The organism is Streptomyces sp. NPDC053367 (assembly GCF_044545925.1).
GTDB lineage: Bacteria > Actinomycetota > Actinomycetes > Streptomycetales > Streptomycetaceae > Streptomyces.
This window is the reverse complement of sequence record NZ_JBITYN010000001.1, coordinates 950,906-1,177,392: the sequence shown is the minus strand read 5'-3', so window position 1 is coordinate 1,177,392 and position 226,487 is coordinate 950,906. Positions and strand designations below refer to the sequence as shown.

Annotated in this window: 195 protein-coding genes and 3 tRNA genes (2 of these 198 running past the window's edge); 110 read left to right on the top strand and 88 right to left on the bottom strand. The window is 72.1% G+C overall.

Annotated features, from left to right (window positions below; genetic code table 11):
- A protein-coding gene (locus ACIGXJ_RS05380; RefSeq protein ID WP_399641797.1) for a PucR family transcriptional regulator ligand-binding domain-containing protein crosses the window boundary here: on the bottom strand, window positions 1–1,359 show its 5' portion. Its footprint begins 117 nt before the window's first position; 1,359 of the gene's 1,476 nt are visible here — the first part of the coding sequence; its start codon is at window positions 1,357–1,359; the stop codon falls past the left edge of the window.
- A 110-nt stretch (window positions 1,360–1,469) separates the two neighbouring features.
- Here ACIGXJ_RS05380 and speB point away from each other — a divergent pair, with 110 nt between their 5' ends.
- Complete coding sequence (gene speB, locus ACIGXJ_RS05375) at window positions 1,470–2,438, top strand: agmatinase (protein WP_037676393.1); 969 nt, start codon at window positions 1,470–1,472, stop codon at window positions 2,436–2,438.
- A complete protein-coding gene (locus tag ACIGXJ_RS05370; RefSeq protein WP_399641795.1) occupies window positions 2,435–4,129 on the top strand; it encodes a thiamine pyrophosphate-binding protein in 1,695 nt (564 codons plus the stop codon). The genes speB and ACIGXJ_RS05370 overlap by 4 nt, the downstream gene beginning before the upstream one ends.
- On the opposite strand, the gene ACIGXJ_RS05365 is transcribed toward ACIGXJ_RS05370, so the two are convergent.
- Both ACIGXJ_RS05365 and ACIGXJ_RS05360 read right to left on the bottom strand, forming a co-directional pair.
- Entirely contained in the window at window positions 4,104–4,301 is a 198-nt protein-coding gene (locus tag ACIGXJ_RS05365; RefSeq protein ID WP_399641794.1) for a DUF397 domain-containing protein, read from the bottom strand. The genes ACIGXJ_RS05370 and ACIGXJ_RS05365 overlap by 26 nt on opposite strands.
- Window positions 4,294–5,088 (bottom strand): Scr1 family TA system antitoxin-like transcriptional regulator, encoded by a 795-nt coding sequence (locus ACIGXJ_RS05360; protein ID WP_399641793.1) that lies wholly within the window; start codon window positions 5,086–5,088, stop codon window positions 4,294–4,296. Before ACIGXJ_RS05360 ends, ACIGXJ_RS05365 begins: the two co-directional genes overlap by 8 nt.
- Window positions 5,089–5,383: 295 nt before the next feature.
- Here ACIGXJ_RS05360 and ACIGXJ_RS05355 point away from each other — a divergent pair, with 295 nt between their 5' ends.
- Window positions 5,384–5,674, top strand: a complete 291-nt coding sequence (locus ACIGXJ_RS05355) for a hypothetical protein (RefSeq protein ID WP_399641791.1) — start codon at window positions 5,384–5,386, stop codon at window positions 5,672–5,674.
- Window positions 5,675–5,686: 12 nt separating this feature from the next.
- Here ACIGXJ_RS05355 and ACIGXJ_RS05350 read toward each other — a convergent pair whose 3' ends face one another.
- Window positions 5,687–6,490, bottom strand: coding sequence for an endonuclease I family protein (locus ACIGXJ_RS05350; RefSeq protein WP_399641790.1), 804 nt, complete (start codon window positions 6,488–6,490; stop codon window positions 5,687–5,689).
- Window positions 6,491–6,699: 209 nt separating this feature from the next.
- Between ACIGXJ_RS05350 and ACIGXJ_RS05345 the strand changes: the two genes are divergently transcribed.
- Together ACIGXJ_RS05345 and ACIGXJ_RS05340 are read left to right on the top strand one after the other, a co-directional pair.
- Complete coding sequence (locus ACIGXJ_RS05345; RefSeq protein WP_399641788.1) at window positions 6,700–7,557, top strand: serine hydrolase; 858 nt, start codon at window positions 6,700–6,702, stop codon at window positions 7,555–7,557.
- Window positions 7,558–7,620: 63 nt separating this feature from the next.
- Window positions 7,621–8,637, top strand: a complete 1,017-nt coding sequence (locus ACIGXJ_RS05340) for an esterase-like activity of phytase family protein (RefSeq protein WP_399641786.1) — start codon at window positions 7,621–7,623, stop codon at window positions 8,635–8,637.
- Window positions 8,638–8,647: 10 nt separating this feature from the next.
- Here ACIGXJ_RS05340 and ACIGXJ_RS05335 read toward each other — a convergent pair whose 3' ends face one another.
- Together ACIGXJ_RS05335 and ACIGXJ_RS05330 are read right to left on the bottom strand one after the other, a co-directional pair.
- The gene (locus tag ACIGXJ_RS05335) at window positions 8,648–9,007 is read right to left on the bottom strand and encodes a hypothetical protein (protein ID WP_399641784.1); all 360 of its coding nucleotides are present in this window, start codon (window positions 9,005–9,007) and stop codon (window positions 8,648–8,650) included.
- 86 nt (window positions 9,008–9,093) lie between these two features.
- Window positions 9,094–15,318, bottom strand: coding sequence for a DNRLRE domain-containing protein (locus tag ACIGXJ_RS05330; RefSeq protein WP_399642148.1), 6,225 nt, complete (start codon window positions 15,316–15,318; stop codon window positions 9,094–9,096).
- A 351-nt stretch (window positions 15,319–15,669) separates the two neighbouring features.
- Between ACIGXJ_RS05330 and ACIGXJ_RS05325 the strand changes: the two genes are divergently transcribed.
- The 3 genes from ACIGXJ_RS05325 (at window position 15,670) to ACIGXJ_RS05315 (ending at window position 21,415) form a co-directional block, all read left to right on the top strand.
- Window positions 15,670–19,383: an ABC transporter ATP-binding protein gene (locus tag ACIGXJ_RS05325; RefSeq protein WP_399641782.1), complete on the top strand. Its 3,714-nt coding sequence runs from the start codon at window positions 15,670–15,672 to the stop codon at window positions 19,381–19,383.
- A gap of 107 nt (window positions 19,384–19,490) precedes the next feature.
- Window positions 19,491–19,883, top strand: a complete 393-nt coding sequence (locus tag ACIGXJ_RS05320; protein ID WP_399641781.1) for a hypothetical protein — start codon at window positions 19,491–19,493, stop codon at window positions 19,881–19,883.
- Window positions 19,884–19,999: 116 nt separating this feature from the next.
- Window positions 20,000–21,415 (top strand): S28 family serine protease, encoded by a 1,416-nt coding sequence (locus ACIGXJ_RS05315; RefSeq protein ID WP_399641779.1) that lies wholly within the window; start codon window positions 20,000–20,002, stop codon window positions 21,413–21,415.
- A 48-nt stretch (window positions 21,416–21,463) separates the two neighbouring features.
- Here the strand turns inward: ACIGXJ_RS05315 and ACIGXJ_RS05310 are convergent, their stop codons facing one another.
- From ACIGXJ_RS05310 to ACIGXJ_RS05295, 4 genes are all read right to left on the bottom strand, one after another.
- Window positions 21,464–25,507, bottom strand: a complete 4,044-nt coding sequence (locus tag ACIGXJ_RS05310) for a trypsin-like peptidase domain-containing protein (RefSeq protein WP_399641776.1) — start codon at window positions 25,505–25,507, stop codon at window positions 21,464–21,466.
- 65 nt (window positions 25,508–25,572) lie between these two features.
- A complete protein-coding gene (locus ACIGXJ_RS05305) occupies window positions 25,573–25,914 on the bottom strand; it encodes a CU044_2847 family protein (protein ID WP_399641774.1) in 342 nt (113 codons plus the stop codon).
- Between the two features lie 140 nt (window positions 25,915–26,054).
- On the bottom strand, window positions 26,055–27,881 hold the full coding sequence (locus tag ACIGXJ_RS05300) for a glycoside hydrolase family 3 protein (RefSeq protein ID WP_399641772.1): 1,827 nt from the start codon (window positions 27,879–27,881) through the stop codon (window positions 26,055–26,057).
- Window positions 27,882–27,994: 113 nt separating this feature from the next.
- Window positions 27,995–28,921: a LysR family transcriptional regulator gene (locus tag ACIGXJ_RS05295; protein WP_399641770.1), complete on the bottom strand. Its 927-nt coding sequence runs from the start codon at window positions 28,919–28,921 to the stop codon at window positions 27,995–27,997.
- An 88-nt stretch (window positions 28,922–29,009) separates the two neighbouring features.
- On the opposite strand from ACIGXJ_RS05295, the gene ACIGXJ_RS05290 reads away from it, so the two are divergent.
- The 3 genes from ACIGXJ_RS05290 to ACIGXJ_RS05280 all read left to right on the top strand — a co-directional run bounded on the left by ACIGXJ_RS05290 (window position 29,010) and on the right by ACIGXJ_RS05280 (window position 31,934).
- Complete coding sequence (locus ACIGXJ_RS05290) at window positions 29,010–29,927, top strand: EamA family transporter (RefSeq protein WP_399641768.1); 918 nt, start codon at window positions 29,010–29,012, stop codon at window positions 29,925–29,927.
- 121 nt (window positions 29,928–30,048) lie between these two features.
- Window positions 30,049–31,293: a 3-phosphoshikimate 1-carboxyvinyltransferase gene (gene aroA, locus ACIGXJ_RS05285; protein ID WP_399641766.1), complete on the top strand. Its 1,245-nt coding sequence runs from the start codon at window positions 30,049–30,051 to the stop codon at window positions 31,291–31,293.
- Window positions 31,290–31,934, top strand: coding sequence for a GNAT family N-acetyltransferase (locus ACIGXJ_RS05280; RefSeq protein WP_399641764.1), 645 nt, complete (start codon window positions 31,290–31,292; stop codon window positions 31,932–31,934). Before aroA ends, ACIGXJ_RS05280 begins: the two co-directional genes overlap by 4 nt.
- Here the strand turns inward: ACIGXJ_RS05280 and ACIGXJ_RS05275 are convergent.
- The 3 genes from ACIGXJ_RS05275 to ACIGXJ_RS05265 form a co-directional block, all read right to left on the bottom strand.
- Window positions 31,918–32,718, bottom strand: coding sequence for a sugar phosphate isomerase/epimerase family protein (locus ACIGXJ_RS05275; protein ID WP_399641763.1), 801 nt, complete (start codon window positions 32,716–32,718; stop codon window positions 31,918–31,920). The genes ACIGXJ_RS05280 and ACIGXJ_RS05275 overlap by 17 nt on opposite strands.
- A gap of 61 nt (window positions 32,719–32,779) precedes the next feature.
- The gene (locus ACIGXJ_RS05270) at window positions 32,780–33,370 is read right to left on the bottom strand and encodes a dihydrofolate reductase family protein (RefSeq protein WP_399641761.1); all 591 of its coding nucleotides are present in this window, start codon (window positions 33,368–33,370) and stop codon (window positions 32,780–32,782) included.
- Between the two features lie 95 nt (window positions 33,371–33,465).
- Window positions 33,466–33,885 (bottom strand): nuclear transport factor 2 family protein, encoded by a 420-nt coding sequence (locus tag ACIGXJ_RS05265; RefSeq protein WP_399641759.1) that lies wholly within the window; start codon window positions 33,883–33,885, stop codon window positions 33,466–33,468.
- Window positions 33,886–33,987: 102 nt separating this feature from the next.
- Between ACIGXJ_RS05265 and ACIGXJ_RS05260 the strand changes: the two genes are divergently transcribed.
- Complete coding sequence (locus ACIGXJ_RS05260) at window positions 33,988–34,368, top strand: VOC family protein (RefSeq protein ID WP_399641757.1); 381 nt, start codon at window positions 33,988–33,990, stop codon at window positions 34,366–34,368.
- Between the two features lie 269 nt (window positions 34,369–34,637).
- Here the strand turns inward: ACIGXJ_RS05260 and ACIGXJ_RS05255 are convergent, their stop codons facing one another.
- Complete coding sequence (locus ACIGXJ_RS05255; protein ID WP_399641755.1) at window positions 34,638–35,684, bottom strand: LacI family DNA-binding transcriptional regulator; 1,047 nt, start codon at window positions 35,682–35,684, stop codon at window positions 34,638–34,640.
- A gap of 327 nt (window positions 35,685–36,011) precedes the next feature.
- Between ACIGXJ_RS05255 and ACIGXJ_RS05250 the strand changes: the two genes are divergently transcribed.
- From ACIGXJ_RS05250 to ACIGXJ_RS05240, 3 genes are read left to right on the top strand one after another with little or no spacing between them, the layout of a single operon-like run.
- On the top strand, window positions 36,012–37,163 hold the full coding sequence (locus tag ACIGXJ_RS05250) for a Gfo/Idh/MocA family protein (RefSeq protein ID WP_399641754.1): 1,152 nt from the start codon (window positions 36,012–36,014) through the stop codon (window positions 37,161–37,163).
- A complete protein-coding gene (locus tag ACIGXJ_RS05245; RefSeq protein ID WP_399641752.1) occupies window positions 37,160–38,311 on the top strand; it encodes a dihydrodipicolinate synthase family protein in 1,152 nt (383 codons plus the stop codon). The genes ACIGXJ_RS05250 and ACIGXJ_RS05245 overlap by 4 nt, the downstream gene beginning before the upstream one ends.
- Window positions 38,312–38,343: 32 nt before the next feature.
- Window positions 38,344–39,168 carry a sugar phosphate isomerase/epimerase family protein gene (locus ACIGXJ_RS05240; RefSeq protein WP_399641751.1) on the top strand — a complete coding sequence of 275 codons (825 nt, stop codon included), beginning with the start codon at window positions 38,344–38,346 and terminating at the stop codon, window positions 39,166–39,168.
- An 86-nt stretch (window positions 39,169–39,254) separates the two neighbouring features.
- On the opposite strand, the gene ACIGXJ_RS05235 is transcribed toward ACIGXJ_RS05240, so the two are convergent.
- Window positions 39,255–39,671 carry a hypothetical protein gene (locus ACIGXJ_RS05235; protein ID WP_399641749.1) on the bottom strand — a complete coding sequence of 139 codons (417 nt, stop codon included), beginning with the start codon at window positions 39,669–39,671 and terminating at the stop codon, window positions 39,255–39,257.
- Between the two features lie 179 nt (window positions 39,672–39,850).
- The gene (locus tag ACIGXJ_RS05230; protein ID WP_399641747.1) at window positions 39,851–40,825 is read right to left on the bottom strand and encodes a helix-turn-helix domain-containing protein; all 975 of its coding nucleotides are present in this window, start codon (window positions 40,823–40,825) and stop codon (window positions 39,851–39,853) included.
- A 291-nt stretch (window positions 40,826–41,116) separates the two neighbouring features.
- On the opposite strand from ACIGXJ_RS05230, the gene ACIGXJ_RS05225 reads away from it, so the two are divergent.
- The 3 genes from ACIGXJ_RS05225 (at window position 41,117) to ACIGXJ_RS05215 (ending at window position 45,546) form a co-directional block, all read left to right on the top strand.
- The gene (locus ACIGXJ_RS05225) at window positions 41,117–41,665 is read left to right on the top strand and encodes a DUF1062 domain-containing protein (protein WP_399642147.1); all 549 of its coding nucleotides are present in this window, start codon (window positions 41,117–41,119) and stop codon (window positions 41,663–41,665) included.
- Window positions 41,666–41,759: 94 nt separating this feature from the next.
- Window positions 41,760–44,015 (top strand): ATP-dependent RecD-like DNA helicase, encoded by a 2,256-nt coding sequence (locus ACIGXJ_RS05220; RefSeq protein ID WP_399641745.1) that lies wholly within the window; start codon window positions 41,760–41,762, stop codon window positions 44,013–44,015.
- Between the two features lie 241 nt (window positions 44,016–44,256).
- On the top strand, window positions 44,257–45,546 hold the full coding sequence (locus tag ACIGXJ_RS05215; protein WP_399641743.1) for a citrate synthase: 1,290 nt from the start codon (window positions 44,257–44,259) through the stop codon (window positions 45,544–45,546).
- 648 nt (window positions 45,547–46,194) lie between these two features.
- Here ACIGXJ_RS05215 and ACIGXJ_RS05210 read toward each other — a convergent pair.
- Both ACIGXJ_RS05210 and ACIGXJ_RS05205 read right to left on the bottom strand, forming a co-directional pair.
- Complete coding sequence (locus ACIGXJ_RS05210; protein ID WP_399641741.1) at window positions 46,195–48,444, bottom strand: heavy metal translocating P-type ATPase; 2,250 nt, start codon at window positions 48,442–48,444, stop codon at window positions 46,195–46,197.
- 80 nt (window positions 48,445–48,524) lie between these two features.
- Window positions 48,525–48,755: a heavy-metal-associated domain-containing protein gene (locus tag ACIGXJ_RS05205; RefSeq protein WP_399641740.1), complete on the bottom strand. Its 231-nt coding sequence runs from the start codon at window positions 48,753–48,755 to the stop codon at window positions 48,525–48,527.
- A 145-nt stretch (window positions 48,756–48,900) separates the two neighbouring features.
- On the opposite strand from ACIGXJ_RS05205, the gene ACIGXJ_RS05200 reads away from it, so the two are divergent.
- Window positions 48,901–49,944: a zinc-dependent alcohol dehydrogenase family protein gene (locus tag ACIGXJ_RS05200; RefSeq protein ID WP_399641738.1), complete on the top strand. Its 1,044-nt coding sequence runs from the start codon at window positions 48,901–48,903 to the stop codon at window positions 49,942–49,944.
- Here the strand turns inward: ACIGXJ_RS05200 and ACIGXJ_RS05195 are convergent.
- From ACIGXJ_RS05195 to ACIGXJ_RS05185, 3 genes are all read right to left on the bottom strand, one after another.
- Window positions 49,925–50,488: a GNAT family N-acetyltransferase gene (locus tag ACIGXJ_RS05195; protein WP_399641737.1), complete on the bottom strand. Its 564-nt coding sequence runs from the start codon at window positions 50,486–50,488 to the stop codon at window positions 49,925–49,927. The two genes, ACIGXJ_RS05200 and ACIGXJ_RS05195, sit on opposite strands and share 20 nt — an antisense overlap.
- Before the next feature lie 53 nt (window positions 50,489–50,541).
- Window positions 50,542–50,742 carry a helix-turn-helix transcriptional regulator gene (locus ACIGXJ_RS05190; protein ID WP_399641736.1) on the bottom strand — a complete coding sequence of 67 codons (201 nt, stop codon included), beginning with the start codon at window positions 50,740–50,742 and terminating at the stop codon, window positions 50,542–50,544.
- A gap of 285 nt (window positions 50,743–51,027) precedes the next feature.
- Window positions 51,028–51,954: a sugar phosphate isomerase/epimerase family protein gene (locus ACIGXJ_RS05185; protein WP_399641734.1), complete on the bottom strand. Its 927-nt coding sequence runs from the start codon at window positions 51,952–51,954 to the stop codon at window positions 51,028–51,030.
- Between the two features lie 161 nt (window positions 51,955–52,115).
- Between ACIGXJ_RS05185 and iolC the strand changes: the two genes are divergently transcribed.
- The 5 genes from iolC (at window position 52,116) to mmsA (ending at window position 58,356) form a co-directional block, all read left to right on the top strand.
- Window positions 52,116–53,081, top strand: coding sequence for a 5-dehydro-2-deoxygluconokinase (gene iolC / locus ACIGXJ_RS05180; RefSeq protein WP_399641733.1), 966 nt, complete (start codon window positions 52,116–52,118; stop codon window positions 53,079–53,081).
- A gap of 11 nt (window positions 53,082–53,092) precedes the next feature.
- Window positions 53,093–54,019: a deoxyribose-phosphate aldolase gene (locus ACIGXJ_RS05175; RefSeq protein WP_399641732.1), complete on the top strand. Its 927-nt coding sequence runs from the start codon at window positions 53,093–53,095 to the stop codon at window positions 54,017–54,019.
- Between the two features lie 10 nt (window positions 54,020–54,029).
- Window positions 54,030–54,851 (top strand): 5-deoxy-glucuronate isomerase, encoded by an 822-nt coding sequence (iolB, locus tag ACIGXJ_RS05170; RefSeq protein WP_399641730.1) that lies wholly within the window; start codon window positions 54,030–54,032, stop codon window positions 54,849–54,851.
- A 110-nt stretch (window positions 54,852–54,961) separates the two neighbouring features.
- Complete coding sequence (gene iolD, locus ACIGXJ_RS05165; RefSeq protein WP_399641728.1) at window positions 54,962–56,839, top strand: 3D-(3,5/4)-trihydroxycyclohexane-1,2-dione acylhydrolase (decyclizing); 1,878 nt, start codon at window positions 54,962–54,964, stop codon at window positions 56,837–56,839.
- A 14-nt stretch (window positions 56,840–56,853) separates the two neighbouring features.
- Window positions 56,854–58,356 (top strand): CoA-acylating methylmalonate-semialdehyde dehydrogenase, encoded by a 1,503-nt coding sequence (gene mmsA / locus ACIGXJ_RS05160; RefSeq protein WP_399641726.1) that lies wholly within the window; start codon window positions 56,854–56,856, stop codon window positions 58,354–58,356.
- 37 nt (window positions 58,357–58,393) lie between these two features.
- On the opposite strand, the gene ACIGXJ_RS05155 is transcribed toward mmsA, so the two are convergent.
- On the bottom strand, window positions 58,394–59,221 hold the full coding sequence (locus ACIGXJ_RS05155; RefSeq protein WP_399641724.1) for a hypothetical protein: 828 nt from the start codon (window positions 59,219–59,221) through the stop codon (window positions 58,394–58,396).
- Between the two features lie 198 nt (window positions 59,222–59,419).
- Here ACIGXJ_RS05155 and ACIGXJ_RS05150 point away from each other — a divergent pair, with 198 nt between their 5' ends.
- Together ACIGXJ_RS05150 and ACIGXJ_RS05145 are read left to right on the top strand one after the other, a co-directional pair.
- Complete coding sequence (locus ACIGXJ_RS05150; RefSeq protein ID WP_399641722.1) at window positions 59,420–62,080, top strand: alpha/beta fold hydrolase; 2,661 nt, start codon at window positions 59,420–59,422, stop codon at window positions 62,078–62,080.
- Window positions 62,077–62,931: an ABC transporter permease gene (locus ACIGXJ_RS05145; protein WP_399641720.1), complete on the top strand. Its 855-nt coding sequence runs from the start codon at window positions 62,077–62,079 to the stop codon at window positions 62,929–62,931. The genes ACIGXJ_RS05150 and ACIGXJ_RS05145 overlap by 4 nt, the downstream gene beginning before the upstream one ends.
- 131 nt (window positions 62,932–63,062) lie before the next feature.
- On the opposite strand, the gene ACIGXJ_RS05140 is transcribed toward ACIGXJ_RS05145, so the two are convergent.
- Window positions 63,063–63,455, bottom strand: coding sequence for a rodlin (locus tag ACIGXJ_RS05140; RefSeq protein ID WP_399641718.1), 393 nt, complete (start codon window positions 63,453–63,455; stop codon window positions 63,063–63,065).
- A 241-nt stretch (window positions 63,456–63,696) separates the two neighbouring features.
- On the opposite strand from ACIGXJ_RS05140, the gene ACIGXJ_RS05135 reads away from it, so the two are divergent.
- The 4 genes from ACIGXJ_RS05135 (at window position 63,697) to ACIGXJ_RS05120 (ending at window position 67,056) form a co-directional block, all read left to right on the top strand.
- Window positions 63,697–64,092: a rodlin gene (locus ACIGXJ_RS05135; RefSeq protein WP_399641717.1), complete on the top strand. Its 396-nt coding sequence runs from the start codon at window positions 63,697–63,699 to the stop codon at window positions 64,090–64,092.
- 272 nt (window positions 64,093–64,364) lie between these two features.
- Window positions 64,365–64,616 carry a chaplin gene (locus ACIGXJ_RS05130; RefSeq protein ID WP_399642146.1) on the top strand — a complete coding sequence of 84 codons (252 nt, stop codon included), beginning with the start codon at window positions 64,365–64,367 and terminating at the stop codon, window positions 64,614–64,616.
- Window positions 64,617–64,755: 139 nt separating this feature from the next.
- Window positions 64,756–65,556 carry an LPXTG cell wall anchor domain-containing protein gene (locus ACIGXJ_RS05125; RefSeq protein ID WP_399641715.1) on the top strand — a complete coding sequence of 267 codons (801 nt, stop codon included), beginning with the start codon at window positions 64,756–64,758 and terminating at the stop codon, window positions 65,554–65,556.
- A gap of 237 nt (window positions 65,557–65,793) precedes the next feature.
- A complete protein-coding gene (locus tag ACIGXJ_RS05120; RefSeq protein ID WP_399641714.1) occupies window positions 65,794–67,056 on the top strand; it encodes a glycoside hydrolase family 26 protein in 1,263 nt (420 codons plus the stop codon).
- Between the two features lie 53 nt (window positions 67,057–67,109).
- Here the strand turns inward: ACIGXJ_RS05120 and ACIGXJ_RS05115 are convergent, their stop codons facing one another.
- From ACIGXJ_RS05115 to ACIGXJ_RS05080, 8 genes are read right to left on the bottom strand one after another with little or no spacing between them, the layout of a single operon-like run.
- Window positions 67,110–68,216: a GNAT family N-acetyltransferase gene (locus tag ACIGXJ_RS05115; protein WP_399642145.1), complete on the bottom strand. Its 1,107-nt coding sequence runs from the start codon at window positions 68,214–68,216 to the stop codon at window positions 67,110–67,112.
- Between the two features lie 38 nt (window positions 68,217–68,254).
- Window positions 68,255–68,911 (bottom strand): lipopolysaccharide biosynthesis protein, encoded by a 657-nt coding sequence (locus tag ACIGXJ_RS05110; protein ID WP_399641712.1) that lies wholly within the window; start codon window positions 68,909–68,911, stop codon window positions 68,255–68,257.
- Window positions 68,908–70,059 carry a glycosyltransferase gene (locus ACIGXJ_RS05105; RefSeq protein WP_399641711.1) on the bottom strand — a complete coding sequence of 384 codons (1,152 nt, stop codon included), beginning with the start codon at window positions 70,057–70,059 and terminating at the stop codon, window positions 68,908–68,910. The genes ACIGXJ_RS05110 and ACIGXJ_RS05105 overlap by 4 nt, the downstream gene beginning before the upstream one ends.
- Entirely contained in the window at window positions 70,056–70,808 is a 753-nt protein-coding gene (locus tag ACIGXJ_RS05100) for a polysaccharide deacetylase family protein (RefSeq protein ID WP_399641710.1), read from the bottom strand. The genes ACIGXJ_RS05105 and ACIGXJ_RS05100 overlap by 4 nt, the downstream gene beginning before the upstream one ends.
- Entirely contained in the window at window positions 70,792–72,720 is a 1,929-nt protein-coding gene (locus tag ACIGXJ_RS05095; RefSeq protein WP_399641709.1) for a lipid II flippase MurJ, read from the bottom strand. Before ACIGXJ_RS05095 ends, ACIGXJ_RS05100 begins: the two co-directional genes overlap by 17 nt.
- A complete protein-coding gene (locus ACIGXJ_RS05090) occupies window positions 72,717–74,072 on the bottom strand; it encodes an O-antigen ligase family protein (protein WP_399641707.1) in 1,356 nt (451 codons plus the stop codon). The genes ACIGXJ_RS05095 and ACIGXJ_RS05090 overlap by 4 nt, the downstream gene beginning before the upstream one ends.
- Window positions 74,073–74,076: 4 nt before the next feature.
- Complete coding sequence (locus ACIGXJ_RS05085) at window positions 74,077–75,498, bottom strand: sugar transferase (RefSeq protein WP_399641705.1); 1,422 nt, start codon at window positions 75,496–75,498, stop codon at window positions 74,077–74,079.
- Window positions 75,495–76,673 carry a glycosyltransferase gene (locus tag ACIGXJ_RS05080; RefSeq protein WP_399641704.1) on the bottom strand — a complete coding sequence of 393 codons (1,179 nt, stop codon included), beginning with the start codon at window positions 76,671–76,673 and terminating at the stop codon, window positions 75,495–75,497. The genes ACIGXJ_RS05085 and ACIGXJ_RS05080 overlap by 4 nt, the downstream gene beginning before the upstream one ends.
- Before the next feature lie 514 nt (window positions 76,674–77,187).
- On the opposite strand from ACIGXJ_RS05080, the gene ACIGXJ_RS05075 reads away from it, so the two are divergent.
- The 8 genes from ACIGXJ_RS05075 to ACIGXJ_RS05040 all read left to right on the top strand — a co-directional run bounded on the left by ACIGXJ_RS05075 (window position 77,188) and on the right by ACIGXJ_RS05040 (window position 82,623).
- Window positions 77,188–77,427 (top strand): chaplin, encoded by a 240-nt coding sequence (locus tag ACIGXJ_RS05075; protein WP_399641703.1) that lies wholly within the window; start codon window positions 77,188–77,190, stop codon window positions 77,425–77,427.
- A gap of 265 nt (window positions 77,428–77,692) precedes the next feature.
- Entirely contained in the window at window positions 77,693–78,511 is an 819-nt protein-coding gene (locus ACIGXJ_RS05070; RefSeq protein ID WP_399641701.1) for a hypothetical protein, read from the top strand.
- A gap of 177 nt (window positions 78,512–78,688) precedes the next feature.
- Complete coding sequence (locus tag ACIGXJ_RS05065; RefSeq protein WP_399642144.1) at window positions 78,689–79,009, top strand: hypothetical protein; 321 nt, start codon at window positions 78,689–78,691, stop codon at window positions 79,007–79,009.
- Between the two features lie 369 nt (window positions 79,010–79,378).
- Window positions 79,379–79,816, top strand: a complete 438-nt coding sequence (locus ACIGXJ_RS05060; protein WP_399642143.1) for a DUF5949 family protein — start codon at window positions 79,379–79,381, stop codon at window positions 79,814–79,816.
- Window positions 79,817–79,842: 26 nt separating this feature from the next.
- Entirely contained in the window at window positions 79,843–80,424 is a 582-nt protein-coding gene (locus tag ACIGXJ_RS05055) for a vitamin K epoxide reductase family protein (protein ID WP_399642142.1), read from the top strand.
- A gap of 108 nt (window positions 80,425–80,532) precedes the next feature.
- The gene (locus ACIGXJ_RS05050) at window positions 80,533–81,048 is read left to right on the top strand and encodes a hypothetical protein (protein ID WP_399641699.1); all 516 of its coding nucleotides are present in this window, start codon (window positions 80,533–80,535) and stop codon (window positions 81,046–81,048) included.
- Window positions 81,049–81,263: 215 nt separating this feature from the next.
- Window positions 81,264–81,773, top strand: coding sequence for a tyrosinase family oxidase copper chaperone (locus tag ACIGXJ_RS05045; RefSeq protein ID WP_399641697.1), 510 nt, complete (start codon window positions 81,264–81,266; stop codon window positions 81,771–81,773).
- Complete coding sequence (locus ACIGXJ_RS05040) at window positions 81,757–82,623, top strand: tyrosinase family protein (RefSeq protein ID WP_399641695.1); 867 nt, start codon at window positions 81,757–81,759, stop codon at window positions 82,621–82,623. Before ACIGXJ_RS05045 ends, ACIGXJ_RS05040 begins: the two co-directional genes overlap by 17 nt.
- Before the next feature lie 85 nt (window positions 82,624–82,708).
- On the opposite strand, the gene ACIGXJ_RS05035 is transcribed toward ACIGXJ_RS05040, so the two are convergent.
- Complete coding sequence (locus ACIGXJ_RS05035) at window positions 82,709–83,017, bottom strand: chaplin (RefSeq protein WP_399641694.1); 309 nt, start codon at window positions 83,015–83,017, stop codon at window positions 82,709–82,711.
- A gap of 254 nt (window positions 83,018–83,271) precedes the next feature.
- On the opposite strand from ACIGXJ_RS05035, the gene ACIGXJ_RS05030 reads away from it, so the two are divergent.
- Window positions 83,272–83,868: a DUF2087 domain-containing protein gene (locus ACIGXJ_RS05030; protein ID WP_399641692.1), complete on the top strand. Its 597-nt coding sequence runs from the start codon at window positions 83,272–83,274 to the stop codon at window positions 83,866–83,868.
- A gap of 645 nt (window positions 83,869–84,513) precedes the next feature.
- Here ACIGXJ_RS05030 and ACIGXJ_RS05025 read toward each other — a convergent pair.
- Window positions 84,514–85,272: a GntR family transcriptional regulator gene (locus ACIGXJ_RS05025; protein ID WP_399641691.1), complete on the bottom strand. Its 759-nt coding sequence runs from the start codon at window positions 85,270–85,272 to the stop codon at window positions 84,514–84,516.
- A gap of 79 nt (window positions 85,273–85,351) precedes the next feature.
- Here ACIGXJ_RS05025 and ACIGXJ_RS05020 point away from each other — a divergent pair, with 79 nt between their 5' ends.
- The 4 genes from ACIGXJ_RS05020 to ACIGXJ_RS05005 all read left to right on the top strand — a co-directional run bounded on the left by ACIGXJ_RS05020 (window position 85,352) and on the right by ACIGXJ_RS05005 (window position 87,415).
- A complete protein-coding gene (locus tag ACIGXJ_RS05020) occupies window positions 85,352–85,630 on the top strand; it encodes a hypothetical protein (RefSeq protein ID WP_399641689.1) in 279 nt (92 codons plus the stop codon).
- A 523-nt stretch (window positions 85,631–86,153) separates the two neighbouring features.
- On the top strand, window positions 86,154–86,378 hold the full coding sequence (locus ACIGXJ_RS05015; protein WP_399641687.1) for a hypothetical protein: 225 nt from the start codon (window positions 86,154–86,156) through the stop codon (window positions 86,376–86,378).
- Between the two features lie 6 nt (window positions 86,379–86,384).
- Entirely contained in the window at window positions 86,385–87,116 is a 732-nt protein-coding gene (locus ACIGXJ_RS05010) for a GntR family transcriptional regulator (protein ID WP_399641684.1), read from the top strand.
- A complete protein-coding gene (locus tag ACIGXJ_RS05005) occupies window positions 87,113–87,415 on the top strand; it encodes a hypothetical protein (RefSeq protein WP_399641683.1) in 303 nt (100 codons plus the stop codon). Before ACIGXJ_RS05010 ends, ACIGXJ_RS05005 begins: the two co-directional genes overlap by 4 nt.
- A gap of 325 nt (window positions 87,416–87,740) precedes the next feature.
- Here ACIGXJ_RS05005 and ACIGXJ_RS05000 read toward each other — a convergent pair whose 3' ends face one another.
- Both ACIGXJ_RS05000 and ACIGXJ_RS04995 read right to left on the bottom strand, forming a co-directional pair.
- The gene (locus tag ACIGXJ_RS05000; protein ID WP_399641681.1) at window positions 87,741–88,235 is read right to left on the bottom strand and encodes a hypothetical protein; all 495 of its coding nucleotides are present in this window, start codon (window positions 88,233–88,235) and stop codon (window positions 87,741–87,743) included.
- Window positions 88,235–88,894, bottom strand: a complete 660-nt coding sequence (locus ACIGXJ_RS04995) for a hypothetical protein (protein ID WP_399641680.1) — start codon at window positions 88,892–88,894, stop codon at window positions 88,235–88,237. The genes ACIGXJ_RS05000 and ACIGXJ_RS04995 overlap by 1 nt, the downstream gene beginning before the upstream one ends.
- A gap of 357 nt (window positions 88,895–89,251) precedes the next feature.
- On the opposite strand from ACIGXJ_RS04995, the gene ACIGXJ_RS04990 reads away from it, so the two are divergent.
- The gene (locus ACIGXJ_RS04990) at window positions 89,252–90,550 is read left to right on the top strand and encodes a GNAT family N-acetyltransferase (RefSeq protein ID WP_399641678.1); all 1,299 of its coding nucleotides are present in this window, start codon (window positions 89,252–89,254) and stop codon (window positions 90,548–90,550) included.
- A gap of 282 nt (window positions 90,551–90,832) precedes the next feature.
- On the opposite strand, the gene ACIGXJ_RS04985 is transcribed toward ACIGXJ_RS04990, so the two are convergent.
- The 4 genes from ACIGXJ_RS04985 to ACIGXJ_RS04970 form a co-directional block, all read right to left on the bottom strand.
- Window positions 90,833–91,258: a hypothetical protein gene (locus ACIGXJ_RS04985; protein WP_399641676.1), complete on the bottom strand. Its 426-nt coding sequence runs from the start codon at window positions 91,256–91,258 to the stop codon at window positions 90,833–90,835.
- A gap of 70 nt (window positions 91,259–91,328) precedes the next feature.
- Entirely contained in the window at window positions 91,329–91,955 is a 627-nt protein-coding gene (locus tag ACIGXJ_RS04980) for a hypothetical protein (protein WP_399641675.1), read from the bottom strand.
- A gap of 372 nt (window positions 91,956–92,327) precedes the next feature.
- Window positions 92,328–94,052, bottom strand: a complete 1,725-nt coding sequence (locus ACIGXJ_RS04975; RefSeq protein WP_399641673.1) for an ATP-dependent nuclease — start codon at window positions 94,050–94,052, stop codon at window positions 92,328–92,330.
- Between the two features lie 456 nt (window positions 94,053–94,508).
- Complete coding sequence (locus ACIGXJ_RS04970) at window positions 94,509–94,970, bottom strand: NUDIX hydrolase (RefSeq protein ID WP_399641671.1); 462 nt, start codon at window positions 94,968–94,970, stop codon at window positions 94,509–94,511.
- Between the two features lie 18 nt (window positions 94,971–94,988).
- Between ACIGXJ_RS04970 and ACIGXJ_RS04965 the strand changes: the two genes are divergently transcribed.
- From ACIGXJ_RS04965 to ACIGXJ_RS04910, 12 genes are all read left to right on the top strand, one after another.
- The gene (locus ACIGXJ_RS04965) at window positions 94,989–95,768 is read left to right on the top strand and encodes a GntR family transcriptional regulator (protein WP_399641669.1); all 780 of its coding nucleotides are present in this window, start codon (window positions 94,989–94,991) and stop codon (window positions 95,766–95,768) included.
- A 147-nt stretch (window positions 95,769–95,915) separates the two neighbouring features.
- The gene (locus ACIGXJ_RS04960) at window positions 95,916–96,266 is read left to right on the top strand and encodes a hypothetical protein (protein WP_399641667.1); all 351 of its coding nucleotides are present in this window, start codon (window positions 95,916–95,918) and stop codon (window positions 96,264–96,266) included.
- Between the two features lie 2 nt (window positions 96,267–96,268).
- On the top strand, window positions 96,269–97,624 hold the full coding sequence (locus ACIGXJ_RS04955; protein ID WP_399641665.1) for an FtsK/SpoIIIE domain-containing protein: 1,356 nt from the start codon (window positions 96,269–96,271) through the stop codon (window positions 97,622–97,624).
- 84 nt (window positions 97,625–97,708) lie between these two features.
- Window positions 97,709–97,873: a hypothetical protein gene (locus ACIGXJ_RS04950; RefSeq protein ID WP_399641663.1), complete on the top strand. Its 165-nt coding sequence runs from the start codon at window positions 97,709–97,711 to the stop codon at window positions 97,871–97,873.
- Window positions 97,873–98,520: a DUF2637 domain-containing protein gene (locus ACIGXJ_RS04945; RefSeq protein ID WP_399641661.1), complete on the top strand. Its 648-nt coding sequence runs from the start codon at window positions 97,873–97,875 to the stop codon at window positions 98,518–98,520. The genes ACIGXJ_RS04950 and ACIGXJ_RS04945 overlap by 1 nt, the downstream gene beginning before the upstream one ends.
- Window positions 98,521–98,539: 19 nt before the next feature.
- Window positions 98,540–98,731 (top strand): mobile element transfer protein, encoded by a 192-nt coding sequence (locus ACIGXJ_RS04940; protein WP_399641660.1) that lies wholly within the window; start codon window positions 98,540–98,542, stop codon window positions 98,729–98,731.
- A gap of 11 nt (window positions 98,732–98,742) precedes the next feature.
- Entirely contained in the window at window positions 98,743–98,898 is a 156-nt protein-coding gene (locus tag ACIGXJ_RS04935; RefSeq protein WP_261681695.1) for a hypothetical protein, read from the top strand.
- 19 nt (window positions 98,899–98,917) lie between these two features.
- On the top strand, window positions 98,918–99,235 hold the full coding sequence (locus ACIGXJ_RS04930) for a SpdD-like protein (protein WP_399641658.1): 318 nt from the start codon (window positions 98,918–98,920) through the stop codon (window positions 99,233–99,235).
- Window positions 99,236–99,321: 86 nt separating this feature from the next.
- Window positions 99,322–100,728: a replication initiator protein RepSA gene (gene repSA / locus ACIGXJ_RS04925; RefSeq protein ID WP_399641656.1), complete on the top strand. Its 1,407-nt coding sequence runs from the start codon at window positions 99,322–99,324 to the stop codon at window positions 100,726–100,728.
- Window positions 100,725–100,922: a helix-turn-helix transcriptional regulator gene (locus ACIGXJ_RS04920; protein WP_392274722.1), complete on the top strand. Its 198-nt coding sequence runs from the start codon at window positions 100,725–100,727 to the stop codon at window positions 100,920–100,922. Before repSA ends, ACIGXJ_RS04920 begins: the two co-directional genes overlap by 4 nt.
- The gene (locus tag ACIGXJ_RS04915; RefSeq protein WP_399641654.1) at window positions 100,922–102,124 is read left to right on the top strand and encodes a tyrosine-type recombinase/integrase; all 1,203 of its coding nucleotides are present in this window, start codon (window positions 100,922–100,924) and stop codon (window positions 102,122–102,124) included. The genes ACIGXJ_RS04920 and ACIGXJ_RS04915 overlap by 1 nt, the downstream gene beginning before the upstream one ends.
- An 81-nt stretch (window positions 102,125–102,205) precedes the next feature.
- Window positions 102,206–102,316 carry an integrase gene (locus ACIGXJ_RS04910; protein ID WP_399641652.1) on the top strand — a complete coding sequence of 37 codons (111 nt, stop codon included), beginning with the start codon at window positions 102,206–102,208 and terminating at the stop codon, window positions 102,314–102,316.
- Between the two features lie 166 nt (window positions 102,317–102,482).
- On the opposite strand, the gene ACIGXJ_RS04905 is transcribed toward ACIGXJ_RS04910, so the two are convergent.
- Window positions 102,483–102,555: transfer RNA gene (locus ACIGXJ_RS04905), tRNA-Arg, on the bottom strand.
- Window positions 102,556–102,875: 320 nt separating this feature from the next.
- Between ACIGXJ_RS04905 and ACIGXJ_RS04900 the strand changes: the two genes are divergently transcribed.
- On the top strand, window positions 102,876–104,483 hold the full coding sequence (locus ACIGXJ_RS04900; RefSeq protein ID WP_399641651.1) for a dynamin family protein: 1,608 nt from the start codon (window positions 102,876–102,878) through the stop codon (window positions 104,481–104,483).
- 51 nt (window positions 104,484–104,534) lie between these two features.
- On the opposite strand, the gene ACIGXJ_RS04895 is transcribed toward ACIGXJ_RS04900, so the two are convergent.
- The gene (locus ACIGXJ_RS04895) at window positions 104,535–104,849 is read right to left on the bottom strand and encodes a hypothetical protein (protein WP_399641649.1); all 315 of its coding nucleotides are present in this window, start codon (window positions 104,847–104,849) and stop codon (window positions 104,535–104,537) included.
- 6 nt (window positions 104,850–104,855) lie between these two features.
- Here ACIGXJ_RS04895 and ACIGXJ_RS04890 point away from each other — a divergent pair, with 6 nt between their 5' ends.
- The 3 genes from ACIGXJ_RS04890 to ACIGXJ_RS04880 all read left to right on the top strand — a co-directional run bounded on the left by ACIGXJ_RS04890 (window position 104,856) and on the right by ACIGXJ_RS04880 (window position 109,154).
- Window positions 104,856–106,658 carry a GTPase gene (locus tag ACIGXJ_RS04890; RefSeq protein ID WP_399641647.1) on the top strand — a complete coding sequence of 601 codons (1,803 nt, stop codon included), beginning with the start codon at window positions 104,856–104,858 and terminating at the stop codon, window positions 106,656–106,658.
- A 248-nt stretch (window positions 106,659–106,906) separates the two neighbouring features.
- On the top strand, window positions 106,907–107,413 hold the full coding sequence (locus ACIGXJ_RS04885) for a single-stranded DNA-binding protein (protein WP_399641646.1): 507 nt from the start codon (window positions 106,907–106,909) through the stop codon (window positions 107,411–107,413).
- Window positions 107,414–107,729: 316 nt separating this feature from the next.
- Window positions 107,730–109,154, top strand: a complete 1,425-nt coding sequence (locus ACIGXJ_RS04880; RefSeq protein WP_399641644.1) for a Cys-Gln thioester bond-forming surface protein — start codon at window positions 107,730–107,732, stop codon at window positions 109,152–109,154.
- Window positions 109,155–109,389: 235 nt separating this feature from the next.
- Here the strand turns inward: ACIGXJ_RS04880 and ACIGXJ_RS04875 are convergent, their stop codons facing one another.
- A complete protein-coding gene (locus tag ACIGXJ_RS04875; protein WP_399641642.1) occupies window positions 109,390–110,148 on the bottom strand; it encodes a DUF6928 family protein in 759 nt (252 codons plus the stop codon).
- Window positions 110,149–110,430: 282 nt separating this feature from the next.
- Here ACIGXJ_RS04875 and ettA point away from each other — a divergent pair, with 282 nt between their 5' ends.
- The 3 genes from ettA to ACIGXJ_RS04860 are packed head-to-tail and all read left to right on the top strand — an operon-like array spanning window position 110,431 to window position 113,187.
- Complete coding sequence (gene ettA / locus ACIGXJ_RS04870) at window positions 110,431–112,095, top strand: energy-dependent translational throttle protein EttA (protein ID WP_399641641.1); 1,665 nt, start codon at window positions 110,431–110,433, stop codon at window positions 112,093–112,095.
- A 4-nt stretch (window positions 112,096–112,099) separates the two neighbouring features.
- A complete protein-coding gene (locus ACIGXJ_RS04865) occupies window positions 112,100–112,525 on the top strand; it encodes an acyl-CoA thioesterase (protein ID WP_399641639.1) in 426 nt (141 codons plus the stop codon).
- A complete protein-coding gene (locus ACIGXJ_RS04860; RefSeq protein ID WP_399641637.1) occupies window positions 112,522–113,187 on the top strand; it encodes a hypothetical protein in 666 nt (221 codons plus the stop codon). Before ACIGXJ_RS04865 ends, ACIGXJ_RS04860 begins: the two co-directional genes overlap by 4 nt.
- Before the next feature lie 9 nt (window positions 113,188–113,196).
- Here ACIGXJ_RS04860 and ACIGXJ_RS04855 read toward each other — a convergent pair whose 3' ends face one another.
- The 4 genes from ACIGXJ_RS04855 to ACIGXJ_RS04840 all read right to left on the bottom strand — a co-directional run bounded on the left by ACIGXJ_RS04855 (window position 113,197) and on the right by ACIGXJ_RS04840 (window position 121,092).
- Window positions 113,197–114,153 (bottom strand): ABC transporter ATP-binding protein, encoded by a 957-nt coding sequence (locus ACIGXJ_RS04855; protein WP_399641635.1) that lies wholly within the window; start codon window positions 114,151–114,153, stop codon window positions 113,197–113,199.
- Between the two features lie 320 nt (window positions 114,154–114,473).
- Window positions 114,474–117,203 (bottom strand): FtsX-like permease family protein, encoded by a 2,730-nt coding sequence (locus tag ACIGXJ_RS04850; protein WP_399641633.1) that lies wholly within the window; start codon window positions 117,201–117,203, stop codon window positions 114,474–114,476.
- Window positions 117,204–117,205: 2 nt separating this feature from the next.
- On the bottom strand, window positions 117,206–120,490 hold the full coding sequence (locus ACIGXJ_RS04845; RefSeq protein ID WP_399641632.1) for an FtsX-like permease family protein: 3,285 nt from the start codon (window positions 120,488–120,490) through the stop codon (window positions 117,206–117,208).
- A 188-nt stretch (window positions 120,491–120,678) separates the two neighbouring features.
- A complete protein-coding gene (locus ACIGXJ_RS04840; protein ID WP_399641630.1) occupies window positions 120,679–121,092 on the bottom strand; it encodes a globin in 414 nt (137 codons plus the stop codon).
- Between the two features lie 107 nt (window positions 121,093–121,199).
- On the opposite strand from ACIGXJ_RS04840, the gene ACIGXJ_RS04835 reads away from it, so the two are divergent.
- Window positions 121,200–122,186 carry a methyltransferase domain-containing protein gene (locus ACIGXJ_RS04835; RefSeq protein ID WP_399641628.1) on the top strand — a complete coding sequence of 329 codons (987 nt, stop codon included), beginning with the start codon at window positions 121,200–121,202 and terminating at the stop codon, window positions 122,184–122,186.
- A gap of 80 nt (window positions 122,187–122,266) precedes the next feature.
- Here ACIGXJ_RS04835 and ACIGXJ_RS04830 read toward each other — a convergent pair whose 3' ends face one another.
- The 14 genes from ACIGXJ_RS04830 to ACIGXJ_RS04765 all read right to left on the bottom strand — a co-directional run bounded on the left by ACIGXJ_RS04830 (window position 122,267) and on the right by ACIGXJ_RS04765 (window position 141,559).
- Window positions 122,267–123,757, bottom strand: a complete 1,491-nt coding sequence (locus ACIGXJ_RS04830; RefSeq protein ID WP_399641626.1) for an FHA domain-containing protein — start codon at window positions 123,755–123,757, stop codon at window positions 122,267–122,269.
- A gap of 56 nt (window positions 123,758–123,813) precedes the next feature.
- The gene (locus tag ACIGXJ_RS04825) at window positions 123,814–125,160 is read right to left on the bottom strand and encodes a VWA domain-containing protein (protein ID WP_399641624.1); all 1,347 of its coding nucleotides are present in this window, start codon (window positions 125,158–125,160) and stop codon (window positions 123,814–123,816) included.
- Between the two features lie 115 nt (window positions 125,161–125,275).
- The gene (locus tag ACIGXJ_RS04820) at window positions 125,276–126,691 is read right to left on the bottom strand and encodes a PP2C family serine/threonine-protein phosphatase (RefSeq protein WP_399641622.1); all 1,416 of its coding nucleotides are present in this window, start codon (window positions 126,689–126,691) and stop codon (window positions 125,276–125,278) included.
- Between the two features lie 3 nt (window positions 126,692–126,694).
- Entirely contained in the window at window positions 126,695–129,322 is a 2,628-nt protein-coding gene (locus tag ACIGXJ_RS04815; protein ID WP_399641620.1) for a tetratricopeptide repeat protein, read from the bottom strand.
- Window positions 129,323–129,333: 11 nt separating this feature from the next.
- Window positions 129,334–130,620 (bottom strand): hypothetical protein, encoded by a 1,287-nt coding sequence (locus tag ACIGXJ_RS04810; RefSeq protein WP_399641619.1) that lies wholly within the window; start codon window positions 130,618–130,620, stop codon window positions 129,334–129,336.
- 55 nt (window positions 130,621–130,675) lie between these two features.
- Window positions 130,676–131,695 (bottom strand): glutamate ABC transporter substrate-binding protein, encoded by a 1,020-nt coding sequence (locus ACIGXJ_RS04805; protein ID WP_399641617.1) that lies wholly within the window; start codon window positions 131,693–131,695, stop codon window positions 130,676–130,678.
- Between the two features lie 14 nt (window positions 131,696–131,709).
- Window positions 131,710–133,167 carry a hypothetical protein gene (locus tag ACIGXJ_RS04800; protein ID WP_399641615.1) on the bottom strand — a complete coding sequence of 486 codons (1,458 nt, stop codon included), beginning with the start codon at window positions 133,165–133,167 and terminating at the stop codon, window positions 131,710–131,712.
- Window positions 133,168–133,564: 397 nt separating this feature from the next.
- On the bottom strand, window positions 133,565–134,533 hold the full coding sequence (locus ACIGXJ_RS04795; RefSeq protein ID WP_399641614.1) for an N-acetylglucosamine kinase: 969 nt from the start codon (window positions 134,531–134,533) through the stop codon (window positions 133,565–133,567).
- On the bottom strand, window positions 134,524–135,789 hold the full coding sequence (locus ACIGXJ_RS04790; protein ID WP_399641613.1) for a 6-phospho-beta-glucosidase: 1,266 nt from the start codon (window positions 135,787–135,789) through the stop codon (window positions 134,524–134,526). The genes ACIGXJ_RS04795 and ACIGXJ_RS04790 overlap by 10 nt, the downstream gene beginning before the upstream one ends.
- Before the next feature lie 3 nt (window positions 135,790–135,792).
- The gene (locus ACIGXJ_RS04785) at window positions 135,793–136,620 is read right to left on the bottom strand and encodes a carbohydrate ABC transporter permease (protein ID WP_399641612.1); all 828 of its coding nucleotides are present in this window, start codon (window positions 136,618–136,620) and stop codon (window positions 135,793–135,795) included.
- Entirely contained in the window at window positions 136,617–137,561 is a 945-nt protein-coding gene (locus ACIGXJ_RS04780; RefSeq protein WP_399641610.1) for a carbohydrate ABC transporter permease, read from the bottom strand. The genes ACIGXJ_RS04785 and ACIGXJ_RS04780 overlap by 4 nt, the downstream gene beginning before the upstream one ends.
- Window positions 137,562–137,563: 2 nt before the next feature.
- Window positions 137,564–138,901, bottom strand: coding sequence for an ABC transporter substrate-binding protein (locus tag ACIGXJ_RS04775; protein WP_399641608.1), 1,338 nt, complete (start codon window positions 138,899–138,901; stop codon window positions 137,564–137,566).
- A 60-nt stretch (window positions 138,902–138,961) separates the two neighbouring features.
- Window positions 138,962–140,173 carry an ROK family protein gene (locus tag ACIGXJ_RS04770; protein WP_399641606.1) on the bottom strand — a complete coding sequence of 404 codons (1,212 nt, stop codon included), beginning with the start codon at window positions 140,171–140,173 and terminating at the stop codon, window positions 138,962–138,964.
- A gap of 297 nt (window positions 140,174–140,470) precedes the next feature.
- Window positions 140,471–141,559 (bottom strand): mechanosensitive ion channel family protein, encoded by a 1,089-nt coding sequence (locus tag ACIGXJ_RS04765; RefSeq protein ID WP_399641605.1) that lies wholly within the window; start codon window positions 141,557–141,559, stop codon window positions 140,471–140,473.
- Between the two features lie 325 nt (window positions 141,560–141,884).
- Here ACIGXJ_RS04765 and ACIGXJ_RS04760 point away from each other — a divergent pair, with 325 nt between their 5' ends.
- A complete protein-coding gene (locus ACIGXJ_RS04760) occupies window positions 141,885–142,421 on the top strand; it encodes an HNH endonuclease (protein ID WP_360213324.1) in 537 nt (178 codons plus the stop codon).
- Window positions 142,422–142,739: 318 nt separating this feature from the next.
- Here ACIGXJ_RS04760 and ACIGXJ_RS04755 read toward each other — a convergent pair whose 3' ends face one another.
- Genes ACIGXJ_RS04755 through ACIGXJ_RS04745 form a run of 3 tightly spaced genes read right to left on the bottom strand, consistent with a single transcriptional unit; the run spans window position 142,740 to window position 145,365 of the window.
- Window positions 142,740–144,122 (bottom strand): ABC transporter permease, encoded by a 1,383-nt coding sequence (locus ACIGXJ_RS04755; RefSeq protein WP_399641602.1) that lies wholly within the window; start codon window positions 144,120–144,122, stop codon window positions 142,740–142,742.
- A gap of 8 nt (window positions 144,123–144,130) precedes the next feature.
- Window positions 144,131–144,835 (bottom strand): ABC transporter ATP-binding protein, encoded by a 705-nt coding sequence (locus ACIGXJ_RS04750; protein WP_399641601.1) that lies wholly within the window; start codon window positions 144,833–144,835, stop codon window positions 144,131–144,133.
- Entirely contained in the window at window positions 144,832–145,365 is a 534-nt protein-coding gene (locus tag ACIGXJ_RS04745; protein WP_399641599.1) for a PadR family transcriptional regulator, read from the bottom strand. Before ACIGXJ_RS04745 ends, ACIGXJ_RS04750 begins: the two co-directional genes overlap by 4 nt.
- A gap of 219 nt (window positions 145,366–145,584) precedes the next feature.
- On the opposite strand from ACIGXJ_RS04745, the gene ACIGXJ_RS04740 reads away from it, so the two are divergent.
- From ACIGXJ_RS04740 to ACIGXJ_RS04730, 3 genes are all read left to right on the top strand, one after another.
- On the top strand, window positions 145,585–145,788 hold the full coding sequence (locus tag ACIGXJ_RS04740; RefSeq protein WP_399641597.1) for a hypothetical protein: 204 nt from the start codon (window positions 145,585–145,587) through the stop codon (window positions 145,786–145,788).
- Entirely contained in the window at window positions 145,789–148,011 is a 2,223-nt protein-coding gene (gene malQ / locus ACIGXJ_RS04735; RefSeq protein WP_399641595.1) for a 4-alpha-glucanotransferase, read from the top strand.
- Window positions 148,012–148,091: 80 nt separating this feature from the next.
- The gene (locus tag ACIGXJ_RS04730) at window positions 148,092–148,349 is read left to right on the top strand and encodes a hypothetical protein (RefSeq protein ID WP_399641593.1); all 258 of its coding nucleotides are present in this window, start codon (window positions 148,092–148,094) and stop codon (window positions 148,347–148,349) included.
- 109 nt (window positions 148,350–148,458) lie between these two features.
- Here the strand turns inward: ACIGXJ_RS04730 and ACIGXJ_RS04725 are convergent, their stop codons facing one another.
- A complete protein-coding gene (locus tag ACIGXJ_RS04725; protein WP_399641591.1) occupies window positions 148,459–149,100 on the bottom strand; it encodes a TetR family transcriptional regulator in 642 nt (213 codons plus the stop codon).
- Window positions 149,101–149,457: 357 nt separating this feature from the next.
- On the opposite strand from ACIGXJ_RS04725, the gene ACIGXJ_RS04720 reads away from it, so the two are divergent.
- Window positions 149,458–150,999, top strand: a complete 1,542-nt coding sequence (locus tag ACIGXJ_RS04720) for an FAD-dependent monooxygenase (RefSeq protein WP_399641589.1) — start codon at window positions 149,458–149,460, stop codon at window positions 150,997–150,999.
- A gap of 74 nt (window positions 151,000–151,073) precedes the next feature.
- On the top strand, window positions 151,074–152,138 hold the full coding sequence (locus tag ACIGXJ_RS04715) for a DUF2332 domain-containing protein (protein ID WP_399641587.1): 1,065 nt from the start codon (window positions 151,074–151,076) through the stop codon (window positions 152,136–152,138).
- Window positions 152,139–152,148: 10 nt separating this feature from the next.
- On the opposite strand, the gene ACIGXJ_RS04710 is transcribed toward ACIGXJ_RS04715, so the two are convergent.
- Window positions 152,149–152,601, bottom strand: a complete 453-nt coding sequence (locus ACIGXJ_RS04710; protein ID WP_399641585.1) for a GNAT family N-acetyltransferase — start codon at window positions 152,599–152,601, stop codon at window positions 152,149–152,151.
- 14 nt (window positions 152,602–152,615) lie between these two features.
- Window positions 152,616–153,134 carry a MarR family winged helix-turn-helix transcriptional regulator gene (locus tag ACIGXJ_RS04705; RefSeq protein WP_399641583.1) on the bottom strand — a complete coding sequence of 173 codons (519 nt, stop codon included), beginning with the start codon at window positions 153,132–153,134 and terminating at the stop codon, window positions 152,616–152,618.
- A gap of 188 nt (window positions 153,135–153,322) precedes the next feature.
- On the opposite strand from ACIGXJ_RS04705, the gene ACIGXJ_RS04700 reads away from it, so the two are divergent.
- From ACIGXJ_RS04700 to ACIGXJ_RS04685, 4 genes are read left to right on the top strand one after another with little or no spacing between them, the layout of a single operon-like run.
- Window positions 153,323–154,624, top strand: coding sequence for an MFS transporter (locus tag ACIGXJ_RS04700; protein ID WP_399641581.1), 1,302 nt, complete (start codon window positions 153,323–153,325; stop codon window positions 154,622–154,624).
- A 56-nt stretch (window positions 154,625–154,680) separates the two neighbouring features.
- A complete protein-coding gene (locus ACIGXJ_RS04695; RefSeq protein ID WP_399641579.1) occupies window positions 154,681–155,625 on the top strand; it encodes an EamA family transporter in 945 nt (314 codons plus the stop codon).
- 34 nt (window positions 155,626–155,659) lie between these two features.
- Entirely contained in the window at window positions 155,660–156,580 is a 921-nt protein-coding gene (locus ACIGXJ_RS04690) for a DMT family transporter (protein ID WP_399641577.1), read from the top strand.
- 15 nt (window positions 156,581–156,595) lie between these two features.
- Window positions 156,596–157,495: a LysR family transcriptional regulator gene (locus tag ACIGXJ_RS04685; protein ID WP_399641576.1), complete on the top strand. Its 900-nt coding sequence runs from the start codon at window positions 156,596–156,598 to the stop codon at window positions 157,493–157,495.
- Here ACIGXJ_RS04685 and ACIGXJ_RS04680 read toward each other — a convergent pair.
- Both ACIGXJ_RS04680 and pepN (ACIGXJ_RS04675) read right to left on the bottom strand, forming a co-directional pair.
- Complete coding sequence (locus ACIGXJ_RS04680) at window positions 157,451–157,738, bottom strand: hypothetical protein (protein WP_399641573.1); 288 nt, start codon at window positions 157,736–157,738, stop codon at window positions 157,451–157,453. The genes ACIGXJ_RS04685 and ACIGXJ_RS04680 overlap by 45 nt on opposite strands.
- Before the next feature lie 53 nt (window positions 157,739–157,791).
- Window positions 157,792–160,368, bottom strand: a complete 2,577-nt coding sequence (pepN, locus tag ACIGXJ_RS04675; RefSeq protein WP_399641571.1) for an aminopeptidase N — start codon at window positions 160,366–160,368, stop codon at window positions 157,792–157,794.
- A 189-nt stretch (window positions 160,369–160,557) separates the two neighbouring features.
- On the opposite strand from pepN (ACIGXJ_RS04675), the gene ACIGXJ_RS04670 reads away from it, so the two are divergent.
- Window positions 160,558–161,028, top strand: a complete 471-nt coding sequence (locus ACIGXJ_RS04670) for a DUF1203 domain-containing protein (RefSeq protein WP_399641569.1) — start codon at window positions 160,558–160,560, stop codon at window positions 161,026–161,028.
- On the opposite strand, the gene ACIGXJ_RS04665 is transcribed toward ACIGXJ_RS04670, so the two are convergent.
- Together ACIGXJ_RS04665 and ACIGXJ_RS04660 are read right to left on the bottom strand one after the other, a co-directional pair.
- Window positions 161,025–162,041 carry an aspartate-semialdehyde dehydrogenase gene (locus ACIGXJ_RS04665; protein WP_399641567.1) on the bottom strand — a complete coding sequence of 339 codons (1,017 nt, stop codon included), beginning with the start codon at window positions 162,039–162,041 and terminating at the stop codon, window positions 161,025–161,027. The two genes, ACIGXJ_RS04670 and ACIGXJ_RS04665, sit on opposite strands and share 4 nt — an antisense overlap.
- Window positions 162,042–162,160: 119 nt before the next feature.
- Window positions 162,161–164,443, bottom strand: a complete 2,283-nt coding sequence (locus tag ACIGXJ_RS04660; protein WP_399641565.1) for a TerD family protein — start codon at window positions 164,441–164,443, stop codon at window positions 162,161–162,163.
- Between the two features lie 118 nt (window positions 164,444–164,561).
- Here ACIGXJ_RS04660 and ACIGXJ_RS04655 point away from each other — a divergent pair, with 118 nt between their 5' ends.
- Both ACIGXJ_RS04655 and ACIGXJ_RS04650 read left to right on the top strand, forming a co-directional pair.
- Window positions 164,562–165,101 carry an RNA polymerase sigma factor gene (locus tag ACIGXJ_RS04655; protein WP_399641564.1) on the top strand — a complete coding sequence of 180 codons (540 nt, stop codon included), beginning with the start codon at window positions 164,562–164,564 and terminating at the stop codon, window positions 165,099–165,101.
- Between the two features lies 1 nt (window position 165,102).
- Window positions 165,103–165,939: a hypothetical protein gene (locus ACIGXJ_RS04650; RefSeq protein ID WP_399641562.1), complete on the top strand. Its 837-nt coding sequence runs from the start codon at window positions 165,103–165,105 to the stop codon at window positions 165,937–165,939.
- Window positions 165,940–166,030: 91 nt separating this feature from the next.
- Here ACIGXJ_RS04650 and ACIGXJ_RS04645 read toward each other — a convergent pair whose 3' ends face one another.
- Both ACIGXJ_RS04645 and ACIGXJ_RS04640 read right to left on the bottom strand, forming a co-directional pair.
- Window positions 166,031–169,321 (bottom strand): S8 family serine peptidase, encoded by a 3,291-nt coding sequence (locus tag ACIGXJ_RS04645; protein WP_399641560.1) that lies wholly within the window; start codon window positions 169,319–169,321, stop codon window positions 166,031–166,033.
- A 200-nt stretch (window positions 169,322–169,521) separates the two neighbouring features.
- Window positions 169,522–170,061 carry a CGNR zinc finger domain-containing protein gene (locus ACIGXJ_RS04640; protein WP_399641558.1) on the bottom strand — a complete coding sequence of 180 codons (540 nt, stop codon included), beginning with the start codon at window positions 170,059–170,061 and terminating at the stop codon, window positions 169,522–169,524.
- Between the two features lie 139 nt (window positions 170,062–170,200).
- Between ACIGXJ_RS04640 and ACIGXJ_RS04635 the strand changes: the two genes are divergently transcribed.
- From ACIGXJ_RS04635 to ACIGXJ_RS04620, 4 genes are all read left to right on the top strand, one after another.
- Window positions 170,201–170,656 carry a VOC family protein gene (locus ACIGXJ_RS04635; RefSeq protein ID WP_399641556.1) on the top strand — a complete coding sequence of 152 codons (456 nt, stop codon included), beginning with the start codon at window positions 170,201–170,203 and terminating at the stop codon, window positions 170,654–170,656.
- A 23-nt stretch (window positions 170,657–170,679) separates the two neighbouring features.
- Window positions 170,680–171,567, top strand: coding sequence for a pyridoxamine 5'-phosphate oxidase family protein (locus tag ACIGXJ_RS04630; protein ID WP_399641553.1), 888 nt, complete (start codon window positions 170,680–170,682; stop codon window positions 171,565–171,567).
- 9 nt (window positions 171,568–171,576) lie between these two features.
- On the top strand, window positions 171,577–172,029 hold the full coding sequence (locus ACIGXJ_RS04625) for an NUDIX hydrolase (protein ID WP_399641551.1): 453 nt from the start codon (window positions 171,577–171,579) through the stop codon (window positions 172,027–172,029).
- 172 nt (window positions 172,030–172,201) lie between these two features.
- Window positions 172,202–173,365: a serine hydrolase domain-containing protein gene (locus tag ACIGXJ_RS04620; RefSeq protein ID WP_399641549.1), complete on the top strand. Its 1,164-nt coding sequence runs from the start codon at window positions 172,202–172,204 to the stop codon at window positions 173,363–173,365.
- A gap of 87 nt (window positions 173,366–173,452) precedes the next feature.
- Here ACIGXJ_RS04620 and ACIGXJ_RS04615 read toward each other — a convergent pair whose 3' ends face one another.
- Both ACIGXJ_RS04615 and pepN (ACIGXJ_RS04610) read right to left on the bottom strand, forming a co-directional pair.
- Window positions 173,453–174,493, bottom strand: a complete 1,041-nt coding sequence (locus tag ACIGXJ_RS04615; protein WP_399641547.1) for a hypothetical protein — start codon at window positions 174,491–174,493, stop codon at window positions 173,453–173,455.
- Between the two features lie 124 nt (window positions 174,494–174,617).
- Window positions 174,618–177,206, bottom strand: coding sequence for an aminopeptidase N (gene pepN / locus ACIGXJ_RS04610; protein WP_399641544.1), 2,589 nt, complete (start codon window positions 177,204–177,206; stop codon window positions 174,618–174,620).
- Window positions 177,207–177,353: 147 nt separating this feature from the next.
- Between pepN (ACIGXJ_RS04610) and ACIGXJ_RS04605 the strand changes: the two genes are divergently transcribed.
- Window positions 177,354–177,998 carry a DsbA family protein gene (locus tag ACIGXJ_RS04605; protein WP_399641541.1) on the top strand — a complete coding sequence of 215 codons (645 nt, stop codon included), beginning with the start codon at window positions 177,354–177,356 and terminating at the stop codon, window positions 177,996–177,998.
- Between the two features lie 19 nt (window positions 177,999–178,017).
- Here ACIGXJ_RS04605 and ACIGXJ_RS04600 read toward each other — a convergent pair whose 3' ends face one another.
- The 9 genes from ACIGXJ_RS04600 to ACIGXJ_RS04560 all read right to left on the bottom strand — a co-directional run bounded on the left by ACIGXJ_RS04600 (window position 178,018) and on the right by ACIGXJ_RS04560 (window position 187,012).
- Entirely contained in the window at window positions 178,018–178,248 is a 231-nt protein-coding gene (locus ACIGXJ_RS04600) for a hypothetical protein (protein WP_399641539.1), read from the bottom strand.
- A gap of 229 nt (window positions 178,249–178,477) precedes the next feature.
- Entirely contained in the window at window positions 178,478–179,119 is a 642-nt protein-coding gene (locus tag ACIGXJ_RS04595; RefSeq protein ID WP_399641537.1) for a superoxide dismutase, read from the bottom strand.
- A gap of 102 nt (window positions 179,120–179,221) precedes the next feature.
- On the bottom strand, window positions 179,222–180,607 hold the full coding sequence (locus tag ACIGXJ_RS04590; RefSeq protein ID WP_399641535.1) for an amino acid permease: 1,386 nt from the start codon (window positions 180,605–180,607) through the stop codon (window positions 179,222–179,224).
- A 128-nt stretch (window positions 180,608–180,735) separates the two neighbouring features.
- The gene (locus tag ACIGXJ_RS04585; protein WP_399641533.1) at window positions 180,736–181,629 is read right to left on the bottom strand and encodes a TauD/TfdA dioxygenase family protein; all 894 of its coding nucleotides are present in this window, start codon (window positions 181,627–181,629) and stop codon (window positions 180,736–180,738) included.
- A 14-nt stretch (window positions 181,630–181,643) separates the two neighbouring features.
- Window positions 181,644–182,981 (bottom strand): LLM class flavin-dependent oxidoreductase, encoded by a 1,338-nt coding sequence (locus ACIGXJ_RS04580; protein WP_399641531.1) that lies wholly within the window; start codon window positions 182,979–182,981, stop codon window positions 181,644–181,646.
- Window positions 182,978–183,703 (bottom strand): ABC transporter ATP-binding protein, encoded by a 726-nt coding sequence (locus ACIGXJ_RS04575; RefSeq protein ID WP_399641529.1) that lies wholly within the window; start codon window positions 183,701–183,703, stop codon window positions 182,978–182,980. The genes ACIGXJ_RS04580 and ACIGXJ_RS04575 overlap by 4 nt, the downstream gene beginning before the upstream one ends.
- Window positions 183,679–184,533 (bottom strand): ABC transporter permease, encoded by an 855-nt coding sequence (locus tag ACIGXJ_RS04570; RefSeq protein WP_399641527.1) that lies wholly within the window; start codon window positions 184,531–184,533, stop codon window positions 183,679–183,681. Before ACIGXJ_RS04570 ends, ACIGXJ_RS04575 begins: the two co-directional genes overlap by 25 nt.
- Window positions 184,530–185,597 (bottom strand): ABC transporter substrate-binding protein, encoded by a 1,068-nt coding sequence (locus ACIGXJ_RS04565; RefSeq protein ID WP_399641525.1) that lies wholly within the window; start codon window positions 185,595–185,597, stop codon window positions 184,530–184,532. Before ACIGXJ_RS04565 ends, ACIGXJ_RS04570 begins: the two co-directional genes overlap by 4 nt.
- Before the next feature lie 206 nt (window positions 185,598–185,803).
- Window positions 185,804–187,012: an ROK family protein gene (locus ACIGXJ_RS04560; protein WP_399641523.1), complete on the bottom strand. Its 1,209-nt coding sequence runs from the start codon at window positions 187,010–187,012 to the stop codon at window positions 185,804–185,806.
- A 407-nt stretch (window positions 187,013–187,419) separates the two neighbouring features.
- Between ACIGXJ_RS04560 and ACIGXJ_RS04555 the strand changes: the two genes are divergently transcribed.
- Complete coding sequence (locus ACIGXJ_RS04555; RefSeq protein ID WP_399641521.1) at window positions 187,420–188,001, top strand: biotin transporter BioY; 582 nt, start codon at window positions 187,420–187,422, stop codon at window positions 187,999–188,001.
- A 72-nt stretch (window positions 188,002–188,073) separates the two neighbouring features.
- Here the strand turns inward: ACIGXJ_RS04555 and ACIGXJ_RS04550 are convergent, their stop codons facing one another.
- The gene (locus tag ACIGXJ_RS04550) at window positions 188,074–189,537 is read right to left on the bottom strand and encodes an amino acid permease (RefSeq protein ID WP_399641519.1); all 1,464 of its coding nucleotides are present in this window, start codon (window positions 189,535–189,537) and stop codon (window positions 188,074–188,076) included.
- Between the two features lie 230 nt (window positions 189,538–189,767).
- Between ACIGXJ_RS04550 and ACIGXJ_RS04545 the strand changes: the two genes are divergently transcribed.
- Window positions 189,768–190,256, top strand: coding sequence for a ribose-5-phosphate isomerase (locus tag ACIGXJ_RS04545; protein ID WP_399641517.1), 489 nt, complete (start codon window positions 189,768–189,770; stop codon window positions 190,254–190,256).
- Between the two features lie 40 nt (window positions 190,257–190,296).
- Entirely contained in the window at window positions 190,297–191,103 is an 807-nt protein-coding gene (locus ACIGXJ_RS04540) for an Fpg/Nei family DNA glycosylase (RefSeq protein ID WP_399641515.1), read from the top strand.
- A gap of 7 nt (window positions 191,104–191,110) precedes the next feature.
- Here the strand turns inward: ACIGXJ_RS04540 and ACIGXJ_RS04535 are convergent, their stop codons facing one another.
- Entirely contained in the window at window positions 191,111–192,361 is a 1,251-nt protein-coding gene (locus ACIGXJ_RS04535) for a GNAT family N-acetyltransferase (RefSeq protein ID WP_399641512.1), read from the bottom strand.
- A 173-nt stretch (window positions 192,362–192,534) separates the two neighbouring features.
- On the opposite strand from ACIGXJ_RS04535, the gene ACIGXJ_RS04530 reads away from it, so the two are divergent.
- Both ACIGXJ_RS04530 and ACIGXJ_RS04525 read left to right on the top strand, forming a co-directional pair.
- On the top strand, window positions 192,535–193,710 hold the full coding sequence (locus ACIGXJ_RS04530) for a PP2C family protein-serine/threonine phosphatase (RefSeq protein WP_399641510.1): 1,176 nt from the start codon (window positions 192,535–192,537) through the stop codon (window positions 193,708–193,710).
- 16 nt (window positions 193,711–193,726) lie between these two features.
- A complete protein-coding gene (locus ACIGXJ_RS04525) occupies window positions 193,727–194,158 on the top strand; it encodes an HD domain-containing protein (RefSeq protein ID WP_399642141.1) in 432 nt (143 codons plus the stop codon).
- Window positions 194,159–194,190: 32 nt separating this feature from the next.
- Here the strand turns inward: ACIGXJ_RS04525 and ACIGXJ_RS04520 are convergent, their stop codons facing one another.
- The gene (locus ACIGXJ_RS04520; RefSeq protein WP_399641508.1) at window positions 194,191–195,279 is read right to left on the bottom strand and encodes an acyltransferase family protein; all 1,089 of its coding nucleotides are present in this window, start codon (window positions 195,277–195,279) and stop codon (window positions 194,191–194,193) included.
- A gap of 349 nt (window positions 195,280–195,628) precedes the next feature.
- On the opposite strand from ACIGXJ_RS04520, the gene ACIGXJ_RS04515 reads away from it, so the two are divergent.
- Entirely contained in the window at window positions 195,629–195,823 is a 195-nt protein-coding gene (locus ACIGXJ_RS04515) for a hypothetical protein (RefSeq protein WP_399641506.1), read from the top strand.
- A gap of 247 nt (window positions 195,824–196,070) precedes the next feature.
- On the opposite strand, the gene ACIGXJ_RS04510 is transcribed toward ACIGXJ_RS04515, so the two are convergent.
- A tRNA-Gly gene (locus ACIGXJ_RS04510) sits at window positions 196,071–196,141 on the bottom strand.
- Between the two features lie 178 nt (window positions 196,142–196,319).
- On the opposite strand from ACIGXJ_RS04510, the gene ACIGXJ_RS04505 reads away from it, so the two are divergent.
- From ACIGXJ_RS04505 to clpX, 5 genes are all read left to right on the top strand, one after another.
- Window positions 196,320–196,396, top strand: a tRNA-Pro gene (locus tag ACIGXJ_RS04505).
- A gap of 181 nt (window positions 196,397–196,577) precedes the next feature.
- The gene (tig, locus tag ACIGXJ_RS04500; protein WP_399641504.1) at window positions 196,578–197,978 is read left to right on the top strand and encodes a trigger factor; all 1,401 of its coding nucleotides are present in this window, start codon (window positions 196,578–196,580) and stop codon (window positions 197,976–197,978) included.
- A gap of 244 nt (window positions 197,979–198,222) precedes the next feature.
- Complete coding sequence (locus tag ACIGXJ_RS04495; protein WP_052032545.1) at window positions 198,223–198,828, top strand: ATP-dependent Clp protease proteolytic subunit; 606 nt, start codon at window positions 198,223–198,225, stop codon at window positions 198,826–198,828.
- Window positions 198,829–198,896: 68 nt separating this feature from the next.
- Window positions 198,897–199,577 carry an ATP-dependent Clp protease proteolytic subunit gene (locus tag ACIGXJ_RS04490; protein ID WP_399641501.1) on the top strand — a complete coding sequence of 227 codons (681 nt, stop codon included), beginning with the start codon at window positions 198,897–198,899 and terminating at the stop codon, window positions 199,575–199,577.
- Window positions 199,578–199,771: 194 nt separating this feature from the next.
- Window positions 199,772–201,058, top strand: coding sequence for an ATP-dependent Clp protease ATP-binding subunit ClpX (clpX, locus tag ACIGXJ_RS04485; RefSeq protein WP_399641499.1), 1,287 nt, complete (start codon window positions 199,772–199,774; stop codon window positions 201,056–201,058).
- Window positions 201,059–201,335: 277 nt separating this feature from the next.
- Here clpX and ACIGXJ_RS04480 read toward each other — a convergent pair whose 3' ends face one another.
- On the bottom strand, window positions 201,336–202,256 hold the full coding sequence (locus ACIGXJ_RS04480) for a hypothetical protein (protein ID WP_399641497.1): 921 nt from the start codon (window positions 202,254–202,256) through the stop codon (window positions 201,336–201,338).
- A gap of 137 nt (window positions 202,257–202,393) precedes the next feature.
- Here ACIGXJ_RS04480 and ACIGXJ_RS04475 point away from each other — a divergent pair, with 137 nt between their 5' ends.
- The 17 genes from ACIGXJ_RS04475 to obgE all read left to right on the top strand — a co-directional run.
- Window positions 202,394–205,018: a valine--tRNA ligase gene (locus tag ACIGXJ_RS04475; protein WP_399641495.1), complete on the top strand. Its 2,625-nt coding sequence runs from the start codon at window positions 202,394–202,396 to the stop codon at window positions 205,016–205,018.
- A gap of 147 nt (window positions 205,019–205,165) precedes the next feature.
- Window positions 205,166–206,671 (top strand): bifunctional folylpolyglutamate synthase/dihydrofolate synthase, encoded by a 1,506-nt coding sequence (locus ACIGXJ_RS04470; protein ID WP_399641493.1) that lies wholly within the window; start codon window positions 205,166–205,168, stop codon window positions 206,669–206,671.
- 10 nt (window positions 206,672–206,681) lie between these two features.
- Window positions 206,682–207,023 (top strand): DUF4233 domain-containing protein, encoded by a 342-nt coding sequence (locus ACIGXJ_RS04465; RefSeq protein ID WP_399641491.1) that lies wholly within the window; start codon window positions 206,682–206,684, stop codon window positions 207,021–207,023.
- Window positions 207,024–207,393: 370 nt separating this feature from the next.
- Window positions 207,394–207,807 carry a nucleoside-diphosphate kinase gene (ndk, locus tag ACIGXJ_RS04460; RefSeq protein WP_399641489.1) on the top strand — a complete coding sequence of 138 codons (414 nt, stop codon included), beginning with the start codon at window positions 207,394–207,396 and terminating at the stop codon, window positions 207,805–207,807.
- A gap of 277 nt (window positions 207,808–208,084) precedes the next feature.
- Complete coding sequence (locus ACIGXJ_RS04455; protein WP_004931372.1) at window positions 208,085–209,104, top strand: rod shape-determining protein; 1,020 nt, start codon at window positions 208,085–208,087, stop codon at window positions 209,102–209,104.
- A 166-nt stretch (window positions 209,105–209,270) separates the two neighbouring features.
- Entirely contained in the window at window positions 209,271–210,218 is a 948-nt protein-coding gene (gene mreC, locus ACIGXJ_RS04450; protein ID WP_399641487.1) for a rod shape-determining protein MreC, read from the top strand.
- A 13-nt stretch (window positions 210,219–210,231) separates the two neighbouring features.
- Window positions 210,232–210,909: a rod shape-determining protein MreD gene (gene mreD / locus ACIGXJ_RS04445; RefSeq protein WP_399641485.1), complete on the top strand. Its 678-nt coding sequence runs from the start codon at window positions 210,232–210,234 to the stop codon at window positions 210,907–210,909.
- Window positions 210,910–211,029: 120 nt separating this feature from the next.
- On the top strand, window positions 211,030–213,330 hold the full coding sequence (gene mrdA / locus ACIGXJ_RS04440) for a penicillin-binding protein 2 (RefSeq protein WP_399641483.1): 2,301 nt from the start codon (window positions 211,030–211,032) through the stop codon (window positions 213,328–213,330).
- Window positions 213,327–214,526, top strand: a complete 1,200-nt coding sequence (rodA, locus tag ACIGXJ_RS04435; RefSeq protein WP_399641481.1) for a rod shape-determining protein RodA — start codon at window positions 213,327–213,329, stop codon at window positions 214,524–214,526. Before mrdA ends, rodA begins: the two co-directional genes overlap by 4 nt.
- A 72-nt stretch (window positions 214,527–214,598) precedes the next feature.
- The gene (locus ACIGXJ_RS04430; protein WP_399641479.1) at window positions 214,599–216,113 is read left to right on the top strand and encodes a CHAD domain-containing protein; all 1,515 of its coding nucleotides are present in this window, start codon (window positions 214,599–214,601) and stop codon (window positions 216,111–216,113) included.
- Between the two features lie 70 nt (window positions 216,114–216,183).
- Entirely contained in the window at window positions 216,184–218,139 is a 1,956-nt protein-coding gene (locus ACIGXJ_RS04425) for a TIGR03960 family B12-binding radical SAM protein (protein ID WP_399641477.1), read from the top strand.
- Window positions 218,140–218,301: 162 nt separating this feature from the next.
- A complete protein-coding gene (locus ACIGXJ_RS04420) occupies window positions 218,302–219,444 on the top strand; it encodes a hypothetical protein (protein WP_399641475.1) in 1,143 nt (380 codons plus the stop codon).
- Between the two features lie 46 nt (window positions 219,445–219,490).
- Entirely contained in the window at window positions 219,491–220,273 is a 783-nt protein-coding gene (locus ACIGXJ_RS04415) for a TIGR03936 family radical SAM-associated protein (RefSeq protein ID WP_399641473.1), read from the top strand.
- A 263-nt stretch (window positions 220,274–220,536) separates the two neighbouring features.
- Window positions 220,537–224,787, top strand: a complete 4,251-nt coding sequence (locus ACIGXJ_RS04410) for an Rne/Rng family ribonuclease (protein WP_399641471.1) — start codon at window positions 220,537–220,539, stop codon at window positions 224,785–224,787.
- Between the two features lie 256 nt (window positions 224,788–225,043).
- Window positions 225,044–225,364 carry a 50S ribosomal protein L21 gene (gene rplU, locus ACIGXJ_RS04405; protein WP_356685366.1) on the top strand — a complete coding sequence of 107 codons (321 nt, stop codon included), beginning with the start codon at window positions 225,044–225,046 and terminating at the stop codon, window positions 225,362–225,364.
- A gap of 14 nt (window positions 225,365–225,378) precedes the next feature.
- The gene (rpmA, locus tag ACIGXJ_RS04400) at window positions 225,379–225,633 is read left to right on the top strand and encodes a 50S ribosomal protein L27 (protein ID WP_205384449.1); all 255 of its coding nucleotides are present in this window, start codon (window positions 225,379–225,381) and stop codon (window positions 225,631–225,633) included.
- 201 nt (window positions 225,634–225,834) lie between these two features.
- Window positions 225,835–226,487: the start of a GTPase ObgE gene (gene obgE, locus ACIGXJ_RS04395; RefSeq protein ID WP_399641469.1), read on the top strand. Its footprint extends 793 nt past the window's final position; 653 of the gene's 1,446 nt are visible here — the first part of the coding sequence; the start codon lies at window positions 225,835–225,837; the stop codon falls past the right edge of the window.

Sequence of the window (226,487 nt, the reverse complement as noted above, 5' to 3'; positions counted from 1 at the left end):
GGCGAGGGCGACCGCGGTGCGGTCCCAACTGCCGTGCAGCGACAGCCAGGTGCGCAGCGTCTCGCGCAGCGCGGGCTGGTCCAGGAGCGGGGCGAGCAGCGTACGGGCGTGCGCCGCGGCCTCGTCCGGCGGCAGGAGTTCGGCGAGTCCGGCGCGGGTGCCCTGCCGGACGAGGGGCGTCCGGGTGGCGCGGGCCCGGGCCAGGGCACGGGCCGCCTGCGCGTCGGCGGCCGGCCACTCGGCGGGCTCCACGGCCGCGCTGACGCCCAGCGTCCAGCCCTGCTGCGGCTCCGCCTCCCGCCCGGCCGGCAGCAGCACCCGTACGACGCCGTCGGCCAGGTCGACCAGCGGGGAGCCCAGGGCCGCCCCGAGCGCCGACGCGGCCACCGGGTCGGGTGCGGCGGACCCGTCCGGGCGGGCGTGCACCACGTGCCAGGGCCCCGCCCCGAGCAGCCCGGCCACCTCGGCGGGCGCCGCGCCCAGCAGCAGCCGTACGAGCGCCGAGGAGCGGGCCGCGCCCGGACCGCTCTGGTGCTCCCCGGTCAGCAGCGACAGCAGCACGGCCGCGACCGACGCGATGGTGTGGTCGCCGGGGTCGCGGCGGGGCGCCGCCACGGCGAGCACGAACCCGCCCCCGGCCCCGAGGGCGTACGCGGTGAGGTGGGCTCCTGCGGCGGTGTCGCTGGCGGAGGCGGAGGCCCGCGCGACGACGGCCCCGGCCAGCTCCGCGAGCGCGGCCCCCACCTCGGCGTCGGGGCGTCCCGCCGCCGCGATCTCGGCGCCCTCGGGCCCGTACAGCACCGCCCGTCCCCCGACCCGCTGCGCGAGCTGCCGCAGCACCGACGGCACCGGGTCCGGGCGGGCCGCGGCCGCGGCGAGGGACTGCTGCGCCTCGGTGACGCGGCGCAGCTCGGCGGTGCGGGCGCGGGCCATGAGCTGCCAGACCGCGCGGGCGACCCCGGAGAACGTGGTCTGCGGCGGCACCTCCAGCAGCGGCAGGCCGTACGTCTCGCAGGCCGCGACCAGGGCGCGCGGGACGGTGTCGTGGACGGGCGCGAGGCCGAAGCCGAGGGCCGCGCCGCCCGCGGCGACGATCCGGGAGACGTAGTCGTCGAAGTAGGTGTCCGGACCCATGGCCCGCGGGATGTGCACGCCGGCCGTCAGCAGCAGCTCGCCGCCCAGCAGGTACGGGTACGGGTCGGCCATCTCGGAGGTGTGCGCCCAGTGGACGGCGACACCCGCGGCCGGCGGCCCGGCGATCTGGCGCAGGCCCAGGTCCTCCCGGGCCAGGAGTGACGTCAGGGGCACGGGTGGCGTGGGGGGAACGGCCGGCTCCGACACGATGTGCACTTCCTCCATCCCGTACGGCCGCGATGGATGAAACGTACACTTCGCAGTCGCTCCCGGGCCACCTAGGGTCGATGCTGGTCATCAGCGCCGAAGGCGCACAAGAAGGAAGGCAACCGACCATGAGCAGCAACGAGACGCCCCGCGGCCCCGTCGACTCGTCCCGCGTCCCGCGGTACGCCGGCCCCGCGACCTTCGCCCGGCTGCCCCGCCTGGACGAGGTCGGCCGCGCCGACGTCGCCGTCGTGGGCGTGCCGTTCGACTCCGGCGTCTCCTACCGGCCGGGCGCCCGCTTCGGCGGCAACGCCATCCGCGAGGCATCCCGGCTGCTGCGCCCCTACAACCCCGCGCAGGACGCCTCCCCCTTCGCCCTCGCCCAGGTCGCGGACGGCGGCGACATCGCCGTGAACCCGTTCAACATCAACGAGGCCGTCGAGACCGTCGAGGCCGCCGCCGACGACCTGCTCGGCACCGGCGCCCGTCTGATGACCCTGGGCGGCGACCACACCATCGCGCTGCCGCTGCTGCGCTCGGTCGCCAAGAAGCACGGCCCCGTCGCCCTGCTGCACTTCGACGCGCACCTCGACACCTGGGACACCTACTTCGGCGCCGAGTACACCCACGGCACGCCGTTCCGCCGCGCGGTCGAGGAGGGCATCCTCGACACCGAGGCGCTGTCCCACGTCGGCACCCGCGGCCCGCTGTACGGCAAGCAGGACCTCACCGACGACGAGAAGATGGGCTTCGGCATCGTCACCTCGGCGGACATCTACCGCCGCGGCGCCGACGAGGTCGCCGACCAGCTGCGCCAGCGCATCGGCGACCGCCCGCTGTACATCTCCATCGACATCGACTGCCTGGACCCGGCCCACGCGCCCGGCACCGGCACCCCCGAGGCGGGCGGCATGACCTCCCGCGAGCTCCTGGAGATCCTGCGCGGTCTGGCATCCTGCAACCTGGTCTCCGCCGACGTCGTCGAGGTCGCCCCCGCCTACGACCACGCCGAGATCACCTCGGTCGCGGCCTCCCACACCGCGTACGAGCTGACCACCATCATGTCCCGCCAGATTGCCGAGGCCCGCGCGAAGTGACTCACGACCACGACCTGGTTCTCCGCCCGACGCCGGCCCAGACGGAGGCGGCCCTGAACCCTCCGCCCGGCCGCAACGGCGGAGACCTGGTCGTGGAGACCCTGGCCGGGCTCGGCGCGACGACCGTCTTCGGCCTGCCCGGCCAGCACGCCCTCGGCATGTTCGACGCCCTGCGCCGCTCCGGGCTGCGGTACGTCGGCCTGCGCGTGGAGAACAACGCGGGCTTCGCCGCCGACGCGTACGGCCGCATCACCGGCGAGGCGGCGCCCCTGCTGCTGTCGACGGGACCGGGCGCGCTGACGTCGCTGGCCGCGCTCCAGGAGGCGGCCATGGCCTCGGCCCCCGTCCTCGCCGTCAGCAGCCAGATCCCGACGGCGGGCCTGGGCGGCGGCCGTCACGGCTACCTCCACGAACTCCCCGACCAGGCCGCCTCGTTCCGCGGCGTGGTCAAGTCCGTCCACACCGCGCGCACCCAGTCCCAGATCCCGTCGGCGATCGCGGAGGCGTGGCGCTCGGCGCTGACCGCCCCGCACGGGCCTGTGTGGGTGGAGATCCCGCAGGACGTGCTGCTCGCTCCGACGGCACTCCCGGTGGTGACGGGCGTGGACGCCACCCCGGAGGAACTGGCGCCGCGCGTGGAACTGACCGCCCTGGCCGCCCACTTGCTGTCGAACGCCGCCCGCCCGGCGGTCATCGCGGGCGGCGGGGTCGTACGGTCGGACGCCTCGGGCAAGCTCCGGCAGCTCGCGGAGCGGCTCCAGGCCCCCGTGGTGACCACCTTCGGCGGCAAGGGCGCCTTCCCGTGGACCCACCCGCTGTCCCTCCAGTCCTGGCTGGAGGACCGCCACACCACCGAATTCCTGGAGGACGCGGACGTCCTGCTGGTGGTCGGCTCGGGCCTCGGCGAACTCTCCTCCAACTACCACACGTTCAAGCCGCGCGGCCGCGTCATCCAGATCGAGGCCGACCTCGGCAAGCTGGAGTCCAACCATCCCGCGCTCGGCATCCACGCGGACGCCCGGCTGGCGTTGCAGGCCCTGCTGGAGACGGTCACGCCACGGGAGTACCCCACGGCGGCGGACCGCGTACGCGACCTGCTGGCCAAGGTGCGCGACCGGATCGCCTCCCAGGAACTGGCCCTGGAACAGCAGGTGCTCGCCTCCGTACGCAAGGCCCTGCCGGCCGGCTCCCCGTCCTTCTGGGACATGACGATCCTGGCCTACTGGGCCTGGTCGGCCTTCGACCCCAAGGGCCCCAACCAGATGCACTCCGCCCAGGGGGCGGGCGGCCTCGGCTACGGCTTCCCGGCCGCACTGGGCGCGGCCGTCGCCGACCCGACCCGCCCGGTCCTCGCCGTGTCCGGCGACGGAGGCGCCCTCTACTCGATCGCCGAGCTGGCCACGGCCCGCCAGCACGACCTGAACGTCACCTGGCTGATCGTCGACGACGGCGGCTACGGCATCCTGCGCGAGTACATGACCGACGCGTTCGGCTCCGCCACGGGGACCGAGCTGGCCCGCCCCGACTTCGTCGCCCTGGCGGAGTCCTTCGGCGTGCCGGGGGTCCGGACGAGCCCGGAGACACTGGAGTCCGACCTGGCGAAGGCGCTGGCCGCGCCGGGCCCGTCAGTGGTCGTACTCCCGGCGGTCCTGCGCATGTTCGCGCCTACGCACCTGCCTTCAACGCCCTGACGAAGGACGTCCAGCCCTCCCGCGAGAACACCAGGGCAGGGCCGTGGGGGTTCTTGGAGTCGCGGACGGGGACGCCGGCGGGGTGGTGGTCGAGGACTTCGAGGCAGCTGCCCCCTTCGTTGCCGCTGTAGGAGGACTTACGCCAATCAGCCGGGGTGGTGTGTTCAGTCACGGTGTCCGTAGTCCTTCGCTGTCGCCCTCATCAGGGCGAGCGACTCATTGAGTGGCATCGCGTCGCCCAGTGCCAGATGGTAAGTGGCCTCAAGCCGTCGAACCACGGCAGGGCTGTCGTGGACTTTGCCCATGTTCAGGGCCTCGCCGTAAGCCACCGGCGGTTGGTCCTCGAAGTCCAGCAGGGTCAGCATGCCTTGCATGAGCGGGTGGCATCCCAGCCCGAACGGCAGCACGTGAAGTCGCACACGCCGGGTCTCGGCCAGCTGCACGAGATGGATGAGCTGCTCCGCCATGACCTCGGGGCCGCCGACAGCCCGGCGTAGAACTGCCTCGTCAAGAAGCGCCCAGACTACGGGCGTCCCCGGATCGTCCAGGACCTTTGCGCGCTCAAGCCGTGTGACAACGAGCCTGTCACATTCCTCTTCACTCGGCGGAGGGAACCCCACGCTCAGAACCGCACGGGCGTACGCCTTCGTCTGCAGAATGCCCGGTACGAACGACAGCGCGAACTCCCGGATCATCACCGCTTGTTGTTCGAGCTGACGGGCCGACTCGAAGTAGTCCGCAACCGCTGCCTCCTCCTCCGGAAGGAAGCTGCTCAGCACATCCCCCGTGTTCAGCGCCCTGTCCAGCCGTCGCGCATCCTCCCGGGAGGGAACCCGCCGCCCCGCCTCGATGTGCGCGATGTGCGAACGCGTCATGACGGCCATGTCGGCCAACTGCTGCTGCGTCAGGCCGGAGGCCTCCCGCTGCTGCCGGAGCCAGTCACCGTACGTGTTCGCCATGGCCACCCCTTTGTGACAAATGCCTGGTCACACCGCACCCTCTGGCGAGGCTAGCCCGGGACACCCCACGCTGTGAGCGGATCGCTACAGAAAGCGATACCCCCGCGACCGTGCGACCGGTCCGGGGGCGTGGTCATCAACTCTTCTCAGGGGCCGACGACATGGGTCACCGTATCGCCGTTTTCTTCCTGCGTACGCTGCTTCGGCGTCCAGCGCCACCGCCTCGGCGCCCGGCGCAGCCGCCCGGCATCGGCATCGGCTCCCTGGGCATGCCGCCCGCGACGGAGGTGACCCGGTGAGCGACGCACGTCTGCTGCCCTGGACCGGCACGGAGGGCAAGCCCTGCTACCTGATCACCGACGGGACGGGCTACCTCTCACGAGTGGCCGACACCGTCGAGTGCGTGCAGCTCGGCATGGCCGGCGAACTCCTGGAGCACGCCGCCGACCTGATGGCCGACGACAAGGCGACCAACGCCCAGCTGCGGTTCATGCTGGCCCGGATGCGCGAGGCGCTGACGGACGTGCACCGGATCGCCGTGAGCCGGGGTGCACGTCCGTCCGCGCCGGGCGGCGAGGAGCTGTGACGCGGGCCGGGACTACCAGATCGCCTCCACCCACTCCGGGTGGTCGATGAACGGGTTCCGGTTGTGCTGGTAGGTGTCGTAGATGACCTGGTTGCGGCGCTCCTCGAAGGCGTCCGGCGGGTCCTCGGCGTTCCAGGTCTTCAGGACGGAGAGGCGGCCGTGGTACGGGGTGCCGCCGGTGTTGACCGCGTCCTTGGGCTCCAGGTTCGGCCAGCCGTCGTCGCCCTCGTAGCGGACGGCCATGTAGAGGATCATGCGGGCCACGTCGCCCTTGACCGCGTCGCGCGGCTCGAAGGAGTCGGAGTCCATCAGGCTGCCGCCGCTGTTGGTGAAGCTGGAGCCGCCGTTGTCGAAGTCCAGGTTGCCGCGCCGGGCGTTGACGGTGACGTCCTCCGGGCGGATGTGGTGAAGGTCCGTGCCCGGTCCCGCGGAGGTGCCGAAGTCGCCGTGGGACTGGGCCCACACGTGCTCGCGGTTCCAGTCGCCGGTGTTGCCGCCGTTGAGGGTCTTGCTGCGGGAGATGCCCGAGTACAGCAGCTTCACGTTGTTGCTGTTGTTCGGGTCCTGGTCGGTGACCTTCAGGGCCTCCCAGAGCCCCGAGTAGGACAGCTTGGTCTGGCTGCTGATGATGGTGTGCAGCGAGGACTTCAGGCTGGTGCCGGTCTTGCCGATCGCGTTCTTGTAGTACGTCGAGTCGTACGCGGTCGTCGTCGCGGCGGCGGGCGTCGCGGTGAGCGTGGGGGCGGTGAGCCCGGTCAGCAGGGCGGCGGTGGCGAGGGCCACCGACCTCCAGCGGCGGGCGCGGGGAGACGGCATGTGGGGTCCGTTCTACGCGGGTTGATGGAGCGGCACCCGGAGAGTGGCATGGACATGTACTCAATCGGGTGAACGAACAGTGTCGGTTGCATGACAGAAACTGTGAATGCCCCGGCGCGCCCGACTCGCAGAGTCCCTGATCGACGTCGCGCGGCCACACACGGTCAGAACCGTGCAACTATTCGTCAACTCCGTTGGTCAACAACGGCATGACGCATCAGAGACGCGCCCGAGCGCTCGCCGCCACCCTCGGCGCAGGCCTCCTCATACCCCTCGCCGCGGCTTCACCCGCCGACGCGGCCACCCCGACGGTCAGCTGCACCTCCGCCAAGGCGGGCCTGGCCACCAAGCTGCGGCAGGACATCCAGGCCGCAGTCAACGCCCGCAGCGGAACCGTCGCCGTCGGCGTCTACGACCGCAGCACGAAGACCATCTGCACCCTGCGTCCGACCGTGCGCTACGACTCGGCCAGCGTCGTGAAGGTCACCGTCCTGTCGGCCCTGCTCCACGACGCCCAGCTGTCGGGCAACCGCGCCCTGACGGACCGGGAGATGTCCCTCGCCCGGAAGATGATCACCCAGTCGGACAACGACGCCACCACCGTCCTGTGGAACCAGCTCGGCGTGACGAAGATCCAGCGCTTCCTGGACGCCGCCGGCATGACCCACACGGTGCCGGGCCCCTACGGCACCTGGGGCATCACCAAGATCACCGTCACCGACGAGCAGAGACTGCTGAAGATGCTCACCGCGAGCAGCTCCACCGTCCTCAGCCCCGCCCGCCGCGCCTACGTCCTGAAGCTGATGCGCGAGGTCGTGTCGACGCAGTTCTGGGGCACGCCCTACGGCGCCCCCTCCACGGTCACCAAGGCCGTGAAGAACGGCTGGCTGCAGCGCACGTACGACCACCGCTGGCGGGTGCACAGCATCGGCGCCTTCAAGGGCAACGGCCACGACTACTTCATCAGCGTGCTCACCCTCAACAACACCGGCAGCACGATGCAGTACGGCGTCAACACCATCCAGAGCATCGCCAGGGTCGTCCACCGCGACCTGCACGCGAGCTGACGCTCCGGCGCGCTTCACGACGCGGCCTCCCGGCCGTCACCGGCCCGTTCTACGGTGACGGCCATGCGCCTGAGAACCGTACTCACGACCGCGACCGCCGTCCTGGCGGCGGCCACCTGCCTGACAGCCGCCGGGACCGCCGACTCCACTGAGGGCGGGAACTGTTCGCCGTCCGTCCGCATCGAGGGCTTCTCCGACGCCCTGGACAAGACGGCATACGACGGCACCTTCGTCGGCAACCTCTCCGCACTCGCCGTCGACCGGGACGGCTCCCTGGCCGCCGTCTCCGACCGCTCGGCCCTGTTCTCCCTGGACCGGGAGACCCTCGCCCCGCGCGCCGTCGTCCCGCTCGCCGACGAGCAGGGCCGCGCCCTCGACTCGGAGGGCCTGGCCGTCGACCGGGACGGCACCTACCTCGTGTCCTCCGAGACCGAGCCCGCCGTACGCCGCCACGGCCGCGACGGCGCGATCCTGGACAGCCTGCCCGTGCCGGACGCCCTGCGTGTCGCCCCGGCCGGCCGCGCCCGCGCCAACCAGACCTTCGAGGGCCTCACCCTGCTGCCCGGCGGGCGCACCCTGATCGCGTCCATGGAGTACGCGATCTCCGGCGACACCCCCGGCATCGTCCGCCTCCAGACCTGGCGGCGCGACGGCACGGGCTTCCGCCTCTCCGCCCAGTTCGCCTACCGCGCCGACGACAATCTCGGCGTCCCCGAGATCCAGGCCCTGCCCGACGGCCGCCTCCTCGTCCTGGAGCGCGGCTTCACGGCGGGCGTCGGCAACACCGTCCGCCTCTACGCCGCCGACCCGCGCCACGCCACCGACACCCGTGCCGTCGACACGCTGACCGGCCAGGACGACGTACGGCCGGCCCGCAAGACCCTGCTCGCCGACCTGGTGGACTGCCCGTCGCTGGGAGCGCCGGCCCGGCAGCCGCAGCCGAACCCCCTGCTCGACAACATCGAGGCCATGACGGTCACCGGGCGCGGCAAGGGGGGTCTGCGCGTGCTCCTGGCCAGCGACGACAACCAGAACCCGGCCCAGATCACCCGCTTCTACCGGCTGCGGGTGCGCCTGTGAGCGGGGGCTCTCAGATGCTCCAACCCAGCAGGGGAAGCCGTTCTCCGGTGAGCAGGGCCGCGAACATCGCCAGGGACAGCAGCAGCACCGCCGCGAGGCGCAGTGCGATCACCACGTCGGCGGCGGTACGCGCCGGCTCCCAGGGGACCAGTCGCACCAGCCAGGTCACGGGCACGGACAACGCGAACCACAGCGCCAGGCTCTCGATCTCCTCCTGGCCGGACATCTGCACCGGCGCGCTGGCGTCGAGGTCGTAGCCCTCGGCGTACATGGCGAACGCCAGGACGGTCCAGCACAGAGCGGCGAGGAGCGTCACACCGGTCTCGGCGCCGGCGAGGATCCGGCGGCGGCTTTCAGGGACGTAGGACACAAGCACGATCTCTTTCGGGGGACGTGTGCGGTGAACGGACAGCAGGGCCGGCCCGAACGGCCGGCCCTGCTGAGTGGGACGAGACCCTAGACCATCGGGTTGCCCTTGGCGTTGGACATCAACTTGTGCTTCTTGACCGCCTTCTTGCAGCGGTTGCACGCCGCCTTCTTGGCGCCGCCGTAGGTCCACGCCGTGATCTGGCCGCCGATCTTCCGGCCGACCTTGTTGTTGAACTTGTCGGCCTTCGAGTCCCGCTTGGCCTTGGCGGAACTGCCCGCGGCCTTCTCATGAGCCCAGCCGAGGGACTTGGCCAGGCTCGAGCCCACCGCCCAGGTGAGCATCGCCTGCCAGATGCAGTGCCGGTAGGCGTTCTGCTTCGGCCCGTTGGAGTAGGCCCTCTTCGCCTCCTTCAGCGCCCAGTGGGTGATGTACACCATGTCGGCGCACCACAGCGCGAACATGGCGCAGATCGCCGCTTCGGGCAGCAGCCCGCCGGTGCTGTACTGGCCACTCAGGTCGTAGCAGTTGACCGGGTCGCCGGAGCAGTACTCGTACGGGTTGGCGTTGCCGCCCGGAACCGGGTCCCGGGACAGGAACCGGCCGGTCTCCGCCTGGTACAGACGGGAGCCCATGAGAGTGACGCCGGACGGGGTCTCCGCGGAGCGCTGCTTCCCGCCGAGCCAGCCGTAACGGCCGGCCGGCCGGCCCTCGCGCGGCTTGCCGTACTCGTCGTTGTCGAGCGCGACCGGGGCCACGCTCGTGTCCAGCGGCAGCCGGAGCGCGATGTCGCCGTGCACCGTGCTCAGTTGCAGCACGGTCTGACCGGTCTTGGCGGTGGTCGCGGCGAACGCGCCCGACGTCGAGGCCACGTTGCGGGTCAGCGTGCCCGAGGCGGTGTCCTCCACGATCCAGCGCGGGTTGTCACTGTCGTCACCGTAGTGGTTGAGCTTGGACTCGCTCTGCGCCCAGGTGCCGCCGCTGCTCGTCTCGGTCGTCCAGCCCCTGAACCGCAGGGCCGCGTCCAGCTGCCACGTCTGGCGCTTCGTGCCCGTCGTCAGCCGGTGCACGAGGTCGTTGACGTAGTAGCCGGCCGTGGTGCCGGGCAGGGAGGTGGTGCGGCCCAGGGCGTCGTACTGGTAGCCGGTGTCGACCAGCCGGTCGGCGGTGTCGTAGGTGTGGCTGGTGGTGGTCCCTCCTGTGGTGGGGCAGGCGGCGCCGGCCTCACCGGCGGCCGTGGTGAGGGTCTTGCGGTTGCTGCGGCTGTCGAAGGTGTAGGTGCGGCGAGTGCACACCTGACCCGTCGTGTCCTCCACCGTGGTGAGCCGGCCCGCCCCGTCGTAGCGGTAGCTCTGGCCGGACCAGCCCGAGTGGCTGGTGACCTGTCCGTGCACCGACTCGCTCACCGTGTCGGTGAACACCGTGGTGCCGTCGCTGGTGCGGGTGTAGGTCCGGGACACCTCCGCGCCCGTGGGGTCCTCGGTGACGTCGAGGGCGTACCCGCCGGGGAGGCGCTCGGAGCGCACCGAGCCGTCCGCGTCGTAGGACGCGGAGAACGTCCCCGCCACCGAGTCGTTGGCGGCGGTGACCAGCCCACGCGGTTCAGCGGTGTGGTCGTAGGTGTACGTCACGGTCGACGGGACCGAGTCGGAGACCTTCACCGGGCGGTCCAGCAGGTCGTACTCGGTCGTCGTGGTGCCGCCGTCGGCGTCCGTGTAGGACACCTGCCGGCCCAGCTTGTCGTACGCCTTGGTGACGGTCCCGGCCGTCGTGGAGGTGAGCCTGGCCACCTGGCCGGTGGCCGGGTCGTACTCGGTGGTGATCTCGGGGACGGCCTGTCCGACGGTGCCGGTGGTCGCGACCTTGTACTTGCGGCCGGCCGCGTCGTATGTGGTGGTCGTGGTCCGCGTGGCGCCGTTGGCCGTCTCGGTGACCTTGGCGGGGTTGCCCCACCAGTCGTACTCCGTGGTGCTGTCCGTCACCTCGGTGGGCCGGGTGCCGCCGCCGCTGATGGCGCCGGCCGGGCCCGTCCAGCAGACCTGATCGGCCCACTCCGGGCGTCCCTGGCAGTCACCGGTGCCGCTCCCCGACCAGTACGTCACGATGGTCGTGGCCGCGTCGGAGCCGGAGGAACCCGGCGGGATCTTGGCGGTCACCCGGCCCTGTGCGTCGTACTCGGTGGCCGTGACCAGGTTGAGCGCGCCGACATCCCGGACGGTAAGGGTGGGCAGACCCTTGACCCAGTCGTACTGCGTCTCGGTGACCCGCTTCTCGCCCATCACCGAGTCGTGGTCGCGGACCCGGACACCGCTGATCTCCAGCGTCACCTGGTCCTTGACCGTGGCGGTGCCGTCGCTGGGACGGCCCTCGTCGTACTCGTAGACCGACCAGGACCGGGCGGGCACCGAGGTGCCGGCCGTGATCAGCACGTTGGTGCCGCTCTTGAGGTCCTCGGTGAGTTCGACCCGGTGCAGCGGACCGAACTCCTCCAGCTCACGGATGCCCCTGTCGTCGAAGAGCGACACGGTGGAGAGCAGCTCGGAGCGTTCCGCCGCAGGACGGTCGACGATGCCGAGGCCGGCGAGCGTCTCGCGCTGTGCGGCGGTGGTGCCGAGCGCCAGCGCCCGGTTCGCCGGGGACAGCGTGCGGACGGTGTTGCCGAAGCGGTCGTACTCGGTGGTGGAGATGTGCCCGCCGGGCAGCGCCGAGTTCACCTCGCGGCCTGAGACGCCGAGGTAGTGGACCTCGGCCCGCCGGTAGCCGGCCGCGGTCAGCGCGGAGCCCGTGCTGCCGGCCGGGACGGCGTCCGCGGGGAAGACCGCGGTGGCGTCCGTCGGCGCGTTCAGCTGGCCCCACGCCCGGACGTCGGCGGCGCCCATCTGGTACGGGGCGGAGGTGCCGGTCAGCGGCACGTCGTAGACCACGCTGGTGGCGGCCGTGCCCTCCACGACGTCCTTGGTGCCCTGCTTCAGGCCGGCGCGCGCCACGTTCAGCAGCATGCCGTCACCGGCCGTGGCGGAGCTTCCGGCCCTGCCGTAGGTGAAGGTCCAGGGAAGCTCACCCGGCGTGGTCAGCTGGGTGACGCGGCCCGCGGTGTCATAGGCGTACTCCGTCCTCAGGGCCGGACTGATCAGCGGGTGCCATGACTGCCGGAGCCGGCCCGCGCTGTCGTACAGGTACGTCTGCACCGGCCGGGAGGTCGCCTGCGCCGCGCCGGGCTCGGTGGACCACAGCCGGAGCTCCTTCACCTGGCCGGCGAAGTCGCCGTAGGCGGTGGCCGTGGCGGTCGTCGTGGTGGCGTACACGAACTGCAGGGCGCGGCAGCCGCGGGTGGCGGGCGCCGTGGTGCAGGTCGCCGCGCTGACCGCGGAAGTCGGGGCGATGATCCGCTCCGGACGGGACAGGGTCTTGCCGCCCATGGTGACGGTCTCGGACACCACCGTGGTGGTGGAGTTGTCGAGGCCGCCCACCAGGCTGCTCGCCGCCTGCCAGGTGGAGGTGCCCTGCGGCTTGGTGAACCGGGTCACCGTGCCCTCGGTGTCGGTGAGTGCGAAGGAGCCGGTGACGCCGCCCGTCAGGGTGAGGTCCTCCGCTCCCGGCTCGGGGATCCAGCCGGTCCTCGCGGCGTTGGCCGTGAAGTGGATGGCGTCACCGTCCTCCAGCACCACGTCGACCGCGGTGTCGGAGACGCGGCGCAGGTGGGAGTAGTCACTGTCCGCCAGGCCGGACACGGTGCCGGCCACCCACTCCTTGCCGAAGATCGGCGCCTGCCCGGTCTGCTCGGCGGCCCTGGCGGGGTTGCGGGAGGAGGCGGTGCGGGACACCGTCATGTTGAAGAACGACGCGTCGGTGGCCGACAGGCTGTAGTCACCGGTGAGCAGGTTGAGCTGCCCGGGGCCGACCTCGGTGGTGGCCGCGCCGTCCGCGCTGCGGTCCACGACGACGGTCAGCGGCGGCGTGCTCGCCGCGGCGGAGTTCGGCCCGGTGAAGTCGGCCTTGATCTGGACCGTGCCGTCGGGGTCGACGGTGGAGACGGCGTTCCACACCAAAGGCGCGTTCCTGCCGCCGGTCAGGGCCACCGGCCACGCGGTGAGCGCGGTGCCGCCCGACGTGACGTCCCCGACGGGGATCCGCACCCACGGATCGGCCTCCGAGCGGCGCCAGGAGAAGGAGACGCTGTCGTACTTGCCCGCCTCGGCCTCGGCTACGAGAGGCAGGCGGCGTGCGGTGCGCTCACCGTCCGACGGCTGGACGAAACCGCCCGGGCCGACGTGGAAGGTGTACTCGAGGGCCTCCGACTTGTTGTCCGCCTTGTCCACGGCCCGCACCTGGAGGGTGTGGGTGCCGTTCTTCGACGGGGTGATGCCGATGGCCTTGTCCGTGGTGGCACCGCCGGTCGCGACCTTGGTCCAGGTCACGCCGTCCAGCGACCACTCCAGCCAGTTGTGGTCCGTGGCCGGCGGGGTGACCGTGAAGGTGCCGGCCTGTCCCGCGCCCTTGACCCACTTGTCGGACGGGTAGTCCGTGGAGACGATCTTCGACGGCGCGGAGGGCGCCTTGGTGTCGACCGTGAACGTCTTCCACGCCGACCAGCCGGTGTTGTAGTGGGTCCCGTCGTACGGCGAGGTGCGGAACTTGTAGGTCCGGCCCTCCGTCAGCAGGCCCGCGGGCACCGCGACGGACGCCGGCTGGCCCGAGGCCACGAAGGGCGACACCAGGACGTCACCGACCTGGGTGCCGGTGGCGTTGTCATAGATCTGGAAGGTGCCGGTGACCTTGTCGCCGTCGGTGTCGACGAAGGTGTCCCGCAGCGTCGGGGTGGTGGTGTTCACCACGTACGCCCCGGAGTACGACAGGTACGGCGGGCCCGCCTCCTGCTGGGTACCGGTGCGGGGACGGTAGTTGTAGGTGACGACCAGCTTCGGCGGGTTGGAGGCCGCCTCGGCCGAGTTGACGCGCTTCCACTGCGCGGTCACCGTCTCGCTGGAGGCGCGCACGCCCATGTGACCGCGGGTGGCCTTGGCCGAGGCCCACTCCTGTGCCAGCGTCGTCACGTCGGCGTTGATCCAGCCGTCGGGCTGCGTGGAGCACCCGGCGTTGCCGCGGGTCTCGGTGGAGGTGGCCTTCTTCGCCGTCATGACCGGGCGGTTGGTCCAGCGGCTGGAGGTCGACGCCGCGCCGGAGGCCCACACCTCCCACGGGTAGGGCTGGCAGTCCACGTTGGCCGAGTGGAAGTTCCACAGGCTGAGCGTGGCCTTGGAGACCAGGGCGTCCTGGATGGGAGTGGTGTTCCAGGAGATGAAGCTCTGCGCGGTGCGCGGGGTGCCATCGGTGTTCGTGGTGCCCGGATTGCCGAAGTCCAGTTCGGTGTCCGCGGACCAGTCGACGGTCTCGCCCTGCTGCACGTAGGTGTCGAAGACGTTCGACAGGGCGGACGTCGAGGGGTCGACCGTGACCGGATAGGTGGTGTCCGGGTCCGCGAGGAACCGGGCGTCGGGGGTGAGGACCAGGTCCACACCGCCGGAGGTCCGCACGACCTTCAGGGCGACCTTCGCCCGGCGGGTGTGTTCGCCCGAGCGACGGTCGACTGTCGCGTCCCACATCACGGGTGCGGGCATGACAGCCCTCTTCCTGCTCTTCTCGTCGGTGAAGAGCAGGCTGCCGTCCTTGAGGCGCTTGACGTCCAGCCCCTCGGCCCGGAGCGGCAGCGTGTAGGAGTACCGGTCCTGTGCGGGACGCCTTCTGAGCGTCACGTACTGTTCGAAGCCGGTCCGGGTGGCCTCGACGACGACGTCGCCGCCGGGCACGGCGTTCGGGTAGGTGGCGCGGTTGCCCGCCAGCTCGGGCTCGGGCAGTCCGCCCTTCCACTGGAGGGTGATCCGCTGGTCGCCCTCCCCGAGGGTGACCAGGTCGCGGGCCGCGGCGTCGGCGGCGTCCGCGACCGAGGTGAGCTTGCGGCCTCCCCGCTTGCCGAGCTCCAGACCTCGCGGGTGGGCCTTGGGAGCCACGGAGCCGTCCGCGGAGCGGACCAGGTCCAGGTCGACCGTGCGCCAGGTGTCGCCGTCGCGGAAGCGCACGGGCCCCGCGGACAATGCGGTGGTCAGGGTGCCGTTCGGATTGGCCCAGGTCGTCGAGGTCTCCGTGCGCTCCGACAGCGCCTCGACGCGCCGGTTGTTCAGGCGGGCCGCGACGCGCGCCGAGGGTATGTCCGCGGCGGTGGTCGCGACGGCCGCCTTCTGCGGCTGCGTGCCGGGTGCGGAGGGCGGCGGTGCGGCGAGCGCGCCCTCCGCACCATAGACGACCGTCGTCGACATCACGACGGCCAGGCTCACCGCGACACGGCGTATGAGCCGTCTTCCCCCGGGCCGGAGCAGGCGTGAGCGCCCCGTCCCTCCGGGTGAGTGGGTATTCACTTGTCTCCCCTGGTATGCCGCTGAGCGGCTTGTTTCTGATCTCGGGCGTGGTCACGCCCTGAGGGGAACCTAAGTAAGAAAATGATCTTTGTAAAGAAAAGGTAGGCGACGGTAAAGGTGCTGCTGAGAGACCTGCTCGCGCTGGAGCGACCGCGCTTTGCGGCCGATTGTTGCGGAGGGATGAAATCCGCTTCTTTCGGTGTTGCAGCCTTCCGGCAGATCAGGTGAACAGCACGACCGGAGGGCACCGACGTGGAACCGAAACGGGGATGGGCACGGAGACTGGCGGCATACGCCTGGCGATATCCCAAGGACGTCGTCCTCGCCCTCGCCTCCTCCCTCCTCGGCATGGCCGTCATGGCGGTCGTCCCGCTGATCACCAAGGTGATCATCGACGACGTCGTCACCGCCCGGACCCGTGACATGGCCCCCTGGGCCGGCGCCCTGATCGGCGCGGCCGCCCTCGTCTACGGCCTCACCTACATCCGCCGCTACTACGGCGGCAGGCTCGCCCTCGACGTCCAGCACGACCTGCGGACGGAGATGTACGGCACGATCACCCGGCTCGACGGCCGCCGCCAGGACGAGCTGTCCACCGGCCAGGTCGTCGGCCGCGCCACCAGCGACCTCCAGCTGATCCAGGGCCTGCTCTTCATGCTGCCGATGACCATCGGCAACTTCGCCCTCTTCCTGATCTCCCTCGTCGTGATGGCCTGGCTGTCCGTCCCGCTGACGCTGGTCGCGCTGGCCGTCGCGCCCGCCCTGTGGTTCATCGCCAGGCGCAGCCGCGCCAAGCTGCACCCCGCCACCTGGTACGCCCAGGCCCAGGCGGCCGCGGTCGCGGGAGTCGTCGACGGCGCCGTCAGCGGCGTACGCGTGGTGAAGGGCTTCGGGCAGGAGGAGCAGGAGACCGGCAAGCTCCGGGAGGTCGGCCGCCGCCTCTTCGCCGGCCGGCTGCGCACCATCCGCCTGAACAGCAGGTACACCCCCGCTCTCCAGGCCGTCCCCGCGCTCGGCCAGGTCGCCATGCTCGCCCTCGGCGGCTGGCTCGCGGTCCGCGGCCACATCACCCTCGGCACCTTCGTCGCCTTCTCCACCTACCTCGCCCAGCTGGTCGGCCCGGTCCGCATGCTCGCGATGGTCCTCACCGTCGCCCAGCAGGCCCGCGCGGGCACCGAGCGCGTACTGGAGCTGATCGACACCGAGCCCTCGCTCACCGACGGCACCAAGGAACTGCCCGCCGACGCGCCCGCGACCGTCGAGTTCGACGACGTCTCCTTCGGCTACGACGACGACCGCCCCGTCCTCGGGGGGCTGTCCTTCGAGATCCGCCCCGGCGAGACCCTCGCCGTCGTCGGCTCCTCCGGCTCCGGCAAGTCGACCGTCTCCCTGCTGCTGCCGCGCTTCTACGACGTCACGCACGGTGCCGTCCTCATCGGCGGCCACGACGTGCGCGAGCTGACCCTGGAGTCGCTGCGGGCCGCGATCGGGCTGGTCCCCGAGGACTCGTTCCTCTTCTCCGACACCGTCCGCAACAACATCGCCTACGGCCGCCCCGACGCCACCGACGAGGAGATCCGGAAAGCCGCCCGCGCCGCCCAGGCGGACCGTTTCATCGCCGAGCTGCCCGACGGCTACGACACCAAGGTCGGCGAGCACGGACTCACCCTCTCCGGCGGCCAGCGCCAGCGCGTCGCCCTCGCCCGCGCCATCCTCACCGACCCGCGCCTGCTCGTCCTGGACGACGCCACCTCCGCCGTCGACGCCCGCGTCGAGCACGAGATCCACGAGGCCCTCAGGGAGGTCATGCGGGGCCGCACCACCCTGCTGATCGCCCACCGCCGCTCCACCCTCAACCTCGCCGACCGCATCGCCGTCCTCGACGGCGGCCGCCTCGCCGACCTCGGCACCCACGAGGAGCTCCAGGAGCGCTCGGCCCTCTACCGCCGCCTGCTCACCGACCCCGACGAGCTCGGCGGCGTCTCCCCGGGCCACACCCAGCAGCTCGCGCCCGCCGAGGACACCTCCGTCCGCGACGAGCTGGACGCCGAGTTCGACGCCGAGCGCGGCATCACGCCCCGGCTGTGGGCGGGGGAGCGGGAGCCGAGGGACACCGCCCTGTCCGGCACCCCCGCCACCCCCGAGCTGCTCGCCCAGGTCGAGGCCCTGCCACCGGCCACCGACACCCCGGAGGTCGACGAGGCCCGCGCGGTGCGGCCCGAGGACAGCTACGGCCTGCGCAGGCTGCTCAAGGGCTTCGGCCTGCCCCTGCTGGTCAGCCTCGGCCTGGTCGCCGTCGACGCCGGCATGGGCCTGCTCCTGCCGGTGCTGATCCGGCACGGCATCGACAGCGGCGTCAGCGAGGCCGCGCTCGGCGCGGTGTGGGCGGCCTCCCTGCTCGGCCTGCTCGCGGTGGCCGCCCAGTGGGCCGCGCAGACCGGCGAGACCCGGATGACCGGCCGTACCGGCGAGCGGGTCCTCTACGCGCTGCGGCTGAAGATCTTCGCCCAGCTCCAGCGGCTCGGCCTCGACTACTACGAGCGCGAGCTGACCGGCCGGATCATGACCCGGATGACCACGGACGTCGACGCCCTGTCCACGTTCCTCCAGACCGGCCTGGTCACGGCCTTCGTCTCGGTCGTCACCTTCTTCGGCATCATGGGCGCGCTGCTGGTGCTCGACATCGAGCTGGCCCTCGTCGTCTTCGCCACGCTGCCGCCGCTGATCGTCGCCACGTACTACTTCCGCCGCGCGAGCGTGAAAGCCTACGAACTGGCCCGCGAGCGGGTGTCGGTGGTCAACGCCGACCTTCAGGAGACCGTCGCCGGGCTGCGGATCGTGCAGGCCTTCCGGCGCGAGCGCGACGGGGCGCGCGACTTCGCCGAGCGCAGCGACGACTACCGCAGGGCGCGCGTGCACGGACAGTGGCTGATCTCCCTCTACTTCCCGTTCGTGCAGTTCCTCTCCGCGGCCGCCGCCGCGTCGGTGCTGATCGCCGGTTCCGGCCGGGTCGCCGAGGCCACACTGACCACGGGCGCGCTGGTGGCGTACCTGCTCTACATCGACCTGTTCTTCGCGCCCGTTCAGCAGCTCTCCCAGGTCTTCGACGGCTACCAGCAGGCGTCCGTCTCCCTCGGCCGCATCCAGGAGCTGCTGCGGGAGCCGACGTCCACGCGCAGCGCCGAGAAGCCGCGCGAGGTGCGCTCCCTGCGGGGCGAGATCGCCTTCGAGGACGTGCACTTCGGGTACGGCCCCTCCGACGCGCCGGAGGAGGCGCTCAGCGGCATCGACCTGCGCATCCCCGCGGGCCAGACGGTCGCCTTCGTCGGCGAGACCGGCGCGGGCAAGTCGACCCTGGTGAAGCTGGTGGCCCGCTTCTACGACCCGACGTCCGGCCGGGTCACCGTCGACGGCACGGACCTGCGCGACCTGGACCTCACCTCCTACCGGCACCGCCTCGGCGTCGTCCCGCAGGAGGCGTACCTCTTCCCCGGCACGGTCCGCGACGCCATCGCCTACGGCCGCCCCGACGCCACCGACGCCGAGGTGGAGGCCGCCGCCCGCGCGGTCGGCGCCCACGAGATGATCGCGCGCCTGGAGGGCGGCTACCTCCACGAGGTCGCCGAGCGGGGCCGCAACCTCTCCGCCGGCCAGCGCCAGCTCATCGCCCTGGCCCGCGCCGAACTCGTCGACCCCGACGTGCTGCTCCTCGACGAGGCCACCGCCGCCCTCGACCTGGCCACCGAGGCCCAGGTCAACCAGGCCACCGACCGCCTCGCCGGCCGCCGCACCACCCTCGTCGTCGCCCACCGCCTCACCACGGCCGCCCGCGCGGACCGGGTCGTCGTCATGGACCACGGCCGCGTCGCCGAGGACGGCACGCACGAGGAACTGCTGGCCCGCGGCGGCCGCTACGCCGAGCTGTGGGCGACGTTCGTGGGGGAGCCGGTCGCGGCGGTGAACTGACCGGACGGGGCCCTGTGTCCGGGTCCCGTCCCGGTTGTGCAACCATCCTGCACCTGGACGGCGTCCGTACAGCAGTACGGCGACGGTCGGGTTCGGGAGGGGCGCCGGTGGACAGGAGTGCGATACGCCGATGGCTTGCGCTCGGCATGGCCGTGCTCACCGCGTCCGGCCTGCTCGCGCTCAGCGCGCCGGGCGCCGCCCACGCGGCCTCCGCGCAGAACTGCGCCGGCCGCAAGGTGCGCACCCTGGGCTTCGCCACCGGCGCGGTGCACGTCTACAAGAGCGGTGGCCTCGTGTGCGCGGTCACGGTCGCCAGGCACCCCGGTGCGCGCAGCTGGATGACCGTCAGCGTGCAGGCGCGCGGCTTCCGGCCCGCCCATCAGGAAGGCATGCGCACGCGCCGCATCGGCCCGGTCGACACCTACGCCGGTCAGCGCTGCGTCCGGGTCAAGGGCTCGCGGGGCAACGGCTCGGTGGACTCGGGCTGGATCCTGTGCTGACCGGGCACGATCGTCCCGGATAGATCCTTTTGCGCAACTGTTAGCTCAACCTCCCCTGGTGTGAACGGTGTTGCTCCGATAGCTTCCGGCGCACATCTGTTTCCCAGGGAGGGTGCATGCGCAAGGCGCTCAGATGGCTGCTCGCGCTCACCGTGCTCATCGGCACGCTGAGCACGGCCGGGGCGGCCACCGCCGCCCAGCCGGAGGCCACCGCGACCGGCGACATCAAGGACCGGCTGCTCGCGATACCCGGAGTGAGCCTCATCGAGGAGAAGCCGTACACCGGTTACCGCTTCTTCGTCCTCAACTTCACCCAGCCGGTCGACCACCGGAACCCGTCGGCGGGCACGTTCCAGCAGCGGATCACCGTCCTGCACAAGGACGTCAGCCGCCCGACGGTCTTCTACACCGGCGGCTACAACGTCTCCACGACCCCCAGCCGGCGCGAGCCGACCCAGATCGTGGACGGCAACCAGGTCTCCATGGAGTACCGCTTCTTCACCCCGTCCCGGCCCGCCCCGGCGGACTGGAGCAAGCTGGACATCTGGCAGGCCGCCAGCGACCAGCACCGCATCTTCGAGGCGCTGAAGGGGATCTACTCCCAGAACTGGATCTCCACCGGCGGCTCCAAGGGCGGCATGACCGCCACCTACTACGAGCGCTTCTACCCCCGCGACATGGACGGCGTGGTGGCCTACGTGGCCCCCAACGACGTCGTCAACAAGGAGGACTCCGCCTACGACCGCTTCTTCGCGACCGTCGGCACCAAGGAGTGCCGCGACCGGCTGAACGCCGTCCAGCGCGAGGCGCTCGTGCGCCGGGAGCCGCTGGAGAAGAAGTACGAGGCGTACGCCGCCGAGAACGGCCTCACCTTCGACACCATCGGCGGCCTGGACCGCGCCTACGAGGCCGTCGTCCTCGACTACGTCTGGGGCTTCTGGCAGTACAGCCTGCTCGCCGACTGCGACACCATCCCGGCGGACGCGGCACACGCCTCGGACGACGAGATCTGGACCTCGATCGACACGATCTCCGGCTTCTCGGCGTACGCCGACCAGGGCCTGGCCACGTACACGCCGTACTACTACCAGGCGGGCACCCAGCTGGGCGCGCCCACCATCCAGTTCCCGCACGTCGAGAAGCAGTACATCCGCTACGGCTACCAGCCGCCGCGCAACTTCGTCCCGCGTGACATCCCCATGACCTTCCAGCCGTGGGCCATGCGCGACGTCGACAGCTGGGTCCGCCACCACGCGCACCACATGCTGTTCGTCTACGGCCAGAACGACCCCTGGGGCGCCGAGCAGTTCCGCCTCGGCAAGGGCGCCCGCGACTCCTACGTCTTCACGGCCCCCGGCGCCAACCACGGAGCCCGCGTCGCGGGCCTGGTCGACACGGAGAAGACCCTCGCCACGGCCAAGATCCTTCAGTGGGCGGGCCTTTCCTCCACCGTCGTCTCGGAGGCCAAGCCGCTGGCGAAGTTCGACGCCAAGCTGGACCGGCGGATGCCGGAGCGCGGCCTGCGCCGCTGACCGACTGTCACTTCGACGGCGGGCTCCGCGGGGCCCGCCGTCGGGGTTTCAGGGGCAGACGGTGGCGTCCGAGTCGCCGGGGACGTAGGCCGCCCGCTCCAGCCGGCTGAGGTCGCGACCGAAGGTGCGGCAGACCTGCCGGGCTGCCTCGTCGGCCTCGGGGATGGAGGCGATCCTCCACAGCCGTGCCGTCCCGTCCCCACCCGCTGTGGCGAGGGCACGCCCGTCAGGACTGAAAGCCACTGAGGTCACCTCGCTGAAGCTCGCGAGGACGGCGACACGGGCCTTGCCGGTGTCGGAGTCCCACAGCCGGATGGTTCCGTCGTCGCTGCCCGTCGCGAGAATCTTGCGGTAGGGGTGGAACGCGACGGTCTCCACGCCCGCCCTGTGCTTGGTCATCTCGATGAGGACCACACCACTCACTGCGTCCCACAGCCGGACCGTTCCGTCGTAGCTGCCGGTGGCGACCCTGCGGCCGTCCGGGCTGAATGCCACGGACAAGACCGAGTCGTGGTGCCCACGAAGTACTTTGATCCTCCGTCCGGAGGACACATCCCACAAAGTCGCCGTCGAATCGTCGCCGGCCGTGGCGAGGACTCGGCTGTCCGGGCTGAACGCAACGTCGTAGATGGGCCCGCTGTGCGTGGCGAGCGGGTGGAGGAGGACCTTAGCCGTGTGCGCGTTCCGCAGATAGATGGTGCCGTCCTCGTCGGCGGTGGCGAGGGTTCGGCCGTTGGGACTGAACGCCGCCGCACGTACCAGGTTCTGGTGTTCCCTCTTGCGTTCGATGATCACCTTCCCGGTGCTCGCATCCCACAGGCGAACGGTCTTGTCGTCGCTCGCGGTGGCGACCGTGTGGCCGTCCGGGTGGAAGGCCGCCACGTTCACCTCACCCCCGAGCTTCAGCTCCTCCAGTCGTCTGCCGGTGTCGGGGTCCCAGAGCTGAGCGGTCTCGTCAGCACTTGCGGTGGCGACCTTGTCACCCTTCATGCTGTAGGCGACTTTGTATACGCGGTTGGTGTGTCCCCTGAGGGTGGTGTTGTCCTTGCCGAGGTTCGCGTTCCACAGCCGCACCGTCGTGTCGCGGCTGGCGGTGGCGAGGGTGCGGTTGTCGCGGCTGTACGCCAACGCGAGCACGTCGTCGGAATGTCCGATCAGGGTGCCTCTGGGACCTGTGGTGTCGGTGTCCCAGAGCCGTACGTAGCGGTCGGTGGCGGTGGCGAAGGACTTGCCGTCCGGGCTGAAGACGATCAGAAACGCTGACTCGTACAAGGTCGTGTGCTTGTCGCCGCTCTGCGGGTCCCTCAGAAATACGTCGTAATCGTCCGCGGTGGCGAGGGTGTCACCGTCCGGGCTGAATACCACCGACGTCACCGGCAGTGTGTGCTCCGTGAGTGTCCTGGTCGATCGCCTGGCATCCACGTCCCACAGCCGTACGGTGTTGTCGTCACCGCCGGTGGCGAGGGTCTTCCCGTCCGGATGGAAGGCCAGCGTCCTGACCGGCTTGGTGTGCCCCCTCAACGTGCCGAGGCGTTCACCCGTGTGTGCGTCCCACAGCCGGACCGTTTTGTCGTCGCTGCCTGTCGCGAGGATCCGGCCGTCCTTGCTGAACGCGACCGCCCTGACGGGCCCTGTGTGGCCGGAGAGCGTCCGCAGGAGTTCGCCGGTGTCCGGCTCCCACACGCGGGCGGTTCCGTCGTCGCTGCCGGTGGCAAGGCGATCCTTGCTGAACGCCACTGTGTTCACCGGCTGCTTGTGCTGAGTGAGCCTGAGCCGGATCTTCAGTGTCCTCGCGTCCCGCAGCAGGACGGTGTGATCGTCCCCGGCAGAGGCGAGCATGCCGCCGTCCTCGCTGTACGCGACCGCCCGCACCACGTCGCTGTGCCCGGACAGGCGGCGGTGCGCGGGCAGGGCCGCGGCACTGCGCACGGTGTCGGTGGCCTCGGACGTGTTCTTGGTCCGGTACGCCTTCACCGCCAGCAGCGCGGCCAGTTCCGGGTTGGTGTAGAGCAGGTCGTTCGATTCCCCCGCCAACTGGCGTGACACGGAACGCTGTTTGGCATGTTCGACCCGGTTCCGCTGCCAGACCGCCCCGCCCACCGCGATCAGCGCCAGCACCAGCAGACTTCCCAGTACCGCGTTGAGCCGCCGGCTGCGCCGGATCACCGCCCGCTGACGGTCCCGGCTCGCCGCCAGGAACTCGGCGATGTCCGCGGGAAGCCTCCGCTTCTGGGCCAGTTCCAGTCCCTCCGCCAGCGCCGTCCCGCCGAGCAGGTCCCCCGGGTGCTTCTCGGCCTCCCAGCGGGCCTGGCGTTCACGGGTCCGGTTGAGCCAGTCCTGGAAGCGGTGGTCCTCGTCGACCCACTTGCGCAGGGCGCCCCAGTCCCGGATGAGGGCCTCGTGGATCAGCTCGGCGACCGGTTCGCCGGGAGGCCCGCCCGGGATCCGGGAAGCCTGGAGACTCTGGGTCGTGATGATTCGACGCCGGGCGAGCGCAACGATGACCGCGTCGACGTCGCCCTGCTCGCCCGAGGCGCCCGGGTCGGCCGCCAGGTCGCGCAGTTCGTTCAGCGGGACCTGGGTGCGGACGGCGGTGATGTTGTGGCTGGGGTCCGCCGGATGCACCAGGGACGTCAGCGCGCGCCGGGCGATGACCTGCTGGTCGGCGGAGAGCTCCTCCAGGGCGCTGTCGCACCAGGTCGTGACGCTGCCGCTGACGCCCCCGATCTGCAGGTACGCCTCATGCGTGAGGTGGCCGTCCGCGCGCCGGTCCCACAGCTGGCGCAGGGTCATCTCCAGCAGCGGCAGCACGGTGACGGGCGCCCGCCGGGTGACGGCCGCCTCGGGGGTGATGTCGAGGACGTCCCCGATGATCCGCTCGGGCAGCCCGGGCTGGAAGCGCAGCCCCACGTCCTGGGCCGGCTTGACGATGATGTCGTGCAGGTCCTCGTAGCCGAGCGTGCCCGGCACGTTGAGCAGTCCCGGCATCGCGGCGTCCAGCAGCCGGGGCGCCCGCGCCGCCAGCTGCGGGTAGAAGTCGTCCCTCATGATCAGGATCACGGTGATCTTGGTGTACCAGTCGGCGGCCGAGGTGACCTCGTCGATCACCGCGAGGGTGTCCCGCAGCCGCCCGTTGGTGCCGTGCACCAGCAGCTCCTCGAACTGGTCGATGACCAGCAGGACACGCTGGCGGGAAGGCTCCTCCGCCAGCCGCCGGTTGACCGCGGCGATGATCCCGCCGGCGCTCGCCCCCGGCAGCCCCGCCCGCTCGATCTCGGCGAGCATGTCCTGCCCCGGCCGCGCCAGCACCGGCAGCCAGCGGTCGCTGCCCGGCAGCACTCCCGCCGCCAGCTCGCGCAGCACACCGGCCTGGATGAGCGACGACTTACCGGACCCCGACGGCCCCAGCAGCAGCGTGAGCCTGCGCTGCCTGGCCAGGTTCGTCACGACCTGCCGTACCGCCTCCGACCGGCCCTCGAACCACCGCGCGTGCTCGGCCGTGAACGGCTCCAGCCCCCGGTACGGGCACACCTCGCTCTCGGCCAGGTCCGGCAGGATCTCCCGCAGCACCCCGGTGGGGGTGGCGTAGGCGATGCCCAGGCCCCGCTGGTACGCGTCGGGCGCGGTGATCTCGGTGACCATGCCGATCACCAGGCCCGTGACATCGTCCAGGAGGGGCCCGCCGCTGAACCCGGTCGTCAGGTCGTTGGCTGCGGTCAGCTGCAACTGCGCGCCCACGCCGTGCACGGCGAGCAGCACGTCGCCCGCCTCGCCGTAGCCGTAGTGCCCCTCGGCGCGGGCCTGGGTCGGAAAACCGTACGAGCGCACCCTGTGGCCCCGGCAACCCTCCGCCGACCCGAGCGGCAGCACCTGAGCCCCGGCCGGCGCGCTCGCCAGCCGGACGAACGCCACGTCCTCCGCGTCGGACGCCCGCCACGGCTCCTCCGCGACCGTGCCCTCCACCCGCTCCGCGCCCGCCACGTGCGGGAAGGACAGCGCGACCGGGGCACCGGGGCCGCCGCCCGCCGCCTCGACGACGTGCGCGCAGGTCACCAGGACGTCCTCGGCGACCAGGAAGCCCGTGCCGGCCACCCGCCCGTCCGCAGCGAGGACCTGTGCGACCGCCGTGGGCAGACCGGATGCCGCGCCACCACCCGTCACGGCGATCCGCTCTCGGCGCCGGGGCTCTCGTGCTTCCAGGACACGGTCACCTTGAGATGACAGCCGGCCTGGGTCTTGGTGATCACGGCTCCGGCCTCGAAGGTCAGGGCCACCCCGAACTCGATGGTGATCTCGTCCGGGCGGGCCTTGCGCAACTGCGTGAGCGCGGCACGCGCGGCCTCGGTGACCGGCTCCAGGGCGCCTTCCAGGGTCGTCGGCAGCTCGCGCACGGTGTCGCCGGTCCGGCCGGCCTTCACCGGGCCCCCGTCCGGCAGGCCCGGCTGCTCCACGAGGACGGAGCCCCCTTCTCCCAGGGGAATGCGGGTCAGAGCCGTCACGACGCCTCCTTCGCGGCCCGGCCCCGGCGCCGGCTCTTCCGGGGACTCCACCACGGTCCTCGAGAGCGGGACCCGCCGCACGCGGGGTGGGCCGTTCGCGTGTCCGGCACGGCGGGCGCGCCGGACACGCGGACGGGGCGTCAGTACGTCAGCCCGTGTCCGATCGGGTACAGCGCCTGCGTCGGGTCGTCCGCCCGCGGCACCGGCACCGGCAGCTTGCCGCGCGGGGACACCTCGCCCGCGATGACCCGGGCGGCCGCCCGCAGTTCGACGTCCGTCCAGGAGTACGTGGCGAGGTAGGCGCGCACGCCGGGCAGGCGGGCCACGTCGTACGGGTTGCGCACCGCCACCGCGACGACCGGCACGCCCGTCGCCAGCAGCCGCTCCACCAGGGTCTTCTGACTGCTGGTCGCCGAGACGTTGTACGTCCCGATCACCACGGCGTCCGCATCCCCGGCCGCCGCGACCGCACGGTCGATCACCGCCGCCGACGGTGCCGTGCCGGTGGACATCACGGTGGTGGTGAAGCCCTGTTCGGCGAGCGCGGCGGCGAGGACGCCGGTGGGCGGGCCGGTGGTGCCGGACGGGGAGGCGAGGTCGGCGCCGAGGACGAGGACCTTGCCGTGGGAGGCGGGGGAGAGGGGCAGCAGGCCGCCCTCGTTGACCAGCAGGGTCGTGGTGCGCTCGGCGATCCGGTCGGCGGCGGCCAGGTGCGCGCCGTGGCCGACCGCCCGGTCGACACCGCCCGGGACGACGTACGGGTCGTCGAGCAGCCCGAGCTTCGCCTTCAGCCGCAGCACCCGCAGGACCGATTCGTCGAGCCGCTCCTCCGTCAGCTCGCCGTCCTGCACCGCCTTCAGGACCGCGTTCCACGCCAGGTCGAGCTTGGGCGGGTTCAGCAGCTGGTCCGCCCCGGCCTTCAGCGCCAGCACGGGCACCCGGTCGTCGCCGTACTTCTGCCGTACGCCGGCCATGTCGAGGGAGTCGGTGACCACGACCCCGTCGTAGCCGAGCTCCTCGCGCAGGATGCCGGTGAGGATGGGGCGGGAGAGGGTGGCCGGGTCGCCGGAGTCGTCGAGGGCGGGCACCAGGATGTGCGCGGTCATGATGGAGTCGATGCCGGCCTCGATCGCCGCGCGGAACGGCGGTGCGTCCAGCGCCTCCCACTGCTCGCGCGTGTGCTTGATGGTCGGGAAGCCGTAGTGGCTGTCGACCTCGGTGTCGCCGTGCCCGGGGAAGTGCTTGGCCGTCGCGGCGACCCCGGAGTGCTGGTACCCGGCGACCTCGGCCGCCACCAGCCGGGACACCGCCGCCGGGTCCGCGCCGAAGGACCGTACGCCGATGACCGGGTTGGCCGGGTTGACGTTCACGTCGGCGACCGGGGTGTAGTCCTGCCGGATGCCCATCGCGCGCAGCTCCCGGCCCGCGATCCGGCCCAGCGTCCGCGCGTCGCCCCGCGAGCCGCCCGCGCCGATCGCCATCGCGCCGGGGAACAGCGTGGCGGGCTTGCCGACCCGGCACACGATGCCGTGCTCCTGGTCGGTGGAGACCAGTACGGGCAGGCCGCGCGGCTGGTCCAGGGACGCCCGCTGGATGCCGTTGGACAGCTCGGCGATCTGGCGCGGGTTGCGGGTGTTGTGCGCCCACACGAAGTAGATGACGCCGCCGAGCCGGTACCTGGCGATCAGTTCGGCGGCCGTGCGCACGCCGAACTCCTTGAGGTTGGCGTCGATGTCCGCCTGGTCGGGGGCCGTGGCGGAGTGGCCGTAGACCCGGGAGACGAACAGCTGGCCGACCTTCTCCTGAAGGGTCATGCGGGAGACGAGGCCGCGCAGCCTCTTGTCGTCGACGTCCCCGGTCGCCAGGGCGGGCGCCCCGACGGCGAGGGCCGCGGTGACGCCCGCACCGGCGGCGAGGACCGTACGTCTGGAGGGTTTCGCGGTGCTTCCCGTGCTGGTGTCGTGCACGTGCACTCCTTCCGGAGGCTGCGAGGGTCCGCTGAAGGAAACTTCCGAGGAGTCACCAATATCCGGGAAGTTTCTGCCAGTCAAGGGAGTGCACAACGGGTGTTGCCGGGGTGTCAGCCCGCAGCGGCGGGCGTCTGCGCGGCCACCGCGGGCCAGTGCTCCTGCAAGGTGCGCACCGTCTCCGCGATCGCCGGACGCCTGGAGACTCCGGTGCGCCACAACGCGTACAGCCGCCGCACCGGCGCCGGGTCCAGCGCCACCTCCACCACCCCGCCGGGCAGCGGGCCGCGGCCGAGCCGCGGGACGAGCGACACCCCGAGCCCGGCCGCGACCAGCGCGACCAGCGTCGGGTTCTCGTCCGCCTGATGCACGATCTCCGGCTCGTGACCGGCCCCGCGCAGCGTCCGCATCAGCCAGTCGTGGCACACCCGTCCCGGCGGCTGGCACACCCACCGCTCCCCGCCCAGCTCCTCGCGCCGCACCGACTCCCGCCCCGCGAACGCGTGCCCCCGCGGCACCAGCAGGGTGCACCGGTCGTCCCCGATCACCGCCTGCTCCACGCCCGGCGGCACCCGCAGCGGGGCGATGTCCCAGTCGTGCGCCACCACCAGGTCGAGCGCGCCCTTGGCGACCATGCCGACCGACAGATGCGGGTCGATCTCGCTGAGCCGCGTGTCCAGCGCCGGATGACGCCGTGCCAGGTCCGCGAGCACGCCCGGCAGCAGCCCGCGCGCCGCCGACGCGAACGCCGCGATGGTCAGCCGGCCCGCCGGCACCCCGCGCCGCTCCTCCAGCTCCGTCTCCGCCCGCTCCACGATCGACAGCAACTCCTGGGCCGCCGCGACCAGTTGATGTGCCTCCGCGGTCAGCCGGACGCCCCTGCCCTCGCGTTCGAGCAGGACGGTCCGGGTCTCCCGCTCCAGCTTGGTGATCTGCTGGGACACCGCCGACGGCGTGTAGCCGAGGGCGGCCGCGGCGGCACCGACGCTGCCGTGCACGGAGACGGCGTGCAGGGCGCGCAGACGCTGGAGATCGAGCATGCCGGACTCCTGGGTTAAGAATCACTGAAGCGAACCGTGCACAAATCATCGCTGGTGCTGCACAGTCGCGGGAGGTGATCCTCGACGTATGCGCCCCGCCCACCTCGCCCTCGCCGTCCTCGTCGCCGCCGTGTGGGGCGTCAACTTCACCGTCATCGAGATCGGCCTCGACCACTTCCCGCCCCTGCTGTTCTCCGCCCTGCGCTTCCTCGCGGCCGCGCTGCCGGCGGTGTTCCTGGTGGGGCGCCCCAAGGTGGCCTGGAAGTGGATCCTGGGCGTGGGCCTGGTGCTGGGCGTGGCCAAGTTCGGCCTGCTGTTCGTGGCCATGGACGCGGGCATGCCCGCCGGCCTGTCCTCCCTGGTCCTCCAGATCCAGGCCGTGTTCACCGCCCTCATCGCCTACGCCGCCCTGCGCGAGCGCCCCTCGCCGACCGGCGTGGCCGGTATGGCGGTCGCCCTGTCCGGGATCGCCGTCGCAGCGGTCGACGAGGGCGCCTCGGGACCCCTCGGCGCCTTCGCCCTCTGCGTCGCCGCCGCGGCCTGCTGGGGCGCCTCCAACGTCCTGACCCGCAAGGCGGCACCCCCCGACGCCCTCAACTTCATGGTGTGGGTGAGCACGGTCCCCGTCCTGCCCCTGCTGGGGCTGTCCCTGCTGACCGAGGGCTGGGACCGCGACACGGCCGCCCTGCGCGCGCTGGACTGGCAGGGCGCCGGCACGGTGGTCTACGTCGCCTGGGTCACCACGGTGTTCGGCTTCGGCGCCTGGGGCCGGCTCCTGCGCCGCCACCCCGCCTCCACCGTGGCGCCCTTCTCCCTCCTGGTCCCCGTGTTCGGCATGTCCTCCGCCGCGCTGTTCCTCGGCGAGCCGGTCAGCGGCCTGCGCTGGGCGGCGGCGGCCCTGCTGGTCGGCGGCGTGGCCCTGACGTCCTTCGCGCCGCGGGGCCGCCGGGCGCGGGCCGTCCCCGTGGACGCCGCGACACCGGAGCCGGCCGTCGGCCGACCGTGAGCGGCCCGGCGCCCACCCAGGTCCACCGGGTCCGGCTCGCCCCGAGTCCTCCTCAGGTCCACCGGGTTCCATCCCGTGGACGCCCCCGCGCCCGGAGCCGCCGTCGGCCGATCATGGGGCCATGCCCGTAGCCGACATCCCCGGATCCAAGTCCATCACCGCCCGCGCCCTCTTCCTCGCGGCCGCGGCCGACGGCGTCACCACCCTCGTACGGCCCCTGCGCTCCGACGACACCGAGGGCTTCGCCGAAGGGCTCGAGCGCCTCGGCCACCGGATCGGCCGCACTCCGGACACCTGGCAGATCGACGGCCGCCCCGAGGGCCCCGCCGTCACGGAGGCCGACGTCTACTGCCGCGACGGCGCGACCACGGCCCGCTTCCTGCCGACCCTGGCGGCGGCGGGCCACGGCACCTACCGCTTCGACGCGTCCCCGCAGATGCGCCGCCGCCCGCTGCTGCCGCTGACCCGCGCCCTGCGCGACCTCGGCGTGGACGTACGGCACGACGAACGCGAGGGCCACCACCCCCTCACCGTCCGGGCCCGCGGAGTCGAGGGCGGCGACGTGGTCCTGGACGCCGGCCAGTCGAGCCAGTACCTGACCGCGCTGCTCCTGCTCGGCCCCCTGACCCGCAAGGGCCTGCGCATCCGGGTCACGGACCTGGTCTCGGTGCCGTACGTCGAGATCACGATGGCGATGATGCGGGCCTTCGGCGCGCAGGTGACCAGGGACGGGAGCCTGTTCACGGTCGCCCCGGGCGGCTACCGCGCCACGACGTACGCGGTGGAGCCCGACGCGTCCACGGCGAGCTACTTCTTCGCGGCCGCCGCCCTCACCGGCGGCGAGGTCACCGTCCCCGGCCTCGGCGAGGACGCCCTCCAGGGCGACCTGCGGTTCGTGCGGGTGCTGGCGGACATGGGCGCCGACGTGGAGGTCGGCCCCGAGGCGACCAGGGTGCGCGGCACGGGCGAGCTGCGCGGCGTCACCGTCAACATGCGCGACATCTCCGACACGATGCCCACCCTGGCCGCCCTCGCCCCCTACGCCACCGGCCCGGTCCGCATCGAGGACGTGGCCAACACGCGGGTGAAGGAGTGCGACCGCCTGGAGGCCTGCGCGGAGAACCTGCGGCGGCTCGGGGCCGACGTCGCGACCGGCGACGACTGGATCGAGGTACGCCCGGCCGCGCGACTGCGTCCCGGGACGGAGATCAGGACGTACGGCGACCACCGCATGGTGATGTCCTTCGCGGTCACCGGCCTGCGCACGCCCGGAATCTCGTTCGACGACCCGGGGTGCGTCCGCAAGACTTTCCCCGGCTTCCACGAGGCCTTCGCGGAGCTGAGAAAGGGGTTGGGGCGAGGATGACGTTCGAGCTGGAGGGCCCGGTCCTGGAGGGCACTACGGTCCGCCTGGAGCCGCTGGGCCTCGCGCACGCGGCGGACCTGGCGACGGCGGCCGAGGAGGACCGGTCCGGCTACTCCTTCACCTGGGTGCCCAGGGCGGAGGAGGTCGAGGCGTACATAGCGGAGCAGCTGGCCCGCGCGGCGACGGGACGGCTCGCCCCGTACGCCCAGATCTCGCTGGAGTCCGGCCGGGCGGTGGGCGCCACGGCCTACTGGGAGCCCCGCTGCTGGCTGAGCGACGACCACCTGGACGCCGTCGAGGTCGGCTTCACCTGGCTCGCCGCCTCCGCCCAGGGCACCGGCCTCAACGCCGAGTCCAAGCTCCTCCTCTTCCGCCACGCCTTCGAGGTCTGGCGGGTCTCCCGCGTCGACCTCAAGACCGACGCCCGCAACGCCCGCTCCCGCGCCGCCATCGCCAGGACCGGCGCCCGCTTCGAGGGCGTCCTGCGCAACTGGTCCCGCTCCTGGGCGCCCGGCGAGTCCGGCCTGCGCGACTCGGCGATCTTCTCCATCACGGCGCAGGAGTGGCCGCAGTGCAAGGGGCTGCTGGAGGCGCGGGTCGCGCAGGCGCGCCGGCCGGGCGGCCCTACGCCGAGTCGCTGAGCAGCCGGAGCAGGTGGTCGTGCCCCGCGGCAAGGAGCTGGGGCAGCGGCCGGACGCCCTCGTACCAGCGCTTCTCGTACTCCCAGCACAGCCAGCCGTCCCAGCCGTGCCGGGACAGCACCTCCACGCACTCGGTGACCGGCAGGACCCCCGCGCCGAGCGTCAGCGGGGTGGTGTCCTCGGCGGAGGCGATGTCCTTGACCTGGACGTACCCCAGGTAGGGGCCGAGCGCGGCGTACGTCTCCGAGGGCTGCTCGCCGCCCAGCCAGGTGTGCATCACGTCCCACAGCGCGCCCACGTGCCGGTGCCCGACCAGGCCCAGGACGCGCAGCGCGGCCGCGCCGGTGCGGTGCGAGTCATGGGTCTCCAGCAGGATGCGTACGCCCAGGTCGGCGGCGTGCTCCGCGGCCGTGCCCAGCCGCCGCGCGGCGGCCGCGTCGGCGTCCTCGTCGGGCTGGCCCGCGTCGGCGCCCGGGAAGACCCGGACGTACGGGGCGCCGAGGTCATGGGCCAGGTCGACCAGCTCGCGCAGCTCGTCGATCACCGGCTCGTCGGGGCCGGGCGCCGCCACCCGCGTGTACCCGGCGGCGGCGAGCAGTTCGACACCGGCCTCCTTGAACAGGGCGGCCGCCTGCGCCCGTTCGGGCCGGCCGAGACCCGGATGGACCGGTTCCTCCGGGTGGGCGCGCAGCTCCACGCCGTGGAAGCCGTGGTCGGACGCGAGCCGCAGGACGTCGGGCAGGGGCATACCGGGTACGCCGAGGGTGGAGAACGCCAGCTTCATGCTCAACGACCTTACTTGCGCCGGGCCCCCGGCGGGACGTCCCGCACGGCCGAGCCCCGGGTCACTCGGCGCGGCGGTACACGTTCACCAGCGTCCCGGTGCCCGCCCGCGTGGTGGAGACCAGCTCGAAGGGGAACCTGGCCCCGCCCTCGGGGAAGATCGTCTTGCCGCCGCCCAGCACCACCGGCATCACGATCAGCCGCAGCTCGTCCGCGAGGCCCTCGGCGATCAGCGTACGGGCCAGGGTGGGGCTGCCCATCACCAGCAGGTTCCCGCCCTCGCTCTCGCGCAGCCTGCGTACTTCGGCGACGGCCTCCGCGCCCGGCAGCAGGGTGGTGTTCTCCCAGGTCAGGTCGGATGCGCCGAGCGATCCGGAGACGACGTACTTACGGATGGCGTTCATCCGGTCCGCGAAGGGGTCCCCGGCCCGCTCCGGCCACGCCGCCGCCATCGTCGCCCAGGTACGACGCCCGAACAGCAGCGCGTCCGCCTCCCCGAGGGCCGCGTCGAACGCGCCGCCGACGACCTCCGGGTCGAAGTAGGGGTGCGTCCAGCCGCCGTGCGCGAACCCGCCGTCGGTGTCCTCCTGCGGGCCGCCCGGCGCCTGCACGACACCGTCGAGGCTGATGAACTCGCTGATGACGATCCGCATGGTGGTGCTCCTTCGGGGTTTCCCTGTTCGTACGTGCTTACGGCCATACAGACGATCGTGGCGCCGGAAAGTCATCGCACCGGGGGAAAAAAATCTCAGCGGGTGTCCCCGACACCCGCCGGGGGCCGCCCCTGGGTCCACACCGCCCGCACCGAGACCCGCTCGAACCGCCAGCCGTCCGCCGTGCGGCGCAGGTCGCCCTCCCACACGCCGCCGACGGAGAAGGCCGACTCATCGGCGTGCACATGCGTCATCAGCGCGTTCCAGGATGCGGAGGCCCGCTCCCCGGCCGCGTCGACGAGCACCCCGGAGGCGATGTGCTGCGTACGGACGTACCGCCCGAGGGCCACCTCGGCGTCCCGCGCGGCCGCGGCCCCCGCGCCGGCGCCGAGCGGGGTCTCCATCAGGACGTCCTCGGTGACGTACGGCCGCATCCAGCCGGGGGTGAAGTCGCGTGCGTCCAGGGCCCGGAAGAGGCGGTGGACGAGGGTCTCGATCTCTGCCTGCGTGTTCATGCAGCCCAGCCTCCGGCCTCAAGCGCGCTTGAGGTCAAGGGGGTCGGGCCGCGGCCGCAATTCCGTTGCGACGGGCCCGTCGGCCGTGGTGCGGTGGCCGTCATGACCTCACTGCTCCGGCACATCACCGTGGACTGCACCGACCCCTACGCCCTCGCCCAGTGGTGGGCCCAGGCCCTCGACGGCAGGCTCGCCGACGACGACTTCCCGGGCGACCCCGAGGCCCTGCTCAGCACCGCGGGCGGGGACGTGCTCTTCATCCGCGTCGACGACCCCAAGTCCGGCAAGAACCGCGTCCACTTCGACCTCCAGCCCCAGGACCGCACCCGCGACGAGGAGGTCGACCGCCTCCTCGCCCTCGGTGCCACCCTCCACGCCGACCACCGCCGCCCCGACGGCACCGGCTGGGCCACCCTCACCGACCCGGAGGGCAACGAGTTCTGCGTGGAACGCAGCGCGGCGGAACGAGCACGTCAGTCCTAGCGGCGCACGTGCTCCTGCGCGCGGCCGCCACGGAAGCGCCGACGTGAGCGGACACGCCCTGATCGACGACGAAGAGTCCCGCACGAACCACCCGCCACCGGGCCGCGCCGCCGCCCGGGTGCGGCGGGTTGAGCCTCGTGCGACCGTCCCCGCTGGGGCGCGCTCCGGTCCGGGCCCCCCGGCCACCGGGCTCCCGTCCCGGCAGGACGCCCCAACCGCCGGGCCACCCCTCTCCGCCAGACCCACCTGCCGCCTGGCCCCCGCCGTGGTCAGGCCTTCGGTACCCCCGTCGACCCCCGCACCATCAACTCCCCCCGCACGGTGGCGATTCCGCCCGGCGGGGGTTCCTCGCGGCCCATGGCGATCCGGCCGGCCCGGGCGCCCGCCTCGGCGAGGGGGAGTCGTACGGTCGTGAGGGACGGCACCGCGTCGACGCTGAAGGGCAGGTCGTCGAAGCCGGCGACCGAGACGTCCTCGGGGATGCGCAGCCCCGACTCGCGCAGCGCCGCGCACGCGCCCAGGGCGACGGAGTCGTTCGCGGCGACGACGGCCGTCAGGGTCGGGTCCCTGCGCAGGAGTTCGAGCGTGGCGTCGTAGCCGGACTGGCGGTCGTAGCGGCCGTGGACGGTCCAGCCGGGCTCCTCCTCGATGCCCGCGGCGGCGAGCGCGGCACGGTGGCCCTCCAGGCGGTGCCTGGTGGTGGTGCGCTCCTCCGGGCCCGCGATGTAGCCGAGGCGGCGGTGGCCGAGGGTGATGAGGTGCTCGGTGAGCCGCTGGGCGCCGCCGCGGTTGTCGAAGGCCAGCGCGATGGTCTCCGCGTCGGGGGCCGGCGGCCGCCCGCACAGCACCACGCGCGTGCCGGCGTCCGCCAGCTTGCGCAGCTTCGCCGCGACGGCCGACGCGTGCGGCTGGTCCTCGACCGCGCCGCCGGTCAGCACCACGGCCGCGGCCCGCTGCCGCTGGAGCAGCGTGAGGTAGGTCAGTTCGCGCTCGGGGGAGCCGCCGGTGTTGCAGACGACCGCCAGCCGTTCCCCGCCCGCGCGTCCGCCCGGCCCCCCGATCTCCGACTGGATGGCGCTCGCCATGATCCCGAAGAACGGGTCGGCGATGTCGTTGACGAGGATCCCGACCAGGTCGGAGGTGGCGGCGGCGAGCGCGCTCGCGGGCCCGTTGAGGACGTAGTCCAGCTCGTCGACCGCCTTCAGCACCCGCTCGCGGGTGGACGCGGCGACGGGGTAGTTCCCGTTCAGCACGCGCGACACCGTCGCGGGCGAGACCTGGGCGCGGGCCGCCACGTCCGCCAGGGTCACCGTCATCTCGTAGTCCTCCGGTCGCGCATTTCGTCGTACCTCGTCGTACACGTGCCCCGAGGGGGCAGCGGTTTCATCCGACCGCACCTTCCCGGCCCCGTCACCGGTTCCGCGCCGATCGTCGCCGGTTCGGTATCGACGCCGTGGTCAGCCGGGTGCCGGCCCGCGTGACCGGGAGCTCCGTCGGTCGTTCGCCCCCTCGAACAACTCCAGGTGACCGCGGCCTTGTCCGGCCGCTGATCAGAGGCTAGCTTCTTTCTACATAGAAAGCGCTTGCTGTACTGCTGACCCGGCACGGCCCGGCAGTCGTACGACGCCAACGAAGGGAACGACGTGACACGCAAGACGGTGCGTATCGCCATGAACGGCGTGACCGGGCGCATGGGCTACCGCCAGCACCTGGTCCGCTCCATCCTGGCCATCCGCGACCAGGGCGGACTCGACCTCGGCGACGGCACCGTGCTGTGGCCCGAGCCGGTCCTGGTCGGCAGGCGCGAGCACGCGCTCACCGCGCTCGCCGAACGGCACGGCCTCGAGCACCGGACCACCGACCTGGACGCCGTCCTCGCCGACGACAGCGTCGAGATCTACTTCGACGCCCAGGTCACCTCCGCCCGCGAGGACGCCCTCAAGAAGGCCATCGCCGCCGGCAAGCACGTCTACACCGAGAAGCCCACCGCCACCGGCCTCGCCGGAGCCCTGGAGCTGGCGAGACTCGCCGCCGGGGCCGGCATCCGGCACGGCGTCGTCCAGGACAAGCTCTTCCTGCCCGGCCTGCTCAAGCTGAAGCGCCTCATCGACGGCGGCTTCTTCGGCCGCATCCTGTCCGTGCGCGGCGAGTTCGGCTACTGGGTCTTCGAGGGCGACTGGCAGGAGGCCCAGCGCCCGAGCTGGAACTACCGCGCCGAGGACGGCGGCGGCATCGTCGTCGACATGTTCCCGCACTGGGAGTACGTCCTGCACGAGCTGTTCGGCCGTGTCACCTCCGTCCAGGCCCTCACCGCCACCCACGTCCCGCAGCGCTGGGACGAGCACGGCAAGCCCTACGACGCCACCGCCGACGACGCCGCGTACGGCATCTTCGAGCTGGAGGGCGGCGCGATCGCCCAGATCAACTCCTCCTGGACCGTCCGCGTCAACCGCGACGAACTCGTCGAGTTCCAGGTCGACGGCACCGAGGGCTCCGCGGTGGCCGGACTCAGGAACTGCCGTGTGCAGCACAGGAGCGCCACCCCCAAGCCGGTCTGGAACCCGGACATCCCCGCCACCGAGGTCTTCCGCGACCAGTGGCAGGAGGTCCCGGACAACGCCGCGTTCGACAACGGCTTCAAGGCCCAGTGGGAGCTCTTCCTCAAGCACGTCTACGCCGACGCCCCCTACCACTGGGACCTCCTCGCCGGCGCCCGCGGCGTCCAGCTCGCCGAACTCGGCCTGCGGTCCTCCGCCGAGGGCCGCCGCCTCGACGTCCCGGAGATCTCCCTGTGACCATCCGACTCCCCGGCGCGGGCGGGACCCTAAGGGTCTACGAGCCGCGCACCGAGCCCCTGACCGTGAACTCCGGCGCGCCCCTGACCTCCCGTACGGTCTTCTCGGCCGCGCACGTGGTCGCCGACCCCTACGCGGACGTCTCGCCCGACTCACCCGCGGCCGTCGACTGGGACGCCACCCTCGCCTTCCGCCGCCACCTGTGGTCCCACGGGCTCGGCGTCGCCGAGGCCATGGACACCGCCCAGCGCGGCATGGGCCTGGACTGGGCGGGCGCCGCCGAACTGATCCGCCGCAGCGCCGCGGAGGCCCGCGGCGCCGGCGGCCGGATCGCCTGCGGCGTCGGCACCGACCAGATCACCGGCGGCACCCTCGCCGACATCCGCGCGGCCTACGAGGAGCAGCTCGCGGTCGTCGAGGAGAGCGGGGCCCAGGCGATCCTGATGGCCTCGCGCGCCCTGGCCGCCACGGCGAAGGGCCCCGAGGACTACCTGGAGGTGTACGGCCACCTCCTGCGCCAGGCGGCCGAGCCGGTGGTGCTGCACTGGCTGGGCCCGATGTTCGACCCGGCGCTGGCGGGCTACTGGGGATCGCCGGACCTGGACGCGGCGACCGAGGTGTTCCTCGAGGTCATCGCCGCGCACCCGGACAAGGTCGACGGCATCAAGGTGTCCCTGCTGGACGCGCAGCGGGAGATCGACCTGCGCCGCCGGCTCCCGCAGGGCGTCCGCTGCTACACCGGCGACGACTTCCACTACCCCGAGCTGATCGCCGGCGACGACCAGGGCTTCAGCCACGCCCTCCTCGGTATCTTCGACCCGCTGGGCCCGCTCGCGGCGGAGGCGGTGCGGGTGCTGGACACGGGTGACGTGGCCGGCTTCCGGGGCCTGCTGGACCCGACCGTCGAGCTGTCCCGCCACCTCTTCCAGGCCCCCACCCGCTTCTACAAGACGGGCGTGGTCCTCCTGGCCTGGCTGGCCGGCCACCAGTCCCACTTCACGATGGTCGGCGGCCTCCAGTCGGCCCGCTCCCTCCCGCACCTCGCCCGCGCCTACGAACTCGCGGACGGACTGGGCCTGTTCCCCGACCCGAAGCTGGCGGAGGAGCGGATGCGGAGCCTGCTCGCGGTGCACGGGGTGGAGCAGTGAGAGACGGCCTTCGGCGTTTCAGCATCAACCAGATGACCGTCAAGCAGCTGTCCCTGCCCGAACTCGTGGCCGCCTGCGACGAGTTGGGTGTCACGCAGGTCGGCCTGTGGCGTGAGCCCGTCCAGGAGTACGGCCTTCGGGCGGCGGCGAAACTGGTCCGCGACGCGGGCCTGACGGTCACCACCCTGTGCCGGGGCGGCTTCCTGACGGCGACCGAGCCGCAGGAGCGCGCCAGGGCCCTCACCGACAACCGCAGGGCGGTCGACGAGGCGGCGGCGCTGGGCACCGACACGCTCGTGCTGGTGTCCGGCGGCCTGCCGCCCGGCTCCAAGGACCTGCACGGCGCCCGGGAGCGGATCGCCGACGCGCTCGGCGAGCTCGCGCCCTACGCCGAGGACCAGGGCGTGCGCCTCGCCATCGAACCCCTGCACCCGATGTACGCGGCCGACCGCTGCGTGGTCTCCACCCTCGCGCAGGCCCTCGACCTGGCGGAGCGGTTCCCCGCGCGGCAGGTCGGCGTGACCGTGGACACGTACCACATCTGGTGGGACGACCAGGCGCCCGCGCAGATCGCACGCGCCGGGGCGTCCGGCCGTATCCACACCTTCCAGCTCGCCGACTGGACGACCCCGCTGCCGGCGGGCGTGCTCACCGGGCGCGGCCAGATCGGCGACGGCGCGATCGACATGAGGGAGTGGCTCGGCCATGTGGCGGCGGCCGGGTACACGGGCCCGGTCGAGGTGGAACTGTTCAACGACGGGCTGTGGGCGCGGGACGGGAGGGAGGTCCTGGCGGAGACGGCGGACAGGTTCGTGACACACGTGACGAGCCCGCCGGCCGAACAGCTCACCCGCTGAGCACCTGCCCCGGCTGACGGCCGAGCACCTGGCCGGCTGTCCGGCCGAGCACCTGCCGGCTGGCCGGCTGTCCGAACGGCCGGGGGTCAGCGCACGCGGTCGCCCCCGCCGCTCTCCTGGCTGTCGCGGGCGGCGGCCGCGTCCAGGACCGTGCCGAGGTCGCGGACGAACGCCGCCCGCTCCAGGAAGGTGAACCGGCGCACGATCGCCGAGGTCAGGACGATCCGTGTGCCGTCGGCCCGGGTCAGGGAGACCGTGCAGTCCCGGCGCGCGGCGAGCCAGGTGACCAGGCTGCCGGCGAACGCCTCGGTGACCGCGCCCGGTTCGAGCACCGCGAGCAGCGCCTGCGGCCGGGCCTCGGCCGGGCCCGGCGGCAGGACCAGGGAGGTGTCGGCGCGGACCCGCCCGCGCAGGGCCGGTTCGGTCGCCAGCCGGCGCCACAGCTCCTGGACGCCGGTCCCGGCCGCCCGGCTCTCCACGGTGATCCCCACACGCATGTCCATCACCCCGTACGGTGGTGTACGGCGCCCACGGCTGCGTCCGCGGGCACCGCACACCGGCTTCCTCCTGCTTCCCCCGGAGGGAAGAAGCGGTGCGGAGGAAAAGCATGGCCACGCGGGGCGGCGGATTTCATTGGCCAAGAGTGCACGGATCTTGGCGATTTCTGCACGTTCCTGTGCTCTCACGTGTGATGCCGGTAGTCCCTGGGCGAGATGCCGTAGGCCCGCCGGAACTGCCGGCTGAACGCGGCGGGGTCCCGGAACCCCCAGCGCGCGGCGAGCGCCGCGATCGGCCGCGACCGCAGCGCGGGATCGGCGAGGTCCCGCCGGCAGTGCTCCAGCCGCCGCTGCCGTATCCACGCGGCCGGGGTGGCCCCCTCCGCGGCGAACAGCTGATGCAGATGCCGTACGGAGATCCCGTGCGCGGCGGCGACGCCGGCGGGCGACAGCGAGGGGTCCCCGAGGTTGCGGTCGATGAAGTCCAGCGCCCTCGCGTGCAGGGCCCGCCTGCGCGACTCGGGGCTCATCGCGTCCTCGGCGTCGAGGGCCCGCCCCAGCACGGAGGTGAGCAGATCGGTGGTGACGCCGCCGAGGGTGAGGGCGTCGTCGTGGCCGAACTCCCCGGCTCGCCGCGAGACTTCGGCGAGCCAGCGGTACAGCACCCCGCCGATGCCGTGCCCGAGGGGGAGGGGCACGGCTAAGACCTGGCGGAGGGCGCGGGGCGGCAGCGGCAGCAGCGCATGGGGGACGGTGAGGACGACGCAGGTGCCGTTGGCATCGGGTCCGGGCGGAACGTGCCGGGCCTCGTACGGCAGGCTGCTGTCGACGATGACGAGGTCGCCGGCCCCGAAGAGGTGCTGCCGCCCGTTGTGCGCGAGCCCGCCGGTCCCGGTGAACTGGCAGTTGATCTGATACACCTCGGGGTCGAACCGCCGTATCGCCCGGGGCGTGCGCATCGACTCCAGATGCGGGAACGACAGGTCGGCCAGCTGCACGTCGCCGAGCGCGAGCACCCGCATCACGGCCCGGAAGTCGGAGTCCTGCTCACTCCTCAGCAGATTGGGCAGATGCGTCCGCGCCGCGATGTCCTGCCACAACTCCCACCGCTCCCCGGCGGGCACGTCGTCGGTCCGGTACTCCCTCACCAGCAAGCCCACGCCCCCACGCCCCCAACGCGTACCGCACGGCTACTGCTTGAGCGGGCAACATCCTAGGCGTCCAAGGGCTCGGGCACGGGGCCAAGGCGCGCCAGCCTGGCGGCAGTTGCGCGGAAAACCGTTGGCACGGCGCCGTGACGCGCCGCTAGGTTGCTGCCCTGTCGAGTCGCCCAGGCAAGGACGTGCCGTTGTACACCGTGTGAGACCTCCCGAGAGCTGATCGGTCGCGCGTCGCGCCTATGCGCCGCGCTGCTTCTTGCTGCGGATTTCTCACTGGAACCGGTGACTCCTGTGCTCAACAACTGGGTGGTCATGCCCACCTGCCTGCCTGTCGTCCTCCGCCGATGCCACTCGTGCGCGTCCGGTCGCTTCCGGGCGAACGGCAAGTTCCGCGTCAACGCCAACCACAAGCTCCTCGACGCCTGGCTGCTCGTCCTCTGCGCCGACTGCGGGGAGACGGCCGGGCTCACCGTCCTGGAGCGGACGAACGTGCGCTCCGTACGGCCCGAGCTGCTGGACCGGATGCACGCCAACGACCCCGCCCTCGCCGCCGAGTTGCTCCAGGACCCGGTCGTGCGGCGCCGTAATCGCATCGCCCTCGACTGGGACGGCGCCTGGCGTCTGGACACCGGCGGACTCGATCACCTCGACCGCGAGGTGATCGACGTCTCCGTCCGCTTCGCCGCACGGATTCCCGTGCGGCCGCAGCGGCTGATCGCCGAGGGCTGCCGGCTGCCGCGGGCCGAGGTCGAGAGGCTGATCGCGGAGGGCAGGATCGTCTCGGCGGTCCGGCTGAACGGCAGGCTCTCCGGCGACTTCACCTTCACGCTCAAACGCTGACCCGCTCCAGGACCGGGGCCTGCCCGGCCGCCGCCGGACAGGCCCCACCCGGGCTCCCGCCCCGACTGTCACACCTCCCCGCTAACGTCGACCCATGTCCCACTCATCGGCGAACCCCACCGAGCGGCGAACGGCCGTGCTCGAAGGCGTGCTGGAGAGGATCACGTACGCCAACGAGGAGAACGGCTACACGGTCGCCCGGGCGGACACGGGCAGAGGGGCCGGCGACCTGCTGACGGTCGTCGGCGCGCTGCTCGGCGCGCAGGTGGGGGAGTCCCTGCGGATGGAGGGACGCTGGGGGAGCCACCCCCAGTACGGCAAGCAGTTCACCGTCGAGAACTACACCACGCTGCTCCCGGCCACGGTGCAGGGCATCCGGCGCTACCTCGGGTCCGGGCTGGTGAAGGGGATCGGGCCGGTCTTCGCGGACCGGATCACCCAGCACTTCGGGCTGGACACGCTGCGGATCATCGAGGAGGAGCCGAAGCGGCTCATCGAGGTTCCCGGGCTCGGCCCGAAGCGGACGAAGAAGATCGCGGACGCGTGGGAGGAGCAGAAGGCGATCAAGGAGGTGATGGTCTTCCTCCAGACCGTCGGCGTGTCCACCTCCATCGCCGTGCGGATCTACAAGAAGTACGGGGACGCCTCGATCTCCGTCGTGAAGAACCAGCCCTACCGCCTCGCCGCCGACGTCTGGGGCATCGGCTTCCTGACCGCCGACAAGATCGCCCAGTCCGTCGGCATCCCCCACGACAGCCCCGAGAGGGTCAAGGCCGGCCTGCAGTACGCGCTGTCGCAGTCCACCGACCAGGGGCACTGCTTCCTGCCCGAGGAGCGGCTCATCGCCGACGCGGTCAAGCTGCTCCAGGTCGACACGGGGCTCGTGATCGAGTGCCTCGCCGAGCTGGCCGAGCCGGACGAGGAGAGCGGCGAACCCGGTGTCGTACGGGAGAAGGTGCCCGGGTCCGACCCGGCGTCCGACGAGCCGGTCACCGCGATCTACCTCGTGCCCTTCCACCGCGCCGAACTCTCCCTGTCCGCGCAGCTCCTCCGGCTCCTGCGCACGGACCAGGACCGGATGCCCGGCTTCGGCGACGTCGACTGGTCCAAGGCGCTCGGCTGGCTGAGGACGCGCACCGGCGCCGAGCTCGCGCCCGAGCAGGAAGCCGCCGTCAGACTGGCGCTGACCGAGAGGGTCGCCGTCCTCACCGGCGGCCCGGGGTGCGGCAAGTCCTTCACGGTCCGCTCGATCGTGGAGCTGGCCCGCGCCAAGAGGGCGAAGGTGCTGCTGGCCGCCCCAACCGGGCGGGCCGCCAAGCGGCTGGCCGAGCTGACCGGGGCCGAGGCCTCCACCGTGCACCGGCTGCTGGAGCTCAAGCCCGGCGGTGACGCGGCGTACGACAAGGACCGGCCGCTCGACGCCGACCTCGTGGTCGTGGACGAGGCGTCCATGCTGGATCTGCTGCTGGCCAACAAGCTGGTCAAGGCCGTGCCGCCCGGGGCGCACCTGCTCTTCGTGGGGGACGTGGACCAGCTGCCCAGCGTCGGCGCGGGGGAGGTCCTCCGCGACCTTCTCGCCGACGGCAGCCCGATCCCCGCCGTGCGGCTCACGCGGGTGTTCCGGCAGGCCCAGCAGTCCGGTGTGGTCACCAACGCGCACCGGATCAACGCCGGGCAGCACCCCCTCACCGACGGCATGAAGGACTTCTTCCTCTTCGTGGAGGACGACACCGAGGAGGCGGGCCGGCTCACGGTCGATGTCGCGGCGCGGCGGATCCCGGCCCGGTTCGGGCTGGACCCGCGCCGGGACGTGCAGGTGCTGGCGCCGATGCACCGCGGGCCGGCGGGGGCGGGCACCCTCAACGGCCTGCTGCAGCAGGCCATCACCCCCGGCCGGCCGGACGTGCCCGAGAAGCGGTTCGGCGGCCGCGTCTTCCGTGTGGGGGACAAGGTCACCCAGGTCCGCAACAATTACGACAAGGGGAGGAACGGTGTCTTCAACGGCACCGTGGGCGTGGTCACCTCGCTCGACCCGGTCGACCAGCGGCTCACGGTGCTGACGGACGAGGACGAGGAGGTGCCGTACGAGTTCGACGAGCTGGACGAGCTGGCGCACGCCTACGCGGTGACCATCCACCGCTCCCAGGGAAGCGAATATCCCGCGGTGGTGATCCCCGTCACGACCGGTGCATGGATGATGCTGCAGCGGAACCTGCTGTACACGGCCGTCACCCGGGCCAAGCAGCTGGTCGTGCTGGTCGGTTCGCGCAGAGCGATCGGCCAGGCGGTGCGTACGGTCTCGGCGGGGCGGCGCTGCACAGCACTGGATTTCCGCCTCACAGGCCGCTGAACCGGCGGTTGAGCGCCCTTCACGCCCCTTGCGACGAAAAATGATCGATCAAACGAGTCGCAAAGGTCACAGAGCACTTCCCGTGGCCCGGTGGAGGGGGCAGGATGGGCAAGTTGGCGGCACTGAGTGCCGCCGATAAGCCCAATGGTCGACCCCGAGTGCACTCTCCTGAGCCAAATGGGGGATGGTAGAGACAGTCAGGGCACCTCGAAGATGAGGCACTACGTCGGTGAGGGAAGACGTGAGCGACAACTCTGTAGTACTGCGGTACGACGGCAGCGAGTACACCTACCCGGTGATCGACAGCACCGTCGGGGACAAGGGCTTCGACATCGGGAAGCTCCGCGCCCAGACCGGTCTCGTGACCCTGGACAGCGGGTACGGCAACACCGCCGCCTATAAATCCGCCATCACCTATCTCGACGGCGAGGCGGGGATCCTTCGCTACCGCGGCTACCCGATCGAGCAGCTCGCCGAGCGGTCCACCTTCCTTGAGGTGGCGTACCTGCTGATCAACGGCGAGCTGCCGACCGTCGACCAGCTCACCGCGTTCCAGAGCGACATCACGCAGCACACCCTGCTGCACGAGGACGTCAAGAACTTCTACCGGGGCTTCCCGCGGGACGCGCACCCGATGGCGATGCTGTCCTCGGTGGTCTCGGCGCTGTCCACCTTCTACCAGGACAGCCACAACCCCTTCGACGAGAAGCAGCGGAACCTCTCCACGATCCGCCTGCTCGCCAAGCTTCCGACGATCGCGGCCTACGCCTACAAGAAGTCGGTGGGCCACCCGTTCGTCTACCCGCGCAACGACCTCGGCTACGTCGAGAACTTCCTGCGCATGACCTTCTCGGTGCCGGCGCAGGAGTACGAGCTCGACCCGGTCGTCGTCTCCGCGCTGGACAAGCTGCTGATCCTGCACGCGGACCACGAGCAGAACTGTTCGACCTCCACGGTCCGTCTGGTGGGCTCCTCGCAGGCGAACATGTTCGCCTCGATCTCGGCCGGCATCAGCGCCCTGTGGGGCCCCCTGCACGGTGGCGCCAACCAGTCCGTGCTGGAGATGCTGGAGGGCATCCAGGCCTCCGGCGGCGACGTCGACTCCTTCATCCGCAAGGTGAAGAACAAGGAGGACGGCGTCCGCCTGATGGGCTTCGGCCACCGGGTCTACAAGAACTTCGACCCGCGCGCGAAGATCATCAAGGCCGCCGCGCACGACGTCCTCTCCGCCCTCGGCAAGTCCGACGAGCTGCTGGACATCGCCCTGAAGCTGGAGGAGCACGCGCTCGCCGACGACTACTTCGTCTCGCGCAACCTCTACCCGAACGTCGACTTCTACACCGGCCTGATCTACCGGGCCATGGGCTTCCCGACCGAGATGTTCACGGTCCTCTTCGCCCTCGGCCGCCTCCCGGGCTGGATCGCCCAGTGGCACGAGATGATCAAGGAGCCCGGCTCCCGCATCGGCCGCCCGCGCCAGATCTACACCGGCGTGGTCGAGCGCGACTTCGTCCCCGTCGAGGAGCGCTGACTCCTGCCGGTGAGGGGCGCCGTTCCGCGGCGCCCCGCCGTGGAGGGTGACCGCCTGTGCTCGGGTCGCAGCATCGCAGGCCCCGCCTCATTCCGATGAGCGCGGGGCCTCTTCGTATCTGCGGAGCCTCTCCGCGAGAAAGAGCGCGGAGAAAGGAGAAGGCGCCCCGATGCGTCGGTCCCCCCACGGGCCGACGACCAGGGCGCCTTCCCATGTCCCGGTGCGGATTCCCCCCACGGGATCCGGCCGGGCGCTTGTGAGGACACAGCGCCTGAATCGCTGTCGAGCGAAGCTCCGCGCGGAACTCCACTCCAAAGGGGCTGCGGTCTGCCGGGACAGCGCACGCTGGGAGGGCCGCTCAAAGCTTCCCGCGTGCGTGCCCCGGCAACGCAAACTCTGAGGCAGTCCCCCAAGACAACCTCAGATGCCGGGCAGCGCCCCCCAAGACGCCTTCCGACATTGCCAACTTAGACCTTCGAACCCCTTCGATGGTTACGTTCACATCACTGTGATCTGCGTCTCTTGCAAATGTCCCGTTTAGATGAGCAAGGGGCATGTTGGCGAGCGTTGCCCCAGCGTAAGGAAGATGCGCGAGACTTGTGAAGAGCTTATGTGAGGCCCGCCCGGGACTCCAGAGCGCCCCCGTCCTTACCGGCCGGTACCCCCGCGAAACGTCCGCAGCCGCAGGCTGTTGGTGACGACGAAGACGGAGGAGAAGGCCATCGCGGCTCCCGCGATCATCGGGTTGAGCAGCCCCGCCGCGGCCAGCGGCAGCGCGGCCACGTTGTAGCCGAAGGCCCACACGAGGTTGCCCTTGATCGTGGCGAGCGTCCTGCGTGACAGCCGGATCGCGTCCGCGGCCACACGCAGATCCCCGCTGACCAGCGTCAGATCACCGGCCTCGATCGCCGCGTCGGTCCCCGTGCCCATCGCCAGGCCCAGGTCGGCGGCGGCCAGCGCGGCCGCGTCGTTGACGCCGTCACCGACCATGGCGACGCACCGGCCCTCGCGCTGCAGCCGCCGTACCGCCTCGACCTTGTCCTCGGGCAGCACCTCCGCGATCACCTCGTCGACACCGACCGCCCGCCCCACCGCCTCGGCGACCGCCCGGTTGTCCCCGGTGAGCAGCACCGGCGTGAGCCCCAGCGCGCGCAGTTCGCGCACCGCCTCGGCGCTGGTGTCCTTCACGGCGTCGGCGACGGCCAGGACCCCGCGCGCCTCCCCGTCCCAGCCGACCGGCACGGCCGTACGCCCGCCGCTCTCGGCCTCGGCGCGGGCCCGCGTCAGCTCGTCCCCGAGGGCCCCGAACAGGCGCCCCACCGCCACCTCGTGGCCCTCCACGCGCCCGCGTACGCCCCGCCCGGGGACGTTCTCGAAGTCCTCGACCTCCGGCAGCGGCCCGACGCGCTCCTCGGCGCCCGCGGCGACGGCCCGGGCGACCGGGTGCTCGGAGGCGTGCTCCAGGGCGCCCGCGAGCCGCAGCAGCTGCTTCTCGTCGGTGCCCTCGGCGGCGTACACCTCGTGCAGCGTCATCCGGCCGGTCGTCACCGTGCCGGTCTTGTCGAGCACGACGGTGTCGACCCGCCGCGTCGACTCCAGGACCTCGGGCCCCTTGATCAGGATGCCGAGCTGGGCGCCCCGGCCGGTGCCGACGAGCAGCGCGGTCGGGGTGGCGAGGCCCAGCGCGCAGGGGCAGGCGATGATCAGCACGGCCACGGCGGCCGTGAAGGCCGCGGCCGGCCCGTCCCCGGTGCCCAGCCAGAAGCCGAGCGTGCCCAGGGCCAGCGCGATGACGACCGGCACGAACACCGCGGCGACCCGGTCGGCGAGCCGCTGCACCCGGGCCTTGCCGCTCTGCGCCTCCTCCACGAGCTTCGCCATCCGCGCGAGCCGTGTGTCGGCGCCGACCCGGGTGGCCCGTACGACGAGCCGGCCGCCGGCGTTGACGGTCGCGCCGGTCACCGGGTCCCCGGGCGCCACGTCGACCGGCACGGACTCGCCGGTGAGCAGCGAGGCGTCCACGGCCGAGGTGCCCTCGGCGACGACACCGTCCGTGGCGATCTTCTCGCCGGGCCGTACGACGAACAGGTCGCCCACGCCGAGCGCGTCGACGGGCACCCGCACCTCGCGGCCCTCCCGGAGCACGGCCACGTCCTTCGCGCCGAGCTCCATCAGCGCCCGCAGGGCGGCACCGGCGTGGCGCTTGGCGCGGGCCTCCAGGTAGCGGCCGAGCAGCAGGAAGGCGGTGACGCCCGCGGCGACCTCCAGATAGAGCGTGGAGGAGGCGTCGGTGCGCGTGACGGTGAGGTCGAAGCCGTGCCGCATGCCGGGCATGCCCGCGTCGCCCAGGAACAGCGCCCACAGGGACCAGCCGAAGGCGGCGAGGGTGCCGAGCGAGACGAGGGTGTCCATGGTGGACGCGCCGTGCCGGAGGTTGGTGAGGGCGGCCCGGTGGAAGGGCAGGCCGCCCCAGACGACGACCGGCGCGGCGAGGGTGAGGGACAGCCACTGCCAGTTGTCGAACTGCAGGGCCGGGACCATGGCGAGCAGCACGACGGGCACGGCGAGCAGGCCGGAGACGGTGAGCCGGTGGCGCAGGGACACCAGCTCGGGATCCTCCTGCGGGCGGGCTTCCCCGACGGCGGGCTCGACGGCGGGCGCGGGCTCCTCGGCCGTGTAGCCCGTCCGCTCCACGGTCGCGATGAGGTCGGCGACCGTCGTGCCTTCCGGGAAGCTGACCCGAGCCTTCTCGGTGGCGTAGTTGACCGTCGCGGTCACGCCCTCCATGCGGTTGAGCTTCTTCTCGACGCGGGCCGCGCAGGAGGCGCAGGTCATCCCGCCGATGAGCAGCTCGACCTCTGCCGCGGGGGCCGGGGGTGCCTCGGGGGTGCTGGTCATCGTCGTACTCCAGAAAACGGACCGGGCCGTACCGGGCCAGTATCGGCGGCCGGTACGGCCCGTGGTCACGAGGGGGTGTCTCAGGCGCGGCCGACCAGCTCGTAGCCGGCCTCGTCGACGGCGGCGCGGACGGTCTCCTCGTCCAGCGGGGCGGTGGAGACGACCGTGACCTCGCCGCTGGCGGCGACGGCCTTCACCGAGGTGACGCCGGGCAGCTGGGAGATCTCGCCGGAGATCGCGCCCTCGCAGTGGCCGCAGCTCATGCCGCTGACCTTGTAGACGGCGGTGACGGTGTCGGTCTGGGCGGTCATGTCGTTACTCCTCGTCGAGGCGTATGGGGCTGTTGCGGTCCACGGTGGGCCCCGCACTCCTCACTGTATACCCCTAGGGGGTATTTCTCCAAGCAACACCCCGACCCCGCCGCGTTAACGTTCCGGCGGGAGAAAGGGGCAGCGCATGCGCGCGGTGGTGTTCGAGCGGTACGGCGAGACGGCCGAGGTGCGCCAGGTGCCGGACCCGCGTCCGGCCGGGCACGGCGTCGTGGTGCGGGTGGAGGCGACGGGGCTGTGCCGCAGCGACTGGCACGGCTGGATGGGCCACGACCCGGACATCACGCTGCCCCACGTGCCCGGTCACGAGCTCGCCGGGACCGTCGAGGCCACCGGCGACCGGGTGACCCGGTGGCGGCCCGGTGACCGGGTGACCGTGCCCTTCGTGTGCGGCTGCGGCACCTGCGCCGCCTGCGCGGCCGGCGACCACCAGGTGTGCGAGCGCCAGACCCAGCCGGGCTTCACCCACTGGGGCTCCTTCGCGCAGTACGTCGCCCTGGACCACGCCGACGTCAACCTCGTCGCGATCCCGGACGACCTGTCGTACGCCACCGCCGCCTCGCTGGGCTGCCGGTTCGCCACCGCGTTCCGGGCGGTCGTGCAGCAGGGGCGGGTCGCCGCGGGGGAGTGGGTGGCCGTGCACGGCTGCGGCGGGGTCGGACTGTCCGCGGTGATGATCGCGGCGGCCTCGGGCGCCCGGGTCGTCGCGGTCGACGTCTCGCCACGCGCCCTGGAGCTGGCGCGGGCCTTCGGCGCGGCGCACGTCGTGGACGCCTCGCAGGTGACGGACACGGCGGCCGCCGTCCTCGACCTCACCGGCGGCGGCGCCCAGCTGTCCCTGGACGCCCTGGGCTCGCCGGCCACCTGCGCCGCCTCCGTGAACGGCCTGCGCCGCCGGGGCCGCCACGTCCAGGTCGGCCTGCTGCCCTCGCCGGACGGCACGACCCCCGTGCCGCTGGCCCGCGCCATCGCCCTGGAGCTGGAACTGATCGGCAGCCACGGCATGGCCGCGCACACCTACCCGGCGATGCTGGAGGCGGTCCGCTCGGGGGTGCTGCGGCCCGACCTGCTGGTCACGTCGAGCATCGCGCTGGACGCCGTACCGGAGGCGCTCGCGCGGACGGGTACGGCGCCCGGGGCGGGGGTGACGGTCATCGAGCCGTGGCGGTGAGGGCGGCCCACTCCCGGTCCAGCATGGCCATGATGACCTCGTCGGCCCACTCGCCGTCCCGCAGGGCCGCCTCGCGGCGGACGCCCTCCACGGTGAAGCCGACCTTCTCGTAGACGTGCAGGGCCCGGTGGTTGTGGCCGTAGGCCACCAGCTCGATGCGGTGCAGGCCCAGCTGCTCGAAGCCGTGGCCGACGATCAGTCGCATGGCCTCCGTGCCCAGCCCGCGCCCGCGGCCGCGCGGGCCGATCAGGGTGCGGAAGGTGCAGCTGCGCGCGTGCGGGTCCCACTCGTTGAGGACCACCTCGCCGACGAGCTCGCCGCTCGCGCGGTCGGTGACGGCCAGGTCGAGCCGGTCGGTCTGCGTGGAGCGTGTGGCGTACCAGGAGCGCACCTTCTCCGGATCGAGGTCGCTGCCGGGCTCATAGGTGAAGCGGAGGACCTCGGGGTCGCCGATGATCTCCCACATCGTGTCCGCGTCGGCCGCCGTGAAGGGCCGGAGCACGGTCCGCTCGCCGGTCAGCACCGGCTTGGTCGAGAAGTCCATGGACGGCACTGTGCCCCACCCGGAAGGCGGGGCACAGCCGGTTTCGGCGGGGGTCAGTCCTCCCGGCGCCCCCGGTTGCCGGGCCGGGAGGCGACCCAGGCGCGGACGGTGTCCGGGTACCAGTAGGGCTTGCCGCCCTCCACGTGGTCGGGTGGTGGCAGCAGCCCGTGCTTGCGGTAGGAGCGCACGGTGTCCGGCTGGACCCGGATGTGCGCCGCGATCTCCTTGTAGGACCACAGCCGTCGGTCGGTCATGAGTCGCACCTCCCTGCGTCGCGCCGCGGCGCGGCCGGGGGCGGCCGTCGGGGGAGCCGGGCGCAGTGCTGGCGATCACCAGGCCTGTGCCCGGTGAACGACGTGGCGTGACGGAGGGGAAGCGGCTGTGGACGCCGTGTGACGTGGAGCCCGCGTATCCGGGACATGTGTGACAGGAGGGTGGTGTTGGTGACAGAAGCGATACATGGCGCACGCGGGGCCCCCGAGGGGGCGCACACCTGTCACGCGGGCACCCCGAGGGGGCGCACACCTGTGGGCGCCCTCCTACACCCCGCAGGAGCGCAGATAGGCCCGCGTCCGGCGGGCGACCGGCAGCGGCCGGTCCGGCTCGCACGGGTACATGTCCTGCTCGACGATCGCGAACAGGTCCACGTCCAGCTTCCCCGCCGCCTCCAGTACGGGCCCCAGCGCGGGCACCCCGGCCGGCGGCTCGCACATGACGCCCTGCGCCACGGCCGGCCCGAAGGGGGTCCCCTTCGCCCGTACGTCCGCGAGGATCCGGGGATCGACCTGCTTCAGGTGCAGATAGCCGATGCGCTCGCCGTAGGTCTCGATCAGCTTGACGCTGTCGCCGCCGCAGTAGGCGTAGTGCCCGGTGTCCAGGCACAGGGACACCAGGGAGGAGTCGGTGCCGTCGAGGAAGCGGGTGACGTTCTCCTCGCTGTCGATGTGGGTGTCGGCGTGCGGGTGGACGACGATCGTCAGCCCGTAGCGCTCGCGCACCTCGCGGCCGAGGCGCTCGGTCAGGGAGGTGAGACTGCGCCACTGCTCGGCGGTGAGCGTGCTCGGCTCCAGCACCTCACCCGTCTTGTCGTCCCGCCAGAAGGAGGGGATGACGACGAGGTGCCGGGCGCCCATCGCCTGGGCCAGGGCGGCGTTGTCGGCGACATGCGCCCAGGTCCGGTCCCAGACGTCCGCGCCGTGGTGCAGGCCGGTGAACACCGTGCCCGCCGACACCTTCAGGCCACGCCTGGCCGTCTCCTCGGCGAGCACGGCCGGGTCGGTCGGCAGATACCCGTACGGGCCCAGTTCGATCCACTCGTAGCCGGAGTCGGCGACCTCGTCCAGGAAGCGCCGCCAGGGCACCTGGCGGGGGTCGTCGGGGAACCACACGCCCCAGGAGTCGGGCGCCGAACCGATGCGGATGCGGGACAGTGAGGACTGGGGCTTTTGTGCGGACAACGGCGTCATGGGCGCCAGACTGCGGGCCTCCGGAAGAGGTGTCAAGCACTGGTCCGAATGTCCGGACAAAACATTGACAGGGTCGTGGAAGCGGGGCTAGAAACCGTCAGTGAGCCGGATCGGCGGCAGGAACCGTCGCTGAACCGGTCCGCCGGCACGAAGGGAAGTCGATGGCGTACGACCTGATCACCATGGGGCGGCTGGGCGTTGACCTCTACCCGCTCCAGGCGGGGGTCCCGCTGGCCGAGGTGACGGCCTTCGGCAGGTTCCTCGGCGGCTCCGCGGCCAACGTCGCCGTCGCCGCGGCCCGCCTCGGCCGCCGCACGGCCCTGATCAGCCGCACCGGGGACGACCCCTTCGGGACCTACCTCCACCGAGCGCTGCGGGAGTTCGGCGTCGACGACCGCTGGGTCACACCGGTGCCCGCGCTGAGGACCCCGATCACCTTCTGCGAGATCTTCCCGCCCGACGACTTCCCGCTGTACTTCTACCGGCAGCCCAAGGCCCCCGACCTGGAGATCGACGCCCACGACCTCGACCTGGACGCCGTACGCGGGGCCCGCGTCTTCTGGGTCACCGGCACCGGTCTGAGCGAGGAGCCGAGCCGTACGGCGACCCTCGCGGCGCTCGCCCACCGCCAGAAGGCCGGCACGACCGTGTTCGACCTCGACTGGCGGCCCGTTCTCTGGAACGACACGGCCCGGCGCGACCCGTCCGCCGCCCGCCCCTTCTACGCCGAGGCCCTGCGGCACGCCACCGTCGCCGTCGGCAACCTCGACGAGGTGGAGGTCGCCACGGGCGAGCGCGAACCCCACGCCGCCGCACGGGCGCTGCTGGCGGCCGGGGTCGAGCTCGCGGTCGTCAAGCAGGGCCCGAAAGGCGTGCTGGCCGTGCGCGCCGACGGCGAGTGCGCCGAGGTGCCGCCCCTCCCCGTGACCGTCCTCAACGGCCTCGGTGCCGGGGACGCCTTCGGCGGGTCCCTGTGCCACGGGCTCCTCGCGGGCTGGGAGCTGGAGACGGTCATACGCCACGCCAACGCCGCCGGCGCGATCGTCGCCTCCCGCCTCGAGTGCTCTTCCGCGATGCCCACCGAGGCCGAGATCGAGGCGGCCCTGAGCGCCGGAGCGGTGCTGTGAGGGGCGGCCGGGTGGGCGGGGCGCACACCCGTCAGCCACTCGCGCTCCCCGAGGTCGACGTCAGCGAGCTCGTGCGGCTGCGCACCCACCACCCCGAGGCCGTCGCCGAGGCGGCCGCGCGCCGGCTGCGCAGGCCGCTGATCGGGGACGCCGGCCGGCTGATGATCCTGGCCGCCGACCACCCCGCGCGCGGCGCGCTCGGCGTGGGGGAGGACCGGCTGGCGATGGCCAACCGGGCCGATCTGCTCGGGCGTCTGGTCCTCGCGCTGTCCCGCCCCGGCGTGGACGGCGTGCTGGCCACCGCGGACATCCTCGACGACCTGCTGCTGCTCGGCGCGCTCGACCACAGGGTCGTGATGGGCTCGATGAACCGCGGCGGACTGCAAGGGGCCCGCTTCGAGCTCGACGACCGCTTCACCGGCCACCGCCCCGAGGACATCCAGCGCCTCGGCTTCGACGCCGGCAAGCTGCTGCTGCGCATCGACTACGACGACCCGGGCTCGCTGACCACCCTGGAGTCCACCGCCCGCGCCATCGACGACATGGCCGCGCGCCGACTCCCCGTGTTCGTCGAGCCGTTCATCAGCCGACGCGACCCGGACGGACGGCTGCGCAACGATCTGTCCGCCGACGCCGTCACCCGGTCCCTCGCCATCGCCTCGGGGCTGGGCGGCAGCTCGGCCTACACCTGGCTCAAGGTGCCCGTCACCGACGACCCCGACGACATGGCCCGGGTCATGGAGACCACGACCCTGCCGGCCGTACTGCTCGGCGGGGACGCGGGCGGCTCGGCCGAGGAGCAGGCCCGGGCGTACGAGAAGTGGCGGGGCGCGCTGCGACTGCCCACCGTGCGCGGGCTGGTGGTGGGCCGCTCGCTGCTGTACCCGGCGGACGGCGACGTGGCCGCCGCCGTGGACACCGCCGTAGGACTGCTGTGAGGGCGCGCCGATGAGCCGTACGAGCAAGGAGCTGCACATCCCCCGGGGCACGGCCGCGCAGGGGCCGTACGCCGTCGACCTCGGCCCGGAGCGGGCCGGCTGGACGTACAGCAGCCTGCGGGTGGTCGAGCTGGCGGCCGGGGGCGACCACACGTTCTCCACCGGGGACAGCGAGTGGATCGTGCTTCCGCTCAGCGGCGGCTGTAGCGTGCGCACAGCGGACGCCGACTTCCAACTCCTGGGCAGGGAGAGCGTCTTCGCGTCGGTCTCCGACTTCGCGTATGTGCCGCGGGATGCCCGGGTCCAGATCGCCTCCGGTGCGGGAGGCCGCTTCGCCCTGGCAGGAGCGAAGTGCGAGCGCCGACTCCCCGCCCGCTACGGCCCCGCGCCGGAGGTCCCCGTCGAGCAGCGCGGCAGCGGCACCTGCGCCCGCCGGGTACGCAATTTCGCCTCGGCGGACGCCTTCGCCTGCGACCGGCTCATCGCCGTCGAGGTGATCACACCGGGCGGCAACTGGTCGTCGTACCCGCCGCACAAGCACGACGAGCACCGGCCGGGCGAGGAGGCGGAGCTGGAGGAGGTCTACTACTTCGAGATCGAGGGCCCGGGCGGCTACGGCTACCAGCGCGTGTCCCCCTCCCGTGAGGGCGGCGCGGACGTCCTCGCCGAGGTGCGCTCGGGCGACGCCGTGCTCGTCCCCGACGGCTGGCACGGCCCGTCGATCGCCCAGCCCGGCCACGCCATGTACTACCTCAACGTCATGGCGGGCCCGGGCGAGACCCGCGAGTGGCGGATCCGCTTCCACCCGGACCACGCGGAGGGGTACCGATGACCACGAGGGACGCATGCCGAAGACCGCCTCGCACGGCTGCCGAGGACCCCTCGGACGAGTATCGATGACCACCACCGGCGGGTACCGATGACCACCACGGAGGCGTACCGATGACCATCAGGCTGACCGTCGCCCAGGCGCTCGTCCGCTTCCTCGCCGCCCAGCACACCGAGCGCGACGGGGTACGGCACCGGCTGATCGGCGCCACCTGGGGCATCTTCGGCCACGGCAACGTCGCCGGGATCGGCCAGGCGCTGGTGGAGTACGCCGACGCCATGCCCTACCACCAGGGCCGCAACGAGCAGGCGATGGTGCACGCGGCCGTCGGCTACGCCCGCCAGTCGGGCCGCCTGTCCACCCACGCGGTCACCACCTCCATCGGCCCCGGCGCGACCAACCTGGTCACGGGAGCGGCCCTCGCCACGATCAACCACCTCCCGGTCCTGCTGCTGCCCGGCGACGTCTTCGCGGGCCGCCCCGCCGACCCGGTGCTCCAGCAGCTGGAGGTGCCGTACGCGGGCGATGTTTCGGTCAACGACTGCCTGCGCCCGGTGTCGAGGTACTTCGACCGCGTCCACCGCCCCGAGGCCCTGATCCCGGCCGCGCTCCAGGCCGTGCGCGTCCTCACCGACCCCGTCGACACCGGCGCGGTCACCCTCGCCCTCCCGCAGGACGTGCAGGCCGAGGCGTACGACTGGCCGGAGGAGTTCTTCGCCGAGCGGACCTGGGCCGTACGACGTCCAGGGGCCGACCCGGCCGAGCTGGCGGAGGCCGTCCGGGCGGTCCGGCACGCCCGCCGGCCCCTGCTGATCGCGGGCGGCGGCGTCCACCACAGCCGCGCCGAGACGGCCCTCGCCGAGTTCGCGAGCGCCACCGGCATCCCGGTCGCCTCCACCCAGGCCGGCAAGGGCTCCCTGCCGTTCGACCATCCCCAGGACGTCGGCGGCATCGGCCACACCGGCACCGCGACCGCCGACGCGCTGGCCCGGGACGCCGACCTGGTGATCGGGGTGGGCACCCGCTACACGGACTTCACCACCGCCTCGGGCACGCTGTTCGCGGGTGACGGCGTCCGCTTCCTCAACCTCAACATCGCCCCCTTCGACGGCCACAAGCTCGCCGGCACCCCGCTGATCGCGGACGCCCGCAGCGGCCTGGAGGAGCTGACCGAGGCCCTGGCGATGCACGGGCACCGGGTCGACGAGTCGTACGTCTCCTCCTACACGCGGGACAAGGTGGACTGGGAGCGGCGCGTGGACGCCTGCTTCGCCGCCCCCGACCCCGGCGCACGCCCCACGCAGCCGCAGGTGCTGGGCGCGCTGGACGCGGTGGTCGACGAGACGGACATCGTGATCAACGCGGCCGGCTCCCTCCCCGGCGACCTGCACAAGCTGTGGCGTGCCCGGTCGGCCGACCAGTACCACCTCGAGTACGGCTACTCCTGCATGGGCTACGAGATCCCGGCGGCCATCGGGGTGAAGCTGGCCGCGCCGGACCGCCCCGTGTGGGCGCTGGTCGGGGACGGCACGTATCTGATGATGCCGACCGAGATCGTCACGGCCGTGCAGGAGGGCATCGCGATCAAGATGCTGCTGGTCCAGAACCACGGCTACGCCTCCATCGGCGGCCTGTCGGAGTCGGTGGGCGCCGAGCGGTTCGGCACCGCCTACCGTTTCCGCGCCGACGACGGCACCTACAGCGCGGCCCCGCTCCCGGTGGACCTGGCCGCGAACGCCGCCAGCCTCGGCATGCGGGTGCTGCGCGCGAAGACCGTCGCCGACCTGCGGTCCGCCCTGCGGGAGGCGCGGGCGGCCGACACTCCCACATGTGTCTACGTGGAGACCGAAACGGCAGACACAGTGTCGGGCCCGCCGCCCGCGCAGGCCTGGTGGGATGTTCCTGTGGCCGAGACCGCGACCCGCCCGTCGGCGGTCGAGGCCCGTGAGGAGTACGACCGGCACGTCTCGACCCGACGCCGCCATCTGTGAAGGAGCAACTGGGAATGACGAAGATCGTCAACCACTGGATCGGCGGCAAGACCGTCGAAGGCGCGTCGGGGAATTTCGGCCAGGTCACCGACCCGGCCACCGGCGCGGTCACCACCAAGGTCGCCTTCGCGTCCGCCGACGAGGTCGACGCGGCGGTGCAGGCCGCCAAGGAGGCCTTCGTGACCTGGGGCCAGTCGTCGCTGGCCCAGCGCACCACCATCCTGTTCCGGTTCCGCGCCCTGCTGGACGCCCACCGCGACGAGATCGCCGAGCTGATCACCGCCGAGCACGGCAAGGTGCACTCCGACGCCCTCGGCGAGGTGGCGCGCGGCCTGGAGATCGTCGACCTGGCCTGCGGCATCAACGTGCAGCTGAAGGGCGAGCTGTCGACGCAGGTCGCCAGCCGTGTCGACGTGGCCGCGATCCGGCAGCCGCTGGGCGTGGTCGCGGGCATCACGCCGTTCAACTTCCCGGCGATGGTGCCGATGTGGATGTTCCCGATCGCCATCGCGTGCGGCAACACCTTCGTGCTGAAGCCGAGCGAGAAGGACCCGTCGGCGTCCCTGAGGATCGCCGAGCTGCTGTCGGAGGCCGGTCTGCCGGACGGCGTGTTCAACGTCGTCCACGGCGACAAGGTGGCCGTCGACCGCCTCCTGGAGCACCCGGACGTCAAGGCCGTGTCCTTCGTCGGCTCGACCCCCATCGCCCGCTACATCCACACCACCGCCTCCGCCAACGGCAAGCGCGTGCAGGCCCTCGGCGGCGCCAAGAACCACATGCTGGTGCTGCCGGACGCCGACCTGGACGCGGCCGCGGACGCCGCGGTGTCGGCGGCCTACGGCTCGGCCGGTGAGCGCTGCATGGCCATCTCCGCGGTCGTCGCCGTCGGCTCGATCGGCGACACGCTGGTGGACAAGATCCGCGAGCGCGCCGAGAAGATCAAGATCGGCCCCGGCAACGACCCGGCCTCCGAGATGGGCCCGCTGATCACCAAGGCCCACCGCGACAAGGTCGCGTCGTACGTCGAGGGCGCGGCGGCCGAGGGCTGCGAGGTCGTCCTGGACGGCACCGGCCACACGGTCGAGGGCTTCGAGGACGGCCACTGGATCGGCATCTCCCTGCTCGACAAGGTGCCCACGTCCGCCAAGGCCTACCAGGACGAGATCTTCGGCCCGGTGCTGTGCGTGCTGCGCGTGGACACCTACGACGAGGGCGTGGCCCTCATCAACGCCTCCCCGTTCGGCAACGGCACCGCGATCTTCACCCGCGACGGCGGCGCCGCCCGCCGCTTCCAGCTGGAGATCGAGGCCGGCATGGTCGGCGTGAACGTCCCGATCCCCGTCCCCGTCGGCTACCACTCCTTCGGCGGCTGGAAGGACTCCCTCTTCGGCGACCACCACATCTACGGCAACGACGGCACGCACTTCTACACCCGCGGCAAGGTCGTCACCACCCGCTGGCCGGACCCGTCCGAGGCCCCGGCGGGCGTGGACCTGGGCTTCCCGCGCAACCACTGAGCCCCCTTGCCGAGCCCGGGCGCGCGGGTGCCCGGGCTCAGCCCTGCTGCGACTGCAACTGCTTGACCTGCTCCGTGAGGTCGCCCGTCTCGGCGGCGGGCGGAGCCTCGACCTCGGCGGTGGCGCCGAACTTCTCGAAGTCCATGGTCATGCTGATGGTGCCCATGTCCTGCTTCATCCGGACCGGCAGGTCGTCCTCGCCCACCCATATGTCCATGACGATCGAGGACGGGTTGCCCGCCAGGTTCGTGAACGGGTTGTCCTCGGTGTAGGCGTCCGCGAACTTGCCCAGTTCCTTCTCGCCCAGCTCGGCACGGTAGTGCACCGCGCTCTTGCCGTTGACCGTCTCCCGGCCGAGGTCCTCGACGTCCTTGGCGAACTTCAGGCCGCGCATGGAGGCGGCCGGGCTGCTCGCGCCGGCGCTCGTGTTGAACGCCTGGGCGCCCTCGCCGAACACCGCCGAAGCGTCGATCTTCATCCACTCCTTGCCCGCGATCGGGCCGGAGGACTGCGGGTCGATGTCGTAGTAGTAGGCGCCGTCCACGAACAGCATGCGCGTGGTCGGCGCGTCCTGGAGGGCCTGCATCTGGACGGCCGCGGTGTCCATCTCGACGTCGAAGGCGTAGCCGTCGCCCCAGGAGTACGTGCCGTTCATGGTGACCGGCGTGCCGGTGCCCATGTCGGCCGTCAGGTTCATCTGCGCCGACCCGATCTCCTCCGTCCGGTCGGTCGCCCGAGCCAGCGCCGCCATGACGGCGTCGGCGTTGTCGACGGCGGCCTTCTGCGCGGTGCCGCCGCACGCCGAGGTCGTGATGAGCGCGACGGCCGTGACGCCTGTCCAGGCAGCCGTGTGACGCAGCTTCATGTGTCCCCACCCCATTTGCTGTGAACCGGTTGTGCCGCGACTGTAGCGAAGCCCACCGACAGCCCCGTCAGGAGCGGGGACGCGGGCCGGGCGTACCACGGTTGCGGTACACCCGGCGGGCCCCGTACGCCCGGGGGAGGGGCGCGGGTCCGACCGGGGGTTGTTCCGGGTGTCGGTGGCGGCCCGTACGGTGGGCGCATGGATCTTCGCGTGTCCGGACCGCGGCGCCTGCTGCGCGGGCCACGGCGGCTGGCCGCCGCCGTGGCCGCCGTCGTCGTGCTCGCCGGGGCCGGTACGTGGACAGCCGCGGCCTCCGACGAGCCGCCCGAGGTGCGCCGCACCGACCAGGTGCTGGCCGGGGCGGGCGGCGTGCGGATCGACACCTCCTACTTCACGTCGGCGACCGCCGGCCGCCGCCCCGCCGTGCTCCTCGCGCACGGCTTCGGCGGCAGCAAGGCCGACGTCCGCGAGCAGGCCGGGGAACTCGCCCGCGCCGGGTACGCGGTGCTGACCTGGTCCGCGCGCGGCTTCGGCGAGTCGACCGGGCGGATCGGGCTGAACGCCGCCGGCGGCGAGGTCGCCGACGCCTCGAAGCTGATCGACTGGCTCGCCCGGCAGCCCCAGGTCCGCCTCGACCGGCCCGGCGACCCGCGCGTGGGCGTCGCCGGTGCCTCCTACGGCGGCGCGCTCGCCCTCCTCGCCGCCGGACACGACGACCGGGTCGACGCCATCGCCCCGGCCATCACCTACTGGAACCTCGCCGACGCCCTGTTCCCCGGCGGCGTGTTCAAGAGGCTCTGGGCGGGCGTCTTCGTCAACTCCGGCGGCGGCTGCGAGGCGTTCGAGCCGCGCCTGTGCGCGATGTACGAGCGGGTCGCCGAGTCCGGCACCCCGGACGCCGAGGCCCGCGCGCTGCTGGCCGAGCGCTCGCCGTCCGCGGTCGCCGGCCGCATCGACGTGCCCACCCTGCTGATGCAGGGCCAGACGGACTCCCTCTTCCCGCTGGACCACGCCGACGCGGCGGCGAAGGCGATCCGCGCCAACGGCGCCCCGGTCGACGTCGACTGGATCGCCGGCGGCCATGACGGCGGCGACCCGGAGACGGACCGCGTCCGCTCCCGGGTCACGGCCTGGTTCGACCGCCACCTCAAGGGCGACAGGGCCGCCGACACCGGCCCGGCCTTCCGGGTCACCCGCACCGGAGGCGTCGACTCCACCGACGGCACCGCCCAGTTGCGGGGCGCGAGCGCGGACACCTACCCGGGCCTGCGCTCCGCCCCGCGCGAGATCGCGCTGACCGGCCGCGAGCAGACCTTCGCCAACCCGGCCGGCGCGAGCCCGCCCGCCGTCTCCGCCCTGCCCGGCCTCGGCACCGGCGGCGGCCTCGCCCGGCTGTCCTCCCTCGGCGTCGGCGTCTCCCTCGACTTCCCCGGCCAGCACGCCCGCTTCGACTCCGCGCCCCTGCGGCAGAGCCTGCGGATCACCGGCGCGCCCACGGTCAGGGTCCACGTGGCCTCGACGCGCGCGGACGCGGTCCTGTTCGCCAAGGTCTACGACGTCGGCCCGGGCGGCAGACAGCAGGTACTGCCGTCGCAGCTGGTGGCCCCGGTCCGGATCGAGGACCTCCCCAAGGCCGGCCGGGACGTCACCCTCACCCTCCCCGCCGTCGACCACGAGGTCGACAAGGGCCACCGCCTGCGCCTGGTCCTGGCCTCCACCGACCTCGGCTACGCCTCCCCGGCGGCCCCGGCGGCGTACACGGTCTCCCTGGAGAGCGCCCTGTCCGTGCCGACGGCCCCGCGCGTGGAGACCGCCGCCGCGCCGCTGCCCGCCTGGGTGTGGTGGCTGCCCCTCGCCGGTGCCGTGACCGCGCTCGCCCTGCTGCTCGGCGCCCGCCGCCGCACCGCCGCGCCCGCGCCGGACCCGGCGCTGGCCGAGGTGCCGTTGCAGATCACGGAGCTGAGCAAGAAGTACGCCAAGGGCGACCGCTACAGCGTCCGCGACCTGACCTTCCGGGTGGAGAAGGGCCAGGTGCTGGGCCTGCTCGGGCCGAACGGCGCGGGCAAGACCACCACCCTGCGCATGCTGATGGGTCTGATCCGGCCCGACGGCGGCGAGGTCCGCGTCTTCGGCCACGCCGTCCGCCCCGGCGCCCCGGTCCTCTCCCGGGTCGGCGCCTTCGTCGAGGGCGCGGGCTTCCTGCCGCACCTGTCCGGCCGGGAGAACCTGGAGCTGTACTGGCGGGCCACTGGCCGCCCGGCCGAGGACGCCCACCTTCAGGAGGCCCTGGAGATCGCCGGGCTCGGCGACGCGCTCGCCCGCGCGGTACGCACCTACTCCCAGGGCATGCGCCAGCGCCTCGCCATCGCCCAGGCCATGCTGGGCCTGCCCGACCTGCTGATCCTGGACGAGCCGACGAACGGTCTGGACCCGCCCCAGATCCGCGAGATGCGCGAGGTGATGATCCGCTACGCGGCCGGCGGCCGCACGGTCATCGTCTCCAGCCACCTCCTGGCCGAGGTCGAGCAGTCCTGCACGCACCTGGTCGTCATGGACCGCGGCCGCCTGGTGCAGGCCGGACCCGTCGAGGAGATCACCGGCAACGGCGACACCCTGCTCATCGGCACCGCCGCGCCCCTGGAGGACGCGGTGGTGGAGAAGGTGACCGCGCTGCCCGGCGTCGCCTCGGCGGCCCGGACGGGCGAGGGCCTGCTGGTCCGGCTGGACGCCGGCGACGCGGGAGGCACCCCGCAGCGCCTGATCGCCGAACTGGTCCGCCTGGACGTGCCGGTGACCTCGGTCGGCCCCCACCGCCGCCTGGAGGACGCCTTCCTCACCCTGATCGGAGGTACCGCATGAGCACGCTCACCGAGGCCGCCTCCGGCTACCGTGCGGGCCGCACCCTGCCCCTGCGGGTCGAGCTGGTCCGCCAGCTCCGGCGCCGCCGCACCCTGGTCATGGGCGCGATCCTCGCCGCCCTGCCGTTCGTGCTGGTCGTCGCCTTCGCCATCGGCGGGGAACCGGACGGCACCGACGGCCGCGTCACCCTGATGGACACGGCGACCGCCTCCGGCGCCAACTTCGCCGCGGTGAACCTGTTCGTGTCCGCGGGCTTCCTGCTCGTCATCCCCGTCGCCCTGTTCTGCGGGGACACGGTGGCGAGCGAGGCCGGCTGGTCCTCCCTGCGCTATCTGCTCGCGGCCCCCGTGCCCCGGGCGCGCCTGCTGTGGTCCAAGCTGGCCGTCGGCCTCGGCACGAGCCTCGCCGCGATGATCCTGCTGCCGGTCGTCGCCCTCGCCGTCGGCACCGCCGCCTACGGCTGGGGCCCGCTGGAGATCCCCACCGGCGGCGAGCTGACCGCGGGCACCGCCGCGCAGCGGCTCGTCGTGGTCGTCGGCTACCTGTTCGTCTCCCAACTGGTCACCGCAGGGCTCGCGTTCTGGCTGTCGACCAAGACGGACGCGCCGCTCGGCGCGGTCGGCGGCGCGGTCGGCCTGACCATCGTCGGCAACGTCCTGGACGCGGTGACCGCCCTCGGCGGCTGGCGCGACTTCCTGCCGGCGCACTGGCAGTTCGCCTGGGCCGACGCCATCCAGCCCCGCCCCGAGTGGTCCGGCATGATCCAGGGCACCGCGCTGTCCATCACGTACGCGCTGGTGCTGTTCGCGCTGGCCTTCCGCGGTTTCGCCCGCAAGGACGTCGTCTCCTAGGGCCTGTCGTCTGGAGACGACGACTTCCGCGCCGACCGGATGCACCCTGCACCCCCAGCAGCGTGGGCCGGACACATGAAAAAGGACGGGCCCGCCACAATTGCGGGCCCGCCCTTCCACAGAGCCGTGGATCAGCCCTCGCCGTTGCCCGACAGGATCGACACGTCCTCCAGCAGGTGGGCCAGCGCACCGTCACGCTTGCTCTGCGTGGAGTTCTCGACGCACTGCTGGTCCATGTCGTCCGACAGGATCGGCAGGTCATTGATCGGCACGATGTTCAGGACCGGGACATGCACGTCGTTCAGGCCGATGCACGGCTTGTTGAAGGAGCCCTGGATCAACGCCATCTGGGGGCTCATGTTGCCGTACGTGGCGGAGTTGCCGAAGCTCTGCACGGCACCGTTGCCGTTGGCGGTCCACGGACCACCGTCGTCCCCGATCGCCACGGCCTGCGGCGCGGTTGCCCCGGCGACTCCCATGGCGGAAGCGGCGATCGCCGCGTAGGCAACAACCTTCTTGATCACTTGGCCAGTCCTTTCCTCGTAAACCCCGTCCACCGGAGCGCTCTGGTTCAACTCCTCCAGGCGGCGGCGGTTTCTCCCATTCACTCGGTCGGCCCACAGCGCGACGGTCCCCCATGCCGCTGCCGTCGGCGTCAAACCGGAAGGCCGATGCCGCCAAGCGGGTGAACGCCCGCAACCAAACGCCGGGCGCCGGGTTGATGAGGTCGTAGGACACAGCGTCGCTACAGGAAAGGAACGCGAAGTGTTCAAGAAGGCAATGGTCGCCGCGGCGGCCGCCGCTTCTGTGATCGGTATGTCGGTGGCTGCCGCTCCTCACGCGCTTGCCATCGGCAACGACGAGGGCCCGACGGTGGCAAACGGCAACGGTGCCGAGACCGCGTTCGGTAACTCGGCGACCTCGGGCAACATGAGCCCGCAGCTCTCGCTCGTCGACGGCACGCTGAACAAGCCCTGCGCCGCGCTCGAGGACATCCACGTCCCGATCATCAACATCGTGCCGATCAACGATGTGCCGATCCTGTCGGACGACCTGGACCAGCAGTGCTCCGACAACAGCAGCAACGTCAAGCGGGACGGTGCCCTGTCGCACATCCTGGAGGACCTGGCGGTCCTGTCGGCGAACGGTGAGGCTGACTGAGGACCTCCCGCCCCCGCGTCGCACAGGCGGCCCGCTGACGTTCCGGTGGGCCGCCTTTCCATGTCTCGCGGTCTTTCCCGCGACCCCGCAGGGAACGGCTCGGCCTGCTCTCATCGGGGCACGGCTCCGCCGTGGCGTGGGGCATTCGAGTGAATTCCCCGGCGCGGCACGTTCCGTCGTCCCACCGACTGTAAATCTCTGCGTACGAGAGCTGTAGGTCATGGTGCGAGCCACCCCAGTTGAGCTCGCTCGGCTTCGGCCGTCCAAACGGCATGACCGCAGAGAAGGGAAACACCATGAAGAAGACCGCTGCTGTCGTCGCGGGCATGATCCTGGCCCTGGGCGGGGCCGCGCCGGCCTTCGCCGACTCCGAGGCCGCGGGTGCCGCTGTCGGCTCCCCGGGTTTCCTCTCGGGCAACGTCATTCAGGTTCCGATCCACGTCCCGGTCAACGTCTGTGGCAACACCATCAACGTGCTCGCGCTGCTGAACCCGGCGGTCGGGAACACCTGCATCAACGACTGACGTCGTCGAGTCGAGCACGTAACCGCGCGGCTGCGCCACGGCCGGCCTCGGACCGAACCTCAACACGTTCCGGGGCCGGCCTTTCCCATCCTCATCAAGCAGGAAGACAACGAGATTGCGACAGACCCTGAGTAGGGGAATGGTCACGGCCGCCGCCGCGACGAGCATCCTGTCTCTGTGCGGCAGCCCCGCCCTCGCCGACTACGTGTCCGGCGGGGCCGCCTCGGACTCCCCCGCACATGTGCGGACGTCCGCCGGCCTTTCCGGGGACCCGTGCGGGGACACGGCCGACCTGATCGGCGCGGACGCCGGCGGCCACGGCGACGCCTGCGAGGAGCACGGCGACCACGGCGGCCACGGCGGCCAGGACGGCTACGGAGACAACGGCGGTTACGGCGGCCACGGCGGCCGGGACGACCACGGAGACAAGGGCGGCCACGGCGGCCAGGACGGCTACGGAGACAACGGCGGTTACGGCGGCAACGGGCCGACTCCCGGCGGCGGTTACGGCGAGACGCCGAGCTACCCGCCGCACACGAAGCCGCCCCACACCAAGCCCCCGCACACGACGCCGCCGCCCCAGACGACGCCTCCGCACACCACTCCGCCGCCGCATACGACGCCGCCTCACACCACCCCGCCGCCGCATACGACGCCGCCTCACACGACGCCGCCGCATACGACGCCTCCGCACACCACCCCGCCGCCGCACACGTCGCCACCCCACACGACGCCGCCGCACACGACGCCTCCGCACACCACGCCGCCCCCGCACACCGCCCCGCCGCACACCCCGCCGCCCGGCGGGCACCATGGGCACCCGCCGCACCTGCCCGACACCGGCAGCGAGGCCATGATCGCCGCCTCGGGGGTCAGCGCCGTGCTGATCGCGGGCGGTGTCCTGCTCTACCGACGAGGCCGATCCGCGTCCCGTCGATGACCGCAGGTGCCCGGCACCTGTGACCTGCCGCGCCCCGGACGACGACCCCGCTGTCGTCGCCCGGGGCGCACGCGTGTGTGTGCGGCCCGCTCACCCGTGTGGTGGCAGGGCGCACTCGGACGCCGTAACCGCACTCGCGTGCCGGCCGTTCATATGACTCAGTGTCAATAGCTCCTGACCGAAAAGGACGAGAGCACACGTCAGAAGAACAGCGCGAGAGTGGAGAAAGGAGCAGGCATGGCCCCACAGCAACGTTGGTCCCGGTCCCGGCGGCTGGCGCTCGTCGCGGCGACGGTCGCGGCGTCGGCCGCCCTGGCGTCCGGTCCCGGTTTCGCCGCGGGACTGGGAGTGGTGGCGGTCGGCGACCCTCCCGCTCCCGCGCCGATGCCCCCGGCGCCCGCGACGGCCGAGCCGCCCGTGTCTCCCGAGACGGCCCCGGCCCTGTCCCCCGAGCCGAAGAAACCCGCCTTCGGCGCCTACCTGGACTACGACGCGCGCGGCGTGGCGCGGATGGCCGAGTTCAGCGAGTGGCTGGGCGGCGCCGAGCTCCGCGTCGCGCACACCTACCTGCCCGGCGACCGCTGGAGCAACATCGAGGGGCTGCCGGGGTTCCTGGACGTGTGGGCCGACTGGCGCACCGAGAAGGCCGACCGGATGCTCGTCCTCAACGTGCCCATGCTGGAGCGCAACGAGGAGGGGTTGTCCGACGTCCAGGTGCGCGGTCTGCTGCGGCGCGGCGCGGCCGGGGAGTTCGATCATCACTTCCGGGCCCTGGCCGAGCGGCTGGTCGCGCTGGAGGTGCCGGACACGGTCCTGGTGCTCGGCTGGGAGATGAACGGCATCACCTACAGCCACCGCTGCGGCCCGGACCCGGAGTCGTGGAAGGCGTACTGGAACCGGATCGTCACCGCCATGCGTTCGGTGCCGGGGCAGAAGTTCAGGTTCGACTTCACGCCGAGCCGCGGCCGGGACGCCGTTCCCTGGACACAGTGCTATCCCGGTGACGACACCGTCGACATCGTCGGGATGGACGCCTACGACCAGCCGGAGGGCCTGTCGTTCGACGAGCAGGTGAACGAGCCCTACGGACTGCGGCACCACGTGGAGTTCGCGAAGGCGCACGGCAAGGCCATCTCGTATCCGGAGTGGGGGCTGTTCCGCAACGGGGACAACGCCGACTACATGCGGCGGATGCTCGCCTGGATGGACGAGCACGACGCGCTGTACAACACGCTGACCGACTACTGCCCGCACGGCGTGTGGCAGTGCTCGCACAATCCGCGGGCCTCGCAGGTCTACCGGGTGGCGCTGTCGGGCCGTGGGCAGACACCGGTGCCCGAGCCGAGCACCCCGGCACCCACCACCCCGGTCCCGGCCCAGCCCACGCAGCCCGCGCAGCCGCCGGTGAACTGCTCGCCGCTGGAGCTGGGCGACTGGGTCGAGCACTGGCTCGGCGGGAAGCTGTGCGCCAGGTTCGACTGGTGGTCACGGCTGGGCTGAGCCCACGCGACCCCCCCGGCGTCACCCCGGCGTCACCCCGGCGGCAGGCCCGGTCAGGACCTGCCGCCGCCGTCGCGTTCACGCCACCGCGTCAGCAGCTGCCCGGCCCGTCGCCGGGCCCCGGCCTGCGCGAGCGCGGCGCCCAGCAGCGGGGCGGTGCTGCCGCGGGCGAGCAGCAGCCGCTGGTTGACGACCGGGTCGGGCCGCCAGTGGAGTTTGTACGGTTCGCTGCCGCGCAGCATGCTCAACGTGCCGGGCCCGCTCGTCGGAAGGTGCGCGGCGCAGGCGTCGAGCAGCATCACCGCCACATCCGCCTTGCGCTCGCGCAGCAGCGGGTGGGCGCCGTAGAGGTAGCCGCCGGCCAGCCGCGGGGACGTCAGGGTGAGGTCGACCGCGACCACGTCGTCGTCGAGGTGGAACCGGGTGACCACCGCGTCCCCGGAGCGCACCATCGGGCCGGCCGCGCGGACCAGGTGCTCGGCGAACCGGGGCCGCAGATGCTCGCCGGTCACCCTGCGGCCCTGCCACTGCAGCCGGTGCAGGGCGAGCAGCCGCTGCAGGGCCCCGTCCACCTCGTCGGGGCGCACGATCTCGCGCCGGACGCCGAGCGTGCGCAGCTTGCGGAGCTTGGCGCGGGCCCGCTGCTGGGCCTTGGCGGAGGGCAGCCGGGCGACCAGCTCGTCCATCGGCAGCGCGGGCAGCTCCAGGCACACGGAGTCGCTCAGCCGGTGGCGCGGCCCGCTCCAGCGGTCGTAGATCCGCTCGGCTGCCGCACCCGGACGGACCTCGCGCAGGTCGATCAGCGCGGTACGGGCGGCCTCGGCGAGACTCCCGGTGAGCGCGGCGGCCGCGCCGTCGGCGTGCTCGTCGGCCAGCAGGACGTCGCCGTAGTCGGACACGGAGCCGCCCAGCGGCACCAGGGCCGGCAGGGGACGTCGTACGGCCGTCAGGGCCGCGGCGGCGGCGAGTTCGCCGTCGGCGTCGCGGACCAGGAAGAGCCGGAGCCGGCCCGGGCGGCCGTACGACAGCCACCACGAGTGCAGCCAGGCGTGGTTCTGGAACGGGGTCGCCGCCGAGCACCGCCGGTGGAGCCGGGCCCAGGCGGGGGCGAGGGCGGCGAAGACGGCGGGGTCGGTGACCAGTTCCGCGGTGTACGCCAGGGGCCGTCTGGTGCGTGCCGGGTGCGCGGTGCTGGTGGTCACAGCGCCCCGCGGGTGTCGGCGGCGACGGCCGGGGAGGGCAGGGACGCGGTGGGGCCCTCCGGGCGCTCGGTGCGGCGGGGGCGGACGAGCAGGAACATGCCGCCGAGGAGTCCGCCCGCGCTCGCGCCGACCAGGCCGGTGAGCGCCGGGGACGCCGAGGACGGCTCGGTGGGCTCGACGGCGCGGGCGAACTCCTCCAGTTCGACGTGGGTGGCGTCGGAGGTGTCGTTGGCGTGCCGGGTCAGCGCGCGGGAGACGGCGTTGGCCATGTCGGCGGCGAGGTCGGGCCGTGAGGAGGTGGCGGTGACCGCGACCATCGGCGCGTCCGGCGAGGTCGCCGTGCGCACACTGGACCTGAGGGTGCTCACCGGCACGCCCGCCCACACCTGGGCGTCGCCGAGCACCGCGAGCTGGGTGGCGACCCTGCCGTAGGCCTGCGCGAAACCGAGCGCGGCCGACGGGTCGGAGCTCTCGGCGGGGACGGCGACGACATAGCTGGTCGCGGTGTAGGCGGGGGTCTTCAGCGCCCCGTACGCGCCGCCCAGCACCCCGCCGGCCAGGACGCCGGCGGCGACCAGCGTCCAGGGCGGCAGGGCCTTGGCGCGGGCCAGCGGCCGGGCCGCGCGGTGCTGTGCGGAGGTCTTGTCGGTCATGCGGAGCTCACTCCTGGGGTGATCGGGACGTCGAGGGGACGGACCGCTGCCGCGTACACGTCCATGAGCCGGGCGGCGCTGCGGGTGATGCTGTAGTGGTGGGCCGCCTCCGGGGCGGTGCGGGACGCGGCCCCGGCCGCGCGGACCCCGGCGATCGCGTCGGCGAAGGCGTCCGGTCCGCCGGTCACGCGCCGGGCACCCGACGCGGCGCTCGCCGGCAGGTCCTCGACGGCGGGGCAGGAGGCGTACAGCACCGGCAGCCCGGCCGCGAGGGCCTCCACGATCGCCAGGCCGAAGGCCTCCTCGGGGGACGGCGAGGCCAGCAGGTCCATGGCGCAGGTCAGCGACGGCAGGTCGGGTCCGGGGGAGCCGTCGGGCAGGCAGGGGCGTTCGCCGGTGAACAGCACCCGGTCGGCGACACCCGCCTCGTGCGCGAGCCGGCGCAGCACGTTCTCCTCGGGGCCGCCGCCGACCAGCAGCAGCCAGTGGTCGCGGGGGAGCCGGGCCAGGGCGCGCACCAGGACGTCGAAGCGTTTGCCGGCGATGAGGCGGCCGACCCCGCCGACGACGTAGGCGTGTTCGGGCAGGCCGAGGCGCTGGCGGGTGCGGTGGCGCTGCAGCGGGTCGAAGCGGAAGCGGGTCAGGTCGATGCCGTTGGGGACGACCTCGATCCGGGGTTCGGGGACACCCCAGTGCCTGAGGCGGTCGGCGACCGTGGGGGAGACGGCGACGGTGGAGCGGCCCAGGCGTTCGGTTGCCAGGTACAGGGCGCGCACGCCCCGGGTGAGGGGGCGGCCCTCCATCTGGGAGTCGCCCAGCGAGTGCTCGGTGGCGACGATCCCGCGCACCCCGGCGAGACGCGCGGCGAGACGGCCGTAGACGCAGGCGCGGTAGAGGTGGGTGTGGACGAGGTCGTAGCCGCCGGAGCGGATGAGCCGGACCAGGCGGGGCAGGGCCGCGACGTCGCGGTTGCCTCTCATGCCGAGGTGGGTGACCCGCACCCCGTCGGCGGTCAGCCCGTCGGCGACCGCGCCCGGGTTGGTGAGGGTCACCACGTCGCAGTCGGCCGGCAGATGCCGCAGCAGCAGCCGCAGTTGCTGTTCCGCCCCGCCCACACCGAGCCCGGTGATCACATGCAGCGCTTTCATCGGGTGTCCTCCACCGGACGGCGGCGCAGCCGGTGCAGCCGCTGCTTGAGATACAGGCGTACGGCGGTGTCGCGCTGCCCGATGTGCACCCGGGGCAGCGCCAGCGGGCCGGTGAGGGGGCCCGGGTCGATCGCGCAGGCGTAGGCGTACCCGGCCGCGGCGACGGCGGTGACGGCACGGCTGTCGACGGCGCCGTACGGGTAGCAGAACCCGCTGACCGGAGCACCGGTCAGCTCCGCGAGCAGTGCTCTGCTCTCGCCGACCTCGGTTTCCAGCTCGGGGTCGGAGGCCCGGGTCAGGTCGATGTGGGTGAGGCCGTGCGACCCGATCTCCACGCCCTCGGCGGCGGCCCGCCGGATGCCGTCGGCGGTCAGCAACGGCTTGCGCGGGCCCAGCGGGTCCCAGGCGTTGTCGCCGCCGAGCCGGCCCGGCAGCACGAACAGGGTGGCGTTGCAGCGGTGGCGGCGCAGCACCGGCAGGGCGGCCGTGACGAAGTCGGCGTATCCGTCGTCGAAGGTCAGTCCCACCAGGCCGGCGCTCTCGCCGCGGGCGCGGGCGGTCAGCAGGTCGGTGATGGAGACGCCGGTCAGTCCGCGGCGGCGCAGCCAGGCCAGCTGTCCGTCGAGGCGTTCGGGAGTGACCGTGATGCGGTACGGGTCGTCCGAGCAGTCGGCGACGGAGTGGTACATCGCCACCCAGGGGATCGAGGTACCGGGGGGTCGTCTGTCGGTGTCAACGGTTGCGGCCATGCGCGTGCCTTCGGGTCGCGGGCGATACGGATCGGAGTGCGGGTGCGATGCCCTGGGCGCCGAGCGCCCAGCCAGCCAGGACGAAGACGACGGTGACGGTGGCACCACCCACGGCGAGGCCGGGCAGCGGCTGCGGGAAACGGGCCGCGGCGAACACCCCGGCCGCGCCCGCGACGAGCGCCGCGCCCAGCGGGCGGGACAGTTCGCGCAGCACCGGGCGGACCCGGATGGGGACGCTGCGGGTGCGCATCCCGGCCAGCAGCAGGACGGCGGTGGCGCTGATGCCCGCGGCGTTGGCGGCGGTGATGCCGAGCACCCCCCACGGGCCCACCGTCAGGGCGCCGATCCAGGAGGTGGCGAGGACCCCGACGGCCATCGCGCCGACCGGGTACCAGCTGGGGCGGGCGGCGGAGAAGTACGAGCGCACCAGGACGCCGACCAGGGTGTGGCCGAGCAGCCCGACCGCGTACACCCGCATCACCCCGGCGGTGGCCTCGGTGTCACTCGCGGTGAACTCGCCGCGCTGGAACAGCAGTTCCACGATCTGCGGGGCGCAGGCGACCACCGTCGCGGCGCCGAGCAGCACCACCCAGGCGGCCAGCGCCAGGTCGCGCTCCACCCGGTCGCGGGCCCGCTCGGTGTCGCCGTCGGCCAGGGCGCGGGCGACGACCGGGAAGGTGACCGTGCACAGCATCAGCGACAGCACCATCGGCATCTGCGCCACCTTCTGGGCGTAGTTGAGGTGCGAGATGGCGCCGGAGGGCAGCTGGGAGCCGAGGAAGCGCTCGATGAGGACCTGGGACTGACGGCACAGCGCGAACAGCAGCACGGTCGCGATCAGGGCCAGCCCGACCGGCCGCTCCCGCGCCGGCCGCTCACCGAGTTCACGAGGGCTCCTCCGCCGCAATTCCTTCAACAGTGACGGCAGTTGGACGGCCAGCATCAGACAGCCGCCCACCGCCACGCCCATCGCCGCCGAACGCACGCCCCAGCGCCCGCCGAGCAGGAACATCCCGCCGACGATGCCGATGTTGTACGCCACGTAGATCGCGGCCGGCGCCAGGAACCGCCGGTGGGCGCGCAGGGCCGCGCTGCAGTACCCGGCGAGCCCGAAGCTGAGCACGCTGGTGGCGGTCAGGCGGGTGCAGTCGACCGCGAGGCCCGGGTCGGGCAGTCCGGGGGCGAGGGCCCGGACCAGATACGGGGCGGCCAGCATGATCAGCCCGCCGGCCGCCACGAAGGCGAGCGCCAGCCGGGGCAGGGTGCCCGCCACCAGCGCCCGCACCGGGTCGCCGGGGCCGCCCCGGGCCCGCCGGGCCAGCGCCACGCTGAAGGCAGGCACCAGCGCGAACGCCAGGCCGTCCTCGATCAGCAGGGTCGCCGCGAACTCCGGCACGGTCCAGGCCACCAGGAAGGCGTCCGTGTCGCTGCCCGCCCCGAACAGCCGGGCCAGCGCCTGGTCCCGGACCAGGCCCAGCAGGGCTCCGGCGACCGACAGGGACGCGGTGACGAGGGCGGCCCGGGCGAGGAAGCGCCGCGAGGCGGCGGGGAGTTCGGGGGGACGCTTCCCGGTGGCGTCGGTGGCGTCGGTGCCGTTGGTGCCGTTGGTGCCGTTGGTGTGTTCGGTGTGTTCGGTGTGTTCGGTGTGCGCGGTGTGCGCGGTGTGGGCGGTGTGGTGCGTTCCGCGGGTGTGCGGGGCGGGGCGGGCAGGGGGGTGTGAGGGCTGCGCGCTGTGCCGGGTCCCGTCCGGGGGCGAGGTCGGGGCGCACGGCGGTGCGCACGCCTCCTGCGGCCAGGGCGCGGGCACGGCCGGCCGGGGGACCGCCGAGTCGTCGGACCGCTGGGCTGGTCGGGCCGGTGGGACGCTCGCCGTGCCCTCGGTCCGGGGCGGCTGGGAAGGTGTCACCGTCATCGCGCGGCACCCTCGGTGTGGAGCGCACGGGACGGGGCCGTGCCCAGCGTCTCCCGACCCCGCGTCTGCCCCCCGCCGGCCAGCGCCCACCAGCCCGCCAGGCCGAGGACCACCGCGGTCACGACCGTCGAGGGCCCGCCGATGTCGGCGTACACGAAGTCGGTGAGCTGCCAGATCAGCAGGCCGCAGGAGACCAGCGCGCAGTCCCGGGCCGCCCCCGTGCGGCGCGCGCGCCACAGCCCGGCCAGGGCGCACACCAGCAGGGCCAGCCAACTGCCCGCGAGGGCCAGCAGACCGACGAGGCCCTGCTCGGAGAGGACCAGCAAGTACATGTTGTGCGGGGACAGCAGGGGCTGCCTGCGGAACCCGGCGCCCGCGCCGTCGGTGTCGCTGCCGGAGGACAGCGCGAGCGAGGAGTGGGTGTCGCGGTACTCGGGGAACCCCTTCAGACCGACGCCGGTCAGCGGGTGCTCGCGCCACATGCCGGCGGCGGCCGCCCACATGCTGTACCGGTCGGTGACGGACTGGTCCGGCGCGTCGGTGACCTGGGTGATGCTGGCGATGCGTTCCTCCAGCATGGCCGTGCCGGTGCCGAGCCCGCCGACCAGCAGCACCCCGGCGGCGAGCACGACCGCGCCCGCCGTGAGCGCCCTGCGCATCCCGGCCAGGCACAGCTGGGCCGCGCACGTCACCGCCGTGGCGATCCAGGCGCCGCGGCTGAAGGACAGCGCCAGCGGCACCAGCAGCGCGAGCGCGCAGGCCACGGCGAGGGCCCGCTGCCGCAGCGGGGCGCGGCCGAGGGCGAGGCCGACCGCGCAGACGAGGCCGAAGGACACGACGGTCGCCATGCCCATCACGTCCTGAGCGCCGAAGGTCCCCACGGCCCGGATCGGCTCGCCCTGGTAGGAGGCGCCGGTCGCGGTGACGTACTGGTGGACGCCGACCGCGCCCTCCCACCCGGCGAGACCGACGAACGCCCAGGCCAGCAGCCGGAAGTCGGCCCGGTCGCGGATCAGCAGCACGACCGCGGCCGGCACCAGCACGAACACCTGGAGATAGCGCCCGAGGCCGGTCAGCCCGGCCCCGGGCGAGGACGCGCCGACGGCGGCCAGGGCCAGCCCCACCACCGGCAGGGCCAGCACCACCGCGGCCGTACGGCTCAGCGGACGCCGCCGATGTCGCAGCAGGCGGACCGCGCACCAGCCGACCACCAGCGCCGACAGCGCGTCGGCCGGCCCCGCCCCGCCCTCCCCGCCGGACGTCAGGGGCAGGCCGAGCAGGGCGACCACGGCCACCACCGGCCACACCGGCGACGGCGAACGACGGGGCGCCCGCGGCAGGGCGAGGGTCATCGGGTCAGCTCCCCGTCGGACGCACGAGCGTGGCCGCGGTGCGCAGCAGGATGCAGATGTCCTGCCACAGCGACCAGTTGTCGATGTAGGCGTTGTCGAAGCGCGCCCGGTCCTCGATGGAGGTGTCGCCGCGCAGCCCGTTGATCTGGGCGAGTCCGGTGATGCCGGTGCGCATGCGGTGGCGGGCCGCGTAGCCGGGGTAGGTCTGGCTGAACTGTCCGACGAAGTAGGGGCGTTCGGGACGGGGGCCGACCAGGCTCATGTCGCCGCGGAAGACGTTCCACAGCTGGAGCAGCTCGTCGAGGGAGGTGCGGCGCAGGAAGCGGCAGAACCACGGCATGTCCCGCTGGTTCGCCACGCTCCAGCGGGTCGCCGACTCGTGGGCGTCGACGGGGCGGTGGGTGCGGAACTTCAGCAGCGTGAAGGGGCGCCCGTCCTTGCCGATGCGCTCCTGGCGGAACACCACGCCCGGCCCGCCGGTGAGCCGCAGCACCGCGGCAAACACCAGCAGCAGCGGGCTCACCGCGAGCAGCAGCGCCCCGGACACCACCACGTCCAGCGCCCGCTTGCCCGTGCTGCCGCGCTGCCCCGAGCCGAGCCGCAGCGGCCTGCAGGAGAATCCGGCGAGCAGCTCGCGGGTCTCGTAGGAGGGCGAGGCGGCGTCCAACTCCCACACCGAGCAACCCGATTCGGCGAGCGCCCGCAACAGCGGGGCCTGCCGCGCCCGCGCCGACGGGTGCACGACCAGCACATCCCGTACGGCGTTCTGGATGAGGGCGCGCTGCACCTCGGCGCCGGTGGTGAGGACGGGCAGCCCGCCGGTGCCGTCGGGCCGGTCGGCGACGATCCCGACCGGCCGCACCCCGCACCGCGGGTGGCGCAGTACGGCGGCGGCGACCCGCTGCGCGGTGTCCGCGGGGCCGACGACGAGCGCGGCACGCGGGCGGTGCAGCAGGGCCGCGCGGCGCTCCCAGTGCACGAGCGCGCGTCCGGCGCAGCCCGCCACCGCCTGGGTGGCGATGCCGAGGGCCAGGGTGCGGGCCGGCAGCGCGGCCTGCGGGGAGTACGCCGCGACGAGCGCCCCGAGGCCGAGCCAGACGACGGTGACACGGCCGCACAGGGAGGGCAGTTCGTCGAGGACGCCGTCGACGCGCCGGGGCGGGTGCGGGTGCCGCAGCAGCATGGTCGCGGCGATCAGCAACGCGACCATGACCGGGCGGCGTTCGGTGAGCGCGAGGGCGCCCACGCCCGCGGCCGAGGCGTCGGCGAGCAGCAGCGGCAGGGACGTGCGGGGGCGGGCCGGGGGCCTGCGGGCGGGGAAGTGGAACCCGGTGGTGCGGCCGCGCGGCGGCAGCACCGACAGGGCGTGGAATCCGTGGTCCCGCGGCTGGGCGCCGGGCGAGGGGACGGTGCTTTCCGCGGTCACGAGTGGATGGACTCCCTGTACTCGGTGGGCGCGACACGCGCCGCGGTCCGGACGCCGCCGAGCAGTTCGCGGTACAGGTCCCATACCGCCGCGGAGGTGTGCCGGACGTCGTGTGCGGCGAGGACGTGCCGGTGCCCCTGGTGGCCGAGCGACTCCCGCAGCGGCGGGTCGCGCAGCAGGTCGACGAGGGTTTCGGCGAGCGCCGCCGGGTCGCCGGGAGGCACCAGGCAGCGGGGCGCGAGCCCGGGCGGCAGGCTCTCGCGGGCGCCGTCCACGTCCGTCAGGACCACCGGCCGCGCGCACGCCATCGCCTCCAGCGGCGCCAGCGCCATGCCCTCCCAGCGCGAGGGCAGCACCACCAGATCGGCCGCCCGGTACCAGGGCGCCGGGTCGGCCACGTCCCCGGTGAACAGCACCGACTCCGGTGCGGAGGACGCCAGTTGCTCCCGGTCGGGGCCGTCCCCGACCAGCACGAGCCGGGCGTCCGGCACCCGCCGTACGACCGTGCGCCACGCGTCGAGCAGCACGTCCTGCCCCTTCTGCGGACACAGCCGGCCCACGCACACCACGAGCGGTGCGGCGGGCCCGACGTCCGGCAGCAGGGCGGCCCGTACGGTGTCCGCGGCGGCCGGGTGGAAGACCCGCGGGTCGACGCCGTTCGGTACGACGCTCCACCGCGCGGTGATCCCGGCGCGCACGCCCCGCTCCCGCTCGGCCTCGCTGACGCACACCGTGCGATGGGCCCAACGCGCCCCGAACCGCTCCCACTTGAGGGCGAGCGCGGCGGTGGTGCCGCCGACCGCCTCGAACGACCAGGCGTGCGGCTGGAACACCGTCGCGATCCGCCCGCGCACCGCCAGCCGCCCCGCGAGACCCGCCTTCGCGCTGTGCGCGTGCACCAGTTCGGGCCGTACGTCCCCGATCAGCCGGCCGAGCGCGCGCACCTCACCGGCCAGCGCGGGCCCGGGCGAACGGGTCGCGTCCCACGCCCGCACCCGCGCACCGGCCTCGCGCAGTACGGCGGTCAGCGCACCGTCCGGACAGGCCACGGTGACCCGCGCGCCCGAGTCGCACTGGGCGCGGACCAGTTGGGCGACCACCCGGGCGACCCCGCCGTCGACGGGCTGCGTGACGTGGAGGACCCGCAACGGAGGGTCGGTTGCTGACTGGTGCATGCGCGGGCTTCCTCGCTCACGGGTGACGCTGGGAACGTGCGGGAACGCGCATCACTGCTGGGTGTCGACGCCGGCGAAGTGCGCGCCGGCCCACGCCGCGTCCCGTGAGGAAACGAGCCGGAAGGGCGGCTGGTCACCCCCTCTGCCCAGAGCTCCGCGCCGTTCGAACGCCGCCGAGGCGTCGTCGCGCGTGTGCGCGTACGCCGGTACACGCGCCCCCGACGTGCCGACCAGGGACGACTGTGGACCGAGCAGCAACGAACAGAAGGGAGTGCGCATGACGGCGATGCCCTTTCGTGCGATTTGCTGGCTATAGACGTGCTCCGGGAGATCCGCAACTCTAGCCGCTATCCGTATTAATCCGCCGAAAGCGGTCATGTGTGTCGCAATGGTGGCGCCGGGTCTTCGGCGGGATCACCCCATTGGCGGCACAACCCCCCGGCGCGTCGCGCGTTTTCACAGCGCCGGGCATCCCCGCCCGGATGTTTGCGTCAACCCCAAGGAGCACCTCTCCATGTCGCGTATCGCGAAGGGCCTGGTCCTGACCTCCGCCGCTGTCGCGGCCGTCGCCGGCGGTGCCGGTGTCGCCTCCGCCGACGCCGGCGCGAACGGCGTCGCCGCCCACTCCCCGGGCGTGCTGTCGGGCAACGCCGTCCAGGTTCCGATCCACGTGCCGGTGAACGTCTGCGGCAACACCGTCGACATCATCGGCCTGCTGAACCCGGCCTTCGGCAACACCTGCGTCAACGACTGAGTCACGACGCGTTCCCGCGCGACCGGCCGTCCTCCGCTTCCCGGAGGGCGGCCGGTTCGTCGTGCTGCGCCGAACGGGCAGTGCGGGCGGGCGGCCGGGGTCCCGCTCCGGCACTCCTGTGACCAGCGGTGACGCTCTATCGGGCGGTGAGAGTGCGTAACGAATGTGACCGATGCCACAACGTTGAGTGTTCGTCCGGTTGCAGCAGGTGACCGCCACTCGCACGGTTGATCCAAGGCCCGACGCACCATCGAAAGGAACCCCCATGCGTGGTCTGCCCGTACGGCGTCTCGCGTTCACCGCCCTGTGCGCCACCCTCGTCCTCGGAATCGCCGGCCCCGCCGCGGTGGCGGCCGACAGCGGCTCCGCCCAGGACCGCACCCAGGCGGCGTCCCGAGCGCCCGTCGCCGGCGCGGACGCGCTCCTCGCCCAGGCCGAGAGCCTGAGCGGACTCGGCTCCGCCGTCACCCCCGTCACCGACCTCGTCACGAAAACCCTGCGGGCGGACAACGGCCGGCTCGCCGCCGACCAGGCCAAGCAGCTCGCCGACGCCGCGAAGAAGGCCCTCGACGACCTCGCGGCCGCGGCTCCGGCCGAGCCGTCGAAGCCGGCCGTGCCTGTGGTGCCTGCCGTGCCTGCGGTGCCTGCGGTGCCTGCGGTGCCGGCCGTGCCTGACAAGACCTCGGCCGCCGACGCCACGGACGACCTGCTCACCAACCTGCAGGGCCTGATCGACACCCTGGTCCAGAACGTGACCTCCGGTGTGACCTCCGGTGAGGCCGACGGCGTGGTCCCGGCGGCCACCGGGTTGGTGACCGGGCTGGTGGACCTGCTCACCTCGGCGCTGCTGGGCGGTGATCTGGCGGCGCCGACCCTGCCGGAGGCGGAGCTGCCGGAGCTGCCGGAGCTGCCGGCCCTGTCGGTGGCCGCACCCGCGGTGCCTGAGCTTCCTGAGGTGCCCGCGGTGGCTGAGGTCCCTGCGGTGCCTGAGGTCCCCGCGGTACCGGCGGCGCCGGTTCTGCCCGAGGCGCCCGCCGTGCCCGCGGCGCCTGCCGCTGTGGTGCCGCCGCTGCCCGGCGTCTGACGCCGCGCCGGCCGGACGGCCGTTGCCACCGGTTTCCGACCAGGGCCCGGCGGCAACGGCTGTCGCGTATCCCGGACGAGGGACGGGCGATGCAGAAATTCTTCTGCGTACGGGGTTTCCGGCCCGCGGGGTAAGTCGTTGTGCACGGCGTCGGAATTCCCCATGGAAAGGACCATGATGAAGTCCCTGAAGGCTGCCGCTGTCGTCGCCGGTTCCCTGGCCCTCGCCGGTGCCACCGCCCCCGCGTTCGCCCAGAGCCCCGCCGACCTCACGCCCACCAGCCTCACCGGCGCCGTGAACACCCTCACCAGCGCCGACGGCGCCGTGAACCACATCACCAGCGGCAACCTCAAGGCCGCCGACGTGATGCCGCTGCAGCACCAGTCGGACGCGCTCAACACCGAGAACAAGGACTCCGTGCTCAACACCGTCAAGGGCGCGACCACCGCGCTGAACTCCAGCGGCGGCCTGCTCGGTGGCCTTCCGCTGCAGAGCTGAGCGCCTCCTTTCCCGCTCTTTTCGGGCGCGTCGCGCTTTTCGAAAGCGGCGCCGCATTCGGCAGAGCCGATCGAGCCGATCGAGCCGATTCCGTCGAGCCGATCGAGCCGATTCCGTCGAGCCGATCGAGCCGATTCCGTCGAGCCGATTCGGTCGGGCTGATTCGGGCGGGCTGGTTCCGTCGGGCTGATTCGGTCCGGCTGATTCCGCGTTCGAGGCGCGTCCCTCGTTCGTGTGGAGCACCCGGAAAGCGTCCCCCGGGCGGGTGAGAACCCGCCCGGCGGCCTTCCGCCCCGCCGATAAGGTCGCGCGGTGACCACAAGCCCCAGCGCACCCGTCCGTCCCGCCGACCTCGGCACCCTCGTCGTGATGGCCTGGAGCGGCGAGGCCCCCGACGGCGGCGACATGCCCTATCTGCTCGCCTACCCCCTCGGTGACGGCCCCGGCGGTCCGGAGGCGACCAGCGCCGCCGTCGCCCAGATGCTCGCCGACAACGACCTGCCCGTCGGCGGCGACCTGGTCGACGGCAACGCCAAGCCCAGCCTGCCGGTCAGCCTGCTCGTGGAGGCCGGCCAGGCCGTCCTCAACCTGCCGCCGCTGAACGCCCAGTGCCCCGCACCCGCGGAGTGGCTCGCCGCCGTCGCCGAACGCGGCTACGCGTACCTGGTGTTCACCACCCGCCCCTGGCCCGAGGCCGAGCCCGGCAAGCCCGTGGAGCCCGAGGCGCTCGCCGCGTTCGCCGGTGCCGACGAGACGCTGACCGCCGCCGCGCACGTCGTCCTGCCCGCACGCACCCTGCGCGCCTGACCGGCGTGAGCGCCGCCACCGCGGGAATGCGGGCGGAAGGCACCGGCCGGGCCTTCGCCCTGCTGCTGGTGCTCACGGGAGCGGCCGGGCTGCTGGCGTCCTGGGTCATCACCATCGACGAGTTCAAGCTCCTGGAGGACCCGGACTTCACGCCCGGCTGCAGTCTGAACCCGGTGGTGTCCTGCGGCAGCGTCATGGAGAGCGACCAGGCCGAGGCGTTCGGGTTCCCCAACCCGATGCTCGGCCTGGCCGCCTACGCCGTCGTGATCTGCGTCGGCATGAGCCTGCTGGCCGGTGCCGCCTTCCCCCGCTGGTACTGGCTGACGTTCCTGGCCGGCTGTCTGTTCGGGGTCGGTTTCGTCTCCTGGCTGCAGTTCGAGTCGCTGTACCGGATCAACGCCCTGTGCCTGTGGTGCTGCCTGGCGTGGGTCGCCACCGTCGTGCTGTTCTGGTACGTCCTCTCCCTCACCGTCCGCCGGGGCCTGCTGCCCGCGCCCGGCTGGGCGAGGACGTTCCTCGACGAGTTCCCGTGGGTGCCGCCGGTGCTGCATCTGGGGGTGATCGGCATGCTCGTGCTGACGCGTTGGTGGGACTTCTGGACAAGCTGACTCTCCTACTACTGCGGCAGACGGGGGAATTGTGCGCGCTCGACGCGTACGGAGTCGTTACGAGGTACGGACGTTGAGAAGCCGACCCCGGAAAGGCCCGTACCTGACATGAAGCCGACCACCCGAGGAACCCTCGCCGCCGTGCTCACCGGTGTCGCGGCTGCCGTCGGAGCCGCCGCGACCCCCGCCGCAGCGGCCGGCACGGTCCCCGTCCCCGTGCCGCTGGAGGGCGTCGAGCAGTCCCTGGGCATGGAGCTGCCCGAGCTCGGTGGAGAGGTGCCCGTGCCGATGCCGGGCGACCCCGCGGGCCCGCGGTACGTCGAGGGCCGTCTGCTGCCCGAGCGTGCAGTCCCGCAGCTGCCGGTCAGCGGCGGCCTGCCCGGCCTCGGCCTGCGCACCCCGGTGCCGCACGTCCTCGGCGACGACTTCGACCACGTCGCCCTCGGCGCCCCCGCGTCCGACCTGCGCACCCTCGCCCCCGGCCTGACCCTGGACGCCCCCCTCACCCCGCCCAACCCCGACGCCTTCGGCCTGCCCGACCTCAAGCTGCCCGAGGCCGGCGTCCTCACGCCGGTCCTGCAGACCGTGCCGGAAGCCGAGCTGGGGGCCGGCGGGGGCCTGTAGCGCTCGGGGGCGGGCCGTACGAGCGGAAGTGACCGCGGCCGTACGGCCGTAGAACCGTGGCCGGTGCGTGAGCGCGGGGCCCGGGCGGCAGGTGGCGTCCGGGCCCCGCGGCGTTTCTGGGGTGTTCCTCATATGGACGTACCGACGGTGACCGGCTGGGCCGATCGGCGGTTACCGGTACGGAGTTTTGGAGCCAACCGGACGAGGAGAGCGCGATGGCCGTAGATGTCGGCGGAGTGGCGGTCGGGGCCGAGCAGGGACCCGGGAGACCGCCGGGGCCGGCCGGACCGGCACCGGTGAGCGGGACCCGGCGGGACGTGATGCGAGGCCTGCTCGCCTCGGCGGGCGCCCTGGCGCTGGCGCCGGTGGTGGCGGCCTCCCGGCCCGTGCAGCGGGAGCGGCCGGACGACGGGCGGCCGGGCGACGACGCCTTCGAGGAGATGTACCAGGGCCACCACATCCGCGGCGTCAAGAACCTGCCGGGCCGCACCTTCGGCGAGGGCGAGTGGCATGTCACCGTCGACGGCCGTCCGCTGCATCTGATGCGCCGCGCCGACGGCACCTGGCTGACCATGGTCGACCACTACGCCTCCTACGCCACCCCGCTGGAGGCCGCCCGCGCCGCGGTCGACGAGCTCGGCCCGGCACAGAAACTGCGCGAGGAGGCCGGGCGGCACGTACGGGAACACACGCATCAGGGGGGACACGATGGCGTACGTCCGTAAGGACGTCAGCACCCTGACGAGCGCCGAGCGACGCCGGTTCGTCAGGGCGATGCTGGAGATCAAACGACGCGGTGAGTACGACGAGTTCGTGCGGACGCACATCGAGTACTACGTCTCCGACGGCGAGGGCGGCCTGCGTACGGCCCACATGGCGCCCTCGTTCCTGCCCTGGCACCGCAAGTTCCTGATGGAGCTGGAGAAGGCGCTGCGCCGGGTCGACTCGTCGGTGACACTGCCTTACTGGGACTGGACGCGTGACCGTACGACGTCCTCGGTGCCGTGGACGTCCGACCTGCTCGGCGGCAACGGCCGCAGCTGGGACCGGCAGGTGACCACGGGCCCGTTCGCCTACCGGACGGGCAACTGGACCCTCAAGGAGGGCGTGACCGACGGGGAGTTCCTCACCCGGGACCTGGGCCGCCGCCGCGACCCGATCGCCCTGCCGACCAGGAGCGACCTGGAGTGGGCGCTGAGCGACCCGGTGTACGACGTCTCGCCCTGGAACTCGACCTCCGCCCGGGGCTTCCGCAACAAGCTGGAGGGCTGGGGGAGCGGCAGCGGCAGCGCGGCCTGGCGCAACCACAACCGGGTGCACCGCTGGGTCGGCGGGGCGATGGTGGGCGGCGCCTCCGTCAACGACCCGGTGTTCTGGCTGCACCACGCCTTCATCGACCTGTGCTGGCAGCGGTGGCAGCGGCGGCACAGCGCGCACCGCTATCTGCCCGCGCGGCCGCCGGCGTCCGGCGACAGCCAACGCGGTCGGATCGTGGCGCGCTACGAGCGGCTGCCGCCGTGGGACGTGACCCCCGATCAGCTGGAGGACGTCAGCCGGGTGTACAGGTACGGCTGAGCCCTGTCGGCGGCCCGCGCCCCGCGGACAAGGCAGAGCCCCGGCGCTCGGAGTGCCGGGGCTCTTGGCCGTGCGGGGCGTACGGTCAGTTGCCGTAGCCGTAACCGCCGTGGTCGCCGCTCTTGTCGTCATCGTCGTCGTGGTGGCCGTTGCCGTCGACGTTGGCGCAGGTGTTGCCGAACGCGGGGTTCAGCAGGCCGATGACGTTGACGGTGTTGCCGCACACGTTGACCGGAATGTGGACGGGGACCTGGACGAGGTTGCCCGACAGCACGCCGGGCGAGCCGACAGCCGCGCCGTGGGCGCCCGCGTCCGCCAGCGCCAGGCCGGCCCCGCCGAGGACCACGGCACCCGTGCCGAGAGCGACTCCGGCAGCCTTCGCGATGCGAGACATCACGTACTCCTTCTGACTCGATGCACACGACAGCGTGACTCGCCGCCGCACTTCCCGTTCAACGCGGGTGGTGTGGGCGGGTCACGGCACGGACGGACGGATCACTCGTTTTGAAGCAGGTCGGACGTAGGGGAACGGCTGAACGAAACGAATGAACGAAACGAATGAACGAAACGAAAGAAGGAGACGCATGAAGGAAACGCATGAAGGAAATTGGCTCTGTTCGGGAAGGGCAGCTCCACTAGCCTCACGGGATGGAGACGACGAACAGACAGCCGGCACGGCGGCCGACACGACAGCCGGCACAGGAGCGATCCGCGGCGCGGCTGATCGGGCTGTGGGCGGAGGAGAGCCGGGTACGGGCCTTCGCGGCGGTGGCACTCGGCGCGGCCGGCCCCGCTGAGGTGGCCGAGCGGGCCGGACTGACCCCCAAGGCGACGGCCGCCGCGCTGCTGAGGCTGCGTGAGCAGGGCGCGGTGACCGCCGACGAGGACGGCACCCTGCGCGTCGGCTACGACCTCTTCCGCGAGCTGGCCCGCGCCGGACGCCCCGAGCCGGCGGCCGACGCCCCCGCCACCGGCGACGAGCGCACCGACATGGTCCTCCGCACCTTCGTCCGCGACGGCCGCCTCCTGCGCCTGCCGGCCCAGTGGACCCGCAAGCAGCTCGTCCTGCGCTGCATCGCCGACCAGACCTTCGTCCCGGACGTCGACTACCCCGAGCGCGTCGTGAACGACAAGCTCCGCGCCTGGTGCGAGGACGGCGACGTCGACCATGTGACCCTCCGGCGATATCTGGTCGACCTTCAGCACCTGACCCGGAGCGGGGGCGTGTACAGGCGCTTGGCCTGAGCCGCACTCGGTGTCCCTCAGGTGTCCCTCAGGTGTCCCTCAGACGGTGTCGATCTGCCAAGCGATCACGCCGGAAGATCCTTTGACGCCATCGACGTCGATGCGCACCGGCAGCTGGTGGACGGTGATCCGCTGCTGCACCACCGACCGATCGCGTCCGGGCAGGCCCGCTGCGGCGGCTGATCAGACGGGCAGCCGACGGCCCCGAGTCTGCTCTCGATCGCCGTGAGGGCCTCCGGGGCTGACGTGTGTCGATCCTCGCGAGCCTGGCCAGCAAAAATGCCCTCCCAAAGGGAGGGCGGAAGCTTGCGCCCCCGGCAGGACTCGAACCTGCGGCCAAGCGCTTAGAAGAGACTGGGCGAGATCACCAACGAGCCCCCTGTGTCCTCGTGTTATCCGGGCCACGGCCGCGGTTGGGCGACGCCTTCGACACGCATTCGACCAGGGCGGGTGACGCCTGTCGGCTGAAGGCGCCCGCCCCGGGTATCCGCCTGTACATGCTTGCTCTGACGGCTTACCGCTCGTACCACGCCGCAACGACGGTGTGGGCGTTCGTGATCGCGATCCTCATCGTGGTGGCGGCGGCTTGGTACGTCCAACGCCGGAGGTGACCGACAGTTCCCGATCGGCCTGGCGCAGCAACTGCTACGAACCGTTGATCGGGATCTCGTAGACGATCTCGCACTGGGCGGCGGGCACGACGATGTCCGCCGTCTCGACCGGACGCCCCTCGTCGCTGTAGTACGTCCGCCGGATGTGCGTGACGAGCGCTGACTTCTGGATGCCCAGGAGCGAGGCCTCCTCGGCGGTCGCGTGCCGGGGCTCAGGCTGTTCGACGGCATGGCTGACGGTGATGCCGATTGCGGCCATACGGTTCACGACTCCGGCACCGGCGTGCGGCCCGCCTTCCGGGAGGACCACGAGTGTGCCGGCGGTGAGGTCGTACGGCTCCCAACTCGTGGAGAGCTGCAGAGGCCTGCCATCGGCGAGGAACTCGTAAGTCGTGCGGACGCACAGGTCGCCCTCGGCGATCCCGAGCCGTACCGCGATGTCGGCAGGCGCCGGGACCTTGGCGTCGGTCCGGCTCTCCCAGTCCCCTTGCTTGCCCAAGGCCTTCATGTCCGCCCGGAACGGCGACCCGTCGGGATGCTCGCGCGCGGACGACCGGACCATGCGTACCCGCTGCCGGGGCTCGGCGACGTAGGTGCCCGAGCCGGCGCGGCCCTCCAACACGCCCTGCGAGATCAGCAGTTCCTGAGCCCGGCGGACGACGTTCTCGCCGACCCCGCACTCCTGGCCGATCTGGGCGCGGGACGGCAGGCGATCCCCGGGCTCCCATACGCGCTCCGCGATTCGCCGCCGGAGTTCGTCGGCGACGCGGAGATAGGGCGGCTGCTCAGGCATATGGAAAATCTAGTCCACTAGCTCTAATCTAGTTAACTAGCTTCACTGAAAGTGATCGCCGGTTGACGGAGGCTGCCCTGTGCCCGCTTCGGGAGTTAGCGCGGCGGCCATCGCTGCCCGGCTGTCCGACGTCGGGCTTGCCGCGCGCGTGGAGGAGCACGACCGGTACACGACGGTCGAGGTGGAGCTGCCGGAGTCACTCCCGGCCGACTTATGGCGGGAGGTCCTGGAGGCGGTGGCGGAAGCCGACCGTTTCGGGCTCCTGGCCACCAGCCTGAACGGCCGCACCCTTTGGGCGGTCGTCAACAAAGCGGTCCCAACGACGGGCGATGTCGGGGGACCGAGCCATCAGCGATAGGAGCTGAGCAGCGTGTTCAACCGTATCCGCCGTGCCGCCTTGCTCACCAGGGCGCGGTACTTTCCGAGAGGCAGGCATCGCCGCTCCTTAATGCCTCCTGTGCTGCCGACCGTTCGAGCCGCTCACGCCGGTGCTGACGCGTCGCCGGCCGTCCTGAGGCAGGCTTCCGTGGGCGGGAATCATCGGCACTCGCTCCCTGGCGAGGACGTCGCGCTCGTCCGCCCGTACGTGTTGGCCTGGGAGAAGCGCGCACGTACGCGCCCTGTGGTCATTGCTCCTCATTTACCGGCTGAGGCCTGGTCGACCCTTGCGAGGGCCCACTGATGTCTCATCGCCGACAGCCCTACATCGCGGCAGCCTCGACAGCCCCCTACAGATCGACGGCATGCCGGATCGGCACACACTCCACCTGCTCAGAGTCCACTCCTGCCTCGGCGCCGACCGAACTCCCGGTGGTCTATGAGGTGTGCGACTGCGCATGCCACTCAGCGTCCGACTGGCCCACGACCGGGGAGGTGAAGCAGTGATCGAACGAGCCCCTCACGGCGCACTGGTCCACAACATCGAGGTCACGGCGACCACCGTGCAGCGCGGCGACATCATCCAACTCGGCGGCAAGGCCCACCGAGTGATGGATCTCTTTCAACTCTCTCAGGGGGCTAAGCAACTCCTCTTCGAGTCGGGCGAGCTGCTGACCATAAACACGCGAACGAGGCTCGACGCCGTGCGCATGCTGAGACGGCGGTGACCGGCCGTGTCTCCTCGACATCACGACATCGCCAACGACCTCCGGCAGCAGATCACAAACGGCCACATCCAGCCCGGCGAACGCCTCCCATCCGAGACAGCCCTCGCCGACCGCTACAAGGTCAGCACAGTGACCCTGCGGCGTGCCCTCGTAGTCCTCCAGGGAGAGGGCCTCGTCGAGAAGATCCACGGGAAGGGCAACTTCGCTCGCCGCCCACTTCGGAAGATCGTGTACGTCGGCGGCTGGGGGACGCTGGACCCATGGACGACCGCTGAAGCGGCCCTACGCGTCACCGTCCACAGCACCACGCTTCAGGCACACGGACACCTGACGACGCTGCTGAAGGTGCCTATGGGCAGCCCTCTCGCCGAACTCCGCTGCGTCGCCTACGCGGGAGATTCCCCCCACGGCCTGGCACGCATCTACACCCCGCGCGACCTGGCGCCGGCCGGAGTGCTCGACGATGAGTCATCACGCCGGGAAGCAGCAGGGAGATTCGCATTCCTCGGCCCGCCGTCGGCGGCTGTCCAGGAGACGGCATGCGCCCGCCCACCGACACCGGACGAAGCATCGACCCTCCGTACGCACTCAGCCGCGCCAGTCCTCGCGATCACCCGTGTGGCGACCGACTCCACCGGGCGAGTGGTTGAGGCCGCGCTTCTGGTGTTCCCGGGAGACCGGGTCGAAGCGGTCTTCACCACCCACCACCTGCCGGACGAGAGGCAGACACAACCATGACGGCACCAAATGACCTACGCCTCCTCCCATGGTCGGGACCGGAGGGCAAGCCCTGCTACCTGAGCACCGACGACAGGGACGGCTTCATGTCCCGCCTGGCGGACAACATCGAGGCGGTACAGCTCGGAGCAGCAGCGGAACTGCTGGAGCATGCCTCGGAGACCCTCGACGACCAGGACACAGGCCCGGAAGACCTGCGCCGGCTGGCGAAAGAGCTGACCGGGGCTCTCGGTGCCGTGCTCCGTGTGGCAACCAGCCGCGGTCTCCTCCTGGCGGTGAGCGAGCCTCATCGTCCCTGACAGTTCAGTTGCGTTCGGCGACGATTGGCGACATACGCACGATCCACTCCGCCGGGGAGAGAAGCCCGGGCGAGATCCCAGGGCCGCTCTCCCCGTTTGTCATGCCGGTCCCGACCAGCCAACTGTGCGCGCACCGAAAAGGACGGTGTACAGCATTGGCTTCGGATATCCCTGATGCCGTCGCTGTCGTTGGCTTCTGATCGGTAGCTCTGTAGAGAACGGTCAACAGAGGCCGTGGGTGGCGGCTGTATAGCCCTTGACGGCGGCGGTCGTGGTCGTTTGCTGAGCTTGTCGTACTACAGCGTTCTACGCACTAGTGCTTCGATCAGACGGTGTCGATCTGCCAGGCGATTACACCTGAAGATCCTTTTGTGCCCTCGACATCGATGTGTATCGGCAGCTTGTGCGCAGTAATCCGTTGCTGCACCACCGACCGATCGCACGGCACCTCGGCCTTCAGCCCGGTGCTCGCCGGTGTAAATGTCAATTGCGCGTTGCCGCTTCCGACGCAGACCAGGTTGAGCTTGTAAGCCTTGCCGTGGCTCAGACTGGGCTCGGTGTGGATGCCGTCGGCCACGCGCTCCGCGCCGGCCTCGACCATCGTCCCGCTGTGAACGGCGGCGAGGGCCGCCTGTGCCTGATCGGTGAGCTTCTTCTCCTGCGCCTTGTTCGGGGCCTGTGATGCGCTCGCTGTGGGCGGTGAAGACGGTGTTTTGGCGGCATCGCCGTCACCATTTCCGGCGGTGCACGAGACCAGCAGCAATGCCGACGCTGCCATAGCGCATCCGACGAGCCAGCCCCTCGGGCTCACGTTCGTCATCAGGAGGTTTCCCAATACTTCCAACCGGTTGCGGACGTGGGCAATGTCGCTGATCCGTGGCCGATCTCGACGGTACTGCAGTTGCTGCCGCTGCTGGAACGCCACTTCTTCCAGGTCAGCTTGTAGCCCCACGAACCGTACCGCAGGTGGCCGTACTTGTTCGGCTTGATGTCGTGTGAGTAGGTGTGACCGACCGCGACAGTCACGCTGGCAGCAATCTTGACGCTGACCGTGACCTTGGCCTTCGCGATGATCGCCCCGGCCGACCACTCACCGGTGCCCGAGACTTCGCCGGTAATGGTGCCACTCTTGGTCACAGACACGGTCATGGAGCCGCCAGGGCCGTCCATGTACTCAGTGCCGTTCCACCAGGATGGAACGTGGACTTTCTTCTTCGACGTGATTGTGTACCACGTCTCCGGCCTGTCACACATGGTCGCCGTCTTCTCACCGAGCGGCTGATCGTCGGTGTCTTCCCAGCCTTGTCTGTCGTTGATGTCCGTCGTTTGGTCGGCAGATATTGCCATGCTGTCCGGCGCTGTGCTGTCAGGCGCCGTACCGTCCGACTGGGTCTCGTCAGCGACGGCAGTACCCGCAGTCGCTAAGCAGAGAAGCATTACAGTCGCGGCGCCGGTCACGCGCCGTGAGCTGATGCCCATGTGACACCTCTTCTGGTGGACCGCCCCCGTGGCGATCGAGCACTTGGACACTACGGGCAGAGCAGGCCCGCGACGATCAGAAGATCGAGGTTCTGAGGAGAACTTGAGGATCTAAGGCGGACCTTCGGTGTTCACGGGGACGGTCAGCGCCAAGTCCTGGCGCATGCCGTCGGCGCTCCTACGACCTCCGTCACCAGGCACACCCTGCCCATCAGCCCTGGCGCCGGCCCGGTCTGATCTATGAGGGGATCGCTCCAGCCTCTGTCTTGGCTCCCCTTGCCTCGAGCTCTTCCCGAAGCGGGCAGTGACGGGAATGATCAGTCTGAACGATCCGGCTATAGCCATGGAGCAGAGCGCATGACCGAGCGGACTATCCACCTTGTCGCAGATCCGAGCAGTCGAGACACCAGGAAGATCCGGATTCGGGCCTCACGCTGGTTCGCCACTGTCCAGCTCGACCGAGATAGTTACGTCGATGCCGATGCCGCGCGGGGCGGCGAACCAGATCTACCCGCGGACTACATAGAGGCGGTCGACAAGGCGCGCAATGCGGCAATGGACTGCATTCGGTATGACGGCTACCGGGGCGCCTTCTACTTCGGGAGAGGCCCTCGCTGGATCGATTTATTTGCTCGTTTTCGAGACGTCGAGGCTACGGTCGTAGCGTTGCGGGCAGCTGAACTCGAACACGACTACAGCGGACTGCACGCACTCGCCGATCGGCTCGCATTACCCATCGATGAGTGGCTGTCCCCCGGTGAGCGAGAGCTGATCCGCGGGGTGGACTTCGAATCACCCCCCGGGGTGTTCCTGAAGTTTCTCCGCGCCAAGGCTGCTAAGTGCGGTTTGCGCCTCAACGGCCGAGCGACGGCTGGCAGCGTGTGGATTCGCCCCACATTGCCCGCGGCTCAGAAGCAGATCCGAGAGATGTTCCCCGAACAGTATCCGGGATGGGTAGACCGCTGGACCGGTTACATCGAATCGGAGGATGCCCCCTTCCGGCCTTGGGTGGGAGACAGTGACGAGGACCTGAGCCGCGGTGCGATCCCAGTTCATTTTCAGCAGTTGGCATCAGAGAGTGGTGGCGAGTGCCCGTGCGGCATGCGTCTTCAAGACGTGGGGGACGACAGCGTCCACCGTGTACACCATGCGAGTTGGGCGCTAGGCGTTCGGGTGCCGAAAGGCCTCAGCTGGTGGGGTGATCTGGCAGTGGTCACCACGCAGTCACCCATTTCGTGGCGGAAGTTGGTCTATCAGGTGGCGCGCATGCCGCAGAAGGAGGGCAACTACGACTTCCCGTCGTGGTCCCACATGGGCGAACCCGAGGCGACTTCGGACAGCTATCGCGCGTATCTGCTGAAAGCGGACGAGCGCATCGTCGGCTACGTGGCCGCTCACGACACGAACGAGCACCGTCATTGGGATTTGGTCGACGGGTCCAAGTACGGAGTAGAGGACGCCACCCTGCGTCCTCGAATCATCCTCATTTGGGTGGCAGACGCTTACCGGCACCGCGGCATTGGCGCCACGCTCGTGAAGGCACTCGCCACCGACTTTGGATGCAAGGCTGCGGATGTGTCCTGGTCGGCTCCCGTAAGCGCTGCCGGCCGGCGCCTTGCTCGCCGCCTCTCACCCGGGGGCATCTGGGTCAGTTGAACGGTCTTGCAACGCGTGATGGCCATGCTCGGGCGTACGGTCAGGCCCGCGAACACCACCGCTTCAGGGAAGCTGGGTGATCTGGGGCCTGAGCTGCGACTTCGCTGGCCGAAAAGGCGGGCGACTACTCGACGACAGGGCAGCGGTGTTGACCTCTTCGTCCCGAAGCAACCCGCGCCGGCCGCCGACCTCGGGCCAGTGCTCATCTGACCTGCTGCGACAGTCTGTGAGTGTCCGTGCTCGTCCGCCGCTGTCTGTCCGCGTTGTCACGCAGTTAGACACTCACTGCTGCGGTTCACGTTGGGGTGTCGGATCGGCGTGCTGCAGCGCAGCTAGTTCCTTCAGATCGTTCGCGACCATGACCTGAGCGAGACGACCCGCGACCGCTACGACCGTTGGCCATGAGGATGCCCGTAGATACTCCGCGTCGGTGTCGTTGGGTGCCTCGGCCGCCGCGGCGTTGAGAGCGGTGCCCAGCTCACGCATGAGAGCGACCTCTTCCTCACTTCTCAGGCTGACTCCGAGGTATCGCTCAGGCTCGTCGGCGTCGCAGAAGTCATCGAAGAGCGTGTGGAAGACGTGGTCCAGATTCTCGAACACCGAAGGATTGAGCCAAACGGTCTGCTGCCATGGCGGATTGGCCAGAGCCAGGACAACGGGTACGACGTGGACTCGGTGGTTCGCTATGAGACGGGCGTCTTCGCTCACGAGCCCGAGCCTAGCGACGAGACCCTGAGCGTGCGCCGGCATTTCCCCCGCTGCGCCGCACCGACACCGGTCACTCAAGCGGCATGGGGGCGACTGGGAGCTGCTCCTTGTGGAGCCACGTGAAGGTGCGGTCCGGTTCGAGGTGGGCTTCTCCCCAGTGAATGACGTGGATGCCGTTCTCCGCGTCGGCGGTGAAGAACACGCAGACGAGCCTCGTGGAGGCCCCCAGCTCCTCGAACGCCTCGTGCAGTCCCAGGTACTCCTCCGTCGCCAGGCCGGCGTCGACCTCGAACAGCCCGTCCGGAGGCTGCGGCCCGTGAGCCCGGAACAGCCGCTGCCGGGTGGGCGACGCGTTGGCAGGCAACCGGGCGCGGTCAAGGGGCCTCGGCTTGTCTGCATATCTGAAGGGGAAGAGCGCGTGATCGTTGATCACCGCATACTCGTACCCGCGCACGTCTCGCACGGATTCCCCCAGCTCCCGCGCCGCGTCGGCCAGGCCCTCACGCACAGCCCCGGCAAGGGCGACTCCATAGGGGCTCCGCTTCTTCAGCCCAGCCGCTATGTGCGCCGCGTGAGCCTTAGCGTGGGCCCTGGCCAACTGCAGCGGAACCGCAGCGGCGAGCGCGCCGGCATGCCGCCCGAACCGCTCAACCGCCCAGCCCGACGGATCTACCGGATCGCGACCCGACACGGCCATGAAGCGCCCCCTCCACCCGATCACCCGCCTTTCAACTGTGTGACACGCACACGAACGGGACACAAGGGAGCGATCCGGCCATGGCCTGACCGCAGACGTTTCACTCAGTACAGCCACAACTGATCACGGGCGGCCGTGACCTGCGGCCGCCTAACCGATCAACGCCCTGGCCTGCTGCCGAGCTGTCGGCAGTTGTCGGCGTTGGTCATCGCTGAGCGCCCTTCCACGGCCCGAGGACGGCCCGGGAGGGCGTTCGTGCGCTGCCTGATCCCTGTTTTGAGAAGGTGTCGCCCAGAGCCCCGAGCCTCGATCACGTGGGGGCTTGAGGGGTGCACCTGTGGCAGGTCTGACATTACGCGGAAAGTGCCAGCCTTAATCGGCCAGGGATTCAATCTTTCGCAAGAATGTACTCATTTCGACGGGGATCTCTTCAGGCTTAGCCGCTCTTGCGACGGCCTCAAAGGAGACGGCCTTATACTTCCGCCTCTGTAGCTCCTTATTTAGGCCAGCCAGCACCTTTTTGGGAGGGCAGACAGAGTATCTAAATTCACTCCGCTTCCATCCTTCGCTTAGGTCGTTCAACCCCTCTTCGTTGATCTCGGCAACATCGCGGCCCGTACGCTTTTCCGATGCAAGCTTTTCCGCCAAAAGGCGCGACGTGACCCTATTCTGCATCTTGCCCATAACGGTCTCGATAATGTCCTCAACCTCAGCGACAGGGCACTTGGATAGTCGTGCGATTGTTTCGGGAATAATGAGGTAGCTCTCCAACTCCTTCCTCTTCCAAACGTGTGCCTGCACCATGGCGCTATCGAAGCGGTTTTCTACATCCGTAACTTGCGTTTCAGTTCGATAATCGCGGTCCAGTAGGACTAGGGCTTTGACGGACTCGCCCAAAAATTCGCGAAGGAACCATCCGAAAGCCTCCGCATGTTCCCACTTGGAGTAGCCATTCATGGGAACTACGGCAAGAGTGGTCTCCTCTGAGATCCGGCCAAGACCCAAGGTCTTCGAAACGAGCTTGAGGATCCTGACATCCTTTCCTTCTACGAAGACCACACCCTTAGCTCTCAGTGCCTTCGCCATGGCTAGGTTGAACACGCTGCCTAGCGCCGAGTGCAATCCCGTCAAGTTCTCGTCTTTCGGTGCCCGTACAGCTTGGCGCCTTGTCTTGTCTACCCAGACAATAGATTCCGGGTCTGCCTCTGTCAGCACCTCTGTCGAGTGGGTCGCGAGAACGACTTGAGAGTCCATGTATTCCAGGAGGCGTACCAACCTCCTCTGGAGGTCGGCATGCAGGAAAACCTCGGGTTCGTCTAGGACGAGCGTCGGAAGATCCTCAGCTCGGTAAAGGTGCAGAAGCAGCTGAAGCCAGATCTGTACCCCATCACCAGCCCATACTATTTCCTTCTCTGACCCACTGGCCCCCTCGGTGAAGAATACGTCGATGCTAGAGGTGTCGTACTTGGTCACAGGGCGCTTTAGGGTAATGCCTGCCAGCCAAGGGCTCGCGAAACGCATGAAGTCGTCCCACTCGCCGGAATTGTCGAGCATTCTCAGCTGGTTTCTGAAGTGGCGACTGCTGAGGCGAGTGTTGAGGTTTTTCTTGACCGTTTCCACTTCCAAAATCGGCTCTTCGTGTTCCAGGGGGGACAGTGTGGGAACCACGCCGATAGTTGAGAAGTTTGCCTTCACTGGTGCGATTGCGCGAGGGGAATTGCCCGCAGGATCGAGCAGATAGAAGAATGGAGTCGGCTCATCTTCGAATGGGAGCCGCTCCGGCCATACGGCCCTCATCCTACTTCCGTTCTTCCAGACGAGCTCCATGCTCGTTTCGTGATCTCGGAAGTTGTGGCGAATGCTCTCACTGAGTGCCGCAAAATCGCGAGTGGGCACGGGATATGACAGATAGTAGGATCCGCGATGAGGGTTGGATGTGCTTGGCCGAACCCTTTTTGCAAGCCTGAGACAAGCCTCAGCCAGTCGAAGCGCCGTCAAAATCGTACTCTTCCCAGCGCTGTTGGGCCCCACGAGCAGCGAAGAATCTCGAAAAGAAATGTAGAACGACTCAAATGCCTTGAAGTTCTTAAGTCTCATTTCCCGAATCAAAGAAGGCTCCCGAGATTCACCCTGACTTCGTCCGCTTGTCGTTTTACCACGCCTCTTGCCGGGTGTGCCACGCTTTTACGAGAATTCGAACAGTTAGTCGCTCCCGTCGCCTCTGCGGCGGAACGGGTTTGGCCGGTGGCCTGCCCGGTCTGGGGTCGAGCATGATCAGGGGGCCGTACGCTGGCTGGCAACTCGGGCAGGCTTTGGACCTGCCCGCAATGTGCACGAGTGGCCCCCTGGTCTTGCTCGACGCGGGACCCGGACCGGGGAGGTGGCTAAAGCCGTGGAGCCGACCGGCCCTAGCCATAGTGCGTTTCCCGCTCTGCACGCTGCACTAGCGCGCCGCCGGGCGCGGCCAGCCGGGGCGAAGACAGGAGGCAGGCCGCGCCGAAGAGGCGGCGCGCGCCCGCGCCGTGCGCGGGCCTTGATGAAGTAGGGAAAGTCTTATCCCGCTGGGATGAGGCGCCTGCCGTCGTGGCTTCGTACGTGGGGGCCGTTGCCGTCCAACGCGTCCAAGAGCCTGATCGCGAAGACCTCGGCCATGCGCTCGCTGACCTCGTCCGGTGTCAGCCACTCCACGGCCGTCGACTCGCTCGACGTGCGCTCGATGCCTCCGGAGGGCTTGCAGCGGAAGACCAGGGCCACGATGCCGCGGGTCGTGTTCTTGTAGACGCCGGTGAGTTGGTCCACCTCGACGTGGATGCCCGTCTCCTCCAGGACCTCGCGGGCTACGCCGGCCTCGGGGGTTTCGGTGAGTTCGAGTACGCCGCCGGGGAGCTCCCAGGTGCCGTTGTCGGCTCGGCGGATTGCCAGGAGGCGGCCGTCCTCGCGCACTACGACCCCGGCGACGGAGACGGAGTGGAGTGGCGGCAAAGTTGCTTCCTGGGTACTCATATACAGGAGCATAGGAGGCGGGGAAGGACTATGGGAACAGAGGCAGGCGGGGGCAGGTCCGGGCCACGGTACGTCCAGATCGCCGACGAGATCGTGCAGCAGATCCGGGCTGGTGTCCTCAAGCCTGGGGACATGGTGCCGAGTGAATCCGAGCTGGTCGACCGGTACGGGGTGTCCGGGGGCACGATCCGTAAGGCCATGGTCGAGGTGCGGGCGAGTGGGCTCGTCGAGACCCGGCACGGTAAGGGCTCGATCGTGAAGGACCGGCCGCCGGTGCGGCACCGTTCCTCCGACCGTTTCCGTCGCTCGCTCCGGCGTGGCGGCAAGGCTGCCTACCTCGCCGAGTCGGCGCAGTCCGGCGCTACCGCCAAGGTCAGCGTCCTGTACATCGGGCCGATGGAGGCCCCTGAGGATGCCGCCCGGCGGCTGGGCGTTGATGCTGGCGCCCAGGTTCTCGCTCGGCGCCGCCTCTACTTCCGCAACGGCACTCCGGTCGAGACCGCCACCTCCTACCTCCCGTGGGACGTGGTGAAGGAGATCCCCGAGCTGTTCGCCGAGAACCCTGGTGGCGGTGGCATCTACGCCCGACTTGAGGACCACGGGCACGAGTTCGCCGAGTTCGTCGAGACGTTGCAGGCACGGCCGGCCTCCAAGGCGGAGGCGTCGGAGCTCGCGCTCAGCCCTGGTTCGCCGGTGGTTCATCTGATCCGTGAGGCTCGTACGACCGAGGGGCGTGTGGTCGAGGTCTGCGACACGCTCATGGCCGCTGACCAGTTCGTTTTCGAGTACCGCATCCCCGCCGAGGACTGACGTTCCCTCAACTCCCCGCAGCCCGTCGTGACTTCGTATTCGCGACGGGTTGACTCATGTATAGGAGTCATGCACTCTTCTTCATGTTACTCATGTACATAAGTGACGGAGTGACGGAGTCCAACCCCTGTAGAGGAGTGCTTTGCCATGCGTCAGATCCCCGTCGACACCGCCGCCGCCACCGTGATGGTCGCCAAGACCCCGCAGCCGAAGGTCCGCGACCGTCGCACCGGTGAGATCGCCACGGACGCCGACACCGGCGCCAAGCTCATGACGGTCGACGTCATGTTCGCGGCGAACGATGAGGTCGAGATCCTTTCCATCACCGTCCCGGAGACCGGCATCTCCGGTGAGCTGGGCATGGGCACCCCCGTGGCCCTCACCGGCCTCATCGCCCGGCCCTGGGAGAACGAGTTCAACGGCCAGAAGCGGCACGGCATCGCCTTCCGCGCGGTCGCCGTGACCTCGCTCGTCGACACCGCCGCGAAGGCGGCTTGATCATGACCGCCTTCACGGTCGCGCTTGTGCTGGTCGTCGCCACTGCGGGACTCCTGCGGTGGCGGCGCCCCACCTGGTACTGGCTGACCTTCGGGGTCATCCTGGCTGCGCTGCGCGTCCTCATCCGGTACACCTCGGTCATGGACGCCTGCGGGCTGACCGTCCCGCCCTCGCGCTGGCGCCTCGCTTTCGCCCGGATGGCTAACCGGCCGGTGCCCGAGGCGCGACCTCCGCGCATCCTGCGGTTACGGCCCACCCGCACAGGGCTGGTCCTACGGCTCAAACTCCGGCCCGGACAGGACGCGTTCGACTTCGCCGCTGCCTCCGACCGGCTCCGCCACTCCTTCTCGATGTACGGCGTCACATCCCGTGAGCTGCGCTCGGGTGTGGTCGAGCTGAGGATGACCGGTTACGACGTGCTCAAGCGGGTGCAGATGCCCTCCAGGACCGACACCCGGCCGATGCGGGTCCCGGTCGCTCTGCGCGAAGACGGCTCGGTCCACTACCGCGACTACCGGGCGATACCCCACGCGCTCACCCTCGGGGCCACCGAGTCCGGCAAGTCCGTCTACCAGCGCAACCTCGTTGCCGGGCTCGCCCCGATGGACGTCGCCCTTGTCGGCATCGACTGCAAGGAGGGTGTGGAGCTGTTTCCGCTGGCCCGCCGGTTCTCCGCCCTCGCCGACGACCCCGACACGGTCGCCGAACTCCTCGACGCGCTCGTGAACCGCATGAAGAGCGTCTATCAACTCATCCGCGCCGAGCAGCGCATCACCGCCGACGTCCCGGACGCCGAGATCGCCGCCGATATCTGGGACCTGCCCGACCACGTCCGCCCGACCCCCATCGTCGTCCTGGTCGACGAGGTCGCCGAACTCGCCCTCTTCGCCGACAAGGAAGAAGAGAAGCGGCGCGACCGCATCATCACCGCCTTGGCCCGGCTCGCCCAGCTCGGCCGCGCGGCCGGCATCTACCTCGAAATCTGCGGACAGCGCTTCGGCTCCGAGCTCGGCAAGGGCATCACCATGCTCCGCGCCCAGCTCACCGGCCGCACCGCCCACCGCGTCAACGACGAGACCTCGGCGAACATGGCCTTCGGGGATATCTCCCCGGATGCCGTCCTGGCTGCCATTCAGATTCCCGCCGAGCTGCGCGGCGTCGCCGTCGCCGGTGACTCGACCGGTGGCTGGCACCGCATCCGCGCCCCGCACACCACGCTCCGCCAGGCCGTCAACATCTGCAACCGGCACGCCGACCGCACCCCGGAACTGCCCGAACTGGCACCCTTCCGCCCCGCGCTGACCGGCACTGCCTCAGCCCCCGTGCCGCTGTCCAAGACAGCCGCCGTCACGGCCTGACCTTCCGCACCTCCCCGGTCGGCGTGACCACCTTCGCGCCAAGTCCGTACCCCTGCGATGCCTGATGAAGGGAGAACGGCCGCCATGTGCCCCGACTGCGAGGACTTCGCTCGCACCGTACTCCTCCTCGGTCAACTCGCTCTGTATGCCGACATGAACGGCGCGGACCTCGAATTCGTCGAAGCTGTCAGCCCCTCGCTGGCCGCCTCGCTGCCCGAGCCGCCTAACACCGCCACCGAGGGCTCCTGATGGCTACCCGCGCCGGTCTGCGCGTCGACGCCGTCCTGGTCCAGGCCGTCATCGCCGGAGCCCTGTCCTTCGCCCACCTTCACGACCTTGCCGCCGCTGCCGGACAGGACGGCTGGAAGGCCTGGGCCTACCCGGTCAGTGTCGACCTGCTGCTGGTCGCCGCCTGGCGACGGCTCCGCAGTGAGGGACCCTCCCGGCTCGCCTGGTCCTGGTTCCTCATCGCCCTGTTCGCCTCACTCGGCGCCAACGTCGCCACCGCCGGGTTCCTCGACCTGGCCGACCCGCCCGCTCTGCTCCGCTTGGGCATCGCCGGATGGCCCGCGCTCGCCTTCCTCGGCGGCACGCTCCTCGCCCACTCCGCCAAGCATCAGGCGCAGCTGGAACCGCTGGCGCCCGAGCCCGAGTCCGCATCCGAGCGCGACCCGGCTCCGCAGCCCGAACCGGAGCCGCCTGTCCCCGCGGCCGACGAGGCACCGGCCCTTCCGGCCCCGGCCCCCGCGGTTCCTCCCGTCCTCGTCGACCACGCCCGCAAGGTCGCCGACGAATACCGCATCCGCACCGGCTCACCGATCGACACCGACACCCTCCGGGCCCGCCTCGGCGTCCCGCCCCACCTGGCCGACGCCATCGCCGCCCAGCTCACCTGACCAGGAAGGAGAACCGGCCATGCCCGCCCGCGACCACTTCCACTCCGTGATGCGCATCGGCCCGGTGCAGATCGGCACTCACCGCGACCGCCGGGGCCAGACCAGGCACGCCGCCGTGTGCATCTCGGACGGCTGCGGCTGGTCAGCCGACTACACCAGCCAGTCCGCCGCCCAGCTCGCCGCCCGTACGCACCGCTGCCGCGTCCGCTAGGAGGCACCGCCATGCAGGTACCGCTCTGGCTCGCGCTGCTCGTCGTCGGCTACCTGGGCGTCAAGCTCATCCGCCCGCCCGCCTGGCTCATCGCCGTACTGCTCCTCGGCGGCTTCCTCCTCGCCGACAGCGTCCTGGCTCCCGCGATCGACACCGTCGTCAAGTAGCCCGAGATAGGAGACTCCGATGTTCCGTCCGAAGATCCCCACAATGCCGACACCGACGGGCCTCACCACTCCGCCTGCCGTCGTCGAGCCGACCACCATCACGCCGAACGCCGCGCCCCCGCCGGCCACTGCGACGCCTGAAGCGCCGTCCCGGCCCACGGTCCAGCTCACCCCCGGCACCGCCCTCGCCCTCGTCGGCGGCGGCACCGCCGTCGTCCTGGTCCTCGGCGCCGTCCTCGTCTCGATGCTGCTGGCCGTCGCCGTCAGCGGCGTCTCGGTCGCCATCTGCGCCCTGGTGATCCGCTCGCTCGTCAACGCGGACGCCAAGCGACGCTGACCGGCCCGGGCGGCCTCGATACCGCCAAGCATCCGCCGCCCGGGCGCCGTCCCCGTCCGATCTCGCAACCGGAAGGAACCCCCAGCATGGCCTACCGCGCCTCATCCGCGACACCGAGTGCGCCCACGCCAGACACCTTGCTCGACCCGATCACCCTCGGCGACGTGCTCCGAGTCGCCTCGGCCTCCGACTACGCCCGATGGGAGGACCAGATCCGCCGCACCGGTGGCTGCTCCGACCCGATCCACCTCACGGGCTGGGTCCTCCACAAGGACAAGACCAGCGGCGAGACCCTGCACCACTACTCCACCGCGCACGAGCCCGGCGGACGCCTCCGCCTCGCCTGCGGCAACCGGCGGGCCTCTCGCTGCCCGGCCCGCGCCTGGACCTACGCGGGCGACACGTACCACCTCATCCGCGCCGGTCTGGCCGGGGACGACCGCCGCGACGTCCCCGCCACCGTCCGCGATCACCCGCGCGTCTTCGCCACGCTCACGGCTCCGTCGTTCGGCCCGGTCCACAACCGACCCGATCGCGGCACCTGCCGCTGCGGCACTCAGCATGCGCCCGACGCCCCCGAACTGGGCACCGCCCTCGACCCGGACACCTACGACTACGCGGGCGTCGTGCTGTTCAACAACCACGCCGGGCAGCTCTGGCAGCGCTTCACCACCCGGCTCCGCCGCGAACTCGCCGCCCGCGCCGGCCTGACCCGCCGGGAACTCGCCGAGCACCTTCGCGTCTCGTACGGCAAGGTCGCCGAGTTCCAGAAGCGCGGGGCCCTGCACTTCCATGCCGTCGTACGCCTGGACGGCCCGGAGGGGCCCGGGACGCCACCGCCTGCCTGGGCCACCCTCGACCTCCTCACGGATGCCTTACGCGCCGCAGCAGCGCACTCGTACACGTCCGTCTCGGTCCCGGCTGCCGGTGACCAACCCGCCCGCACCTTCCGCTGGGGCCGTCAACTCGACATCCGCCCAGTCAGAGCCTTCGGTGACGGCTCCGACATCACGGAACAGGCCGTCGCCTCGTACGTGGCCAAGTACGCCACCAAGGCCGCCGAGAACACCGGGACCCTGGACCGCCGCATCGGCGAACTCGCCGAACTCGACCGCCACCAGGTCCCCGACCACACCCGCCGGCTCATCACGGCCTGCCGCGACCTGGACAGCCTCTACCCGGACCGGCGCCTCTGGGCCTGGGCGCACATGCTCGGCTTCCGCGGGCACTTCTCGTCGAAGTCGCGTACGTACTCCACCACCCTCGGCGCCCTCCGCCAGGAGCGTGCCGACTACCGGGCCGCCCAGGAGCGCGAAGCCCTCGGGCTGGTCGACAGCGAGCCGGACACCGTCCTCGTCCTGACGGACTGGCAGTACGCCGGACACGGCCACACACCGGGTGAGGCCGCTCTCGCCGCGACCATCGCCCGCGGCGTCCAGACCAACCGTGAGACCGCCCGCGAAGCCCTCCTGAGCGAAGGGAGCACCGAATGACCACGGCAGTCCGGCCACGCAGCATGCTCACCCTCGCGGAGGTCTGCGAGGAACTGGCCATCTCCCGCTCGACCTTCTACGACTGGCGGGCCAAGCGCCGTGCGCCGCGTTGCATCAAGCTCCCGAACGGTGACCTCCGGGTCCGGCGGAGCGACCTCGAACACTGGCTCGACGACCGTGAGGACGCCGCCTGATGGAGACGACGTATGACGTCAAGGTCTACAAGATCCTCACCTATAAGGGTGCGCGGAAGACCACGTACACCGTGCGGTCGGTCGTCGCGGGGAAGCGCTGGCGTGAGCCCTTCGACACGGTCGCGCTCGCCGAAGGCTTCCGCTCCGAACTCATCCGGGCGACGGGCAAGGGCGAGGCGTTCGTCGTCGCCACGGGGCTTCCGGTGTCCCACCGCTCCAAGGCGGCGGCCATGAGCTGGTACAAGTTCGCGGTCGAGTACGTGGACGCCCGCTGGGCCCAGCTCGGTGGCAACAGCCGTAAGAACATGGCCAAGACCCTGACCGCGACCACTATCGCCCTGTTGAAGGCCAAGCCGACCCAGTTCGAACCGGCGGCCATGCGCACCGCTCTGCGGGAGTGGGCCTTCAATACCAATCGCCGCCAGGACGCGCCGCGGGACGTGGTGGCCATCCTCCGGTGGGTCGAGCGGAACTCCCTGCCCGTCTCGGTCTGGGAGGACCCCGAGAAGGTCGACGACGTTCTGCGCGCCATCGACACCCGGCTGGACGGCAAGCAGGCGGCGGCCTGGTCGCGGAAGCGCAATCGCCGGATTCTCAACGTCGCCATGAAGTACGCCGTCCGGCGGCGCATCCTGCGGGCCAACCCCCTACCCAAGGGGAAGGAGTCGACGGCTGCAGTGAAGACCTCGAACGCCGTCGACAAGCGATCGTTGCTGAACCCCGAGCAGGCGGCCGCGATGCTCGGCTGGATACGGAGCCGGCCGCGTGGCGGTAAGCGACTTCACGCCTTCTTCGCCACCCTGTACTACTGCGGTCCCCGGCCCGAGGAAGCCGTGGCCATGCGGGTGGAGGACGTGACCCTGCCCGCGCCCGACGCCAACGACCAGTGGTGCGAGCTGCTGATCCACACGGCGACCCCGGAGGTCGGGAAGCAGTGGACCGACACGGGGGAGATCCACGAGCGACGCGACCTGAAGGGGCGTGCGGAGGGCGAGACCCGGACTGTCCCGGGGCATCCGGCCCTCACGCGCATCCTGCGGCAGCACATCCAGGACGAACAGCTCCAGCCGGGTGACCTGCTCTTCCAGGGGGAGGGTGGCGGCATCTTCACCGGTTCCGTCATCCGTCGGGCGTGGCGCAGTGCCCGTAAGGCCGTGCTGCCCCCGCACGTCGTCGAGTCGCCTACCGGCCGGCGCGTCTAGGACAACCGGAACACGCGCCTGACGAAGTGGCTCAACGACGGGATTCCGCCCGCCCAGGTGGCGGAGTGGGCCGGGAACAGCGTGGCCGTCCTTCTGGCCACGTACGCCCGATGCATCGACGGGCAGCTGCCGGATCTCAAGCGGCGCCTGGAAGCCGCGGGCGACCTGCCGGAGGCACCTGGCCTCGGCTGAGAACTTCGACACGTATTCGACACGGCCACCCGCGAAAACCCGGTGACAGCCGGACAGCCCCTGAGTCTGCCCTTGATCATCGAGGGGGCCTCCGGGGCTCGCGTGTGTCGAGCTTCACCCTGTCTGACCAGCAAAAATGCCCTCCCAAAGGGAGGGCGGAAGCTTGCGCCCCCGGCAGGACTCGAACCTGCGGCCAAGCGCTTAGAAGGCGCCTGCTCTATCCACTGAGCTACGGGGGCCGGTGTGGTGGCCTGGTGTCGGGGGGCCCGGGTGTGAGCTTTCCCCGATGTCGCCGGGGACAAGGATAGGGCTCCGCGATCCATGTCCCTGTCGCCTCGCCTCCGTGGCTCGATGTGGAGGTTCGGTGAAGCGGTCCTGATAATCGCAGGCAGTTACGAATCGTGCAGCGGTTTTTGCAGCTTGAACCACGGGTGTTGTGCACTCGTTATGCCTGACCTGGCCCGCTGTCCTGGTCGTCCCGTCTGCCCCTTCTGTCCTGTCGGCGCGCAGAGATGCCTATATGCTTCAGAATTCCCCTAAAATTGGGCATTCTTCGCATGTGGTGACCTTGGACGTACGGCCTCAACTGCTCGACGCACTCTCCGCCCTGCGCGACCGTGTCGCTGCCGCACGCTTTCCGCTGCCCCTGGCGGGGGCGCCACGCGCGCGTGCCAACCGCGACGAACTGCTCGCCCAGCTCGACGACTACCTGGTGCCCAGGCTCAGAGACCCCGAGGCGCCGCTGCTGGCCGTCGTGGGCGGGTCGACCGGCGCCGGCAAGTCGACCCTCGTCAACTCCCTCGTGGGGCGGCGCGTCAGTGAGGCCGGCGTGCTCCGGCCGACGACCCGTACGCCCGTGCTGGTGTGCCATCCGGAGGACCATCACTGGTTCAGCGGCATGCGTGTCCTGCCCGACCTCACACGCGTGTGGGTGCCCCACCAGGAGCCGGGCGACGACCTGCTGCTGCCCGGTGAGCACCCCACGCGCGTGCTGCGCATCGAGACCGCCGACACCCTGCCGCCCGGCCTCGCCCTGCTGGACGCCCCCGACATCGACTCCCTCGTCGCCGACAACCGGGTCCTCGCCGCCGAACTGATCTGCGCGGCCGACATCTGGATCATGGTCACCACGGCCGCCCGCTACGCCGACGCCGTGCCTTGGCACATGCTGCGCACCGCCAAGGAGTACAAGGCCACCCTTGTGACCGTCCTCGACCGGGTGCCCCACCAGGTCGTCTCCGAGGTCTCCCGGCAGTACGGCGCCCTGCTCACCAAGGCCGGCCTCGGTGACGTTCCCCGCTTCACCGTGCCCGAGCTGCCCGAGTCGGCCTGGGGCGGCGGCCTGCTGCCCGCCACCGCTGTGGCCCAGCTGCGCGCCTGGCTCGTCCACCAGGTCCAGGACCCCGCCGCACGGCAGCACACCATGGCCCGTACCGCGTACGGCGTCCTTGACTCCCTCAAGGCCCGGATGCCCGAGCTGGCCGGTGCCGCCGCCGCGCAGTACGCGGCCGCGCTGCGGCTGACCGCAGCCGTCGACGCCGCCTACGACAGCGAGCACACGCGTGTGCGTGGCCGGCTCCAGTCCGGCGCCGTCCTCGCCGGGGGCGCGCTCAAGCGGTGGCGGGCCTTCCCCCTCGACTGCACCGCAGCGGAGCTCCTCGACGCACTCGTGGACAGCCTCAGCGCCCTGCTGCTGTGCGCCGTCACCGCCGCCGACGAACGCATCGACGACGCCTGGCGCCGTGAACCCGCCTCCGCCGCGCCGGAGCTCCAGTCCCGCGGTCCCGAGCTGGAGAGCGCCGAACACCGTATCGGCCTGGCCGTACGGCGCTGGAGGCGCGAGCTGGAGGAGTACGCCGAGGAAGAGATCCGCGACCTCGACCGCGGCCAGGCCCCCGATCCCGAGGTGATCGCCGCGCTGGTCGCCACCGCGCTGCTCGGCGGGCGTCGGGCCCGGGCCGCGGGCGAGGGGCTCGCGGAGCGGCTCGGGGCGCACGGGGCGCTACGGCTGCGTGACCGCGGTGGGCGGCTGCTCGCCGAGCACGTCGACCGCGTGCTGCACACCGAACGCGAGCGGCGCCTCGCCCCCCTCGACGCGCTCGACGTCCACCCCGAGCCGCAGGCCGAACTCATCGCCGCGCTGTCCGTACTGCAGAAGGAGAGGTGAGCGGTGACCGCCGTCGCCGATCAGGACCACACGGACCACCACACGGACCGCTCAGATCACATGGATCACACCCATCACACCCATCACACCCATCACACAGATCGCATCGATCGCATCGATCACACCGAGCATCCAGAGGCCGCAGAGGACATGGATCGTCGCGACCTCAGGGGAGAGGCCGGGGACACCGGGAGTTCGGAGATCGCTGGGGAGAGCGATGTGAGTGACGTCAGTGACTCTGGTGACGGTGGCGAGAGCGGCGGGGCCGTTTGCGGTGCGGCCGAGCCTGTCGCCGAGCCCGAGGAGTCCGGCCCCGAGCCCGGACCGGCCGACCCTGCCCCTCAGAAGGTCTCCGACAGCGGGCACACGCGTGTGGCCGAGGGGAAGGGGCGCAGCCGTGCCGACACCGGTGGTGCCTCACGTCGTACCGACCACGGCACCTCACGTCGTACCGGCGACGACGCCTCGCGGAGCGAGTCCGGGGCCGGGGACGTCTGGGACGACGGGCTCATCGCACGGCGGGTGAACGAGGGCGAGCAGGTGCCGGCGTCGGTCGTGGAGGTCCGGGCGTCCGTGGCGCAGAGCTCCGCGCCGCTGGCGTACGACGGGGCGCTGCGGGCGCGGCTGGACGCGTTGCGGGAGCTGGTGGGGCTGTCCAGGACCCGGCTGGACAGCCGGACGCTCTCGGACGCGGGCCGGGTCCTCGACGAGGCGGCCGCGCGGCGCAGGCTGTCGGGGCAGCACACGGTCGTCGCCATCGCGGGCGCCACCGGAAGCGGCAAGTCGCAGTTGTTCAACTCGCTCGCCGGGGTGACCATCTCGGAGACGGGCGTGCGTCGGCCGACCACCGCCTCGCCCATCGCGTGCAGTTGGAGCGACGGGGCGGCCCCGCTGATCGACCGGTTGGGCATTCCGGGACGGCTGCGCCGCCGGCCGGTGCAGAGCCCGGAGGCGGAGGCGCAGCTCCGCGGGCTGGTGCTGGTCGACCTGCCCGACCTGGACTCGGCGGCCGTACAGCACCGCGAGCAGGCCGAGCGGGTGCTCGCGCTGGTCGACGCGATCATCTGGGTGCTGGACCCGGAGAAGTACGCCGACGCCGTGCTGCACGAGCGCTATCTGCGGCCGATGGCCGGGCACGCGGAGGTCATGTTCGTCGTCCTCAACCAGGTCGACCGGCTGCCCGGCGAGGCCACCGAGCAGGTCCTCGACGATCTGCGCAGGCTGCTGGACGAGGACGGGATCGCCCTCGGCGAGTACGACGAACCGGGCGCCCATGTGCTCGCCCTGAGCGCGCTCACCGGGGAGGGCGTCGGTGAGCTGCGCGAATGCCTGGGGCGGTTCGTCGCCGAGCGCGGGGCGCCGGCCCGGCGTATCTCGGCGGACCTGGACGCGGCGGCGGCCGGGCTGCGGCCGGTGTACGCGACGGGGCGGCGGGCCGGGCTCAGTGAGGAGGCGCGCGACGAGTTCGCCGCCCGGCTCGCGGACGCCGTCGGCGCCACCGCGGCGGGCGAGGCCGCCGAGCGCGCGTGGCTGCGCAACGCCAACCGGGCGTGCGGGACGCCGTGGCTGCGGCTGTGGCGGTGGTTCCAGGACCGGCGCGAACCTCCCACCGGCCGGATGGTGTTGCGTACCCAGGCCGACGAGGAGGCCACCGCGCGGCAGCGCGTGGAGACGGCGGTGAGGATCGTGGCCGACCGGGCCGCGGCCGGGCTGCCCGCGGCCTGGGCGCAGGCGGTGCGCGAGGCGGCCGCTCGTGGTGCCCATGGGCTGCCCGAGGCGCTGGACCAACTGGCCGCCCGGGCCGGGCTGCCGCCGGGGCGTCCGCCGCGGCCGGGGTGGTGGCCGGTGGCGGTGCTGGTGCAGGCCTCGATGACGTTGCTGCAGGTGGTCGGTGGCCTGTGGCTGGTGGGGCAGATCGTCGGAGTCATGGCGCCCAATCTGGGCGTGCCGGTGCTGTTGATGGTGCTCGGTATCGTCGGTGGGCCGCTGGTGGAGTGGAGCTGCCGGATGGCCGCCCGGGGGCCGGCCCGGCGGTACGGGCAGGAGGCCGAACGCCGGCTGCGGGAGGCGGCCGCGGGGTGCGGGCGGGCGCGGGTGCTGGATCCGGTGGCGGCGGAGCTGCTGCGGTACCGGGAGGTCCGGGAGCAGTACGGGCGGGTGGTGGGGGTGGGCTGAGAGCCGTTCCGCAGTGGGCTCCGAGAGGCGTCTCAGGAGTGATCACTTGCGGGTGACCTGTGGGTGATCTCGTGAGGCGGGGCCGGTGTTCACTCGGGCGGGTGGCGGGGTTTTCCACAGGTGGGGACGGAGTCCACAGGGCTCGGTGGGGGTGGTGCGGTGCGGGGCAGTCTGGCTCGCAGCCGTACGGGACTGGCCCGTACGCGAGTCCGCTCGGCCCCGGGGGCCGGGCGCGGGAGGGGTTCGCGATGAACGAGACGATGATCTGCGTGGTGGGCCGGGTGGCGACCCAGCCGGTGTACCGGGAACTGGCGTCGGGGCCGTCGGCGCGGTTCCGGCTGGCGGTGACCGCCCGGTACCGGGACCGCGAGAAGGAGGTGTGGACGGACGGGCACACCAACTTCTTCACGGTGTGGGCCGCTCGCCAGCTCGCCACCAACGCGTCGGCGTCGCTGGGTGTCGGCGACCCCGTCGTCGTCCAGGGTCGGCTGAAGGTGCGTCAGGACGTGCGCGACGGGCAGAACTGGACGTCCGCCGACATCGACGCGGTGGCGATCGGCCACGACCTGGCGCGGGGGACGTCGGCCTTCCGGCGGGGCGGTGGAACCAAGGCGGAAGCGGGGGAGGCGGGGCCGACGGGGCCGACGGGGGTGGCGCAGCAGCAGCCCGAACCCAACTGGGAGACACCCGTGGAGGATTCGCCCAAGGGTGAGAAGGAGAAGCAACTGCGCGCCGAGGCAGTTGCGGTGACGTGACGTCAGTCGGCCGGGGGTGGTCAGCGGCTGATCGATCCACCGATGATCCACCGATGATCCATGGATCATCCATGGATCATCGGTGGATGCACTGTGGACGAACAGGTGGATTTGTCGATAAGCCCAGCTCGGAGGCTCGTTCCGGCGATAACGATTGCGAGTCGGATCACCGGTCCGACTATCTGACGGAGAAGAGGGCTCCGCAGCCTCCCTAGGATGCGGGACATAGCTCTTGGGGCTTCTGATGCCGCTGGTGGGAGCCGGGTCGGGTCCTCCGGTGCCGCTCAACTGGTCCTGCTCGAAGGGGAATCGCGTGATGTCTTCGCTCTCCGCGCCGGCCACGGTGACCGTGCGCAGGCGGGGTGCGGTGCGCCGCCTGGCCGCCGCGACGCTGGTGTCCGGACTCTTCGCCGCCGGGGTGCTGGCGGGCGCGGGTGCGGCCGCCGCCGAGGACGCGGCGACTCGGGGACAGGGCGGGGCGATCGCCACCATGGACGGCCTGGAGACGTACGGCACGGCCGTGATCCACGGCGAGGACGGCGACCAGGAGGTCCCGGCGGGCCTGTTCGAGATGTCCGTCGAGGGCGGCGGCGCCCTGCGGACGTACTGCGTCGACCTGTACAACCCGACCCAGCGGGAGGCCAAGTACCACGAGACGTCCTGGAGCGGGACCTCGCTGGGGGCCAACAAGGACGCCGGGCGGATCCGCTGGATCGTGCAGAACTCCTACCCGCAGGTCAACGACCTCGCCGCGCTGGCCCGGCGGGCGGGCATCGGCGGAGGACTGACCGAGCAGGACGCGGCGGCCGGCACGCAGGTGGCGATCTGGCGCTGGTCCGACGACGCCGACGTGCGGGCCCTCGACCCGCAGGCCGAGCGCCTCGCCGACTATCTGGAGAAGAGGGCCCGCTCGCTGCCGGAGCCGCGTGCCTCGCTGACCCTGGACCCGCCCGCGGTGTCCGGGAAGCCGGGGGAGCTGCTCGGCCCGGTGACCGTGCACACCAACGCGCAGGGCGTGACGCTGACGCCGCCCGTGGACGCGATGGCCAGCGGGGTGCGGATCGTCGGCAAGGACGGCAAGGACGTCACCTCCGCGCGGGACGGCAGCCGCATCTTCTTCGAGGTCCCCGCGGACGCCCTGGCCGGCTCGGCCGAGCTGACCGTGCAGGCCTCCACCACGGTGCCGGTCGGGCGTGCCTTCGCCGCCGAGAGCCGCAGCCAGACGCAGATCCTGGCCGGCTCCAGCGAGTCGACCGTGTCCGCCACGGCGAGCGCGACCTGGGCGGAGACCGGGGCGATACCGGCCCTGTCGGCGCGGGAGAACTGCGCCGAGGGCGGGGTGGACATCACCGCGGCCAACTCCGGTGACGAGCCGTTCACCTTCGAGCTCATGGGCGTCGAGCACACCATCCCGGCGGGCGCGTCCCGCACGGTCACGGTCCCGCTCCAGGAGGACCAGGCCTACGACTTCACCATCGAGGGCCCCGGCGGCCTCACGAAGCGCTTCACCGGCGTCCTCGACTGCCACACCCAGGGCGACACGACCTCCGACGACCGCACCCAGCTGATGACGGAGCCCAGCCCGGCCACGGTCGGCGGCACCCCTGCCGACGTCAACCTCGCCGAGACGGGCGGCACGGACCTCACGCCGGTCATCGGGGGCACGGCCATCGGGCTGGTGGTGATCGGGGGCGCCGCGCTGGTGCTGCTGCGGGACCGGCGGCCGGAGCCGGGGGACTGAGCGCCCTGCGGGGTGGGGCGGCCGGGTCGTCTCCGGGTGCTGGGCCTCGGGGCGCCGATGTGCCGGGGCGGACGGCCTATGCCCCTGGGCCACCGGCGCCCCGGGCACCTCGCTCCGGCGGAGAGGCCGTACGCCACCCGCGCCCGGCTCGGTTCATCGCGGCCCACGGGCCGGTGGTCGCCGGTGGTCTCCTCCTTCGGGATCCACAGTCAGCTGACGGAAGACCCTGAGCGGCTCAGAGGCCGGGCCGCTCGATCAATGAGCCGTCAGGGCCCAGGGAATAGAAACGCGGCGGCTCCATGGCCTCCACGGCACTGCGCAGCTTCGCTTCTTCCTGGAAAGGGGCAGGCCCCTGCCGATCCCGCACCTGAAATCCGAACAGCTCGACGGCGTCCGCGTCGACGTCATCCGGCTCGGGACGACCCTCCTGGACGAAGCCGCAGAGTGCCCGCAGGGCGTCTTCGCCCAGGTCCAGGGGATGGAAGGGGAGAGGGTACGGCTCCTCTTCCTCGCCGGGCCAGGGAATGATGTCGGCCGGGCGGTCTCCGGCCCAGTAGGGAAGTTCGAAGGGGAGCGGTTCGCCGATGTTCTCGATGATGCCGCTGTCGGGGGAAAGGCTCAGGGAGCGGGCCAGGCGTCCGTCCTCCCACACGGCGAACGCGAGCCAGTCGACGACGCTGTGCATGGCGTGGAGGACGAGCCGTCGGCCGGCGCTCGCCGCCACCAGGTGTTCCGGAAGCTCGGAGGGGGCGTCGATCATCACCCCTTGATCGCCGATTACCTCGACGCCCGGCCAGCTGGCCGCGTACACCGTCCCTTTCGGGGGGTACACGCCGTCCCCGAGATTCGAGCCCCCGCACTGCTCGATCTCGCAGACCGGATAGAGGCGCCGCATCGTCGCGAGCGTGCGATCAAGGTCCGCCGTCCCCACTTGACGCAGCAACCCCGGTACGTCCCCGTCGGCATACACCAGCAGTCCCGTCTTGGCTCCCATGGCCCCTCCCCAGAGCGTCCCCCTCGATGGCGAACGCACCATAGCCGCAGGTACTGACAACGGCCGGGCTCGGCCAGGGGTCCGGCTGGGCCGTCCTAGGGCCGTCCGACGCCCCCGAGGGCACCCAAGAGCGACCGACAGTGATAGGTGGCCCACAGGCAGCAAGTGCGAAAGCCCAGGTCACAGCCCCCTGGTCATACGTATTTCCCCCCAGGGGTAGCCGTCCGGCAAGATGGGGTGTATCTGCCCACTGCCTGATTTCAAGCTGCCGGACGGTTTCTCTTGGCTGAGTTCATTTACACCATGCGCAAGGCGCGCAAAGCGCACGGCGACAAGGTGATCCTCGATGACGTCACCCTGAACTTCCTCCCCGGGGCGAAGATCGGCGTCGTCGGCCCGAACGGTGCCGGTAAGTCGACCGTTCTGAAGATCATGGCGGGGCTGGAGCAGCCGTCGAACGGTGACGCCTTCATCACGCCCGGTTACAGCGTCGGCATCCTGATGCAGGAGCCGAAGCTCGACGAGAGCAAGACCGTGCTGGAGAACGTCCAGGACGGCGTCGCCGAGATCAAGGGCAAGCTCGACCGGTTCAACGAGATCGCCGAGCTGATGGCGACCGACTACTCGGACGCGCTGCTCGACGAGATGGGCAAGCTGCAGGAGGAGCTCGACCACGCCAACGCGTGGGACCTCGACGCCCAGCTGGAGCAGGCCATGGACGCACTGGGCTGCCCGCCCGGCGACTGGCCCGTCGTGAACCTCTCCGGTGGTGAGAAGCGGCGTGTGGCGCTGTGCAAGCTGCTGCTCGAGGCCCCCGACCTGCTGCTCCTCGACGAGCCCACCAACCACCTCGACGCCGAGTCCGTGAACTGGCTGGAGCAGCACCTCGCCAAGTACGCGGGCACCGTCGTGGCCATCACCCACGACCGGTACTTCCTCGACAACGTCGCCGAGTGGATCCTCGAGCTCGACCGCGGGCGTGCGTACCCGTACGAGGGCAACTACTCCACCTACCTGGAGACCAAGCAGACCCGTCTGAAGGTCGAGGGGCAGAAGGACGCCAAGCGGGCCAAGCGGCTGAAGGAGGAGCTCGAATGGGTTCGCTCCAACGCCAAGGGCCGGCAGGCGAAGTCGAAGGCCCGTCTCGCCCGCTACGAGGAGATGGCCGCCGAGGCCGAGAAGATGCGGAAGCTGGACTTCGAGGAGATCCAGATCCCGCCGGGCCCGCGTCTGGGCAGCATCGTCGTCGAGGTCAACAACCTCAGCAAGGCCTTCGGCGAGAAGGTCCTCATCGACGACCTCTCCTTCACGCTGCCGCGCAACGGCATCGTCGGTGTCATCGGCCCCAACGGCGCCGGCAAGACCACCCTGTTCAAGATGATCCAGGGGCTCGAGACGCCCGACTCCGGTTCGATCAAGGTCGGCGAGACCGTCAAGATCTCCTACGTCGACCAGAGCCGCGAGAACATCGACCCGAAGAAGACGCTGTGGGCCGTCGTCTCCGACGAGCTCGACTACATCAACGTCGGCCAGGTCGAGATGCCTTCGCGCGCCTACGTCTCCGCGTTCGGCTTCAAGGGCCCCGACCAGCAGAAGCCGGCCGGTGTCCTGTCCGGCGGTGAGCGCAACCGGCTGAACCTCGCCCTCACCCTCAAGCAGGGCGGCAACCTGCTGCTCCTCGACGAGCCGACCAACGACCTCGACGTCGAGACCCTGTCCAGCCTCGAGAACGCGCTGCTCGACTTCCCCGGCTGCGCCGTGGTCGTCTCCCACGACCGGTGGTTCCTGGACCGGGTCGCCACGCACATCCTCGCCTACGAGGGTGACTCCAAGTGGTTCTGGTTCGAGGGCAACTTCGAGTCGTACGAGAAGAACAAGATCGAGCGGCTCGGCCCGGACGCGGCGCGTCCGCACCGTGCCACCTACAAGAAGCTGACCCGGGGCTGATCTCGTGCGCCACCTCTACCGCTGCCCGCTGCGCTGGGCGGACATGGACGCGTACGGCCACGTCAACAACGTGGTGTTCCTGCGCTACCTGGAGGAAGCCCGTATCGACTTCCTCTTCCGCCCGGACAAGGACTTCCAGCAGGGGTCCGTGGTGGCGCGCCACGAGATCGACTACAAACGGCAGCTCGTCCACCGGCACACGCCCGTGGACATCGAGCTGTGGGTCACCGAGATCCGTGCCGCGTCCTTCACCCTCTCCTACGAGGTGAAGGACGGCGACGTCGTCTACGTGCGCGCCTCGACGGTCATCGTGCCCTTCGACTTCGAGGCGCAGCGGCCCCGCCGGATCACCGAGGAGGAGCGCGAGTTCCTCCTGGAGTACACGGACGACGACCCGGCCGAGTCCGAGGAGGAGGCCGTCGCCGCATGACGGTGCTCCAGCTGGCCGACGACGGGGAGGCCGCGGACCTCGCGGCCTTCCTCTCCCGGCTGCTCCACTACGACCGCGCGGCCGCGGTGCGGTTGCAGGCCGCCGGGACCGCGCTGGCCGTCTTCGGGCGGCCGCCGTCCTTCGAGGTGCTCGCCGTGCGCGCGGTGCGGCTCGCCAAGCCGTACGAGGACGGGCTCGACGTGACCCTCGACGTCACCGTCTCCGCCGGTGAACTGCTGGACGCCGTCGACGAGTCGGCCGCCACCGTCTCGGTTCCGGCCGCGGTGACCGGGCCCCCCTGGGCCGGGGTGCTTCCGCCCCGTGGCGGGTGGGAGGCCGTGGGCGGGCTGCCGGCCGTGGACTCGCTGCGCGGCATGGTCGCCTCCGTCGTCGCCGAATTCCGCTCCCGTACGGAGGAGTTGGCGCCCGAGCTGCGTACACGCGCCGAACTCGACCGGATCGGGCGGGACATCTGGTCGCGGACCGTCGCCGACACCGGGCTGCCGGTGCGGGCCGTGCACGCCGCGCAGGCCCTGGGGTTCCTGCGCGGGGACGACCCCGTGCTCCTCTCCTGCGGCGCCTGGCTTCGGCTGCGCACCGCCTTCGGGTCCGTCGCCGTACGCCGGGCCGGTGTCGGGGCGCTGGGGATCAGCGTCCGCTGACCGCGGGCCTCAGGACACGTCGTCGTCCGGCCACACCCCGATGTGGTCCTCCTCCAGTTCCAGCGCCACCCTGTCGCGCATCCCCAGTGCCTTCGTGTACTCCGCCGGCAGCTGGAGGCGGCCCGCCCGGTCGAGCATGGCGTACTCGCGGGCCACGACCGTCTCGTGGCCGGTCTCCTCGTCGATGCGGCTGCGCCGGAGCACCTCGGTGGAGGTCCGGCCGTCGCGGATGGCGACGGTCCGGCGGACCTCGCCGGCTACGGCCTGGTCGTGGGTGACGATGACGACGGTCGTGCCGAGCTGCTCGTTCGCGGTGCGGAAGGCGCTGAAGACCTGCTCGGCCGTGTGGGTGTCGAGTTCGCCGGTGGGTTCGTCGGCGAGCAGCACCGCCGGGTCGCCGGCCAGGGCCACCGCGATCGCGCAGCGCTGCTGCTGGCCCCCGGACATCTGGTGCGGGCGCCGGTCCCGGCAGTCGGCGATCTGGAGCATGTCCAGGAGCGCCAGGGCCCGTTCGGCCTGGGCGCGGCGGCGCCGGTGGGCCCCGGACAGCCGCATGGGCAGCATGACGTTCTGTACGGCGGTCAGATATGGCAGCAGGTTGCGGGAGGTCTGCTGCCAGACGAAGCCGACGACCTCGCGGCGGTAGGCGAGACGGTTCTTGGCCGACATGGTCAGCAGATCGCGGCCCGCGACCCTCGCGGCGCCCGCGGTGGGGGTGTCCAGGCCGGCGAGGATGTTCATCAGCGTGGACTTGCCGCTGCCGGACGCGCCGACCAGCGCCATCAGCTCGCCCTCACGGACCAGCAGGTCCAGGCCCTGCAGCGCCTGCACCTCCACGCCGTCGGCGGTGAAGACGCGGACCAGCCGGTCGCAGGTGATCAGCGCGTCGTGGCCGTAGGCGGGCGTGGAGCGGGCCGCCTTGGCGCGCTCGGCCAGGTCGGCGAGCGTCGGATTCGTCGTCGTCATCGTGGCTCTCCTCCACAGCGGCTTCGTACCGTCATCGCGCGCATGCCGTGCCCGGTTCGGTCGCCGGTGATGATTGCGTGTGCCGCGTACTCGGTTCGGTCGACGGTCACCGCGTGTGCCGCGTGCCCGGTTCGGTCGACGGTGATCGCGCCTGCCGTGCCCGGTTCGGTTGCCGGTCATCGTGCGTGTCCCGTGCCCGGTTCGGTTGCCGGTCATCGTGCGTGTCCCGTGCCCGGTTCGGTCGCCGGTGATCGCGCGTGTCCCGTGCCCGGTTCGGTCGCCGGTCATCGTGCGCCTGCCGTGCCCGGTTCGGTCGCCGTTCATCGCGCGTCCCCCGCCCTCAGCTCCGTCACCGACCCGCGTCGGCCCGTCCACCAGGCCTGCAGTGCGGCCACGCCCACGGTGACGAGCAGCACCGCGGCCGCCGGCACGGCGAGGGACAGCGCGTCCGTGCGCAGCTCGGCGGGCACCGGTGACGAGGTCGCCGACGGCAGCGCGAGGACGGTCAGGTCGACGCCCGGGGCGAGCAGGCGGATGGTGGCCCAGCCGGTGAGGACTCCGCCCAGTGCGGCGAGGCCCGCCTGGGGGAGGGACTCCAGGACCAGCAGGCGTCGGCCCTGGGCGCGGGTGAGGCCCATGGTGCGCAGGCGGGCCAGCAGGGCGCGGTGTTCGGGCGCGTTACGCAGCAGGGACAGCAGCAGGGTGAGGACGGCGTAGCCGGCGCCGGCCGTGACCGCGGCGGCGTAGACGCGCTCGGCGCCGGACTGCAGGGGCGAGTCGACGTAGCGGGTGCGCTCCTCGGCGCGCAGCTGGACGTCCGCGCGGGGTTCCGCCGCCTCGCGCAGCGCGGTCGCGTCGATGCCGCCACCGGTCACCAGCAGCACGGTCGGGCGGGCCGCCTCACGGCTCAGCCCCGCGCGGTCCACGATCAGGAAGTCGGTGCCGGACAGGGCGGGGGTGAGGTCCCGTACGACGGTGATACGGACCGTGATGAACGTGCCGTCCTGCATCCGGATCTCGAAGGGCGCGGTGCCGTAGTTCTGGGCGGCGGCCGGGGAGGCCAGGGCCGGGAGGGGCGCGCCCTTGGAATCCGGTCGCCGCAACTGCCGTACGTCGAAGGCGCCGAGGCCCGTGCGCTCGGCGAGGGCCGCGTACGCCGCGGGGTCGACGCCCGCCACCGGCAGGGTCTGCCGGCGGCCGCCCGGCCGGGCCTGGTAGGCGATGCTCGCCTCGGTCACGCCGCTCACGCCGGGCGTACGGCGGACCCGGTCGGGCAGTGCGGCGGGCAGGCCCCCGACGGCCTCGACGCGGGCGTCGGCGCCCACGGCGAGCAGCGCGGCGGCGTCCCGGGTCTCGCGCACGCCGGCCAGGACGGAGCCGCCGAACGCGGCGGTGGTCAGGGCGGTCGACAGGGCGAGCAGCGGCAGGACCGCCGAGGTGGAGCCGCGGCCCGCGCGGGCCAGTGACAGATGGCCGACCGCGCCCCGCAGCCGGGCGGCCGGACGGGCCAGACCCCGCAGCGGCAGCGGGTAGAGGCGTACCAGCAGCAGGGCGGCGATGGCCGCGACCAGCACGGGCGCGGCGGACATCAGGGCGTCGCCGTCGGCCGTGCCGCGCCGGCGCAGTGTCTCCACGGCGCCCGCCGCCAGCACCAGCAGGGTGAGCTCGGCGACCGTACGGCGCAGGGAGGGCCGTACGGCGGTGATGTCGGTGCGGGCGCTGTGCACGCCGACGGTGCGGTGGTCGGCGGCGGCGCGCAGCGGCAGGGCGAGGGCGGCGACGGCGGTGACCGCCAGGGCGGTGAGCGCGGCCGGGCCGAGCCGGGCGCCCGGCAGCGTGAGCACGGCGGCGGTGAGGCCGGCGGCGGCCGCGGGCAGCGCCACGGTGGCCGTCTCGCCGAGCAGCCGGACGGTCAGTCCCGGCAGGGAGGCGCCGCGGGCGCGGAGCAGGGCGAGTTCGGCGCGGCGGCGGTCGGCGGCGAGGCCGCCCGCCATCAGCAGCACGACCAGCGCGACCGTGCCCGCGCCGAACGCGGCGACGGCGGTCAACGGGGCGATGCGGTCGGCGAGTCGACCGTAGGAGCCGAGGACGTCGTCGAGGTCGGTGACGGCCTCCGTGCGCTCGTCGGTGTACAGGCGGGCGTCGCGCAGGGCCGGGCCGCTCTCGACGGAGGCCACGGCGGACTTCAGGCGGTCCAGGTCGTAGCCGTGCAGGCCGCGCGGGTCGGGGGCCAGGTTCCAGTAGCGGACCGGGGCCCCGACGGTGCCGAGGAGCACCGGGCCGGCCTCGGGCGGGAGCAGCAGCGCGCCGAGCCAGTAGGCCCTGCGGTCCGGGTCGCCGGGGACGTACACCAGGGCGGGGGTGCGCAGGAGCTGCGTGGTCGACCAGTAGGCGCCGGACGGATCGCGCGGGGTGACGATGCCGGTGATCCGCACGGCTAGGGAGCCGCGCACCAGCCCGGGGACGTGGACGACCGAACCGACCTCGATGTGCAGGCTCTCCGCGGTCTCCGCGGTCACCGCGGCCTCGACCTCGGCGGCCGTGCGGGTCACCGATCCGGCGGCGGCGTGCGGCAGCCGGCCCTCGGCGAGCCGGGAGTGGCCGGCCAGGCCGTTCTGGGCGGCGAGCGTGACCCGCGCGGGCAGCCCGTGCGGGCGGGCGAGGAAGGCGTCCGGGACCTCCATGGCGGCTTCGGTGCGCACACCGTACGACGACTGGGCGGGGTCGACGGCGAGCGGGGCGGGAACGCTGTCCACGACGCCGGAGTACTCGGCGGCGAGCCGGGCCGGACGCATGGACTTCTCCTGCTGCTCCGGCTCCAGGTCCGGGCCGGGCTGCGGCGCGTACAGCTGCAGGGTCGTGCGGTCGGGGCGGGCGTCCGCGACCGCCCGGCGCAGGCCCGCGTCCTGGTAGCGGTCCAGGGCGCGCGGGAACGCGGCCGCCAGACAGGCGGTCAGCGCCACCAGCACGGCCAGCGCCACTGCGGCACCGGGCGCGGCCCGCAGCCGGGTGCGCACCCAGGGCGCGTGCACGGACCTCTTCGACGGCATTCTCACTCACCCCCCTGCCGCAGCGCCGTCGCCGGATCCGCCCGGCGCAGCGCGAGTACGGCCGTCACCAGCAGCGGGGTGACGACCACCGCCGCGAGCAGGAGCGCCACCCGGCCGGGCGGCAGCTCCACCCGCAGCTCCGGTACCGGGCGGGTGGCCTGCGCGGTCAGCACGATCAGCGGGATCACCGCCCGGGCCAGTACGGCGCCCAGGGCCGCGCCCGCCAGCAGCGCTAGGCCGACGAGGACGCCCTGTTCGGCGGCGATCGCACGGGCCAGTCTGCGGCGGCTCGCGCCGAGCGCGCGCAGCACGGCGAACTCGGCGTCCCGCTCGCGCAGCGACCCGGCCGCGCTCACCGCGAAGCCCACCGCGGCCAGGGCCGCCGCGACGATCGCCGCCGCGGCGAAGGCGGCGCCGGGGCCCGCGCCGAAGGGGTCGTCGCGCAGTTCGGCGGCGATCTCGTCGCGCACCAGCACCTGCGCCGGGTCCAGGTCGGGCCGGGCCCGCAGCGCGGCCGCCGTCTCGCGGGGGCTGTCGGAGGTGAGCCACCACTCGGTGGGGACGATGCCGCTGTCCAGCTCGGCGAGCGCCTGGTCGACCGAGCGCAGGTCGACGAGGATCGCGGCGCCGTCGTGGTCGTCGGGTGTGGTGGGCAGGGCCCGGACGGCGGCCACGATCCTCACCGGGAGGGTCTCGCCGCCGAAGGTGAGGTCGACCTCGTCGCCGGTGCGGGCGCCGGTGGCGGTGAGGTAGCCGTCGGTGGCGACCGCGGTCAGGTCGGGTGTCCCCGGCTGGGCGACGGCCAGCCGGACGGTCAGCGTGTAGGGCAGGACGAACTCCTCGGCGGGCGTGTGCCCGGTGCCGTACTCGACGGTGAAGGGCCGCTCGGACGTCACGTCCGGCTGGGTCGGGACGGTGAGGGAGTCCGGGAAGGGGTCCTCCTCGTCGGTGGAGGTCGTCGCCGTCCAGGACGACGGCGGCTCCACCGGCCGTACGGTGCCGTCGGCGGACTCCGCGGTGATCCCCCGCAGGGTGACGCGGTGCTGCTCGCTGACGCCCATGGGCTGCGGCATGGCGAGTTCCAGGCCGGTGAGCCGCACCCCGGCGGGCACGGCGGGCAGGTCGACGGGGACGGTGTGGCGGCGGCCGTCGCAGGGCAGGGCTGCCGACGCGGGGAGCTGGTAGGGGATGCCGTGGCCGTCCACCAGGGCGACCGTGACGTCGGCCCGGGTACCGGAGTCGGGGCGGGCGGCGAGGCTCAGGGCCAGCCGCAGCCGGGTGGTGCCCGCGGGCACCGTGGGGCCGGCCGGTTCGTGTTCCGGGCCGAGCCCGGACAGCAGCGGGCGTACCGGCTCCGGCGCGAGGTCCGGCCGCAGCAGCATCGCGTCCGCGGCCTGCGCGGTGTCCAGCGCGAGCACGGTCGCCGAGCGGTTGCCGGACAGGGTCTGGGTCTGGCGGACGGCCGGGGCCACGCCGGTGACGTGCGGGGCGCCGGCGTAGGCGTCGGTGCGGCCGAGCTCGGCGTCCCCGGCGGCCAGCACCCGGATCGGCGCACCCGCCCGGAAGTCGGCCTGGTCGTCCTGCGAGCGCTCCCAGGAGGCGCCCTGGCCGATGGCCATCATGCCGAGCGCGATGGCCAGCACCAGCAGCAGCACCGGGCCCGCGCCGCGCATCGGGCGGCGGCTCAGCTGCCAGCCGGCCAGCGCCGCGGCGACGCCCCGGCCGCCGGCCGCGCGGCGTTCGGCGAGCCGGGCCAGCGGCGGCAGCAGACGCAGCGTCAGTACGGTCCCGGCGAGCAGCGCGAGAGCGGGCGCGGCCACCAGCAGCGGATCGACGCCGAGGGTGCCGGAGGAGTCGTCGGTGACCGCGCCGGAGTCCTGCTGGTCGAGCTGCCAGTACGCGACGGCGGCCACCACCAGCAGGGCCAGGTCCGCGCCCGCGCGCAGCGGGGCGGGCAGCGCACGGGCCCGGCCCGCCCGGAAGCCCTGCGCGGTCAGCGCGGGCAGCGTCACCGCGAGGGCGCACCCGAGGGCCGTGCCGCCCGCGACCAGCCAGACGTCCGGGTCACCGCGGCCGGGGCCGTCCAGGCGCAGCCCGATCCGGGCCAGCGCCCCCTGCCCGGCGAGCAGCCCGGTCAGCGGCCCGGCCAGCAGCGGCGCCGCGACGACCGCGGGCACGGCCAGCAGCAGCGCCTCCAGCGCGGCGTGCCCGGCGACCCGGGCGCGGGAGGCGCCGCGAGCCCGCAGCAGCCGGGTCTCGCCCGCGCGTTCGCTGCTCAGCAGCCGCGCCACCAGCAGCAGTGCGTACAGGGCGAGCAGCACCAGCAGCAGGGAGACGATCAGGAGGGTGGAGCGGGAGACCAGCCGGGAACGCTCGACGCGGTCCAGGACCACGGGCAGGTCGGTGGTGGCGGCCGTGGCGCCGCTCAGCGCGGGCTCCTCGCGCAGGGCGGCGCTGTGGGTGAGGGCCGCCTCGCGCAGGGCGGCGATCCGGTCGGCGGTGATCGTGGAGAAGTCCGCCGAGGCCAGCCAGCCGGAGGGCCCCTCGCTCACCCGGCCGTCCGTCACGGTGGCGAGGGTGGCCAGCAGGGGTCCGTACGTCGTGAAGCCGCCCTGCTTGACGCCGCGCCCGCCGAGGTCGTCCAGCTCCCAGTACGGGTCCGTCGCCTTCGCCGGCCGGTAGACGCCGGTGACGCGCACGCGTACGTCCGGGCCGTCGAGCCGGTCGGTGAGGGTGAGCAGGTCGCCCGGCCTCAGCCGCAGCCGCTCGGCGGCGCTCTGCGGGGCGGCCACCTCGATGGGGGCGCCGCCGGCCGCCTCGCTCGTGCCGCTGCCGGCCGTCCTGGCCGTGCCTCCGCCGACCGGTCGTGGCAGCCGCCCCGACACCAGCCGCACCTGCGCCGCGTCCAGCGCGGCGAAGTACGTCAGATCCGGCTCCTCGCCCTCGGCCGTGCCCGGCAGCCCGTAGGAGCCGGAGCGGGTCAGGGTGCGCACGGTCACCGGGAAGCCGCCGAAGGCACGGCGCGCACCGTCGCGTACGGCGGTGTCGGCGGCGGCGCGGTCCTCGCGCGGGACGTCCGCCTTGACGATCAGGGCGGTGTCGGAGGCGTTGCGCGGATCGCGCAGCGCCTGCCGCAGGGCGGCGTCGCCGATCGCGCCCGAGTAGGCGGTGAGGGTCGCCAGGACGGCGGTGGTCAGCAGGACGGTCAGCAGCGCGGCGGCCAGCAGCAGCCGGTGCGCGCGTGCGCGCAGCAGCACGAAACCCGCAGCCCCCGTGAACCCCGTCACCCGGCCCCCCCGCCGTCGCGTCGCCGCCGTGCCCGGACTTTCGGGCGATGCTGTCAGAGGGCGGCGGCGCGGGTAAGCGCTTGTGGATCAGGCTTGACCGGATTGTGACCGGAATTCGGCACTCCAGGACCGGAATTCGGAATTCAGGTCGGCCGGTCGGCCGGTCAGAGGGCCAGCGGGTCGGCCGGTCAGTCCGCCGTGTTGACCATCGACGCCGCCGCGTACTCCAGGTAGTTCCACAGCGTCCGCTCGTGCTCCTCGGACAGGCCCAGCTCGTCCACGGCCGCCCGCATGTGCTTCAGCCACGCGTCGTGCGCCGCGCGGTCGACGGTGAAGGGGGCGTGGCGCATGCGCAGCCTGGGGTGACCGCGGTTCTCGCTGTACGTCGTGGGGCCGCCCCAGTACTGCATGAGGAACAGCGCCAGGCGCTCCTCGGCCGGACCCAGGTCCTCCTCCGGGTACATCGGCCGCAGCAGCGGGTCCTCGGCGACTCCCTCGTAGAAACGGTGGACCAGGCGGCGGAAGGTCTCCTCACCGCCGACCTGCTCGTAGAAGGTCTGCTCCTGAAGCGTGCCGCGCCTAATCTCTGTCACGCCCCCCATGGTCTCAGACGGGGGGACCGAGGACTCAAGGCTTAGGACCGGCCTTCCGTGCTCCCGGCGGACCTGCGGTGCTCGCCCCCGGACGGGATGCGCAGGACAGTGGAGCCATGGGCACTGCCGACCCGAGCCTGGAGGACCTCGCCGCCGTCGCACGGGCGGACCTGGTGCGGGAGATCGACGCGAGCGGGGCCTTCGCCGCCGACCCGGTGTGGCGGGAGGTGTTCCTCGCCGTACCGCGCCATCTGTTCGTGCCGTTCTACTACGTCGCCGGCGCCGGCGGTTACGAGCGCCGCTGGAGCGAGCATCCCGACCCGGCGGCACGCGCCCGCTGGCTGCGCGGGGCGTACGCCGACGAGCCGCTGGCCACCCGGCTGCGCGACGGGGAGCTGATGTCCTCCAGCAGTCAGCCCTCGCTCATGGCGGAGATGCTCGCCGCGCTCGGCGTACGCGACGGCCACCGCGTCCTGGAGATCGGGGCCGGCACCGGCTACAACGCCGCGCTGCTGGCCCACCGCCTCGGGGACGACGAACTCGTCACGACCGTCGACCTCGACCCGGAGATCACCGAGTCCGCCCGCCGGCACCTCGACGCGGCGGGCCACCACCCGGTCGTCGTCACCGGTGACGGGGCGCGCGGCGTCCCCGAGCGCGCCCCCTTCGACCGGATCATCGCCACCTGCGCCCTGCCGAGCATTCCCCCGGCGTGGCTGGAGCAGTGCCGGCCCGGCGGCCGCGTACTGACCCCGCTCGCGACAGGGCTGGTGCTGCTGGAGGTGACCGACGCCACATATGCGGAGGGAGGCTTCTTGGACACCCCCGCCTACTTCGTGCCGCTACGGGGCACCCCTCGGCCCGCGAGGGACCAGGCTTCCCTCGCCGGGGTGCCGCGTGCCGGCAGGGACGACGACCTGTTCCGCTTCCTGCTGGCCCTGACCAGGGGGGCCCTCGACCCGCAGGAGGCGTATGCCCTCTGGGAGAGGGAGGGCCGGCCGGGGAGGCGGCGCTACGGCATCACGGTGTCCGGCGGACACGCCTGGGCGTGGCTGGACGAGCCGACGGGGCCTTATGGCTGGCCCCTGCCGAAGACCCCCTGAAAGGGGCCGCGGGGAACTGCCCGGCGAACGACGAAGGCGCCGCAGTCGCTCACCGATGTGAACGACCACGGCGCCGAAGCTCACCCGCGGCGAACGGTGATCGTGGTCCAGGCCCCCACATGAACCCGGTCGCCGTCCTGCAACGGCACCGGGACGAAGGGCTGGATCGGCTCCTCGGAGCCGTTCACGGTCGTGCCGTTCGTCGAGTTCTGGTCGACGACGGCCCAGCCGCCGTCCGGCTGCTGCACCAGCACCGCGTGCTGATGCGAGACACCCGGGTCCTCCGGCGGCACCGACAGATCGATGTCCGGCGTCTCGCCGGTGGAGTGCCGGCGACGGCCGATGGTGATCTGGTTGCCGGTCAGCGTGCGCTGCTGCTCCGGCGAGTACGCGGGCAGGTTCAGCCCCGCGGCCTCGGGACCGGAGCGCTGCATCATCGCCATGAAGTACTCGCGGTCCGGCCCGATCGTCGCCGTCCAGGTCGCCGGTCGCGCCGGCGCGGGCGGGGCGGCCTGGGCCTGGCCGGGCTGCGGGTAGCCGTAACCGCCCGGGGCGCCGGGGCCACCCGGACCGCCGGGACCGCCGGGACCTCCCTGGCCACCGGGCCCGGTGGAGGACGGCGGCGGGAGCAGCCAGTCGTCGTCACCGCCGGAGGCCGGACCCTGCGGACGGCCGTTCTCCTGCGGGAACGCGGGCGCGGGCGGCGGACCGGGCCGGTGGAAGGCCTGCGGGGCACCGGGTCCGGCACCGGGGCCACCGGGACCCGCACCGGGACCGCCGGGACCGCCGGGACCCGCACCGGGACCGCCGGGTCCACCCGGGGCACCGGGGAACGCGGGACCCGAGCCGGGCCCACCCGGAGCACCGGGACCGCCGGGTCCACCCGGACCACCGTGACCGCCGGGCCCACCCGGACCACCGGGGAACGCGGCACCCGAGCCAGGACCACCACCGGGTCCACCGGGACCGCCAGGGCCTGCTCCCGGACCACCCGGACCACCCGGCCCCCCGGGACCAGCCGAGAAGGCCGGACCCGACCCCGGACCGCCGGGCATGCCCGGCGCACCCGGCGTCGGCCCCGGCGGGGGCGGGACCGGGCGGGACGGGTCGGTGCCGAAGGGCGGGCCGGGCGGGAGCGGCTCGGCGGGGCGGTTCACCTGGGAGGGACGCGAGCTCTGGTAGTCGAAGGAGTCGGTACCGCCGCCGTACGACGGCCCCGCGGGCGGCCGCTGGAAGGGCGCGCCCGGCCCACCGGCCGGCGGGCGAGGCGCGGCGGGCGTGTACGAGGTGGCCGTGTTGGTGAGGAAGTTCCACCGGCACTCCTCGCAGAACGGCGCACCGCCCTCACGGGGCGTACGGCACTGCGGGCACAGCTCCGGCTCGCGATTCGGGGCCGCGCCCGGGTGCGGGGCCGGCCCGCCGCCGGGGCCGCCCGGCGGCGGGAAGCCGTAGCCGCTGGTCGGCGGGGGCGGCGGAGGGGGCGGGGGCGGTACGGCACCGGCCATGCGGTGACCGCAGACCTCGCACCAGTCGTCGGAACCCGACTGGTGTCCGTTCGGGCAGGTCGGCATGTCGGCGCGTCCCCCTCTCCTTCGGTGCCCTGCAAGGGTCGTACGGCGTTGCTTCGTTACTTCTTTACACGAACGGTTTTGGTGGACCGGGTCTCGAGGGTCATCTCGTCGGCCTCCGCGACCTTCGCCTTCAGTCGCACAGTACCTGTCGCCGCGTCGACCACGTCCACCACCTTCGCAAGCAGTTTCGCAGTATCGCCGTTCCCGGAGGCGCTCGCGAGCTGAACGGCACGGCCCAGTTTGGCCGTTGCTCCATCGAAATCGCCCGCTTTGCGCGCATCCAGGCCCTGTTGGATGACCTGGGCCAGTTCGGCCTGGCCGGTGTAGTGGGCGACCTGGGGGTTGATCGACGTGGAGGCGGCCATGTCGTCGGTCCACACGGCCCGTACGAGGCCCTGGGCGCCCAGGTTCTGCACGCTGCCGTCGGGTTGCGGGATCACCAGGGACACCCGGGCGGCCAGCATCTCCTGGCCGACGCCGGCGGCCGGGACCTCGACACACACGTGGTAGTCGCGGGACTCGTCGCCCCAGGACCCCGTCGGGTAGTCCCCGGCGCGCGGCCCCGCCTCGGTGCGGCGGTCGGTCAACGCGACGACGGTGGGCGCGACTTGCTTGACGAACTTGATGGTCGTGCCGACCGGCGTCCACAGCCGGAGGGCGACGTCCGCGACCTCCTTGCCCATCGCCGTCTCCATCATCCGCGTGAAGTCGGCGGCGAGGCCCGCCGGGTCGGCGACGATGTCGGCGGTGCCGAGCAGGGCCGAGGCGATCCCTGTGACTTCTTTCACTTCCCAGTCGGTGCCCACGCCGCGCGCGTCACAGGTGAAACGCCCGGCGCAGGCGTCCAGCGCGGCGCGCAGATCCTCAGGTGACTCGTGTTCGTTGCGGCCGTCGGTGAGCAGGATGCCGTGCCGGATGGCGACGTCCGCGGAGGACAGCAGCCGGTCGGCGAGCCGCAGCCAGGTGCCGATGGCGGTGCCGCCGCCCGCGTTCAGCTTGCGCAGCGCCTCCTTGGCCTGCGCGCGCGTGGTGGCGTCGGCGACCGCGAGGGCCCCGCCGCCCGGGTAGATCTGCTTGGCGACATGGGTGCCGCCGATCACCGCGAAGCGCGTGCCGTCGCGCAGGGTGTCGATCGCGGCGGCCGTGGCGTCACGGGCGTTGCGCATCTTGGTCGGCGGGTAGTCCATCGAGCCCGAGCAGTCGACCATCAGCGCCACCGCGGCGGACGGGCCGTGGCCGGGCGTGTAGACGTGGGGCGCGGTCCCCGCGGTGCCGACGGTGCCGCCGCCGGTCGCGGTGACGGTGACGATCGCGTTGACCTCGCGGCCGCCCTCCGGCAGGTACTCGTTCTGGTACACGTCCACCGAGAACTGCGGCACGTTCGACTTCGAGAAATTGGCCATGCCTGGTGAATCCCCCTCGACGGTCCCGCCGCGGCGGGGCCGATGACTGTGGACGGGCCGGTCCCCTCCGGCCCGCCGCTGCTTCCCCGTTGTGCGTGGTATCGCGTGCGGCCTCTCAGGCCGATCCTGCCCCCTGAGGCGGTGCCGGGAACGGCACGACCGCCACTGTTACGTTGTCGTGGCCCCCGCCGTCCAGGGCGTGGCCGACCAGAACGCGCGCGCTGTGCAGCGGACGTACGGCCGCGTCCAGGGGGACGGCGTCGGCCATCTCCTCGGCCGCCTCCGCGTAGTTCCACAGGCCGTCGGTGCAGACGATCACCACACCGGGCCGGTCCGGTTTGAACGACGCGGTGTGCGGCTCCAGTTCGTACGCGTCGGCGCCCAGCCAGCCGGTGATCGCGTGGGCGCGCTCGTCGGCGTACGCCTCGGCCTCGCTCATCAGGCCCGCGGCGACCATCTGCGCGGCCCAGGAGTCGTCCTCGGTGAGCCGGGCGGCGGGCGCGGAGCGGTCCAGCGGCACCCAGTAGGCGCGGCTGTCGCCGACCCAGCCGACGACCAGCAGCCCGGCGGTGACGACCGCGCCGACCAGGGTGCAGGCCGGGGCGTTCTGGTGCGGGGCGTGCTCGCCCGCCGCCTCCGGCTCCTCCGCGAGGGAGTTGACGGCGTGCGAAGCCGCGACGATCGCCTCGTGCATCGCGGTCTGCGGGTGGGCGCCGCGCGGCAGCGCCGCCAGCAGGGAGTCGCTCGCCGCCCTGGACGCGGCGAGGGAGGCCTCGTCGGGACGGGTCGCGGAGGACACGCCGTCGCAGACGACGGCCAGCACGGCCGGAGTGCCGTCGGGCAGCGCGGTGGCGGCCACGGCGAACGCGTCCTCGTTGCGGTGGTGGCGCAGACCGCGGTCGCTGACGGCCGCGACCGGGCCGCACTCCTGCTCCATGTGGTCGCGCTCGCGCGGCTGGGCGTGCCCGCAGTTCTCGCAGTACCCGTCGCCGTCCACACTGCCCGCCCGGCAGGCCACGCACAGCGTCGGCTCCTCGCCCAGCGCGCCGAGCTCCGCGACGCGCGGGTCGGGCGCCTGCAGCGGGTACTCGTCCGGCTCGGTGGCCGGGTGATCGAACCGTACGTCCGTGACGGGCGCGGTGGCCGCTGCGGCAGCCGGTGTGGCAGCCGGGGGCGGCGGGACGACCGGCGCGGCGGCGGGCGGCGCCGGGACGGCCGGGGCCGCCGCGGGGGCCGGTGGCACGGCGGTGGCCGCGTGCAGGGGGCCACCGCCGGAGTCCGTGCCCCGGAGATCCGTCGGCAGGTGCACCGGCGCCGGGATGTCGGCGGAGTCCGGCTCGGCGGCACCCGGCCAGGGCGCGCCGGCGGCCGGCGCGGAGCCGTTCATGGCCAGCGTCGGCTGATCGCCGGGCCGTTCGGGCACGGCGGACAGGTCGTATCCGCACGCACCGCAGAAACGGTCACCCGACTCCAGCGGCTCCGCACAGCTCGGACACCTCGACAACGAGGCCTGCTGGGGCATCTGCGACATCAATTACACCCACGTCCGGGGGCGGTAACGGTTGGCACGTTCCACCAGGTCGATCCTCTCCTCGCCGCCCTGCGCCAGCCGGGCCAGCGTGCGGTACGAGCGTTCCAGGCCGAATCTGAGACCCCGCTCGTCCAGGCCGCTGCCCAGCAGCGTCCGTCCTCCGGCGGCGGGAGGAGCGGAACCCTGGCCACCGGAGAGTATCCAGTCCAGGGCGCAGCCGAGCACTTCAGCGGACAACTGCTCGCGCCGGGTGGGGTCCAAACCGTACGCGTCCAGCGCCTCGACCTGCCGCGCGGCGGCGGTCAGATCCTCCAGGAACGATACGTCGCCGGCGGTCGCGGTCCGCTGCCGCAGCCGGGCCCGGACGGCGGCGACCCGGGCCGCGGTGTAGTGGATGGACGACTCGGGCACCGACTCCAGCGTGGCCACGGCGGCCCGCCGGTCACCCGTGGCGAGCTGCACCCGGGCCAGTCCGAACGCGGCGCTCACATGGCCGGGGTCGGTCGTCCACACCAGCCGGTAGTACTCGGCGGCGTTGTCCAACTGGCCCAGCACCTCCGCGCACAGGCCCAGCGCCAGCTTCGGGGCCGTCTCGCCGGGGAAGGCGTCGTACAGCGCGTCGAACGCCAGCGCCGCGCCCTCCCGGTCGCCGGTGACCAGCGAGGCCACGCCCCGGTACCAGACCACCCGCCAGTCGTCGGGCCGCTCCGCCTCCAGCCCGGCCAGCGCGTTCAGCGCGGCCGCCGCGTCGCCGTTCTCCAGCCAGGCCCGGATCTGCCGCAGCCGGGTCTCGACCGACGGGGCGGGGGCCGCCGCGAGGGCGCCCAGCAGCTCGGCCGGCGCGGTCGCCAACAGGCCGGCCAGGAAACCGGCGTTGGGGTCGGCCGGATCGACCCGCGGCACGGGCAGCGCGAGCGCGGCGGCCGGCGCGTCGACAGCCTTGACCAGCCCGGCCCCTCCGCCACGACCCGGCACCTGAGTGCCTCCGGCACCGAGCCCCTGACCGGCTCCACCGCCCAGCACCTGAGAGCCTCCGGCACCGAGCACCTGGGCACCTCCGGCACCGAGCACCTGAGTGCCTCCGGCACCGAGCACCTGAGTGCCTCCGGCACCGGCAGCCCGTCGGCCCGTCGGTACCCGGCGCGCCCCCAGCAGGGACACCTCACCCTCCAGACGGGGCACCAACTCCGTGTCCGTCACCCGCAGTTCCGGCCCGAACAGCGTCGACAGCGCGGGCCGCGCCCGACCCGTCTGCAGCGACACCACCTCGCGCAGGACACCGGTGAGCTGCTCGCTCATCTCCTGCGCGGAGGCGAACCGGCGGGCCGGGTCGGGGTCGGTGGCGCGGACGAGGAGCCGGTAGAAGGACTCGTAGCGCCGGAAGACCTCGATGGTGTCCGGGTCGGGCAGCGAGTCGGTGTATTCGCGGGTGTAGCCCTGGAAGTCGAAGGTGAGGACGGCGAGCGTGCGGCCCACCGTGTACAGGTCGCTGGCCACCGACGGGCCGACGTCGGCGACCTCGGGCGCCTGGTAGCCGACCGTGCCGTAGATCGCGGACTCGTCGTCGTCCATGCGGCGCACCGCGCCCATGTCGATCAGCTTGAGCTGGTCCTCGGTCTGGATGGCGTTGTCGACCTTGAAGTCGCAGTACAGCAGATTGCGGCTGTGCAGATGGCCGAGCGCCTCCAGGGCCTCGATGCCGTACGCGCAGGCCTGCTCCACCGGCAGCGGGTCACGGCGGCCGTCGGGGGTGCGGCGGGCGTTGGCGATCTCCTTGAGGGACTTGCCGCCGACGTACTCCATGACGATGTAGCCGTCGAGGGAGCCGGTGCGCTGGTCGAGGTGCTCGACGAAGTTGTAGATCCGCACGATGTTGGCGTGCTCGATCTCCGCGAGGAAGCGCCGCTCGGAGATCGCCGCGGCCATCGCGTCCTGGTCGCCCGTGTCGAGCAGGCCCTTGAGGACCACCCAGCGGTCGGAGACCGCGCGGTCGACGGCGAGGTAGACCCAGCCGAGCCCGCCGTGCGCCAGGCAGCCCGCGACCTCGTACTGGCCGTGCACCACGTCGCCGGCCTTCAGCTTCGGCACGAAGGAGTACGGGTGGCCGCACTTGGTGCAGAAGCCCTCGGTGCGGCCGGGCCGGTCACCGCGGGAGCGGCCCACCGGAGCGCCGCAGGAGGACTGCGAGCAGAACCGCTTGCGCTCGGGCACCTCCGGGTTCTCCAGCACCATCGCGCGCGGGTCGGGCCGCGGGACCTGCGGCACCTGCACCAGGCCCGCGCCCAGCCGGCCGCGGCTGGAGCTGCCGGTGGAGGAGCCGGAGCTGCGCACCGACACCGAGCGGCTGGTGGCGGCGCCCGACAACGAGCGCGAGAGCCGGCCCGACACCGAGCGGCGCGATTTCGACGACTGCGACGACGTACGGGAGCTGGCGCGCGAGCTGGAGCGGGAACTCCCGCTGCCGGAGCCGTCGTTGCCGCCGGTGACGCCGGTGGGCGGCGAGCCGACCAGGCCGGACGACGACACCACCGGCGCGAGACCGCAGGTGTCGCAGTACAGTTCGCCGCCGCCGACGTCCTCGTAGCTGCCGCCGCAGCCCGGCCGCTGACAGGTCTGCTGTGCCTGACTCATGACAACTCCCCCTAGCCTCTGCGGTCCTCGGGCCCGCTCTGCTCGGGCACGCGCGGGCCGCCGCCCAGCAGTTCGGCGGCCGCCTGCTGGTAGCGCAGCACGGCCTGTTCGGCGACTCGCAGGTCGCACGGCGCGCTCCACAGCATGCGCCGGGCGGCGTCGTACCGCTCGACCAGCAGCGGATCCTCCGCCAGACCGTGCCGGGCGACCTTCGCCTTGTACGCGTCGAGCCGGCCGCGCAGCTCCGCCCGTACCGCCAGCGGCGCGGTCACCGCCGTCAACGACTCGCGGGCGCGCATCAGTTCGTCCTCCGCCTTCTGCTCCAGCGACTCCAGCAGCGGCGACAGGCGGTGCCACTGCGCCGTCCTGCGGTACTCGGCGGCCGTGGCGAGCTGCTCCTGGAGCACGGTCGGCGGGCCGCTGACCACCGGGACCTCGGTGGCGGCAATCTTCGCGAGGACCTCGCCGCGCGCGGTGCGCGCCTCCGCCAGGGTGCGGTCCGCGCGCGAGAGGACGTCCCGCAGCCGGATCAGCCGCTGCTCGGCGTCCTGGCGCACGGTGAGCACGGCGTCGATCTCCCGGCGCACCTCCTCCAGGGCGCGCGCCTCACGGTCGTAGACGGTGGTGTCAGGGCGGCCGCCGCCCGGCGCCGAACTGCCCTCCGCCGGAACCCAGTAGGCCAGCGGGTCGGACACCACCTCCTCGCGCAGCTGCGCGAGGGTGCGGGTGATGCGCTCCAGGTCGTCGCCCGCCGGATGCTCGCCGGGGCGTACGCCGACGGAGTGCGCGAGCTGCCGGGTGCGCTGGAGTTCCGCCGCGAGGAGGTCTATCCGGGCGGGCAGCGCCGACCACACCGCGTCCGCGGCGACGACCATGTCCAGCGAGCCGGCATACAGCTCGTTCATCCGGTCGACGAGACCGGCCAGTGAGAAGCTCTCGCTGAGCCGGCCCGAGCCCGAGCCGGGGACGGTGACCGACGTGCCGTGCAGCAGCTCGGTCAGCTCCGCCAGGTCCTCACGGCTGGACCAGCGGCGCCGGGCGCGGATCTCCCGCGCGGAGCGCAGCGCGGCCGTGTAGGCGTCGAAGTACGACCACAGCAGGGTGATCGCCGCCTCGGTGGCGTCCCACCGCTCCTTGGTGACGCCGGTGAGCTGCGCGCCTTCGAGGAGTCTGCGGCCCGCGTGGTCCTGCAGGGCGAGGAGCGAGGTCTCGATCGCCTCGTGCTCCGCGCCGAGCCGCGCCAGCGCACGGTCCACCTCGTCCCGGTCCAGTACCGGCCCGGTGGGTCCCGCGCCCATCGATCACCTCTCGTCGCTGTCGTGTTCCGTGGTCCGCCGGCCTGCCCGGTGACGCCTACCTGTACGTCGGTACGGGCGCGGTCGCCGACTCGGAGTCCGCGCCCAGCGTCGGCCGCAGCCAGTGGTCGTAGGAGGCCCGCCAGCCGTCCGGGTCGGTGCGGTACTGCTCCAGTATCCGGTTGACCCGGCGGACCAGGTCGGTCGCCTTCTGGTTCATCGCCACGCCGTAGTACTCGGTCGTGAACCGCCTGCCCTTGAGCTCCACCGTCGGGTCCTGCGCGGCCTGGCTCGCGGCGAGCGCGCTGTCGGTGACCACCGCGTCCACCTGCCCGAGTTGGAGCCGCACCAGGCAGTCGAGCTGGTTGGGGACGGTGGTGGAGATGTCCGCGGACGCGTCCAGCTTCCCGGTCTTCTTGTCCTCGGCCAGCTTGTCGTACGCCGTCGAACCGGCCGCCGAGCAGATCCGCTTGCCGGCGAGGGTGGCGTCGTAACCGTCGATCCCGGAGCTGACCGGGGCGAGCACCTGCTGGCCGGTGAGGAAGTACGGCGCGGAGAACGCGACCTGCTCAAGGCGCGCGCAGGTGATGGTCATGGTGCGCACCACCAGGTCGACACGGCCGCTGCGGATCGCCGGGACGCGCTGGTTGGTGGGGATCGCCATGAAGCGGATCTTGTCGGGAGAGCCGAGGAGGTCGGTGGCTATGCGCCGGGCCAGGTCGATGTCGAAGCCCTCCAACTGCACGTCCTCGTCCGCGCTGTTGGGGTTGCGGTAGCCCCAGCGGTAGCTGTTCTGGTCGACGCCGACGCGCAGATAGCCGCGCTTCCTGATCGCCGCCACCGAGGCGCCCTCGGCGGCGGACGGGGCGAGGCTCTGGTCCTGGGGGGCCTTGCAGTCGTCTGCCCTGACCTGGGTGCCGTCGGCGAGGCCGGGGCCGCCGACGCCGGTGCTGCCGTCGCCGCGCGGCTGGGTCAGCGGCAGCAGCAGCGCGAGCACCGCCGCGAGGGCGCACACGACCGCCATCGCACCCACGCCGCCCCAGCCCCTCAGGCCGGTCCGCAACTGTCGTGCTCGCATCGTCACGCCCCCTCTCACCGGTACTCCGACAGCCTGCGGCCGATGCCGATCAGCGCGCCCGCCGCGCCCAGCACCGCGAGGGCGGCGGCGCCGACGGTCAGGCCGGTCATGGCGTCGCGGCCGCCGCCGGCCGCCTGCCGGAACTGGGCCAGCTCGTGCTTGAGGGCCACGTCCAGATTGTGGTCGACGGCGTCGAAGCACTCGCCGGTCGGCTTGTCTGCCGCGTCACCGATGACCTTGTCCCGTGCGGTCTGGTAGTCGCCCGCGTCGTCGGCGTCCCGGGCGTCCTGGTGCCGGGTCTGCCACTCCTTCATGCTGCCGCCCGCCGCCTTCACCGGCTCGGCCCCGGCCGTGTCGTCGGCGAGGCCCTCGGCCGCGGCGAGGCCGGCGGCGAGGTCCTTCATCGAGTCCTTGAAGGCCACGTCGAACTTGTCCTGGAACTCGCCCGGCTTCACCTCGACGGTCTCCGCGCCGCGGTTGACCAGCGTCAGGTTCTCGTTGCCGCGGGCCTTCAGGGACGCGATCCGGGCGTCGTTGAGGACGTTCAGCGAGCGCACGCCGTGGTCGTAGGAGTCGTTCAGGCCCGCGCGGGCCACGCTGTGCCCGATCACCAGCCACAGCAGCACCACCGTGGTGGCGGCCGTGCCCGCGACCAGCCCGTGGTTCAGGACCCGGTTGGTGCGCCGGTAGTTGCGGTGCTGCGCCCAGCCGAGCGCGCCGAGCGCGAGCACGCCGGTGCCCATCGCGATCCACGGGTAGGGGGTGGCGTCCGCGTAGTCGGCGCGCAGCCTCTCGTTCTGCGAGACGTACAGCTTCTCCGCCGCCGGGAGCATCTCGGTCTGCATCTTGTCGTTCGCGTACCGCAGATACGCCCCGCCCAGCGGGTAGCCGAGGCGGTTGTTGGCGCGGGCGCGCTCGATCAGGCCCTTGTACTCGGGCAGCAGCCGGTTCAGTTCGGCGATGGTGTCGGACGCGGGGGAGTCCGGTTCGGAGTTCTCCGCGGCCTCGACCAGGCCCTCGGCGGCGCCGCGGATGTCCTTCTCGTAGCGCTCGCGGGACGCCTCGGTCTCCTGGCCGCCGGCCAGGAAGCCGCTGGAGGCGGCGGTGTTGGCGTCGGCGAGGGAGCGGTAGACGTCGGCCGCGGCGGAGCTGAGCGGCTGGCTCTCGTGCAGCACCGCGTCGGCGGCCGCGGCCCGGTCCGAGGTCTGCCAGGCGGTGACGGCGCCGAACGCGACGACCAGGGCGGCGAGGACCGCGCCGATGATCCGCAGCCGGCCCGGCTCGGTCGTCGCCGACGCGCGCAGCCGGTCCACGCCCTCGGCGAAGGCGGTCCGGCGCGGGGCGGCGGCGGTGTCCGGGCTCACGGGCACGCCGGGGCGCCCGCCCGGCCCGGGCTGCGCGGGCACGCCGGACAGGCCGGCCGGCGCGGGTGGCGCGGGTGGCGCCGCGCTGCTCTTCGGCGGGTGTGTCACTGCTGACCTCCCCCATGGTCATCCGTCGCCGCAAGTATCGCTGCCGGGACCGACATTCGCACCGGCCTTGTCTGGATCTTGATCGGATCGCAGCGAGGCGGCGGCCCACGGCACCGGCGGCGGTGCCGCGGATCGCGTCCCCCGGAACCCGGCCGGCACTGCGGGAGCCGTCCCTGCGCACCGGCCGCACGGCACCCCGGGAGGCGATCCCGCGGCACCGGCCGCCGTATCGCGGAAGGCGCCCCCAGCGTCGGCCCGGTGATGCGACGGCGCTGCGGCAGGCGGTCTCGACAGCACCGCCTGCCCATGAATACGCCCCGGGAACCGGTTCGGTTCCCTCGGGCCCCGCTGGGAGGAGGACGCCGTACGCGGTGCGCGCGGGGCGTACCCGGGGCGCTCAGGCGAAGTGCGCGCGCGCCCTCCCCTGCGCCTCGGCGCCCGCCCCGGCCCGGTCCAGGCCCAGCAGGGCCGCGCCCAGCACGGGCCGGGCGGTGACGACGTGCGGGACCGCCTTGGGGGCGCGGTCGGCGAGCCGGGCGCGGATGCCGTCGTCCAGGAGCGCGTGCCGGGCCGCGAGGATGCTGCCGCCGAGGACGACGGGGGTCTCCTCCGCCAGCAGGTCCAGCCGGGTCAGGGCGACGGTGGCCATGGCGACGACCTCGTCGGCGAGCCGGTCCACCAGCGAGCGGGCGACCGGGTCGCCCTCGGCGGCGGTCGCGAACAGCACCGGGGCCAGCTCATGGCGCCGGGCCTGCTCGATGTGCTCCAGGTGCAGCGCCTCGATGAGCGCGTACATGGAGTCGAGGCCGAAGTGCGCGGGCAGCGTGCGCGCCAGCTCGGTCGGCCCCCCACGGCCGTCCTCCGCGCGCGCGGCGTGGAACAGCGCCTCCTCGGCCATGCCCCAGCCGCCGCCCCAGTCGCCGGAGATCCGCCCGACCGCGGGGAAGCGGGCCGTACGGCCGTCGGGGCGCATGCCGACGCAGTTGATGCCTGCCCCGCACACCACCGCCACCCCGCGCGGCTCGGCGACCCCGGCGCGCAGGATCGCGAACGTGTCGTTGCGCACGTCGACGGTTCCGCCCCACCCGCGCGCGTGCAGCGCGTCCGCCAACTCCCGCTCCTCGACGGGGAAGTCGGCGTTGGCCAGGCACGCGGCCACATGGTCCACGCCCGTCACCCCGGCCTGCGCGAAGGCCCGCCCCACCGTCTCGGCGACACCGTCCACCGCCGCCCGCACTCCCACCGCGGGCGGCCTGAACCCGCCCCCGCGCGCGGTGGCCAGCACCTCCCCGTCCGCCGTCACGACGGCGACGTCGGTCTTGCTGTTGCCCGCGTCCACGGCGAGCACGGCCGCTCTCACGCCCACGCCAGGTGCTCCCGGTTGTGCGCGATCAGCCGGTCGGTGAGCGCCTCGGCGTACTCGTACTGCCCGACCAGCGGGTGCGCCAGCAGCGCGCGGAACACCCGCTCGCGACCGCCCCGCAGGGCCGCCTGGAGCGCCAGGTCCTCGTAGGCCGTCACGTTCGCCATCAGGCCCGCGTACAGCGGGTCCACCGGGGCGACCGGCAGCGGGGCGGGACCCTGCGCGCCGACGGCCGCCTGCACCTCGATCACCGCGTCGTCGGGCAGGAACGGCAGCGTGCCCCGGTTCAGCGTGTTGACCACCTGGTACGGGCTGCCGCCCCCGCCCAGCAGCGCGGCGGCCAGGTCGACGGCCGCCTCCGAGTAGAAGGCCCCGCCCCGCCTGGCGAGCAGCTCCGGCTTCTCGTCCAGCGTCGGATCGCCGTACAACTCGAGCAACTCCCTCTCCATGGCCGCGACCTCCTCCGCCCGCGAGGGCCGCGTGCGCAGTTCCCGTACGACCTCGTCGTGCGCGTAGTAGTAGCGCAGGTAGTACGACGGGACGGTCCCGAGCCGGTCCAGCAGTGGGCGCGGCAGGTGCAGGTCGGCTGCGATGGCCTCGCCGTGGTCGGCGAGCAGCCCGGGCAGGACGTCCTCGCCCTCGGGGCCGCCGAGGCGCACCGCGGTCTCCCAGGTGAGGTGGTTGAGGCCGACGTGGTCCAGGTGGACGTCGGCCGGCTCGGTCTCCAGCAGGGCGGCGAACTTGCGTTGCAGCCCGATCGCCACGTTGCACAGGCCGACCGCCTTGTGGCCGGCCCGGAGCAGGGCGCGGGTGACGATGCCGACCGGGTTGGTGAAGTCGATGATCCAGGCGCCGGGGTTGGTGCGGCGGACTCGTTCGGCGATGTCCAGGACGACCGGCACGGTCCGCAGGGCCTTGGCGAGCCCGCCCGCGCCCGTGGTCTCCTGTCCGACGCATCCGCACTCCAGCGGCCAGGTCTCGTCCTGCTGCCGGGCCGCCTGTCCGCCCACGCGCAGCTGGAGCAGCACGGCGTCGGCGCCGTCCACGCCCGCGTCGAGGTCGCAGGTGGTGACGATCCGGCCCGGGTGACCCTGCCGGGCGAAGATCCGCCGGGCCAGGCCCCCGACCAGCTCCAGGCGCTCGGCCGCCGGGTCGACCAGCACCAGCTCCTCGACCGGCAGGGTGTCGCGCAGCCGGGCGAAGCCGTCGATCAGTTCGGGCGTGTAGGTCGAACCGCCGCCGACCACGGTGAGTTTCACGTGTCAACCCTTCACTCCGGTGAGCGTGACACCCTCGACGAACGCCTTCTGCGCGAAGAAGAACACGAGGATCACGGGGGCCATGACCAGAACGGTGGCGGCCATGGTCAGGTTCCAGTCGGTGTGGTGCGCGCCCTTGAAGGACTCCAGGCCGTAGGACAGCGTCCAGGCGCCGGGGTTCTCGGAGGCGTAGATCTGTGGGCCGAAGTAGTCGTTCCAGGCGTAGAAGAACTGGAAGAGGGCCACGGCCGCGATGCCCGGTCTGGCCATCGGCAGCACCACCCGCAGCAGGGCGCGCAGTTCACCGCAGCCGTCGACGCGGGCGGCGTCCAGGTACTCGTCCGGGACGGTCAGCAGGAACTGCCGCAGCAGGAACACCGAGAACGCGTCGCCGAACGCCATCGGGATCAGCAGCGGCCACAGCGTGCCGGACAGGTCCAGCTGCTTCGCCCAGAACAGGTACATCGGGATCACGACGACCTGCGGGGGCAGCATCATCATCGAGATGACCAGCATCAGCGACAGATTCCGGCCCCGGAAGCGGAACTTGGCGAGCGCGTAGGCGACCGGCAGCGACGACACGACCGTGAGGACGGTGCCGAGTCCGGCGTAGAGCAGGGTGTTGCGCCACCAGGTCAGGAAGCCGGGGGTGTCGAAGACCTTCCGGTAGTTGTCCCACTCCCAGGTGTCCGGGATCAGGTCGCGGCTGAGCGCCTGGCTGTCGCTCATCAGCGAGGTCAGGAGGACGAAGACGAAGGGCAGGACGAAGAACAGGGCGGCCGCGACTCCCAGGGAGTGCACGGCGATCCACCTCAGCAGGGACCGGCTCATCGGTCACCAGCCTGGATCAGACCGCCCCGGCGGCGCATCAGCAGCGCGGTGCACGCCGTCGACAGCGCGAACAGCACCAGCGCCACCACGCACGCCGAGCCGTAGTCGAAGCGCTGGAAACCGAGGTTGTACACGAGCTGGGGGAGGGTGAGGGTGGACTTGTCGGGGAAGCCGGGCTCGAACTGGGTGCCCGAGCCCTGGATGACACCGGAGGCGACCTTCCCGGCGACCAGCGGCTGCGTGTAGTACTGCATGGTCTGGATCACGCCGGTGACCACGGCGAACATCACGACGGGGGAGATGTTCGGCAGGGTCACGAACCGGAACCGCTGCCACGCCGACGCCCCGTCCAGCTCGGCCGCCTCGTACTGCTCCTTCGGTACGTCGAGCAGCGCGGCCATGAAGATCACCATCAGGTCGCCGACGCCCCACAGGGCGAGCAGGGTGAGGGCGGGCTTGGACCAGCCGGGGTCGCCGAACCAGCCGGGCGCCGGGATGCCGGCGCTCTCCAGCAGGGCGTTCACCGGGCCCGTGCCCGGGTTGAGCAGGAAGGCGAAGGCCATCGTCGCGGCGACCGGCGGGGCGAGACAGGGCAGGTAGAACAGGGTGCGGAAGACACCCGTGCCCGTCTTGACCTTCGTGATCAGCAGGCCGACGCCCAGCCCGAAGGCGACCCGCAGCGTCACCATCACCACGACCAGCCACAGGGTGTTGCGCAGGGCGGGCCAGAACAGCGGGTAGTGCTGCAAGACGTAGACCCAGTTCTTCGTCCCGCTCCAGGTCGGCGGCCGGAAGCCGTCGTAGTGCATGAAGGAGAAGTACAGGGTCGAGATCATCGGATACGCGAAGAACACGCAGAACCCGATGATCCAGGGCGACATGAAGGCGGCGGTACGCAGCGCGGCCCGGCGGCGCTTGGCCCCCAAGGTGTAGGTGCTCATCGCTACCGGGCCTGCGCGATGTCCGTGTCGATCTGCCGGGCGGCCTTCTCCAGGCCGGCCTTCAGGTCGGTGACCTTGCCGCTCTCGTAGTCGTAGCCGAGCTGCTGGATCGTCACCAGGTACACACCGCCGTCGACGGAGGCGGGCGCGGTGGTGGAGTGCGGGTTCGCGGCGATGTCCAGGAAGGTCTTGAAGCGCGGGTCGTACGTGAGCTTCGGGGACTTCAGGGCGTCCAGTGTGGAGGGCACGTTGTGGATGGCGTTGGAGAAGCCCACCACCGCGTCGGTGTCGGTGGTCATGTACTTCACCAGCTCCCAGGCGGCGTTCTGCTTGCGGCTGGTGGCCGCGATGCCGGCGATGGTGCCGGTGATGTAGCCCTTGCCGTACTGGTCCGCCCGGTCGTCGGGGACGGGCAGCGGGGCGACCCCGATCTCGAAGCCGGGCTTCGCGTCCGTCGCCATGCCGAGCCGCCACTCGCCGTCGAGCTGCATGGCGACCTGGCCGGTGTGGAAGGGGTGCCTGGGTCCCCACTCGTCACCGAGACCGGCCCGGTAGGTCTCCAGCTTCCGGAACCCGCCCAGGTCGTCGACGAGCTTCTTCTGCAGCCTGAACCCGGCCTCGAAGGCGGGGTCCCTGGCCAGGTCGGACTTGCCGTCGGGGGTGAAGTAGGTGGGGGAGAACTGCCCGAGGTAGTGCTCGGCGGTGGTCTCCCAGCCGTGGTAGTTCGGCATGAAGCCGAGCTGCCTGTACGTGTTGCCGGCGGGAACGGTCAGCTTCTTCGCGGTCGCGGCGAACTCGGACCACGTCTTCGGCGGTGCGTCGATGCCCGCCTTCTCGAACGCCGTCTTGTTGTAGTAGAGGCCGTAGGCGTCGCCCAGCAGCGGGGCCGCGCAGCGGTTGCCGTCGAACTGGGTGTACTCGTTCATCGCCTTCGGGAACGTCTTCGCCGGGTCGACGCCCGCCTTCTCGAAGAAGGGGTTCAGGTCGACCAGCGCGCCGGAGGAGCAGAACTTGCCGACGCTGTTGGTCGTGAAGGAGGAGATCACGTCCGGGGCCTTGGAACCGCCCGCCCGCAGTGCCTGGTTGATCTTGTCGTCCGTCATGTTGCCGACGACCGTGACGTGGATGTTCGGGTGCTTCTTCTCGAATCCCGCGACCAGGTCCTCGACCGCCGCGACCTCCGAGGGCGCGCTCCAGCCGTGCCAGAAGGTGAGGGTGGTCTCCTGCGAGGGGTCGTCGGAGGCGCCCGCGTCCGAGGAGCCCGTACAGGCGGTGGTGAGCAGCGCGAGCGACGTGGAGGCGGCGAGCGCGAGCGTGACTCTTCTGGATGTTCCGGGCATGGCAGAGCTCCCAGGGGGACGGGTGAGGGACTCCGGAAGGGGCGAGTGCTGGGGGAGGGCTCAGCGCGAGGTGTCGAAGACCTCGTCGCGCGTGGTCGCGAGCGCGCTCTCCAGCGCGCCGCGCAGCACGGGCTGTTCGGTCACATCGCCCACGACGAGACGGGGCCGGGCCGCGGCCAGCTCGGCCAGCTCCGCCTGGACCAGGCCGCGCAGCACCTCACCGCCCGCGGTCAGGCAGGCGCCGCCGAGGACGACGAGTTCGGGGTCGAGGACGGAGACCAGCGAGGCGAGACCGGTGGCCAGCCGGGTCGCGTAGGTCTCCAGGAGGCGGCGGTGGGGGCCGCTCGCATGATCGGCCGCCCGCGCGACGAGGGCGGCGGCGACCTCGGCGTACGGGCCGGAGGGGATGTCCTCGATGCCGAGTTCTTGGGCCAGCCGCGGCACCGCCTGGGAGCCGGCCAGCTCCTGGTAGCCGCCGCTGTTGGCGCGGGTCACCTGGCGCACCAGCGGCGCGCCCGGCACCGGCAGGAAGCCGACCTCGCCGGCGCCGCCGGTCCAGCCGCGGTGCAGCCGGCCGCCGAGGACCAGGGCGGCGCCGAGGCCCTCCTCGTTCCACAGCAGCACGAAGTCGCCGTGCCCCCGTGCCGCGCCGAGCCGCTGCTCGGCCAGGGCGGCGAGGTTGACGTCGTTCTCGTACTCGACCGGCATCGGCAGCGCGGCGGCGAGTTCGCCGAGCAGTGCGGGGGAGTGCCAGCCGGGCAGGTGGGAGGCGTAGCGCAGCCGGCCGGTGGAGGGGTCGAAGGCGCCGGGCGTGCCGATGACGAGCCGGTGGACGTCGTCCCGGGTGAGGCCCGCGGCCTTCACCGCGCCGTCGAGCGCGGCGGTGACCTGCTGCACCACGGGCTGCGCGGGGCGACGGCCCGGCGTGGCCAGCTCGAACTCCCCGACGGTCGCGCCGGTGATGTCGGCGACGGCGGCGCGGATGCGGTGCGGGGTGACGTCGAGCCCGGCGGCGTACGCGGCCGCGGGGTCGACGGCGTAGAGCTGGGCGCTCGGCCCGGGGCGTCCCTCGCTGGTGCCGGTCACCCGGACCAGGCCGGCCGCCTCGAGCCGCGCCAGCAGCTGCGAGGCGGTCGGCTTCGACAGCCCGGTCAGCTTGCCGATCCTCGTCCGGCTCAGCGGCCCGTGCTCCAGCAGCAGGTCCAGGGCCGCCCGGTCGTTCATGGCACGCAGCACGCGGGGGGTACCCGGCGTACCGGCCGTTCCTGCCATGTCGACACCTGCCTCTCGGGGGCCAAGCTTCTCACGCTGTGCCACGCTCGTGGAGATCACTGTTAGGAAGGTTTCCTATCAGTGGCAGGACCGTATGCCGGGCGGGGAGGGGGCGTCAATAGGGGCTGTCGACGGACAGGAAGTCAGTCAGCAAGGCAGTCAGGAAGGCAGTCAGGAGGGCAGTCAGGAGGGCAGACAGGAGGGCAGTCAGGAAGGCAGACAGACAGGAAAAGACAGGGAAGGCGAAGAGGCGGCGCCCGACCGTCCGGGGCGCCGCCTCTCCGTCTGCGCCGGTGGCTACTTCGTCGTGCTCGGCGGTGTCAGCGGGGAGGCCGCCGACGCCTGCGGGGAGGAGGAGTTGGCGAAGGCCGACGGGGCGGCCATACCCGCCGTGGGGTCGGCGTCCCTCTCCGGCTCGGGCTGGGCGGGCAGGCCGCCGATGATGCGGATGCCCTCCGCGTCGAAGGCCTGCTTGATGCGCCAGCGCAGCTCGCGCTCGATCTTCAGGGACTTGCCGGGCATCGTCTTCGCCGAGACACGGACGACCATCGAGTCCAGCAGGACGCTGTCCAGGCCCAGCACCTCGACCGGGCTCCACAGGAGCTCGTTCCAGGGCTCTTCCTTGCCGAGCTTCTCCCCGACCTCGCCGAGCAGCTTCTTCACCCGCTCCAGGTCCTCCGTCGGGCGGACCGTGACATCGACGCCGGCCGTGGCCCAGCCCTGGGAGAGGTTGCCGACCCGCTTCACCTCGCCGTTGCGGACGTACCAGATCTCGCCGTTGTCGCCGCGCAGCTTGGTGACCCGCAGGCCCACCTCGATGACCTCGCCGGAGGCCACGCCCGCGTCGATCTGGTCGCCGACGCCGTACTGGTCCTCCAGGATCATGAACACCCCGGACAGGAAGTCGGTGACGAGGTTGCGCGCGCCGAAACCGATCGCGACGCCCGCCACACCCGCCGAGGCGAGCAGCGGGGCCAGGTCGATCTCGAAGGTGCCCAGGATCATCAGCGCGGCCGTGCCGAGGATCACGAAGCTCGCCACCGAGCGCAGCACCGAGCCGATCGCCTGCGAGCGCTGCCGGCGCCGCTCCACGTTGACCAGCAGGCCGCCGATCGCCGTGCCGTCCACCGCCTGCGCGGTGCGGTTCATCCGGTCGATCAGCTTGGTGATCGCCCGCCGCACCGCCACCCGCAGCACCGCCGCGATCACGACGATCAGCAGTACGCGCAGCCCGATCGCGAGCCAGGTCGACCAGTTCTCCTCGACCCAGCTCGCGGCCTGGCTCGCACTCTCCTGGGCGTCCTGGATGGTCGGGACCGAGGGAGCCGTCCCCGACGGGGACGGACTCGGGCTCGCGGCGGCGAGCAGGACGGGCAGGGACGACACGTCGGGTACCTCCAGGTGCAACGGTCCGCCCCCCGGCAGATGGTCAAGTCGTTCAAGGTCACGAAAAGGTCACCGGAGGGCAGGTCCACCACACTATCGGGGCATCGTGTGCGGATCGTTGCGGTGTTCGAGGGAGAAAGAGCACAGACCCGGGGATGAACAGGAGGGATGAACCCTTCGTGATCCGGGGGAGGAATCAGATGTGGTCGAAAACACTCCCAGCCCGTTACCGGGACATGGTGGCGCGTTCACCAGGCATGAGGGGAGACTGACTGCAGATCGTCCCGGCGCGAGCCACGCGCCGCCGGCGTACAAGGAGGCATCCGTGCCGCATGTCCTGGTCCTCAACGCGTCGTACGAGCCCCTCGGCGTCGTACCGCTCCGCCGCGCGCTCGTCCTCGTCCTCGAGAACAAGGCCGTATGCCTCGAGGAGTCCGGCGCCTTCCTGCACAGCGCAACCGTCACCGTCCCCGCACCCAGCGTGGTCCGGCTCAAGCGATTCGTGCGGGTTCCCTATCGGGGGCCCGTTCCTCTGACCCGCCGTGCGCTGTTCGCACGCGACGGGGGCCGGTGCATGTACTGCGGTGGTGTCGCAACCAGCGTCGACCACGTCATCCCGCGCAGTCGCGGGGGCAAGCACGTCTGGGACAACGTGGTGGCGTCCTGCCGCCGCTGCAACCACGTGAAGGCCGACCGCCACCTCGGCGAGATCGGCTGGCGGCTGCGCCACAAACCCGCTCCGCCCACCGGGCTGGCCTGGCGCATCATCGGCACCGGCCATAGGGATCCGCGCTGGCTGCCCTACTTGCAGCCGTACGGCGCGGACGACGCCCTGGCCCGGATCGACGGCATCTCCGCCTGACCTTCGATCCGGGCCTTCGTGTTCCCGGAGGGGCGTCCGGAGGGCTCCCGGAGGGCTCCCGGAGGGGCCGGCGGAGGACCGGGGAGACCCCCGACCACCCCGGTCCCGCCGTCCCCCCCCGGTCGCCGTCTCCCCCCGGTCGCCGTCCATCCCGGTCCCGCCGTCTCCCCCCGGTCGCGCCGTCTCCCCCCGGTCGCGCCGTCCCCCGGGACGCGCCGTCCTTTCGTCTGCCGTCGTCCGGGCTGCGTGCCGTCGTGGGCTGGTCGCGCGGTTCTCCCGCGCTTCCCTAAGCGCCGCCCCTGTCAGGGCCTCGACCCCTCAGACGTACCGCAGCTCCCCCGGCCTCAGCGTCCGCCGCAGCAGCGGCAGGGAGGTCGCCGTGGCCAGCAGCGCCATGGCGTAGACCGCGGCCGGCACCAGCAGGCCCTCCCACGGCACCGACGCGGCGCCGTCGTCGGTGAGCGAGGCGTACCCGGTGCCGATGGCCATCCCGCCGAGCCCCGCCAGCAGCACCGCGGGTGCCAGCGGCAGCGCGGTCTCCAGCAGCAGGGCCCGGGCCAGCACCCGCTGCGGCACCCCAGCGGCGGTCTGCGCGGCCAGGCCCCGGCGCCGGGTGGCCAGCGACTCGGCGGTGCCCACGGCGAGCGCGCCCAGCACGATCAGCAGGGCCACGCCGATCGCGGCGCCCGTCAGGTCCAGGCCGGTGGTGTAGAAGGACACGTCCTCCGCGAGGTGCTTGTCCGACTCCAGCACCTCCACCAGCGTGTGCCGTACGCCCGCGAAGCCGGTGCCGACGACCGTCACCAGCAGCACCGCCGCATGGACGCGGGACGCCGCCCACGGGTCGTCGCGCAGCCGCTCGGCCGCGATCAGCACGGCCGGACTGTCGGTGCCGGCCGCCAGCCGCCGCCCGACCAGCCTCGACGTGGCCCCCGCCAGCCACACCGCGCCCACTCCGACGACGACCACCCCGGCGAGGACCGTCAGCGGGCCCTCCGGGCCGGGCCGGGGCCCGCGCGCGAGCCGGGCGAGCGCGACCACCGCCACCGCCACCAGCACCGAGGCCGCCAGCAGGAACAGCAGCCCCGGCCGGGCCTGCCGCCGCACCCGGCGCACCTCGCCCAGCGGCGAGGCCACCACCCGCCGCAGCGCCAGCACGCTCACCAGAGCGCCCACCAACGGCACCGCACACGCCACCACCGCGATCCCCGCCCAGGCCAGGGCGGGCGCCAGGGTCCACTCCCGCAGCAGGAACAGCACCGAGAAGACCGTCACCACGGCCGAGCCCACCGCGCAGGCCAGCCCCGTCTCGGCCGCCGCGATCCGCCGCACCTGCCAGGGCGTCGCCCCCGCCAGACGCAGCCCCGCCAGCCGCCGGTCCCGGTGCACGGCACCGATGCGCGCGCACTGGCCGAGGAACCCGAACACCGGGACCAGCAGCAGAAGCAGCGCCACGATCACGCCCGAACGCTCCCCCGGCCGGTCGAGCAGGCCATGGCCCACCGACACCGCGTACTGGCCCTCCATCGCCGCCAGCACCGCCGCCGCCAGCGCGAACCCGGTCGCGAGCAGCGCCCCGAACGCCGTCAGCGCGATCCGCCACCATTCGTGCCGGTCCGAACCGGACACCAGCAGCCGCGCCAGCCGCAGATCGGCCCGCAGCCCCTTCAGCGCGCGGGCCGGCCGCAGCGCGTCGATCACCCGGCCCCTCAACGGGCCACCGCCTCGGTGTCCGCGCCCTCGGCCGGCACCGTGCCGTCGCGCAGGCTCACCTCGCGGTCGGCGTACGCCGCCACCCGCGCGTCATGCGTGATCAGCAGCACGGAGACGCCCGACTCGCGGGCCGTGTGCGCCAGGGCGGTCATCACCTGCTCCCCGGCCAGCGAGTCCAGCGCGCCGGTCGGCTCGTCGGCGAACACCACCCTCGGCCCGGTCACCAACGCCCGTGCCAGCGCCACCCGCTGGGCCTGGCCGCCGCTCATCTCACCGGGCCGCAGCTCGCCCTGCCCGCGCACCCCGAACCGCTCCAGCCACTCCGCCGCCACCGCCCGCGCCGCCGTACGGCCCCGCCCGGCCAGCAGCAGCGGCAGCGCCACGTTGTCCAGCGCCGTCAGCTCCGGTATCAGCTGCCCGAACTGGAACACCACCCCGAACTCCGTGCGCCGCAGCTCGCTCAGCCGTGCCTCCGGCAGCCGGTCCAGGCGCTCACCGCCGTACCTCACCTCGCCCTCGTCCGGACGGACGATCCCCGCCAGACAGTGCAGCAGCGTCGACTTGCCGCTGCCGCTCGGCCCGGTGACCGCGAGGATCTCGCCGGCCGCCAGCTCGACGCCGGCGCCGCGCAGCGCCTGTGTCGGGCCGTGGGTCTTGACCAGGCCGCGCGCCGTGAGGAGCGGGGTCGTGTCGGTCGTCATACGGTGTCCACCTCCGCGGTGAGGGAAGCGAGCCGGGCGCCGGTGGTCGTCATCCAGCGCAGATCGGCGTCGAGATGGGTCAGGGCGTAGTCGGCCGACAGGACCGTCGACAGATCCGCCCCGGGTGCGGTCTTGACCGCCGTCAGCTCGCGCATGCGGGCCATGTGCGCAGCGCGCTGGTCGCGCAGATACGCCTCCGGATCGCCGGCCGCGAGGATCGCCACGACGACCTTCGCGAAGATCTCGTTCGCGACGAACGGCGCCGGCGGGGTCACCTCGGCCGCCCAGCGCGCCAGTTCGCGCGCCCCGGCCTCGGTGGTCCGGTACAGCGTGCGTTCCGGGCCGCCGTCGGAGTCGGTGCCGTCGACCTCGGCCAGTCCGTCCCGGACCAGCCGCTGCAAGGTCGTGTACACCTGCCCGTAGGCCAGCGGACGGGCCTGCGGGAAGCGTTCGTCGTGCCGTCGCTTGAGGTCGTAGCCGTGGCTCGGACCCGTGGCGAGCAGCCCCAGCAGGATGTGGCGGGTACTCATGGCGATCATTATGTACTCAGTACATGTACTGAGTACATAGTGGGGGCGGCCCGGATAGGGGTCGCCCTGGACGGGGCGGCACGGGGACGGGAGCCGTGCGGGACGAGGCCCGCTGGATTGTGGCGACTCGCGGTATTCGTCATCCGTGACGTCTGCCGCCGCGGGTACTGGGTAGGGCTGTCTTGGTCCCCCGGATGTCCCCCAGCGAAGGAGGCCCCCGTGGCCGCATCGGCACACCTGCTGCTCTCCGCCCTGTCCAAACGCCCGGCGGAGCCCGCCACGGCCCGGCCCGTGCGCGTGTTCTCCGCCGAACGCGTCTGCTCCCAGACCCCGCTGACCAGCGAACCCCCGCTGCCCGACGCCGCACCCCTGACCAGCGAACCCCCGCTCGCCGCCCCGGACGCCGACTCCACGAGGCCGTAGATGACCGCATCCAGCCCGGACCGCCCCCTGGACGAGGAACTGGCCCGACTCGCCGGCCTGCACGGCGTCGCCACCTCCTACCGGCCCGCCCCCGACCGTACGGTCACCGCCTCACCGGCCGCCCTCGTCCGCGTCCTCGCCGCCCTCGGCGTCGACGCGAGCACCCCCGACGCCGTACGCGCCGCGCTCGCCGCCCGGGAGCGGGCGAACCGCGAACGGCTCCTGCCGCCGACGGTCGTGGTGTGGCAGGGGTCGGGGAGCGACCTGCCCGGGCTGCCGGCCGGGACACGGCTGCGGGTCGAGACCGAGGACGGGGCCGTCCACGAGGGTTCCGTCGGGGAACTGCCCCCCGGGGTGCACCGGCTGGACGCCCTCGCCCCGGACGGACGCACGGCCGGCGCCCACCTGATCGTCGCGCCGTCGCGGCTGCCGACGCCGCCCGGACGGTCCTACGGCCTGCTCGTGCAGCTCTACTCCCTGCTCTCCCGGCGCTCCTGGGGCATGGGCGACCTCGGTGACCTCGGCGAGCTCACCGCCTGGGCGGGACGGGCGCTCGGGGCCGGGTTCGTGCAGGTCAACCCGCTGCACGCGGCCGTGCCCGGCAACCCCACCGACCCCTCGCCCTACCGGCCCTCCTCCCGCCGTTTCCCCGACCCGGTGCACCTGCGCGTCGAGGACATCCCCGAGTTCGCCCACGTCGACGACCGCGAGCGCGTCGCGGGCCTCCTGGAACGCGCCGCCCGGCTCAGGGCGTCCGTCCTGGACAAGGGCGCGCTGATCGACCGGGACGCCGTATGGGAACTCAAGCGCGAGGCCCTCGAACTCGTCCGCGCCGTGCCCCTCGGTCCCGGGCGGCGGGCCGCCTACTGCGACTTCCTCGCCGCCCAGGGCCGCGACCTGGAGGACCACGCCACCTGGAACGCGCTCGCCGAGGTGTACGGCGGTGACGTGCAGCTCTGGCCCGCCGCCCTGCGCGACCCGCGCTCCGCCGAGACCGCCCGCGCCCGCACCGAGCTGATGGACCGGGTCGACTTCCACACCTGGCTCGCCTGGCTCACCGACACCCAGCTCGTCGCCGCCCAGCGCGTCGCCCGCGAGTCCGGCATGCCCGTCGGCGTCGTGCACGACCTGGCCGTCGGCGTGCACCCCGGCGGCGCGGACGCCTGGGCGCAGGCCGAGTACTTCGCCGCCGGCATGTCGGTGGGCGCCCCGCCCGACGCCTTCAACGCCCGCGGTCAGGACTGGGGCCTGCCCCCGTGGCGCCCCGACCGGCTGGCCGAGTCCGGTTACGCGCCCTACCGCTCGCTGCTGCGCGGCCTGTTCCGGTACGCAGGAGCCCTGCGCATCGACCACGTCATGGGCCTGTTCCGGCTCTGGTGGGTCCCGCAGGGGCTGCCGCCCACCGAGGGCGCCTACGTCCGCTACGACGCCGAGGCCATGCTCGCCGTCCTCGTCCTGGAGGCCTCACGGGCCGGGGCGGTCGTCATCGGGGAGGACCTCGGGACGGTCGAGCCGGGCGTCAGGGAGTCCCTGCGCGAGCGGGGCGTGCTCGGCACGTCGGTGCTGTGGTTCGAGCGCGACTGGGAGGGCGACGGGCTGCCCCTGCCGCCCTCCGCCTGGCGCGCCGACTGCCTCGCCACCGCCACCACGCACGACCTGCCGCCCACCGCCGCCCGTCTCACCGGTGAACACGTGGAACTCCGCGACCGGCTCGGACTGCTCGGCCGCTCCCTCGCCGAGGAACGCGACGAGGCCGCCACGGATGTCGCCGAGTGGCTCGCCACCCTTTCCCGGCTGGACCTCCTGCCCGGCACCGGCGGCGGCTCCGACCCGGCTTCCGAGGAGGCCGAGGTCCAGGCCGTCCACCGCTTCCTCGCCCGCACCCCCGCCCGCCTGGTCGGCCTCTGGCTCCCCGACGGCATCGGCGACCGCCGCCCGCAGAACCTCCCCGGCACCTGGGACCAGTACCCGAACTGGCGCCTCCCCGTCGCCGACGCGGAGGGCCGGCCCGTGCCCCTGGAGGAACTCGCGGAGTCGCCACGGCTGCGCGCTCTGGTGGAGGTGCTGAGGGACGGCGTGGGGGCGAGGGACGCAACGGGAGTGGGGGAGGCGGCGGAGGAGGGCGTGGCCGAGAGTGTGGGCGTGGGCGTGGGTGACGGCGGGGGCGAGGGCGAGGGCGAGGGCGGGGGAGTAGGCGTGGGCGAGGGCGAGGGCGTGGGATGAGAAGGCGGCCGGGCCCTTCCGATGCTCATAACGGACCCCCGGACGAGCGCCCCCGACAGACGTTCGCTAACTTTGGCCCCGTGGACAAGAAGAACGCCCTGCGCGCCGGCGCCCTGGCCGCCGGTACGACGCTGATGATGCTGCTCATGTCGTCCCCCGCGCTCGCGCTGACGCGTGACGACGGTGACGACCCCGGCACGGGCCTGAGCGTCATCGAGACGCTGGGCCTGTTCGTGATCGCCCCCCTCGCCCTGTTCGCGGTCATCGCCGGCCTGGTGATGGTCCTCGACCGGTCGACCGACCGTGCCCCGAAGGCCAAGGCCAAGGCCCGCGCCTGACCCTCCTCCGTTCTTCCCGAGGGCGCCGACCCCACCGCACACCGCGGCGGGGGCCGGCGCCCTCGTCGCTTTCCGGCCGCCGCCCTCAGGGGTGTTCCGGCCGCCGTTCTCAGGGATGCGCGGCCGTCAGGTAGCGCTGCACGGTCGGCGCCAGCCACGCCACGATCTCCTCCGGGTGCAGCGCGACGACCGGCGGCAGACGCAGGACGTAACGGGTGAGCGCCAGCCCGAGAAGCTGCGTGGCGCACAGCGCGGCCCGGGCCGGCACCTGCTCGGCGTCCGGGCACACCTCCCGCGTGACGGGCAGCAACTGGTCGCGGAAGATCCCCTGCATACGCTCGGCCCCGGCCTGACTGGTGGCGCCGACGCGCAGCAGTGCGGTGAGGATCTCGCTGTCCTCCCACAGGTCGAGGAAGTGCCGCACCAGCGCCCGGCCGACGTCCTCCCGGGCCTGCGCACCCAGGTTCGGCAGCCGCAGGTCGACCGCTACGGCGGCGGCGAAGAGGCCCTCCTTGTTGCCGTAGTACCGCATGACCATCGAGGGGTCGATGCGCGCGTCGCGCGCGATGGCGCGGATGGTGGCGCGCTCGTACCCGTCGGCGGCGAAGCGCTCGCGCGCGGCTTCGAGGATGGCGGCGCGGGTGGCGTCGGAGCGGCGGGCCGGCGGCGCGGCTGCGGCGGTGGGGGTGGCTGGGGTGGGGGGCGCTGGGGTGGGGGGCGCTGGGGTCGCGGTGGGGGTGCCGTCTGTCATGTCAACGAGCGTAGGCCAACGGGTGTTGGTCCACAAGCGTTGGTCTATGCGGGTCGGGTCGGCCTGTGCAGGTCGGCCTACGCAGGTGGGCCAGCACGTGTTGGCCTGCGTGCGTCCGCCTACATGTGTTGGCCTACGAACGCTGGCTGCATGCGTCCGCCTACACGCGTTGGCCTACGAGCGCTTGCCTACGAGCGCTTGCCTACGAACGCCGGCCTACGAACGCCGGCCCACGAACGCTTGCCCACACCTGTTGGCCAACAACTGTTGACTCAACCCCCGGCCCCCACCTATCGTCATCAACGAGCACAGGTCAACAATCGTTGGCCAACAAGCGTAGGCACCCAGGAGGCCACCATGACCGGCACCACTGGCACCACTGGCACCGCCCGCACCGCCCGCACCGCCCGCACCGCCCGCACCGCCCGCACCACCGACGACGGCAACGACCCCACCCCCGCCGTGACCGACCCCGCCGTGATCGTCGTCGGCTCCGGACCCACCGGCCTCCTCCTCGCCGGTGACCTCGCCACCGCCGGTGTAGCCGTCACCCTCGTCGAGAAGCGCCCCGCGACCATCAGCAACCTCTCCCGCGCCTTCGCCGTGCACGCCCGCACCCTGGAGCAGCTCGACGCCCGCGGCCTCGCCGACGAGCTGGAGGCAGCCGGCCGGCGGCTCGACCGGCTGCGCCTGTTCGGGCGGCTCACCGTGGACCTGGCCGCGCTGCCCTCCCGGTTCAACCATCTGCTGGTCATCCCGCAGTACGAGGTGGAGAAGGCGCTGCGGCGGCGCGCCGAGGACGCCGGGGTCGACTTCCGCTACGAGACGGAGATGACCGAGCTGGCCCAGGACGCCGACGGGGTGACCCTGCGCGTGCGCACCCGCGAGGGGCGGGAGGAGGAACTGCGGGCGGCGTACGCCGTCGGGGCGGACGGGATGCGCAGTGCCGTGCGGCAGGCGATCGGGCTGCCCTTCCCCGGTCACTCGGTGATCCGGTCCGTCGTGCTCGCTGACGTCCGGCTCGCCGAGGAGCCCGAGGCGCTGCTCACCGTCAACGCCGTCGGGGACGCCTTCGCCTTCATCGCGCCCTTCGGTGACGGCTACTACCGCGTGATCGGCTGGGACCGCAGGCGTGACGTGCCCGATCACGAGCCGCTGGAGCTGGAGGAGGTCAAGGAGATCGCCCGGCTGGCGCTGGGCCGGGACTTCGGGATGTACGACGCCCGCTGGCTGTCCCGCTTCCACAGCGACGAGCGTCAGGCGCCGGCCTACCGGGTGGGCCGGGTGTTCCTCGCCGGGGACGCCGCGCACGTGCACACCCCGGCCGGCGGCCAGGGCATGAACACGGGCCTGCAGGACGCGGCCAACCTCGGCTGGAAGCTGGCCCAGGTCATCGGCGGCCACGCGGACGACGGCCTCCTCGACACCTACCAGGCCGAGCGTCACCCCGTCGGCAGGTCGGTGCTGCGCAGCAGCGGCGGCATCGTCCGGCTGGCCATGGCCAAGCGGCCCTGGACCCTCGCCCTGCGCGCCGGTCTGGCAGGCTTCCTCGGCGCGGTCGCCCCCGCCCGCCGCAAGGCGGCCGGACAGATCACCGGCATCGGCTATCGCTACCCCGCCCCGCGCGGTGCCCACCGCCTCACCGGCACCCGCGTCCCCGACGTCGCCCTCGCCGGCGGCGGCCGCCTCTACGAGGCCCTGCGCGGCGGCCGGTTCGTGCTCGTCGCACCGGAGCCGTACGACGCCGCGGGCACCGGCAAGGACCGGCTGGCCACGGCGTGCTGGGCGAGCGACCGCCGTACGGCCCTCCTGGTGCGCCCCGACGGATACGTGGCGTGGGCGGCCGACCGGGCGGACCCGGCCGAGATCGGGGCCGTCCTCGCCGCCCACGTGGGCTGAGCAACTCGCCTGAGGGCGGAGGCCGTTCGTGAGAGGGTCGCCGCAACGCCAGGACCGACCGCAGGGGAGCACCCATGGGCAGGGCCCGCACACTCGCCGAGGTCTACCGGCGCTTCGGTGAGGTCGACGCCGCCGGGGTGTCGCCGCTGTACGAGCGGGTCGCAGTGGCGCTGAGCGAGTCCGGTGAGGCGTTGCGCGCCATCGAGGCGGCGCCGGCGCGCAGGAGGCGGCCCGCGCTGATCCTCGCCGCGCTGCACGACCTCGCCCTCGCCGGCCGGGCCCCGGCGCTGGCCTCGGCGTATGCCGCGGAGGACGGCGACGCCGCCGCCCGCGCGGCGATCGACACGCTGCTGGGCACGACCGGCGCGGTCGTGGACCTCGCCGCGCGCCGGCGGACGCGGACCGACGAGACGGGGCGTTGTGCCGTGCTGTACCCGGCGGTCGCGGAGGTGGCGCGCAGGGTGGGCGCGCGGACGGTGGGGCTGATCGACGTGGGGTGTTCGGCGGGCCTCAACCTCACCGTCGACCGTGTCGGCATCGCCTACGGCAACGGGCAGTTGCTGGGCGACCCGTCGTCCCCGGTGCGGACGGAGTGCGCGGTCGTGGGAGGCCGGCGCGTCCCGGAGCAGGTGTTCCCCGGGGTCGTCGCCCGCGTCGGCGTCGACGCGGACCCGGTCGACGTGACGGACGCGGAGGAGGCCCGCTGGCTGCGGGCCTGTCTGCCGCCGGACCGGCCGGAACTGCTCGCGCGGCTGGAGGCGGAGACGGCGTTGCTGGCGGCGGACCCTCCGGTGCTGCTGCGGGGGGATGTGGTGCAGCTGCTGCCCGACGCCCTGACCCGGGTACCCGAGGACGCCCTGCCGGTGGTCACCACGACCTGGGCGCTGTCGGCCCTTGCCCCGGAGAGCCGGCTGCGCTTCCTGCGGCGGCTCGACGAGGCGGCGACCGGGCGTCCGGTGGCCTGGGTGTCGGCGGAGGGCGTCGGGGTGGCACCGGGGATACCGACGTTCGGCGACCGCCACGCCTCCGGGCACAGCATCGTCGGGATCGCGGTGTTCGAGCACGGGGCGCTGCACGCCGAGGCGGTCGGCCGCTGCTGGTCACGGGGCCGCACGCTGGCGTGGCCGGCCGGCGCCTAGGGGAGCGTCTCTAGGCTCCGGGCCCGGCCGGCTCGCGGACCATGAACACGTCCACCGGGTCCTCGCTCTCCCGCACGAACCCGTGCCGCTCGTACAGCCGGCGGGCCGGGCTGCCGTTGAGGACGTCGAGCCGGACTCGGGTGCCGTCGGCGTCGCAGCGTTCCAGCAGGGTGCGCAGGACGGCGGTGCCGACGCCGAGGCCGTGCAGAGCGGGGTCGAGGTAGAAGTGCTCCAGCCAGTGGGCGTCCTCGGCGGGGCGCAGGGCCACGCAGCCGGCGAAGGTGCCGGACACCTCGATCACCCAGGTGTGGGCGGGGTCGAAGGCGTCGCGCAGACGCTGCCGGACGCGATGGCCGTCGTAGCGTCCGAGCCGTTCCAGGTCGGGGCGCATGACCGCGGCCCGCAGCTCGGCCACCGGCTCCATGTCCTCCGGCGTGGCCGGTCGCAGTTCCCAGTCCGCCATGGGGTACCCCGTCCTCACTGGCCCTGTGTGCCCGCGAGCAACTTGCGCAGCAGGCCCGCCAGTTGTCCGGCCTCGGCCGGGTCCAGCTGCGACAGCGCCTCGGTCTGGACGGCGAGGCCCGCGCCGACGGCCTCGTCGATCAGGGCGAGGCCCTCGTCGGTGAGGGTGACCTGGAGGCCGCGGCGGTCGTGCGGGTCGGGGGAGCGGCGCAGCAGGCCCGCCCGCTCCAGCTTGTCCAGACGGCCGGTCATCCCGCCGGTGGTCAGCATGAGCGTGGAGGACAGCTGGCGGGGCGAGAGGGTGTAGGGCTCGCCGGAGCGGCGCAGCGTGGCGAGGACGTCGAACTCGCCGCGTGAGATCCCGAAGCGCGCGTACGCCTTCTCCATCCGGTCGCCCATCGTGCGCGAGAGCCGGTAGACGCGGCCGAAGACCTCCATGGCCGTGGTGTCCAGGTCGGGGCGTACGGCCGCCCACTGGCCGATGATCGCGTCCACCGCGTCCGGGCGGTCCTGGGGCTCGGGGTTGGGGTTCATGGGCAGGAGTATCCGCCCCGCTCCGGTCGGCCGCAAGAAAGTAGCTGTGGGGAAAGTAGCTGTAAGGAAAGTAGGCGGAAGGAAAGTAGATCAGCATCAAGTGTCTTGCATAAAAGTTGCTTAGCGCTAAGCTACTTTCCATCAAGCCGCTTCGGCGGGATCGAGCCCGATCACAGCAGGGGGACGTCATGGGCAGGAAGCACGAGCGCGTAGCGGGGGAGTGGGCGCTGCCCGTCGCCGCCGCCGTCAACGGCATCGGCACCGGCATGTACGTCCCGTTCACCCTGGTGTTCTTCCACTACGTCACCGGCCTCTCCTTCGCCGTGGTCGGTGCGGTCCTCACCATCACCGGGCTGGCCGGACTCGGCGCGCTCCCGGCGGCCGGGGCGGCCATCGACCGTTACGGCGCCAAGCGGGTGCTGTACGCGCTGTACGGCGTGCGGGTGGCCGGCTTCGCCCTCTACCCCTTCGCCCAGTCCCTCGCCGCCTTCGCCGCCGTCGCACTGGTCACCGCCGCAGCCGACCGGGCCTTCCCGGCCGTCAACCAGTCGCTGATCGGCGAGGTCGCCAGGGGAGAGGGCCGCGACCGGCTCCAGGCGGCCACCCGCGCGCTGCAGAACGGCGGCAACGGGGCCGGCGCCCTGCTCGCCACCCTCGTCATCGCCCTCGCCGGTCCCGCCGGCTACACCTACGCCGCCTGGGGCAACGCCCTGTCCTTCGCGCTCGCCGCGCTGCTGGTCCGCCCGCTGAAGCCGGTGCGCTCCACCGAGCCGGCCCCCGCGCGCGGGGCCGGGGCCGGATACCGGCTCGTCCTCACCGACCGGCCCTTCCTCGTCGTCACCGGCGCCAACTTCCTCAACGCGCTCAGCTACTCCGCCCTGTCGGTGCTCTTCCCGCTCTTCATCGTGCAGTCGCTGAACGGCCCGGCCGTCCTCACCGGGTCCGCCTTCACGGTGAACACCGTGCTGTGCGCGGTCGCCGGGGTGTACGTCGGCTCCCGCGTCCGGCGGGCCGGGGCCCGGCGCACCAGGGCCGCGGGCCTCGGCGGGGCGCTGTTCGCCGCCGCGTTCGCCGCGAACATCGTGCTCGGCACGCTGCGGCCGCAGGACGACACCGTGCTGGGCGCCGCCCTGGTGGGTGTGGTCGTCCTCTACACCCTGGGCGAGCTGATCCACAGCCCCGCCGCCGAGGTGCTCGCGGTGTCGGCGGCTCCCGAGGCGGTCCGGGGCCGGTACATGGCGGCCTACCAGATGTCCTGGTCGCTGGCCAAGGCGGTCGCGCCCTCGCTGTTCACCACGCTGCTCGCGCTCGACGGCCGCGCCCCCTGGGCCGTCCTGATCGTCACCTCGGCCCTCGCGGCCGCGCTGCTGATCCGGGTCGAGCGGCGGCTGCCGGCCGAGGCGGTCCGGCCGCTGCCGTTGACGGTGGCCCGCGGCGCCGGGCAGACCCAGCCGGCCCAGCCCGCCGAACCCGCCCACGCCACAGCCTGACCCCCGCCTCCCTCCTCCCCCTCTGCCTCACGCCCTTGCGCGAAAGGACCCCGGCCATGAAGCGGTCCGCGACCGTCCTGCTCACCGCCCTCGCCCCGATCTCCTGGGGCACCACCTACGCGGTCACCACCGAGTTCCTGCCGGCCGACCGCCCCCTGTTCACCGGCCTGATGCGGGCCCTGCCCGCCGGGCTGCTCCTGCTGGCCCTCGCCCGGGTGCTGCCGCGCGGCGCCTGGTGGTGGAAGGCGGGGGTGCTGGGCGCGCTGAACATCGGGGCGTTCTTCCCGCTGCTGTTCCTGTCGGCGTACCGGCTGCCCGGCGGGATGGCCGCGGTCGTCGGCTCGGCGGGCCCGCTGTTCGTCGTCGGCCTCTCGGCGGTGCTGCTCGGGCAGCGGGCGACCCTGCGCTCGGTGCTCACCGGGATCGCGGCGGCGTTCGGCGTCAGCCTGGTCGTGCTGAAGGCGGCCGGGGCGCTGGACACCGTAGGGGTGCTGGCGGCCGTCGCCTCGACCGCGTCGATGTCCACCGGCACGGTCCTCACCAAGAAGTGGGGCCGCCCCGAGGGCGTGGGCCCGCTCGCCCTCACCGGCTGGCAGCTCACCGCGGGCGGCCTGCTGATCGCCCCGCTCGCCCTGCTGGTCGAGGGCGCCCCGCCCGCGCTGGACGCGCCCGCGATCGGCGGCTACCTCTACCTCGCGCTGGGCAACACGGCGGTGTCGTACTGGCTCTGGTTCCGCGGCATCGGCCGCCTCAGCGCCACCCAGGTCACCTTCCTCGGCCCGCTGTCCCCGCTGACCGCCGCGATCGTCGGCTGGGTGGCGCTCGGGCAGACGCTGAGCCCGGTGCAACTGGCGGGCATGGCACTGGCGTTCGGCGCGACGGTCCTCGGGCAGATCGGTGGCGCGCGACCGGGGCCGACGACCCCCGGACCGTTCAGTTCCCCTGAAAAGAACGGTCAGGAACTTTCGATGGACGTGACAGGTCCGGCGCTGCGACGGTAGACCGGCAACCGCCCACCGCGCAGAAAGGACTTCCGTGGCGCAGGCTCTGAGGACCGCCACCACCCGCACCCTTGCGAGCCCGAGGACGGCCACCCCCGTCCTCGGGCTCGCGCTCGCTCTGCTGGCCACCCTCGTCTGGTCCGGCAGCTTCGTCACCTCCCGGGGCCTCGCCGACAGCGTGCCGCCCGTGCAGCACGCCTTCTGGCGCTGGGTCGTGGCGCTCGCCGTGGTGGCCCCCTTCGGCGCCCGGCAGGCCTGGCGGCAGCGGGCCCTGGTCCGCCGCCACCTGCGCTTCGTTCTCCTGGCGTCCTTCCTCGGGGTCGCGCTCTACAACACGATCGTCAACCAGGCGGGCCTGACCACCCCCGCCGCCAACATGGGCATGATCATGGCCGCGTCGCCGGTGCTGATGGCGGTGTACGAGCGGGCGGCCGGCGTACGTCTCGGGGCGCGCAGGGCGGCCGGGCTGCTGACGGCGTGCGCCGGGGTGCTGCTGCTGGTGGGCGGCGGGACGGGGGCGTCGTTCTCCGCGGGGGACCTGTGGATGGTCGCGGCGATGGCGAGCTTCGGGTCCTACAGCGCCCTGCTGCGCCGCCGCCCGGCCGAACTCACCGGGACGGCCTTCCTGTTCACGACCTTCCTCCTCGGCACCCTGATGCTGCTGCCCGCGCAGACGGCGAGCCTCGCCCTCCAGGGCGGCTTCAGCCCGACGCCCGGCACGGTCCTGCCGCTCCTCTACGTCGGTGTCGCCTCCTCCGCGGTCGCCTTCTTCGCCTGGAACCGGGCGATCGCACTGGTCGGCCCCACCCGCGCCGGGGTCGTCTACTACCTCCAGCCGGTCTGCGTGGCCCTGCTCTCCTGGGCGCTGCTGGACGAGCCGACGGGCTGGGCCCAGGCCGGGTGCATGGCGCTGATCCTGGGCGGGGTGCTGCTGGGCGCGGCCGCTCGCCGGTGACGTAGGTTGCGGGCCATGGCCGAGTGGGACATCCGGAAACTGCACATCCTGCGCACCCTGCGGGAGGAGGGCACCGTCACGGCGACGGCCGAGGCCCTGCGGATGACCCCGTCGGCGGTGTCCCAGCAACTGTCCAACCTCGCCCGGCAGCTGGGCGTGACGCTGCTGGAGTCCCACGGCCGGCGGGTCCGGCTCACCGACGCGGCCCGCCTGGTACTGCGGCACGCCGAGGCGGTCTTCGAACAACTGGAGCGCGCCGACGCGGCGTTGGCGGCCTACGCCCAGGGAGAGGCCGGCGAGGTCAGGGTCGGCGCCTTCTCCACGGCCGTACCGGCCCTGGTGGTACCGGCGGTACGGGCACTCCGCGCCGGGCACCCCCGGGTGACGGTCCGCATCCGCGAGACGGAGGCGGCCGAGGCCTACGACCTCCTGGCCGCGGGCGAGATCGACCTAGCCCTCTCCCTGGCGGCCCACGCCCCCACCGCCCGGGACCCCCGCTTCGATCTCCACCCCCTCCTCGCGGACCCCCTGGACGTGGCCCTGCCTCCCGGCCACCCCCTGGCGGGCGCGTTGGACCTCCACCTCTGCGACCTGGCCGCCGAACCCTGGATCTTCGGCGGCAGCGGCCCCTGGTCCGACATCACCCGCACGGCCTGCGAGTCCGCCGGCTTCACCCCCCACCAGGCCCACTCGGCAACCGGCTGGACCGCGATCCTCGCCATGGTCGGGGCCGGCCTGGGCGTCGCCCTCGTCCCCCGCCTGGCGGCCGTACGCCGCGACGGCGTGGCCATGCGCGAACTCGCCGCCGACCGCCCGGTACGCCATGTCCTGGCGGCAGTCCGCCGGGGCGCGACGGAGGCCCCGGCGCTGTCACGGGTGCTGGAAGCCCTGCGGGCGGCGGCCGCGGGCGGCTGACACCGTCAGGGCCGCGCCCCCGGCCTGTTCACCCCCCTCCCAGGCCGCTCGGGCCGAGGTCGAGACCTTGCCGTCGGGGGACACGTCGAGGGTCGGCTCGGTGGAGCCTCGCCGCCACTTGCCCTCGGGGAGCTGCGGCAGGCCGCTGCGGTGGGTGGAGCCGAGGCAGGCGTAGGTCGTCGGGTCGAAGTACAGCTCTTGGCGGCCTTGCGGGCCGGCGGCCGGGCGGGGGTCGCTGACCACGAGGACATGCGAAGGGCGCCCGTCCGGACAGGACGGGCGCCCCCTGAAGCGACCTACTCGGCGGCGGCCGCGTCCGCCGCCTGCGCCTTCAGCGCCCGCTCGACGCCCGCGCGGGACTCCGAGATCAGGCGGCGCAGGGCCGCGCCCGGCTCCGCCGAGGCCAGCCAGGCGTCCGTGCGGTCCAGGGTGTCCTGGGAGACCTGGACCGTCGGGTAGAGGCCGACGGCGATCTGCTGGGCCATCTCGTGCGAGCGGGACTCCCAGACGTCCTTCACCACGGCGAAGAACTTCTCCGTGTACGGCACGAGCAGCTCGCGCTGGTCGGTCTGCACGAAGCCGCCGATCACCGCCTCCTGGAGGGCGTTCGGGAGCTTGTCGGACTCCACGACCGACGCCCAGGCCTCCGCCTTGGCCTCCGCGGTCGGACGCGCGGCACGCGCGGTCGCGGCATGACGCTCACCGGCCGCGGTCTTGTCCCGCTCGTACTCGGTCGCGATCTCCGACTCGTCGAACCGGCCCACGGCCGCGAGCCGCTGCACGAACGCCCAGCGCAGCTCGGTGTCCACGGCCAGGCCCTCGATCGTCTCGGAGCCGTCCAGCAGGGCCTCCAGCAGGTCCAGCTGCTCCGGCGTGCGGGCGGTCGCCGCGAAGGCGCGCGCCCAGGCCAGCTGGTGGTCGCCGCCCGGCTCGGCGGAACGCAGGTGCGCCAGCGTCGCGTCGGTCCAGCGGGCCAGCAGCGTCTCACGGGCGGCCGGGTCGGCGTACAGGTCGATCGCCAGCTTGACCTGCCGGTGCAGCGACTGCACGACACCGATGTCCGACTCCTTGCCGATGCCCGACAGCACCAGGGACAGGTAGTCGCGGGTCGCCAGCTCCGCGTCGCGGGTCATGTCCCAGGCCGACGCCCAGCACAGCGCGCGCGGCAGGGACTCCTCGAAGTCGCCCAGGTGCTCGGTCACCACGGCGAGGGACTTCTCGTCGAGGCGGACCTTGGCGTACGACAGGTCGTCGTCGTTGAGCAGGACGACGTCCGGGCGGGCCCGGCCGGTCAGCTGCTCGACGGCCGTCCGCTCGCCGTCCACGTCCAGCTCGATCCGCTCGGTGCGCACCAGCTTGCCCGTCGCCGCGTCGACGTCGTACAGGCCGACCGCGATGCGGTGCGGGCGCAGCACCGGCTCGCCCTGGGCGCCGGCGGGCAGCGCCGGGGCCTCCTGGCGGATGGCGAAGGAGGTGATCACGCCCTGGGCGTCCACCTCGATCTCCGGGCGCAGGACGTTGATGCCGGCCGTCTCCAGCCACTTCTTCGACCACGTCTTCAGGTCGCGCCCGGAGGTCTCCTCCAGCGCGCCCAGCAGGTCCGACAGCCGGGTGTTGCCGAAGGCGTGCCGCTTGAAGTAGGCCTGGACGCCGCGGAAGAACTCGTCCTCACCGACGTAGGCCACGAGCTGCTTGAGGACGGAGGCGCCCTTGGCGTACGTGATGCCGTCGAAGTTGACGAGCACGTCGTCCAGGTCGCGGATGTCCGCCATGATCGGGTGCGTGGACGGCAGCTGGTCCTGCCGGTACGCCCAGGTCTTCATGGAGTTGGCGAACGTGGTCCACGAGTGCGGCCAGCGGGAGCCGGGGGCCGCCGCCTGGCAGGCGATGGACGTGTACGTGGCGAACGACTCGTTCAGCCACAGGTCGTTCCACCACTCCATGGTGACCAGGTCGCCGAACCACATGTGGGCCAGCTCGTGCAGGATCGTCTCGGCGCGCACCTCGTACGCCGCATCGGTCACCTTGGACCGGAAGACGTACTGGTCGCGGATGGTCACCGCGCCCGCGTTCTCCATCGCACCCGCGTTGAACTCCGGGACGAACAGCTGGTCATACTTGGCGAACGGATAGGCGTAGTCGAACTTCTCCTGGAACCACTCGAAGCCCTGCCGGGTCACCTCGAAGATGGCGTCCGCGTCCAGGAACTCGGCCAGCGACGGCCGGCAGTAGATGCCCAGCGGCACCGACTGGCCGTCCTTCTCGTACACGCTGTGCACCGAGTGGTACGGGCCCACGATCAGCGCCGTGATGTACGTCGAGATCCGCGGCGTCGGCTCGAAGACCCAGACGTCGTCCTTGGGCTCCGGGGTCGGCGAGTTGGAGATGACCGTCCAGCCCGCGGGCGCCTTCACGGTGAACTGGAAGGTCGCCTTCAGGTCCGGCTGCTCGAACGACGCGAACACGCGCCGGGCGTCCGGCACCTCGAACTGGGTGTACAGGTAGGCCTGGTCGTCGACCGGGTCGACGAACCGGTGCAGGCCCTCACCGGTGTTGGTGTACGCGCAGTCCGCGACCACGCGCAGGATGTTGCGGCCCCGGAGCAGGCCGGGCAGCGCGATCCGCGAGTCCGCGAAGACCTCGGCGGGGTCCAGCGCGTCGCCGTTGAGGGTCACCTCGTGGACGGCCGGCGCGACCAGGTCGATGAAGGACTCGGCGCCGTCCCGGGCGGCGTCGAAGCGCACCGTGGTCACGGACCGGTAGGTGCCGCCCTCCTGCGCGCCGGAGAGGTCGAGATCGACCTCGTACGAGTCAACGGTGAGCAGCTCCGCCCGCTGCTGCGCCTCTTCGCGAGTCAGGTTCGTACCAGGCACGCGGTCATCTCCTCGGTCCACCTCGTATGTGTCGGTCTGGCCATCCTTCCATGCGGATGGGCCGGTACGGGGTGGCCGACGGGCCCCCGCGGCCGAGACGAGGGGAATCCCTCTGCGCGGGCGGGACGCGCGCAGCACCATGTCCGGAATCCGCCGGTACCGGCGTCACCGCACGGTGACGCTGGAGGCATGACGACGTACATCGCGCGACCGATCGGCCCGACCGTCCTCAAGGAGCTGCGCTCCGCCGACGACCAGGGCCGCGTGCCCGTCCCCGTGACGGACGACGAGGGCGGCGCCCCGCTGCGCTGCTGCCTGCGCCACAGCCGGCCCGGCGAGCGGATCGCCCTGGTCTCGTACGCCCCGCTGCGCCGCTGGGCCGCCGAGACCGGCGCCCGCCCCGGCCCGTACGACGAGCAGGGCCCGGTCTTCGTCCACGCCGACGACTGCGCCGGCCCCGAGGGCGGCGCGCTGCCGTTCACCAACGCCCACCGGGTGCTGCGGCGCTACTCCGCCGAGGGCCACATCCTGGGCGGTGAGCTGGTGGAGACCGGCTTCGATGAGGGCCTGCGGAAAGCGTTCGACGACCCGGCCGTGGCACTGGTCCACGTCCGGGCCGTCGAGTACGGCTGCTTCTACTACGAGGTCAGGCGCGCTTAGGGCCTGAGCTCGGCGGCGACCAGCTCCGCGATCTGGACGGCGTTCAGCGCGGCGCCCTTGCGGAGGTTGTCGTTGGAGATGAACAGGGCGAGGCCGTGCTCGACGGTCTCGTCCTTGCGGATCCGGCCTACGTACGACGGGTCCTTGCCGGCCGCCTGGAGCGGGGTCGGGATGTCGGACAGCTCGACCCCGGGGGCGTCCTTGAGCAGCTCGGTGGCGCGCTCGGGGCTGATCGGGCGGGCGAAGCGGGCGTTGACCTGCAGCGAGTGGCCGGAGAAGACCGGGACGCGCACGCAGGTGCCGGAGACCTTCAGCTCGGGGATCTCCAGGATCTTGCGGGACTCGTTGCGGAGCTTCTGCTCCTCGTCGGTCTCGTTCAGGCCGTCCTCGACGATGTTGCCGGCGAGCGGCAGCACGTTGAACGCGATCGGGCGCTTGTAGACGCCGGGCTCCGGGTAGTCCACGGCCTCGCCGTCGTGGGTGAGCTTGTCCGCGTCGGCGATCACCTTCTGCGCCTGGCCGTGCAGCTCGGCGACGCCCGCGACGCCGGAGCCGGAGACGGCCTGGTAGGTGGCGACGACCAGCGCCTCGAGGCCGGCCTCCTGGTGCAGGGGCCTGAGGACCGGCATCGCGGCCATGGTGGTGCAGTTCGGGTTGGCGATGATGCCCTTGGGGCGGTCCGCGATCGCGTGCGGGTTGACCTCGGAGACCACCAGCGGGACCTCGGGGTCCTTGCGCCAGGCGGAGGAGTTGTCGATCACGACCGCGCCCTGGGAGGCGACCTTCTCGGCCAGCACCTTGGAGGTGGCGCCGCCCGCGGAGAACAGCACGATGTCCAGGCCCGTGTAGTCGGCCGTCGCCGCGTCCTCGACCGTCACGCCGTCCAGGACCGTCCCCGCCGAGCGGGCCGAGGCGAACAGGCGCAGCTCGTCGAGGGGGAAGTTCCGCTCGGCGAGGATCCTGCGCATGACCGTGCCGACCTGGCCGGTGGCTCCGACGATTCCTACCTTCACGGGGACTCCTCTGCGTGACGTGCCTGTGTGCGCCCGGACGGCCGGGACCCCTCCATCATGCGGGGGACCCCGGCCGGTGTGTCCAATCCTTTGCCCGATGGGTGGACGATCACTCCAGGTCAGCCACGCTGCTCCAGCCCCCACTCGCCGAAACCGCGCACCTGGAGGAATCCGCTCGGGAGCCGGTGCCGACCGCGGGATCTTCCGATATGACGCACCGGGAACAGGTTTTCGTCCAGCTCGAACAGGTGGATGAGGTCGGACAGCATGTCGTAGTCGTGGGTGAGCAGCATCTCGGTTTCCGGACCGGTGTGACGTACGACTCCGAATCCCCGGCCCGTCACCCGCTTGACGGCCCCGCCGATCTCGGGGGCCTCCTCGACCGGCACCGGCTCGACCCGCCAGCCCACCCCGTCGCCCGCCTGGACGCGGACGAAGCACGAGCCTTCCGGGGCGACCCAGAGGGGGCCGACGACGGGACGCCGGCGGGTGTCCGTGTCGGCGACGAGGGTGCGCTGCCCGCGCGGATGGTTCAGCGCGTGCGCCGCCAGGTGGCCGGCCTCGTCGGTCGTCCTGGCCAGGGTGAGCAGCGCGGGCGGGCCCTCGTAGCGCAGGAGGGTGCTGCCGGTGCCCTCCACGGGGCCCTTCAGCGGGGGCGCCTCCTCGACGGGCAGCAGCCGCAGCCGCCACTCGGCCGCGCGGCGGATCTGCACGGTGCGCTGCGCCTGGCCGGTGGAGAACACGAGGTGGGTCCCGCGCCCGCCGTGCCGGCGGCCGTTCATCCACTCGCCGTCCGAGTCGCCGTACTCGTCGAGCAGGGTCACCTCGTGGCCCCGGTCGTCGGCGTCGCGGATGTCGTACTCCAGCAGAGCCGGCAGGCCGGGACGCGGGTTGACCAGGGTGACCGTGGCGTCCCGGCGCCCCTGGTAGACGCCGTCGGCGGGGGCGGCCGAGCCGCCGAGGACGGGGATGGGGACGGCCCTGAGCCGCCAGTCGCCCTCGCCGTTGGTCACGGCGACGAACACCGGACCGCGCGGCAGCGGCCCGGTCTTGTCGATCCGGCCGATCTCGTTGAACAGCAGGCGGCCTTCGTGGAGGGCGGTCAGCCGGTCGGGCCGGTGGCAGTTCACACAGAACAGCTCGGAGCTCCCGCCGCCGTCGAACCACCCGTGGAGGTCGGCCGCGGGTCCGTCCCAGCGCAGCACGTCCGGGCCGGTGCCGCGCACCTCCTCACCGGTGGCGAGCGGGCGCGCCGCCGACAGCGGCCGTACGGTGATCCTCCACGCTCCCGGGAACCGCACCCGCAGCCGCAGCCGGCGGTCCTCCGGCACCACGGCCAGGCTCCGGCCGCGGTAGGGGGACAGGGCGCTGTTGTGGACGAGTCGGTCCGGCTTCTTGTCGGCGTCGAGGGTGTCGACGCAGAACAGGCCCTCGCCGTCGTGCTCGCCCTCCACGATCACCGGGCCCGGGGGCAGCTTCACCGAGATCTCGCGGTCGCCGCGGCCGCTGCGGACCCAGCGGCGGAACTCCGGGCCGAAGGGCCCGGCCGCCCGCGAACCGTTCGAGCCCCGCACGGCGGGCGCGGTGGCTGCGGTGCTGGCGGTCGCTGCGGAAGGTGCGGTGGCTGCGGTGGGCGCGGGGTTCGTGGTGAGCCCGATGGTGGGTGCGGTGTTCGCGGTGAGCCCGATGGTGGGTGCGGTGTTCGTGGTGAGCCCGATGGTGGCTGCGGTGTTCGCGGTGAGCCCGATGGTGGGCGCGGCGTGTGCGGCCTGTGCGGTGTGTGCGGCGGGCGCGGCGGGCGCCGGTGTCGCTCCGGCCGGCGGACCCGCCACCTTCGACACCCCGGTGTTCACCACCGGCCCCCCGGACACCGCGGGCCGCGCCACCTCGATCCCGAAGTCCGTCGCGAGCCCCGCCAGCCCCGAGTCGTAGCCCTGGCCCACCGCGCGAAAGCGCCACGCGCCGTCGCGGCGGTAGAACTCGCCGAGGACGAAGGCGGTCTCGGTGGAGGCGTCGGTCACCTCGTAGTGCAGGGCGATCGTGCCGTCGTGCGCCACCGTCTGCACGTACAGCCCGGGTATCTGCCCGAACGTCCCGCCCTCGCAGGAGCCGGCGATCACCACGTGCTGGACGGCGGGCTCCACGCCCGGCAGGTCCAGCTCCAGCCACTCGGCGAACTGGCCGTCGCCCCGGCCGACTCCGGCGTGACGCACGGCGCCGGAGGGGTGACGGGGCTGGTTGTGGAAGACGAGGTCGGCGTCGCCGCGGACCCGCCCCGAGGCGTCCAGGAGGAGGGCCGAGGCGTCCACGGACGGCGTCCCCGGGACGGCGCTGCGCCCGACCGCGACCCGCAAGGGACCTGCGGGAACAGGGGCGTTGGCGCCTTTGGTGATGTGCGTCATGGGGCCCATGCTGACAGTGGAGAAGGTGTGGGGAAAAGATCGACGAGGAGATTCCGGATATCGGGCCGAACGTTTCCGCCCCCCGCCGCGTCCTAGAGGAAACGCGGCAAGGAGAGGGGTGGCTGTGCTGCGCAGAAAGGCCCGCCGCGGCCAGGGGGCGGACCACGCCGTGGACGACCCGCTGGACGCGGCGCAGGAACGCCGGGTGCGGGCGGTGCTCGCGCTCGGCGGGGTGCCGCAGACGGACCTGATGGACGGGGTGCAGCAGGTCCGTCTGCGGCTGCTCGAGCGGGCCGCGGGCGGGCGCGAGGCCCCGCGGGACGTGTCGGCGTGGGCGGCCGTGGTCGCCTCCAACCTCGCCATGGACTGGCACCGCGCCAAGCGCCGCCAGGAGCGGCTCGGGGAGCGGCTGGCCTCCCTGCGCCAGCACGAGCACCCGTCCGGCGAGGACACCAGCCTGCTCTCCCTCGCCGTCGCCCGGGGCCTGGACGAACTGCCCGGCCCCCAGCGCCAGGTGCTGGTCCTGCGCTTCTACGCCGACCTGCCGGTGCGCGGCATCGCCGAGGAGCTCGGCATCCCCGAGGGCACCGTCAAGAGCAGGCTGCACACGGCGGTCCGGGCCCTGCGCGCCCGGCTGCACGAGGACGAGGTGGTGTGACGTGACCGTCGAACACGACGGCTGCGACGGCGCGGAGGACTTCGAGGGCTTCGAAGGCTTCGAGGGACCCGGCACCGACGGCCGCCCCGACCCGCTGATGGCCGTCCTCACCGGCGAACCGCTGCCCGACGAGGTCCGCACGGACGCCGCCTTCATGGCCGAGCACCGCTCCGCCGAGGCCGATGTCGCCCTGCTGCGGGCGCAGTTGGGCCTCCTCGGCCACGCCCTCGCCGAACCCGAGCCCGAGCCCGAACCCCAGCCCGAGCCCCAGCCCGAGCCCCGGCCCGTGCCGAGGCCCGAGCCGGCTCCCGCCCGCACCCCCGTCCGCAGGCGCCGCCCCTTCCTGCTCGCGGTCCGCGTCGCCGGAGTCACCTGCGCCGTGGGCGTGTTCTCCCTGCTGGGCTGGCTCGTGGTGAGCTCCGCCCCCGGGGGCGCCGCCGACGACAGCGGCGGCAGCAACAAGGCCGCCTCGGGCGACCAGAAGTCGGGCAGCGGCAACGAGGCCGCGGACCTGTCCGCCCCCGGCTACCTCGCCTGCGCCCGGCTCATCGCCGAGGGCGACGTCACGGCCGTGGAACCGGTGCCCGGCGCCGGACAGGACCGGATCACCCTGCGCGTCACCCGCCACCTCAAGCCCGCCCGAGGGCCGGCCGAGGTCAGCTTCCCGATGGACCGTGACGTGGACCCCCGTCCGCGCACCGGCGACCATGTCCTGATCAGCATCCCGGAGGGCTCCGCCGTACCGGATGTCTGGAGCGTCGGCGCCCAGGACGTGGCCGAGGCCCGCGCCTGGATCACGCGGGCGCTGCCGGAGTCCCGGACGATCCCGTGTGAGTGACGCCCGCGGTCGCACGGACCGGGGGACGCGGGACGCGAAGGGGCGGGCGCCCGGTCCGGACGCCCGCCCCCTGCTTGTCGTACCCGCGCTGTTACGAGGTGACCTTGTCGATCCTCACCTGGCCGAGGCCCGCGACCGTGCCGCGCGCGTTGACCAGGGAGACCTGGCCGAAGAATGCGCGGCCCTCGGGGGCCGGGGCCGCCGCGGTGACGGTGCCCGTGACGTTCGCCGAGGCGCCCGTGCCGAGCTTGACCGGGGAGCCGTCCACCGAGACCGAGCCGAGCGCGGCCGAGTAGAACACGTCCAGGTAGTCGTACGCGGTGGTGCCGGCCGGGACGGCGTAGCCGTCGACCTCGATGCGGTAGGTGCCGGCCGTCGGGTTCTTGATGGAGACGGCCTCCTCCGAGTCGCCGTCGGCGGAGCTGCCGACCTTGGTGCCGGCCGCGTCGTAGACGGCCAGGTCCAGGTCCGCGGCCGCGTCGGAGACGTTGCCGATGACGACGTCCAGGGACGTGGCGCCCGCGGGCACCTCGACCGTGGTGGTCTGCAGCTCACCCTGCTTGATGGTCGGGCGCGTGGTCTTCGACGAGCCCAGCGGGCCGCCGACCAGCTTGCCGTCGATCGCGGCGAGGTTGTTCGTCACCTTCCAGGAGGCGGTGGCCGGCGTGCCGACCTTCGCCTCGGGCAGGACCACGGTCTCCGGGTCGAAGGCCGCGCCCAGGACGGAGACGTCCAGCGTGAACGGGTTGTCCAGCAGCGGCGACGTACGGCGCGACTCGACCTCGATCTCCCAGACGCCCGGCTGCGGGTCGGCGTAGGAGCGGACGTCGGGACGGCAGCCGTTGCCGTCGTTGTAGTTGTTGTAGCAGTTGGGGGTGCCGGTCGGGTCGGACGGGACACCGTAGGGGTGGATGGCGATGAAGCGGGTCTGGCTCTTGGCGGCCAGGCCGCCGATCGCGACCTCCAGCGACTTCGCGCCCTCGGGCACGGTCACGAAGTACGACTTGTGGGCGTTGCGCTGCACCGAGGAGGACGCCGAGTAGGTGTACTCCAGCGGCGCGGACACCACGACCGTGGACAGGACCTGCTTGTCGATGCCCTCGGTGCGCGGGTCGTCGACCTCGAGGATCGCGCTCTTCAGGCCGGCGGAACGGGGCGCGGCCTCGACCTTGACGGTGACCGGCTGGTTCAGCGGCAGGCTGATCTCGTCGGAGCCGACGATCCGGAAGGTGCGGCCGGCGTTGTTCTCGAAGTGCAGCTCGTGCCGGATCGCGCGGTCGGCGCCCGTCGTACGGGTCAGGGTGATCTCGTACGTCTTCTTCTGGCCGGCCTTCAGGCCGCCCTCACGGTCGTACAGGCCGGTGCCGTAGCCCGGGGTCTTCAGGAACTGGTCGATCGCGGTGTCGACCGGCGCCTTGACGGTGTACTCGTGGGAGTGCGCGCCGTCCAGGATCGCGTCCCAGGCGTCCTCGATGTTGATCAGGCCCGCGCCCTCGGCGTACGCCTGCACACCGGGGATGTGGTCGGCGGTCGAGGTCAGCGCGGTGCGCAGGGTGGCCGGGGTCAGCTCGACGCCCTTGCGCTTGGCGGCGGACAGCAGCAGCGCGGAGGCGCCGGCGGCCTGCGGGGAGGCCATCGAGGTGCCCTGCAGCATGGAGTAGCCGGGCGGGAGCTGGTAGCCCGCCTCGGGCACCGGACCGCCGGGCAGCCAGGTCTGCGTGGTGTTGATCGAGGCGCCCGGGGCGACCAGGGTCGGGGTGAAGCCGCCGTCCTCACGCGGGCCGCGCGAGGAGAAGGGCAGCATCGCGTACTCGGTCTCCACGGCGGAGCCGTAGTTGGACGCCCAGGTCTCCTTGGAGATGGACGCGCCGACCGAGATCACCTTGTCGGCGAGGCCGGGGTCGCCGATGGTGTTGGCGCCGGGGCCGGAGTTGCCCGCGGAGATCACCAGCTGGACGCCGTAGGTGTCGATCAGGCGGGTGTACAGCTCGGCGCGCGCGTTGTTGCCGTCGTTCAGCGCCGGCAGACCGCCGATGGACATGTTGACGATGTCGACACCGCGCTTGGTGACGAGGTCGATCATGCCCTCGGTGAGCGCGATGTTGGTGCAGCCGCCGCTCCAGGTGCAGGCGCGCGAGGAGACGAGCTTGGCGCCGGGGGCGGCGCCGTTCATCCTGCCGCCGAACAGGCCGTTGGCGGCGGTGATGCCGGCGACGTGGGTGCCGTGCTCGGACTCGATGACACCGATGTTGACGTAGTCGGCCTTGGCGCCGGCGGCGTTGTAGACGACGTCCTTGCGGATCTCGACGACGAACGGGATGCGCTCGGCGATCGCGGTCGCCGGGTCGTCGGTGCCGAACCAGGAGACCTGGAAGCCGTCCTTGTACGGCTTCATCGCCGTCTCGTCGGTGAAGTCCAGGTCGTCGTCGAGGTCGACGCGCACGGTGCCCGCGGCCGCGTCGTACAGCACGCCCCAGACGTCGGTCTTGTCCCCGTCGCGGTTGAGGTCGCCCGCCATGTCGCCGCCGGTGGTGGCGGACTCGGAGAAGTAGCTGAACTTGTAGGCGCCCTCGGGGGCCTTGAAGGTCTCCGTGCCCAGCGCGGCCGTCGTGATCGAGAAGGTGGGGCCGGCGACCGAGCTGGTCATCCGGCGCCAGGTGAGGTCGCCGTCGCCCACCGGGTCGGTGGCGGTGACCCAGTCGACGATCTTGCGCTCGCCGGTCGTGGTCCTCTGCAGCGCCGGGTGGCCCAGGTCGATGCCCGAGTCGAGGATGCCGATGGTGACACCGCGGCCGTCCGCCTTGGGGTGGTCCTCGACGAAGTCGACCGCGCCCGTCTCGAAGGACGGGTTGTACGGGTTCTCGGCGGGGGTGTTCCTGCCGGGCGCGGGGTACGAGCCGGCGGCCGGGGCCGACGTCTGCTGCGAGCCCGAGGGAGCCGGGTCGTCGAGCGGGATCTCCTGGCGCAGGTCGATTCCGTGCACGGAGGAGAGCTTGGCGGCGGCGGCGATGGCCGCGTCCGCCTTGCCGGTGGGGACGGTCGCGCGGACGTAGCCGAGCTTGTCGTCGGTACGGCCGACCAGGCCGCCGTCCACCGAGTCCAGCTGCCGGGCGACCTGCTCGGTCTGGCCGGGCGCGGTCGCGACCATCATGGTGACGGTCTTGTCGCCGTCGGCCTTGGCCTCGGCGAGCAGGGCGGCGTCGTCGGAGCCCAGCTTGGCCTGGGCGGACTTCACACCGGGGTCGGCCGCGGCCGGGCCGCCCTCGTCGGCGAGGGCCAGGGGGACGGGCGCGCACAGAGCGGCCACCAGACCAGCGGCGACAGCGATACGCGCCGTGCGTCTGGTGGCCGATATGGAGTCGCGCCGGGGGTGGTTGGTCATCGGCATCCCTTGCACGTAAAGGAACGAGGAGTCCGGATTGCGCACCCGGACGACCGCTCAGCCTTACGCAAGGGAAGGCTTCTTGGGGAGAGTTGACCGAACCGAAATGGATGTGTGGGGAAAACCCGCGATACGTCTTGCCGGGGTTCGTCCCTGAACGCCCCTTTGCGCTCGGGGGGTTCCTGCCGCGCCCGCCGGGGTCAGTCCTCGTCGCGGGCCCTGGCGTAGTGCCGGGACGCCTTCGCGCGGTTGCCGCACACCGCCATGCTGCACCAGCGGCGGGTGCCGTTGCGCGAGGTGTCGAAGAAGTGGAGCACGCAGTTCTCGTGCGCGCAGGCGCGGATGCGGTCCGGGGCGGTGGTGAGCAGCTCCAGGTAGTTGCGGGCGGCGAGCCAGGCCGGTCCCCAGGCGGGGTCGGCGAACTCGGGGCGTTCGCCGGGTCCGTCCGCGCTGAGCACGGGCCGGATCCGACCGTGCGCGAGCACCTCGTCGACGGCGGCGGCGCCCTCGGCGAGCGAGCCGTCGACGGCCGCCCGCAGGGCGTCCCGGGCGCGCAGTGTGTGCCGCAGGGTCGCCTCGTCGGCGGCGAACCCGCCGTCGAGGCCGTTCGTGGCCAGCCACACCGCGAGCCCCTCGGTGCCGGTCAGCAGGTCCTGGAGGACCCCCTCGTGCATCCAGTTGGTGTTCAGCAGGTCCAGGGCGAGCGGCTCGCCGGTGAGGGGGCGGGGGTCGGCGGTCATCTCGGGGCTCCCTTCGCGCTAACCGCTCAAGAGTACGTGACCGGTTGACACCTCTCGATTCTAACCACTAACGTCATGAACACCGGTTAGACGCCATTCCGGCGACCAGGACCGGCAAGCCAGCTGAAGGGGAACAGCCATGACCGCCACCACCACCCTGCGCACCGGCCACATCGGCCTGAACGTCACCGACCTGGACCGCTCGCTCGCCTTCTACCGGGACGTCCTCGGCTTCACCGTCCACGGCGAGGGCAAGGAGGAGGACCGCCGGTACGCCTTCCTCGGCGACGGCGAGAAGCTGCTGGTCACCCTCTGGCAGCAGGCCGGCGCACCCTTCGACGCCGGCCGCGCCGGACTGCACCACCTCGCCTTCGAGGCGGAGTCCGTCGAACGCGTCCGGGAGTACGAGACGGCCCTGAAGGAGTACGGCGTCGCGTTCGCCTACGAGGGCGTGGTCGCCCTCCGCGAGGGCTCCGCTGCGGGCGGCATCTTCTTCCACGACCCCGACGGCACCCGCCTGGAGATCTCCGTGCCGACCGGCGCCGAGGAGGCGCCCGCACCGGTCGCCTCCGCTCCGACCTGCGGCTTCTTCTAGGCCCGGCGCCGGGACGACGAGCCATGAGCGTCTACCACGCGGGGTCGCGCGCCCTCCAGGAGCGCCTGGGGGTGCGCGCCCTCGCCGACCACGTCGGCCGCTCGATCGGCCCCGGCATCAAGCCGGTGGCCGCGGCCTTCCTGGAGCTCCAGCCGCTGCTGGTCGCCGGCGCCGCCGACCCGGCGACCGGCGCGGTCTGGGCCTCCCCGCTGACCGGCCCGCCCGGCTTCGTACGGGCCACCGGCCCGCACGGCGTCTCGGTGGCGGGCGGCCCCGCCGAGGCGGACCCGCTGGCGAAGGCCCTCGCCACAGCGGGCACCCCGGTGGGCACCATCGCCCTGGACCCGCGCACCCGCCGCCGGATGCGCCTGAACGGCGTCGTCCGCCCCTCCTCGCGGGGCCTGGCGATCGAAGCCGACCGGGTCTTCTCCAACTGCCCGAAGTACCTGCAGAAGAGAGAGTCCTACGAGGTGCTGCCGGACCGTACCCCGGGCCGCGCCCGCAGCGGTACCGAACTGACCCCCGCGCAGCAGGACTTCGTGGCGAAGGCCGACACCTTCTTCCTGGCCACCGTCCACGGGGGCGGCGCCGACGCCAGCCACCGCGGCGGCAACCCCGGCTTCGTCGAGGTCGCCTCCCCGCGCGAACTGGCCTGGCCCGACTACCCCGGCAACTCCATGTTCCTCACCCTCGGCAACCTCACCGCCGACCCGCGGGCCGGCCTGCTCTTCCTGGACTGGACCGACGGCACCGCGCTCCAGCTCACCGGCGAGGCCCGCACGGACATCGCCGACGACGGCGAACGCACGGTCCGCTTCACGCTCGGCGAGGTGATCGAGACACCCGCGGCCGTGCCGCTGCGCTGGTCCGCGCCCGAATACTCCCCTGCCAATCCGCCGAAGGCGCGCTAACTTCCCCGGATGCGCAGGAAACTGAGGGTGGCGGCCTACGCCGTGTGCGTGCGCGACGGACACCTGCTGCTCGCCCGTTCCGCGGACGACGACGGCGTCCCCGAGTGGGTGCTGCCCGGCGGCGGCATGGAACACGGCGAGGACCCCTACGACACCGTCCGCCGGGAGGTGACCGAGGAGACCGGCTACCGCATCGAGGTCACCGGCCTCCTCGGCATCCACTCCCAGCGCTTCGCCCGGCCGCGCCGCGGTCTGCGCCGCCCGGTCGACCAGCACGGCGTACGCCTCGTCTACGAGGGCCGCGTCACCGGCGGCGAACTGCGCCCCGAGACCGGCGGCTCCACCGACCTCGCCGCCTGGCACGGCCTGGACGCCGTACCCGGTCTGCGGTGCGCCCCTCTGATCGACATCGCCCTGCGCCTGTGGCGCGAACGCCCGGCCGGCGGACAGGCGCTGACCTGAGGCCCTGCCACCCTCTACCGTGTGGTCTCGTCGGACGTCACCGGAGAAGGGCTGAAAAGCGATCAACCAGGACGACAGGGGGCAACCTTCAGGGCGCGCCCCGGGTTTCTCCCCCCGACCGAACAGGCGTCCCGTCCGCTCCTCGCGGGCGGGTGAGAAGGGGGAGACAGACATGACGGCACGAGCACGGCGGACCCGCGCGGCCCTGACAGCGGCGACGGCCGCCGCCCTCTCCGCCGCCCTGGCCGGACCGGCCCTGTCGGCGCCCGCCCCGCACGTCGTGGGGCAGCACCGGCCGACGTACGACGCGATGCGCGCCGCCGTGCGCGACGGCGTCCCCGGCGTCACCGCCACAGCCCGGGACGCCCACGGCACCTGGCGGGCCGCCGCGGGCGTCGGCGACCTGCGCACCGGCGCGCCGCGCACACCGGCGGACCGCTACCGCGTCGGCAGCATCACCAAGACCTTCGTCGCCACCGTCCTGCTCCAGCTGGAGGCGGAGGGCCGCCTGTCGCTCGACGACTCCGTCGAGAAGTGGCTGCCCGGCGTGGTGCGCGGCCACGGCCACGACGGCCGGGCGATCACGGTCAGGCAACTCCTCAACCACACCAGCGGCATCTACGACTACACCTCCGACCGGGACTTCGGCCGCACCTACTTCCTCAAGGACGGCTTCCTCCGGCACCGCTACGACACCCAGCCCCCGGCCGCCCTGGTCGCCGTCGCCATGAGGCACCGGCCCGACTTCGCGCCCGGCACCGACTGGAGCTACTCCAACACCAACTACGTCCTGGCCGGCATGCTGATCGAACAGGTCACCGGCCGCCCGTACGGCACCGAGATCCGCGACCGCGTCATCGAGCCCCTGCACCTGAGGGCCACGTCCGTCCCCGGCACCCGCGTCACCGTCCCCAAGCCCAGCGGCCGCGCCTACGGCAAACTCGCCGAGGAGCCGACCGGGCCGACGTACGACGTCACCGAGCTCAACCCCTCCCTCGCCTCCGCCGCCGGCGAGATGATCTCCGACTCCGCCGACCTCGGCCGCTTCTACCGGGCCCTCCTCGGCGGACGCCTCCTGCCCCCGCGCCAGCTGGCGGAGATGAAGACGACGGTCGAGATCGACGGGATCCCCGGCGCCCGCTACGGCCTCGGCCTCATCGACCGCGAGCTGAGCTGCGGCGTCCACGTCTGGGGCCACGGCGGCGGCATCCACGGCTCCAGCTCCGAGGCGGTCACCACCCCCGACGCCCGCCACTGGCTCGCCTTCAACTTCAACGGCGACTGGTCGGGCGACAGCGAGGCGGTGATCGAGGCGGAGTTCTGCAAGGACCGCTGACGGCTCCTCCGGACACGAGGAGGGGCCGCCCGGGTACGGCCCCGGCGGCCCCTCCGCTCCCCTCCTGATGCGGTCCCCGGCACTCGCCTACCGGGGCAGCACCACGACATACGCGGCCGGGTCGCGGTCGCCCGAGGCCATCAGGGCCGTGCGCACGACCGTGGCCTGCTGGTCCATCGCGTCGCGCAACTTCCTGGGGGTGAGGTGGACGACGGTGATGCCGAGCCGCTCCAGGTACTCGCGCTTGCGGGCGTACTCCGACCACAGGGCGTCCTCGTCCTGCCGCGGGGCCCTGGTGTCCAGCTCGACGGCCACCGCCTGCTCCGGCCAGTAGGCGTCCACCCCGCCCAGGTGCGGGCCGCCCGGCAGGCGCAGGTCGACGTTCCACACCGGGTCGGGCAGGCCGTGCTCGCGTACCATCCGGTACAGCCGGTCCTCCGCGATGGCCCGGCCCTCGGCCAGCAGCGAGTCCACCGCGTCCACCACGTGCGGCCGGGTGAGCAGCTTCGCCCGGTTCAGCTCGCGCACCACCGACGCCGGCTCGCAGTGCCCGCCGCGCACCGCCTCCGTCAGCAGCCGCCGCACCACCGCCGCGTCCGACAGCCCGGCCACCGCGTCGGCCAGCGCCCTCGGCACCGGCGCCACCGGCAGCCCCGTCACCTGGCAGGGGGTGGGCAGTGCCGGGGTGCGCACGATGTTCACGCAGCCCGTCGAGCGCAGCCGGCGCAGCCGCGGCACCAGCACGTCGATCCGCTCCAGCGACAGCAGCGGCGGCGAGGCGGAGAACCCGTGCAGCGTCAGCGCCGCCAGGCCGGTGATCATCGCCTCGGTGTAGCCGGGGCGATGCGGCTCGTCCGCGCCGGGCTGCACCGGGACCCCGGCCGACGGGGTCTCGCGCGCCGCGTACAGCAGCACCGCGTGCAGCCGCTCCTCGCTGGTGGGCGGGCCCGGGTGGAGCAGGAACACGCCCGGGAGGATCTGCTGCCACGGGCCCCCCGGGCGGCACTGCTCGCTCACCACCGCGGCCGTGACGCCGTGGGAGCGCAGCTGGGCGACGGTCAGCACACGCCGGTGCACCTCGGTCAGGTGGCGGAGGGGGCGGGGGGTGAGCGGGGTGTTGTGGTTCATGCCCCGGGGATTCCCACGCCCGCTCCACTCCCTAACCGCTGTTACACGCTCGTCGACAAACCCGGACAACCCTGCACTAAAGTACGTGCGTTCGGATGCCGACTAGCCGCCCGCCCGACGACCCTCAGCCCGCGGCCCCCGCATCGCACGCCTGCCCCCGCAACGCGCGGGCGAGGTCGTCCCGCGCCTCCAGCACCAGCCGCCGCAGCGCGGGAGCAGCCCCCTCGTGCGCGGCGAGCCACGCGTCCGCCGCCGCCAGCGTCTCGGCGGAGTCCTGCAGCGACGGGAACAGACCCCGCACCACGTCCATGCCGATCTGGATCGACCGCTCGGCCCACACCCGCTCGACCGCCGCGAAGTACTTCTCCACGTACGGCGCCGTCAGCTCCCGCTGCGACGGCTGGGCGAAGCCGGCGATCGTCGCCTCCACCAGCGCGTTGGACAGCTCGTCCGACTCCACGACCTGCGCCCACGCCTGCGCCTTGACCGCCGCCTGCGGACGCGAGGCCAGACAGCGCACCTGGTGCCGCTTGCCGGACGCCGTGTCGTCCCGGGCGAGCTCCGCCGCCAGCTCCTTCTCGCCGACCACGTCGTGCACCGCGAGCGGCTCCAGGAACGCCCACCGCAGCTCCTGGTCGACCTCGAGACCCGGCAGCGTCAGCGTGCCGTCCAGCAGCGAGGTCAGCATCTCGAAGGCGGCCGGCACATCCGCGACCCGCGCGAAGAACCGCGCCCACGCCAGCTGGTGCTCGCTGCCCGCCTCGGCGCCGTACAGCTGCACGGACGCGCCCTGGCACAGCTTGCGCCCGGTCTCCTCGCGGTGCTCGGGCGCCGTGTAGTGCACCGCCGCCGACTCCGCCCACGCGTGCAGCATCTGCAGCACACCGATGTCGGTCTCCTGGCCCGCGAACTTCAGCACCAGGTCGATGAACTCCCGCGCCGGCAGCAGCGCGTCCCGCGTCATGTTCCACAGCGCCGACCAGCACTGCGCGCGCGCCAGCGGGTCCGGCATCCAGCCGAGACCGCGCCGCAGCGCGGCCAGCGACGTCTCGTCGAACCGGGTCTTGCAGTACGTCAGGTCGTCGTCGTTGACCAGCACCAGATCCGGCGCCTCGGCCCCGGCCAGCTCGGTCACGACCGTGCGCGCCCCGTCCACGTCGGTCTCGGCACGCGCGTAGCGCTCCAGCGACGGCAGTCCGTCGACCTCGGTGCGCCGGTACAGGCCGATCGCGACCCGGTGCGGACGCAGCTCCGGATGCGACTCCGGAGCCTCCTGCACCACCGCCAGCTCGTCGATCCGGCCCTCCGCCGTCAGCAGCACCTGCGGCGTCAGCGAGTTGACCCCCGCCGTCTGGAGCCAGGACCGCGCCCACGCGCCCATGTCCCGCCCGCTGGTCTCCTCCAGCACCGACAAAAGGTCGCCCAGGCGCGTGTTGCCGTACGCGTGCCGCTTGAAGTAGCGCCGCGCGCCCTCCAGGAACGCGTCCTGGCCGACGTACGCCACCAGCTGCTTGAGCACGGAGGCGCCCTTGGCGTACGTGATGCCGTCGAAGTTGAGCTTGGCGTCCTGCAGGTCGCGGATGTCGGCCGTGATCGGGTGCGTGGAGGGCAGCTGGTCGGCGCGGTAGGCCCACGCCTTGCGGCGGTTGGCGAAGGTGATCCAGGCGTTCTCGAACCGGGTCGCGCCGACGTTCGCGAAGGTGCCCATGAAGTCCGCGAAGGACTCCTTCAGCCACAGGTCGTCCCACCACACCATGGTGACCAGGTCGCCGAACCACATGTGCGCCATCTCGTGCAGGATGACGTTCGCCCGCGCCTCGTACGACGCCTGCGTCACCTTGCCGCGGAAGATGTACTCCTCCCGGAAGGTCACCAGGCCCGGGTTCTCCATGGCGCCCAGGTTGTACTCCGGCACGAACGCCTGGTCGTACTTCCCGAACGGGTACGGGTAGTCGAAGTGCTCGTGGAAGAAGTCCAGGCCCTGCTTGGTCACCAGGAACACGTCGTCCGCGTCGAAGTGCGGCGCGAGTCCCTTGCGGCACATCGCGCCGAGCGGGATCTCCAGCGTCGTGCCGTCACCGAGGGTCCGCGTGTACGAATCCGTCACATAGTGGTACGGACCGGCCACCACACAGGTGATGTACGTCGAGATGGGCCGGGTCTCCGCGAACCGCCAGACCCCGTCCGCCTGCCGGCCCTCCCCGTTGCTCCACACCGTCCAGCCCTCGGGCGCGCGCACCTCGAAGCGGAAAGGGGCCTTGAGGTCGGGCTGCTCGAAGTTCGCGAACACCCGCCGGGAGTCGGCCGGCTCGTACTGGGTGTACAGGTACACCTCGCCGTCCTCGGGGTCGACGAAGCGGTGCATGCCCTCACCGGTGCGCGAGTAGGCGCACTGCGCGTCCACCACCAGCTCGTTGTCGGCGGCCAGGTCCTCCAGCAGGATCCGGGAGCCGTCGAACACCTCACCCGGGTCCAGGTCGCGGCCGTTGAGGGAGACGGCCGTCACACTCGGTGCGATCAGGTCCGCGAAGCTGCTCGCGCCCGGCTCGGCGCAGCGGAACCGGATCGTGGTCACGGACCGGAACGTCCGCGGCCCGTCCCCGCGGTGCTCGCCCACCGCCGAACGCAGGTCGAGCGACACGTCGTAGCCGTCGACGGACAGCAGGGCAGCCCGCTCCCGGGCCTCGTCGCGGGACAGATTCTCACCGGGCACGGGCGATTCTCCCTCTGGGCGTCTCGAATGCTGAACAGGGCCGATCCTGCCATGTGTACCTGACAGGGCACAGCAGGGAATGGGCGGGGCGAGGACGGACGTTCCCCTCTCGTTGTGCGTTGAAGCAACCCCTTTTCGAGGAGAGACATGTCGGACAAGACCCCCGTCGACTTCTGGTTCGACCCGCTGTGCCCGTGGGCCTGGATGACCTCGCGCTGGGTGCTGGAAGTGGAGAAGGTCCGTGAGATCGAGGTCCGCTGGCATGTGATGAGCCTCGCCGTCCTCAACGAGGACAAGCTCGACGAGCTGCCCGAGGAGTACCGGGACATGCTCGCCACCAAGGCCTGGAAGCCGGTGCGCGTGGTCACCGCGGCCTGGCAGAAGCACGGCGACGCCGTCCTCGGCCCCCTCTACACCGCGCTCGGCACCCGCTTCCACAACAACGGCGAGGGCCCGACCCTGGAGGCCATCTCCGCCGCACTCGCCGATGCCGGCCTGCCCGCCGACCTCATCGAGTACGCCGAGCAGAAGGACTTCGAGTTCGACGCCGAGCTGCGCGCCTCCCACAAGGAGGGCATCGACAAGGTCGGCCAGGACGTCGGCACCCCGGTCATCGCCGTCCCCGGCCCCGACGGCGAGCAGATCGCCTTCTTCGGCCCGGTCGTCACCCCGGCCCCCAAGGGCGAGGAGGCCGCCCGCCTGTGGGACGGCACCCTGGCCGTGGCCTCGGTCCCGGGCTTCTACGAGATCAAGCGCAGCAGGACCAAGGGCCCGGACTTCAGCAACCTCTAGGGCTCTTCCCGGCGGCGGTTCAGAAGCCCTCGGGCAGGTTGCCGCCCCTTCGCCAGTTGTCCTTGCGCTGGACGCGACGGCAGCCCTTCGTGGTGCACCGGTGGTAGGCCCGGGGCCGGAACTTCTCGTCCCGCTCGCCGGGGTACTCGCTCACCACCGCCCTGGTGGCCGCCGCCTCCGCCTCGTCGAGGTCCCTGAACCGCCGCAGGGGCCCGCCGCAGGTGGGGTTGGGGCATCGGACATCGGACATGGCTGCCTCCTCGGGCCGGGACTGAGGAGCGTAAGCCGCCCGGAGCTGTCGCGGTGAGCCCGGAACCGGTCCCGCCGCGAGCCGGAACGGGAAGCCCCCGTGAGTCACGTCCTCACGGGGGCTTCCTCTGTGCGCCTGCCGCGTGAAGGGTGAGAAGACGATCACGAGGCAGGGGTCATGAGAGGCCGGCCCGAGCAGGTCAGGGGCGAGCAGGCCAGGGGCGAGCAGGTCAGGGGGCGAGCAGCAGCACATTCGTGCGGGACTTCGCCGCCGCGAGACGCCTCGCCACGTCCTGCCAGTTGACGACCCGCCACATCGCCTCGACGAAGTCGGCCTTCTGGTTGCGGTACTGGAGATAGAAGGCGTGCTCCCAGGCGTCGAACACCAGGATCGGGGTCGAGCCCTGGCCGACGTTGCCCTGGTGGTCGTAGACCTGCTCGACGATCAGCCGCCCGCTCAGCGGCTCGTACGCCAGCACGCCCCAGCCTGAGCCCTGCGTGTTCGCGGCGGCCCTGGACAGCTGGGCCCTGAACGCGGCGAAGGACCCGAAGGACTCCGTGATGGCGTCGGCCAGTTCGCCCACGCCGTCCACGGCCAGCGGCTCCCCGCCGCCGTCGCCGCTCATGTTGTGCCAGTAGATCGAGTGCAGGATGTGGCCGGACAGATGGAAGGCCAGGTTCTTCTCCAGCCCGTTCAGCGCCGCCCACTGCTCCTTGTCGCGCGCCTCGGCCAGCTGCTCCAGCGTGTCGTTGGCGCCCTTCACATAGGCCGCGTGGTGCTTGTCGTGGTGCAGCTCGATGATCTCCGGGCTGATCACGGGCGCCAGCGCGGAGTAGTCGTACGGCAGGTCAGGCAGCGTGTAGACGGGCATGAGGGTCCCCTCCGACCTCTTATTGCAAGTAGTTCGCAATAACAAGCTAGCAGCAAAAAGCCCCCGTGTGGATCACACGGGGGCTTCGGGCCGGCGACGAGGTCAGTTCTTGGCGCGCGCCTTCTGCCGGGCGTAGCCGGCCGCCGCCAGGGCCAGGGTCAGCGCGCCGGTCGAGTACAGCTGGACGCGTGTGCCGGGCTCACGGGCCATCAGCGCGAAGACGACCACCATGCCCGCCAGCGCCACCCACGTCAGCACCGGGAACGCCCACATCCGCACGACCAGCTTCTCCGGCGTCTCGCGCTCCAGCCTGCGGCGCAGCTTCAGCTGGGAGGCCGCGATGAAGAACCAGACGACCAGGATCACCCCGCCGATCATGTTCAGCAGCCAGGAGAAGACGTCGTCGGGCCGCCAGTAGTTCAGCACCACGCAGACGAACCCGAAGAAGCAGGAGGCCAGCACCGCGATCCGGGGCACCCCGCCGGACACCTTCGCCAGCGCCTTCGGCCCCTGCCCGCGCCGGACGAGGGAGTAGGCGATCCGGGAGGAGCCGTAGATGTTGGCGTTCATCGCGGACAGCAGCGCGACCAGCACGACGACGTTCATCAGCTGGCCCGCGCCCGGAATGCCGAGCGTGTCCAGCGCGGCGACGTACGGGCCGTGCTCGGCGATGGCCTTCGAGTCCCAGGGCACCAGCGTGACCACGACCGCCATCGAGCCGATGTAGAACAGGCCGATGCGCCACATCGCGGTGCGCACCGCGCTCGCCACGCCCTTGACCGGGTCGGCCGACTCGGCCGCGGCGATGGTGACCGTCTCCAGGCCGCCGTACGCGAAGACGGACGCGAGCAGGCCGATCACCAGGCCCTCGCCGCCGCCGGGGAAGAAGTCGGTGAGGTTCGAGGCGCCCGGGGAGTCCGTGCCCGGCAGCACGCCGAGCACGGCGAGCGCGCCGAGCACCAGGAACAGGCTGATCGCGCCGACCTTGAGCGCGGCGAACCAGAACTCGAACTCGCCGAAGTTCTTCACCGCCGCGAGGTTCGCCCCGCAGAACACCACCATGAACAGCGCGACCCAGGCCCACTCGGGCGTCCCCGGCAGCCAGCCCGTGACGATCTGCGCGGCGCCGATGCCCTCCAGGCCGACGGCCGTGCACAGCAGCACCCAGAACGACCAGCCCGCGGTGAAGCCGGCCCACGGCCCGAAGGCCCGCTCGGCGTGCGCGGAGAAGGAGCCCGAGGAGGGGTGGGCGGCCGACATCTCGCCCAGCATCCGCATCACCAGCATGACCAGCAGGCCGGAGAGCGTGTAGGCGAGGACGATCGAGGGGCCCGCGGCGGCGATGCCCGCCTTGGACCCGACGAACAGGCCCGCGCCGATCACACCGCCGAGGGCGATCATCGACAGATGGCGCTGCTTCAGGCCGTGGGACAGCGGGGCCTGGGCGTCCGCCAGCGGCGGTGCCTCGGCGGGGGTGGTGCTGGGCATGGAACGGATCGTCCAATACATGAGACAGACGGGACGGGAAAAACGTCCACAGTCTGGGCGGCCTCCCCGCCCAGCGGTGGAGGCCGCCCACTATCCGGACGCGCCCCTCGCGGAGCGTGCCCGTCCGTTCACCCGGCGACGGCCGTGTAGTGCGCAGCGTCGCCCTCGATCGACCAGCTCTGCCTGCCGTCGAGCCCCACCGGCACGTCGCCCGCTACCGTCACCCGGTGCAGCCGGCGCGGCAGGCCGTCGTAGTTGTCGACGGCGTAGTGCTGGGTGATGCGGTTGTCGAACAGCACCAGCTGGTCCGGCGACCAGCGGTGGCGCAGGATGTTCTCCGGCCGCACCACGTACGCCTGGAGCAGATCGAGGATCTTGCGGGACTCGGCCGCCGACAGCCCGACGATCCGCTGGGCGAACCCGCCGATGAACAGCCCGGGCTCCCCGGTGAGGGGGTGCACCCGCACCACGGGGTGCGCCGTGCGGTACGTGATCGACGTGAACTGCGCGCGCCGGGCGGCCTGCTCCTCGTCGATCTCCTCCGCGGGCACGGCGTAGTCGTAGTCGTTGGTGTGCTCGGCCCACAGCCCGTCCGCCAGCCGGCGCAGCGGCTCGGGCAGGTCCCGGTAGGCGGCGGCCGCGTTCGCGATCAGGGTCTCGCCGCCGTACGGCGGGATCGTGAGGCTGCGCAGGGTGCTGGCCTGCGGCGGGTTGAGGACGAAGGTGACGTCCGTGTGCCAGTGGTTGGCTGCGCGGCCGCCCTCGCTGTCGACGGGCAGCACGTTCGGCGCGCCCTCGACGGCCGGCACGGTCGGATGGGCCGTGGTCAGCTCGCCGAAGTGCCGGGCGAAGGCCTGCTGGCCGTCGTCGTCCAGGCCGGTCGCGTCGAAGACCAGCGCCTTGTGGACGTTCAGGGCCTCCCGCAGCGCGGCGACCGTCTCCTCGTCGAGCGGCTTGGCGATGTCGACGCCGGTGACCTCGGCGCCGATGGTCGCGGTGACCTTGCGGATGTCGATGCTCATGGGGCTGTGTCCTTTCAGACCGAGGCGGTGGCGAGGGTGTGCTGGTTGGCGGGGCGGGGCAGGCCGTAGCGGTCGCGGAGGGTGCGCCGGGGGCCGTACTCGGTGCGCAGCAGGCCGCGGGCGCGCAGCAGCGGGACGACGTGGTCGACGAAGGCGTCCAGGCCGGACGGCAGGACGGCGGGCATGATGTTGAAGCCGTCGGCGGCGCCCCGGGTGAACCAGGTCTCGATGGTGTCGGCGACCTGCTCTGGCGTGCCCGCCAGGGTGAAGTGGCCGCGCCCTCCGCCGAGCCGCCCGATCAGCTGCCGCACGGTGAGCCGCTCGCGCCGGGCCAGCTCGACGACGAGGGTGTAGCGGCTCTTGGCGCCCTCGATCGCGCTCTCGGGCGGCAGGCCGGCGGGGAGCTGGGCGTCCAATTCCAGGGTGCCCGACGGGAGTTGCAGCAGCCGTTCCAGGTTGGCCACCCCGTGCCGGTGCACGATGTGGTCCTCCAGCTCCTGCTCCCGTTCCCGCGCCTCGGCCTCGGTGGAGCCGAGCACCGGGACGATGCCGGGCAGCACCTTGACGTGGTCGGGGTCGCGGCCGGCCGCCGCCGTGCGGGCCTTCAGGTCGGTGTAGAAGGCCTGCGCGTCGGTGAGGGTCTGCTGCGCGGTGAACACCGCCTCCGCGTACCGGGCCGCGAAGTCCTTGCCGTCCTGCGAGGACCCGGCCTGCACGAGCAGCGGGTAGCCCTGCGGGCTGCGCGGCACGTTGAGGGCGCCCTCCACACTGAAGTAGGTGCCCTTGTGGCGCGGCGGATGGATCCGGGCGTCGTCGCCCCACACGCCCGACGCCTTGTCGGCGACGATCGCGTCGTCCTCCCAGCTGTCCCACAGCTTCAGCGCCACATCGAGGAACTCCGCGGCGCGCGCGTACCGTTCGGCGTGCGCGGGCTCGGCGTCCAGGCCGAAGTTGCGGGCCGCCTCAGCGCCGGCGGTGGTGACGATGTTCCAGCCCGCCCGGCCGCCGCTGATGATGTCCAGCGAGGCGAACTTGCGGGCCAGGTTGTAGGGCGAGTTGTAGGACGTGGACGCGGTCGCGATCAGGCCGATGTGCTCGGTGGCCGTCGCCAGCGCGGTCAGCAGCGTCAGCGGCTCCAGCGCCCCGGCCGGCCGCTGGGCGACGCTGCCCCACAGGTGCGGTCCGTCGGCGAGGAACAGCGAGTCGAAGGTGCCCCGCTCGGCGATCCGCGCCAGCCGCACATAGTGCGCCAGGTCCACATGGGCGTGCGGATCGCTCTCGGGCAGCCGCCAGGACGCCTCGTGGTGTCCGGTGCTCATCAGGAACGCGTTCAGGTGCAGCTGTCCGGTCATGCGTGGTCCTCCGTCACACCCAGGGCGGCGAGCAGCCGCTCCCGGTACTCGCCGAGCCGTGGATCGCGGTACGACCGCGGGTGGGGGCGGTCGATGGTCAGGTCGAGGCCGATCCGCCCGTGCTCCAGCACCAGGACGCGGTCGGCGAGCACGATCGCCTCGTCCACGTCATGGGTGACCAGCAGCACCGAGGGCCGGTGGCGCTCCCACAGCTCCCGCAGCAGGCCGTGCATCCGGATCCGGGTGAGCGCGTCGAGCGCCCCGAACGGCTCGTCCGCCAGCAGCAGTTCGGGCTCGCGTACCAGCGACCGGGCGAGCGCGGCACGCTGCGCCTCACCCCCGGACAGCTCGCTCGGCCAGGCCCGCTCGCGCCCCTTGAGGCCGACCTCTTCGAGCGCCGCACGCCCCCTGTCCTCGCCGTCCGTGCCCAGCAGTACGTTGTCCAGGACGCGGCGCCAGGGCAGCAGCCTGGAGTCCTGGAACACCACCGAGATCCGCTCCGGCGCGGTGAGCTGCCCGCTGCCGGTCACCTCGTGGTCCAGGCCCGCCACGGCCCGCAGCAGCGTGGACTTGCCGGAGCCGCTGTGCCCGAGCAGGGCGGTGAACTGGCCCGCCGGCAGGTCCAGGTCGATGCCGTCGAGGACCGTGCGCCCGTCGAAGGACCGGGTCAGACCGCGCAACTGCACGGCCGGACGGGTCAGTTGCTCAGTGTGCGGCGCCATGACAGCACCCTCCGTTCGATGAGACGGACCGTGCTGTCGGAGACCAGGCCGAAGACGCCGTAGACGACCAGGCCGACGAGGATGACGTCCGACTGGCCGTAGTTCTGGGCCTGGAACATCATGTAGCCGAGTCCGCTGGTGGCGTTGATCTGCTCCAGCACCACCAGGCCCAGCCAGGAGCCGGTGACGCCGAGCCGCAGTCCCACGAAGAAGCCGGGCAGCGCGCCGGGGACGACGATCTGCCGGACGAAGGCCCAGCGGGACAGCCCCTGCACCTCGGCGAGTTCGACGAACCGGCTGTCGATGCCGGACAGCGCGGCATGCGTGTTGAGGTAGATCGGTATGTAGACGACGATCGCGATGATGGCGATCTTGAAGGTCTCGCCGATGCCCAGCCACAGGATGAACAGCGGGATCAGACCGAGGGTGGGGATCGCCCGGTTGAGGTTCACCGTGCCGTCGATCAGCGCCTCCCCGACCCGGCTCAGCCCCGAGGCCAGGGCCAGCGCGACGCCGGCCGTCAGCCCGATCGCGAAGCCGGAGGCGGCCCGTTGCAGCGAGGTCAGGATGTCGTCGGGCAGGGTGCCGTCGGTCCACAGCCGGGCGCCGGTCTCCACCACCGTCCAGGGCGCGGGGATCGCGTTCGCGTCCAGCCGCCCGGCGGCGGAGGCCGCGGCCCACAGCGCGAGCAGCAGCAACGGTCCGATCAGCCGGGTGGCGGGCAGCCGCCTGCCGGGGGCCAGACCGCGGCGCCTGCGGCGGGCCTTGGCCGGCGCCCCGGCGACCACGGGCGCGGCCGTCGACGTCGTGGTCGTGGTCACGGCGCTCACCTCCGGTACTCCGCCGGCACGGACCGCGCGGCGATGCCCTCGAAGCGGTGGTCGAACAGCGAGGCCACGTCGAACTCCTTCACGAAGCCGCCCTCCGCCAGCAGATCTGCGGTCTCCTGCTCCCAGCGGATCGCCTCGTCCCACCGCGGCGGGAAGTACGGCTTGTTGGCCAGCTCGCTGATGCTCCGCGCCTGCTCGAGCGTCAGGTTCTGCGTCTTGACGTAGAACTCCTCGTTCCAGATGTCGGGGTGCTCGTACGCCCACACCGCGCCCTTCGCCCAGTACGGGATGTACGCGGCGACCGCGGCGGCCTTCGCCCGGTCGGCGAGCACGCTCGTCGGCGCCCACAGCAGGTTCAGCAGGTCGACCACGTCAGTGGTGATGACCCGCGCGCCCTTGGGCCCGTACTGCGCGAGATAGGCGGGCGACTGGGTGTTGCCGAGCGGGGCGATGTCGACCTGGCCCGACTGCAGGGCGGTGAGGAACTGGTTGCTGGTCAGCGGCACCAGCTCCACGTCGTCGTAGGCGAGACCGGCCTTCTTCAGGGCCCGCAGCAGGACCACGCCCTGGGCCTGGCCCTGCGAGAAGGCGAGCCTGCGGCCCTTGAAGTCGTCGACGGTGCGGATGTCGCTGCCGGGCTTGGTGGCGAAGACGTAGTTGGGCCTGCGGGTGACGTTGATCGCGACGATCTTCGCGTCGAAGCCCTGGTAGTGCGCCTGGATGGGCGGGATGCCCGCGTTGTTGGCGAGGTCCAGTGACTTGGCCCGGAACGCGTTGATGACATCGGGGCCGGCGCTGACGTTGACCCAGCTCGACACCTCGAACGGCAGCTCCCCGAGGCCGGCCAGCCGGAACTGCAGCTGCTGGGAGTTCTGGAAGGAGGCGACCTTCAGGCTCGTACCGGCCGGGACCTTGCTCGCGAGCGGGGCCGTCGAGGCGCCCTTCGCGGAGGTGGCGGCGCTGCTCTCGGCGCAGCCGCTGAGCCCGGCGACACCGGCGGCGGCACCGAGCAGGGAGGTGAGGAAGAGACGGCGGTCGACGCCGGACAGCGGTGGAGAGGACATGGCGGGACTCCCTGACGCACAGAGCGATAAAGGCAGGAGGAATCACGGGCACAGGCGGCCCGGAAAGGGAAATTCACACAGCGGGAAATGAGCGCTTCACACGGGGCAACGTGTCAGCAACAAAAGGCACAACAGTGCAGGCGAACGCTCATGACCAGGATGTTCCTTGCTTTACCGGGTTCCTGTCAACATTCCGATTTTCTGAATTAATTCGCCTCAGGTGAGACGCCCAGCGGGTCCCGGTAAAACGCGTCGAGAACCACCGAGCCACCCGCGACGGCCAGTACGGAATCCGGAAAACTCGTCGGGTGCACATCCGCCGCCCGCAGCGGCCCGACCTCCTCGCGCAGGGCAGCCAGGCAGTCCTCGCGGTGGATCACCCCGAGCTCGGTGACGACCACGGTCTCCGGGTTGAGCACGTCGAGCAGCAGCCCCGCCGCCCGCCCCACCAGCCGGGCCCGCCGCACCAGCAGGCCGGCGGCCACCTCGTCACCCGCCGCCGCCGCGGCGACCACGTGCGTCGGGTTCGCCCCGTCGATGACACCCGCCGCGCGCGCCCTGCGGCACAGCGTCCGCTCGCTCAACTCCGCCTGCAGGCAGCCGGTGCGGCCGCAGTCGCAGGGCTCGGTGCCGCCGGGCAGCGGCAGATGGGCGATGGCGCCCGCCTGCGAGCGCGGCCCGTGGTGCACCTGGTCGTGGGTGGCGAACGCCGCGTCCACCACATTGCCGGCGAACAGATGCAGCAGACTGCGGCTGCCGCGCGCCCGCCCGAACAGCCGCTCGCCGTCGACCAGCGCCCGCGCGTGCCCGTCCAACCGCACCGGCAGCCCGGTCAGCGCGGCCAGCCGGTCCCGCACCGGCACCTCGCGCCAGCCCAGCAGTGGATGGTCGACGACCGTGCCCGCCTGCCGGTCCACCCAGCCGCCGACGGCCACCCCGGCACCGAGGGGCCGGCGTCCGGGGCTGTCCGCCAGCATCGCGGCGAGCGCCGACGCGGCCCGGCCCAGCACCCGGGACGGCTCGGTGCCCTCGTGCTTCAACCGCCGCTCGGCCAGCACCCTGCCGCGCAGATCCAGCAGCGCGACCGTCGTGTACGGCACGGCGATGTGCACCCCGCCCACCACCCACCGCGCCACGTCCAGGTCGACCGGCACATGAGGCCGCCCCACCCCGCCCGGCCGGCGGGGCGCCTCGGCCTCCCGGATCAGGCCCAGGCCGGCCAGCCGGGCGCAGTGCTCGGTCACCGACGCGGGAGACAGCCCGGTCAGCCGGGCGACGGTGCTGCGCGCCACCGGCCCGTGCTCCAGCACGGACCGCAGTACGACGCTGGCGCTGGTGCGCCGCCGGTCGCTGTCGGCGGCGCGGGGCACGGGGGAGACGAGGGCGGGGGCGGGGGCTTCCGCGGTGCGGGGCATGACGGTTCCTCAGGGGCCGGTCCGACGCTGTGCCGTGAACCGGGCGGGGCACCGAGGTGCGGTCGCCTCACCCGGCGGGGCGGCGACAGGTGGCCGTGCCCTGGCGGCGCAGGTCGACATAGCGACGCGACGTGAGGTTCCGGGCCTGGGCGACCATGACGGGAAGGGTAGGCCCTGCCCTCGGGTCACGGCCAGGGCGCCCCGGTCTGTTTGGTGGGACCCTACAGACGGCCCGTGTGACCGGATCACCGCCACCTCAGTGACCGGCGTCACGCACCGCCGGGTCCTTTGTCGGGAGCCCACCAAGTCCGTGTTCCGTCGTTTGTCGACCACTGACGGTGATCGGCCCGGTTGCCCTGGGATAGCGTCACGATGTCCCGAACTGCCCTCACCTCCGCGGAGTCCCCATGAGCACCGCTGCCGTCGCCCCCGCCCGCCCGGGCCAGGTCCTCGCCGACCTGCTGCCCTCCTCCCGCGTCCGCGACATCGCGCTCGTCGTCGGCGGCGCCGCGCTCACCGGCCTCGCCGCCCAGATCGCCGTGCCCGTGCCGGGCTCCCCGGTCCCGGTGACCGGGCAGACCTTCGCCGCGCTGCTGGTCGGCACCGCCCTCGGCGCGGGCCGCGGCTTCCTGTCCCTCGCGCTGTACGCCATCGCCGGTGTCGCCGGTGTGCCGTGGTTCGCCGAGGGCGGCTCGGGCGCGGCAGCCCCGTCCTTCGGCTACATCCTCGGCATGCTCCTCGCCTCCACCGTCGTCGGCGCCCTGGCCCGCCGCGGCGCCGACCGCACCATGCTGCGCACGGCCGGCGCGATGCTGCTCGGCGAGGCGATCATCTACGCCGTCGGCGTGCCGTACCTGGCCCTGGCCACCGGCATGTCCGCCTCGGCCGCCGTCGCCGCGGGCCTCACCCCGTTCCTGTTCGGCGACGCCCTGAAGGCCGCCCTGGCGATGGGCCTGCTGCCCACCGCGTGGAAGCTCGTCAAGCGCTGAACCCGGCGTCGTTCCACAGCAGAAGGGCCCCGCGGCAGCACTGCCGCGGGGCCCTTCTCGTGAGCTTCGGGCTCAGCCGGTCGTGACCTTGTCCGCCGGCTCGGCCGGGGTCTCGGTGGTGACGGCCGGGCGTCCGGCGCCCATCTTCTGCCGGACCAGGGCGATCGTCAGCACGACCGCGGCCACCAGCAGCGACAGCAGCACGGTCTCGCGGCCGTCGTGCTCGGTGTCGGTGAGCATGTAGCCGAGGACGAAGACGATCAGCGCGGCCGCCGCCCAGGTCAGGTACGGGTACAGCCACATCTTCACGACGAGCTTCTCCGGCGCCTCCGCCTGGATGATCTTCCGCATGCGCAGCTGCGAGAAGCAGATGACCAGCCACACGAACAGGGCGACCGCACCGGAGGAGTTCAGCAGGAACAGGAAGACGGAGTCCGGGAACTTGTAGTTGAAGAACACCGCGACGAAGCCGAACACCACGGAGACCAGGATCGCCGCCCGCGGCACACCGTTGGCCGTGGTCTTCGCGAACGCCCTGGGCGCGTCACCGCGCTGGCCGAGGGAGAAGGCCATGCGGGAGGCGGTGTACAGGCCGGAGTTCAGACAGGACAGCACCGAGGTCAGCACGATGAAGTTCATGACCTGGCCGGCGTGCGCGATGCCGAGGGAGTCCAGCGCGGCGACGTAGGAGCCGCTCTCCTTGATGGACGGGTCGTTCCACGGCAGCAGCGTGACGACGACCAGGATCGAGCCCAGGTAGAAGACGGCGATACGCCAGATGATGCTGTTGGTGGACTTGGTGACCGCGCGCTGCGGGTCCTCCGACTCACCGGCGGCCAGGGTCGCGATCTCGCTGCCCATGAAGGAGAAGACGACGAGCAGCACACCGGTCAGGATGGCGCCGGGCCCGTGCGGCAGGAAGCCGCCGTGGTCGGTGAGGTTGGACAGGGCGGCCTTGTCGCTGTCGACCCCAGGAAGTACACCGAAGACGGCGAGTCCGCCGACGACGATGAACGCGGCGATGGCGACGACCTTGATCCCGGCGAACCAGAACTCGAACTCGCCGTAGGAGCCGACGGAGACCAGGTTGGTGGCGGTCAGCACGACCATCACGATCAGCGCCCACGCCCACTGCGGCACGGCGGGGATCCAGCCCTCGAGGATCGCGGCACCGGCGGTCGCCTCGACCGCGAGCACGACGACCCAGAAGAACCAGTACAGCCAGCCGATGGAGAAGCCGGCCCAGCGGCCGAGCGCCCGGTCGGCGTGGGCGGAGAAGGAACCCGAGGTGGGGTTGGCCGCGGACATCTCGCCGAGCATGCGCATGACCAGCACCACGAGCGTGCCGACCAGTGCGTAGGACAGGAGGATGCCGGGGCCCGCGGTCGCGATGCCGGAGCTGGAGCCGACGAACAGGCCGGCGCCGATGACGCCGCCGATGGCGATCATCGACAGGTGGCGGTTCTTCAGCCCCGCGTGGAGGCCCGGTCCGGGATCGCCGTTCGCGGTCTTCGTCGGGTTCGGCTGCGAGGTCATTGGATGGATTTCCTTTGCGCCGGGGGGAGCGGTTTCTCGTGCTCTTCGAGGGGGGTGGTGCACGAGTCGGTCCAGTGAAACGGAGGCCACGGGATTCGTGAACCTTTGAATCCATATCGTTACTTGAGGTTTCCCTGAGGTTCTGTAGCCTGAGTCACACTTCCGGGCCGCGAACGTGTCAGCCGCGACCCGCCCCGCCGTCACCCGCCCGCGCATGACACACTCCTCCCATGCGCGTGTATCTCGGATCCGACCATGCGGGCTTCGAACTCAAGAACCACCTCGTCGAGTGGCTCAAGGCGGCCGGCCATGAGCCCGTCGACTGCGGGCCCCACATCTACGACGCCCAGGACGACTACCCGCCCTTCTGCCTCCGTGCCGCGGAGCGCACCGCCGCGGACCCCGAGGCCCTCGGCATCGTGATCGGCGGCTCCGGCAACGGCGAGCAGATCGCCGCCAACAAGGTCAAGGGCGTCCGTGCGGCCCTCGCCTGGAGCGAGGAGACGGCCTCCCTCGGCCGCCAGCACAACAACGCCAACGTCGTCGCGGTGGGTGCGCGCATGCACACCCGGGAGGAGGCGACGAAGTTCGTCGAGACCTTCCTGAACACGCCGTTCTCCGAGGACGAGCGCCACATCCGCCGCATCGACATGCTCTCGGCGTACGAGACCACGGGCGACCTGCCCCCGATCCCGGCGCACCACCCGCAGCAGCCGTAGGACAGCAGGACCGCAGCACCGCAGGGAAGGGCAGGGCACCGTGCCGGAAGGGCACACGATTCACCGGCTGGCGCTGGACTACGCCGCCGCCTTCTCCGGCACCGCCCCGCGCGTGACCAGCCCCCAGGGCAAGTTCAGCGACGCCGCCGCCCTGCTCGACGGCGGCGTCCTGCACACCGCCGACGCCCACGGCAAGCATCTCTTCCTGGGCTTCGCCGAGTCCTGGGTGCACATCCACCTCGGCCTCTTCGGCAAGGTGACCCTCGGCGACGCCCCCGCGCCCCCGCCCACGGACACCGTCCGGCTGCGGCTGGCGAACAGCACCTCCTACGGCGACCTGCGCGGGCCCACCACCTGCGCGCTGATCACCGACGCCGAGAAGCGCGCGATACACGACCGGCTCGGCCCCGACCCGCTGCGCGAGGACGCCGACCCGGCCGCCGCGTACCGCAGGATCTCCCGCAGCCGGACCACCGTCGCCGCGCTGCTCATGGACCAGAAGGTGATCGCCGGCGTCGGCAACGTCTACCGCGCCGAGGTCCTCTTCCGGCACGGCATCGACCCCTACCGCGCGGGCAAGGACATCACGCCCGCCGAATGGGACGCGATCTGGTCCGACCTCGTCGAGCTGATGCACGAGGGCGTCCGCCACAACCGCATCGACACCGTCAGGCCCGAGCACACCCCGGAGGCGATGGGCCGCCCGCCGAGGGTGGACGACCACGGCGGAGAGGTGTACGTCTACCGCAGGGCACACCAGCCCTGCCACATCTGTGGCGGCGAGATCCGCACCGCCGGTCTCGCCGCCCGCAACCTCTTCTGGTGCCCCGACTGCCAGAAGGCGTGACGTCCGCTCAGAACCCGTGCGGCAGCCACGGCGCCACCGGTGAGCCGAACCCCACCGCGGCCTCCGCCAGCGCCCCCTCGCGCAGCTCCCGCACCCGCCCGGCCGCGCCCAGCGCCGTGAGACTCACACCGCCCAGATAGGCCGCGCCCAACTCCCGTACGGTCAGGGCGAGATCGGCCGCGTCCGTCGTACGCTCGCAGACCGCGCCCTTCGCGTCGCCGGACAGCCGCCAACGGCCCGTGTTCCACGGGCAGAAGGCGTCCTCCACCTCGAACACCACGTCCACCGGCGCCTGATACGTGCGCGCCCGGAGCGCCGCGCCGACGTCCACGAGGCGGACGTACAGCGCGTCCCGCACCCGCAGCCGGCACCGGCGGACGTCGGACACCTGGAACTGCCACGCCTCGTCGACCGGGCGGCCCCGCACCACCAGCCGGGTCATCAGGTCGATCCCGAACAGGAACCGCCACAGCGCGGCCTCGGTGGCCGGGTCCAGGGCGTCCAGATGCACCAGCGTCACCGTGCCGTCGTGCCCGGACACACCCCAGCCCGGCTGCGTGCGGAACCGGGCGTACCCGGTGATCTCGCCGTCCCGCTCGGCGACCACGCACTGCAGCGGCGAGCCGCCGTCCCGGCTCTCCTCCGGGTCCAGCACCCCGAGCCGCTCCCAGCCCGGCCGCCGGGCCAGCATGCCGGGACGCCCCGGCACCAGCCGGGCGTACACCGCCTCGCACGCGTCGAGCACCTCGGCCGGCGCCGCGTACCGCAGCCGTACGTCATCCGTGCCGGGCGGCACGGACAGCCGTACGCGGCCGGTGTCGATCTCGGCGCTGACGGCGAAGGTGCCCGCGGCGTAGCCGAACCGGCCGTAGATGTCCGGCTCGGAGGCCGTCAGCACGGCGAGCGGCTCGCCGCAGGAACGGATGTCGTCCAGCTGCCGCCGCATCATCGCCGTCAGCAGTCCGCGCCGGCGGTGCGTGGCGGCCACGCTCACCATCGTGATGCCCGCCGCCGGCACCGACGCGCCGCCCGGCACCGTCAGCCGGAACGAGAACGCCCCGGCCGAGCCCACGCACTCCCCGCCGTCCCAGAAACCCAGCGAGCGGGCCGGCTCGGTCAGCGCGTCCCACAGCTCCCGCTCCTCGGCGGGCTCCGGGACCGCGCCGAAGGCCCGGATCAGGTTGTCGTACCACGGACCCCAGTCGTCCGGCCGGAGTTCCCGCATCACCGGGCCCGCGCCCGCCTCGTCTGTCGCCATGCGGCCATGCCTATCAGCGCCGTGCGGGACGGGCGAGCCAATTTCCCCGTGCCGGCGACGGGCCCGGCACCCCTGGAGTTCACTGTGGGCGACGGCGAAGTCCGGCCTCGGACGGGGGACAAGTGGGACCTCCCGTGCCATGCGGCCGGTCGGGTGGATAGGGTCCCGGACTAATGGCAGCAGGACGAGCGCGGCGCACCGCCGCCGAGACGTTCCCGGCCCGGGTGCGGATGCAGTGGCACCGGGTCCGCGTCGGCCTGCGCAGAAGCGCCGTCGACTACTTCCGCGGCGACGGCTCCGACTGGGTCGCGCTGGCCGGACTGCTGCTCACCGTCCCGCTGATCGCGCTCGCCACCCTCGCCAACCCCGTGTGGTGCTCCCCGGCCGCGCTGGTCCTGCCGATCGTCGCGGGCGGCCTGCTGCTGCGCCCGGCGAGCCTGCTCGGACTGTACGCGGCCGCCGCCACCGCGCTGATCGTGGAGTCGGTCCAGCTCGGGCCGTACACCGAGGCCAGCACCCGGGTCACCCCCGGCGTCGTCCTGGTCGTCGCCGCCTGCGGGTTCTTCGGGCTGCTGATCGCCCAGTTCCGCAGCCGGGTCGGCGTGCCCTGGCGGCGCGGCGGCACCATGCTGTTCGACCTGCGCGAACGCATCCGCACCCAGAGCCGGCTGCCCAAGCTGCCGCGGGGCTGGCACCACGAGATGGCGCTGCGCCCCGCGGGGGGCCAGTCGTTCTCCGGTGACTTCGTTGTCGCGGCCCGCACCAACGGGGGCCGCACCCTGGAGGTCGTCCTCACCGACGTCTCCGGCAAGGGCATGGACGCCGGCTCCCGCGCCCTGCTGCTGTCCGGCGCGTTCGGCGGCCTGCTCGGCAGCCTGCCCCCGCACGCCTTCCTGCCCGCCGCCAACGGCTACCTCCTGCGCCAGGACTGGGAGGAGGGCTTCGCCACCTCCATCCACCTGGTGCTCGACCTCGACTCCGGCGACTACGAGCTGTACTCCGCGGGCCACCCGCCGGGCCTCCAGCTCAGCGCCGGCAGCGGCCGCTGGGAGGAGAAGGCCGCCGAGGGACCGCTGCTCGGTGTCTACGACGGTGCCCAGTTCGACCCCGTGAAGGGCGTGCTGCGCCCCGGCGACGTGCTCATGCTGTTCACCGACGGCCTGGTGGAGACCTCCGACCGCGACATCGTCGAGGGCATCGACCGGCTCACCGGCGAGGCCGACCGCTATGTCGCCGCCGGGTTCCGCGGCGCCGCCTGGCATCTGATCGAGGCCGTGGCGAAGGACGTCAACGACGACCGGGCCCTGCTGCTGATCTGCCGTGAGGGGCCGACGGCCCAGTCGGAGTGAGGGGAGTCCCGCCGTGCTGACACTCGACGAGGTCGAGGCCCTGGCCCGGGCCGCGCACCAGGACCAGACCGACAAGGCCGGACGGCCCTACGCCGAGCACCTGGCCGCGGTCGCCCGGGGTGTGCGCGAGCGCGGCGGCGACGACGGGCAGATCGCGGCGGCCTGGCTGCACGACGCCGTCGAGGACGACGCGCTGTCACGGGCGTGGCTGGAGGAGGCGGAGCTCAGCCGTCGCACCAAGGACATCGTGCTCGCCGTCACCAAGCGGCCGGGGGAGTCCCCCGAGGACTACGCCGCACGCATCCTCGCCACCCCGGGCGCGCTGCTGGTCAAGGAAGCGGACCTGGCGCACAACGCCGACCCGGCACGGCTCGCCGTGCTGGACGAGGCGACGCGGGCCCGGCTGACCGGGAAGTACGCGAGAATGCGCGCGCTCCTCGGTCTGTAAGGGCGGTTCGCGGGGGTTGCCCGGTTCAAGGGCTATGCCCGGACGCGCTCCCGGGCGGCCTCGGCGGCGTCCCGCCGGAACGCCCACTCCATCCGCGGCTCCATGCCCCCCCGGAAGAGCTTCCGCACCGGCGGCGTGCACAGCAGCGTGACACCGACGCCCGCGGCCAGCGTGACGAGGACCTCGCCGAGCGGCCCGTGCAGCCAGCTCTGGTCGTACCAGCCGTAGAACTCACCGGACTTGGTGAGGAAACCGTGCAGCAGGTAGCCGCAGAGCGTGCCCGCGCCGAGCGCCGTGAACCACGTCGTACGGCCCGGCACCCAGGCGAAGAAGCAGGCCGTCAGCAGCAGCGAGCAGCCGAAGAGCGCGACCACCATGACCGGCCCGCACCACCAGGGCGCACCCAACTCCTGCGCCGCGTCGCGGTGGTACAGCCAGCCGGTGTCCATCCGCGGCACGCTCCACCAGGCCACGCCGAACGCGGCGGCGAACACCGGCACCGCCGCGATCCGCACCGAGCGGCGGCGCACCCTTCGGAAGTGCCCGTCCCGCAGGCACAGTCCGAGGACGAAGTACGGCAGGAACTGCAGGACCCGCTGGAGATCGAGGTCGTCGCCGATGTCCGGGGTGACCGACGCGAGCGCGGCGATGACGAGCGCGACGGGGAGGGGGTGGCGGATGAGTTTCCACAGGGGTGTGGTCATCCGCCACACGAACAGGGCGATCAGGAACCAGGTGAGATACCAGGGGTCGAGCAGCGAGATCGGCTGCGCGGGATCGCCGCCGGCGAAGCGCTTGAAAAGCGAGTAGGCGGTCTCGAACACGAGATACGGCACGAGCACGCCGGTCACCAGCCGCTTGAGACGGTCGGGACGCATGTCGAAACTGCGCGAGAAATAGCCGGAGATGATGACGAACGCCGGCATGTGGAGGGCGTAGACAAGCGTGTAGGCGCCCTCCAGGACGCGGCTGCCGTCCTTCAGCGGTTCCCAGGCGTGCCCCATGGCCACCAGCACGATCGCCAGGTACTTGGCGTTGTCGAAGAACGCGTCACGGCGTGGGGGGAGTGATGTTCTGTCGGGACTCTGCGTCCGGAGTGGGGTCGTCGCAGCGGTGAACATCTGAGGCACCCTAGCCGCGTTCCCGCGCTTCCGTAAAACACGCCACGTGAATTCGCATTGCCTGTGAACCATATGTGTGGACGCGGAAACGTGGGCATGGAAACAGTGTGCGGAAGCGAGGTGTCGGAATGCGCCGCCGGGGTAGAAGCGTGAATTCGCGTACGCGGCGGGGCAGATCGTCCGCGGTGGTTCCGTGGTGGTTCGGCGGTGGTTCGTGCCCCCCGGGAGGGTTGCCGATGTGTCATGGGGCGCATGGGGTGGGCCGGTTGGTGGCACGATGGTTCAGGCGGGGGTGTACCGGGCAGTGCCTCCGGCGGGAGAGCGGACCGACCCAGGGGTGTGATCAGTCGTGGCCATTTCGCTGTCAGTCGTACTGCTGTTGGGCATCGTCCTGGTGGTGCTCATGCGGGGCGGCTCCATCAAGGGAGGCCCCGCCATCGTCGCGGTGCTCTTCGGCTTCTTCCTCGCCTCGACCGGCATGGCCCCGTCGATAAACCGCTTCCTGAACTCGCTCGCAGAAACGATCAACTCGATCAATTTCTGACCCGGCGCCGAACCGTTCACCGGTGACCGGGAGGGGCGGTCTTCCCGGTGACCGGGACGGTCTTCCCGGTGACCGCGGGTCTTCGCCGGTGAGCGCAGGTGACCGGAGTGCGCGTCGGCGGCCTCGCCGTGCCGGGCGTGCCAGGGGCCGCCGGGGGGCGCCGAGCCGCAGTGCGGAAACAGCCCCCGGAGACGCCTCAGGGCCAGGTCGGAGGAATGATCCTCCGACCTGGCCCTGAGCCATGAAGAGCGGGCGACGGGAATCGAACCCGCGTAGCTAGTTTGGAAGACTAGGGCTCTACCATTGAGCTACGCCCGCACAGGACGCGCCGCAGATCCGGTACGGCCGCGGCACTGCAGGCATCGTAGCGGGTCGCACCCCTCGGTCGCACACCCCGTTCCGGCGGGGCGGCCCCCTCGGCGCGGACGTACGCGAACCGCGCGGGAAATGCGGCGGTCCCGCTGTCCGCGGGCATGTACCCTACGTGTCGCACCGACGGGGTGTGGCGCAGCTTGGTAGCGCGTCCGCTTTGGGAGCGGAAGGCCGTGGGTTCAAATCCCGCCACCCCGACCACCACCCCATCGTTCCCCCGCGCGATCACCCCGTGATCGGCTTTTGGGGCGTTCGGCGGCTGCGGTTACTATGCAAGCTGCGCGCCCGTGTGTCCTCTCACGAAGTCCTCCGGGCGGCGAAATCCGCCGGAGCTGTCTGGCTCCGGCAGAACCCAGAAGTCAGCCATCAAGGAGACCGAACCGTGAAGAGCGCCGTTGAGAACCTGAACCCGACGCGGGTTCGGCTCACTGTCGAGGTGCCCTTCGAGGAGCTCAAGGACAGCCTCGACGCGGCGTACAAGAAGATCAACCAGCAGGTCACGGTGAAGGGCTTCCGCAAGGGCAAGATCCCCGCCCGGGTGATCGACCAGCGGTTCGGCCGTGGCGCCGTGCTGGAGGAGGCCGTCAACGACGCGCTTCCGAAGTTCTACACGGCCGCCGTCAACGAGGCCGAGCTCTCCGTCCTGGGCCAGCCCGAGGTCGACATCACCGAGCTGAAGGACGGCGAGACGCTGAACTTCACCGCCGAGGTCGACATCCGCCCCGTCATCGAGATCCCGGACTACTCCGGCATCGAGGTCGAGGTCGACGCCGTCGAGGTCACCGACGAGGACGTGGAGAAGTCCGTGCAGCAGCTGCGCGAGCGCTTCGCCTCCACCTCCCCGGTCGAGCGCGCCGCCGAGGACGGCGACGTCGTCACGATCGACCTCGAGGCCAAGGTCGACGGCGAGGTCCTCGCCGACGGCATCGCCAAGGGCGTCTCCTACACCATCGGCTCGGGCGAGCTGCTGGAAGGCATCGACGACGCCGTCAAGGGCCTGGAGGCCGGCGCCGAGGCGACCTTCACCTCCGAGCTCAAGGGCGGCTCCGCGGCCGGCAAGGAGGCCGAGGTCACCGTCAAGGTCACCCAGGTCGCCGCCCGTGAGCTGCCCGAGCTCGACGACGACTTCGCGCAGCTCGCCTCCGAGTTCGACACCCTGGACGAGCTCAAGGCCGACAGCCGCAAGCGCCTCGAGAACATGAAGCAGTTCGACCAGGCCACGCAGGCCCAGGAGCGCGTCCTGGACAAGCTGCTGGAGCTCGTCGAGGTGCCCGTCCCCGAGAAGCTCCTCGAGGACGAGATCAACACCCGCAAGCACAACCTCGAGCACCACCAGCTCGGCCAGATGGGTCTCACCCTCGACAAGTACCTGGAGATCCAGGGCAAGACCGCCGAGGAGTTCGACACCGAGACCCGCGAGGCGGCGGTCAAGGGCATCAAGACCCAGTTCGTCCTCGACGAGCTGGTCAAGCAGGAGAAGCTCAACGTCAACCAGGACGAGCTCACCGAGCACCTGATGCGCCGTGCCGCCTCCTCCGGCATGTCCCCCGACCAGTTCGCGCAGGCCGTCGTCGAGCAGGGCCAGGTCCCGCTCCTCGTCGGTGAGGTCGCCCGCGGCAAGGCCCTGGCCGTCGTCGTCGAGGCCGCCACGGTCAAGGACACCAACGGCGAGATCATCGACCTGGAGGACGAGGAGGACGAGGCCGCCGCCGAGTCCACCGAGGGCGCCGAGGCCGAGGCCGCTGCTGAGACCGCGGAGACCGAGGAGAAGCCGGAGGCCTGAGCCTCACGGCACCTCCGGTCACGCGCCTCCCGGCAGCGCTGATCGCATCGAACGGACCCCGAGTACTCCGAACTCGGGGTCCGTTCGGCTACCCCCGCCTCACACCCCGCTACGCCCCCGGCGAACACCCCCCTTACCGGGATTCCCCAGGAGGGCTACGGCGTTAGGGTCCATGAATACGTAGTACACGTGAGACGGCCCGGCGCCGTCGCAAGACGAGCAGGTGGATACGTTGACGAATCTGATGCCCTCCGCCGCCGGCGAGCCCTCCATCGGCGGTGGCCTCGGCGACCATGTCTACAACCGACTGCTCAACGAGCGGATCATCTTCCTCGGCCAGCCGGTCGACGACGACATCGCGAACAAGATCACCGCGCAGCTGCTGCTCCTTGCCGCCGACCCGGACAAGGACATCTACCTCTACATCAACAGCCCCGGCGGCTCGATCACGGCCGGCATGGCGATCTACGACACCATGCAGTACATCAAGAACGACGTGGTGACCATCGCCATGGGCCTCGCCGCCTCCATGGGCCAGTTCCTGCTCAGCGCCGGCACCCCGGGCAAGCGCTTCGCGCTGCCGAACGCCGAGATCCTGATCCACCAGCCCTCGGCCGGCCTGGCCGGTTCGGCCTCGGACATCAAGATCCACGCCGAGCGGCTGCTGCACACCAAGAAGCGCATGGCCGAGCTCACGGCTCAGCACACCGGCCAGTCGGTCGAGCAGATCACCCGTGACTCGGACCGCGACCGCTGGTTCGACGCCTTCGAGGCCAAGGAGTACGGCCTCATCGACGACGTGATCGCCACGGCCGCCGGTATGCCGGGCGGCGGCGGCACCGGGGCCTGAGCCCCAGCGGACGGCCCCAGCGCCTCCGTACAGCCCCAGCGACCGCCCAAGCCCCTAGGAGACAGACAGTGAACGACTTCCCCGGCAGCGGCATCTACGACCGCACGCGCGCCGAGTACACGGGTCCGGCCGCCGAGTCCCGCTATGTGATCCCCCGGTTCGTCGAGCGCACCTCGCAGGGCATCCGCGAGTACGACCCGTACGCGAAGCTCTTCGAGGAGCGGGTGATCTTCCTCGGCGTGCAGATCGACGACGCCTCCGCCAACGACGTCATGGCGCAGCTGCTGTGCCTGGAGTCGATGGACCCCGACCGGGACATCTCGGTCTACATCAACAGCCCCGGTGGCTCCTTCACCGCGCTGACGGCGATCTACGACACCATGCAGTTCGTCAAGCCGGACATCCAGACGGTGTGCATGGGCCAGGCGGCCTCCGCCGCGGCCATCCTGCTGGCCGCCGGTACGCCCGGCAAGCGCATGGCGCTGCCGAACGCCCGCGTGCTGATCCACCAGCCGTACAGCGAGACCGGCCGCGGCCAGGTCTCCGACCTGGAGATCGCCGCGAACGAGATCCTGCGGATGCGCGCGCAGCTGGAGGAGATGCTGGCCAAGCACTCCACCACGCCGATCGAGAAGATCCGCGAGGACATCGAGCGCGACAAGATCCTCACGGCCGAGGACGCCCTGTCCTACGGCCTGATCGACCAGATCATCTCCACCCGGAAGATGAACAACGCCGCTGTCCGCTGACGCGGACACAGGAGTATCGTCTGCCGCCCCTTGGCATGGTTTCACCCGGTGCCCGAAAGGTGCACGTCAAAGTGAACCCTGCCAAGGGGGGCCCGAACGGGGGGCCCGGCAAGGTACCGTCGGAATAAGGCAGCACCAGGAGCCGCTGGAGGCGAAAGCGTCCAGTCGTCTCCCAGGCGAAGGGGAAGCACACCGTGGCACGCATCGGTGACGGCGGCGATCTGCTCAAGTGCTCGTTCTGCGGCAAGAGCCAGAAGCAGGTCAAGAAGCTCATCGCAGGCCCTGGTGTGTACATCTGCGACGAGTGCATCGATCTCTGCAACGAGATCATCGAGGAAGAACTCGCCGAGACCAGCGAGGTGCGCTGGGAGGAGCTCCCGAAGCCGCGGGAGATCTACGAGTTCCTCGAGGGCTACGTGGTCGGCCAGGAGGCCGCCAAGAAAGCCCTGTCCGTGGCGGTCTACAACCACTACAAGCGGGTCCAGGCCGGCGAGAACGGCGGCGGCAGCAGCCGTGAGGACGCGATCGAGCTCGCCAAGTCCAACATCCTGCTGCTCGGCCCCACGGGCTCGGGCAAGACCCTCCTCGCGCAGACACTGGCGCGCATGCTGAACGTGCCGTTCGCGATCGCGGACGCCACGGCGCTGACGGAGGCCGGCTATGTCGGCGAGGACGTCGAGAACATCCTGCTCAAGCTGATCCAGGCGGCGGACTACGACGTCAAGAAGGCCGAGACCGGGATCATCTACATCGACGAGATCGACAAGGTCGCGCGCAAGAGTGAAAACCCGTCGATCACGCGCGATGTCAGCGGCGAGGGCGTACAGCAGGCGCTGCTGAAGATCCTGGAGGGCACCACGGCCTCGGTCCCGCCCCAGGGCGGCCGCAAGCACCCGCACCAGGAGTTCATCCAGATCGACACGACGAACGTCCTGTTCATCGTGGGCGGTGCCTTCGCGGGCCTGGAGAAGATCATCGAGTCCCGGGCGGGCGCCAAGGGCATCGGCTTCGGCGCGACGATCCGCTCCAAGCGCGAGCTGGAGGCCAAGGATCAGTTCGAGGACGTCATGCCCGAGGACCTGGTCAAGTTCGGCATGATCCCCGAGTTCATCGGCCGCCTCCCGGTGATCACCTCGGTCCACAACCTCGACCGCGAGGCGCTCCTCCAGATCCTGGTCGAGCCCCGCAACGCACTGGTGAAGCAGTACCAGCGCCTCTTCGAACTCGACGGCGTCGAGCTCGACTTCGAGCGCGAGGCCCTCGAAGCCATCGCCGACCAGGCCATCCTCCGCCAGACCGGCGCCCGCGGCCTGCGCGCCATCATGGAGGAAGTCCTCATGTCCGTGATGTACGAGGTCCCCTCCCGCAAGGACGTGGCCCGCGTCGTCATCACGGCCGACGTCGTCCACTCCAACGTCAACCCGACCCTGATCCCCCGCGAGGCCCGGGGACGGGGGCCGGGGGAGCAGAAGACGGCCTGACCGCCGACCCGACACGAAGATGCCCGGCACTCCCTCGGAGCGCCGGGCACCTTCTTGTTCCGGCCCTGTTCCGCACATCGGCCGCGAGTGACGAACGCCGGCGACGACGTGAGTCGCTCGCCGACCGGATCACTTGTCAGACCGGGCTCATCGGCATCGGCGTCCGCGCCGACCACGCGCTGGAGGCCTGCGTCCGCGCCTGACGGTGACGAAAGGGGCGGGGCTCCGCGGTCGTGCCGACCGCGGGGGCCCCGCCCCTTGTTCACCAGCGTGCGCGTCAGGCCGGGACGCGGACCTCCTTGCGGAGCTTCGCGGTCAGCTCCGAGGAAGCCTTCAGGTCTGCGTCCTTGCCGGACATCGCGTCCGCGAGCACGACGTGAATCGTGACGCCGACGGTGCTGTGGTCGCCCCAGATGCAGATCGGGACGTTCATCTCGCTCGGTCCCTCGCCGGAGTCGTCCTTGATCTTCGTGGCCTGGCACTTCAGTACGGCGCCATCGAGCTTGAACTCCTGGGGGCTGCCGACGACCTCCCCCTCGCCGTCCTTGCCGGCGTTCTTCTTCAACTCCGCGAACATCTCGTCGACGACCTTCTCCGGGTCCTCGATCTCGCCGTACACGCCCATGAAGTTGAGCATGCGCATGGCCAGCATGTTGGAGTTGTCGCCTGCCTGGTACCCAGAGTGCACGTCCTTGGCGTTCTTCACGCCATGCTTCTCGGCATCCTTCAGGTCGTCGAAGCCGCCGCTGTCGGCCTCGTCGGACTGCTTGTACTCGGTGAGCACAGTCTCCGGCGTGATCAGCTTGTGCGGACCGTCGTCCGCGACGGAGCCGCTGCCCCCACTCCCGCTCCCGGCCAGCACGAAGTACGCCCCCACCGCGATGGCCGCCACCACCGCGACCGCGCCGATGATCAGGCCGGTCTTCTTCTTGCCGCCACCCGCGGCCGGGGGCTGCGGCGCGGCGCCGTAGGGGGCCTGGCCGTACGGGGGCTGCTGGCCGTAGCCCGGCTGCTGCGGGGCACCCTGCTGCGGGTAGCCGTAACCCGGCTGGGGCTGGGCCGGCTGCTGGGGGTAGCCGTAGCCGGGCTGAGGCGCCTGCGGCTGCTGGCCATAGGGGCCAGGCTGCTGCGGCTGCCCGCCGTACGGACCCGGCTGCTGAGGCTGCCCGCCGTACGGGCCCGGCTGGTTGTAGCTCATTTCTGGGTTCCCCTCCAGATGCTTATGCGTTTCAGACATCCTGGCGCAGACCCCAGGCCCGCACGGCACCCGGGGGTCTGACCGTTACAAATCAATCGAGTTTCGGGACCGGCCCGTGACACCTCTAAACTGAGCCCGTGACCGAGAACACTCAGCAGCAGCCACCCGCGCCCACCACCGAACTGCCGACCCAGTACGCGCCGGCCGAGGTAGAGGGGACGCTGTACGAGCGCTGGGTAGAAAAGGGTTACTTCACCGCGGACGCGACCAGCGAGAAGCCCGCGTACACCATCGTCATCCCGCCGCCGAACGTCACCGGCAGCCTCCACCTGGGCCACGCCTTCCAGCACACGCTCATGGACGCCCTCACCCGCCGCAAGCGGATGCAGGGCTACGAGTCGCTGTGGCTGCCCGGCATGGACCACGCCGGCATCGCCACCCAGAACAAGGTCGAGCAGCAGCTCGCCGAGGAGGGCAAGTCCCGCCACGACCTGGGCCGCGAGGAGTTCGTCTCGCGCGTCTGGCAGTGGAAGGAGGAGTACGGCGGCAAGATCCTCGGCCAGATGCGCCGCCTCGGCGACGGCGTCGACTGGTCCCGCGAGCGGTTCACCATGGACGAGGGGCTGTCCCGTGCCGTCCAGACCATCTTCAAGAAGCTCTACGACGACGAGCTGATCTACCGCGCCGAGCGCATCATCAACTGGTGTCCGCGCTGCCTCACCGCGATCTCCGACATCGAGGTGGAGTACCAGGAGGACGCCGGCGAGCTGGTGTCGATCAAGTACGGCGAGGGGGAGGACACCCTCGTCGTCGCGACCACGCGCGCGGAGACGATGCTCGGTGACACCGCCGTCGCCGTCCACCCCGACGACGAGCGCTACAAGCACCTCGTCGGCAAGCAGATCAAGCTGCCGCTGACCGACCGCACCATCCCGGTCGTCGCCGACACGCACGTCGACCCCGAGTTCGGCACCGGCGCCGTCAAGGTGACCCCGGCGCACGACCCGAACGACTTCGCGATCGGCCAGCGCCACAACCTGCCGTCCCTGACGATCATGGACGAGCACGGCGTCATCACGGTCCACGGCCCCTTCCTCGGCCAGGACCGCTACGAGGCCCGCTCGGCCGTCGTCGGCGCGCTCAAGGCGCAGGGCCGGATCGTCGCCGAGAAGCGCCCGTACATGCACTCGGTCGGTCACTGCTCGCGCTGCAAGACCACGGTCGAGCCGCGTCTGTCCATGCAGTGGTGGGTCAACGTCAAGCCGCTGGCCAAGGCCGCCGGCGACGCCGTCCGCGACGGGCGCGTGGCCATCCACCCGGCCGACATGTCGAAGCGCTACTTCGACTGGGTCGACAACATGAACGACTGGTGCATCTCGCGCCAGCTGTGGTGGGGCCACCGCATCCCGATCTGGTACGGCCCCGACGGCGAGGTCGTCTGCGTCGGCCCCGACGAGCAGCCGCCCACCGGCGAGGGCTGGCACCAGGACACGGACGTCCTCGACACCTGGTTCTCCTCGGGCCTGTGGCCGTTCTCCACGCTCGGCTGGCCGGAGAAGACCCCGGACCTCGAGAAGTTCTATCCGACCGACGTCCTGCTCACCGGCCACGACATCATCTTCTTCTGGGTCGCCCGGATGATGATGTTCGGCCTCTACGCCATGGACGGCGAGGTCCCGTTCAAGACCATCGCCCTCACCGGCCTGGTCCGCGACGAGCGCGGCAAGAAGATGTCGAAGTCGTTCGGCAACGTCGTCGACCCGCTGGACTGGATGGACAAGTACGGCTCCGACGCCGTCCGCTTCACCCTGGCCAAGGGCGCCAACCCGGGCACCGACGTGCCGATCGGCGAGGACTGGGTCCAGGCGTCCCGGAACTTCGCCAACAAGATCTGGAACGCGACCCGCTTCGCCCTGATGAACGGCGCCACGGTCGAGGGCGAGCTCCCGCCGGCCGAGCGGCTGTCGGCGACCGACCGCTGGATCCTGTCCCGCCTGAACAAGACGGTCGCTCAGGTCGACACGTACTACGACGACTACCAGTTCGCCAAGCTCAGCGAGGCGCTGTACCACTTCGCGTGGGACGAGGTCTTCGACTGGTACGTCGAGCTCTCCAAGACCACCTTCATGGCGGGCGGCGAGGGCGCGAAGGCCTCCGGCCGGGTCCTCGGTGAGGTCCTCGACGTCCTGATGCGGCTGCTGCACCCGGTGATGCCGTTCGTCACCGAGACGCTGTGGACCACCCTCACCGGGCGCGAGTCGATCGTGGTCGCCGACTGGCCGACCGACAGCGGGTTCCGCGACGACGCCGCCGAGGCCGAGATCGAGAACCTCCAGCAGGTCGTCACCGAGGTCCGCCGCTTCCGCGCCGACCAGGGCCTCCAGCCCGGCCAGCGCGTCCCGGCCCGCCTGGCCCTGGACGGCACGGCCCTGGCACCGCACGAGGCCGCCATCCGCCAGCTGCTGCGTCTGCAGCCGGAGGGCGACGGCTTCACCGCCACCGCGACCCTGCCGATCGCGGGCGCCGAGGTGGCGCTGGACCTGTCCGGCACCATCGACGTCGCGGCCGAGCGCAAGCGCCTGGCGAAGGACCTCGCGGCGGCGGAGAAGGAGCGCCAGCAGGCCCAGGCCAAGCTCGGCAACGAGGCGTTCCTGGCGAAGGCCCCGGACAACGTGGTGGACAAGATCCGCACCCGCCTCGCCAAGGCGGACGAGGACATCGCCCGCATCCAGAGCCAGCTGGACAAGCTGCCCCGGCAGTGACGCCCTGAGGGACGTGGGGTCGTGCGCGCCAAGCCGCGCACGACTCCGCGCCCGCGGGACCACGCAAGCGGGACCACGCGAGCGGGACTTCGCAGGCCACCCCACTCGGTAGGCGGCCTGTCGGTCCCGATCCGTAGACTGGGCACCGTGAGCCACCCCAGCGACGAGCAGCCCGACCCCCTCGACCTCTTCGACGAGATCATCGACGCCGAGACCGACCGCGACCCCGACCTCGCGGTCATCGAGGCCGGCAGCCGCACCCTGCGCACCCAGGGCGGCGCCCCGCAGCAGGACATCCCCGCGCGCCCCGAGGACCCCGAGGTCGACAAGGCGCTGCGCGAGGTCGAGGCCGACCTCGCCACCCGCTGGGGCGAGACCAAGCTGGAGCCCTCGGTCAGCCGTATCGCCGCGCTGATGGACGTGCTGGGCGAGCCGCAGCGGTCGTACCCGTCGATCCACATCACGGGCACCAACGGCAAGACCTCGACGGCCCGCATGATCGAGGCCCTCCTCGGTGCCTTCGATCTGCGCACCGGCCGCTACACCTCGCCGCACGTGCAGTCGATCACCGAGCGCATCAGCCTGGACGGCGCCCCGATCTCCGCCGAGCGGTTCATCGACACGTACCAGGACATCAAGCCCTACGTGGAGATGGTCGACGCCCAGCAGGAGTTCCGGCTGTCCTTCTTCGAGGTGCTCACCGGCATGGCGTACGCCGCGTTCGCGGACGCCCCGGTCGACGTGGCGGTCGTCGAGGTCGGCATGGGCGGCTCCTGGGACGCGACGAACGTCATCGACGCGGACGTGGCCGTCGTGACGCCGATCGACCTGGACCACACCGACCGCCTCGGTGAGACGCCCGCCGAGATCGCGGGGGAGAAGTCCGGGATCATCAAGCAGGGCGCGACCGTGATCATGGCCCAGCAGCCGGTGGACGCGGCGCAGGTGCTGCTGAAGAAGTCCGTCGAGACGGACGCGACCGTGGCCCGTGAGGGCCTGGAGTTCGGGGTCGTCGCCCGCCAGGTCGCCGTGGGCGGACAGCTGATGACGCTGCGCGGACTCGGCGGCGAGTACACCGAGGTCTATCTGCCGCTGCACGGCGCGCACCAGGCGCACAACGCCGCCGTGGCGCTGGCCGCGGTCGAGGCGTTCTTCGGCGTCGGCGCGCAGCGGGCCATGCCGCTGGACATCGACACCGTGCGCAAGGCCTTCGCCGCGGTGTCGTCGCCCGGCCGCATGGAGGTCGTACGGCGCTCGCCGACGGTCGTGCTGGACGCGGCGCACAATCCCGCGGGCGCGCGGGTGACGGCGGAGGCGATCGGCGAGGCGTTCGACTTCAGCCGGCTGATCGGTGTCGTCGGCGCCAGCGGCGACAAGAACGTGCGCGGGCTCCTGGAGGCCTTCGAGCCGATCTTCGCGGAGGTCGTCGTCACGCAGAACTCCAGCCACCGCGCGATGGACGCCGACGAGCTGGCCGCGATCGCCGTGGAGGTCTTCGGCGAGGACCGCGTCCAGGTCGAGCCGCGGCTGCCGGACGCCCTGGAGGCGGCGATCACGCTGGCCGAGGAGGAGGGCGAGTTCGCCGGCGGTGGCGTCCTGGTCACCGGTTCCGTCATCACGGTGGGCGAGGCCCGCCTGCTCCTGGGGAAGTGACCTTCACACCATGCGTACGCTCTGCTCCTCGACCCTGATCGGCGAGTTCTTCGTGATCGGCTTCGCCGGGCTGGTCGCGATGAAGGACGAGTCCCTGTCCATGGGCTCGGTGTGGACGGTCTGCGGCATCGCCATGTTCCTCAGCGTCCTGCTGTGCGGCCTGGTGACCCGCCCGGGCGGCGTCGCCCTCGGCTGGGCCCTGCAGATCGGTCTGATCGCCTCCGGCTTCGTGGTGCCCCTGATGTTCTTCCTCGGCGCCATGTTCGCGGCCCTGTGGTGGGCCTCGGTCCACTTCGGCCGCAAGGTCGACGAGGCCAAGGCGAGATTCGCGGCGCAGACGGACGCCGCGTAGCGGACACGCGCTGTGCCGGGCGGCCGTCACGCCCGGCCGCCCGGCCGCCCGGCCGCCCGGACGCCGGGCGGTCCGGCGTGACGGTCCCCCTCGGTGGCGTTCCGGTGCGCGGTGCCGCTGCGTCACCCCGGTGTCGCCGCGTGATTCCGGCGTCGGCGTGGTGCTCCGGTGCCGGTGCCACTCCGCTGTCGCCCGGCCGGCCCTGGTGCGGCGGGCCGCCGACACGCCGCCGTGTCACTCCGCGTGCCACTTCACCCGTATGCCGGGCCCCCGCGCGGCGGCCCCGCGAAGCTGACGCTGAGTAACAGAGGGCCAGGCCCGCACTGTAGCCTCGTCACACCGCACACCTGTAGGTAGAAGGAGTCCCGTCGTGACCCAGCGCACCCTCGTCCTCCTCAAGCCCGACGCCGTCCGTCGTGGCCTGACCGGCGAGATCATCAGCCGTATCGAGCGCAAGGCCGGCTGGTCGATCACCGCGCTGGAGCTGCGCGAGCTGGACCAGGACACGCTGGAGCAGCACTACGGCGAGCACAAGGGCAAGCCGTTCTACGAGCCGCTGGTCGCCTTCATGTCCTCCGGCCCCGTCGTCGCCATGATCGTCGAGGGCGAGCGGGTCATCGAGGGCGTGCGCCAGCTGGCCGGCCCGACCGACCCGATCGCGGCCGCGCCCGGTTCCATCCGGGGCGACTTCGGTGTGATCGTCCGGGAGAACCTGATCCACGCGTCCGACTCCGAGGAGTCCGCCGAGCGCGAGGTGAAGATCTTCTTCCCCGGCCGCGCCTGACCGCGTACTCTTCGCCGCAAGCCACACGGAGGTCCGGGGGTCCGCTCCCGGGCTCTCCCGGCATGTGAGCGGCGATCGAGGGAACGAGTCTCCCCGAACGCCCGTCTCCAGAAGCGAACCCGCACATCATCTGCTGACAATTGGCGGAGACCCTCACGCAGGGTCTGTGAAGGCGCGTCTACCATGGAACCCTTCACGTCACAGCACCCACCATGCCGACCTGAAAAGCCCTCAAAAGCCAGCAGGGAAGGCCAGACGAATCCTGATGGGGAACTCAATGTCGTTCATCGGCCGTGACATGGCTGTCGACCTCGGGACCGCCAACACGCTGGTGTACGTCAGGGGTCGCGGAATCGTACTCAACGAGCCGTCCGTCGTCGCGATCAACACCAACACCGGTGGGATTCTCGCGGTCGGCGCCGAAGCGAAGAAGATGATCGGGCGCACGCCCGGCAACATCGTTGCCGTGCGTCCGCTGAAGGACGGCGTGATCGCCGACTTCGAGATCACCGAGCGGATGCTCCGCTACTTCATCCTGAAGATCCACAAGCGGCGGTATCTCGCGAGGCCGCGCGTCGTCGTGTGCGTGCCCTCCGGCATCACCGGCGTCGAGCGCCGTGCCGTCATCGAGGCGTCGTCCCAGGCCGGCGCCCGCCAGGTGCACATCATCGAGGAGCCCATGGCCGCGGCCATCGGCTCCGGCCTGCCGGTCCACGAGGCCACGGGCAACATGGTGGTGGACATCGGCGGCGGCACCACGGAGGTCGCGGTCATCTCCCTCGGCGGCATCGTCACCGCCCAGTCCATCCGCGTCGCGGGCGACGAGCTGGACAACGCGATCATCCAGCACATCAAGAAGGAGTACTCCCTTCTGCTGGGCGAGCGCACGGCCGAACAGATCAAGATCACGATCGGCTCGGCGTACGACCTAGACGCTGACGAGCACACCGAAATCCGCGGCCGGGACCTCGTCTCCGGGCTGCCCAAGACCGTCGTCATCTCCGCCGCCGAAGTGCGCAAGGCGATCGAGGAGCCCGTCAACGCCATCGTCGACGCCGTGAAGACGACGCTGGACAAGTGCCCGCCGGAGCTGTCCGGCGACATCATGGACCGCGGCATCGTCCTCACCGGCGGCGGCGCCCTGCTGCGCGGCCTCGACGAGCGGCTGCGCCGGGAGACCGGTATGCCGATCCACATCGCCGAGGACCCGCTGGACAGCGTGGCGCTCGGCTCCGGCAAGTGCGTCGAGGAGTTCGAGGCGCTCCAGCAGGTGCTGGACGCCCAGCCGCGCAGATGACGTAACTCGTCGATTCCGCCGTACGAGATGATCTCCTCTCGTACGGCGGATCGTTGATATAGAGGCATAGGCTGCCACAAAAAGAGCCCCTCGGAATTCCCGGGGGCTACCTGGTTTCCGACTGTTTCCGACTGTTTCCGACTGAGGAAGGGCACGGCCGCCGCACGTGAGGGACACACGAGAGAGCCGGCTGCTCCTGGTGCTGCTGATCGCCATCGCGTTCGCGCTGATCACGGTGGACATCCGCGGTGGGGAGGATTCACCGGTCGACGGTGCCCGCCAGGCCGCGGCCTCGGTATTCGGCCCGATCGAGAACGGCGTCGCCTCCGCGGTCGACCCGGTCGGCAACGCCATCTCCGCCGTACGCGACTCCGGCGACCGGCACGACCGCATCGCCGAACTGGAGAAGGAGAACGCCGCCCTCAAGGCCGAGCTGGGCAGCGACGACCGCAACCGCAGCCGCCTCAAGCAGCTGAACAAGATGCTGAAGGTGGCCGGTGAGGGCCAGTACGGCATCAAGGGCGCCGAGGTCATCGCCATAGGAGCCGCGCAGGGCTTCTCCTGGACCATCACCATCGACATCGGCGCCAACGACGGCATCCGGCGCGACATGACCGTCCTCAACGGCGACGGCCTGGTCGGCCGCGTCACCACCGTCGGCCCCGACGCCTCGACCGTGCTGCTCGCCAACGACCCCGACTTCACCGTCGGCACCCGGATGGAGGGCGGCGACGAACTCGGCTTCGCCTCCGGGCAGGGCGACCGCCCGCTGCGCGTCGAACTCCTCAACGGCAAGGCCCAGATCAAGAAGGGCGACCGCCTGGTCACCTTCGGCTCGCAGGCCGACCGGCCCTTCGTGCCCGGCGTCCCCGTCGGTGTCGTCTCCCGCGTCGATCCCTCCGGCGGCGACCTGACCCGCACCCTGTACGTCACGCCGTACGTCAGCTTCACCAAGCTCGACATCGTCGGCGTCGTCGTGCAGGCACCCAGCAAGGATCCGCGCGACACCGTGCTCCCGGACAAACCGAAGCCCACGCCCAGGCCGACCGTGACGGTCACCGTCACCCCTTCGGCGTCCGCCGACGGCCAGTTCCAGCAAGAGCAGCAGCAGTAGGGGAGCTGAACTGATGCGCTTCAACCGGATCCTGCTGTCCGTTCCGCTGGTCGTGGTCGCCCTGGTGCTCCAGGTGAGCGTGCTGGCCCGGCTGCACCTGCCGGGCGCCGTGCCCGACCTCGTACTCCTCACCGTCCTCGGCCTCGCGCTCGTCTACGGCCATGTCGGCGGCGCCCTCGTCGGGTTCGGCGCCGGGCTGCTGTCCGACCTCGCCCCGCCCGCCGACCACGCGGCCGGCCGCTACGCGCTCGTGCTGTGCGTCATCGGCTATCTGGCCGGCCTGGTCAAGCCGGAGAACGGCCGCCTGAAGTCGGCGTCCGGCCCGCTGGCCGTGGTCGCCGTCGCCGCGATCTCCTCCACCCTGCTGTACGCCGGTGTCGGCGCGCTCGTCGGCGACACGGCGGCCCGTCATGTGGGCCTGCCCGGGCTGGTGTTCACGGCCGTCCTGTACGACCTGCTGCTCGCGCCCTTCGTGGTCCCGGGCATCATGGCGCTGGCCCGGCGCGCCGACAACGACCCCCTCGCCGAGGCGAACTCCGGCACCTCGGCCGACATCTCCTCCGGCTGGCTGTCCTCCGGCACCGGGCTGCGCATCGGCAGCCAGCGCGGGGGCCTGGGCGGGCTGAAGGTGAAGGCGGCCAGAGCGCGCACCGCCCGCGCGGGACGCATCAAGGGGGTCAAGCGGCTGTGAAGCGTGCGGAGTTCACCCGGACGGGGGACAGGGGCCGGAACCCTCGGCGGCGGGACGGTCGTTCCCCACTCGTACACACACCGCAATCCGTGACCAGGCGCTGAGAGGGGGAGGCAAGCCGTGACCAACATCCCCGAGACCGGGCGGACCCCACGCGTCCAGATCCGGCTCGTCGTGATCCAGATCCTCGTCCTCTCCCTGCTCGGCACCCTGGGCGGCCGCCTGTGGTACCTCCAGATCCGCGAGGGCGACGCCTACGCCAAGGAAGCCTCCGGCAACCACGTCCAGCAGGTCGTGGAGCCCGCCGTGCGCGGCTCGATCCTGGACGCGCGCGGAGTGCCCCTCGCGGACAACGAGACCCGGCTGGTGGTCTCCGCCTCCCGCACCGACCTGCTGAAGATGAAGGACGACGGCGACGCCGTCCTCACCAAGCTCGCCGGTGTCCTCGGCATGACGCCGAAGGAGGTCAAGGAGAAGGTCCGGCTGTGCGACGCCGAGACCCCCCAGCCCTGCTGGAACGGCTCGCCGTACCAGCCGATCCCCATCACCGACGAGGCGACCCCGCGTCAGGCCCTGCAGATCCGCGAGCGCGCCGAGGACTTCCCCGGCATCACCGCCGAACCCCAGGCCGTGCGCCGCTACCCCGCGCCCGGCAAGTCCAACACCGCGCAGGTGCTCGGCTACCTCTCCCCGGTCACCGACGAGGAGATCCAGGAGGCCCAGGACACCGACTCGCCGTTCCTGCGCTCCGACCAGGTCGGCCGCTCCGGCCTTGAGCGCCAGTACGACAAGCAGCTGCGCGGCAAGGCCGGCGTCACCCGCTACGAGGTCGACAACCTCGGCCGGGTCATCGGCGAGGCCGAGGCGGACCCCGCCCAGCCCGGCTCCCACCTCGTCACCAGCATCGACGCCCGGGTGCAGCGCGTCGCCGAGTTCGAGCTGAACGAGGCGATGAAGACCGCCCGCCAGGAGTGGGACCGCAACACCCAGGAGCGGTACAAGGCCGACGCGGGCGCGGTCGTCGTACTGGAGGCCAGGACCGGCCGGGTCGTCGCGATGGCGTCCAACCCGACCTACGACCCGAACGCCTGGGTCGGCGGCATCTCCGCCAAGGACTACGCGAAGCTCACCGGCAAGAAGTCCAACTACCCGCTGCTCAACAGGGCCATACAGGGCCAGGCGGCGCCCGGCTCCATCTTCAAGGTGGTCTCCACGGCCGCCGCGGTCCAGGCCGGCTACGACTTCGACGGCCGCTACGAGTGCTCCAGCGCCTACAACGTCGGCGGCCAGGTCTTCAAGAACTTCGAGTCCCAGAACCACGGCGCGATCAGCCTCGGCCGCGCCCTGGAGGTCTCCTGCGACACCGTCTACTACCGGCTGGCGCACGCCCAGTGGCAGAAGGACGGCGGCATCGACCCCAAGGGCAAGCCGAAGGACTGGTTCTACAAGACCGCCCACCAGTTCGGCCTGGGCGCGGAGACCGGCATCGACCTGCCCAACGAGGTCACCGGCCGCATCCCCGACCGCCAGTGGAAGCAGGAGTACTGGAAGGCCAACAAGGACGCCTGGTGCAAGACCGGCAAGAAGGACGGCGACTACGTCGAGCGCATCTCCTACGAGAACTGCCTCGAAGGCAACAAGATGCGCGCCGGTGACGAGATCAACTACTCCATCGGCCAGGGCGACACCCTGGTGACGCCGATCCAGATGGCGACGATCTACGCCGCCATCTCCAACGGCGGCACGCTGTACGACCCTACGGTCGGAAAGGCCATCGTCAGCGCCGACGGCAAGCAGGTCACCGAGATCAAGCCCAAGGCGCACGGCAGGCTGCCGGTCAGCAAGGCGACCCTGGCCCAGATGGACGAGGCCCTCGCGGGCGTGGCCACGCGCGGTACGGCCGCCTGGCGGTTCGGCGGCTGGCCCCAGGACAAGATCGAGATGCACGCCAAGACCGGTACCGCCGAGGTCTACGGCAAGCAGACGACCTCCTGGTTCGCCACGTACACCAAGGACTACGCGATCGTCATGACGATCTCCCAGGGTGGTACGGGCTCCGGCGCCTCCGGTCCGGCGGTGCGCAACATCTACGACGCGCTGTACGGCATCTCCGACGACGGCGTCATCAACAAGAAGAACGCCCTGCTGCCGACCCCGCAGAAGAACCTGCCGCGGATCCAGGCGGACGGCACGATCCGCCCGCCGAAGCTGTCCAAGGACCCGGCCAAGGACCAGCAGACCTACCAGAAGCCGGCCGAGGAGGGCGCGGTGGAGAACGCCGCCGCGAACCCCGACGACGGCACCGGCCCGGGCGGCGGCGGACAGCCGACCGCGGCCACGGTGGCGAGCCCCGAGGCGGACAACCGAGAGACACGGCGCCGCAGGCGGGCCCGCCGCCCCGGCCGGAGGAAGTGCACATGACCGGCGTCAACAGCTTCCAGGTCTCCGGCTACGGCCCCGAGCGGGCGGGCTGGACCCGCCTGTTCGCCCGGGACTCGCTCGCCCGCCGGCTGGACTGGCCGATACTGCTGGCGGCGCTCGCGCTGTCGCTGCTCGGCTCGCTGCTGGTGTTCTCGGCCACCCGCAACCGCACCGAGATCAATCAGGGCGACCCCTACTTCTTCCTGATCCGGCACATCATGAACACCGGTATCGGGTTCGCCCTGATGATCGGCACGGTCTGGGTCGGTCACCGCACCCTGCGCACCGCCGTGCCGCTCCTCTACGGCGCCTCGGTGTTCCTGATCCTGCTCGTGCTCACCCCGCTGGGCTCCACGGTCAACGGCGCGCACTCCTGGATCGTGCTCGGCGGCGGCTTCTCGCTCCAGCCCTCCGAGTTCGTGAAGATCACGATCATCCTGGGCATGGCGATGCTGCTCGCGGCCAGAGTGGACGCGGGCGACCGGCCCTACCCCGACCATCGCACGGTCCTTCAGGCCCTGGGCCTGGCCGCCGTGCCGATGCTGATCGTGCTGCTCATGCCCGACCTCGGCTCGGTCATGGTCATGGTGATCATCGTGCTGGGCGTACTGCTGGCCTCCGGCGCCTCCAACCGCTGGGTGTTCGGCCTGCTGGGCTCCGGCACGCTGGGCGCGCTGGCGGTGTGGCAGCTCGGCGTCCTCGACGAGTACCAGATCAACCGCTTCGCCGCGTTCGCCAACCCCGAGCTGGACCCGGCGGGCGTCGGCTACAACACCAACCAGGCCCGGATCGCGATCGGTTCCGGCGGGCTGACCGGCTCCGGGCTGTTCCACGGCTCGCAGACCACCGGCCAGTTCGTGCCCGAGCAGCAGACCGACTTCGTGTTCACGGTCGCGGGGGAGGAGCTGGGCTTCATCGGCGGCGGCCTGATCATCGTGCTGCTGGGTGTGGTGCTGTGGCGGGCCTGCCGGATAGCGCGGGAGACGACCGAGCTGTACGGGACGGTCGTGGCCGCCGGGATCGTGGCCTGGTTCGCCTTCCAGTCCTTCGAGAACATCGGGATGACCCTGGGGATCATGCCGGTGACCGGTCTGCCGCTGCCGTTCGTGTCGTACGGAGGCTCGTCGATGTTCGCCGTGTGGGTGGCGGTGGGGCTGTTGCAGTCCATCCGGGTGCAGAGACCGCTGTCGGCCTGAGGGCCCGTCCTCCCAGGTCTCCGACCCCTTCGGGCTCTGTCGCCCGGCCGGGGCGCCCACTAGATTCGGTTCATGGCGGACATCAAGCGCGAGATCGAGCGGAAGTACGAGTCCGACGACAGCGGCCTGCCCGACCTGACCGGAGTCGCCGGTGTCGCGGCCGTGATCGACAAGGGTGTCGCGCACCTGGACGCCACCTACTACGACACGGCCGACGGCCGTCTGGCCGCGTCCTCCATCACCCTGCGCCGCCGTACGGGCGGCTCCGACGCCGGCTGGCATCTGAAGTTCCCGGTCGCCCCGGGTGTACGGGACGAGATCCGGGCCCCGCTGTCCGACGCCGTGCCCCGCACCCTCACCGGGCTGGTCCGCTCCCGGGTCCGGGACGCCGAGCTGGTGCCCGTCGTACGGCTGCGCTCCGAGCGCGATGTGCGCGACCTCACCGACGCGGAGGGGCGGCTCCTGGCCGAGGTCGGCGTGGACGCCGTGCACGCCGAGCGGCTGGACGGGAGCGGCGGTCAGGCGCAGTGGACCGAGATCGAGGTGGAACTCGCCGACGGGGGAGACCCGGAGTTCCTCGACCAGGTGGACAAGCGGCTGCGCAGGGCGGGCGTACGGCCGTCCGGGTCCGCGTCGAAGCTGGCCCGGGCGCTGGCGGAGACGGGCCCGCGCCCGGAGAAGAAGCACGAGGGGAGCGCCGCCGCCGAGCGGGCCCCGGTGACGGCCGGCGACCATGTCGTGGCCTACCTGCGCGCCCAGCGCGACGCGATCGTCGAGCTCGACCCGGCCGTACGGCGTGAGGCGGACGACTCGGTGCACGCCCTGCGGGTCGCCACCCGCCGGATGCGCAGCGCGTTGCGCTCCTTCCGCAAAGTCCTCGACCGCTCGGTCACCGACCCCGTCGGCGAGGAGCTGAAGTGGCTGGCGGCTGAGCTGGGCGTCGACCGCGATCGGGAGGTGGTGACCGAGCGCATCACCACGGCGCTCGAAGCCCTGCCCCGCCCCCTGGTGACCGGGCCGGTGCGCAACCGGCTGCGGGCCTGGACGGGGCCCCATAGCGGCGGATCGCACCGGCGGCTGATCGCCGTACTGGACGGACAGCGGTACCTGGAGCTGCTCGACGCACTGGACGCGCTGATCGCCGAACCGCCGCTGAGGAAGGCGGCGGCCGGGGCACCGCGCAAGGTCCTCGCCAAGGCCGTACGCAAGGATCTGGCGCGGGTGTCGGCGCTGGTGGAGCGGGCCATGGAGCTGCCGCCGGGCCACGACCGCGATGTCGCGTTGCACGAGGCGCGCAAGCGGGCCAAGCGGACGCGGTACTCGGCGGAGGCGGCGACGGCGGCGCTGGGCGGCCCGGCGGCAAAACTGGCCCGGTCGATGAAGGCGCTGCAGGGACTGCTCGGCGACCACCAGGACAGCGTGATGACCCGCGAGGCGCTGCGCGAGCTGGCGGCGCAGGCGCAGGCGGCGGGGGAGAGCTCCTTCACCTACGGGGTGCTGTACGGGCGGGAGGAGCTGCGCGCGGCGCGGGCCGAGGAGGCGTTGCCGGGGCTGTGGGCGCGGGCCCGGGCGGCGGCGGACGTCTGAGCGTGCGGGAGTGTCCGCCGGGCGGGTTACGCTTGATGGTCACCCCAGTCAGCTGATGAAGGTTCGCGAGATGCCTGTCGAGTCGGTTTTCCCGCAGCTCGAAGCCCTGCTGCCGCATGTGCAGAAGCCGATCCAGTACGTGGGCGGCGAGCTCAATTCCACGGTCAAGGAGTGGGAGAGCTGCGACGTCCGCTGGGCGCTCATGTACCCCGACGCCTACGAGGTCGGGCTGCCCAACCAGGGCGTCATGATCCTCTACGAGGTCCTCAACGAGCAGGAGGGCGTCCTCGCCGAGCGCACGTACAGCGTGTGGCCGGACCTGGAGGCGCTGATGCGTGAGCACGGCGTCCCGCAGTTCACGGTGGACAGCCACCGGCCGGTGAAGGCGTTCGACGTGTTCGGCCTGTCCTTCTCCACGGAGCTGGGCTACACGAACATGCTGACCGCGCTGGACCTGGCCGGCATCCCGCTGGAGTCCAAGGACCGTACGGTCGACGACCCGATCGTGCTGGCGGGCGGCCACGCGGCCTTCAACCCCGAGCCGATCGCCGACTTCATCGACGCGGCGGTCATCGGCGACGGCGAGCAGGCCGTGCTGGACATGACGAAGATCATCCGCGAGTGGAAGGCGGAGGGCCGTCCCGGCGGCCGCGACGAGGTCCTCTTCCGGCTGGCGAGGACGGGCGCGGTGTACATCCCGCGGTTCTACGACGTCGAGTACCTCTCCGACGGCCGGATCGCGCGCGTGGTCCCCAACAGGTCGGGCGTGCCGTGGCGCGTGTCCAAGCACACCGTCATGGACCTCGACGAGTGGCCCTACCCGAAGCAGCCGCTGGTCCCGCTGGCCGAGACGGTCCACGAGCGCATGTCGGTGGAGATCTTCCGCGGCTGCACCCGCGGCTGCCGCTTCTGCCAGGCGGGCATGATCACCCGCCCCGTGCGCGAGCGCTCCATCACCGGCATCGGCGACATGGTCGAGAAGGGCCTGAAGGCGACCGGCTTCGAGGAGGTCGGCCTGCTGTCCCTGTCGTCGGCGGACCACTCCGAGATCGGCGACGTCGCCAAGGGCCTGGCGGACCGCTACGAGGACGACAAGATCGGCCTCTCGCTGCCCTCCACCCGCGTGGACGCCTTCAACGTCGACCTGGCCAACGAGCTGACCCGCAACGGCCGCCGTTCCGGTCTGACGTTCGCGCCCGAGGGCGGCTCGGAGCGCATGCGCAAGGTCATCAACAAGATGGTCTCCGAGGACGACCTGATCCGGACGGTCGCGACGGCGTACGGCAACGGCTGGCGCCAGGTGAAGCTGTACTTCATGTGCGGCCTGCCCACCGAGACCGACGAGGACGTCCTGCAGATCGCCGACATGGCGACGAAGGTCATCGCCAAGGGCCGCGAGGTCTCCCGCTCCAACGACATCCGCTGCACGGTGTCGATCGGCGGCTTCGTGCCCAAGCCGCACACCCCCTTCCAGTGGGCGCCCCAGCTCTCCGCCGAGGAGACGGACGCCCGTCTGGAGAAGCTGCGCGACAAGATCCGCGGCGACAAGAAGTACGGCCGCTCCATCGGCTTCCGCTACCACGACGGCAAGCCCGGCATCGTCGAGGGCCTCCTCTCCCGCGGCGACCGCCGGATCGGCGCCGTCATCCGCGCGGTCTACGAGGACGGCGGCCGCTTCGACGGCTGGCGCGAGCACTTCTCCTACGACCGCTGGATGGCCTGCGCCGACAAGGCCCTCGCCCCGTTCGGCGTGGACGTCGACTGGTACACCACCCGCGAGCGCACCTACGAGGAGGTCCTCCCCTGGGACCACCTCGACTCCGGCCTCGACAAGGACTGGCTCTGGGAGGACTGGCAGGACGCCCTCGACGAGACCGAGGTCGAGGACTGCCGCTGGACCCCCTGCTTCGACTGCGGCGTCTGCCCCGCCATGGACACCCACATCCAGATCGGCCCCACGGGCAAGAAGCTGCTGCCGCTGACGGTCAAGCAGCCTGCGGGGAGCGGGCAGGGGCACAGTCACTGAGAGTCCCCCACGACGCTCAAGAGCGTGAAGGGCGTGAAACTCGACATCACCGGCTTCAACCGGACCGCCGGGTTCCGACCAGGTCTCGCGGGCCCGTGACACGGACGGGTGGCGTCGGGGCGGGGTGGGATCCATTTGCGGGTCCGGTGCGTCAAGACAGGTATGGAGTTCGAGAAATCGCCCGTGGGGCGGGACGTGCCGGCCCGTGGGCCGGATGGCCGGTCGGCTCCTGAGGGGTGTCTCGCCGTCGCGATCCGGGTGCCCGTCAGGGTCGTGGTCCTGGTGCTGGTCGTGCCGGTGCGCATGGTGTGGGACGCCCTTGTCGTGACCTGGCGGTTTCTGACGGACACCGTGTTCCGGCCGGTCGGGCGGGGGCTGTTGTGGGTCGGGCGGGCGCTGTTCGTCTGGCCGTTCGTGGCGCTGTGGCGGTATGCGGTCGTGCCCGTCGGCAAGGCACTCCTCTGGCCCGGGCGGATGCTGCTCGTCGTGCCGGCGGTGTGGCTGTACCGGGCCGTGCTCACGCCGGTCGGGCATGCCCTCGCCTGGGCGATACGGGGTGCCGGAGCCGGGATCGGGGCCGCGCTCGTCGGGGTGTACACGTGGGTGCTCGCGCCGGTCGGGCGGGGGATCGCGTGGGTGCTCAAGGGTCTCGGGGCGGCCGGGGCCGCGCTGTTCGCCGGGATCGCCTGGCTGGTGCGGTATCTGGTGGTCGTGCCGGCCGTGTGGCTGTACCGATGGGTGCTCGCGCCCGTCGGACGGGGCGTGGCCTGGTGCGCCGAGGGGCTGTGGTGGCTGCTCACCGCGATCGTCACCGGCATCGGGGTGGGGCTGTACTGGATCACCCGGGTCCTGCTGGTGCTGCCGGCGCTCGCGGTGTGGCGGTACCTGCTCGTGCCGGTGGGGCGGCTGCTGGCCGTCGTCGGACGGGAGGTCGCCGCCGCGCTCGGACACGCCTGGCGGGTGGCGGGACACATATCGCTGGCCGTCGGCCGGTTCCTCGCGACGCTCTTGCGGTGGATCTTCGTCGAGCCGGTGCGGTGGGTCTACCGCACGGTCCTCACCCCCGTCGGACATGTCGTACGGGACGCCGTCCTGCGGCCCGCCGCCGAGGCCGCCCGCAGCGTGCGCCGCGCGACCCGGCAGGCGCTCGCAGCGGCCCGGGACACCGCCCGGCAGGCCCGTGCCGACTTCCGCCGGATGCTGTTCGGGGAGCCCGGCAGAGCACCCGAGGTGGCCCGGCGGGAACCTGCCGGCCGCGAGACACGTACTCTAGGAAGCAGTACGACCGTTCTCACGAAGGACTAGGACACTGGGCAAGCGACAGCCTGAAGGCCCGCCGCCGGCACCCGCGGTGCAGCGCATCCGACTGCGTTACACCAAGCGCGGCCGCCTGAGGTTCACCAGCCACCGCGACTTCCAGCGCGCCTTCGAGCGGGCGCTGCGCCGCGCCGAGGTCCCCATGGCCTATTCGGCGGGCTTCACGCCCCACCCGAAGGTGTCCTACGCCAATGCCGCACCCACCGGCACGGGCAGTGAGGCGGAGTACCTGGAGATCGCGCTCACCGAAGCGCGTGACCCGGAGACCCTGCGCGTTCTCCTCGACGAGTCGCTGCCCCCGGGCCTCGACGTCGTCGACGCGGTCGAGGCCCGCACGTCGGGGCTCGCCGACCGGCTCTCGGCCTCCGTGTGGGAGCTGCGCCTGCCCGGCGTGGACCCCGCCGACGCGGCCCGTGCGGTCGCCGCCTTCAACGGCGCCGAGACCGTCGAGGTCCAGCGGATGACCAAGAACGGCGTCCGCACTTTCGACGCCCGCTCCGCGGTCGTCGGCCTGGAGAGCGCGGACGAAAGCACTGAAACGCACAGTTCGCCGGCTGATAGGCCGACCGACCAGCCCTGTGCGATACTGCGGCTGGTTGTTCGGCACGTGACGCCTGCCGTGCGACCCGACGACGTCCTGTCCGGTCTCCGCGCCGTGGCCGACCTGGCGCCGCCGGTCCCCGCAGCGGTGACCAGGCTGGCGCAGGGGCTGCTCGATGAAGAGACCGGCACGGTGACCGACCCGCTCGCGCCCGACCGCGAGGCAGCAGCGGCCCCACCGGCCGCTCCGACTGCCACCGCGAAGGCGCCGGCGTAAGGAAGGTCCCGCGAAGGGACGCACGTCGAAGCGCCGCCCTCGTACTCGGGAGCCACCTGGGTCGGGCAGCGCACCGACCACAAGACTTTCGCCAGGCCGTGCGCGACAAGGCGTACGGAACCGGCGAGACAGGACACAGAGAGCTCCCGTGCGGCGCCCGCGCCCCGGACGGCGGCACACGCGCACCGCGCGAGCCGCGGACGTCACCGGCCACCTGCCGGACCATGCGCGGCGCCCGGGAGCCTGACGGGAGATACGCCCGCATGCTCGAGCCGACCGAACCCACCACGGGTTCCGAACCGAACACCCCCAGCGACACCCTGCCGCCGCGCCGTCGGCGCCGTGCCGCATCGCGTCCGGCGGGTCCGCCGGCCGCCACCTCCGAGGCGTCGGCGGAGACCGTCGCTCCGGCCGTAGCGGCCGACGCGGAGCCGCAGACCGACCTCGACGTCGAGTCCGAGACCGACGCCGAGGAGACGGCTGCCGTGACCCCTGAAGCCGAAGAGACCGCCGCCGCGCCCGCGCCCGCCGCCGAGGAGGCCGCTCCGGCCGCCCGTCCGCGTCGGCGTGCGACGCGCCGTGCGTCCGCGCCCGCCGGTGCGCCGCAGGCCGCCGAGGTGGTCGTCGAGGCCACCGAGGAGACCCCCGCACCTGCCGCCGAGGCCGTCGAGGCGCCGGCCGCCGAGGAGGCCCCCGCCGCCCGTCCGCGCCGGCGCGCCACCCGCCGTGCCACCGCGCCCGCCGGGGCGCCGCAGGCCGAGACGGTCGTGACCCCGGAGGAGCCGGCCGAGCCGGCCGTCGCCGAGGCGCCCGCCCTCGACACCGCCGAGGCCGCCGCCGAGGAGGCCGCTCCGGCCGCCCGTCCGCGTCGGCGTGCGACGCGCCGTGCCACCGCGCCGACCGGTGCGCCCCAGGCGGAGGCCGCCGAGGAGCAGGCCGCCCCGGTCGTCGAGGCCGAGGCCCCCGCGCAGCCCGAGGCCGCCGAGGCCCCCACGCAGCCCGAGGCCGCCGAGGAGGCCGCTCCGCGCCGTACGCGTCGGCGTGCCACCCGGCGCACCGCCGCCCCGGAGGAGACCGCCGAGGTCCCGGTGACCGCCGAGACCCCCGTCGCGGCCGAGACCCCCGAGACGCCGGTCGCCGAGGCGGCCCCCGTGACCCAGGCCGCCGCGCCCGAGGCTCCCGCCGCCGAGCAGGAGGACGCCGCCGCACCGCGTCGCCGGCGCCGGGTCGTGCGCAAGGCCGCGACCGGGTTCGCCGAGCCCGCGCAGTCCGCCGCTCCCGCTGCCGCCGAGGCGGAGGCCGAGGAGAAGGCCGAGGAGAAGGCCGAGCCCGCGTCCCGCCGTCGCCCGGCGCGTCCCGCCGTCGCGGTGTTCCAGGCGCCCGTGTTCACCGAGCCGAAGTTCCAGACGCCCGAGCGGGCCGCCGCCGAAGCGGCCGCGGAGTCCGCGGAGGAGCCCGAGGCCGTCGAGGCCGAGGAGCTCGCCGAGGAGCCGGCCGCCCCGCGCCGCCGTCGCCGCCGCCGGGGCACCGGCTACGGCGACGAGACCGAGACCACCGTCGAGACCGCGGCCGCGCCCGCCGTCGAGGAGGAGCCGGAGGAGGCCGAGGAGGCCGCCGAGGACTTCGCCGACGGTGAGGAGGAGTCCGAGGAGACCGGTTCGCGCCGTCGCCGTCGCCGCGGTGGCCGTCGCCGCCGCCGTGGTGACTCCGCCGACGCCGAGTCCGGCGAGCCCGGTGACGCCGAGCCCGAGGAGCTCGCCGCCGAGCAGGCCGCGCAGGACGCCGAGGACACCGCCGAGCAGGAGGAAGAGGACGCCGAGGACCAGGGCGACGAGCCCGGCGGGTCCAGCTCCTCCAGCCGTCGCCGCCGGCGGCGCCGTCGCCGCGCCGGGGACACCGCCGCCGACATCGAGCCCGGCGAGGGCGACCCGGAGCGCACCGTCGTCAAGGTCCGCGAGCCCCGTCCGAAGGCCGAGCCGTCCGACGAGGTGCAGTCCATCAAGGGCTCCACCCGTCTGGAGGCCAAGAAGCAGCGCCGCCGCGAGGGTCGCGAGCAGGGCCGCCGCCGCGTGCCGATCATCACCGAGGCCGAGTTCCTCGCCCGCCGAGAGGCCGTCGAGCGCGTGATGGTCGTCCGCCAGCACGGCGACCGCACCCAGATCGGCGTCCTCGAGGACAACGTGCTCGTCGAGCACTACGTCAACAAGGAGCAGTCGACGTCGTACGTCGGCAACGTCTACCTGGGCAAGGTCCAGAACGTGCTGCCGTCGATGGAGGCCGCCTTCATCGACATCGGCAAGGGCCGCAACGCCGTCCTGTACGCCGGTGAGGTCAACTTCGAGGCGCTGGGCATGGCCAACGGCCCGCGCCGCATCGAGTCCGCCCTGAAGTCCGGCCAGTCCGTGCTCGTCCAGGTCACCAAGGACCCGATCGGGCACAAGGGCGCGCGTCTGACCAGCCAGGTCTCGCTGCCGGGCCGTTACCTCGTGTACGTCCCCGAGGGCTCGATGACCGGCATCAGCCGCAAGCTGCCCGACACCGAGCGGGCGCGGCTGAAGACCATCCTCAAGAAGATCGTCCCCGAGGACGCGGGCGTCATCGTGCGCACCGCCGCCGAGGGCGCGAGCGAGGACGAGCTGCGCCGCGACGTCGAGCGTCTGCAGGCGCAGTGGGAGGACATCCAGAAGAAGGCCAAGAGCGGCAACGCCCCGACGCTGCTCTACGGCGAGCCGGACATGACCGTCCGGGTCGTGCGCGACATCTTCAACGAGGACTTCTCCAAGGTCATCGTCAGCGGTGACGAGGCCTGGCAGACCATCCACGGCTACGTCTCGCACGTCGCCCCCGACCTGGCCGACCGGCTGTCCAGGTGGACCAGTGAGGTCGACGTCTTCGCGACGTACCGGATCGACGAGCAGCTCGCCAAGGCGCTGGACCGCAAGGTCTGGCTGCCCAGCGGTGGCTCGCTGGTGATCGACAAGACCGAGGCCATGGTCGTGATCGACGTCAACACCGGCAAGTTCACCGGCCAGGGCGGCAACCTCGAAGAGACCGTGACCAGGAACAACCTGGAGGCGGCCGAGGAGATCGTGCGCCAGCTGCGGCTGCGCGACCTCGGCGGCATCGTGGTCATCGACTTCATCGACATGGTCCTGGAGTCAAACCGCGACCTGGTGCTGCGCCGCCTGCTCGAATGCCTGGGCCGGGACCGTACGAAGCACCAGGTGGCCGAGGTGACCTCGCTGGGTCTGGTGCAGATGACCCGTAAGCGGGTCGGCCAGGGTCTGCTGGAGTCGTTCTCGGAGACCTGCGTCCACTGCAACGGACGCGGTGTCATCGTGCACATGGACCAGGCGACCGCGGCGGGCGGCGGCGGCAAGCGCCGTAAGCGCGCCCGCGCCGGTGCCGACCACGAGCACGAGGCCGTGGCCGTCGAGCCGGCGGTGACCGTCGAGCAGGAGGCCGAGGCCGAGGAGACCGAGACGCCGGCCGAGGTCGCCGCCGAGGTCGCTCAGCCGGTCGAGCTGCCCGCGCCCGACTTCACGCCGGACGAGGAGCTGTACAGCAGCGTCGCCGAGGCGGAGGCCGCCGCGGGCCGTGGCCGTAGCCGTCGCCGGGCGAGCCGCAGGGCGTCGGCCCCGGCGGGTGCGCCCAAGGCGGAGGCCGTCTCCAAGCGCGAGCAGCGCGCGGAGCGTCAGGCCGCCGCCGCGGCGGAGGCCGCTGTGCCGACCGCCCAGCAGGTGACGGTCGCCGAGGAGGTGGCGCGTCCGGTGCAGCCGGAGTCCGCCGCCCAGGCGCAGTCCGAGCCGGCCGCCGTCGAGGACCCGACGCTGCACGCCGCGCCGGCCGCCGAGGAGGCAGCGCCCAAGGGCCGTACGCGCCGTCGCGCCACCCGCAAGGTGTCCGCGCCGGCCGGTTCGCCCGCGGGTGCGGAGGCCGCCGTGGTCACGGTCGAGCCGGCCGCGCCGGTGACGCCGCCTCAGCCGGAGCCCCAGCCGGAGGCCCCCGTGGCCGCCGAGCCGGCCCCGGTCGCCGAGGCGCCCGAGGAGAGCGCCGCCCCGGCCCGTCCGCGGCGCCGGGCCGTGCGCAAGGCCACCGCGCCGACCGCGCCGGAGGAGGCCGCCGTGGTGGTCCTCCCCGCGGCGGAGGCCCCCGCGGCACCGGCCGCTGAGGCCGAGGCCCCCGCAGCCGGGGCCGCCGCGGCCGAAGCCGTCGTGGAGGCGCCGGAAGCCGTCGAGGCCCCCGCGGGTGCCGAGGAGGCGGCCGAGGCCGTCGAGGAGGCCGCCCCGGCCAAGAAGGCTGCCGCGCGCAAGACGGCGAAGAAGGCCACCGCGAAGAAGGCGGCCACCAAGAAGACGGCGACGGCCAAGAAGACCGTCGCCAAGAAGACGACGGCGAAGAAGGCGACGGCGGCCAAGAAGGCCACCGCCACCAAGAAGACCGCGTCGAAGAAGACCGTGGCGGCGGAGCAGCAGACGCAGCCCACCGTCACGGCCTCCACCGACGAGGGCTGAGCGCGACGGCCGTCGGGCGGGCGTCCTGATCGAGGGACGCCCGCCCGGCGTGACCGACCGCACGCCCGCGGGGCCCGGCCCGGTTTGACCCCCTCGGCCGCTGCCCCGTAACCTTGGCCGTCGGCGTGTCCATCGAGCACGCCACATCCCCGTAAACCTCTTCCTCCCGGGCACACGGTGGTCGGGAGAGGTCGTCCGCGCTGTCCGCCGGGCGGCTGGCCTGCGGGGTGCCGTTCCGAGCGAAAGAGAGATCCGCGTGTACGCCATCGTGCGCAGCGGCGGTCGCCAGCACAAGGTTGCTGTCGGCGACGTCGTCGAGGTTGACAAGATTTCCACCGCCAAGGTTGGCGACACGGTCGAGCTCTCGACCCTGCTCGTTGTCGACGGCGACGCCGTGACCAGCGACCCGTGGGTGCTGGCCGGCATCAAGGTCCAGGCCGAGGTCGTGGACCACCACAAGGGCCAGAAGATCGACATTCTGCGCTACAAGAACAAGACGGGCTACCGCCGTCGCCAGGGTCACCGCCAGCAGTACACGGCGATCAAGGTCACGTCCATCCCGACGGCCGCGAAGTAAAGAGGGACTGAGCAATGGCACACAAGAAGGGCGCATCGTCCACCCGGAACGGTCGCGACTCCAACGCCCAGCGGCTCGGCGTGAAGCGCTTCGGCGGTCAGGTCGTGAACGCCGGTGAGATCCTGATCCGTCAGCGCGGCACGCACTTCCACCCGGGTGCGGGCGTCGGCCGTGGCGGCGACGACACGCTGTTCGCCCTGCAGGCCGGTGCGGTGCAGTTCGGCACCCACCGTGGCCGCAAGGTCGTGAACATCGTCCCGGTCGCCTGAATCGCCTGATTCACGGTTTCGGCCTGAACGTCTGATTCACGGTTTCGACCTGAACGCCTGGTTCTGAACATCCGTTCTGAACTCGTTCCGCGAGGCGGACCTCACTTCCCGGTCGGGAAGGCGGGTCCGCCTTTCGCGTGTTGTTGTTGAACAAGCGCAACACGCAGCAGAGAATCCCGCTCGTATCTGGAGGCACCCACCATGACCACCTTCGTGGACCGCGTCGAACTGCACGTCGCCGCGGGTAGCGGAGGTCACGGCTGTGCCTCCGTCCACCGCGAGAAGTTCAAGCCGCTCGGCGGCCCGGACGGCGGCAACGGCGGGCGGGGCGGTGACGTCATCCTGACCGTCGACCAGTCCGTGACCACGCTGCTCGAGTACCACCACTCGCCGCACCGCAAGGCCACCAACGGCAAGCCCGGCGAGGGCGGCAACCGCTCCGGCAAGGACGGCCAGGACCTGATCCTGCCCGTGCCGGACGGCACCGTGGTCCTCGACAAGCAGGGCAACGTCCTCGCCGACCTGGTCGGACACGGCACCTCCTACATCGCCGCGCAGGGCGGCCGGGGCGGGCTCGGCAACGCCGCGCTGGCCTCCGCCCGCCGCAAGGCGCCCGGCTTCGCGCTGCTCGGTGAGCCGGGCGACCTGCAGGACATCGTCCTGGAGCTGAAGACCGTCGCCGACGTGGCGCTGGTGGGCTACCCGAGCGCGGGCAAGTCCTCGCTGATCTCGGTGCTGTCCGCGGCCAAGCCGAAGATCGCCGACTACCCCTTCACCACCCTCGTGCCGAACCTGGGCGTGGTGACGGCCGGCAACACCGTCTACACCATCGCCGACGTGCCGGGTCTGATCCC

What these genes read in the sequence shown, in the direction of transcription:
- ACIGXJ_RS05005 (WP_399641683.1), top strand. Translation starts at nt 87,113, where the DNA reads ATGACGGCACCAAATGACCTACGCCTCCTCCCATGGTCGGGACCGGAG.
- ACIGXJ_RS04625 (WP_399641551.1), top strand. Translation starts at nt 171,577, where the DNA reads ATGCGCAGGAAACTGAGGGTGGCGGCCTACGCCGTGTGCGTGCGCGAC.
- ACIGXJ_RS04850 (WP_399641633.1), bottom strand. Translation starts at nt 117,203, where the DNA reads ATGCCGTCGAAGAGGTCCGTGCACGCGCCCTGGGTGCGCACCCGGCTG.
- ACIGXJ_RS05100 (WP_399641710.1), bottom strand. Translation starts at nt 70,808, where the DNA reads ATGGCCGCAACCGTTGACACCGACAGACGACCCCCCGGTACCTCGATC.
- ACIGXJ_RS05190 (WP_399641736.1), bottom strand. Translation starts at nt 50,742, where the DNA reads ATGACCGACCGACGGCTGTGGTCCTACAAGGAGATCGCGGCGCACATC.
- ACIGXJ_RS05145 (WP_399641720.1), top strand. Translation starts at nt 62,077, where the DNA reads ATGAGCACGCTCACCGAGGCCGCCTCCGGCTACCGTGCGGGCCGCACC.
- ACIGXJ_RS04935 (WP_261681695.1), top strand. Translation starts at nt 98,743, where the DNA reads ATGCAGGTACCGCTCTGGCTCGCGCTGCTCGTCGTCGGCTACCTGGGC.
- ACIGXJ_RS05065 (WP_399642144.1), top strand. Translation starts at nt 78,689, where the DNA reads ATGAAGTCCCTGAAGGCTGCCGCTGTCGTCGCCGGTTCCCTGGCCCTC.
- ACIGXJ_RS04915 (WP_399641654.1), top strand. Translation starts at nt 100,922, where the DNA reads ATGGAGACGACGTATGACGTCAAGGTCTACAAGATCCTCACCTATAAG.
- ACIGXJ_RS05210 (WP_399641741.1), bottom strand. Translation starts at nt 48,444, where the DNA reads ATGACCAGCACCCCCGAGGCACCCCCGGCCCCCGCGGCAGAGGTCGAG.
- ACIGXJ_RS05110 (WP_399641712.1), bottom strand. Translation starts at nt 68,911, where the DNA reads ATGACCGACAAGACCTCCGCACAGCACCGCGCGGCCCGGCCGCTGGCC.
- ACIGXJ_RS05200 (WP_399641738.1), top strand. Translation starts at nt 48,901, where the DNA reads ATGCGCGCGGTGGTGTTCGAGCGGTACGGCGAGACGGCCGAGGTGCGC.
- ACIGXJ_RS04885 (WP_399641646.1), top strand. Translation starts at nt 106,907, where the DNA reads ATGAACGAGACGATGATCTGCGTGGTGGGCCGGGTGGCGACCCAGCCG.
- ACIGXJ_RS05120 (WP_399641714.1), top strand. Translation starts at nt 65,794, where the DNA reads ATGGCCCCACAGCAACGTTGGTCCCGGTCCCGGCGGCTGGCGCTCGTC.
- iolC (WP_399641733.1), top strand. Translation starts at nt 52,116, where the DNA reads ATGGCGTACGACCTGATCACCATGGGGCGGCTGGGCGTTGACCTCTAC.
- ACIGXJ_RS04585 (WP_399641533.1), bottom strand. Translation starts at nt 181,629, where the DNA reads ATGAGCATCGACATCCGCAAGGTCACCGCGACCATCGGCGCCGAGGTC.
- ACIGXJ_RS04775 (WP_399641608.1), bottom strand. Translation starts at nt 138,901, where the DNA reads ATGCCCGGAACATCCAGAAGAGTCACGCTCGCGCTCGCCGCCTCCACG.
- ACIGXJ_RS04940 (WP_399641660.1), top strand. Translation starts at nt 98,540, where the DNA reads ATGCCCGCCCGCGACCACTTCCACTCCGTGATGCGCATCGGCCCGGTG.
- ACIGXJ_RS04815 (WP_399641620.1), bottom strand. Translation starts at nt 129,322, where the DNA reads ATGAGTCAGGCACAGCAGACCTGTCAGCGGCCGGGCTGCGGCGGCAGC.
- iolD (WP_399641728.1), top strand. Translation starts at nt 54,962, where the DNA reads ATGACCATCAGGCTGACCGTCGCCCAGGCGCTCGTCCGCTTCCTCGCC.
- ACIGXJ_RS04830 (WP_399641626.1), bottom strand. Translation starts at nt 123,757, where the DNA reads ATGCCGACCTGCCCGAACGGACACCAGTCGGGTTCCGACGACTGGTGC.
- ACIGXJ_RS04980 (WP_399641675.1), bottom strand. Translation starts at nt 91,955, where the DNA reads ATGGCCGTGTCGGGTCGCGATCCGGTAGATCCGTCGGGCTGGGCGGTT.
- ACIGXJ_RS04545 (WP_399641517.1), top strand. Translation starts at nt 189,768, where the DNA reads ATGCGCGTGTATCTCGGATCCGACCATGCGGGCTTCGAACTCAAGAAC.
- ACIGXJ_RS04455 (WP_004931372.1), top strand. Translation starts at nt 208,085, where the DNA reads ATGTCGTTCATCGGCCGTGACATGGCTGTCGACCTCGGGACCGCCAAC.
- ACIGXJ_RS05240 (WP_399641751.1), top strand. Translation starts at nt 38,344, where the DNA reads ATGACCGTCAAGCAGCTGTCCCTGCCCGAACTCGTGGCCGCCTGCGAC.
- ACIGXJ_RS05030 (WP_399641692.1), top strand. Translation starts at nt 83,272, where the DNA reads ATGGAGACGACGAACAGACAGCCGGCACGGCGGCCGACACGACAGCCG.
- ACIGXJ_RS05040 (WP_399641695.1), top strand. Translation starts at nt 81,757, where the DNA reads ATGGCGTACGTCCGTAAGGACGTCAGCACCCTGACGAGCGCCGAGCGA.
- ACIGXJ_RS05185 (WP_399641734.1), bottom strand. Translation starts at nt 51,954, where the DNA reads ATGACGCCGTTGTCCGCACAAAAGCCCCAGTCCTCACTGTCCCGCATC.
- ACIGXJ_RS04770 (WP_399641606.1), bottom strand. Translation starts at nt 140,173, where the DNA reads ATGGCAGGAACGGCCGGTACGCCGGGTACCCCCCGCGTGCTGCGTGCC.
- ACIGXJ_RS05195 (WP_399641737.1), bottom strand. Translation starts at nt 50,488, where the DNA reads ATGGACTTCTCGACCAAGCCGGTGCTGACCGGCGAGCGGACCGTGCTC.
- ACIGXJ_RS04555 (WP_399641521.1), top strand. Translation starts at nt 187,420, where the DNA reads ATGAGCACCGCTGCCGTCGCCCCCGCCCGCCCGGGCCAGGTCCTCGCC.
- repSA (WP_399641656.1), top strand. Translation starts at nt 99,322, where the DNA reads ATGGCCTACCGCGCCTCATCCGCGACACCGAGTGCGCCCACGCCAGAC.
- ACIGXJ_RS04660 (WP_399641565.1), bottom strand. Translation starts at nt 164,443, where the DNA reads ATGACGCACATCACCAAAGGCGCCAACGCCCCTGTTCCCGCAGGTCCC.
- ACIGXJ_RS05340 (WP_399641786.1), top strand. Translation starts at nt 7,621, where the DNA reads ATGCGCCTGAGAACCGTACTCACGACCGCGACCGCCGTCCTGGCGGCG.
- ACIGXJ_RS05265 (WP_399641759.1), bottom strand. Translation starts at nt 33,885, where the DNA reads ATGAACACGCAGGCAGAGATCGAGACCCTCGTCCACCGCCTCTTCCGG.
- ACIGXJ_RS04810 (WP_399641619.1), bottom strand. Translation starts at nt 130,620, where the DNA reads ATGGGCGCGGGACCCACCGGGCCGGTACTGGACCGGGACGAGGTGGAC.
- ACIGXJ_RS05255 (WP_399641755.1), bottom strand. Translation starts at nt 35,684, where the DNA reads ATGACGGTGACCCTGGCGGACGTGGCGGCCCGCGCCCAGGTCTCGCCC.
- ACIGXJ_RS04970 (WP_399641671.1), bottom strand. Translation starts at nt 94,970, where the DNA reads ATGCTCCTGTATATGAGTACCCAGGAAGCAACTTTGCCGCCACTCCAC.
- ACIGXJ_RS05330 (WP_399642148.1), bottom strand. Translation starts at nt 15,318, where the DNA reads ATGTCGACGACGGTCGTCTATGGTGCGGAGGGCGCGCTCGCCGCACCG.
- ACIGXJ_RS04720 (WP_399641589.1), top strand. Translation starts at nt 149,458, where the DNA reads ATGACCGGCACCACTGGCACCACTGGCACCGCCCGCACCGCCCGCACC.
- ACIGXJ_RS04560 (WP_399641523.1), bottom strand. Translation starts at nt 187,012, where the DNA reads ATGCCCCGCACCGCGGAAGCCCCCGCCCCCGCCCTCGTCTCCCCCGTG.
- ACIGXJ_RS05095 (WP_399641709.1), bottom strand. Translation starts at nt 72,720, where the DNA reads ATGACGGTGACACCTTCCCAGCCGCCCCGGACCGAGGGCACGGCGAGC.
- ACIGXJ_RS04750 (WP_399641601.1), bottom strand. Translation starts at nt 144,835, where the DNA reads ATGACGACCGACACGACCCCGCTCCTCACGGCGCGCGGCCTGGTCAAG.
- ACIGXJ_RS04645 (WP_399641560.1), bottom strand. Translation starts at nt 169,321, where the DNA reads ATGACCAACCACCCCCGGCGCGACTCCATATCGGCCACCAGACGCACG.
- ACIGXJ_RS04480 (WP_399641497.1), bottom strand. Translation starts at nt 202,256, where the DNA reads ATGAGCTACAACCAGCCGGGCCCGTACGGCGGGCAGCCTCAGCAGCCG.
- ACIGXJ_RS05235 (WP_399641749.1), bottom strand. Translation starts at nt 39,671, where the DNA reads ATGGACATGCGTGTGGGGATCACCGTGGAGAGCCGGGCGGCCGGGACC.
- ACIGXJ_RS04430 (WP_399641479.1), top strand. Translation starts at nt 214,599, where the DNA reads ATGGCGGACATCAAGCGCGAGATCGAGCGGAAGTACGAGTCCGACGAC.
- aroA (WP_399641766.1), top strand. Translation starts at nt 30,049, where the DNA reads ATGCCCGTAGCCGACATCCCCGGATCCAAGTCCATCACCGCCCGCGCC.
- ACIGXJ_RS04685 (WP_399641576.1), top strand. Translation starts at nt 156,596, where the DNA reads ATGGCCGAGTGGGACATCCGGAAACTGCACATCCTGCGCACCCTGCGG.
- ACIGXJ_RS05125 (WP_399641715.1), top strand. Translation starts at nt 64,756, where the DNA reads ATGGTCACGGCCGCCGCCGCGACGAGCATCCTGTCTCTGTGCGGCAGC.
- ACIGXJ_RS04825 (WP_399641624.1), bottom strand. Translation starts at nt 125,160, where the DNA reads ATGGCCAATTTCTCGAAGTCGAACGTGCCGCAGTTCTCGGTGGACGTG.
- ACIGXJ_RS04670 (WP_399641569.1), top strand. Translation starts at nt 160,558, where the DNA reads ATGACGACGTACATCGCGCGACCGATCGGCCCGACCGTCCTCAAGGAG.
- speB (WP_037676393.1), top strand. Translation starts at nt 1,470, where the DNA reads ATGAGCAGCAACGAGACGCCCCGCGGCCCCGTCGACTCGTCCCGCGTC.
- ACIGXJ_RS04715 (WP_399641587.1), top strand. Translation starts at nt 151,074, where the DNA reads ATGGGCAGGGCCCGCACACTCGCCGAGGTCTACCGGCGCTTCGGTGAG.
- ACIGXJ_RS05055 (WP_399642142.1), top strand. Translation starts at nt 79,843, where the DNA reads ATGCGGGCGGAAGGCACCGGCCGGGCCTTCGCCCTGCTGCTGGTGCTC.
- iolB (WP_399641730.1), top strand. Translation starts at nt 54,030, where the DNA reads ATGAGCCGTACGAGCAAGGAGCTGCACATCCCCCGGGGCACGGCCGCG.
- ACIGXJ_RS04420 (WP_399641475.1), top strand. Translation starts at nt 218,302, where the DNA reads ATGGAGTTCGAGAAATCGCCCGTGGGGCGGGACGTGCCGGCCCGTGGG.
- ACIGXJ_RS04410 (WP_399641471.1), top strand. Translation starts at nt 220,537, where the DNA reads ATGCTCGAGCCGACCGAACCCACCACGGGTTCCGAACCGAACACCCCC.
- ACIGXJ_RS05105 (WP_399641711.1), bottom strand. Translation starts at nt 70,059, where the DNA reads ATGAAAGCGCTGCATGTGATCACCGGGCTCGGTGTGGGCGGGGCGGAA.
- ACIGXJ_RS04590 (WP_399641535.1), bottom strand. Translation starts at nt 180,607, where the DNA reads ATGCCCAGCACCACCCCCGCCGAGGCACCGCCGCTGGCGGACGCCCAG.
- ACIGXJ_RS04635 (WP_399641556.1), top strand. Translation starts at nt 170,201, where the DNA reads ATGACCGCCACCACCACCCTGCGCACCGGCCACATCGGCCTGAACGTC.
- ACIGXJ_RS05050 (WP_399641699.1), top strand. Translation starts at nt 80,533, where the DNA reads ATGAAGCCGACCACCCGAGGAACCCTCGCCGCCGTGCTCACCGGTGTC.
- ACIGXJ_RS04835 (WP_399641628.1), top strand. Translation starts at nt 121,200, where the DNA reads ATGGGCACTGCCGACCCGAGCCTGGAGGACCTCGCCGCCGTCGCACGG.
- ACIGXJ_RS05360 (WP_399641793.1), bottom strand. Translation starts at nt 5,088, where the DNA reads ATGGCGAACACGTACGGTGACTGGCTCCGGCAGCAGCGGGAGGCCTCC.
- ACIGXJ_RS04855 (WP_399641635.1), bottom strand. Translation starts at nt 114,153, where the DNA reads ATGACGACGACGAATCCGACGCTCGCCGACCTGGCCGAGCGCGCCAAG.
- ACIGXJ_RS05260 (WP_399641757.1), top strand. Translation starts at nt 33,988, where the DNA reads ATGACCTCACTGCTCCGGCACATCACCGTGGACTGCACCGACCCCTAC.
- ACIGXJ_RS05000 (WP_399641681.1), bottom strand. Translation starts at nt 88,235, where the DNA reads ATGACGAACGTGAGCCCGAGGGGCTGGCTCGTCGGATGCGCTATGGCA.
- ACIGXJ_RS05075 (WP_399641703.1), top strand. Translation starts at nt 77,188, where the DNA reads ATGTCGCGTATCGCGAAGGGCCTGGTCCTGACCTCCGCCGCTGTCGCG.
- ACIGXJ_RS04710 (WP_399641585.1), bottom strand. Translation starts at nt 152,601, where the DNA reads ATGGCGGACTGGGAACTGCGACCGGCCACGCCGGAGGACATGGAGCCG.
- mmsA (WP_399641726.1), top strand. Translation starts at nt 56,854, where the DNA reads ATGACGAAGATCGTCAACCACTGGATCGGCGGCAAGACCGTCGAAGGC.
- ACIGXJ_RS04920 (WP_392274722.1), top strand. Translation starts at nt 100,725, where the DNA reads ATGACCACGGCAGTCCGGCCACGCAGCATGCTCACCCTCGCGGAGGTC.
- ACIGXJ_RS04875 (WP_399641642.1), bottom strand. Translation starts at nt 110,148, where the DNA reads ATGGGAGCCAAGACGGGACTGCTGGTGTATGCCGACGGGGACGTACCG.
- ACIGXJ_RS05080 (WP_399641704.1), bottom strand. Translation starts at nt 76,673, where the DNA reads ATGCACCAGTCAGCAACCGACCCTCCGTTGCGGGTCCTCCACGTCACG.
- ACIGXJ_RS04995 (WP_399641680.1), bottom strand. Translation starts at nt 88,894, where the DNA reads ATGGGCATCAGCTCACGGCGCGTGACCGGCGCCGCGACTGTAATGCTT.
- ACIGXJ_RS04640 (WP_399641558.1), bottom strand. Translation starts at nt 170,061, where the DNA reads ATGACCGCCGACCCCCGCCCCCTCACCGGCGAGCCGCTCGCCCTGGAC.
- ACIGXJ_RS04550 (WP_399641519.1), bottom strand. Translation starts at nt 189,537, where the DNA reads ATGACCTCGCAGCCGAACCCGACGAAGACCGCGAACGGCGATCCCGGA.
- mreD (WP_399641485.1), top strand. Translation starts at nt 210,232, where the DNA reads ATGCGCTTCAACCGGATCCTGCTGTCCGTTCCGCTGGTCGTGGTCGCC.
- ACIGXJ_RS04600 (WP_399641539.1), bottom strand. Translation starts at nt 178,248, where the DNA reads ATGTCCGATGTCCGATGCCCCAACCCCACCTGCGGCGGGCCCCTGCGG.
- ACIGXJ_RS05130 (WP_399642146.1), top strand. Translation starts at nt 64,365, where the DNA reads ATGACCGCAGAGAAGGGAAACACCATGAAGAAGACCGCTGCTGTCGTC.
- ACIGXJ_RS05345 (WP_399641788.1), top strand. Translation starts at nt 6,700, where the DNA reads ATGACGCATCAGAGACGCGCCCGAGCGCTCGCCGCCACCCTCGGCGCA.
- ACIGXJ_RS04605 (WP_399641541.1), top strand. Translation starts at nt 177,354, where the DNA reads ATGTCGGACAAGACCCCCGTCGACTTCTGGTTCGACCCGCTGTGCCCG.
- ACIGXJ_RS04960 (WP_399641667.1), top strand. Translation starts at nt 95,916, where the DNA reads ATGCGTCAGATCCCCGTCGACACCGCCGCCGCCACCGTGATGGTCGCC.
- ACIGXJ_RS04535 (WP_399641512.1), bottom strand. Translation starts at nt 192,361, where the DNA reads ATGGCGACAGACGAGGCGGGCGCGGGCCCGGTGATGCGGGAACTCCGG.
- ACIGXJ_RS05350 (WP_399641790.1), bottom strand. Translation starts at nt 6,490, where the DNA reads ATGCCGTCTCCCCGCGCCCGCCGCTGGAGGTCGGTGGCCCTCGCCACC.
- ACIGXJ_RS04745 (WP_399641599.1), bottom strand. Translation starts at nt 145,365, where the DNA reads ATGAGTACCCGCCACATCCTGCTGGGGCTGCTCGCCACGGGTCCGAGC.
- ACIGXJ_RS04705 (WP_399641583.1), bottom strand. Translation starts at nt 153,134, where the DNA reads ATGAACCCCAACCCCGAGCCCCAGGACCGCCCGGACGCGGTGGACGCG.
- ACIGXJ_RS04780 (WP_399641610.1), bottom strand. Translation starts at nt 137,561, where the DNA reads ATGAGCACCTACACCTTGGGGGCCAAGCGCCGCCGGGCCGCGCTGCGT.
- ACIGXJ_RS05315 (WP_399641779.1), top strand. Translation starts at nt 20,000, where the DNA reads ATGCGCAAGGCGCTCAGATGGCTGCTCGCGCTCACCGTGCTCATCGGC.
- ACIGXJ_RS05270 (WP_399641761.1), bottom strand. Translation starts at nt 33,370, where the DNA reads ATGCGGATCGTCATCAGCGAGTTCATCAGCCTCGACGGTGTCGTGCAG.
- ACIGXJ_RS04575 (WP_399641529.1), bottom strand. Translation starts at nt 183,703, where the DNA reads ATGGCGCCGCACACTGAGCAACTGACCCGTCCGGCCGTGCAGTTGCGC.
- ACIGXJ_RS04880 (WP_399641644.1), top strand. Translation starts at nt 107,730, where the DNA reads ATGTCTTCGCTCTCCGCGCCGGCCACGGTGACCGTGCGCAGGCGGGGT.
- malQ (WP_399641595.1), top strand. Translation starts at nt 145,789, where the DNA reads ATGACCGCATCCAGCCCGGACCGCCCCCTGGACGAGGAACTGGCCCGA.
- ACIGXJ_RS05295 (WP_399641770.1), bottom strand. Translation starts at nt 28,921, where the DNA reads ATGCTCGATCTCCAGCGTCTGCGCGCCCTGCACGCCGTCTCCGTGCAC.
- ACIGXJ_RS05070 (WP_399641701.1), top strand. Translation starts at nt 77,693, where the DNA reads ATGCGTGGTCTGCCCGTACGGCGTCTCGCGTTCACCGCCCTGTGCGCC.
- ACIGXJ_RS04965 (WP_399641669.1), top strand. Translation starts at nt 94,989, where the DNA reads ATGGGAACAGAGGCAGGCGGGGGCAGGTCCGGGCCACGGTACGTCCAG.
- ACIGXJ_RS05155 (WP_399641724.1), bottom strand. Translation starts at nt 59,221, where the DNA reads ATGAAGCTGCGTCACACGGCTGCCTGGACAGGCGTCACGGCCGTCGCG.
- ACIGXJ_RS05280 (WP_399641764.1), top strand. Translation starts at nt 31,290, where the DNA reads ATGACGTTCGAGCTGGAGGGCCCGGTCCTGGAGGGCACTACGGTCCGC.
- ACIGXJ_RS05025 (WP_399641691.1), bottom strand. Translation starts at nt 85,272, where the DNA reads ATGCCTGAGCAGCCGCCCTATCTCCGCGTCGCCGACGAACTCCGGCGG.
- ACIGXJ_RS04785 (WP_399641612.1), bottom strand. Translation starts at nt 136,620, where the DNA reads ATGAGCCGGTCCCTGCTGAGGTGGATCGCCGTGCACTCCCTGGGAGTC.
- ACIGXJ_RS04930 (WP_399641658.1), top strand. Translation starts at nt 98,918, where the DNA reads ATGTTCCGTCCGAAGATCCCCACAATGCCGACACCGACGGGCCTCACC.
- ACIGXJ_RS04465 (WP_399641491.1), top strand. Translation starts at nt 206,682, where the DNA reads ATGCGTACGCTCTGCTCCTCGACCCTGATCGGCGAGTTCTTCGTGATC.
- ACIGXJ_RS04820 (WP_399641622.1), bottom strand. Translation starts at nt 126,691, where the DNA reads ATGTCGCAGATGCCCCAGCAGGCCTCGTTGTCGAGGTGTCCGAGCTGT.
- ACIGXJ_RS04495 (WP_052032545.1), top strand. Translation starts at nt 198,223, where the DNA reads ATGCCCTCCGCCGCCGGCGAGCCCTCCATCGGCGGTGGCCTCGGCGAC.
- ACIGXJ_RS04990 (WP_399641678.1), top strand. Translation starts at nt 89,252, where the DNA reads ATGACCGAGCGGACTATCCACCTTGTCGCAGATCCGAGCAGTCGAGAC.
- ACIGXJ_RS04805 (WP_399641617.1), bottom strand. Translation starts at nt 131,695, where the DNA reads ATGCGAGCACGACAGTTGCGGACCGGCCTGAGGGGCTGGGGCGGCGTG.
- ACIGXJ_RS04945 (WP_399641661.1), top strand. Translation starts at nt 97,873, where the DNA reads ATGGCTACCCGCGCCGGTCTGCGCGTCGACGCCGTCCTGGTCCAGGCC.
- ACIGXJ_RS04950 (WP_399641663.1), top strand. Translation starts at nt 97,709, where the DNA reads ATGTGCCCCGACTGCGAGGACTTCGCTCGCACCGTACTCCTCCTCGGT.
- ACIGXJ_RS05220 (WP_399641745.1), top strand. Translation starts at nt 41,760, where the DNA reads ATGTCCCACTCATCGGCGAACCCCACCGAGCGGCGAACGGCCGTGCTC.
- ACIGXJ_RS04955 (WP_399641665.1), top strand. Translation starts at nt 96,269, where the DNA reads ATGACCGCCTTCACGGTCGCGCTTGTGCTGGTCGTCGCCACTGCGGGA.
- ACIGXJ_RS04530 (WP_399641510.1), top strand. Translation starts at nt 192,535, where the DNA reads ATGGCAGCAGGACGAGCGCGGCGCACCGCCGCCGAGACGTTCCCGGCC.
- ACIGXJ_RS05150 (WP_399641722.1), top strand. Translation starts at nt 59,420, where the DNA reads ATGGATCTTCGCGTGTCCGGACCGCGGCGCCTGCTGCGCGGGCCACGG.
- ACIGXJ_RS05045 (WP_399641697.1), top strand. Translation starts at nt 81,264, where the DNA reads ATGGCCGTAGATGTCGGCGGAGTGGCGGTCGGGGCCGAGCAGGGACCC.
- rodA (WP_399641481.1), top strand. Translation starts at nt 213,327, where the DNA reads ATGACCGGCGTCAACAGCTTCCAGGTCTCCGGCTACGGCCCCGAGCGG.
- ACIGXJ_RS04565 (WP_399641525.1), bottom strand. Translation starts at nt 185,597, where the DNA reads ATGTCCTCTCCACCGCTGTCCGGCGTCGACCGCCGTCTCTTCCTCACC.
- ACIGXJ_RS04975 (WP_399641673.1), bottom strand. Translation starts at nt 94,052, where the DNA reads ATGAGACTTAAGAACTTCAAGGCATTTGAGTCGTTCTACATTTCTTTT.
- ACIGXJ_RS04700 (WP_399641581.1), top strand. Translation starts at nt 153,323, where the DNA reads ATGGGCAGGAAGCACGAGCGCGTAGCGGGGGAGTGGGCGCTGCCCGTC.
- ACIGXJ_RS05275 (WP_399641763.1), bottom strand. Translation starts at nt 32,718, where the DNA reads ATGAAGCTGGCGTTCTCCACCCTCGGCGTACCCGGTATGCCCCTGCCC.
- ACIGXJ_RS04615 (WP_399641547.1), bottom strand. Translation starts at nt 174,493, where the DNA reads ATGAACCACAACACCCCGCTCACCCCCCGCCCCCTCCGCCACCTGACC.
- ACIGXJ_RS04580 (WP_399641531.1), bottom strand. Translation starts at nt 182,981, where the DNA reads ATGACCGGACAGCTGCACCTGAACGCGTTCCTGATGAGCACCGGACAC.
- ACIGXJ_RS04630 (WP_399641553.1), top strand. Translation starts at nt 170,680, where the DNA reads ATGAGCGTCTACCACGCGGGGTCGCGCGCCCTCCAGGAGCGCCTGGGG.
- rpmA (WP_205384449.1), top strand. Translation starts at nt 225,379, where the DNA reads ATGGCACACAAGAAGGGCGCATCGTCCACCCGGAACGGTCGCGACTCC.
- ACIGXJ_RS05090 (WP_399641707.1), bottom strand. Translation starts at nt 74,072, where the DNA reads ATGACCCTCGCCCTGCCGCGGGCGCCCCGTCGTTCGCCGTCGCCGGTG.
- ACIGXJ_RS04725 (WP_399641591.1), bottom strand. Translation starts at nt 149,100, where the DNA reads ATGACAGACGGCACCCCCACCGCGACCCCAGCGCCCCCCACCCCAGCG.
- ACIGXJ_RS04620 (WP_399641549.1), top strand. Translation starts at nt 172,202, where the DNA reads ATGACGGCACGAGCACGGCGGACCCGCGCGGCCCTGACAGCGGCGACG.
- ACIGXJ_RS05035 (WP_399641694.1), bottom strand. Translation starts at nt 83,017, where the DNA reads ATGTCTCGCATCGCGAAGGCTGCCGGAGTCGCTCTCGGCACGGGTGCC.
- ACIGXJ_RS05205 (WP_399641740.1), bottom strand. Translation starts at nt 48,755, where the DNA reads ATGACCGCCCAGACCGACACCGTCACCGCCGTCTACAAGGTCAGCGGC.
- ACIGXJ_RS04520 (WP_399641508.1), bottom strand. Translation starts at nt 195,279, where the DNA reads ATGTTCACCGCTGCGACGACCCCACTCCGGACGCAGAGTCCCGACAGA.
- ACIGXJ_RS04595 (WP_399641537.1), bottom strand. Translation starts at nt 179,119, where the DNA reads ATGCCCGTCTACACGCTGCCTGACCTGCCGTACGACTACTCCGCGCTG.
- ACIGXJ_RS04695 (WP_399641579.1), top strand. Translation starts at nt 154,681, where the DNA reads ATGAAGCGGTCCGCGACCGTCCTGCTCACCGCCCTCGCCCCGATCTCC.
- ACIGXJ_RS04860 (WP_399641637.1), top strand. Translation starts at nt 112,522, where the DNA reads ATGACGGTGCTCCAGCTGGCCGACGACGGGGAGGCCGCGGACCTCGCG.
- ACIGXJ_RS05290 (WP_399641768.1), top strand. Translation starts at nt 29,010, where the DNA reads ATGCGCCCCGCCCACCTCGCCCTCGCCGTCCTCGTCGCCGCCGTGTGG.
- ACIGXJ_RS05060 (WP_399642143.1), top strand. Translation starts at nt 79,379, where the DNA reads ATGGCCTGGAGCGGCGAGGCCCCCGACGGCGGCGACATGCCCTATCTG.
- ACIGXJ_RS04425 (WP_399641477.1), top strand. Translation starts at nt 216,184, where the DNA reads ATGCCTGTCGAGTCGGTTTTCCCGCAGCTCGAAGCCCTGCTGCCGCAT.
- ACIGXJ_RS04840 (WP_399641630.1), bottom strand. Translation starts at nt 121,092, where the DNA reads ATGGGGGGCGTGACAGAGATTAGGCGCGGCACGCTTCAGGAGCAGACC.